At 70.4% G+C, this 227,300-nt stretch carries 217 protein-coding genes, 4 tRNA genes and 1 other RNA gene (2 of these 222 cut by a window edge); 155 read left to right on the top strand and 67 right to left on the bottom strand.

Annotated features, from left to right (window positions below):
• A protein-coding gene (locus FHX33_RS07850) for a sigma-70 family RNA polymerase sigma factor (protein ID WP_021765581.1) crosses the window boundary here: on the top strand, positions 1–233 show its 3' end. The gene continues 679 nt to the left of window position 1, outside the view; the window shows 233 of its 912 coding nt (coding positions 680–912); the start codon falls outside the window, past its left edge; its stop codon occupies positions 231–233.
• Between the two features lie 65 nt (positions 234–298).
• On the opposite strand, the gene FHX33_RS07845 is transcribed toward FHX33_RS07850, so the two are convergent.
• Entirely contained in the window at positions 299–640 is a 342-nt protein-coding gene (locus tag FHX33_RS07845; RefSeq protein ID WP_039924301.1) for a DUF7882 family protein, read from the bottom strand.
• A gap of 80 nt (positions 641–720) precedes the next feature.
• Between FHX33_RS07845 and FHX33_RS07840 the strand changes: the two genes are divergently transcribed.
• Entirely contained in the window at positions 721–2,226 is a 1,506-nt protein-coding gene (locus FHX33_RS07840) for an SDR family oxidoreductase (RefSeq protein WP_021765583.1), read from the top strand.
• On the opposite strand, the gene FHX33_RS07835 is transcribed toward FHX33_RS07840, so the two are convergent.
• The gene (locus tag FHX33_RS07835) at positions 2,201–2,764 is read right to left on the bottom strand and encodes a MarR family winged helix-turn-helix transcriptional regulator (RefSeq protein ID WP_021765584.1); all 564 of its coding nucleotides are present in this window, start codon (positions 2,762–2,764) and stop codon (positions 2,201–2,203) included. The two genes, FHX33_RS07840 and FHX33_RS07835, sit on opposite strands and share 26 nt — an antisense overlap.
• 90 nt (positions 2,765–2,854) lie before the next feature.
• Between FHX33_RS07835 and FHX33_RS07830 the strand changes: the two genes are divergently transcribed.
• From FHX33_RS07830 to FHX33_RS07805, 6 genes are read left to right on the top strand one after another with little or no spacing between them, the layout of a single operon-like run.
• On the top strand, positions 2,855–3,958 hold the full coding sequence (locus FHX33_RS07830) for a polyprenyl synthetase family protein (protein WP_021765586.1): 1,104 nt from the start codon (positions 2,855–2,857) through the stop codon (positions 3,956–3,958).
• Complete coding sequence (locus FHX33_RS07825) at positions 3,955–4,860, top strand: phytoene/squalene synthase family protein (RefSeq protein WP_021765587.1); 906 nt, start codon at positions 3,955–3,957, stop codon at positions 4,858–4,860. The genes FHX33_RS07830 and FHX33_RS07825 overlap by 4 nt, the downstream gene beginning before the upstream one ends.
• Positions 4,857–6,458: a phytoene desaturase family protein gene (gene crtI / locus FHX33_RS07820; RefSeq protein WP_021765588.1), complete on the top strand. Its 1,602-nt coding sequence runs from the start codon at positions 4,857–4,859 to the stop codon at positions 6,456–6,458. Before FHX33_RS07825 ends, crtI begins: the two co-directional genes overlap by 4 nt.
• Positions 6,455–6,784, top strand: coding sequence for a lycopene cyclase domain-containing protein (locus tag FHX33_RS07815; RefSeq protein WP_021765589.1), 330 nt, complete (start codon positions 6,455–6,457; stop codon positions 6,782–6,784). The genes crtI and FHX33_RS07815 overlap by 4 nt, the downstream gene beginning before the upstream one ends.
• Positions 6,781–7,107, top strand: a complete 327-nt coding sequence (locus tag FHX33_RS21530) for a lycopene cyclase domain-containing protein (RefSeq protein WP_021765590.1) — start codon at positions 6,781–6,783, stop codon at positions 7,105–7,107. Before FHX33_RS07815 ends, FHX33_RS21530 begins: the two co-directional genes overlap by 4 nt.
• Positions 7,104–7,982 (top strand): prenyltransferase, encoded by an 879-nt coding sequence (locus tag FHX33_RS07805; protein WP_021765591.1) that lies wholly within the window; start codon positions 7,104–7,106, stop codon positions 7,980–7,982. Before FHX33_RS21530 ends, FHX33_RS07805 begins: the two co-directional genes overlap by 4 nt.
• Before the next feature lie 22 nt (positions 7,983–8,004).
• Here FHX33_RS07805 and FHX33_RS07800 read toward each other — a convergent pair whose 3' ends face one another.
• On the bottom strand, positions 8,005–8,385 hold the full coding sequence (locus FHX33_RS07800; RefSeq protein WP_021765592.1) for a VOC family protein: 381 nt from the start codon (positions 8,383–8,385) through the stop codon (positions 8,005–8,007).
• A 154-nt stretch (positions 8,386–8,539) separates the two neighbouring features.
• On the opposite strand from FHX33_RS07800, the gene FHX33_RS07795 reads away from it, so the two are divergent.
• A complete protein-coding gene (locus tag FHX33_RS07795; protein WP_021765593.1) occupies positions 8,540–9,490 on the top strand; it encodes a J domain-containing protein in 951 nt (316 codons plus the stop codon).
• Positions 9,491–9,522: 32 nt separating this feature from the next.
• Positions 9,523–9,912 (top strand): VOC family protein, encoded by a 390-nt coding sequence (locus tag FHX33_RS07790; protein ID WP_021765594.1) that lies wholly within the window; start codon positions 9,523–9,525, stop codon positions 9,910–9,912.
• A gap of 13 nt (positions 9,913–9,925) precedes the next feature.
• Here the strand turns inward: FHX33_RS07790 and FHX33_RS07785 are convergent, their stop codons facing one another.
• From FHX33_RS07785 to FHX33_RS07775, 3 genes are read right to left on the bottom strand one after another with little or no spacing between them, the layout of a single operon-like run.
• Positions 9,926–10,753: a DUF72 domain-containing protein gene (locus FHX33_RS07785; protein WP_021765595.1), complete on the bottom strand. Its 828-nt coding sequence runs from the start codon at positions 10,751–10,753 to the stop codon at positions 9,926–9,928.
• Complete coding sequence (locus tag FHX33_RS07780) at positions 10,753–11,124, bottom strand: RNA-binding S4 domain-containing protein (protein ID WP_021765596.1); 372 nt, start codon at positions 11,122–11,124, stop codon at positions 10,753–10,755. Before FHX33_RS07780 ends, FHX33_RS07785 begins: the two co-directional genes overlap by 1 nt.
• Positions 11,125–11,126: 2 nt before the next feature.
• On the bottom strand, positions 11,127–11,603 hold the full coding sequence (locus FHX33_RS07775) for a hypothetical protein (protein WP_021765597.1): 477 nt from the start codon (positions 11,601–11,603) through the stop codon (positions 11,127–11,129).
• Positions 11,604–11,680: 77 nt separating this feature from the next.
• On the opposite strand from FHX33_RS07775, the gene FHX33_RS07770 reads away from it, so the two are divergent.
• Entirely contained in the window at positions 11,681–12,178 is a 498-nt protein-coding gene (locus tag FHX33_RS07770; protein WP_021765598.1) for a hypothetical protein, read from the top strand.
• A 3-nt stretch (positions 12,179–12,181) separates the two neighbouring features.
• Here the strand turns inward: FHX33_RS07770 and FHX33_RS07765 are convergent, their stop codons facing one another.
• Entirely contained in the window at positions 12,182–13,009 is an 828-nt protein-coding gene (locus FHX33_RS07765) for a DUF1295 domain-containing protein (protein ID WP_021765599.1), read from the bottom strand.
• Between the two features lie 44 nt (positions 13,010–13,053).
• Here FHX33_RS07765 and FHX33_RS07760 point away from each other — a divergent pair, with 44 nt between their 5' ends.
• The 4 genes from FHX33_RS07760 to FHX33_RS07745 all read left to right on the top strand — a co-directional run bounded on the left by FHX33_RS07760 (position 13,054) and on the right by FHX33_RS07745 (position 15,560).
• A complete protein-coding gene (locus FHX33_RS07760) occupies positions 13,054–13,689 on the top strand; it encodes a CDP-alcohol phosphatidyltransferase family protein (RefSeq protein WP_039924305.1) in 636 nt (211 codons plus the stop codon).
• Between the two features lie 46 nt (positions 13,690–13,735).
• The gene (locus FHX33_RS07755; RefSeq protein WP_169730366.1) at positions 13,736–14,185 is read left to right on the top strand and encodes an FHA domain-containing protein; all 450 of its coding nucleotides are present in this window, start codon (positions 13,736–13,738) and stop codon (positions 14,183–14,185) included.
• A complete protein-coding gene (gene ftsR / locus FHX33_RS07750; RefSeq protein ID WP_021765602.1) occupies positions 14,185–14,877 on the top strand; it encodes a transcriptional regulator FtsR in 693 nt (230 codons plus the stop codon). Before FHX33_RS07755 ends, ftsR begins: the two co-directional genes overlap by 1 nt.
• Positions 14,878–15,008: 131 nt before the next feature.
• Positions 15,009–15,560 carry a MerR family transcriptional regulator gene (locus FHX33_RS07745; RefSeq protein ID WP_021765603.1) on the top strand — a complete coding sequence of 184 codons (552 nt, stop codon included), beginning with the start codon at positions 15,009–15,011 and terminating at the stop codon, positions 15,558–15,560.
• 86 nt (positions 15,561–15,646) lie between these two features.
• On the opposite strand, the gene FHX33_RS07740 is transcribed toward FHX33_RS07745, so the two are convergent.
• Positions 15,647–16,456: a ParA family protein gene (locus FHX33_RS07740; RefSeq protein WP_039924314.1), complete on the bottom strand. Its 810-nt coding sequence runs from the start codon at positions 16,454–16,456 to the stop codon at positions 15,647–15,649.
• 79 nt (positions 16,457–16,535) lie between these two features.
• Here FHX33_RS07740 and FHX33_RS07735 point away from each other — a divergent pair, with 79 nt between their 5' ends.
• The 5 genes from FHX33_RS07735 to FHX33_RS07715 all read left to right on the top strand — a co-directional run bounded on the left by FHX33_RS07735 (position 16,536) and on the right by FHX33_RS07715 (position 23,783).
• Positions 16,536–19,940: a pyruvate carboxylase gene (locus tag FHX33_RS07735; protein ID WP_183428317.1), complete on the top strand. Its 3,405-nt coding sequence runs from the start codon at positions 16,536–16,538 to the stop codon at positions 19,938–19,940.
• Positions 19,941–19,993: 53 nt separating this feature from the next.
• The gene (locus FHX33_RS07730; RefSeq protein ID WP_183428316.1) at positions 19,994–21,313 is read left to right on the top strand and encodes a nucleotide-binding protein; all 1,320 of its coding nucleotides are present in this window, start codon (positions 19,994–19,996) and stop codon (positions 21,311–21,313) included.
• 39 nt (positions 21,314–21,352) lie between these two features.
• Positions 21,353–21,844 carry a peptide deformylase gene (gene def, locus FHX33_RS07725; protein ID WP_021763324.1) on the top strand — a complete coding sequence of 164 codons (492 nt, stop codon included), beginning with the start codon at positions 21,353–21,355 and terminating at the stop codon, positions 21,842–21,844.
• 24 nt (positions 21,845–21,868) lie between these two features.
• Positions 21,869–22,714 carry an NAD-dependent epimerase/dehydratase family protein gene (locus tag FHX33_RS07720; RefSeq protein WP_021763323.1) on the top strand — a complete coding sequence of 282 codons (846 nt, stop codon included), beginning with the start codon at positions 21,869–21,871 and terminating at the stop codon, positions 22,712–22,714.
• Positions 22,715–22,997: 283 nt separating this feature from the next.
• A complete protein-coding gene (locus tag FHX33_RS07715) occupies positions 22,998–23,783 on the top strand; it encodes a hypothetical protein (protein ID WP_021763322.1) in 786 nt (261 codons plus the stop codon).
• A gap of 30 nt (positions 23,784–23,813) precedes the next feature.
• Here the strand turns inward: FHX33_RS07715 and FHX33_RS07710 are convergent, their stop codons facing one another.
• Positions 23,814–25,643, bottom strand: a complete 1,830-nt coding sequence (locus tag FHX33_RS07710; protein ID WP_021763321.1) for an AMP-dependent synthetase/ligase — start codon at positions 25,641–25,643, stop codon at positions 23,814–23,816.
• Between the two features lie 150 nt (positions 25,644–25,793).
• On the opposite strand from FHX33_RS07710, the gene FHX33_RS07705 reads away from it, so the two are divergent.
• The 3 genes from FHX33_RS07705 to FHX33_RS07695 all read left to right on the top strand — a co-directional run bounded on the left by FHX33_RS07705 (position 25,794) and on the right by FHX33_RS07695 (position 28,955).
• Positions 25,794–26,741, top strand: a complete 948-nt coding sequence (locus tag FHX33_RS07705; RefSeq protein ID WP_183428315.1) for an ROK family glucokinase — start codon at positions 25,794–25,796, stop codon at positions 26,739–26,741.
• A 30-nt stretch (positions 26,742–26,771) separates the two neighbouring features.
• The gene (locus FHX33_RS07700) at positions 26,772–27,461 is read left to right on the top strand and encodes a lysophospholipid acyltransferase family protein (RefSeq protein WP_021764402.1); all 690 of its coding nucleotides are present in this window, start codon (positions 26,772–26,774) and stop codon (positions 27,459–27,461) included.
• Between the two features lie 108 nt (positions 27,462–27,569).
• Positions 27,570–28,955: a class II 3-deoxy-7-phosphoheptulonate synthase gene (locus FHX33_RS07695; protein ID WP_218875064.1), complete on the top strand. Its 1,386-nt coding sequence runs from the start codon at positions 27,570–27,572 to the stop codon at positions 28,953–28,955.
• An 82-nt stretch (positions 28,956–29,037) separates the two neighbouring features.
• Here FHX33_RS07695 and pknB read toward each other — a convergent pair whose 3' ends face one another.
• Together pknB and FHX33_RS07685 are read right to left on the bottom strand one after the other, a co-directional pair.
• The gene (gene pknB / locus FHX33_RS07690) at positions 29,038–30,939 is read right to left on the bottom strand and encodes a Stk1 family PASTA domain-containing Ser/Thr kinase (protein WP_021764404.1); all 1,902 of its coding nucleotides are present in this window, start codon (positions 30,937–30,939) and stop codon (positions 29,038–29,040) included.
• A gap of 97 nt (positions 30,940–31,036) precedes the next feature.
• Complete coding sequence (locus FHX33_RS07685; protein ID WP_246396880.1) at positions 31,037–32,167, bottom strand: lytic transglycosylase; 1,131 nt, start codon at positions 32,165–32,167, stop codon at positions 31,037–31,039.
• A gap of 149 nt (positions 32,168–32,316) precedes the next feature.
• Here FHX33_RS07685 and FHX33_RS21525 point away from each other — a divergent pair, with 149 nt between their 5' ends.
• Positions 32,317–32,658 carry an Rv2175c family DNA-binding protein gene (locus FHX33_RS21525; RefSeq protein WP_021763082.1) on the top strand — a complete coding sequence of 114 codons (342 nt, stop codon included), beginning with the start codon at positions 32,317–32,319 and terminating at the stop codon, positions 32,656–32,658.
• Positions 32,659–32,664: 6 nt separating this feature from the next.
• Here FHX33_RS21525 and FHX33_RS07675 read toward each other — a convergent pair whose 3' ends face one another.
• On the bottom strand, positions 32,665–33,783 hold the full coding sequence (locus FHX33_RS07675; protein WP_021763083.1) for a polyprenyl synthetase family protein: 1,119 nt from the start codon (positions 33,781–33,783) through the stop codon (positions 32,665–32,667).
• Between the two features lie 77 nt (positions 33,784–33,860).
• Here FHX33_RS07675 and FHX33_RS07670 point away from each other — a divergent pair, with 77 nt between their 5' ends.
• The 22 genes from FHX33_RS07670 (at position 33,861) to FHX33_RS07565 (ending at position 58,434) form a co-directional block, all read left to right on the top strand.
• A complete protein-coding gene (locus FHX33_RS07670; RefSeq protein ID WP_021763084.1) occupies positions 33,861–34,247 on the top strand; it encodes a DUF3040 domain-containing protein in 387 nt (128 codons plus the stop codon).
• A 263-nt stretch (positions 34,248–34,510) separates the two neighbouring features.
• Complete coding sequence (mraZ, locus tag FHX33_RS07665; RefSeq protein WP_021763085.1) at positions 34,511–34,942, top strand: division/cell wall cluster transcriptional repressor MraZ; 432 nt, start codon at positions 34,511–34,513, stop codon at positions 34,940–34,942.
• Positions 34,943–35,043: 101 nt separating this feature from the next.
• Entirely contained in the window at positions 35,044–36,009 is a 966-nt protein-coding gene (gene rsmH, locus FHX33_RS07660) for a 16S rRNA (cytosine(1402)-N(4))-methyltransferase RsmH (RefSeq protein WP_039922267.1), read from the top strand.
• Positions 36,006–36,644 (top strand): cell division protein FtsL, encoded by a 639-nt coding sequence (gene ftsL / locus FHX33_RS07655; RefSeq protein WP_021763087.1) that lies wholly within the window; start codon positions 36,006–36,008, stop codon positions 36,642–36,644. Before rsmH ends, ftsL begins: the two co-directional genes overlap by 4 nt.
• 19 nt (positions 36,645–36,663) lie before the next feature.
• Positions 36,664–38,412 carry a peptidoglycan D,D-transpeptidase FtsI family protein gene (locus tag FHX33_RS07650; RefSeq protein ID WP_021763088.1) on the top strand — a complete coding sequence of 583 codons (1,749 nt, stop codon included), beginning with the start codon at positions 36,664–36,666 and terminating at the stop codon, positions 38,410–38,412.
• An 11-nt stretch (positions 38,413–38,423) separates the two neighbouring features.
• Positions 38,424–39,968, top strand: coding sequence for a Mur ligase family protein (locus FHX33_RS07645; RefSeq protein WP_039922278.1), 1,545 nt, complete (start codon positions 38,424–38,426; stop codon positions 39,966–39,968).
• Complete coding sequence (locus FHX33_RS07640) at positions 39,968–41,395, top strand: UDP-N-acetylmuramoyl-tripeptide--D-alanyl-D-alanine ligase (protein ID WP_021763090.1); 1,428 nt, start codon at positions 39,968–39,970, stop codon at positions 41,393–41,395. Before FHX33_RS07645 ends, FHX33_RS07640 begins: the two co-directional genes overlap by 1 nt.
• A complete protein-coding gene (gene mraY / locus FHX33_RS07635) occupies positions 41,392–42,504 on the top strand; it encodes a phospho-N-acetylmuramoyl-pentapeptide-transferase (RefSeq protein WP_039922270.1) in 1,113 nt (370 codons plus the stop codon). Before FHX33_RS07640 ends, mraY begins: the two co-directional genes overlap by 4 nt.
• Entirely contained in the window at positions 42,501–44,045 is a 1,545-nt protein-coding gene (murD, locus tag FHX33_RS07630) for a UDP-N-acetylmuramoyl-L-alanine--D-glutamate ligase (protein ID WP_039922273.1), read from the top strand. Before mraY ends, murD begins: the two co-directional genes overlap by 4 nt.
• The gene (ftsW, locus tag FHX33_RS07625; RefSeq protein ID WP_021763093.1) at positions 44,011–45,285 is read left to right on the top strand and encodes a putative lipid II flippase FtsW; all 1,275 of its coding nucleotides are present in this window, start codon (positions 44,011–44,013) and stop codon (positions 45,283–45,285) included. The genes murD and ftsW overlap by 35 nt, the downstream gene beginning before the upstream one ends.
• Positions 45,282–46,358 carry a UDP-N-acetylglucosamine--N-acetylmuramyl-(pentapeptide) pyrophosphoryl-undecaprenol N-acetylglucosamine transferase gene (locus FHX33_RS07620; RefSeq protein ID WP_183428314.1) on the top strand — a complete coding sequence of 359 codons (1,077 nt, stop codon included), beginning with the start codon at positions 45,282–45,284 and terminating at the stop codon, positions 46,356–46,358. Before ftsW ends, FHX33_RS07620 begins: the two co-directional genes overlap by 4 nt.
• A gap of 62 nt (positions 46,359–46,420) precedes the next feature.
• Entirely contained in the window at positions 46,421–47,830 is a 1,410-nt protein-coding gene (murC, locus tag FHX33_RS07615) for a UDP-N-acetylmuramate--L-alanine ligase (RefSeq protein WP_039922491.1), read from the top strand.
• 6 nt (positions 47,831–47,836) lie between these two features.
• A complete protein-coding gene (locus FHX33_RS07610; RefSeq protein ID WP_183428313.1) occupies positions 47,837–48,904 on the top strand; it encodes an FtsQ-type POTRA domain-containing protein in 1,068 nt (355 codons plus the stop codon).
• Between the two features lie 157 nt (positions 48,905–49,061).
• On the top strand, positions 49,062–50,228 hold the full coding sequence (gene ftsZ / locus FHX33_RS07605) for a cell division protein FtsZ (protein ID WP_039921168.1): 1,167 nt from the start codon (positions 49,062–49,064) through the stop codon (positions 50,226–50,228).
• Positions 50,194–50,895, top strand: coding sequence for a YggS family pyridoxal phosphate-dependent enzyme (locus tag FHX33_RS07600; protein WP_021758268.1), 702 nt, complete (start codon positions 50,194–50,196; stop codon positions 50,893–50,895). Before ftsZ ends, FHX33_RS07600 begins: the two co-directional genes overlap by 35 nt.
• Before the next feature lie 72 nt (positions 50,896–50,967).
• The gene (locus FHX33_RS07595) at positions 50,968–51,480 is read left to right on the top strand and encodes a cell division protein SepF (RefSeq protein ID WP_021758270.1); all 513 of its coding nucleotides are present in this window, start codon (positions 50,968–50,970) and stop codon (positions 51,478–51,480) included.
• An 83-nt stretch (positions 51,481–51,563) separates the two neighbouring features.
• Positions 51,564–51,860, top strand: coding sequence for a YggT family protein (locus tag FHX33_RS07590; RefSeq protein WP_021758272.1), 297 nt, complete (start codon positions 51,564–51,566; stop codon positions 51,858–51,860).
• Positions 51,861–52,008: 148 nt separating this feature from the next.
• Positions 52,009–52,833 carry a DivIVA domain-containing protein gene (locus FHX33_RS07585; RefSeq protein WP_183428312.1) on the top strand — a complete coding sequence of 275 codons (825 nt, stop codon included), beginning with the start codon at positions 52,009–52,011 and terminating at the stop codon, positions 52,831–52,833.
• A 34-nt stretch (positions 52,834–52,867) separates the two neighbouring features.
• Entirely contained in the window at positions 52,868–53,464 is a 597-nt protein-coding gene (gene lspA, locus FHX33_RS07580; protein WP_248616234.1) for a signal peptidase II, read from the top strand.
• Complete coding sequence (locus tag FHX33_RS07575; RefSeq protein ID WP_021761031.1) at positions 53,465–54,385, top strand: RluA family pseudouridine synthase; 921 nt, start codon at positions 53,465–53,467, stop codon at positions 54,383–54,385. It begins immediately after the preceding gene.
• A gap of 158 nt (positions 54,386–54,543) precedes the next feature.
• On the top strand, positions 54,544–58,059 hold the full coding sequence (gene dnaE / locus FHX33_RS07570) for a DNA polymerase III subunit alpha (protein ID WP_021761033.1): 3,516 nt from the start codon (positions 54,544–54,546) through the stop codon (positions 58,057–58,059).
• Between the two features lie 9 nt (positions 58,060–58,068).
• Positions 58,069–58,434 carry a cupin domain-containing protein gene (locus FHX33_RS07565; protein WP_021761035.1) on the top strand — a complete coding sequence of 122 codons (366 nt, stop codon included), beginning with the start codon at positions 58,069–58,071 and terminating at the stop codon, positions 58,432–58,434.
• A gap of 24 nt (positions 58,435–58,458) precedes the next feature.
• Here the strand turns inward: FHX33_RS07565 and FHX33_RS07560 are convergent, their stop codons facing one another.
• Positions 58,459–58,989 (bottom strand): flavin reductase family protein, encoded by a 531-nt coding sequence (locus FHX33_RS07560; protein WP_021761037.1) that lies wholly within the window; start codon positions 58,987–58,989, stop codon positions 58,459–58,461.
• A gap of 81 nt (positions 58,990–59,070) precedes the next feature.
• On the opposite strand from FHX33_RS07560, the gene hisD reads away from it, so the two are divergent.
• Genes hisD through FHX33_RS07545 form a run of 3 tightly spaced genes read left to right on the top strand, consistent with a single transcriptional unit; the run spans position 59,071 to position 61,948 of the window.
• Positions 59,071–60,378: a histidinol dehydrogenase gene (gene hisD, locus FHX33_RS07555; RefSeq protein WP_183428311.1), complete on the top strand. Its 1,308-nt coding sequence runs from the start codon at positions 59,071–59,073 to the stop codon at positions 60,376–60,378.
• Positions 60,379–60,405: 27 nt separating this feature from the next.
• On the top strand, positions 60,406–60,879 hold the full coding sequence (gene nrdR / locus FHX33_RS07550; RefSeq protein ID WP_021762598.1) for a transcriptional regulator NrdR: 474 nt from the start codon (positions 60,406–60,408) through the stop codon (positions 60,877–60,879).
• A 25-nt stretch (positions 60,880–60,904) separates the two neighbouring features.
• The gene (locus FHX33_RS07545; protein ID WP_021762599.1) at positions 60,905–61,948 is read left to right on the top strand and encodes a quinone-dependent dihydroorotate dehydrogenase; all 1,044 of its coding nucleotides are present in this window, start codon (positions 60,905–60,907) and stop codon (positions 61,946–61,948) included.
• Here the strand turns inward: FHX33_RS07545 and FHX33_RS07540 are convergent.
• Both FHX33_RS07540 and FHX33_RS07535 read right to left on the bottom strand, forming a co-directional pair.
• On the bottom strand, positions 61,916–62,878 hold the full coding sequence (locus FHX33_RS07540) for an RNase H family protein (protein ID WP_183428310.1): 963 nt from the start codon (positions 62,876–62,878) through the stop codon (positions 61,916–61,918). The two genes, FHX33_RS07545 and FHX33_RS07540, sit on opposite strands and share 33 nt — an antisense overlap.
• Position 62,879: 1 nt before the next feature.
• Positions 62,880–63,476: a DUF3043 domain-containing protein gene (locus FHX33_RS07535; protein WP_021757615.1), complete on the bottom strand. Its 597-nt coding sequence runs from the start codon at positions 63,474–63,476 to the stop codon at positions 62,880–62,882.
• Between the two features lie 40 nt (positions 63,477–63,516).
• Here FHX33_RS07535 and FHX33_RS07530 point away from each other — a divergent pair, with 40 nt between their 5' ends.
• From FHX33_RS07530 to FHX33_RS07500, 7 genes are all read left to right on the top strand, one after another.
• Positions 63,517–64,953, top strand: coding sequence for a dipeptidase (locus FHX33_RS07530; RefSeq protein WP_021757616.1), 1,437 nt, complete (start codon positions 63,517–63,519; stop codon positions 64,951–64,953).
• A 96-nt stretch (positions 64,954–65,049) separates the two neighbouring features.
• Positions 65,050–65,406, top strand: coding sequence for an iron-sulfur cluster insertion protein ErpA (erpA, locus tag FHX33_RS07525; RefSeq protein WP_021757617.1), 357 nt, complete (start codon positions 65,050–65,052; stop codon positions 65,404–65,406).
• Between the two features lie 145 nt (positions 65,407–65,551).
• Complete coding sequence (gene ctaC / locus FHX33_RS07520) at positions 65,552–66,439, top strand: aa3-type cytochrome oxidase subunit II (protein WP_021757618.1); 888 nt, start codon at positions 65,552–65,554, stop codon at positions 66,437–66,439.
• A gap of 9 nt (positions 66,440–66,448) precedes the next feature.
• A complete protein-coding gene (gene ctaD, locus FHX33_RS07515; RefSeq protein ID WP_039920952.1) occupies positions 66,449–68,197 on the top strand; it encodes an aa3-type cytochrome oxidase subunit I in 1,749 nt (582 codons plus the stop codon).
• A 3-nt stretch (positions 68,198–68,200) separates the two neighbouring features.
• Positions 68,201–68,623, top strand: a complete 423-nt coding sequence (locus FHX33_RS07510; RefSeq protein WP_021757620.1) for a cytochrome c oxidase subunit 4 — start codon at positions 68,201–68,203, stop codon at positions 68,621–68,623.
• Positions 68,624–68,781: 158 nt separating this feature from the next.
• A complete protein-coding gene (locus tag FHX33_RS07505) occupies positions 68,782–70,182 on the top strand; it encodes a DUF1254 domain-containing protein (protein ID WP_021757621.1) in 1,401 nt (466 codons plus the stop codon).
• Between the two features lie 52 nt (positions 70,183–70,234).
• A complete protein-coding gene (locus FHX33_RS07500; RefSeq protein ID WP_021757622.1) occupies positions 70,235–70,876 on the top strand; it encodes an HAD family hydrolase in 642 nt (213 codons plus the stop codon).
• Here the strand turns inward: FHX33_RS07500 and FHX33_RS07495 are convergent.
• The 5 genes from FHX33_RS07495 to ctaE form a co-directional block, all read right to left on the bottom strand.
• Entirely contained in the window at positions 70,845–71,684 is an 840-nt protein-coding gene (locus FHX33_RS07495; RefSeq protein ID WP_021757623.1) for a methyltransferase domain-containing protein, read from the bottom strand. The two genes, FHX33_RS07500 and FHX33_RS07495, sit on opposite strands and share 32 nt — an antisense overlap.
• Before the next feature lie 88 nt (positions 71,685–71,772).
• Positions 71,773–73,389, bottom strand: coding sequence for a cytochrome bc1 complex cytochrome b subunit (qcrB, locus tag FHX33_RS07490; RefSeq protein ID WP_021757624.1), 1,617 nt, complete (start codon positions 73,387–73,389; stop codon positions 71,773–71,775).
• Positions 73,386–74,459, bottom strand: coding sequence for a cytochrome bc1 complex Rieske iron-sulfur subunit (qcrA, locus tag FHX33_RS07485; RefSeq protein ID WP_021757625.1), 1,074 nt, complete (start codon positions 74,457–74,459; stop codon positions 73,386–73,388). Before qcrA ends, qcrB begins: the two co-directional genes overlap by 4 nt.
• 38 nt (positions 74,460–74,497) lie before the next feature.
• The gene (gene qcrC / locus FHX33_RS07480; RefSeq protein WP_039920953.1) at positions 74,498–75,316 is read right to left on the bottom strand and encodes a cytochrome bc1 complex diheme cytochrome c subunit; all 819 of its coding nucleotides are present in this window, start codon (positions 75,314–75,316) and stop codon (positions 74,498–74,500) included.
• A gap of 26 nt (positions 75,317–75,342) precedes the next feature.
• A complete protein-coding gene (gene ctaE, locus FHX33_RS07475; RefSeq protein ID WP_039920954.1) occupies positions 75,343–75,978 on the bottom strand; it encodes an aa3-type cytochrome oxidase subunit III in 636 nt (211 codons plus the stop codon).
• A 141-nt stretch (positions 75,979–76,119) separates the two neighbouring features.
• Between ctaE and trpD the strand changes: the two genes are divergently transcribed.
• The 4 genes from trpD to dhaM are packed head-to-tail and all read left to right on the top strand — an operon-like array spanning position 76,120 to position 79,595.
• Positions 76,120–77,169 carry an anthranilate phosphoribosyltransferase gene (trpD, locus tag FHX33_RS07470; RefSeq protein ID WP_021757628.1) on the top strand — a complete coding sequence of 350 codons (1,050 nt, stop codon included), beginning with the start codon at positions 76,120–76,122 and terminating at the stop codon, positions 77,167–77,169.
• Between the two features lie 23 nt (positions 77,170–77,192).
• The gene (gene dhaK, locus FHX33_RS07465) at positions 77,193–78,194 is read left to right on the top strand and encodes a dihydroxyacetone kinase subunit DhaK (protein ID WP_021757629.1); all 1,002 of its coding nucleotides are present in this window, start codon (positions 77,193–77,195) and stop codon (positions 78,192–78,194) included.
• A 34-nt stretch (positions 78,195–78,228) separates the two neighbouring features.
• Positions 78,229–78,861 carry a dihydroxyacetone kinase subunit DhaL gene (gene dhaL, locus FHX33_RS07460; protein ID WP_183428309.1) on the top strand — a complete coding sequence of 211 codons (633 nt, stop codon included), beginning with the start codon at positions 78,229–78,231 and terminating at the stop codon, positions 78,859–78,861.
• On the top strand, positions 78,858–79,595 hold the full coding sequence (dhaM, locus tag FHX33_RS07455; protein ID WP_183428308.1) for a dihydroxyacetone kinase phosphoryl donor subunit DhaM: 738 nt from the start codon (positions 78,858–78,860) through the stop codon (positions 79,593–79,595). Before dhaL ends, dhaM begins: the two co-directional genes overlap by 4 nt.
• Positions 79,596–79,611: 16 nt before the next feature.
• Here the strand turns inward: dhaM and FHX33_RS07450 are convergent, their stop codons facing one another.
• Positions 79,612–80,142 carry a GNAT family N-acetyltransferase gene (locus FHX33_RS07450; RefSeq protein ID WP_021763179.1) on the bottom strand — a complete coding sequence of 177 codons (531 nt, stop codon included), beginning with the start codon at positions 80,140–80,142 and terminating at the stop codon, positions 79,612–79,614.
• Between the two features lie 7 nt (positions 80,143–80,149).
• Positions 80,150–81,436 carry an aspartate aminotransferase type Ic gene (locus tag FHX33_RS07445; protein ID WP_051336977.1) on the bottom strand — a complete coding sequence of 429 codons (1,287 nt, stop codon included), beginning with the start codon at positions 81,434–81,436 and terminating at the stop codon, positions 80,150–80,152.
• Positions 81,437–81,497: 61 nt separating this feature from the next.
• Here FHX33_RS07445 and FHX33_RS07440 point away from each other — a divergent pair, with 61 nt between their 5' ends.
• A complete protein-coding gene (locus FHX33_RS07440) occupies positions 81,498–82,142 on the top strand; it encodes a DUF1345 domain-containing protein (protein ID WP_039922333.1) in 645 nt (214 codons plus the stop codon).
• Here the strand turns inward: FHX33_RS07440 and FHX33_RS07435 are convergent.
• Both FHX33_RS07435 and FHX33_RS07430 read right to left on the bottom strand, forming a co-directional pair.
• Positions 82,135–82,617, bottom strand: a complete 483-nt coding sequence (locus FHX33_RS07435) for a dihydrofolate reductase (RefSeq protein ID WP_021763176.1) — start codon at positions 82,615–82,617, stop codon at positions 82,135–82,137. The genes FHX33_RS07440 and FHX33_RS07435 overlap by 8 nt on opposite strands.
• 7 nt (positions 82,618–82,624) lie before the next feature.
• Positions 82,625–83,434 (bottom strand): thymidylate synthase, encoded by an 810-nt coding sequence (locus FHX33_RS07430; protein WP_021763175.1) that lies wholly within the window; start codon positions 83,432–83,434, stop codon positions 82,625–82,627.
• A gap of 66 nt (positions 83,435–83,500) precedes the next feature.
• Here FHX33_RS07430 and FHX33_RS07425 point away from each other — a divergent pair, with 66 nt between their 5' ends.
• The 5 genes from FHX33_RS07425 (at position 83,501) to FHX33_RS07405 (ending at position 88,002) form a co-directional block, all read left to right on the top strand.
• The gene (locus FHX33_RS07425; protein WP_183428307.1) at positions 83,501–85,603 is read left to right on the top strand and encodes a purine-cytosine permease family protein; all 2,103 of its coding nucleotides are present in this window, start codon (positions 83,501–83,503) and stop codon (positions 85,601–85,603) included.
• An 18-nt stretch (positions 85,604–85,621) separates the two neighbouring features.
• Positions 85,622–86,440, top strand: coding sequence for a Nif3-like dinuclear metal center hexameric protein (locus tag FHX33_RS07420; protein ID WP_021764962.1), 819 nt, complete (start codon positions 85,622–85,624; stop codon positions 86,438–86,440).
• Between the two features lie 40 nt (positions 86,441–86,480).
• Positions 86,481–87,215: a CT398-like coiled coil hairpin domain-containing protein gene (locus FHX33_RS07415; RefSeq protein WP_183428306.1), complete on the top strand. Its 735-nt coding sequence runs from the start codon at positions 86,481–86,483 to the stop codon at positions 87,213–87,215.
• A 51-nt stretch (positions 87,216–87,266) separates the two neighbouring features.
• Positions 87,267–87,636, top strand: an RNA gene (gene rnpB, locus FHX33_RS07410) — RNase P RNA component class A.
• A 36-nt stretch (positions 87,637–87,672) separates the two neighbouring features.
• Positions 87,673–88,002 carry a hypothetical protein gene (locus tag FHX33_RS07405; RefSeq protein WP_021764785.1) on the top strand — a complete coding sequence of 110 codons (330 nt, stop codon included), beginning with the start codon at positions 87,673–87,675 and terminating at the stop codon, positions 88,000–88,002.
• Here FHX33_RS07405 and FHX33_RS07400 read toward each other — a convergent pair.
• From FHX33_RS07400 to FHX33_RS07360, 9 genes are all read right to left on the bottom strand, one after another.
• The gene (locus FHX33_RS07400; RefSeq protein ID WP_021764784.1) at positions 87,975–88,667 is read right to left on the bottom strand and encodes a response regulator; all 693 of its coding nucleotides are present in this window, start codon (positions 88,665–88,667) and stop codon (positions 87,975–87,977) included. The genes FHX33_RS07405 and FHX33_RS07400 overlap by 28 nt on opposite strands.
• Positions 88,664–91,153, bottom strand: coding sequence for a DUF4118 domain-containing protein (locus tag FHX33_RS07395; protein ID WP_179701952.1), 2,490 nt, complete (start codon positions 91,151–91,153; stop codon positions 88,664–88,666). Before FHX33_RS07395 ends, FHX33_RS07400 begins: the two co-directional genes overlap by 4 nt.
• Positions 91,154–91,155: 2 nt before the next feature.
• Complete coding sequence (gene kdpC / locus FHX33_RS07390) at positions 91,156–91,764, bottom strand: potassium-transporting ATPase subunit KdpC (RefSeq protein ID WP_021762942.1); 609 nt, start codon at positions 91,762–91,764, stop codon at positions 91,156–91,158.
• Between the two features lie 23 nt (positions 91,765–91,787).
• Complete coding sequence (kdpB, locus tag FHX33_RS07385; protein WP_021762943.1) at positions 91,788–93,947, bottom strand: potassium-transporting ATPase subunit KdpB; 2,160 nt, start codon at positions 93,945–93,947, stop codon at positions 91,788–91,790.
• 4 nt (positions 93,948–93,951) lie between these two features.
• Positions 93,952–95,601 carry a potassium-transporting ATPase subunit KdpA gene (gene kdpA / locus FHX33_RS07380; RefSeq protein ID WP_081703955.1) on the bottom strand — a complete coding sequence of 550 codons (1,650 nt, stop codon included), beginning with the start codon at positions 95,599–95,601 and terminating at the stop codon, positions 93,952–93,954.
• 16 nt (positions 95,602–95,617) lie between these two features.
• Positions 95,618–95,707 carry a potassium-transporting ATPase subunit F gene (locus FHX33_RS07375; RefSeq protein ID WP_021762945.1) on the bottom strand — a complete coding sequence of 30 codons (90 nt, stop codon included), beginning with the start codon at positions 95,705–95,707 and terminating at the stop codon, positions 95,618–95,620.
• Between the two features lie 208 nt (positions 95,708–95,915).
• Positions 95,916–97,121 carry a Fic family protein gene (locus tag FHX33_RS07370; RefSeq protein WP_039922189.1) on the bottom strand — a complete coding sequence of 402 codons (1,206 nt, stop codon included), beginning with the start codon at positions 97,119–97,121 and terminating at the stop codon, positions 95,916–95,918.
• Between the two features lie 70 nt (positions 97,122–97,191).
• Positions 97,192–97,947, bottom strand: coding sequence for a polyphosphate--glucose phosphotransferase (gene ppgK / locus FHX33_RS07365; protein WP_021762947.1), 756 nt, complete (start codon positions 97,945–97,947; stop codon positions 97,192–97,194).
• A gap of 10 nt (positions 97,948–97,957) precedes the next feature.
• A complete protein-coding gene (locus FHX33_RS07360; RefSeq protein WP_021762948.1) occupies positions 97,958–98,578 on the bottom strand; it encodes a TetR/AcrR family transcriptional regulator in 621 nt (206 codons plus the stop codon).
• A 69-nt stretch (positions 98,579–98,647) separates the two neighbouring features.
• On the opposite strand from FHX33_RS07360, the gene FHX33_RS07355 reads away from it, so the two are divergent.
• Positions 98,648–100,105: an MDR family MFS transporter gene (locus FHX33_RS07355; RefSeq protein ID WP_021762949.1), complete on the top strand. Its 1,458-nt coding sequence runs from the start codon at positions 98,648–98,650 to the stop codon at positions 100,103–100,105.
• On the opposite strand, the gene map is transcribed toward FHX33_RS07355, so the two are convergent.
• Positions 100,092–100,958: a type I methionyl aminopeptidase gene (gene map, locus FHX33_RS07350; RefSeq protein ID WP_039922190.1), complete on the bottom strand. Its 867-nt coding sequence runs from the start codon at positions 100,956–100,958 to the stop codon at positions 100,092–100,094. The two genes, FHX33_RS07355 and map, sit on opposite strands and share 14 nt — an antisense overlap.
• 12 nt (positions 100,959–100,970) lie before the next feature.
• Here map and FHX33_RS07345 point away from each other — a divergent pair, with 12 nt between their 5' ends.
• Positions 100,971–101,183, top strand: a complete 213-nt coding sequence (locus FHX33_RS07345) for an SPOR domain-containing protein (protein WP_039922191.1) — start codon at positions 100,971–100,973, stop codon at positions 101,181–101,183.
• Positions 101,184–101,228: 45 nt separating this feature from the next.
• Here FHX33_RS07345 and panB read toward each other — a convergent pair whose 3' ends face one another.
• Complete coding sequence (gene panB / locus FHX33_RS07340; RefSeq protein ID WP_021762952.1) at positions 101,229–102,080, bottom strand: 3-methyl-2-oxobutanoate hydroxymethyltransferase; 852 nt, start codon at positions 102,078–102,080, stop codon at positions 101,229–101,231.
• Positions 102,081–102,171: 91 nt separating this feature from the next.
• On the opposite strand from panB, the gene glnA (FHX33_RS07335) reads away from it, so the two are divergent.
• On the top strand, positions 102,172–103,509 hold the full coding sequence (glnA, locus tag FHX33_RS07335; RefSeq protein WP_021762953.1) for a type I glutamate--ammonia ligase: 1,338 nt from the start codon (positions 102,172–102,174) through the stop codon (positions 103,507–103,509).
• 7 nt (positions 103,510–103,516) lie between these two features.
• Complete coding sequence (locus FHX33_RS07330) at positions 103,517–106,522, top strand: bifunctional [glutamine synthetase] adenylyltransferase/[glutamine synthetase]-adenylyl-L-tyrosine phosphorylase (RefSeq protein ID WP_183428305.1); 3,006 nt, start codon at positions 103,517–103,519, stop codon at positions 106,520–106,522.
• An 83-nt stretch (positions 106,523–106,605) separates the two neighbouring features.
• Here FHX33_RS07330 and glnA (FHX33_RS07325) read toward each other — a convergent pair whose 3' ends face one another.
• Positions 106,606–108,030, bottom strand: coding sequence for a type I glutamate--ammonia ligase (gene glnA / locus FHX33_RS07325; protein ID WP_021765052.1), 1,425 nt, complete (start codon positions 108,028–108,030; stop codon positions 106,606–106,608).
• Between the two features lie 138 nt (positions 108,031–108,168).
• Between glnA (FHX33_RS07325) and FHX33_RS07320 the strand changes: the two genes are divergently transcribed.
• A complete protein-coding gene (locus FHX33_RS07320) occupies positions 108,169–108,594 on the top strand; it encodes an RDD family protein (protein ID WP_021765051.1) in 426 nt (141 codons plus the stop codon).
• 80 nt (positions 108,595–108,674) lie between these two features.
• Here the strand turns inward: FHX33_RS07320 and FHX33_RS07315 are convergent, their stop codons facing one another.
• Genes FHX33_RS07315 through lipB form a run of 3 tightly spaced genes read right to left on the bottom strand, consistent with a single transcriptional unit; the run spans position 108,675 to position 111,089 of the window.
• Complete coding sequence (locus FHX33_RS07315) at positions 108,675–109,373, bottom strand: DUF4191 domain-containing protein (RefSeq protein ID WP_039923733.1); 699 nt, start codon at positions 109,371–109,373, stop codon at positions 108,675–108,677.
• 49 nt (positions 109,374–109,422) lie between these two features.
• On the bottom strand, positions 109,423–110,412 hold the full coding sequence (gene lipA / locus FHX33_RS07310; RefSeq protein ID WP_039923732.1) for a lipoyl synthase: 990 nt from the start codon (positions 110,410–110,412) through the stop codon (positions 109,423–109,425).
• On the bottom strand, positions 110,409–111,089 hold the full coding sequence (gene lipB / locus FHX33_RS07305) for a lipoyl(octanoyl) transferase LipB (protein ID WP_039923730.1): 681 nt from the start codon (positions 111,087–111,089) through the stop codon (positions 110,409–110,411). The genes lipA and lipB overlap by 4 nt, the downstream gene beginning before the upstream one ends.
• 140 nt (positions 111,090–111,229) lie before the next feature.
• Between lipB and FHX33_RS07300 the strand changes: the two genes are divergently transcribed.
• A complete protein-coding gene (locus FHX33_RS07300) occupies positions 111,230–112,576 on the top strand; it encodes a hypothetical protein (RefSeq protein WP_155829117.1) in 1,347 nt (448 codons plus the stop codon).
• A gap of 6 nt (positions 112,577–112,582) precedes the next feature.
• Here FHX33_RS07300 and sucB read toward each other — a convergent pair whose 3' ends face one another.
• The 3 genes from sucB to FHX33_RS07285 form a co-directional block, all read right to left on the bottom strand.
• Positions 112,583–114,100 (bottom strand): 2-oxoglutarate dehydrogenase, E2 component, dihydrolipoamide succinyltransferase, encoded by a 1,518-nt coding sequence (gene sucB, locus FHX33_RS07295; protein ID WP_183428304.1) that lies wholly within the window; start codon positions 114,098–114,100, stop codon positions 112,583–112,585.
• Between the two features lie 67 nt (positions 114,101–114,167).
• On the bottom strand, positions 114,168–115,541 hold the full coding sequence (lpdA, locus tag FHX33_RS07290) for a dihydrolipoyl dehydrogenase (RefSeq protein ID WP_039923140.1): 1,374 nt from the start codon (positions 115,539–115,541) through the stop codon (positions 114,168–114,170).
• 103 nt (positions 115,542–115,644) lie between these two features.
• Complete coding sequence (locus FHX33_RS07285; RefSeq protein ID WP_183428303.1) at positions 115,645–117,132, bottom strand: leucyl aminopeptidase; 1,488 nt, start codon at positions 117,130–117,132, stop codon at positions 115,645–115,647.
• Positions 117,133–117,236: 104 nt separating this feature from the next.
• Between FHX33_RS07285 and FHX33_RS07280 the strand changes: the two genes are divergently transcribed.
• The 5 genes from FHX33_RS07280 (at position 117,237) to FHX33_RS07260 (ending at position 123,107) form a co-directional block, all read left to right on the top strand.
• A complete protein-coding gene (locus tag FHX33_RS07280; protein WP_021764699.1) occupies positions 117,237–118,160 on the top strand; it encodes a proteasome assembly chaperone family protein in 924 nt (307 codons plus the stop codon).
• A gap of 67 nt (positions 118,161–118,227) precedes the next feature.
• Positions 118,228–119,568: an MFS transporter gene (locus tag FHX33_RS22100; RefSeq protein WP_021764698.1), complete on the top strand. Its 1,341-nt coding sequence runs from the start codon at positions 118,228–118,230 to the stop codon at positions 119,566–119,568.
• Between the two features lie 242 nt (positions 119,569–119,810).
• Entirely contained in the window at positions 119,811–121,115 is a 1,305-nt protein-coding gene (locus FHX33_RS07270; RefSeq protein ID WP_021764697.1) for an RNA polymerase sigma factor, read from the top strand.
• 4 nt (positions 121,116–121,119) lie between these two features.
• Positions 121,120–122,394 (top strand): MurT ligase domain-containing protein, encoded by a 1,275-nt coding sequence (locus tag FHX33_RS07265; RefSeq protein ID WP_183428302.1) that lies wholly within the window; start codon positions 121,120–121,122, stop codon positions 122,392–122,394.
• On the top strand, positions 122,391–123,107 hold the full coding sequence (locus FHX33_RS07260; protein ID WP_021764613.1) for a type 1 glutamine amidotransferase: 717 nt from the start codon (positions 122,391–122,393) through the stop codon (positions 123,105–123,107). Before FHX33_RS07265 ends, FHX33_RS07260 begins: the two co-directional genes overlap by 4 nt.
• 9 nt (positions 123,108–123,116) lie before the next feature.
• On the opposite strand, the gene alr is transcribed toward FHX33_RS07260, so the two are convergent.
• Genes alr through FHX33_RS07245 form a run of 3 tightly spaced genes read right to left on the bottom strand, consistent with a single transcriptional unit; the run spans position 123,117 to position 125,173 of the window.
• Entirely contained in the window at positions 123,117–124,193 is a 1,077-nt protein-coding gene (gene alr / locus FHX33_RS07255; protein ID WP_021764612.1) for an alanine racemase, read from the bottom strand.
• Complete coding sequence (locus FHX33_RS07250) at positions 124,190–124,903, bottom strand: alanine racemase (protein WP_021764611.1); 714 nt, start codon at positions 124,901–124,903, stop codon at positions 124,190–124,192. Before FHX33_RS07250 ends, alr begins: the two co-directional genes overlap by 4 nt.
• Positions 124,904–124,936: 33 nt before the next feature.
• Positions 124,937–125,173, bottom strand: coding sequence for a DUF7455 domain-containing protein (locus FHX33_RS07245; RefSeq protein WP_021764610.1), 237 nt, complete (start codon positions 125,171–125,173; stop codon positions 124,937–124,939).
• Positions 125,174–125,385: 212 nt separating this feature from the next.
• On the opposite strand from FHX33_RS07245, the gene FHX33_RS07240 reads away from it, so the two are divergent.
• A complete protein-coding gene (locus FHX33_RS07240; RefSeq protein WP_039923440.1) occupies positions 125,386–127,470 on the top strand; it encodes a DNA gyrase/topoisomerase IV subunit B in 2,085 nt (694 codons plus the stop codon).
• A gap of 130 nt (positions 127,471–127,600) precedes the next feature.
• On the opposite strand, the gene FHX33_RS07235 is transcribed toward FHX33_RS07240, so the two are convergent.
• Positions 127,601–130,093, bottom strand: a complete 2,493-nt coding sequence (locus FHX33_RS07235; RefSeq protein WP_183428301.1) for a DNA gyrase/topoisomerase IV subunit A — start codon at positions 130,091–130,093, stop codon at positions 127,601–127,603.
• A 57-nt stretch (positions 130,094–130,150) separates the two neighbouring features.
• Here FHX33_RS07235 and FHX33_RS07230 point away from each other — a divergent pair, with 57 nt between their 5' ends.
• Complete coding sequence (locus tag FHX33_RS07230) at positions 130,151–131,284, top strand: alkaline phosphatase family protein (RefSeq protein ID WP_021755210.1); 1,134 nt, start codon at positions 130,151–130,153, stop codon at positions 131,282–131,284.
• Between the two features lie 4 nt (positions 131,285–131,288).
• On the opposite strand, the gene sepH is transcribed toward FHX33_RS07230, so the two are convergent.
• The gene (sepH, locus tag FHX33_RS07225; protein ID WP_021755211.1) at positions 131,289–132,404 is read right to left on the bottom strand and encodes a septation protein SepH; all 1,116 of its coding nucleotides are present in this window, start codon (positions 132,402–132,404) and stop codon (positions 131,289–131,291) included.
• A gap of 206 nt (positions 132,405–132,610) precedes the next feature.
• Between sepH and FHX33_RS07220 the strand changes: the two genes are divergently transcribed.
• Positions 132,611–132,904, top strand: coding sequence for a DUF4193 domain-containing protein (locus tag FHX33_RS07220; protein ID WP_039920738.1), 294 nt, complete (start codon positions 132,611–132,613; stop codon positions 132,902–132,904).
• A 19-nt stretch (positions 132,905–132,923) separates the two neighbouring features.
• On the opposite strand, the gene FHX33_RS07215 is transcribed toward FHX33_RS07220, so the two are convergent.
• Positions 132,924–133,379, bottom strand: a complete 456-nt coding sequence (locus FHX33_RS07215) for a DUF3093 domain-containing protein (RefSeq protein ID WP_021755214.1) — start codon at positions 133,377–133,379, stop codon at positions 132,924–132,926.
• Between the two features lie 39 nt (positions 133,380–133,418).
• On the opposite strand from FHX33_RS07215, the gene dut reads away from it, so the two are divergent.
• From dut to FHX33_RS07175, 8 genes are all read left to right on the top strand, one after another.
• Entirely contained in the window at positions 133,419–133,877 is a 459-nt protein-coding gene (gene dut, locus FHX33_RS07210) for a dUTP diphosphatase (RefSeq protein ID WP_021755216.1), read from the top strand.
• A 26-nt stretch (positions 133,878–133,903) separates the two neighbouring features.
• Positions 133,904–134,560, top strand: a complete 657-nt coding sequence (locus tag FHX33_RS07205) for a DUF3710 domain-containing protein (protein ID WP_155828936.1) — start codon at positions 133,904–133,906, stop codon at positions 134,558–134,560.
• A gap of 6 nt (positions 134,561–134,566) precedes the next feature.
• The gene (locus FHX33_RS07200; protein WP_021755220.1) at positions 134,567–135,352 is read left to right on the top strand and encodes a DUF3159 domain-containing protein; all 786 of its coding nucleotides are present in this window, start codon (positions 134,567–134,569) and stop codon (positions 135,350–135,352) included.
• A 21-nt stretch (positions 135,353–135,373) separates the two neighbouring features.
• Positions 135,374–137,749 (top strand): HAD-IC family P-type ATPase, encoded by a 2,376-nt coding sequence (locus tag FHX33_RS07195; RefSeq protein WP_021755222.1) that lies wholly within the window; start codon positions 135,374–135,376, stop codon positions 137,747–137,749.
• A gap of 92 nt (positions 137,750–137,841) precedes the next feature.
• Complete coding sequence (acnA, locus tag FHX33_RS07190) at positions 137,842–140,718, top strand: aconitate hydratase AcnA (RefSeq protein WP_179701979.1); 2,877 nt, start codon at positions 137,842–137,844, stop codon at positions 140,716–140,718.
• A gap of 78 nt (positions 140,719–140,796) precedes the next feature.
• Positions 140,797–142,734, top strand: a complete 1,938-nt coding sequence (dxs, locus tag FHX33_RS07185; RefSeq protein WP_021755225.1) for a 1-deoxy-D-xylulose-5-phosphate synthase — start codon at positions 140,797–140,799, stop codon at positions 142,732–142,734.
• 57 nt (positions 142,735–142,791) lie between these two features.
• Positions 142,792–143,178, top strand: coding sequence for a MerR family transcriptional regulator (locus FHX33_RS07180; RefSeq protein WP_021755227.1), 387 nt, complete (start codon positions 142,792–142,794; stop codon positions 143,176–143,178).
• Positions 143,175–144,155 carry an aldo/keto reductase gene (locus tag FHX33_RS07175; protein WP_021755229.1) on the top strand — a complete coding sequence of 327 codons (981 nt, stop codon included), beginning with the start codon at positions 143,175–143,177 and terminating at the stop codon, positions 144,153–144,155. The genes FHX33_RS07180 and FHX33_RS07175 overlap by 4 nt, the downstream gene beginning before the upstream one ends.
• Positions 144,156–144,230: 75 nt before the next feature.
• Here FHX33_RS07175 and FHX33_RS07170 read toward each other — a convergent pair whose 3' ends face one another.
• From FHX33_RS07170 to FHX33_RS07155, 4 genes are read right to left on the bottom strand one after another with little or no spacing between them, the layout of a single operon-like run.
• On the bottom strand, positions 144,231–147,200 hold the full coding sequence (locus tag FHX33_RS07170) for a glycoside hydrolase family 2 TIM barrel-domain containing protein (RefSeq protein WP_420870873.1): 2,970 nt from the start codon (positions 147,198–147,200) through the stop codon (positions 144,231–144,233).
• Positions 147,197–148,120: a carbohydrate ABC transporter permease gene (locus tag FHX33_RS07165; protein ID WP_021764474.1), complete on the bottom strand. Its 924-nt coding sequence runs from the start codon at positions 148,118–148,120 to the stop codon at positions 147,197–147,199. The genes FHX33_RS07170 and FHX33_RS07165 overlap by 4 nt, the downstream gene beginning before the upstream one ends.
• The gene (locus FHX33_RS07160; protein WP_021764475.1) at positions 148,117–149,004 is read right to left on the bottom strand and encodes a carbohydrate ABC transporter permease; all 888 of its coding nucleotides are present in this window, start codon (positions 149,002–149,004) and stop codon (positions 148,117–148,119) included. Before FHX33_RS07160 ends, FHX33_RS07165 begins: the two co-directional genes overlap by 4 nt.
• Complete coding sequence (locus tag FHX33_RS07155; protein ID WP_021764476.1) at positions 149,001–150,338, bottom strand: ABC transporter substrate-binding protein; 1,338 nt, start codon at positions 150,336–150,338, stop codon at positions 149,001–149,003. Before FHX33_RS07155 ends, FHX33_RS07160 begins: the two co-directional genes overlap by 4 nt.
• A 98-nt stretch (positions 150,339–150,436) precedes the next feature.
• Between FHX33_RS07155 and FHX33_RS22095 the strand changes: the two genes are divergently transcribed.
• Positions 150,437–151,027, top strand: coding sequence for a TetR/AcrR family transcriptional regulator (locus FHX33_RS22095; protein WP_021764477.1), 591 nt, complete (start codon positions 150,437–150,439; stop codon positions 151,025–151,027).
• Positions 151,028–151,084: 57 nt separating this feature from the next.
• On the opposite strand, the gene FHX33_RS07145 is transcribed toward FHX33_RS22095, so the two are convergent.
• The 4 genes from FHX33_RS07145 to FHX33_RS07130 form a co-directional block, all read right to left on the bottom strand.
• Positions 151,085–153,223 carry a 3-hydroxyacyl-CoA dehydrogenase NAD-binding domain-containing protein gene (locus tag FHX33_RS07145; protein ID WP_021764478.1) on the bottom strand — a complete coding sequence of 713 codons (2,139 nt, stop codon included), beginning with the start codon at positions 153,221–153,223 and terminating at the stop codon, positions 151,085–151,087.
• A gap of 6 nt (positions 153,224–153,229) precedes the next feature.
• On the bottom strand, positions 153,230–154,438 hold the full coding sequence (locus FHX33_RS07140) for a thiolase family protein (protein WP_039923336.1): 1,209 nt from the start codon (positions 154,436–154,438) through the stop codon (positions 153,230–153,232).
• Positions 154,439–154,510: 72 nt separating this feature from the next.
• On the bottom strand, positions 154,511–155,707 hold the full coding sequence (locus FHX33_RS07135; protein ID WP_183428299.1) for an HRDC domain-containing protein: 1,197 nt from the start codon (positions 155,705–155,707) through the stop codon (positions 154,511–154,513).
• On the bottom strand, positions 155,700–156,296 hold the full coding sequence (locus FHX33_RS07130; RefSeq protein WP_039922435.1) for a DUF3000 domain-containing protein: 597 nt from the start codon (positions 156,294–156,296) through the stop codon (positions 155,700–155,702). Before FHX33_RS07130 ends, FHX33_RS07135 begins: the two co-directional genes overlap by 8 nt.
• A gap of 132 nt (positions 156,297–156,428) precedes the next feature.
• Here FHX33_RS07130 and FHX33_RS07125 point away from each other — a divergent pair, with 132 nt between their 5' ends.
• A complete protein-coding gene (locus FHX33_RS07125) occupies positions 156,429–157,586 on the top strand; it encodes an alpha/beta hydrolase family protein (RefSeq protein WP_248616262.1) in 1,158 nt (385 codons plus the stop codon).
• Between the two features lie 19 nt (positions 157,587–157,605).
• Here FHX33_RS07125 and FHX33_RS07120 read toward each other — a convergent pair whose 3' ends face one another.
• Together FHX33_RS07120 and FHX33_RS07115 are read right to left on the bottom strand one after the other, a co-directional pair.
• Complete coding sequence (locus FHX33_RS07120) at positions 157,606–158,040, bottom strand: SufE family protein (RefSeq protein ID WP_021763278.1); 435 nt, start codon at positions 158,038–158,040, stop codon at positions 157,606–157,608.
• Between the two features lie 9 nt (positions 158,041–158,049).
• Complete coding sequence (locus FHX33_RS07115) at positions 158,050–158,949, bottom strand: sulfurtransferase (RefSeq protein ID WP_021763279.1); 900 nt, start codon at positions 158,947–158,949, stop codon at positions 158,050–158,052.
• 159 nt (positions 158,950–159,108) lie between these two features.
• On the opposite strand from FHX33_RS07115, the gene zapE reads away from it, so the two are divergent.
• From zapE to FHX33_RS07090, 5 genes are all read left to right on the top strand, one after another.
• Positions 159,109–160,164: a cell division protein ZapE gene (gene zapE / locus FHX33_RS07110; protein WP_021763280.1), complete on the top strand. Its 1,056-nt coding sequence runs from the start codon at positions 159,109–159,111 to the stop codon at positions 160,162–160,164.
• 203 nt (positions 160,165–160,367) lie between these two features.
• The gene (locus tag FHX33_RS07105) at positions 160,368–161,651 is read left to right on the top strand and encodes an ammonium transporter (RefSeq protein ID WP_021763281.1); all 1,284 of its coding nucleotides are present in this window, start codon (positions 160,368–160,370) and stop codon (positions 161,649–161,651) included.
• Between the two features lie 125 nt (positions 161,652–161,776).
• Entirely contained in the window at positions 161,777–163,009 is a 1,233-nt protein-coding gene (locus tag FHX33_RS07100) for an ammonium transporter (protein WP_183428298.1), read from the top strand.
• Entirely contained in the window at positions 162,915–163,430 is a 516-nt protein-coding gene (locus FHX33_RS07095; RefSeq protein ID WP_338092005.1) for a type II toxin-antitoxin system PemK/MazF family toxin, read from the top strand. Before FHX33_RS07100 ends, FHX33_RS07095 begins: the two co-directional genes overlap by 95 nt.
• Before the next feature lie 87 nt (positions 163,431–163,517).
• A complete protein-coding gene (locus FHX33_RS07090; RefSeq protein ID WP_021765061.1) occupies positions 163,518–164,813 on the top strand; it encodes an O-acetylhomoserine aminocarboxypropyltransferase/cysteine synthase family protein in 1,296 nt (431 codons plus the stop codon).
• Positions 164,814–164,883: 70 nt separating this feature from the next.
• Here the strand turns inward: FHX33_RS07090 and FHX33_RS07085 are convergent, their stop codons facing one another.
• Positions 164,884–166,077 carry a MalY/PatB family protein gene (locus FHX33_RS07085; protein ID WP_183428297.1) on the bottom strand — a complete coding sequence of 398 codons (1,194 nt, stop codon included), beginning with the start codon at positions 166,075–166,077 and terminating at the stop codon, positions 164,884–164,886.
• A 179-nt stretch (positions 166,078–166,256) separates the two neighbouring features.
• A tRNA-Val gene (locus FHX33_RS07080) sits at positions 166,257–166,332 on the bottom strand.
• A 179-nt stretch (positions 166,333–166,511) separates the two neighbouring features.
• Here FHX33_RS07080 and FHX33_RS07075 point away from each other — a divergent pair.
• From FHX33_RS07075 to FHX33_RS07060, 4 genes are all read left to right on the top strand, one after another.
• A tRNA-Gly gene (locus tag FHX33_RS07075) sits at positions 166,512–166,584 on the top strand.
• Positions 166,585–166,655: 71 nt separating this feature from the next.
• A tRNA-Cys gene (locus tag FHX33_RS07070) sits at positions 166,656–166,726 on the top strand.
• A gap of 25 nt (positions 166,727–166,751) precedes the next feature.
• Positions 166,752–166,823, top strand: a tRNA-Val gene (locus FHX33_RS07065).
• Positions 166,824–166,959: 136 nt separating this feature from the next.
• Entirely contained in the window at positions 166,960–167,637 is a 678-nt protein-coding gene (locus FHX33_RS07060) for a ribonuclease FAU-1 family protein (RefSeq protein WP_021764504.1), read from the top strand.
• 29 nt (positions 167,638–167,666) lie between these two features.
• Here FHX33_RS07060 and FHX33_RS07055 read toward each other — a convergent pair whose 3' ends face one another.
• Complete coding sequence (locus FHX33_RS07055) at positions 167,667–168,065, bottom strand: hypothetical protein (protein ID WP_039923357.1); 399 nt, start codon at positions 168,063–168,065, stop codon at positions 167,667–167,669.
• Between the two features lie 217 nt (positions 168,066–168,282).
• Between FHX33_RS07055 and FHX33_RS07050 the strand changes: the two genes are divergently transcribed.
• Positions 168,283–168,663 (top strand): hypothetical protein, encoded by a 381-nt coding sequence (locus FHX33_RS07050; protein WP_039923359.1) that lies wholly within the window; start codon positions 168,283–168,285, stop codon positions 168,661–168,663.
• A gap of 11 nt (positions 168,664–168,674) precedes the next feature.
• Here FHX33_RS07050 and FHX33_RS07045 read toward each other — a convergent pair whose 3' ends face one another.
• Positions 168,675–169,010 (bottom strand): hypothetical protein, encoded by a 336-nt coding sequence (locus tag FHX33_RS07045; protein ID WP_021764507.1) that lies wholly within the window; start codon positions 169,008–169,010, stop codon positions 168,675–168,677.
• A 265-nt stretch (positions 169,011–169,275) separates the two neighbouring features.
• Between FHX33_RS07045 and FHX33_RS07040 the strand changes: the two genes are divergently transcribed.
• The 3 genes from FHX33_RS07040 to FHX33_RS07030 all read left to right on the top strand — a co-directional run bounded on the left by FHX33_RS07040 (position 169,276) and on the right by FHX33_RS07030 (position 172,393).
• The gene (locus tag FHX33_RS07040; RefSeq protein WP_021764508.1) at positions 169,276–169,743 is read left to right on the top strand and encodes a GNAT family N-acetyltransferase; all 468 of its coding nucleotides are present in this window, start codon (positions 169,276–169,278) and stop codon (positions 169,741–169,743) included.
• Between the two features lie 131 nt (positions 169,744–169,874).
• Positions 169,875–171,797, top strand: a complete 1,923-nt coding sequence (thrS, locus tag FHX33_RS07035; protein ID WP_221209498.1) for a threonine--tRNA ligase — start codon at positions 169,875–169,877, stop codon at positions 171,795–171,797.
• Positions 171,785–172,393, top strand: coding sequence for an HIT family protein (locus tag FHX33_RS07030; protein WP_021764510.1), 609 nt, complete (start codon positions 171,785–171,787; stop codon positions 172,391–172,393). Before thrS ends, FHX33_RS07030 begins: the two co-directional genes overlap by 13 nt.
• 72 nt (positions 172,394–172,465) lie before the next feature.
• Here the strand turns inward: FHX33_RS07030 and pdxY are convergent, their stop codons facing one another.
• Together pdxY and FHX33_RS07020 are read right to left on the bottom strand one after the other, a co-directional pair.
• Entirely contained in the window at positions 172,466–173,317 is an 852-nt protein-coding gene (gene pdxY / locus FHX33_RS07025) for a pyridoxal kinase PdxY (RefSeq protein WP_021764511.1), read from the bottom strand.
• Positions 173,318–173,340: 23 nt separating this feature from the next.
• Entirely contained in the window at positions 173,341–174,672 is a 1,332-nt protein-coding gene (locus FHX33_RS07020; RefSeq protein ID WP_183428296.1) for an aminotransferase class I/II-fold pyridoxal phosphate-dependent enzyme, read from the bottom strand.
• An 87-nt stretch (positions 174,673–174,759) separates the two neighbouring features.
• On the opposite strand from FHX33_RS07020, the gene pdxS reads away from it, so the two are divergent.
• The 12 genes from pdxS to FHX33_RS06960 all read left to right on the top strand — a co-directional run bounded on the left by pdxS (position 174,760) and on the right by FHX33_RS06960 (position 185,955).
• Complete coding sequence (gene pdxS / locus FHX33_RS07015) at positions 174,760–175,662, top strand: pyridoxal 5'-phosphate synthase lyase subunit PdxS (RefSeq protein WP_021763627.1); 903 nt, start codon at positions 174,760–174,762, stop codon at positions 175,660–175,662.
• Positions 175,663–175,665: 3 nt separating this feature from the next.
• Complete coding sequence (pdxT, locus tag FHX33_RS07010) at positions 175,666–176,268, top strand: pyridoxal 5'-phosphate synthase glutaminase subunit PdxT (RefSeq protein WP_039922676.1); 603 nt, start codon at positions 175,666–175,668, stop codon at positions 176,266–176,268.
• The gene (locus FHX33_RS07005; protein ID WP_021763629.1) at positions 176,265–176,903 is read left to right on the top strand and encodes a hypothetical protein; all 639 of its coding nucleotides are present in this window, start codon (positions 176,265–176,267) and stop codon (positions 176,901–176,903) included. Before pdxT ends, FHX33_RS07005 begins: the two co-directional genes overlap by 4 nt.
• 32 nt (positions 176,904–176,935) lie before the next feature.
• Positions 176,936–177,700, top strand: a complete 765-nt coding sequence (locus FHX33_RS07000) for a YebC/PmpR family DNA-binding transcriptional regulator (RefSeq protein ID WP_021763630.1) — start codon at positions 176,936–176,938, stop codon at positions 177,698–177,700.
• A gap of 16 nt (positions 177,701–177,716) precedes the next feature.
• Entirely contained in the window at positions 177,717–178,331 is a 615-nt protein-coding gene (gene ruvC / locus FHX33_RS06995) for a crossover junction endodeoxyribonuclease RuvC (protein ID WP_183428435.1), read from the top strand.
• A complete protein-coding gene (gene ruvA / locus FHX33_RS06990) occupies positions 178,328–178,948 on the top strand; it encodes a Holliday junction branch migration protein RuvA (RefSeq protein WP_021758386.1) in 621 nt (206 codons plus the stop codon). Before ruvC ends, ruvA begins: the two co-directional genes overlap by 4 nt.
• Complete coding sequence (ruvB, locus tag FHX33_RS06985) at positions 178,945–179,982, top strand: Holliday junction branch migration DNA helicase RuvB (RefSeq protein WP_021758387.1); 1,038 nt, start codon at positions 178,945–178,947, stop codon at positions 179,980–179,982. Before ruvA ends, ruvB begins: the two co-directional genes overlap by 4 nt.
• Before the next feature lie 56 nt (positions 179,983–180,038).
• The gene (gene yajC, locus FHX33_RS06980) at positions 180,039–180,458 is read left to right on the top strand and encodes a preprotein translocase subunit YajC (RefSeq protein ID WP_021758388.1); all 420 of its coding nucleotides are present in this window, start codon (positions 180,039–180,041) and stop codon (positions 180,456–180,458) included.
• Positions 180,459–180,523: 65 nt separating this feature from the next.
• Positions 180,524–182,257: a protein translocase subunit SecD gene (gene secD, locus FHX33_RS06975; RefSeq protein WP_039921231.1), complete on the top strand. Its 1,734-nt coding sequence runs from the start codon at positions 180,524–180,526 to the stop codon at positions 182,255–182,257.
• Positions 182,257–183,276: a protein translocase subunit SecF gene (gene secF, locus FHX33_RS06970; RefSeq protein WP_021758390.1), complete on the top strand. Its 1,020-nt coding sequence runs from the start codon at positions 182,257–182,259 to the stop codon at positions 183,274–183,276. The genes secD and secF overlap by 1 nt, the downstream gene beginning before the upstream one ends.
• A 9-nt stretch (positions 183,277–183,285) precedes the next feature.
• On the top strand, positions 183,286–183,639 hold the full coding sequence (locus FHX33_RS06965; protein WP_021758391.1) for a rhodanese-like domain-containing protein: 354 nt from the start codon (positions 183,286–183,288) through the stop codon (positions 183,637–183,639).
• A 69-nt stretch (positions 183,640–183,708) separates the two neighbouring features.
• On the top strand, positions 183,709–185,955 hold the full coding sequence (locus tag FHX33_RS06960) for a RelA/SpoT family protein (RefSeq protein ID WP_021758392.1): 2,247 nt from the start codon (positions 183,709–183,711) through the stop codon (positions 185,953–185,955).
• On the opposite strand, the gene FHX33_RS06955 is transcribed toward FHX33_RS06960, so the two are convergent.
• The 3 genes from FHX33_RS06955 to FHX33_RS06945 all read right to left on the bottom strand — a co-directional run bounded on the left by FHX33_RS06955 (position 185,942) and on the right by FHX33_RS06945 (position 188,732).
• Positions 185,942–186,535, bottom strand: coding sequence for a hypothetical protein (locus FHX33_RS06955; RefSeq protein ID WP_021758393.1), 594 nt, complete (start codon positions 186,533–186,535; stop codon positions 185,942–185,944). The genes FHX33_RS06960 and FHX33_RS06955 overlap by 14 nt on opposite strands.
• Before the next feature lie 87 nt (positions 186,536–186,622).
• Positions 186,623–187,852: a DUF349 domain-containing protein gene (locus tag FHX33_RS06950; RefSeq protein WP_039921232.1), complete on the bottom strand. Its 1,230-nt coding sequence runs from the start codon at positions 187,850–187,852 to the stop codon at positions 186,623–186,625.
• 76 nt (positions 187,853–187,928) lie between these two features.
• Positions 187,929–188,732, bottom strand: a complete 804-nt coding sequence (locus FHX33_RS06945) for a peptidylprolyl isomerase (RefSeq protein ID WP_021758395.1) — start codon at positions 188,730–188,732, stop codon at positions 187,929–187,931.
• A gap of 166 nt (positions 188,733–188,898) precedes the next feature.
• Between FHX33_RS06945 and FHX33_RS06940 the strand changes: the two genes are divergently transcribed.
• From FHX33_RS06940 to trpB, 40 genes are all read left to right on the top strand, one after another.
• Positions 188,899–190,239 (top strand): replication-associated recombination protein A, encoded by a 1,341-nt coding sequence (locus tag FHX33_RS06940; protein WP_021758396.1) that lies wholly within the window; start codon positions 188,899–188,901, stop codon positions 190,237–190,239.
• Between the two features lie 194 nt (positions 190,240–190,433).
• Positions 190,434–191,057, top strand: coding sequence for a 30S ribosomal protein S4 (gene rpsD / locus FHX33_RS06935; RefSeq protein ID WP_021758397.1), 624 nt, complete (start codon positions 190,434–190,436; stop codon positions 191,055–191,057).
• A gap of 132 nt (positions 191,058–191,189) precedes the next feature.
• A complete protein-coding gene (locus tag FHX33_RS06930) occupies positions 191,190–191,570 on the top strand; it encodes a DUF948 domain-containing protein (protein WP_039921235.1) in 381 nt (126 codons plus the stop codon).
• A gap of 78 nt (positions 191,571–191,648) precedes the next feature.
• Entirely contained in the window at positions 191,649–191,840 is a 192-nt protein-coding gene (locus FHX33_RS06925) for a hypothetical protein (protein WP_021758399.1), read from the top strand.
• A 45-nt stretch (positions 191,841–191,885) separates the two neighbouring features.
• Positions 191,886–194,543 (top strand): alanine--tRNA ligase, encoded by a 2,658-nt coding sequence (alaS, locus tag FHX33_RS06920; protein WP_183428295.1) that lies wholly within the window; start codon positions 191,886–191,888, stop codon positions 194,541–194,543.
• A 4-nt stretch (positions 194,544–194,547) separates the two neighbouring features.
• Positions 194,548–195,015, top strand: coding sequence for a Holliday junction resolvase RuvX (gene ruvX / locus FHX33_RS06915; protein WP_021763033.1), 468 nt, complete (start codon positions 194,548–194,550; stop codon positions 195,013–195,015).
• 65 nt (positions 195,016–195,080) lie between these two features.
• Positions 195,081–196,511 (top strand): endolytic transglycosylase MltG, encoded by a 1,431-nt coding sequence (gene mltG, locus FHX33_RS06910; protein ID WP_021763032.1) that lies wholly within the window; start codon positions 195,081–195,083, stop codon positions 196,509–196,511.
• Positions 196,504–197,649: a shikimate dehydrogenase gene (locus tag FHX33_RS06905; RefSeq protein ID WP_183428294.1), complete on the top strand. Its 1,146-nt coding sequence runs from the start codon at positions 196,504–196,506 to the stop codon at positions 197,647–197,649. The genes mltG and FHX33_RS06905 overlap by 8 nt, the downstream gene beginning before the upstream one ends.
• A 50-nt stretch (positions 197,650–197,699) precedes the next feature.
• The gene (gene aroC / locus FHX33_RS06900; RefSeq protein WP_021757566.1) at positions 197,700–198,908 is read left to right on the top strand and encodes a chorismate synthase; all 1,209 of its coding nucleotides are present in this window, start codon (positions 197,700–197,702) and stop codon (positions 198,906–198,908) included.
• A gap of 5 nt (positions 198,909–198,913) precedes the next feature.
• The gene (locus tag FHX33_RS06895; protein WP_179702011.1) at positions 198,914–199,411 is read left to right on the top strand and encodes a shikimate kinase; all 498 of its coding nucleotides are present in this window, start codon (positions 198,914–198,916) and stop codon (positions 199,409–199,411) included.
• The gene (gene aroB / locus FHX33_RS06890) at positions 199,408–200,493 is read left to right on the top strand and encodes a 3-dehydroquinate synthase (protein ID WP_021762403.1); all 1,086 of its coding nucleotides are present in this window, start codon (positions 199,408–199,410) and stop codon (positions 200,491–200,493) included. Before FHX33_RS06895 ends, aroB begins: the two co-directional genes overlap by 4 nt.
• A complete protein-coding gene (locus FHX33_RS06885; RefSeq protein ID WP_021762402.1) occupies positions 200,493–200,885 on the top strand; it encodes a hypothetical protein in 393 nt (130 codons plus the stop codon). Before aroB ends, FHX33_RS06885 begins: the two co-directional genes overlap by 1 nt.
• A gap of 5 nt (positions 200,886–200,890) precedes the next feature.
• Positions 200,891–201,328, top strand: coding sequence for a type II 3-dehydroquinate dehydratase (locus tag FHX33_RS06880; RefSeq protein ID WP_021762401.1), 438 nt, complete (start codon positions 200,891–200,893; stop codon positions 201,326–201,328).
• A gap of 104 nt (positions 201,329–201,432) precedes the next feature.
• Positions 201,433–201,996: an elongation factor P gene (gene efp, locus FHX33_RS06875; protein ID WP_021762400.1), complete on the top strand. Its 564-nt coding sequence runs from the start codon at positions 201,433–201,435 to the stop codon at positions 201,994–201,996.
• The gene (gene nusB, locus FHX33_RS06870; RefSeq protein ID WP_021762399.1) at positions 201,996–202,415 is read left to right on the top strand and encodes a transcription antitermination factor NusB; all 420 of its coding nucleotides are present in this window, start codon (positions 201,996–201,998) and stop codon (positions 202,413–202,415) included. Before efp ends, nusB begins: the two co-directional genes overlap by 1 nt.
• Positions 202,416–202,442: 27 nt before the next feature.
• The gene (locus FHX33_RS06865) at positions 202,443–203,150 is read left to right on the top strand and encodes a DsbA family protein (RefSeq protein ID WP_021762398.1); all 708 of its coding nucleotides are present in this window, start codon (positions 202,443–202,445) and stop codon (positions 203,148–203,150) included.
• Between the two features lie 79 nt (positions 203,151–203,229).
• Complete coding sequence (pyrR, locus tag FHX33_RS06860) at positions 203,230–203,814, top strand: bifunctional pyr operon transcriptional regulator/uracil phosphoribosyltransferase PyrR (protein ID WP_021762397.1); 585 nt, start codon at positions 203,230–203,232, stop codon at positions 203,812–203,814.
• On the top strand, positions 203,811–204,761 hold the full coding sequence (locus FHX33_RS06855; RefSeq protein ID WP_021762396.1) for an aspartate carbamoyltransferase catalytic subunit: 951 nt from the start codon (positions 203,811–203,813) through the stop codon (positions 204,759–204,761). The genes pyrR and FHX33_RS06855 overlap by 4 nt, the downstream gene beginning before the upstream one ends.
• Positions 204,762–204,768: 7 nt before the next feature.
• Positions 204,769–206,091: a dihydroorotase gene (locus tag FHX33_RS06850; RefSeq protein ID WP_021762395.1), complete on the top strand. Its 1,323-nt coding sequence runs from the start codon at positions 204,769–204,771 to the stop codon at positions 206,089–206,091.
• Positions 206,084–206,629: a PH-like domain-containing protein gene (locus tag FHX33_RS06845; protein WP_021762394.1), complete on the top strand. Its 546-nt coding sequence runs from the start codon at positions 206,084–206,086 to the stop codon at positions 206,627–206,629. Before FHX33_RS06850 ends, FHX33_RS06845 begins: the two co-directional genes overlap by 8 nt.
• Before the next feature lies 1 nt (position 206,630).
• Complete coding sequence (carA, locus tag FHX33_RS06840) at positions 206,631–207,794, top strand: glutamine-hydrolyzing carbamoyl-phosphate synthase small subunit (protein ID WP_021762393.1); 1,164 nt, start codon at positions 206,631–206,633, stop codon at positions 207,792–207,794.
• Positions 207,794–211,072, top strand: coding sequence for a carbamoyl-phosphate synthase large subunit (gene carB, locus FHX33_RS06835; protein ID WP_021762392.1), 3,279 nt, complete (start codon positions 207,794–207,796; stop codon positions 211,070–211,072). The genes carA and carB overlap by 1 nt, the downstream gene beginning before the upstream one ends.
• The gene (gene pyrF / locus FHX33_RS06830) at positions 211,069–211,941 is read left to right on the top strand and encodes an orotidine-5'-phosphate decarboxylase (RefSeq protein ID WP_183428293.1); all 873 of its coding nucleotides are present in this window, start codon (positions 211,069–211,071) and stop codon (positions 211,939–211,941) included. The genes carB and pyrF overlap by 4 nt, the downstream gene beginning before the upstream one ends.
• The gene (gmk, locus tag FHX33_RS06825; protein WP_179702020.1) at positions 211,934–212,860 is read left to right on the top strand and encodes a guanylate kinase; all 927 of its coding nucleotides are present in this window, start codon (positions 211,934–211,936) and stop codon (positions 212,858–212,860) included. Before pyrF ends, gmk begins: the two co-directional genes overlap by 8 nt.
• Positions 212,861–212,967: 107 nt before the next feature.
• The gene (rpoZ, locus tag FHX33_RS06820; protein ID WP_021757903.1) at positions 212,968–213,225 is read left to right on the top strand and encodes a DNA-directed RNA polymerase subunit omega; all 258 of its coding nucleotides are present in this window, start codon (positions 212,968–212,970) and stop codon (positions 213,223–213,225) included.
• Positions 213,226–213,303: 78 nt separating this feature from the next.
• Positions 213,304–214,587 carry a bifunctional phosphopantothenoylcysteine decarboxylase/phosphopantothenate synthase gene (locus tag FHX33_RS06815; protein ID WP_183428434.1) on the top strand — a complete coding sequence of 428 codons (1,284 nt, stop codon included), beginning with the start codon at positions 213,304–213,306 and terminating at the stop codon, positions 214,585–214,587.
• Positions 214,588–214,624: 37 nt separating this feature from the next.
• Positions 214,625–215,818 (top strand): methionine adenosyltransferase, encoded by a 1,194-nt coding sequence (gene metK, locus FHX33_RS06810; protein WP_021762957.1) that lies wholly within the window; start codon positions 214,625–214,627, stop codon positions 215,816–215,818.
• 2 nt (positions 215,819–215,820) lie between these two features.
• Positions 215,821–217,812 (top strand): primosomal protein N' family DNA-binding protein, encoded by a 1,992-nt coding sequence (locus FHX33_RS06805; RefSeq protein ID WP_183428292.1) that lies wholly within the window; start codon positions 215,821–215,823, stop codon positions 217,810–217,812.
• Between the two features lie 63 nt (positions 217,813–217,875).
• On the top strand, positions 217,876–218,787 hold the full coding sequence (fmt, locus tag FHX33_RS06800) for a methionyl-tRNA formyltransferase (protein ID WP_021764844.1): 912 nt from the start codon (positions 217,876–217,878) through the stop codon (positions 218,785–218,787).
• Entirely contained in the window at positions 218,784–220,271 is a 1,488-nt protein-coding gene (locus FHX33_RS06795) for a transcription antitermination factor NusB (protein ID WP_183428291.1), read from the top strand. Before fmt ends, FHX33_RS06795 begins: the two co-directional genes overlap by 4 nt.
• Before the next feature lie 9 nt (positions 220,272–220,280).
• Positions 220,281–220,937, top strand: coding sequence for a ribulose-phosphate 3-epimerase (gene rpe, locus FHX33_RS06790; RefSeq protein ID WP_021762524.1), 657 nt, complete (start codon positions 220,281–220,283; stop codon positions 220,935–220,937).
• A gap of 41 nt (positions 220,938–220,978) precedes the next feature.
• Positions 220,979–221,242 carry a phosphoribosyl-ATP diphosphatase gene (locus tag FHX33_RS06785; RefSeq protein ID WP_039921834.1) on the top strand — a complete coding sequence of 88 codons (264 nt, stop codon included), beginning with the start codon at positions 220,979–220,981 and terminating at the stop codon, positions 221,240–221,242.
• A 63-nt stretch (positions 221,243–221,305) separates the two neighbouring features.
• On the top strand, positions 221,306–222,145 hold the full coding sequence (hisG, locus tag FHX33_RS06780; RefSeq protein ID WP_021762522.1) for an ATP phosphoribosyltransferase: 840 nt from the start codon (positions 221,306–221,308) through the stop codon (positions 222,143–222,145).
• A complete protein-coding gene (hisF, locus tag FHX33_RS06775; RefSeq protein WP_021762521.1) occupies positions 222,145–222,909 on the top strand; it encodes an imidazole glycerol phosphate synthase subunit HisF in 765 nt (254 codons plus the stop codon). The genes hisG and hisF overlap by 1 nt, the downstream gene beginning before the upstream one ends.
• Positions 222,906–223,295: a phosphoribosyl-AMP cyclohydrolase gene (gene hisI / locus FHX33_RS06770; RefSeq protein ID WP_021762520.1), complete on the top strand. Its 390-nt coding sequence runs from the start codon at positions 222,906–222,908 to the stop codon at positions 223,293–223,295. Before hisF ends, hisI begins: the two co-directional genes overlap by 4 nt.
• Positions 223,292–224,848 carry an anthranilate synthase component I gene (locus FHX33_RS06765; protein ID WP_420870868.1) on the top strand — a complete coding sequence of 519 codons (1,557 nt, stop codon included), beginning with the start codon at positions 223,292–223,294 and terminating at the stop codon, positions 224,846–224,848. Before hisI ends, FHX33_RS06765 begins: the two co-directional genes overlap by 4 nt.
• Positions 224,849–224,853: 5 nt before the next feature.
• Positions 224,854–225,597, top strand: coding sequence for a Trp biosynthesis-associated membrane protein (locus FHX33_RS06760; RefSeq protein ID WP_021765319.1), 744 nt, complete (start codon positions 224,854–224,856; stop codon positions 225,595–225,597).
• A gap of 69 nt (positions 225,598–225,666) precedes the next feature.
• On the top strand, positions 225,667–225,897 hold the full coding sequence (locus tag FHX33_RS06755) for a DUF6704 family protein (RefSeq protein ID WP_021765320.1): 231 nt from the start codon (positions 225,667–225,669) through the stop codon (positions 225,895–225,897).
• A 3-nt stretch (positions 225,898–225,900) separates the two neighbouring features.
• Complete coding sequence (gene trpC / locus FHX33_RS06750; RefSeq protein ID WP_183428290.1) at positions 225,901–226,671, top strand: indole-3-glycerol phosphate synthase TrpC; 771 nt, start codon at positions 225,901–225,903, stop codon at positions 226,669–226,671.
• Positions 226,671–227,300, top strand: partial view of a tryptophan synthase subunit beta gene (gene trpB / locus FHX33_RS06745; RefSeq protein WP_021757715.1) — the 5' portion only. Its footprint extends 582 nt past the window's final position; only the first 630 of its 1,212 coding nucleotides appear in the window; the start codon lies at positions 226,671–226,673; the stop codon falls past the right edge of the window. The genes trpC and trpB overlap by 1 nt, the downstream gene beginning before the upstream one ends.

Here is a 227,300-nt window from a genome sequence, read left to right as displayed (position 1 = left end):
CGGAGGCGGTCGAGGTCGTCTTCCGCCACCGCGACCTCGAGGAGCGGCTGCGCGACCTCCCGCCGCGCGACGCGAAGGTCGTCCGCATGCGCTTCGGCCTCGACGGCCAGAAGCCGATGACGCTCGACGAGGTCGGCGAGGTCTACGGCATCACCCGCGAGCGCGTCCGCCAGCTCGAGACCCGCAGCCTCAAGCGCCTGCGCTGCCCCGAGTTGCTCGAGTACCTGCGCTGATCTCCCGCACACGAGACGAGGACCCCGTGCTCAGCCGAGCGCGGGGTCCTGTCGTCTGCGGGGGATTACTTGCCGGGAGGCGAGTCCGAGTCGACCTCGTCGGCGCCGAGCGCCCCGATCTCCTCGGTCAGCTGCAGCCCGGTGGAGCTGTTCGACGAGATCGTCAGCGCCTCCAGCCACGTCTTGTTGATCTTCGGCTGACGGCCGCCGCTGTAGCGGAACAACAGGGGGACGGCGGGGTCGATCCAGATCGCGCTGCGGCCGTCGCCGACGCTCTGCTCATCCCGCCAGGAGAAGAAGAACCCCTCCTTGCGCCGGAGCTTCAGACCGATCACGATCTGCAGGTGTGCGAGGACGCGGTCCTCGAAGCCGATCTCGGTCGTGCCGGCGTATACGAGCTTGCCCATGCCAGAACCGTACATGACGCCGGCGTCATGGCCGCGCCGACCCCGGTTGCGGCTCGCGTCCCTCGGCGTATGGTCGGCGCATGACCCCGCAGCGTGTACTCGTGACCGGAGCGACCGGGTACGTCGGCGGGAGGCTCGTCCCGCGGCTGCTCGAGCGCGGCCACACCGTTCGCGTGCTGGCGCGCTCGCCGCAGAAGCTGGCCGACGTGCCGTGGGCCGACGACGTCGAGGTCGTCCAGGGCGATCTCGGCGATCCCGACTCGGTCGCCCGGGCGATGGAGGGGATGGACGTCGTCTACTACCTGGTGCACTCGATGCGCGCCCGGGGCGACTTCGAGGACGAGGAGTCGGCGGCGGCCCGCACGGTGGCGACCGCGGCGAAAGAGGCGGGCGTGCGCCGCATCGTCTACCTCGGCGCGCTGCATCCGGAGGGACCGCTCTCCCGGCACCTCCGGTCGAGGGTCGCCGTCGGGCGCATCCTGCTGGACTCCGGCGTGCCGACCATCGTGCTGCAGGCGGGCGTCGTGATCGGCTCGGGCTCGGCGTCGTTCGAGATGATCCGCCACCTCACGGAGGTGCTGCCGTACATGCCCGCGCCCAAGTGGGTGCGCAACCGCATCCAGCCCATCGCGATCCGGGATGTGCTGCACTACCTCGTCGAGGCCGCCGACCTGCCGCCCGAGGTCTCGCGCGCGTTCGACGTGGGCGGCCCCGACATCCTGCGCTACGGCCAGATGATGAACGGCTTCGCGGTGGAGTCCGGGCTGCCGCAGCGGCCGATCGCGTCCCTGCCGGTGTTCACGCCGTGGCTCGCGTCCCAGTGGGTGAACCTCGTGACGCCCATCCCGCGCAGCCTCGCGGTGCCGATCATCGAGTCGCTGCAGTACGACTGCGTGATGCACGAGCACGACATCGACGGTGTCATCCCGCCGCCCGAGGGAGGCCTCACCGGCTACCGCACGGCCGTGCGGCTCGCGCTGGCGCGCATGCGCGACGGCGACATCGAGACGACCTGGCGCAACTCGTCCGTCGCCGGAGCGCCGAGCGACCCGCTGCCGAGCGACCCGGAGTGGGCCGGTCACACGGTCTACACGGATGTGCGGGAGCGCACCTCGGACGCGGACCCGACCGATCTCTGGCGCGTGGTCGAGGGGATCGGCGGGGAGCGCGGGTGGTATTCGTTCCCGCTGGCGTGGGCGCTGCGCGGGTGGATGGACAAGCTGGTCGGCGGCGTCGGGCTGCGACGCGGACGGCGCGACGCGGACCGCCTCTCCACCGGAGACGCGCTCGACTGGTGGCGCGTGGAACGCGTCACACGCGGACCCGAGGGCGGCGACCTCCGGCTGCGCGCCGAGATGCGGGTGCCCGGTCGGGCCTGGCTCGAGCTGGCCGTCACGCCCGCCCCGGACGGCGGGTCACGCTACTGGCAGCGCGCGGTCTTCTTCCCGCGCGGTCTCGCCGGGCGGCTCTACTGGTACTCGATCCTGCCGTTCCACGGCGTCATCTTCAACGGCATGGCGAACCGCATCGTGACGGAGCCGGACCGGTTGCGGTCGGTCGTCAGTCCTCCGCCGGCGGAGGGGTGACGAGCGTGGTCGCACTGAGATCCGTCAGGAATCGTGTGACCACCGCGCGCTCGTCGGACGTCAGCGACCGCGCCACCTCGAAGCGCCGCGCATGCTGCAGGCCCATGGTCCGGCGCACCTGGCGATGCGTCTCCGGGGTGATCTCGACCGTCACCGCCCGTCGGTCGGTCGGGTGCGGCCGGCGCACGACATGGCCGGACGCCTCCAGGCGGTCCAGCAGCTTGGTCGTGGAGGCCGTTGAGATGTGGAGGTGCTCGGCCAGTGCGCCGGCGGTCACCGCGATGCCCGCGTTCATGGAGGCGATGACATACCGCAGAGCCTTCATGTCCGTCTCGTTGAGCCGCATCTTGCTGCGCGACTCGAAGCTCAGCCGCTGCTCCGCCTCGCGCCAGCCGCGCATGGCGCTCAGGACCGCCACGATCTCGGCGAGCTCGGATTCCGGCAGGTCGTCGTGGCGGACGAGCTCTTGCCGGGGGTCGATGACGCGCGGGTCGATCATCGACCCGGAGATGCGGCGCGCATCGTCCCTGGAGCTCATGCGGCCATCTTATGCGACGAGTAAGAAGCGTGCTAAGTTATTTTCTATCTTGGCTAGACATTATGGTCGTTCGCACACGAGGAGGTCCGGATGACCCGCTTCGATTCCCGCATCGACCGGCCGGAGTCCGTCCGGATCCCGTCCGCCGACATCGAGGGCGGCCTCGCCGCCGTCGACGGCCGGCTCGCCGCGTTCTTCGCGGAGCGCATCGCAGCCTCGGCGGCGTACGGGGACGACTACCAGCACCTGTGGTCCAGCGCCCGCGCCGCCGCGGACGGCGGCAAGCGGATGCGCCCGCGTTTCGTCCTCGCGGCCCTCGCGGCGCTGGGCGGGGAGATCGACGCCGCGGCGATCGACACCGCCACCGCTTTCGAGCTGCTCCACACCGCCTTCCTGCTCCACGACGACGTCATCGACGGCGACACCGTCCGCCGCGGCCGGCCCAACCTCTCCGGCGAATTCGCGGCCGACGCCGCGACACACGGCACGCCGCGTCCGCAGGCGCGCCTCTGGGGGGAGTCCGCGTCGATCCTGGCCGGCGACCTCCTTCTGCACGCAGCGACGGCGCTCGTCGGCCGCCTCGACATCCCGGCGGCCGCACGCGGTCGTCTGCTCGACGTCCTGGACCATTCGGTGGTCGTCACCGCCGCCGGTGAGCTGGCCGATGTGGGGCTCGCGATCGGGCTGACCACGCCGTCCCTGCCGGCCGTCCTGGGGATGACCGAGCGCAAGACCGCCGCCTACTCCGTCGCCGGCCCTGTCATGGCCGGGACGATCCTCGCCGGTGGCGACGACGGCCTGCTCGCGGTGCTGGCCGATTACGGCCGGCTCGTCGGGACGGCGTTCCAGCTCGGCGACGACCTCCTGGGCATCTACGGGGACCAGCAGCACACCGGCAAGAGCGTGCTGAGCGATCTCCGTGAGGGCAAGAAGACCACCCTCATCGCCTTCGCCCGCAGTACCGACAGCTGGCCGGAGATCGCGGCCGGCCTCGGCCGCGACGACCTCTCCGCTCCGGAGGCCGCCGCACTCGCGGACATCCTGGAGCGCTGCGGCGCCCGCCGCTTCGTCGAACGCCTCATCGCCGACCACGTCGACCAGGCGGTCGCCGCGATCGACGTGCCCGAGGTGCCGTCGGGCCTCGCCGCCGAGCTCACCACGATCGCCCGCAGCTGCGTCGGGAGGATCCGATGACCCGCACACCCGTCGCCTCCACGCCCTCGGCCTCGGCGCAGCCGACCGACCTGGCGCTGTACACACGCGCCGCGCACGCCGGCGCCGCGACCATCATCCGCGAGTACTCCACCTCGTTCGGGATGGCGACGCGGCTGCTCGGCGCGGAGGTGCGCCCGCGGGTGGAGGACGTCTACTCGCTCGTCCGGGTCGCCGACGAGATCGTCGACGGCGCGGCCGCCGAGGCCGGGCTCTCCGTCGCAGACCAGCGCGACCTCCTCGACGCCCTCGAAGCCGACACCGAGCGGGCCATGCGCACCGGTTACAGCGCCAACGTCGTCGTCCACTCCTTCGCGTCGACCGCCCGCGCCTCCGGCTTCGGCGCCGAGCTCACCCGCCCGTTCTTCGCGTCCATGCGGCGGGACCTCAGCCCGGTCGACTTCACGGCCGAGGAGCTCAGCGCCTACATCTACGGCTCGGCCGAGGTGATCGGACTGATGTGCCTCTCCGCCTTCCTGGCGGGCCGCCCGGTCGCCGACGAGACGCGCCGGCGGCTCGAGATCGGCGCGCAGCGGCTCGGCTCGGCGTTCCAGAAGATCAACTTCCTCCGCGACCTCGCGGTCGACTACGCGGAGCTCGGCCGCAGCTACTTCCCGGGCATCGACCCCTCCCGGCTGACCGAACGGCAGAAGCTCGCCCTCGTAGTCGACATCGACTGCGACCTGGGCGCTGCCGCCGACGTCATCCCGGAGCTGCCGGACAACTGCCGCCGCGCGGTCCTCGCCGCCCACGGTCTCTTCGCCGAGCTGAGCGATCGCATCCGCTCCACCCCGGCCGAGGAACTCCTCACGCGGCGTGTCAGCGTACCGACGCGCACCAAGCTCGCCATCCTCGTCCGCGCCGGCGCGGGGTCTCGTCGGTGACCGGCCGGCGGCGGGTCGTCGTGATCGGCGGCGGGATCGCCGGTCTCGCGTCAGCGGCCCTCCTGGCCCGCGACGGCCACGACGTGACCCTCCTCGAGCAGTCCGCCGTCGTCGGCGGACGCGCAGGCTCATGGGAGCACGATGGGTTCCGCTTCGACACCGGTCCGTCCTGGTACCTGATGCCGGAGGTCTTCGACCACTTCTTCGCCCTGATGGGGACCAGCACGGCCGAGCAGCTCGACCTCGTCACCCTGGACCCCGGCTACCGCGTCTTCTCGGAGGACGGGAGGCCGCCGCTCGACGTGCGCGCGGACGGCGCCGCCAACCGTGCGTTGTTCGAGAGCGTCGAGCCGGGAGCGGGCGCAGCGCTCGACCGCTACCTCGCCCGTGCACGCGAGACCTACCGCATGGCCGTCTCGTCGTTCCTCTACGGCACGTTCGCCTCGTTCCGGCCGCTGCTGACGCGGTCGCTCCTACGCCGCTCCGGCCGCCTCGTGCGGTTGCTGCTCGAACCGCTCGACCGGTACGCCGCCGGCTACGTGCGGGATGTGCGGCTCCGGCAGATCCTCGGCTATCCCGCGGTGTTCCTCGGCACCTCTCCCGATCGCGCGCCGAGCATGTACAGCCTGATGAGCCACCTCGACCTCGACGACGGCGTCCGCTATCCGATGGGCGGCTTCACCGCCCTCATCGGCCGGGTCGCCGCGCTCGCGGCGGAGGCCGGTGCACGCATCGTCACCGAAGCGCGCGTGACCGCGATCCGCACCGCGGGCGGGAACGCCGCCGCGCGCGCGACGGGGGTCTCCTACGTCGACGCATCAGGTACTCCGCGCGAGCTCGATGCAGACGTGGTGGTCTCGGCCGCCGACCTGCACCACACCGAGACGCGGCTGCTCCCGCCGGAGCTGCGCACGCATCCCGAGCGCGTCTGGGAGAAGCGCAACCCCGGGCCGGGTGCGGTCCTCGTCATGCTCGGGATCCGCGGGAGGCTCCCGCAGCTCACGCACCACAACCTGTTCTTCACCACCGACTGGGCGGCCAACTTCGAGCGCATCTACGGGTCCGAGCCGGGAATCCCGGACCCGGCCTCGCTCTACGTCTGCATGCCGAGCGCGACCGACCCGGGCGTCGCGCCGGAGGGGTACGAGAACCTGTTCGTGCTCGTACCCGTCCCCGCCGACGAGTCCATCGGCTCGGGAGGTGTGGACGGCGCGGGCGACCGCCTCGTCGAACGCACCGCCGACGCCGCGATCGCGCAGGTCGCGGCGTGGGCCGGCATCCCCGACCTCGCCGACCGCGTCGTCGTCCGTCGGACGGTCGGGCCCGAGGACTTCGCCCGGGAAGTGAACTCCTGGAGCGGGGGAGCGCTCGGGCCGGCGCACACGCTGCGGCAGAGCGCCTTCTTCCGCCCGCGCAACGCCTCCTCGCGCGTCGACGGCCTGTTCTACGCGGGATGCTCGACCATCCCGGGCATCGGTCTGCCGATGTGCCTGATCAGCGCCGAGCTCGTCGTGAAGCGGATGCGCGGCGACGTCTCCGCCACGCCGATGCCCGAGCCGCTCGTCGCGACGGCCTCGCGGTCGGAGCGCGTGCCGTGAGCCTGATCTATCTGGGCGCCCTGCTCGTCTCGCTCGCGGCGATGGTGCTGCTCGACCGGCGCTTCCGGCTCGTCTTCTGGCGGGACGCCCGCCGGGCGGGCATCACCCTCGCCATCGGCCTCCTGTTCTTCCTCGCGTGGGATGCGGCCGGGATCGCCCTGGGCATCTTCGCCCGCGGCGGGTCCCGCTTCATGACCGGCATCGAGGTCGCGCCGGAACTGCCGCTGGAGGAGATCTTCTTCCTCCTGTTCCTCTGCTATCTCACGCTGGTGCTCGTGTTCGGCGGCCGCACCCTTCTGGACCGGCGGAAGGCGGAGCGCTCGTGACCTACCTGTGGCTCAGCCTGGCCTTCCTCGCCGTGGCCGCGGTGGTCCTCGCCGTCGCCCTGACGCGGGCGCGCGATCGCCGCAGCCTCGTCCGGCGCTGGTGGCTGCCGGTGACGGTCGCCGGCGTGCTGATCGCGGTCCTGACCGCCGTCTTCGACAACCTGATGATCGGCGTCGGCCTGATGACCTACGGCGGCGCCCACCTGGCCGGCCTGCGGCTCGGGCTCGTCCCGATCGAGGACTTCGCCTACCCACTCGCCGGGCTGCTCCTGCTCCCCGCCGTCTGGCTGCTCCTGCGTCGGCGATCGCGGGAGGAGGGATGACCACGGCCACCGCGCCCGCACCCTGGCGCCAGCTGCTGATCGCCTCCCGGCCGGTCAGCTGGATCAACACGGCCTTCCCCTTCGCCGCCGCGTACCTGCTCGCCACCGGGCACGTCGACCTGACGCTGGTGATCGGGACGCTCTACTTCCTCATCCCGTACAACCTCACGATGTACGGCGTGAACGACGTCTTCGACTACGAGTCCGACCTGCGCAACCCCCGCAAGGGCGGAGCGGAGGGCGCACTTCTCGACCGGGGGATGCACCGGCGCACGCTGATCGCCTCGGCCGTGAGCAGCCTCCCCTTCCTGATCTACCTCGTCCTCGTCGGGTCTCCGCTGTCGTGGCTGGTGCTCGCGGCGAGCGTCTTCGCCGTGCTCGCCTACTCGGTGCGGGGCCTCCGGTTCAAGGAGATCCCGTTCCTCGATTCCGCGACCTCCAGCTTCCACTTCAGCAGCCCGGCCCTGTACGGACTGGTGCTGGCGGGTGCCGTCTTCACCCCGCAGCTCTGGCTGGCGCTCCTGGCGTTCTTCCTCTGGGGCGTCGGCAGCCACGCGTTCGGCGCCGTGCAGGACGTGGTGCCCGACCGCGAGGGCGGCATCGCCTCCATCGCCACCGTGCTCGGTGCCGCCCGCACCACCCGCTTCGCCATCGGAGCGTGGGCGCTCGCCGGGGTGTGCGTGCTCTTCACCGCGTGGCCCGGGCCGCTCGCAGCGATCCTCGCCGTGCCGTACATCCTGGCGGCCGCGCCGTTCTGGTCCGTCACGGACGCGCAGTCGAGCGCCGCCAACCGGGGCTGGCGGCGCTTCCTCTGGATCAACTACGCGTGCGGTTTCCTCGTGACCATGCTGCTGATCGGCTACGCCCTGCGCTGACGGGGAAGGCTGACGGTGGTCGTCAGGAGCGCGCCGGGAGCTGCTGGAGCGACCACGCGTTGCCGTCCGGGTCCGTGAACGTCACGAACCGGCCCCACGCGAGATCGGCGACGCCCTGCGCCTCCACGCCGTTCTCCTGGAGGTGCGCGAGGGCCTCGTCGGCGTCGGGGATCACGATCTGCAGCCCCTGCATGGTGCCGGGCGCCATCTCGGAGAGCCCCTCGCCGAACGCGATGGAGCACGCGGAGCCGGGAGGCGTCACCTGCACGAACCGCAGGGTGGGGGAGACGCGCTGGTCGTGGTCGGCGTTCCAGCCGAGGGTGTCGACGTAGAACGCCTTCGCCCGGTCGACGTCGCCGACGGGGAGGATGACGAGCTCGATGCGCCAGTCGCTGATGGCCATGATCTGCCTTTCGGTCCGTGTTTCCGGTGTACCACCAGGCTAGGCACGCTTGCGGTCAGATTCCGTCCGCAATCGGATATCGAGCAAACGCCCGGTCCGGCGCGCTATCGTCGGAGACCGAGCCTCCCCAGACGACCGAAGGATCTCCGACCGAATGAGCGACAGCCCCGCCGCAGCCACCCCCTACGAGGTGCTCGGCGTCCGCTCCACCGCGACGCAGGAGGAGTTGCGGCGCGCGTACCGCCGCCTCGCCCGGCAGACGCATCCCGACACCGGTGGCTCCGCCGCCGCGTTCCAGGCGGTGCAGGAGGCGTGGGAGCTGGTCGGCGACCCCGAGGACCGCGCGCGTTACGATCGCGGCGAGACCGTCACCGTCGACGCGGTCGCCGGTGGCTACGACGGCGACGGCGGCGGGTTCAGTGCGACCTTCCACTCCGCGCGCTCGGCGCGCGGTGCTACCGTGCGCGCCCGTAGTTACGGACACCCGGGTGGTCGCGCCCGCGAGCGATACCTGTCCCTCCTGCGCGAATGGGTGGGCCGCGGCGCCGAGCTCGACGACCCCTACGACCCCGCGCTCGTCCGCTCCGCGCCGCGCGAGATCCGCGGTCTGCTCGCCGAGGCCCTGGCCGAGGAGGCCACCGCGCGGGCCGTCTCCGGGCTCGGGATCGGCTTCACGATCTGGAACGACGTGGCCGTGCACCCGTCGTCCGACGCCAAGATCGATCACATCGTCCTGGGGCCGGCCGGTCTCTTCGCCCTCCGGTCCGCCGACTGGGGCACCGAGGTCAAGCTCGCCAAGGGGGAGCTGGTGGGTCCGGGGATCGCGGACGGCGAGGAGCCGTTCCACGACCTCCACCGCGCGGCGAAGAGCTTCGGGCGCCAGGCGGGCGTGCGCTTCACCACCCTCATCGTCGTGGTGCCCGACAACGCCCTCGCGGTCCCGTTCGACGTCGTGCAGCGCGGGCGCCTCTCCGGCTCGCTCGTCGTGCGACGCTCTCTGCTGCCCACGATCCTCCGCGACGGGGCCAACGCGGCCGCGCGCGAGAGCGTCGACCGCGCGTTCGAACTGCGCACCCGCCTGCAGGAGTCCATCCGCTTCGTCTAGACGCCTGCCCCGCCGAGGAGCAGAGTGGAGACATGGTGACCCCTCTCGACATCTTCAGCGGCTTCAGCGTCAGTGACATCGACGCGGCCCGCACGTTCTACCGCGACATCCTCGGCCTCGATGTGACGGACGGCCCGATGGGCAACCTCGACATCGCGCTGCCCGCCGGCTCCCACGTCTTCGTCTACCCGAAGCCGGACCACGAGCCCGCGACGTTCACCATCCTCAACCTCGTGGTGGACGACATCGATGCGGCCGTCGACGACCTCAACGCCCGCGGGGTGTCCACGACGATCTACGACGACGAGCGGCTGCCGACCGACGAGAAGGGCGTCCTGCGCGGGCGCAGTCAGAACCGCGGCCCCGACATCGCCTGGTTCCGCGACCCCGCGGGCAACGTGCTCTCGGTGCTGCAGGACTAGTGGAGCTGCACGGCTAGTCCCGCAACCGCTCGCGGAGTCCCATCGCGTCGTAGGGCGCGCGCACCTTCACGTCGTTGTCGAAGTACGCGTACACGTCGAGGCCGTCGTCGAGCCAGCCCCGGGCATCGGCCGCCCAGCGGTCCAGGGCCGCATCGGTGTAGCCGCTCGTGTAGAGCTCCTCGTCGCCGTGCAGCCGCACGTAGACGAAGTCGGTCGTCACCTCGCGCAGGAGCGGGTAGCGGCCGGCCGTGTCGGCCACCACGACGGCGACACCGTGCTCGCGGGCGATCCGCGCGAACGCCGGATCGGCGAACGACGGGTGCCTCGCCTCCACCGCGTGCCGCAGCGGCCGATCGGCCGGCGTCGCCGCATCGCGTCTGTCCTCGTCCAGGGTGCTCTCGCCAGCCAGCGCGGCGGCCTCCGTCGTCGTCTTCGGCAACGAATCGAGGAAGGCGTGCAGCGCGTCCGGATCGAGCGGGAGGTTCGGCGGCAGCTGCCAGAGCAGCGGGCCGAGCTTGGGTCCGAGCGTCAGCATCCCGGAGGCGAAGAAGTTGGCGAGCGCCTCCCGGGTGTTCTTCAGCCGGAGGATGTGGGTGATGTAGCGGCCGCCCTTGACCGCGAACACGAAGTCGTCCGGCGTCTCCGCCGCCCACTTGCGCCAGCTCGACGGGCGCTGCAGCGAGTAGAAGCTGCCGTTGAGCTCGATCGAGTCGAGCCTCTCGGCGGCGTACGCGAGCTCGGCGCGGTGGGGGAGACCCTTCGGGTAGAAGACGCCGCGCCAGGGAGCGTAGGTCCAGCCGGCGATGCCGACCCGGGCCGTCCCGCGCGCCGAGGCCGCCATCAGTGCCCCCGCAGCTGCTCGATCAGACGGCGGTCGCGTTTCGTCGGGCGCCCGGCTCCGCGCTCGCGGGTCACGTCGGTCGGAGCCTCGGTCGCGGGCGGGGGAGGCGGGGTCCGGTCCTCGAAGCAGTCAGCGGCGACCGCTGCGCCCACGCGCTTGACGATGAGCCGTCGCGCGATGTAGATCTTCTCCGACCCGGCGACGAACGCGCGGACCTCGTCGCCGACCTTCACGGACTGCGAGGGCTTCGCCCGCTCGCCGTTGACCTTCAGATGACCGGCCTTGCAGGCGTCCGAGGCAGCCGAGCGCGTCTTGAAGAGGCGCACGGCCCACGCCCACGAGTCGACGCGGACGCTCGACGGCTCGGGCACGATCAGACCGCGACGGGTGCGGCGGACTCGGCCGCGGCCTCCTCGGCCAGCTCCGCCTTCCACTTCACCAGGCTGCGGACGGTGCGGCTGCGATCGGTCGCGAGCTTCTCCATCACGTCCGCCGGCACGAAGTAGTTCACGGCGACCCAGCCGCGCACCGTCTCGGAGCGGTCGTCCGCGAGCGCGCGGAGGATGTCACAGGGCGTCGCCTCGTTCTTCGCCACGCAGCCGCGCACGCCCTCATCGGGGTCCTTCGCGAGGGTCTCGAAGAGGTCGACAGGGGTGTTGTAGCTGCTCGCGACAGCCTCCCGGATCTTCGGGTTCGTGTCGGTGGCGAGCAGCCGCAGCCGACGGATCTTGCTCTCCGTCACCTCGGGCGAGGGATGCAGCGCCGCCGCCTCCTCGGCCGTGAGCATCGCCGGGCTGTGCTCACGCATCGCCTGGCGCTGGGCAGGGGTGTTGAACCGGATGCACGACATACCTCCACGGTACGCGCTCGACGCCGGGTGCGCCCGGATCACCCGCCGTGATCCGCGGCGCGCGGTACCGTGAATGCATGGAACAACTGCTGAAGCGGGTCGACCGCCTCGCGGGCGGCCGCCACGCGGAGTACGTGGTGCCCGCGGAGGGGCGCGACCACCCGCGCACGCGCCGCGCGTTCGTCGTCATCTTCTGGCTGCTCGTCGCCGAGCTGCTGATCGGCCTGGCCGCCGTCGTCGTCGCCGTGATCCTGACCGTGGGCGGCGAGACGCTGCCGTTCGCCGTGTGGATGCGCGCCCTCATCGTGCTCGCCATGACCGCCACGCTCTTCTACTTCGCCTGGCGCGCGCAGAAGGGCTACTACTGGGCGTACTCGCGCCTCCGGCTGTTCTCGAAGATCTTCCCCGTGGTGACGCTGGTGCTCGCGGCTATCCCCGGCCTCTACCCGCTCTGGATGGTGAGCGAGCAGATCCTGTTCAGCCTCCTGCTGATCGGCGTGGCCGACTACCTGGACTCCGACCACATGCGGTCGGTCTTCCCGAAGCCGGCGCGCCCCGTCACCGCGACGTCCTGACCGCTACGGAGCGGTGACCGGCTGCTCGTCACGGCTCCGCGGGAACCACGGGACGATCGGCGACGTACGGCGCTGGTACTCGGCGTACTCCGGGTAGCGCGAGCGGGAGATGCTCTCCGTGAAGACGGTGGAGCCGATGAAGAGCCCCGTGAGCAGCACCGGGCCGATGACGGTCCACTGGAGCACCGACCCGGCCGCGGCGCAGCCGATGAAGAAGAGCACCCACCACTGCGCCTGCTCGAAGAAGAAGTTGGGGTGGCGCGAGATGCGGAAGAGACCGGTCTGCAGGAACCGCGGCGACGGCGTCCGGCCGGCGGCGATCTCCGCCTTCTTCCAGCCGTGGAAGTCCCACTGCTGCTGGTCGGCGACCGTCTCGCCCACGAGGAAGGCGAGGAAGACGACGGCGAGCACGATGTCCAGGGGGCCCAGCGGCGTGCGGTGGTCGTAGGCCGTCCAGGCGGGCAGCGAGATCAGGAGCAGCAGCACGTTCTGGTAGATCACGATGAAGAAGAGGTTGAACAGCTGGAACGCCGCCGAGCCCATCCGCCCGCGCAGCACCTCCCAGCGGTAGTCCTCGCCGCCCGGCTTGTACCCGCCCTTGCGCGCGAAGTTGAAGGTCAGACGCGCACCCCACAGCGTGACCAGCCCGGCCATGAGGTTCAGGCGCGGGTCCTGCAGACCGGCGGCCCCGGCGAACACCCAGACGTACGCCAGCGGCACCAGCGACCAGATGCGGTCGACCCAGGAGTGCTCGTTGGTGATGAGGGAGAGGACCCACGTCACGAGACAGACGGCGGCCAGGATCCAGAGACAGACGATGAAGGGCTCCACGTCGTCATCCTAGGCCGTGGCCCATCCGTCAGTAGAGTGGAGGGGTGGATGGAGTCGGCGCACGCGAGGTGAGTTCCCGCGTCTGGACGATCCCGAACATCCTGAGCTTCGTCCGGCTCGCCCTGGTGCCGGTCTTCCTGGCGTTCGTGATCGCCGGCCTCGACGCGCTCGCGCTGCTCGTGCTGGTCGTCTCCAGCGTCACCGATTTCCTCGACGGCTACCTCGCCCGCCGGCTGAACCAGGTCTCCCGCCTCGGGCAGCTCCTCGATCCGGCCGCCGACCGGCTCTACATCTTCGCCGCCCTGATCGGCCTCGCCTGGCGCGAGGTCATCCCCTGGTGGCTGGTCGCCGTGATCGTCGCCCGCGACGTCATGCTCGCGGTGCTCGGCGTCATCCTCGCGAACCACGGCTTCGGCCCGCTGCCCGTGCACCACCTCGGCAAAGTCGCCACCTTCTGCCTGTTCTGGGCCCTCCCGCTGCTCATGCTGGGGGAGGCCTTCTCGGCCCTCGCGCCGTTCTCCCTGCCCCTCGGCTGGGCCTTCGCCCTGTGGGGCGCCTTCCTCTACTGGTGGGCCGGGATCGTCTATATCCGCGAAACCGCCCGCGTAATACGCCTTCCGGCCGATGACGGGGGCGCTCGATCGGATACGCTGGATCACGAGGAGGTTGACGGTGCCTGACGAGAACTACCTGACCGGACCGGCGGACGACGCCGGGAACAACCCCCTGCGTGATGCCGCGTCGGGGAATGAGGACACCACGGCTCGCTTCGGCGAGGACTTCGTGTCGAAGATGTACCCGCTCGACGGGGAGATCTCACCGGAGGAAGTGGAGGCGATCGGCGCGCTGCCCTCGGGCTCCGCTCTGCTGGTGGTCCGCCGCGGCCCGAACGCCGGCGCGCGGTTCCTCCTCGACGCCGACGTGACCACGGCCGGGCGTCACCCCAACGCCGAGATCTTCCTCGACGACGTCACCGTCTCGCGCCGCCACGCGGAGTTCACCCGCCGTGGCACGGCGTTCGAGGTGCGCGACCTGGGTTCGCTCAACGGCACGTACTACGACGGCGTCCGCATCGAGAGCGCGCTGCTCTCCGATTCGGCCGAGGTCCAGATCGGCAAGTTCCGCCTCACCTTCTACGCTTCGCGCCAAGACCTCGCCGCTTCGGCGAACGGCTAGTGGCCCGGCAAGCGGCGAGGGCGCCGGCCGCCTCGCGCGCCCTGCTGAGTATCGGCCAGGTCCTCGAGCGGCTGACCCCGGAGTTCCCCGACCTCTCGTCGTCGAAGCTGCGCTTCCTCGAGGAGCGCGGTCTGGTGGCGCCCGCCCGCACGGCGTCCGGCTACCGCAAGTTCTCCCCGGCTGACGTGGAGCGGCTGCGCACCGTCCTCGAGATGCAGCGCGACCACTACCTGCCGCTCAAGGTCATCAAGGCGTACCTCGCCGACCTCGACGCCGGTCTCGAACCGGCGCTGCCGGGTGGAGCCGCCGCGCCCTCGATGCTCGGCGACGATCGCCGGTTCGACCGTGACGAGCTGCTCCGCCGGACCGGGGCGACCCCGGACCTCTTGCAGCAGGCGGTGAGCGCCTCCCTCATCGCTCCCGCGGACGTCTACGGAGAAGACGCCCTCGTCGTCCTCGGCGCCCTCGTCGAGCTGGGCCGCACCGGGATCGAGCCGCGCCACCTGCGCGGATTCCGCGCCGCGGCCGAGCGCGAGATCGGGCTCATCGAGACCGCGCTGGTCCCGATCGCCCGCCGCAACGACGTCTCCAGCAAGGCGCGCACGGCCGAGCTGGCCCGCGAGATCGCCGGCCAGCTCGACGTCGTCCGCGGCAGCATCATCCGCTCCTCCCTCGACCGGATCCGCCCGTAACTGACGGATCCGCTCGACACGCCGACAGTGAATGGGCGGATGTCGTTGCCCGGGGCCTCCGGCATGGGTACCGTTGATGAAGCGCCCCCACCGTCGGCGCACGATCCGAGAACGGGCGAGAGGCGAACATCATGAGCGAAGCGAGTCGTGACGACGGCGCCGCCCGGTACGACCTGGGCCTCCTGTTCACCGACGGCCTCCCCGACATGGACGACGCCAACGGCTATCGCGGAGCGGTCGCCGCTCGCGCGGCCGGCATCTCCTACCGGCAGCTCGACTACTGGGCCCGCACCGGCCTCGTCGAGCCGACCGTGCGCGGAGCGGCGGGCTCCGGCTCGCAGCGCCTCTACGGCTTCCGCGACATCCTCGTTCTGAAGCTCGTCAAGCGCCTCCTCGACACCGGGATCTCCCTGCAGCAGATCCGCACGGCCGTCAACCAGCTCCGGGAGTCCGGCGTGAGCGACCTCGCGCAGACCACCCTGATGAGCGATGGCGCGAGCGTCTACCTCTGCACGTCCAACGACGAGGTCATCGACCTCGTGAGCCGCGGCCAAGGCGTCTTCGGCATCGCCGTCGGCAAGGTCCTCCGCGAGGTGGAGTCCAGCCTGGTCGAGCTCGACACGCAGGGCGACTCCCTCGACGAACTCGCCCAGCGTCGCGCCAGCAAGTCCAAGGCGTCCTGACGACCGACATCGTCTGACCGGACGGTCCGCTGACGCGGGCCGTCCTTTTTCGTGCGGTTCAGAAGGGGCCGGTCAGGAGCCGCTGGTCAGGAGCCCGCGGTCGCGTACTCGCCGATGCGCGCGGTGCGCAGGACCCGCTCCAGGAGCAGGTCGAAGTTGTGCGCCATCTCCTGAGCGCTCTCGCCCGGCCAGACGTGCAGCGGCTTGGCCGCACCCTGCGCCTGCTGCAGCGAAGTGCGCTCCGGCAGCTGGGGGGCGAGCACGAGCGGCCCGAACATGTCGCGCAGCTCCTTGATGCGGAACTGGTGCTCGAGGGACTGCACCCGGGCGCGGTTGACGATGATGCCGAGCGGCTGGAGGCGCGGCGAGAGACCGCGGCGGATCTCCTCGATCGCACGCAGCGCACGGTCGGCCGCGGCGACGGAGAACAGGCCGGGCTCGGTGACGACGGCCACACGGTCGCTGGCCGCCCACGCGGTGCGCGTGAGGGCGTTGAGCGACGGGGCGCAATCGATGAGGACGAGCTCGTAGTCGTGCTCGACGTTGGCCAGCGCCTCCTCGAGCTTCCAGATGTCGCGGATGCTCGGGTGCGGCCCGTCGAAGTTGATCGCGGACGGGCTGCCGATCATGACGTCGATCTTGCCGGCACGGCCCCTGGTCCAGCCGGAGGGGGCGATCGCGGCGCGCACGATCTTCTCCTTCGGGGAGGCGAGCACGTCGGCCACGTTCAGGTGACCGGCGACCTGGATGTCCATGCCGGTCGAGACGTCGGACTGCGGGTCGAGGTCGACGACCAGCGTCCGCAGACCTTTCGCGAACGCCGCCGAGGCCAGCCCGAGCGTCACCGTGGTCTTTCCGACACCGCCCTTGAGGGAACTAACGCTGAGTACGTGCACGAGAGCCACGTTACCTTCACTAGTCTTAGAGAACCTAACCGTTTGCTGTGTGGTGTCGCCCCCTGCTCGAAAGGTTCCCATGTTCAGAAAGATCCTCGTCGCCAATCGCGGAGAAATCGCCATCCGGGCGTTCCGCGCCGCCTATGAGCTGGGCGCAGAGACCGTCGCCGTCTTCCCGTACGAAGACCGCAACTCGATGCACCGCCTGAAGGCCGACGAGGCGTACCAGATCGGCGAGCCGGGCCACCCCGTGCGCGCCTACCTGGACGTGAGCGAGATCATCCGCGTCGCCCAGGAGTCCGGCGCCGACGCCATCTACCCCGGCTACGGCTTCCTCTCCGAGAACCCGGAGCTCGCCGAGGCGGCACGCGCCGCGGGCATCACCTTCATCGGCCCGCGTGCCGAGGTCCTCGAGATGGCCGGCAACAAGGTCACCGCGAAGGAGCACGCGATCGCCGCCGGCGTTCCCGTGCTGAAGTCCACCCCGCCGTCGCGCGACATCGACGAGCTGCTCGCCGGGGCCGACGCGATCGGGTTCCCGATCTTCGCCAAGGCGGTCGCGGGAGGCGGCGGGCGCGGGATGCGCCGCGTCAACACCAAGGCCGAGCTGCGCGGGGCGCTCGAGGAGGCCATGCGCGAGGCGGACAGCGCCTTCGGCGACCCCACCATGTTCCTGGAGCAGGCCGTGCTGCGCCCGCGCCACATCGAGGTGCAGATCCTGGCCGACGGCGCCGGGGACACCATGCACCTGTTCGAGCGCGACTGCTCGGTGCAGCGCCGGCACCAGAAGGTCGTCGAGATCGCTCCGGCCCCGAACCTGTCCGAGGACATCCGCCAGGCGCTCTACCGCGACGCGATCGCCTTCGCCCGCTCCATCGGCTACGAGAACGCGGGAACCGTCGAGTTCCTCCTGGACACCGCGGGCGAGCGCGCCGGCGAGCACGTCTTCATCGAGATGAACCCGCGCATCCAGGTCGAGCACACGGTGACGGAGGAGATCACCGACGTCGACCTCGTGCAGGCGCAGATGCGCATCGCAGCGGGGGAGACCCTCGCCGACCTCGGCCTCAGCCAGGAGACGGTGCACGTCCGCGGCTCCGCCCTGCAGTGCCGCATCACCACGGAGGACCCCACCGCGGGCTTCCGCCCCGACACCGGCAAGATCACCACCTACCGCTCCCCGGGCGGCGGCGGCATCCGTCTCGACGGCGGAACCATCAGCCCCGGCTCGCAGATCAGCCCGCACTTCGACTCGATGCTCGCCAAGCTCATCTGCCGCGGCCGCGACTTCCCGTCCGCCGTGTCGCGCGCCCGTCGCGCGCTGGCCGAGTTCCGCGTCCGCGGCGTCGCCACGAACATCCCGTTCCTCCAGGCCGTCCTCGAGGACCCGGACTTCATCGCCGGCAACGTCTCGACCTCCTTCATCGAGGAGCGCCCCGAGCTCTTCAAGGGCCGCGTCTCCAAGGACCGCGGCACCAAGGTCCTCAACTGGCTCGCCGATGTCACCGTCAACCAGCCGAACGGCGCCCGCCCCGAGACCGCGGAGCCCACCGACAAGCTCCCGCGCATCGACCTGAGCGCGCCCGCCCCGGCCGGCTCGCGTCAGCGCCTGCTGGAGCTCGGCCCGAAGGGCTTCGCGGAGGCGCTGCGCGCGCAGACCGCGCTGGCCGTCACCGAGACGACCTTCCGCGACGCGCACCAGTCGCTGCTCGCGACCCGCGTCCGCACCAAGGACCTCGTCGCCGTGGCGCCGTACGTCGCACGCATGACCCCGGAGCTGCTCTCCGTCGAGGCGTGGGGAGGTGCGACTTACGACGTCGCCCTCCGCTTCCTCGCCGAGGACCCGTGGGAGCGGCTCGCCACCCTGCGCGAGGCGCTGCCGAACATCAACATCCAGATGCTGCTGCGCGGCCGCAACACCGTCGGCTACACGCCGTACCCGACCAAGGTGACCGACGCCTTCGTGCGCGAGGCCGCCGCGACCGGCGTCGACATCTTCCGCATCTTCGACGCGCTCAACGACGTGTCGCAGATGCGCCCTGCGATCGAGTCGGTGCTCGCCACCGGCACCGCGATCGCCGAGGTCGCCGTCTGCTACACCGGCGACCTGCTCGACCCCGCCGAGGACCTCTACACCCTCGACTACTACCTGAAGCTCGCCGAGCAGATCGTCGAGTCGGGCGCGCACATCCTGGCCATCAAGGACATGGCCGGCCTGCTCCGGCCGTCCGCCGCCGAGAAGCTCGTCGCCGCGTTCCGCGAGCGCTTCGACCTCCCGGTGCACGTGCACACGCACGACACCCCGGGCGGCCAGCTCGCGACCCTCCTCGCCGCCGCCCGCGCGGGCGCCGACGCGGTCGACGTCGCCAGCGCCCCGATGGCCGGCACGACCAGCCAGCCGAGCGCCTCCGCCCTCGTCGCCGCGCTCGCGCACACCGAGCGCGACACCGGCATCTCGCTGACCGCCGTCGAGGACCTCGAGCCGTACTGGGAGGCCGTGCGCCACGTGTACGCGCCGTTCGAGTCCGGCCTGCCCGGCCCGACGGGACGCGTCTACAAGCACGAGATCCCGGGAGGCCAGCTCTCGAACCTGCGCCAGCAGGCCAAGGCGCTCGGCCTCGCCGACGACTTCGAGCTCGTCGAGGACATGTACGCCGCGGCCAACCAGATCCTCGGCCGCATCCCCAAGGTCACCCCGTCGTCGAAGGTCGTCGGCGACCTGGCGCTGCACCTCGCGGCCGTCCACGCCGACCCGGCCGACTTCGCCGAGAACCCGCAGAACTACGACATCCCGGACTCGGTCGTCGGGTTCATGGCGGGCGAGCTGGGCGAGCTGCCCGGCGGCTGGCCGGAGCCCTTCCGCACCAAGGTCCTCGCCGGCAAGACCGTCAAGGTCGGCGTGGAGGACGTGCCCGCGGAGGACGCCGCCGCGCTCGACGGTTCGAGCACCGAGCGCCGTGCCGCGCTCAACCGCCTGCTGTTCCCGGCCCCGACCCGGATCTACGAGCAGATGCGCGAGCTGTTCGGCGACCTGTCGGTCGTCGACTCCCTCGACTACCTCTACGGCCTCAAGCAGGGCTCGGAGCACGTCATCGAGTTCAGCAAGGGCGTGCGCCTGTACATCGGGCTCGAGGCCATCGGCGAGGCGGACGAGAAGGGCATGCGCACCGTGATGACCACGCTCAACGGCCAGCTGCGCCCCGTCTTCGTGCGCGACCGCGGCATCGAGGTCGAGGCGAAGGCGGCCGAGAAGGCCGACACCGCCAAGCCGGGCCAGGTCGCCGCGCCGTTCTCGGGCGTCGTCACCCTGCAGGTCGCGGTCGGCGACCGCGTCGAGGCGGGCCAGGCGGTCGCGTCGATCGAGGCCATGAAGATGGAGGCGGCGATCACCGCTCCCATCGCCGGAACGATCGAGCGCCTCGCCGTGCCGAAGACCCAGCAGGTCGACGCCGGGGACCTCCTGGTCGTGATCACCCCCGCCTAGCGCCGTACAATGACGCAGTCGCCTCCGCCGGAGGCAGAAGGAGACCGAAGAACGTGGCACAGAAGCCGGAGGAGCCGGAACGCCGCGACCTCGCGCCCCTGGACGACGAGCTCACGCTCACGACGCCGGAGACGCTGAGCATCGCGGTGGACCTTCCGCCGACCCCTCCGCGCGAGGTGCCGGACGACGAGGCCGCCGTGGCGATCGACGACGTCCCGGTCGACCCGGGATTCGTCGCCTCGCCGACGGAGCCGACCACCATGTCGGTCGCCATCGTCGCCTCGCGGCTCGCCGCCGCCACGGCGGAGGCCGAGGCGGCCGAGGCCGCTGCCGCCGAGCCGGTCGTCCCGCTCCCGGGCGGCGACGCGTCGCGGCACGAGCAGTACGGCCAGTCGCGACGCGACCGGATGCGCGGCGAGCACTCGACGCAGCCCGAGCCGGCGGCGATGCTGACGGCCGACCGGCTGCTCGAGGTCAACCGCAAGACGCGGCCGGGCCCGGAAGGGCCGTGGCAGCGCTTCGTCTACAACGCGACCTTCCGGACTGTGAACCTCGGCGACTCCGCCAAGGTGCGGGCCCGCAAGGAGCTCGACCACCGCATCCAGAAGCAGTTCGAGGGCGGCACCCGGTTCGTGCCGGTGCTCACCCGCAAGGGCGGCGTCGGCAAGACCACGGTCACCACGCTGCTCGGGATGGCGCTGGCCGACGCCCGCGAGGACCGCATCGTCGCCATCGACGCGAACCCGGACCGCGGAACGCTCTCGGAGCGTGTGCCGAAACAGACCAGGGCGACCGTGCGCGACGTGGTCCACAAGGCCGCCAGCATCAACGGCTTCACCGACTTCTCGGCCCTCGTCTCCCGCGACGAGACGCGTCTCGACATCCTGGCCTCCGACACGGATCCGATGCTCTCGGAGGCGTTCGACGAGAACGACTACAACGTCGTCGCCGACCTCTCCGCACGCTTCTACTCGATCGTGCTGACGGACTGCGGCACCGGCATCGTCCACTCGGTGATGCGCGCCACGCTGCAGCGGGCCGACTCGCTCGTGATCGTCTCCGGCGGCAGCGTCGACGAGGCGCGCCTCGCCTCCGAGACCCTGACCTGGCTCGACGCGAACGGCTACGGCGAGCTCGTCCGCAACGCCATCGTCGCGCTCAACACCGCGACGCAGGGGACGAACCTGGTCAAGCTCGAGGAGATCGAGGCGCACTTCCGCTCGCGCGTCCGCGAGATCGTGCGCATCCCGTACGACCCGCAGCTCGCCGCCGGCTCGGTGGTGCAGTGGAAGGGGCTCAAGCCGCTGACCAAGCTCTCCGCCCGCACGCTCGCGGCGCTCGTCGTCGAGGGCCTGCCCGCCGAGCGCGACTGAGCCCGACCGCCCCGTCCGCACCACCGAGGAGTAGTACCCGTGACCGAGCGTCAGATCCGCATTTTCGGCGACCCCGTCCTGAAGACCCCGTCCCTGCCCGTCGGCGAGCTCGACGAGGGCGTGCACGGGCTCGTCGAGGACCTGGTCGACAGCGTCCTCCCGCCCGGGCGCGCCGGCGTGGCCGCGCCGCAGATCGGTGTCAACCTGCGCGCCTTCAGCTACAACGTGGACGGCGAGGTCGGCTACGTGATCAACCCCGAGCTCGTCGAGGTGTCGGGCGAGCCCGAGCTGGTCGACGAGGGCTGCCTCTCGGTCCCGGGCCTGTGGTTCAAGACCCTGCGCTACCCGTTCGCCCGGGTGCGCGGGATCGACGTCGACGGCAACGAGATCGAGGTGTCGGGCACCGGCGTCATGGCGCAGGCGCTCCAGCATGAGACCGACCACCTCGACGGCAAGCTGTACCTCGACCGGCTCGACAAGGAGACGCGGCGCGAGGCGATGAAGCAGGTCCGCGAGAGCGACTGGTTCTGACGCGCGGCCGCCTAGACTGACCGTATGCGCATCGCGGTCACCGGAGGATCAGGCAAGCTCGGACGCACGGTCGTCCGCGAACTGAGGGTGGGCGGCGACGACGTCGTCAACCTCGATGCGGCGGGGGAGCGCGGTCCGGGCTTCGTGAAGGTCGACCTGACCGACTACGGACAGACGCTCGACGCGATCCTCGGCGTCGACGATCAGCACGACGGCTTCGACGCAATCGTGCACCTCGCGGCCATCCCTGCGCCCGGCATCCTGACCGACGCGGCGACCTTCCACAACAACATCCGCGCGACGTACAACGTCTTCCAGGCGGCGCGGCGGGCGGGCATCCGGAACATCGTCTACGCATCGAGCGAGACCGTGCTCGGCCTGCCGTTCGACGTGCCCCCGCCGTACATCCCCGTCGACGAGGACTACCCGGCCCGTCCCGAGTCGACCTACTCGCTCGTGAAGCATCTCGAGGAGCAGATGGCGATCGAGCTCGTGCGCTGGGACCCGGCGCTCAAGATCGTCGCGCTGCGGTTCTCGAACGTCATGGAACCGGCCGACTACGACGCGTTCCCGGGCTTCGACGACGACGCGCTGAAGCGCAAGTGGAACCTGTGGAGCTACATCGACGCGCGTGACGGCGCTCAGGCCGTCAAGCGGGCGCTCGACTGGGAGACGACCGGCTTCGACCGGTTCATCATCGCCGCCGGAGACAGCGTGATGAGCCGGCCGAACGCCGAGCTCGTCGCGGAGGTGTTCCCCGGCGTGCCGCTCAAGGGCGACCTCGGCGAGCACGACTCCCTCCTCTCCATCGCGAAGGCCCGCCGCGTTCTCGGCTATGCCCCGCAGCACTCCTGGCGCGACCCCCGCTGATCCCCGCCCGCGACATTCGTGCCGAATGTCGACTTAGCGCGCCGCTATCTCGCGATTCGTGCCGAATGTATCCTCCCCAGGAGGAGGTGCCTGCGGCGGTTCTCCACAGAACCGACGGGGGGCGTCCGGCGGCGGGATCGCGTTGTCACCATGAGGCATGCGAACTCCTCCACCCCTTCCCGCCGCACTCAGTGGAACCTCGTTCACCTCGTCGCATGCTCGCCGGGCGGGTGTCAGTGCGTCGCGGCTGCGTGCACGCGACCTCCAGCATCCCTTCCACGGCGTGCACCTGTTGCGGCCGCCGAGCGACGTCATCGCGCGTTGTCTCGCCTACCTGCGCGTGATGCCCGGCGACGCGTTCTTCAGTCATCAGACGGCCGCAGCGCTGCTAGGGGTTCCCCTCCCTCCCGGGATCGTCGAAGAGCAACTCCATGTCGCGGTCGCCTTCCCGCGCACGCCGCCGCGGGGTCGGGGCGTCGTCGGCCACAGCCTCGGAAGCGTGGAGGGCTTTCTCGTGGGGGATCTCCCGATCTCGCAGCCGGCGCACGTCTGGTGCCAGATGTCGGGAGTCCTCGAACGCGAAGATCTCGTGGCTGCCGGCGATTTCTTGGTGGGCGGTCGAAATCGGAGTCCTCTGGTCACGGACGACGATCTCGCCGCGCTAGCGGCAGACTTGCACCGCACCAAGGGCGCACGATCGCGAACCTGGGCGCTTCAGCGCATCCGCTTCGGTGCGGACTCTCGGCCGGAGTCGCTCTTGCGGTTGCTGCTCGAGGGCCTGGGACTGGAGGGAGTGCACGTCAATGCGCCGATCGGCGTCGACGGCGGCCGACTCGTCCTGCATCCCGATCTGAGCGTCCCGCAGCTCCGCTTGGCGTTCGAGTACGAAGGGGACGGACATCGAGTGGATCAGCGACAGTGGTACCTCGACATCGAACGACGCGAGCTGCTCGAGGCCGAAGGGTGGCGGGTCGTCCGCGTCACCGCGCGGGACCTCTTCCACGAGCGCGCTGCCTTCGTGGAGCGCCTCCAACGATTCGTGCCGAATGTCGACTTTCAAGGGGCCTAAGTCAACATTCGGCACGAATGCGCGGCGGGGTCAGTAGGCCAGCGAGATGCCCTGGGTCTTGGGGTTGTCGCTGTAGATGCCGTCGATGACGTCGGCGAAGTCGGCCAGGATGACGTTGCGCTTGATGCTCAGCTTCGGCGTCAGGTGCCCGCTCGCCTCGGTCAGATCGGTGGCGAGGATCACGAACTTGCGCACGCTCTCCGCCCGGGAGACGCCGGCGTTGGCCGCGTCGATCGCGCGCTGGATCTCGGCGTTGACGGCCGGGTTGACCGAGGCCTCGGCGAGGGTCATGTCCTTGTCCTCGCCGTTGTTGGCGAGCCAGGTCGACAGCATCTCGGTGTCGAGGGTGACGAGGGCCGAGATGAACGGCTTCTGGTCGCCGACGACGACCACCTGGCCGACGAGCGGGTTGGACCGGATCGGGTCCTCCAGCGCGGCGGGAGAGACGTTCTTACCGCCCGCGGTGACGATGATCTCCTTCTTGCGCCCCGTGATGGAGAGGAAGCCGTCGGCGTCGAAGGAGCCCAGGTCGCCGGTCTTGAACCAGCCGTCGTCGAACGCGGCGGCGGTCGCCTCCGGGTTCTTCCAGTACTCCTTGAAGACGTTGATGCCGCGCACCTGGATCTCGCCGTCGTCGGCGAGGCGGACGCCGATGCCCGGGAGGGCCGGACCGACGGTGCCGATCTTGAACTTGTCCGGGAGGTTGACCGTCGCGGGGGCCGTGGTCTCGGTGAGCCCGTAGCCCTCGAGGATCTTGATGCCCAGGCTGTGGAAGAAGTGGCCGAGGTGCGAGCCGAGCGGAGCGGATCCGGAGACCGCGTAGCGCACCCGCCCGCCCATCGCGGCACGGAGCTTGCTGAACACGAGCCGGTCGTACAGGGCGAACTTGAGCTTCAGCCCGAACGGGACCGAGCCGGTCTCGAGCGCCTTCGAGTGCTCTACCGCGACGGCGGCGGCGGAGCGGAAGATCTTGCCGCGTCCGCCGGCCTCCGCCTTCTGCTCGGCCGAGTTGTAGACCTTCTCGAACACGCGGGGAACAGCGAGGAGGAAGGTCGGCTTGAAGCTCGCGAGGGCCGGGAGGAGCTGCTTGGTGTCGGCCTGGTGCCCCACCTTCACGCCGCCGGTGACGCACAGCACGGCGATGAACCGGGCGAACACGTGGGCGGTCGTGATGAAGAGGAGGGTTGAGGCGCCGCCCGGCTGGTTGACGAGCTCGGTGAGGGCCTCGGCGGAGTTGCGCGAGAGATCGACGAAGTTGGAGTGCGTGAGCACGCAGCCCTTCGGCCGGCCGGTCGACCCCGACGTGTAGATCAGGGTCGCGATGTCCTCGCCGCGGGCGAGGTTGCGGCGGCGCTCGATCTCCTCGTCGGCCACGCCGGTGCCGCCTGCGGCGAGCTTGTCCAGATCGCCCAGGTGGAGCTGCCACACGTTGTCGATCAGCGGGAGGTCGGCGTGGACCTCGTCGAACCGCGAGTACATCTCCGCGTTCTCGAGGATGACCGCGATGGCTCCGGAGTCGGCCATGTTCCACTGGATCTGCGTGGGGGAGGACGTCTCGTAGATCGGGACGAGCACGGCGCCGGCGAACCAGGTCGCGAAGTCGATGAGGCTCCACTCGTAGCGGGTCTTGCACATCAGGCCGATCTTGTCGCCGGGCTGGATGCCGGCGGCGACGAGACCCTTGGCGAGGGCGATGACCTGGCGGTGGAACTCGGCTGCGGTGATGTCGCGCCAGCCGTCCCCGTCCGGGAGGCTGAAGAGCGGTGCGTCGGGCGTCGCGGCGACGCGCTGGACGAGCAGATCGGTCGAGTTTGCCTCGGGGTCGGCGGGGACGACGGCGGGTGTTTCGAAACTGATCACGGCAGCTCCTTCGATACCGGTGGGCGCGGGTCGGGCCGAATGGCTTCGGCCGGACTGGTTAACTACACTCTAGATGGTGCGGCGGGAGTCGCCTTCGGCGCCCCCTCTCCACCACCTCCCCACCCGCCTCCTCCCGGAAGGTTTCTGCCTGTGCACGCGATCGGCATCGACATCGGAGGAACGAAGATCGCGGGGGCGGTCGTCGACGAGCTCGGCGTCATCGTCCGCGAGGACCGCGTCCCGACCGACGCCACGCGTCCGGAGGAGATCGAGAACGCCGTGGTGGCGATGATCGAGCGTCTGTCCGACGGGCCGGAGGAGATCGCGGGAGCGGGTGTCGCCGCGGCCGGATTCATCGATGCCGCGCAGTCGACCGTCTACTACGCGCCGAACATCAACTGGCGGCACGAGCCCTTCCGGGAGAAGCTCGAGAAGCGCATCGACCTGCCCGTCCTCATCGAGAACGACGCGAATGCGGCGGGATGGGCGGAGTTCCGCTTCGGCGCGGGCCGCCTCGTGAGCGACATGGTGATCCTGACCATCGGCACGGGGGTCGGCGGCGCCATCGTCAGCAACGACCGTCTGTTCCGCGGCGGCTTCGGCGCCGGCGCCGAGATCGGCCACATGCGGGTCGTGCCCGGCGGCCTGCCCTGCGGCTGCGGCGCCCACGGCTGCATCGAGCAGTACGGCTCCGGACGCGCGCTGCAGCGCATGGCGAACGAGCTGGCGGATGCCGGCGGGATCGGCCAGGCACTCGCCGACGTGCGCTCGCGCACCGGCTCCCTCACTGGCACGGACATCTCGGCCCTGATCATGGCCGGCGACCCCGGCGCGCTCGCCGCCCTGCGGCAGCTCGGCGACTGGCTGGGCCAGGCCTGCGCCAGCCTCGGCGCCGTGCTCGACCCGCAGCTCTTCGTCTTCGGCGGCGGTGTCGCCCAGGCCGGCGAGCTGCTGCTCGAGCCGATCCGCCTGGCCTATCTCGAGAACCTCCCCGCCCGCGGCTACCACCCCGAGCCGGAGTTCAAGATCGCCGAGCTGGTGAACGACGCGGGTGTCGTCGGTGCAGCCGACCTGGCGCGCCTGCACGCCTCCCTCTGAGGCGCTCAGGGAGGGGTAGGCTCCAGAGCGATGTTCTACTGGCTGATGAAATACGTCGTCGTGGGCCCCATCCTGCGCGGGATCTTCCGCCCCTGGGTGGTCGGCGTCGAGAACGTGCCCGCCGAGGGGGCCGTCATCCTCGCCAGCAACCACCTCTCGTTCATCGACTCCATCTTCCTGCCGCTCATCGTCGACCGGCACGTCTCCTTCCTCGCCAAGAGCGACTACTTCACCCGCAAAGGCCTCAAGGGCTGGGCGACCAAGACCTTCATGAAGGCGACCGGCCAGCTGCCGATCGACCGGTCGGGGGGCAAGGCGTCGGAGGCGTCGCTCAACACCGGCCTGCGCGTCCTGGCCCGGGGCGAGATCCTCGGGATCTACCCCGAGGGCACACGCAGCCCCGACGGCAAGCTGTACCGCGGCCGCACCGGCGTCGCCCGGATGATCCTCGAGGCCGGCGTGCCGGTGGTGCCCGTCGCGATGGTCGACACCGCCGAGATCATGCCGATCGGCAAGCGGCTGCCCAAGATCGGCCGCATCGGCATCGTGATCGGCGAGCCGATCGACTTCTCGCGCTTCGACGGCATGGAGGGCGACCGCTTCATCCTCCGCTCGGTGACCGACGAGATCATGTACGAGCTGCATGCCCTGGGTGCTCAGGAGTACATGGACGTCTACGCCAGCACGGTCAAGGAGAAGCGGGCGGCCCTCGCGCGCTGACGCCTCCCGCTCGGCCCCGTCGTCATCTGTCACGGGGGACGGGCGCAGCACGGTAGGCTCGGTATCCACCAAACCCACCGGCGCTGCCGAGTGCAGGCGCGCCCCCGAATGAGCGGAAGACCAGTGCTACAGACCACAGATCCCGTCGTGCGACCAGACGAGTCCGTGATCGAGGGCCTGGACTATTGGCGCACCCTCGAGATCAAGCAGCAGCCGACCTGGCCGGACACCGAGGCCGCGGCCGCCGCGTCCGCCGAGATCGCGACCCTCCCGCCGCTCGTCTTCGCGGGCGAGGTCGACCAGCTGCGCACGCGTCTCGCGCGCGCGGCCGAGGGCAAGGCGTTCCTGCTGCAGGGCGGCGACTGCGCCGAGACCTTCGCCGGGGCGACCGCCGACCAGATCCGCAACCGCGTGAAGACCGTCCTGCAGATGGCGGTCGTGCTGACCTACGGCGCCTCCGTGCCGGTCATCAAGATGGGGCGGATGGCGGGCCAGTTCGCCAAGCCGCGCTCGAGCGACACCGAGACCCGCGGCGACGTCACCCTGCCCGCGTACCGCGGTGACATCGTGAACGGCTACGACTTCACCCCGGAGTCGCGCCAGGCCGACCCGCGACGCCTCGTCCAGGGCTACCACACGGCCGCCTCGACGCTGAACCTCATCCGCGCCTTCACCCAGGGTGGCTTCGCCGACCTGCGCGAGGTGCACAGCTGGAACCGCGGCTTCGCCGCCAATCCGGCCAATCAGCGCTACGAGGGCCTCGCCCGCGACATCGATAAGGCGATCAAGTTCATGGAGGCGGCGGGAGCCGACTTCGACGCGCTCAAGGGCGTGGAGTTCTACGCCAGCCACGAGGCGCTGCTGATGGACTACGAGCGGCCGATGACGCGGATCGACTCCCGCACGGGGACGCCGTACAACACGTCGGCGCACTTCGTCTGGATCGGGGAGCGCACGCGCGACCTCGACGGCGCACACGTCGACTTCCTCTCGCGGGTCCGCAACCCGATCGGCGTCAAGCTCGGCCCGACGACCACGCCGGACACGATGCTGCGCCTGATCGACAAGCTCGACCCGGAGCGCGAGCCCGGCCGACTGACCTTCATCACGCGGATGGGAGCCGGCAAGATCCGTGACGCCCTCCCGCCGCTGCTGGAGGCCATCAAGGGCGCCGACGCGCTGCCGCTGTGGGTCACCGACCCGATGCACGGCAACGGCCTGACCACGCCGAACGGCTACAAGACGCGTCGTTTCGACGACGTGGTCGACGAGGTCAAGGGCTTCTTCGAGGCCCACCGGGCCGTGGGGACGAACCCGGGCGGCATCCATGTCGAGCTCACGGGCGATGACGTGACCGAGTGCCTGGGCGGCTCCGAGCACATCGACGAGGAGACCCTGGCGACGCGCTACGAGTCGCTCTGCGACCCGCGACTCAACCACATGCAGTCGCTGGAGCTGGCCTTCCTCGTGGCCGAGGAGCTCGCGAACGTCTGATCGCCAGCGCGTACGCGAGAGCCCCCGCCGTCCTCGGATGTCGGGGGCTCTTCGTATACGCGGTGAGTGATCCCGAGCGGGCTCAGAAACCGGCGAAGTTGACGGTGATCGTCGACCCCTTGGGGACCTGCTCGCCTGCGGCCGGGGAGATCTTCGACACGACGAACGCGGGCGGCGCCACGTCGGCGATCGGACTGTACTTGAGCTGGAAGCCGGCGTCCTGCAGGGCCTTCTTGGCGACGTCCCACGTCTTGCCGACGACATCGGGAACCGGGACGGGCTCCGGCCCCTTGGACGTCTCGAGCAGGAGCGTGTCGCCCGGCTTGACGACGTCGCTCTGCGGGTGGGCCGTGATGACGTCGCCCTTCTCGACGGTGTCGCTGTAGCTCTCGGGCCCGGCACCGACCTTGAGGTTCGCCTTCGCGAGGATGGCGGTCGCATCATCGACCGACTTGCCCGCGACGTCCGGGATGGGGCCGACCGACTCGACCAGGTCGACCGTGGCCGCCTCGAAGTACTCGCCGCCCTGCGAGAGGTCGCGGCCGTCCAGCGCGCCGGACGCCGAGATGACGGTTCCGGAGGGGATCTTCGCGTCGAATTGCTGTGTGACGGTACCGACGTGCGCCTTCTTGCCCTGGATCTCGGCCTTCGCTTGATCCAGGGTCGTGCCGGCCAGGGCGCCGAGCGCGATGGGTGCCGGTCCCTGTGAGATGCGGACGGTCACGAGGCTGCCGCGGGCGGCGGACGCTCCCTCGCCCGGGTCGGTGCTGGACACCAGGCCCTTCTGAACCGTCGTGCTGTACTCGGGCGCTTCCTTGGTCTGGAAGCCCAGATCCTTGAGCTGCGCGGCGGCGGCATCCGGCGCGACGTTCACGAGCTTCGGCACCTGCACGAGGGATCCGGGACCCGAGCCGAAGTACCAGCCCGTGCCTCCCGCCACTCCCGCGAGCAGGATGATGAGCGCGAACAGCCACCAGCCCTTGCCCCGGCGCCGCTTGGCCGACTCGGCGAGAGCGTCCGCAGAGCTCGGGGTGTTGGCCGCGACCTGCTGGCGGATGGCGGGGTTGATGATCTGCGTGTCGCCCTCGTCGGCGCTGTACGCCGGCGGGAGGACCATGGTCGGCTGCAGCACGGCCTCGCCGCGGATCGACTTCTCGGCCTCGAACAGCCGGTCGAGCATCTCGCGGGCGTCCTTGGGCCGGCGCTCCGGGTCCTTCTCGGTCGCCCACAGGACCAGCTCGTCGAGCTCGGCGGGAACCGCGGGGTTCTTGCTGCTCGGAGCCGGGACGGAGTCGTTCGCGTGCTGGTAGGCGATCTGCATCGGCTGCTCGCCCTTGAAGGGCTGCTCGCCGGTCAGCATCTCGAACATCATGATGCCGAGCGCGTAGATGTCGCTGCGGGCGTCGGCGACGCCGCGCGTCACGAGCTCGGGGGACAGGTACGCGATGGTGCCGAGCAGCGCCTGGCCGGTGGCGGTGTTCGCGCTTGCGGCCCGCGCGAGTCCGAAGTCGCCGATCTTGATGCGGCCGTCGTCGGCGAGCAGCACGTTCTCGGGCTTGAGGTCGCGGTGCACGATGCCGGCCTTGTGGGCGGCCGCGAGACCGCTGAGCACCGCCTCCATGATGTCGACCGTCTGCTCGGGGGTGAGCTTGCCGTAGTCCTTGAGGAGGTCGCGCAGCGTGATGCCCGGGAGGTACTCCATGACCAGGTACGCCATGTCGGAGTCCTGGCCCTGGTCGAAGACGTTCACCACGTTGGGGTGGGCGAGCCGCGCGGCCGAGCGGGCCTCCTGGACGAACCGGCTCTTGAACGTGCTGTCGTCGGCGAGATGGCCGTGCATGACCTTGATGGCGACGCGCCGTTCGAGGCGGAGGTCGGTTGCGAGGTAGACCGTCGCCATGCCGCCCCGGGCGATCCGCGAGCGCACCTGATACCGGCCGTCGATGAGACGGCCGATCAAGGGGTCGGTCTGGCTCGTGGTCACGACACGAGTCTAGGGAACGCCGGGTGCGTGAACCCTGCAAAACACCGGTGACGGCGCGGGCTGTGATCCGGCTGTGACCTTCTGCGGCCCACGCGGGTCAGCCGAGCTGCGCGAGCCACGCGCGCGCCGAGGTCTCCCACTTGGCGTAGGCGTCGGGGAACGCGGAGATCTGCACGGCCTGTGCCGCCTGGGTGACGCTCATGGAGGTCCACCCCGGGATGTCGAGGAGGCCGCGGGTGCGCCCGGGGTTGGGGTTGCCGGCGCCGCCGTAGAACGCGCGGGTGGCACGCTCCGGGTCGAGCACCTGGGCGGCCGTGCCCCAGCCGGTGCTCGGGCGCTGCTGGAACAGGCCGAGGGAGTCGCGGTCGCCGTACTGGACGTTGCGGAGGCCGGACTCCTGCGCCGCGGCGGCCAGGGCGATGACGATGCCCTGGTCGCTGACGCCTTCCTGGCGTCCGATGCGCACGATGAGCGCGGCGTTGGCGTGCATCTCATCGGTGAGGGCGACGACCTCGCCCGCGTTCGCGTGGGGGAGCGGCGCGGGCGGAGCGACCGGTGCGGGAGCAGGTGCGGGCGCGGGCGCCGGCGCGGCGACCGGGGTGACCGTGGCCGCCGTCGTCATGCCCGGGATGGTGATCTGCTGGCCGGGGAAGATGAGGCTGGAGCTGCTGAGCCCGTTGACGCTCAGCACCGACGCGGTCGACACGCCGAAGCGTCCGGCGATGCGGCTGATCGTGTCGCCGGAGACAACGGAGTACTTGGTCACGGCCGGAGCGGCGGGCGCCGCGGGTGCCGGTGTGGGCGCGGCCGCTCCACCGAGAGCGAGGACCTGGCCCGGGAAGATGAGGCTCTTCCAGCTCAGTCCGTTGAGCGCGAGGATGCTCGCCGTCGAGACGCCGAACCGGGAGGCGATCCCGCTGACCGTGTCGCCCGAGGCGACCGTGTAACTGGTCGGGGCGCCCGCCACGGACGTCAGTGGTGCGGACGTCGTGGTGCGTGCGGTCGTATCGGTGACGACCCGCGTCGATCCGGTGGTCGGGGTCTTCTCGCGCGGCTGCTCCGCCGTCTGCGGCTGGACCGCCTGTGCCGGCGTCACCAGGTTGAGCGCCACGGCGATCGACCCCGCGACCGCGATGGGGACGGTGCCGAACACGGAACGCGTCCAGTGCCGGCCGCGCTCCTGCAGGGCCATCGGCTCCGCGGCGGCTTCGTCGTCTCGTACGGACATGGGACCCCCCTTTCGAGTGACACGCCGGACTTACGCTGACACAGAATGAAGAGGGAGTCAACCAAAGTGACAGGTGTGACAGCAGTTTACCTGATCGTAACAATCGGCACGGCACGCGAGTGCGCTCCGGACGTGGCACCCTTGATGACGTGAATGAGCGCGTCCAGGCCACCGAGTGGCTCACCATCCCCGACCTCGTCGACCAGCTGGGCATCGGCGTCAGCCGGGTCCGCCGGCTGATCGAGGACCGCCATCTCGCCGCGAAGCGGATCGACGGCGTCATCAAGGTGCCGGCGCTGTTCCTGCGCGACGGCGAGCCGCTGCCGGAGCTGCGGGGGACGCTGGTCGTCCTCTCCGACGCTGGCTTCGACGACGACGAGGCGGTCGACTGGATGATCGACGAGGAGGAGTCGCTCGGCACCTCGCCGATCGAGGCGCTTCGCAGCGACCGCAAGGCCGAAGTGCGACGGGTGGCCCAGGCGCTCGCCTGAGACCCGTCAGGAGGCGCGGCGGGTGACCGTCACGGCGAGGTCGCGGAGGTTCGCCTTCGCCTGCTCGCCGATGGGGGCCGCCTCGAGCGCCTCGATCGCGCGCCGCACGTTGTCGGCGATCATCTTCTCGACGGTGTCGACCGCCCCGGACTCGCGGATCGTCGACTGGAGCATCGCGATCTGCTGCGCGGTGAGGTCCGGGTCGCCGAGCAGCTCGTCGAGGGTTGCGCGCGCACCCGACGGGAGGGCCTCCCGGGTGAGTGCGATGAGCACCGTCCGCTTGCCCTCGCGCAGGTCGTCCCCGCTGGGCTTGCCGGTGACGTCGGCGTCGCCGAAGACGCCGAGCAGATCGTCGCGCAGCTGGTACGCGATCCCGAGCGGCAGTCCGAAGCCGCGCAGCGCGTCCAGCTGGCCGACGGTGGCGCCGGCGAGACTCGCTCCGATCAAGAGCGGGGACTCGATGCTGTACTTGGCCGACTTGTAGACGATCACGCGCTCCGCGCGGGCGAGCTGGTCGGCGTCCGGGCGGCCGGCCCAGCCGATCTCCTCGAAGATGTCGAGGTACTGGCCGGCGGTGACGTCGATCCGCATGCGGTTGAACTCGGCGCGCGCCGCCCGGCGTGCGGACGGGCTGACCGCCTGCGTGAGTCCCTCGTCGAAGAGCTCATCGCTGAGGATGAGGAGGAGGTCGCCGAGCAGTGTCGCCGCACCGTGGCCGAAGGTCCCGCCCGATCCCTTCCAGCCCTCCTCGTCGTGGAGGCTCTGGAACCGCCGGTGGGCGGAGGGTGCGCCGCGCCGCGTGTCGGAGTTGTCGATCAGGTCGTCGTGCACCAGGGCGGCCGCGTGGAACAGCTCGAGAGCGCTCGCCACCGAGACCACCGCGTCGAGCGGGCCGCCGGTCGTGACGGGCGTGTCGGCCGCATCATCGCCCGCCGTGCGCACCGCCTGCCAGCCCCAGAAGCAGAAGAGGGCGCGGAACCGTTTGCCGCCGCTGAGAAAATCCCTTGAGAAACCCGCGATCGGGGAGAGCTCGTCCGCGATGGAGACGAGAATAGATGCACGCACATCGAAGAATCCATCGATTCTGGACTGGATAAGGTCGACGAATCGGATGCTTTCAGACACATGCCTAGCCTAGTCAGAGACGCACGGCTACAATCAGCCACACAAGGCTTGAACCCACGAGAAAGAGGGGGAAACGGATGCCGCTTTCGGAGCACGAGCAGCGCCTCCTCGAAGAGATGGAGCGCAGCCTCTATCAGAACGACGCCGATTTCGTGGCGAAGGTGGGTGGCAAGCGGGTCCGCCCCGCGTACCGCTCGATCGTCCTCGGCATTCTGATCGCCGTGGTCGGCGTCGGCGTTCTGATCACCGGCGTCTTCGTCCAGCAGCCGCTCGTCGGCATCCTCGGCTTCGTCGTCATGTTCGGCGGAGTGCTTCTGGCCATCGCGCCGGGCAAGCGCGTCGCGGTCGACCCCGATGCGCCCACCACGCCGAGCAAGGCCAAGGCGGGCCGTGGCGGAAGCCAGGCCGGCTTCATGGACAAGCTCAATGACCGCTGGGACAAGCGGCAGGACGGGCAGGGCTAACCCTCCCTCCACTTCGCACCACCTCGCTCCCTTCGTAGGAAGCGCCAGGCCGATCCTTACGGATCGGCCTTTTTTCATGCCCTTTTTCCTCCCCGGGAGCATAAGATTGCTCCACTTTCCTCCACCGCAGAATTCCCTGATTTTCCGCGGCTGAAACACCCCCGTTCGGGCCGATATTCCTCGAATGCGTGATTTTGTGGATGAAAGTGGAGTAAAGTGGAGCTGCACCACAACCTTGGGCCGGAAGAGTGGGGAGGCGTCCGATGTTCCTCGGTACTCACGCCCCCAAACTCGACGAGAAGGGGCGCATCATCCTCCCCGCCAAGTTCCGCGACGAGCTCGCGTCCGGCCTCGTCCTGACCCGCGGCCAGGAGCACTGCGTGTACGTCTTCAGCCAGCGCGAGTTCGAGGCGCTGCACGAGAAGATCCGCCAGGCGCCGGTGACGAGCAAGCAGGCCCGCGACTACCTCCGCGTGTTCCTCTCCGGAGCGAGTGCGGAGGTTCCGGACAAGCAGAACCGGGTGACCATCCCGCAGACGCTGCGTTCGTACGCGGGACTCGACCGCGACCTCGTCGTGATCGGCGCGGGCAGTCGTGCCGAGATCTGGGACGCCCAGGCATGGGAGACCTACCTGGCGGAGCAGGAGTCCACATTCGCAGAGACCGACGAGGAGGTGATCCCGGGGCTGTTCTAGCGCCTGACACCGGACTCCCAGCCATACGCCCTGACGCACTTCCCCGGTGTCAGGTCGGAATGGATGGGGATCCGGAATCAGGGGCACGGGCCCTCTTCACGATGAGCGAACCGACGAATCACAACGACATCCACACCCCGGTCCTCCTGGAGCGGTGCATCGAGCTGCTCGGCCCCGCGCTCGAGCGTCCCGGCGCGATCTTCGTCGATGCCACTCTCGGCATGGGGGGTCACTCCGCGGGCGTGCTGGAGCGATTCCCCGAGGCGGTCCTGGTCGGCCTCGACCGCGACCCCGAGGCCCTCGCCATCGCGGGGGAGCGCCTCGCCCGGTTCGGTGATCGCGTCCACCTCGTGCACACCGTCTACGACGGCATCCGCGAAGCCCTCGATGGACTCGGCTTCGCCGAGGCGGACGGCATCCTCTTCGACCTCGGCGTCTCCTCCCTGCAGCTCGACCGGGTCGAGCGCGGATTCTCGTACTCCAAGGACGCCCCGCTCGACATGCGCATGGACGGCACGAGCGACCTCACCGCGGAGGTCATCCTCCGCGAGTACTCCGAGGCCGACCTGCGCCGCATCTTCCGCGAGTACGGCGAGGAGAAGCTCGCCGCGCGCTACGCCCAGAAGATCGTGGCGGCGCGCGAGCAGGAGCCGCTGACCCGCTCCGGTCAGCTGGTCGATGTGATCACGAAGGCCACGCCCGTCGCGGTGCAGCGCCAGGGGCACCCCGCCAAGCGCGTCTTCCAGGCGTTGCGGATCGAGGTCAACCAGGAGCTGGCGGTGCTGCAGCACGCCATCCCCGCCGCGATCGACGCGCTGCGCGTCGGCGGCCGCATCGTCGTCGAGGCGTACCAGTCCCTCGAGGACCGCATCGTGAAGCGGGAGCTGCAGGCGCGCTCCGTCTCCAGCGCTCCTCCGGGACTCCCGGTGGAGCTGCCGGAGCACCGACCCGAGCTGAAGCTGCTGATCCGCGGCGCCGAGCTCGCGAACGACGACGAGAAGGCCGCGAACCCGCGTGCCACCCCGGTCCGCCTGCGGGCGGCCGAACGCGTGAGGAGGGCCTCGTGAGCACGAATCTGGCCGAATCGACCGCCCGGCGCCGTCCCGCCGCCGGATGGACCGGCGGGATCCTCCCGGCCCCGGCCGAGCAGGAGCGGCGCGGTCACCTCGAGGTCGTCCCTTCCCGGTCCCAGCGGCGGGCACGCCCCCGCGCGCTCTACGCCGTGGTGGCGGTCGGTTCGCTGCTGGTCATCGTCGTGGCCCAGCTGCTGCTGAGCATCGCGATCTCGCAGGGCGCGTACACGCTGAACACCCTCCAGACGAAGCAGACCAGCCTCCAGCGTTCGCTGCAGGCGGCCTCGGAGGACCTCACCCGCGTGTCGTCGCCGCAGAACCTCGCGGCGAACGCGAACTCCCTCGGCATGGTCAGCAACAGCAACCCCGCCTACCTGCGCCTCTCGGACGGCGCCGTGCTCGGCGCGCCCATCGCGGCGACCGGCGCAGCAGGCACGGTCACCGGCGGACAGGGCAACCTCGTGCCGAACTCGCTCCTGGCGGGCGTCGGCCTCGCGAACGCACAGCAGGCCGCCACCCCGCCCGCGACCCAAGCTGGGAATTCCGCAAGCACGGGTGCCGCTACCCCGCCGACCACGACGCCGACCGTACCGTTGCAAGGAGCGTTGCCCACGCCGGTGACGCACTGACGACGGGACGGACGCACGCATGACCAGCAAGAAGATGTTGCGGCGGCGGACCGCGGTGACCGTGGCGGCCGTCGCCGTCACCGTCGGCATCCTCGGTGCGAAGCTCGTCGACATCCAGGTCGTCCGCGCCGACGCCCTGCAGGCGCAGTCGGTGGATGCCAAGGAGCAGTCGAACACGCTCTACGGCAATCGCGGCGACGTCGTCGACGACAAGGGCACCGTGCTCGCCACGACCATCTACAAGTACACGGCCCAGGCGTCGCCGTCCGACGCGGTCGCCGGGACCGACGGCCACAAGAAGATGCTCGAGGCCGCGGCGAAGATCGGCGCGATCACCGGGCAGGGCGCGGACGCCGTCGCGAAGCTCTTCGACGACGCCCTCGCGCAGAACCCCAAGTCGAAGTACGTGCTCATCAAGTCCGGGATGGACGTCGGCACGTTCGACAAGCTGAATGCGCTGCCGTACCCGTGGCTCACGTTCTCCAAGGTTCAGACCCGCAGCTACCCGAACGGCGCGGTCGCCGGCAACCTGCTCGGCTACATGTCCGACTCGGGCAACGGCGGCCTCGAGGAGAGCGAGAACGGCTGCCTCGCCGGCCAGAACGGAACGGAGACCTACCAGCAGGGCGCCGACGGCGTGGCCATTCCGGGCAGCACGGTCGTCCAGAAGCAGGCCAAGGACGGCGGAACCGTCAAGCTCACGCTCGACAGCGATCTCGAGTGGTTCGCCACGCAGACGCTGGCCCAGCAGGTCCAGGCGACCGGTTCGCAGTTCGGGTTCGTGACGGTCGTGGAGGCCAAGACGGGCAAGGTCAAAGCCGTGGCCCAGTGGCCCTCCGCCGATCCCAACAACCTCGACGCGACCGATCCCAAGTACTGGAACCTGCTGCCGCTCACCGACCCGTACGAGCCCGGCTCGACGTTCAAAGCACTCACGGCCGCCATGCTGATCGACCAGGGCAAGGCGAGCCCGACCTCGCAGGTCCTCGCCCCCTACGAATGGAAGTCGGGCAACGGCGCCGACCTGCACGACTCCGGCTACCACGACCCGCTGCGGCTGACGCTGACCGGCGTGCTGATGATGTCGTCGAACACCGGGATGTCCCAGCTCGGCCGGGCGCTCAGCGACCAGACGCGCTACGACTACCTCAAGAAGTTCGGTATCGGCGACAGCACGGGGCTGCCGTACCCGGGGGAGTCCGACGGCATCCTGAACCCCGTCGACAGCTGGGACGACCAGACCAAGTACGCGACGATGTTCGGCCAGGGCGTCTCGGCGACCCAGCTGCAGATGGTGGACGCCTACCAGGCGCTCGCCAACGGCGGCGCGCGCATCCCGCTCTCCCTGGTCGAGAGCTGCACCGACGCCGACGGCAAGGTCACGCAGGTCCCGTCGGCCAAGGCGACCCAGGTCGTCTCGCCGGAGGCCGCCAGCACAACCCTCGGGATGATGGAGTCGGTCGTCACCAAAGGCGAGCTCGCGAAGCAGCTCCAGATCCCCGGCTACCGCGTCGCCGCCAAGACCGGAACGGCCCAGCAGCCGGACGGCAAGGGCGGGTACCTGCCCTCGTACTACGTCTCGGTGATGGGCGTCGCCCCGGTCGACGACCCCCAGTACGTCGTTTCGGTCAACCTCGGATACCCGACTACCATTACTTCGTCGGCAGCCGCCGCTCCGCTGTTCCACACGATCATGAGCCAGGTGCTGAAGACCTACCGGGTGAAGCCGTCGACGACCAGCCCGGCCGACTACCCTCCGTACTACTGAAAGTGAGCCCCGTGACAGGACCGGCGCCCTCCTCCCTGCGCCCCGAGCATCCCGTCGCCCGTCCGCTCGCCCAGTTGGTAGCGGAGTTCGGGTTGGACTGCCGAGGCGACCTCGACGCCGTCGAGGTGACCGGTGCAGCACTCGCGAGCTCCGCCGTCGAGCCCGGCGACCTCTACGTCGGCGTGCCCGGCAAGAACGCGCACGGTGCGAGCTACGCGGCGGCCGCTGCGGAGGCCGGAGCCGTCGCGGTGCTCACGGACGAGGCCGGCGCCGACCTCGCCGCCGCCTCTGGACTCCCGGTGATCGTCACCCAGGACCCGCGCGCCGCCCTCGGGGCCGTCGCCGCGTGGATCTACCGCACCGACGAGAACCAGGCGACGCTCTTCGGCGTCACCGGCACCAACGGCAAGACCAGCGTGGTCTACCTGCTCTACGCGATCCTCGGGCAGCTCGGCGTCGTCGCCGGGCTCAGCTCGACCGCCGAGCGCCGCATCGGCGAGCAGGCGATCACCAGCAAGCTGACCACTCCGGAGGCCAGCGAGCTTCACGCGCTCCTCGCCCGGATGCGCGAGGAGGGCGTCCGCGCCGTCGCCCTCGAGGTCTCGGCCCAGGCCCTCAGCCGCCACCGCGTCGACGGCATCGAGTTCGACGTGGTCGGGTTCACCAACCTCAGCCACGACCACCTCGACGACTACACGGCGATGGACGACTACTTCGAGGCGAAGCTCGAGCTGTTCCAGCCGGACCGCGCCCGCCGCGGGGTCGTCACAGTGGACTCCGACTGGGGCCGCTCACTCGTCCAGCAGTCGCGCATCCCCGTCACGACGCTGTCCAGCTCGCCCGGCACCGAGGCCGACTGGACCCTGACGATCCTCGACGAGACCCTCTCGGACACGTCGTTCGCGCTCGAAGGACCGGACGGCCGCCGTCTGGAGTCCTCGGTGCCGCTGATCGGCGCCTACAACGCCGCGAACGCGGCCCTCGCCATCGTGATGCTCGTCGAGTCCGGCTACGACCTCGACGCGATCGGCGCCGCGCTCGACCGCGACGGCGGGATCGACGCCTACGTTCCCGGACGCACCGAGCGGCTGTCCGGAGACCGCGGCCCGGTCGTCTTCATCGACTACGGCCACACGCCCGACGCGTTCCTCTCGACCCTGACGGCGCTCCGCCGCGTGACGTCGGGACGCGTCGTCATGGTCTTCGGCGCCGACGGCGACCGCGACACGACCAAGCGCGCCGACATGGGCGCGATCGCCGCCCGCGGCGCCGACGCGGTGGTCATCACGGACTTCCACCCGCGCTGGGAGGACCCGGCTGCGATCCGCGAGGCGCTGCTCGCGGGGGCCCGCGCCGCTGTCCCGGACGGCGAGCTCTACGAGGTGCCCGACCCGCGCGCCGCCTTCCGCAAGGCGCTCTCGCTCGCGGGAGAGGGCGACGTCGTGCTGTACGCCGGACCGGGCCACGAGGACTACCAGGAGGTCGCGGGACAGCGCCTGCCGTACTCGGCGCGCGACGACGCCCGGCTCGCCCTCCGAGAGGCCGGGTGGCTCTGATGATCGCCCTCACCCTCGCCGAGGTCGCCGCGGCGACCCGCGGCACCCTGCTGCTCGACGGCGCCCTGATCGACGGCGCACCGGCGACGCCCGAGACGGTCGTCTCCGGTCTGTCGACGACCGATTCGCGGGAGGTCGTGCCCGGCACCCTCTTCTTCGCCAAGCCCGGCGAGTTCACCGACGGGCACCTCTTCGCGCCGCAGGCGGCCGAGGCGGGAGCCGCACTCCTCGTCGTCGACCACGCGCTCGACCTCCCGGTGCCGCAGCTGCTCGTGGAGGACACCGTCGTCGCCCTCGGCGACCTCGCGACCGAGGTGATCGCCCGTGTGCGCGCCCTCGGCCGGCTGAAGATCGTCGGTGTCACCGGCTCCAACGGCAAGACGACGACCAAGAACCTCCTGCGCGAGATCCTGGAGCAGGTCGGCCCGACCATCGCACCGCGCGCTTCCTTCAACAACGAGGTGGGCGCTCCCGTCACGATGCTGGAGGTCACGGAGGAGACCCGGTACCTCGTCGCCGAGATGGGCGCGAGCGGCGTGGGCGAGATCGCGCGCCTCGTGCGCATGGCCCGCCCGGACATCGGGATCGTCCTGAAGGTCGGCCTCGCCCACGCGGGCGAGTTCGGCGGGATCGAGCAGACGCTGGCGGCGAAGACCGAGATGGTCAGCGACCTCCTCGAGTCCGACGTCGCCATCCTGAACCTGGACGACCCGCGCGTCGCCTCGATGGCGGACAAGACGGCCGCCCGGGTGCTGTGGTTCGGCCTCGACAGCCGCGCCGACGTGCGCGCGACCGACGTCGTCTCCAGCGCCCGCGGCACCTCGTTCACCCTGCACCTGCCGGACGGCGCCTCCCGTGAGGTGCGGTTCCAGGTGCTCGGCGAGCACCACGTGATGAACGCGCTGGCGGCCGCGGCCGCGGCGCACACGCTCGACGTGGGCATCGACGCGATCGTCGCCGCCCTCCAGACCGTGCAGCGCGCCGAGCGCTGGCGGATGGAGGTCATGGGCGGTGCCCGTGGCGTCACGGTCATCAACGACGCGTACAACGCGAGCCCGGACTCCATGTCCGCCGCGCTCAAGACCCTCGCGCAGATCGCGGAGCCGGGTTCCCGGACCGTCGCGGTGCTGGGCGAGATGAGCGAGCTCGGCGAGTTCTCCGGGGAGGAGCACGATCGCATCGGCCTGCTCGCCGTCCGGCTCGGGATCGGCCAGCTCGTCGTCGTGGGCCCCGAGGCCCGCCGCATGCACATCACGGCCATCAACGAGGGCTCGTGGGACGGCGAATCCCTCTACTTCGACACCCAGGACGCCGCGTACGAGCACTTGGCGGGGGACCTCCGCGAGGGGGACACCGTGCTCGTGAAGTCCTCCAACTCCGCGGGACTGCGCTTCCTCGGCGACCGACTGGGAGAATTCTTCTCGTGAGAGCCCTGCTGACCTCCGGTGCACTGTCGATGGCGTTCTCGCTGTTCCTGACGCCGCTGTTCATCCGCCTGTTCCGCCGCCTGCAGTGGGGGCAGTTCATCCGCGACGACGGGCCGCAGAGCCACCACGCGAAGCGCGGGACCGCCACCATGGGCGGCATCATCGTCATCCTGGGAACGCTCTTCGGCTACTTCACGGCCCTCCTGCTCACCGGCGACGAGACGAGCGTCTCCGCGCTGCTCGTGCTGTTCCTGATGGTGGGGCTGGGCGTCGTGGGCTTCATCGACGACTTCCTCAAGACGCGCCGTGAGCGGAGTCTCGGCCTGACGGGTTGGGCGAAGGTCGCCGGCCAGGTCGTCGTCGCCACCGTCTGGGCGTTACTGGCGATCTCGTTCCCCAACGGCAACGGCGACACCCCCGCGTCGATGAGCGTCTCGTTCATCCGCGACCTCCCGATCGACTTCGGCCATCTCACCCAGTTCGGGGCGATCGGCCTCGTGGTGGGCTACGGGCTCTACCTGATCTGGATCAACTTCATCGTCGCGGCCACCTCGAACGGCGTGAACGTCACCGACGGTCTGGACGGACTCGCGTCGGGCGCGTCGATCCTCGCGATCGGCGCCTACATCATCATCGGCTTCTGGCAGTCCATCCAGTCGTGCGCCAACTCCAACCTGAACCCGGAGAACGTGGCCAAGTGCTACGAGGTGCGCGATCCGTTCGACCTCGCGATCGTCGCGACGGCGATCGTCGGCGCCGTGGTCGGCTTCCTCTGGTGGAACACGTCGCCCGCCCAGATCTTCCTCGGCGACACCGGCTCGCTCGCGCTCGGCGGCGCGGTGGCGGCCCTCGCCATCCTCAGCCACACCGAGCTCCTGCTCGTGCTCATCGGCGGCCTCTTCGTGATCGAGGCGGGTTCGGTGATCGTCCAGCGGGCGTACTTCAAGCTCACCCACGGCAGGCGCATCTTCCTGATGAGCCCCATCCATCATCATTTCGAGCTCAAAGGCTGGGCGGAGGTGACGGTCGTCGTGCGGTTCTGGATCATCGGCGGACTGCTCGTCGCCGCCGGCGTCGGCTCGTTCTACCTCGAATGGCTCGCCACATGAGTGCGGGGGAGCGGCTCTCGACCCTCACGAGCTGGCACGCCGACTGGCGCGGGCTGCGGGTCGCGGTCTACGGCCTCGGCGTCACCGGCTTCTCGGTCGCGGACACCCTGGCCGAGCTCGGGGCCGAGGTCCTGGTCGTCACGGCCTCGGCGGATTCCGAGCGCGCGATGCTGCTCGAGGTCATCGGCGCCGAGCTGCTCGAGGAGGCCGACCTGTCGTCGCCGCCCGCGCGCCTGACCGAGTTCGACCCGGAGCTCGTCGTCGTCTCGCCCGGATTCCACTGGGACCACCCGCTGCTGGTGTGGGCCGAGGAGCGGGAGACACCGGTCTGGGGCGACATCGAGCTCGCGTGGCGACTCCGGGACAAGGTGGCCGCTCCCGGCAGCGGGAACACCCCCGCGGACTGGATCTGCGTCACCGGCACCAACGGCAAGACCACGACCGTGCAGCTGACCGCGACGATGCTCCTCGCGGGCGGCAGCCGCGTCGCCCCCTGCGGCAACATCGGCGTGCCCGTGCTCGACGCGATCCGCGACCCCGAGGGCTTCGACGTGCTCGTCGTGGAGCTCTCCAGCTACCAGCTGCACTGGATCAACCGCAACGCGGGCGGCGAGCTGTACCCGTACTCCTCGGCCTGCCTGAACATCGCGGACGACCACCTCGACTGGCACGGCTCGCTGGAGGCGTACATCGCCGCGAAGGCGAAGGTCTACGACAACACCCAGGTGGCGTGCGTGTACAACCGCGCCGACGCCAACACCATCCTCATGGTGGAGGAGGCGGAGGTGGTCGACGGCGCGCGCGCCATCGGCTTCGGCCTCGACGTGCCCGGCCCGAGCGACTTCGGCGTCGTCGACGGCATCCTGTGCGACCGTGCGTTCCTCGAGGACCGCATGACCACCGCGCTCGAGCTGACCACGCTGGACGAGCTGCGGGAGGCCGGGCTCTCGGCCCCGCACGTGGTCGCCAACATCCTCGCCGCCAGTGCGCTCGCCCGTTCCTACGGGGTCGAGCCGCAGACCATCCGCGACGTGCTGACCGCCTTCCGCCTCGACGCCCACCGCATCGAGTTGGTGCGGGTGGAGGCCGGCGTGAGCTGGGTCGACGACTCCAAGGCCACGAACCCGCACGCCGCCGACGCGTCGCTGCGCGCGTACTCGTCGGTCGTCTGGGTGGTCGGCGGCCTGCTGAAGGGCGTCGACATCGACGAGCTCGTCCGCACCCACGCGTCCCGCCTGCGCGGCGCCGTGCTGATCGGCGTCGACCGCGAGCCGCTGCGGGAGGCATTCCGGCGACACGCGCCGACGCTTCCGGTGGTGGAGGTCGAGGCCGACGAAACTGAAGGGGTCATGCCGACGGCTGTCCGCTCGGCCGGCGGTCTCGCCCGCGAGGGCGACACCGTTCTGCTGGCGCCGGCTGCGGCGTCCATGGACCAGTTCGCCGACTATGCGGAACGGGGACGCCTCTTCCAGGCGGCCGTCAACGAGTACTTGGGAGGTGAGGCGGATGACTTCTCCGCCTCGCGTCCCGACGAGGACTGACCGGCCGTCTCCCTCTGCGCGGGAGGCTGCGTCGGCCGCGACCGCCTCGCGCCTGGCCGGTCTGACCGCCCGCATCTCGCTCGGCAAGAACGTGACTGCCGAATCGGCCAACTACTTCATGCTGCTCGGCGTGACGCTGTTCATGGTGTTCTTCGGGCTCGTGATGGTGCTCTCGTCGTCCTCCGTGGAGTCCCACAGTGACAGCGACAACTTCTTCTCGCGGTTCTGGTCGCAGGGCGCCTTCGCGCTGATCGGCCTGCCGCTGATGTTCCTCGTGTCCCGGTTGCCGGCACGGTTCTGGAAGAAGTCGATCTGGTTCCTGCTCGCCGCCGCGTGCTTCCTCCAGGTGCTGGTGCTCCTCACTCCGCTCGGGGTCGAGATCGGCGGCAATCGCAACTGGCTGCGGATCGGGTCGTTCACGGGTCAGCCGTCGGAGGCGATCAAGGTCGCCCTCGTGGTCTGGCTCGGGGTGGTGCTCGCGCGCAAGCGGGACGTCCTCGACCAGTGGAAGCACGTCGCGGTGCCCGTCGTCCCGGTCGCGGGAGGCGCGATCGCACTCGTGCTGCTCGGCGGCGACCTCGGCACGACCGTCATCATGGCGGCCCTCGTCCTCGGCGCCCTGTTCTACGCCGGGGTGCGGATGCGGTATCTCGTGATCGGCACGCTCGGCATGGGGGCGATCGCGGTCGCCGTCGCGCTCTCCAGCGCCAGCCGCGTCGGGCGCATCGCCGCCTTCTTCGGGGGCAGCAGCGCCGCGAACCCCGACGTGGACTGGCAGATCAAGAACGGCTTCTACGCCCTCGCATCCGGGGGCGTGTTCGGTGTGGGGCTCGGCAACTCGCACTCCAAGTGGTCGTGGCTCCCCGCCGCCGACACCGACTTCATCTTCGCGATCATCGGCGAGGAGCTCGGCCTCATCGGCGCGATCGTCGTGCTCCTGCTCTTCGTCCTACTCGCGATCGTCTTCCTGCGCATCATCCACGCGTCGACCGACCCGTTCGCGCGGGTCACGACCGCCGCGATCATGGTGTGGCTGATCGGTCAGGCGTTCGTCAACATCGCCGTCGTGCTCGGGGTGATACCCGTGCTCGGCGTACCGCTCCCACTGATCTCTGCGGGAGGGACTGCCATGATCAGTTCCATGATCGCCATCGGAATCGTCCTCTCGTTCGCGCGCGAATCGAGCAAGGAATCGCACACGACCCCGTCCGCCGCCCGATCGGCCGGTCCGCGCGCATGACGCGGTACCTGCTGGCCGGTGGGGGGACCGCCGGCCACGTGAACCCGTTGCTGGCCGTCGCCGACCGCCTGCGCCGTGACGACCCGACGGCCGAGATCCTCGTGCTCGGCACCAAGGAGGGCCTAGAAGCGCGCCTGGTGCCCGCGCGCGGCTACGAGCTGGCCACGATCCCGAAGCTGCCCTTCCCGCGGCGTCCCAACGCCGCGGCGCTGCGCTTCCCTGGCGCATACCGGCGGACCATCCGCACGGTCGTCGACCTGATCCGGGAGCGGGGCATCGACGCCGTCGTCGGCTTCGGCGGCTATGCCGCCGCGCCGGCCTACTCCGCCGCTCGCAAAGCGGGCGTCCCGCTCGTGATCCACGAGGCCAACGCCCGTCCGGGACTCGGCAACCGCCTCGGCGCGCGCTACACCCCCTGGGTGGGCGTGGCCTTCGAGGGGACCCGGCTGCCCCACGCCACGTTCGTCGGCATGCCGCTCCGCGTCGAGATCGAGGAGCTGGACCGCGCGGCGTCGCGTCCCGCCGCCCTCGCCGAGTTCGGCCTCTCCGACGACCGCCCCACGCTGCTCGTCACCGGCGGCTCGCTCGGGGCGCGCCGGCTGAACGGCACGATCGCCGCCCGCGCCCGCGAGTTGACGGCGGCGGGCTGGCAGGTGCTCCACATCCAGGGCGGCCGCGGCGAACTGACGGACCCGGGAGTCGAGCACTACCGGCTGCTGGACTACTGCGACCGCATGGACCTCGCGTTCGCCCTCACCGACTTCGCCGTGGCCCGCGCCGGGGCGGCGACCGTGAGCGAGTTCGCTGCTCTGGGCATCCCGGCGGTCTACGTGCCGTTCCCGATCGGGAACGGCGAGCAGCGCTACAACGCTGCGGGCGTCGTCGGCGCAGGCGGCGGAATCCTCGTGGACGACGCCGCGTTCCTTCCCGAGTGGGTCGACGCCGAGCTCCTGCCCCTCCTGAACGACCGCGAACGCGTGGCCGTGATGTCCGCCAGGGCAGCCGGTGCCGGGGTCCGCGACGGGTCCGACCGCATGGCGGCACTTGTCCGGCGCTCCCTCGGCCTCGCATAGCCCCGTGAGAAGATGGAGGAAGCCCTGATGGAGTTACTCCTCGTGAACCGAAAGCAGTGCCCGTGATCAAGCCCGACCTCTCCATGACCATCCCCGACGACCTCGGCGCCCTGCACTTCGTGGGCATCGGCGGGTCCGGGATGAGCGGGATCGCCCGCCTGTTCCTCGAGGCCGGCTACACGGTGACGGGCTCGGACGTGCGCCACTCCGCCAACATCGACACGCTGCGCGCGCTCGGCGCGACGATCGCCGTCGGCCACGACGCCGCGAACGTCGGCGACGCGGACACGCTCGTCGTCACCGGCGCGCTCTGGCAGGACAACCCCGAGTACCAGCTCGCACTCGCGAAGGGCCTCCCGGTGCTGCACCGGTCGCAGGCGCTCGCCTGGCTGATCAACCGCAAGCGGCTCGTCGCCGTCGCCGGTGCGCACGGCAAGACCACGTCGACGGGAATGATCATCACCGGCCTGCTCGGGCTCGGCGAGGACCCGAGCTTCGTCAACGGCGGTGTGATCGCCTCCCTCGGCAAGAGCTCGCAGACCGGCAGCGGCGACCTCTTCGTGGTGGAGGCCGACGAGTCGGACGGCACCTTCCTGCTGTACGACACGGCGGTCGCGTTGATCACCAACGTCGACCCCGACCACCTCGACCACTACGGTTCGCTGGAGGCGTTCGAGGAGGCGTTCGTGACGTTCGCCCGCGAGTCGAGCGAGCTCGTCGTGGTGTCGTCGGACGACGCCGGTGCGAAGCACGTCACCGCCCGCCTGCTGGAGTCCACCCCCGACAAGCGCGTGGTGACCTTCGGCGAGGCGGAGGACGCGGACGTGCGCGTCCACTCCATCGTCACCGACGGGCCCGTCTCGTTCCGCGTCAGCTACGCGGGCGACGAGTACGCCGCTCAGTTGCGGGTGCCCGGTCGGCACAACGCCATCAACGCCGCGGGCGCGTTCGCGGTGCTCACCGGCCTGGGCTTCGAGCCGGCGGCATCGCTGGCCGCCGTCGCCGAGTTCGGCGGCACCGAGCGCCGGTTCGAGCTGCACGGGACCGTCGGCGGCGTGAGCGTCTACGACGACTACGCGCACCACCCGACCGAGGTCGCCGCGGCCCTCTCCGCAGCGCGGACGGTCGTCGGCTCCGGCCGCATCATCGCGGTGCACCAGCCCCACCTCTACAGCCGTACGCGCCTCTTCGCGAACGAGTTCGCCGAGACCCTGGAGACGTACGCCGACGAGACCGTCGTGCTCGACGTCTACGGTGCGCGCGAGGACCCGGAGCCGGGCGTCACCGGCGCACTCGTCGCGGACCGCTTCGCGCATCCCGAGCACGTCGCGTTCATCGCCGACTGGCAGGCCGCCGCCGATCACACCGCCGAGATCGCGCGCGAGGGCGACTTCGTCATCACGCTCGGCTGCGGCGACGTGTACCGCATCGTCCCCCAGCTGCTGGACTCGCTCCGCCGCGTCCGCGAGTAGCCGCCCGTGAAGCGCCCCCAAGGTCACGACCGGACGCCCGGGCAGACTCCGCCCGCGGCGCAGCCGCCCGCGCCGGAGACCGAGCGCCGCGCATCCGCGCCGCGGGCGACGACCACTCCGGCGGTGACCGAGCCGATCCCGATCGTCAGCGCACCCGTCTCCCCGCCGGTCGAGGAGCGTCGGCCCGTGCGCGCCGAGCGGCCCGTGCGCGCCGAGCGCCCCGCGAGTTCCGAGCATCCCGAACCGGGGACGGGCACCCGATCCGCCGCGGACACGTCGCCGTACGACCGGCTCCCGAGCAATCGCGACATCAGCAAGGCTCTCCGCGCCGCACGCAAGGAGCGCAAGCGGGTCGAGCGCGGCGAGGTGCGCCGATTCACCAAGCGATCCCGGCGGCGCCGTCAGGCGTGGCTCGGGGCGGCCGGAGTGGCGCTCGCGCTTGTCCTCGGGGTCACCCTGCTCGCGTTCTCGCCCGTGCTCGCTCTCAAGCACATCGAGGTGACCGGAGCCTCGCGGCTCGACCCGAAGGACATCGCGGCGAAGCTCGGCGATCAGCTCGGCAAGCCGCTGCCCCTGCTCGACCAGGCCGGCATCTCGCACGACCTCGCGGCGTTCCCGCTGATCCGCAGCTACACGGTGGAGAGCCACCCGCCGGACACCATCGTGGTCCGGGTGGTCGAGCGCCAGCCCATCGGCGCGATCCAGAAGGGTGCGGCCTTCACTCTGGTGGATGCGGCCAAGGTGCCGATCTCGTCCAGCGCGACCCGTCCGGACGGTTTCCCCCTGATCGCGGCCGGCGGCGCGTCGGCCGAGAACGACGCCGATTCGGCGTTCGCCGCGGCCGCCAGCGTCCTGAGCGCTCTGCCTGCAGCGACGCTCGCACAGGTGGACACGATCTCGGCGACGACCAAGGACGACGTCTCGTTCACGCTCCGCGGCAGCGGCGCGACGGTCGTGTGGGGGAGCGCGGAGGACTCCGACCTGAAGGCCGCCGACCTCGCCGCGCTGCTCGTCGGGGCGGCCGGAGCGAATCATTACGACGTGTCGTCGCCGCACAGTGTGACGACAGGATGATGCCGCGCAGACCGCGGCTTCTGGACGCACTTTCCCGACACGCCTGGCGGGTTCCGCCGCCACGGGCTGTGCGCACCTAACGTCGAAAAAAGGAATTGCATACTCAGCATAACTTTAAGCCTCGACTTGAGGTTGAAGGTTCCCGTGGAGGCCGGACGTGACAGCAAATCAGAACTACCTCGCCGTGATCAAGGTCGTCGGCATCGGCGGAGGCGGCGTCAACGCCGTCAACCGCATGATCGAGCTCGGCCTCCGCGGCGTCGAGTTCATCGCCATCAACACGGACGCGCAGGCGCTGCTCATGAGCGACGCCGACGTCAAGCTCGACGTCGGTCGTGAGATCACGCGCGGCCTGGGTGCCGGAGCGGACCCCGAGGTCGGTCGCCGCGCCGCCGAGGACCACGCGGAGGAGATCGAGGAGGCGCTCGCGGGCGCCGACATGGTCTTCGTCACCGCGGGCGAGGGAGGCGGCACCGGAACCGGCGGCGCTCCCGTCGTCGCGCGCATCGCCAAGTCGATCGGCGCCCTCACCATCGGTGTGGTCACCAAGCCGTTCTCCTTCGAGGGCAAGCGTCGCCAGCAGCAGGCCGAGGCCGGCGTGCAGCGGCTCAAGGAAGAGGTCGACACCCTCATCGTGGTGCCGAACGACCGGCTGCTGGAGATCAGCGACCGCGGCATCAGCATGCTGGAGGCGTTCTCCACCGCCGACCAGGTGCTCCTCGCGGGTGTGCAGGGCATCACCGACCTCATCACGACCCCGGGTCTTATCAACCTCGACTTCGCCGACGTGAAGTCCGTCATGCAGGGCGCGGGCAGCGCACTCATGGGCATCGGCTCCTCGCGGGGCGCCGACCGCGCGATCAAGGCCGCCGAGCTCGCCGTGGCGTCGCCGCTGCTCGAGGCCAGCATCGATGGAGCGCACGGCGTGCTCCTCTCCATCCAGGGCGGCTCGAACCTCGGCATCTTCGAGATCAACGACGCGGCCCGTCTGGTGCAGGAGGCCGTCCACCCCGAGGCCAACATCATCTTCGGTGCGGTCATCGACGACACCCTCGGCGACGAGGTCCGCGTCACGGTCATCGCCGCCGGTTTCGACGGGGGCGAGCCCGGTTCCAAGCCGGTGGTCGACACGCGTCGCTCGACGTTCGTCGAGGCCGGCGCGGAGGATGCGGCGGCCTCCTCCGCCGTGGTCGAGGCCGGCGAGGTCGAGGCGCCCGTCGCCGAGAACTGGACCGGTGAGACCCCGGTCGCCGAGACCGCTCCCAAAGACCCTGCGTTCGACGACGAGAATGACGACCTCGACATCCCCGACTTCCTCAAGTAGTCCGCTCGCCGAGCGCCTCGCGGCGGTCCGGGCCGGTATCGACGATGCCGCCCGGGCCGCGGGGCGGTCGCCGGACGAGCTGACCACCATCGTGGTCACGAAGTTCCATCCGGCGTCGCTCGTGCGCGAGCTCGCCTCCCTCGGCGTCCGCGACGTGGGGGAGAACCGGCACCAGGAGGCGCAGGAGAAGGCGGCCGAGCTGGCCGACCTCGACCTCGCCTGGCACTTCGTCGGACAGCTCCAGAGCAAGAAGGCGCGCCAGGTGCGACGCTACGCCTCGGTCATCCACTCGATCGATCGGTTCTCGCTCGTCGACGCGCTTCGTTCCGACGAGGGTGAGATCGATGCGTTCGTGCAGCTGAACCTCACGGACGACCCCGGACGCGGCGGCGTGGCCGACCGCGACCTCGAGCCGCTGGTCGAGCACGTGCTGACGACGCCCGGCCTGCGACTGCTCGGCGTGATGGCCGTCGCCCCTCTGGACGAGGAGCCCGCGCGGGCCTTCGAACGGGTGCGGGCCTCGAGCGAACGCGTGCGCGCGCTCGCCCCGGCGGCCTCCGCCATCTCCGCCGGGATGTCCCAGGACTACCGCGAAGCCGTCGCCGCCGGCGCGACACACCTTCGGATCGGGACCGCCATTACCGGGAATCGGCCGACCCTTCGTTAATCTCGAAGGAGAAGAAGGTTCGCAATACGTGCGTGCGAGGCGTCGGCGCACAGTTCTACACGGAGGAAGCGCATGGCCAACCCGCTGAAGAAGACGATGGTCTACCTCGGCCTCGCCGACGAGGAGCTGGAGTTCGACGAGCAGCCCGAGCAGGCGCAGCACCAGCCGCGCCGCGAGGCGCCTGCCCCCGCGCCCGTCCAGTCCGTCCCGCACCCCGCACCGGTCGCCCCCGTGGCCGGCCGCGCTCCGGTCACCCCGCTGCGCAAATCGTCCACCGCACGGAATGTTTCGGTACAGGAAATGAACGAGATCCTCACGGTCCACCCCCGCCAGTACCGCGACGCCCAGGCGATCGCCGAGTCGTTCCGCGAGGGCATCCCGGTCATCATCAACCTCTCGCAGATGAGCGAGGGCGACGCGCGTCGCCTCATCGACTTCGCCAGCGGCCTCTCGCAGGGCCTCTACGGCAAGATCGAGCGCGTGACGCCGAAGGTCTTCCTCCTCTCCCCGTCGCACGTGGTCGTCTCCGGCGAGCACGGCGGAGCGGACTCCGAGGTCGACGCCTCCTTCTTCGCCCAGAACTGAATCGGGCGGCTCCGGCCGCCGACACGACGTGAGCGCACGCCCCCTCGTCAGGGAGGGCGTGCGCTCTCCGTCATACTGGGAGGGTGCTTGTCGTCTCGATAGTCGCGACCATCGCGTACTACCTCCTCCTGATCTACTTCTTCGTCATGTGGGCGCGCTTCGTGCTCGACCTGGTGCGGACCTTCGCCCGGCAGTGGCGCCCGAAGGGGTTCTGGCTGCTGCTGGCCGAGGCGACCTACGCGATCACCGACCCGCCGATCAAGTTCTTCCGGCGCATCATCCCGCCGCTGTCGATGGGTCCCGTCGCCCTCGACTTCGGGTGGAGCCTGACGATGCTCGTCGTGATCATCCTTTTGTACGTGACGCTGGGATTCAGCTGAGCGTCGGTCCCCGAACCGGCCTCGACGCCGTTGTAGGGTGGTCGAGCCGACGTGCGAGCGCGGCGGAGTGTGCAGACCTGGCGCACTTTGCTAGCGTTGGCTGAACGCGATTTCTGTTCGTCTCTTTCAAGATCTAAGGTGGCTTGCCATGGCGCTGACTCCGGAAGATGTAGTCAACAAGCGGTTCCAACCGACGAAGTTCCGTGAGGGCTACGACCAGGACGAGGTCGATGACTTCCTCGATGAGGTCGTCGTCGAACTGCGTCGTCTGGGTCAGGAGAACGAGGAGCTCAAGCAGCGCCTCGTCGCCGCCGACTCGCGCATCGCCGAGCTGCAGCGCAGCTCGGGCTCTCCCGCCGCGACGCCCGCCCCTGTCGCGGCCGCGCCTGCCGTCGACAACGGTGAGCTGACCCGCCTCCAGCAGGAGAACGAGGAGCTCAAGCAGCGCCTCGCCGCCGCGCAGCAGGAGTCCGCAGCCGCCGCCGCTGCCGCTCCCGTCGCCGCCGCAGCCGCCGCGCCGGCCTTCGCCGCCGACAGCGCGAACGACCCCAACGCGACCAACAACCTCCTCCAGCTCGCGCGCCGTCTCCACGAGGAGCACGTGCGCGAGGGCGTCGAGAAGCGCGACTCGCTCATCGCCGAGGGTCACGCCACCGCGGCGCGGATCGTCGCCGAGGCCGAGTCGAAGCAGCGCGCCCAGATCAGCGCCCTCGACCAGGAGCGCACCCAGCTGGAGCGCCGCATCGACGAGCTCCGCACGTTCGAGCGCGACTACCGCCAGGGCCTGAAGGGCTACATCGAGGGTCAGCTCCGCGACCTCGACTCCCAGCCCGCCGCCGGCGGTGCCGGCTTCGGTCAGAACCGCGCGGCCGCTCCCGTGAGCGCCGGCGTCCCGGCGCCCGTCGCCGCGGACGGCTCCAGCTCTTCGGACCAGGGGCAGCAGCCCCCGGTCTTCCCCGGCTTTGGAGGCTAATACCTCCCGGCCCTCGGTCAGCGTCCGGGCCTTGGTGATCCTGGCGGTGGTCGCGCTCTGCGTGTACCTCGTCGACCAGATCGCCAAGGTCCTGGTCGTCGCCAACCTCTACGAGGGTCAGCGGGTCGAGGTGCTCGGCCAGCTGCTGCAGTTCAACTTCGTCAAGAACGCCGGCGCCGCCTTCTCGATCGGCAGCGGATCCACCTGGATCTTCTCGATCGTCGGCGTCGGCGTGCTCGGCTTCGTCATCTGGTACGCCCCGCGGATCAAGTCGACGGCGTGGGCCATCCTGTTCGGTCTGCTCCTGGGCGGCCTGCTGGGCAACCTCACGGACCGTCTCTTCCGGGAGCCCGGCTTCGGCGTCGGCCACGTGGTCGACTTCCTCCAGATCCCGATCCTGCCGGCGATCTTCAACCTCGCAGACGTCGCGATCGTGTCGAGCATGGCGCTCTTCCTGATCCTGACGATCCGCGGCATCGGCCTCGACGGTCGTCGCACCACCGAGGACGACGCCGACGAGCTCGATGACGCTTCTGAGGTCGACAGTGCCGACGTGGCGTCCGAGCCGCCCGCCGCGGCCCCTGTCGACGCGCCGGCCGAGGCCGAGCACCCCGAGAAGCCGCAGCCGTAGATGGAGTCGCGCAGTTTCCCCATCCCCGACGGGCTCGACGGGGCGCGGGTGGACGCGGGGCTCGCGAAGCTCCTCGGCTTCTCCCGGAGCTTCGCCGCCGAGATCGCGGAAGCCGGAGGCGTCACGGTCGACGGCCGCGACGTCGACAAGTCGGACCGGCTGACGGCCGGCTCCTGGCTCGAGGTGTCGTGGAAGCCGCGCGAGGAGGTCACGATCGTCCCGATCGCGGTCCCCGAGCTCACGATCGTCCATGACGACGACGACATCGTCGTGATCGACAAGCCGGTCGGTGTCGCGGCGCATCCCTCCGTCGGCTGGGAGGGGCCCACCGTGCTCGGCGCGCTCGCGGCCGCCGGCTTCCGGATCTCGACTTCGGGTGCGGCCGAACGGGCCGGAATCGTGCACCGTCTGGACGCGGGCACGAGCGGCCTCATGGTCGTCGCCAAGTCCGAGCACGCCTACACCGTGCTCAAGCGCGCGTTCCACGACCGGACCGTGGAGAAGATCTACCACGCCGTCGTCCAGGGCCACCCCGATCCGCTCACGGGCACGATCGACGCCCCCATCGGCCGTCACCCGAAGTCCGACTGGAAATTCGCGGTGATCGCCGACGGCAAGCCCTCGGTGACGCACTACGAGACCATCGAGGCTTTCCCTGCAGCGAGCCTGCTCGAGATCCACCTGGAGACCGGGCGCACCCACCAGATCCGCGTGCACATGGCCGCACAGCGCCATCCGTGCGTGGGCGACGCCATGTACGGCGCCGATCCGACACTCTCGGCCCGCCTCGGCCTCACGCGGCAGTGGCTGCACGCCGTCCAGCTCGCGTTCGAGCACCCCGCGACGGGGGAGTGGGTCACGTTCACGACCGGCTACCCGGCCGATCTCCAGCACGCGCTCGACGTCCTCCGCGCATCCTGACGCGCCCCGAGGGACGTCACGAACGGAGGAGTTCCGGCGGCGCCGAGGGATGACTGGCGGCTTACGGAGGAGATCCGATCCGGGGCCGGGAAAATGTCCTCCGGAGCCCGCGCGCGAGGCCCGCGACGTCGGTCCCACGACGTAGGCTTGTCCTCGACATGAGCGATTCCTTCGTCCACCTCCACGTCCACAGCGAGTACTCGATGCTCGACGGGGCGGCACGCGTCAAACCGCTGATCGACGCCGCCGTCGAGCAGCAGATGCCCGCCGTCGCGGTCACCGACCACGGCAACATGTTCGGCGCGTTCGACTTCTGGCGCACCGCCACGGACGCCGGCATCAAGCCGATCATCGGCACGGAGGCGTACCTCACGCCGCGCACGCACCGCACCGACAAGACGCGCGTCCGCTGGGGCGACGGCGGTGGAGATGACGTCTCGGGCTCGGGCGCGTACACGCACATGACCATGCTCGCGGCGACGACCGAGGGCATGCACAACCTGTTCCGGATGTCGTCGAAGGCGTCGATGGAGGGGTACTACTTCAAGCCCCGCATGGACCGCGAGCTGCTCAGCCAGTACGGCAAGGGCATCATCGCGACGACGGGATGCCCGTCCGGCGAGGTGCAGACGCGCCTGCGCCTCGGGCAGTACGACGAGGCCGTCAAGGCGGCGGCGGAGTTCCGCGACATCTTCGGCAAGGAGAACTTCTACGCCGAGATCATGGACCACGGGCTCGGCATCGAGCGCCGGATCATGAGCGACCTCATCCGTCTCGCCAAGGACCTCGGCATCCCGATGGTCGCCACGAACGACCTGCACTACACGCACGCCGAGGACGCGAAGAGCCACGCGGCCCTGCTGTGTGTCCAGTCCGGGTCCACGCTCGACGACCCCAACCGGTTCAAGTTCGACGCCGACGAGTTCTACCTGAAGTCGGCCGAGCAGATGCGCCAGCTGTTCCGCGACTACCCCGAGGCGTGCGACAACACGCTCGCGATCGCCGAGCGCTGCGACGTGCAGTTCGACACGCAGGCGAACTTCATGCCGCGGTTCCCGGTGCCCCCGGAGGAGACCGAGCAGACCTGGTTCGTCAAGGAGGTCGAGAAGGGGCTCACGGAGCGCTACCCCAACGGCATCACGCCGGAGGTGCGCAAGCAGGCCGACTACGAGATCGGCGTCATCTCGCAGATGGGCTTCCCCGGCTACTTCCTCGTCGTCGCCGACTTCATCAACTGGTCGAAGAACAACGGCATCCGCGTCGGCCCGGGCCGTGGCTCGGGTGCCGGCTCGATGGCGGCCTACGCCATGCGGATCACCGACCTCGACCCGCTGCAGCACGGCCTGATCTTCGAGCGCTTCCTCAACCCCGACCGCGTTTCCATGCCCGACTTCGACGTCGACTTCGACGACCGCCGCCGCGGCGAGGTCATCAAGTACGTGACCGAGAAGTACGGCTCGGAGCGCGTCGCCCAGATCGTCACCTACGGCACCATCAAGGCCAAGCAGGCACTGAAGGACTCGGGACGCGTGCTCGGCTTCCCGTTCTCGATGGGCGAGAAGCTGACGAAGGCGATGCCGCCGCCCGTCATGGGCAAGGACATCCCGCTCACCGGGATCTTCGACAAGAACCACCCGCGCTACAAGGAGGCGGTGGACATCCGGGCCGTCGTCGAGAGCGACCCGGAGGCGAAGACCGTCTTCGACACCGCGCTCGGCCTCGAGAACCTCAAGCGCCAGTGGGGCGTGCACGCGGCCGGCGTCATCATGTCCTCCGACCCGCTGATCGACATCATCCCGATCATGAAGCGCGAGCAGGACGGGCAGATCGTCACCCAGTTCGACTATCCGGCGTGCGAGTCGCTCGGCCTGATCAAGATGGACTTCCTGGGTCTCCGCAACCTCACGATCATCAACGACGCCCTCGACAACATCGAGGCGAACCGCGGTGAGAAGCTCGTGCTGGAAGACCTCGAGCTGGACGACCGGCCGGCGTACGAGCTGCTCTCGCGCGGCGACACGCTCGGCGTGTTCCAGCTCGACGGCGGGCCGATGCGCTCCCTGCTGCGCCTGATGCGCCCGGACAACTTCGAGGACATCTCGGCCCTCATCGCCCTGTACCGCCCGGGCCCGATGGGCGCGAACTCGCACACGAACTACGCGCTGCGCAAGAACGGCCAGCAGGACATCACGCCGATCCATCCCGAGCTGGCGGAGCCGCTCGCCGACATCCTGTCCACCAGCTACGGACTCATCATCTACCAGGAGCAGGTGATGGCGATCGCGCAGAAGGTCGCCGGCTTCTCCCTCGGACAGGCCGACATCCTCCGCCGCGCGATGGGCAAGAAGAAGAAGTCCGAGCTGGACAAGCAGTTCGCCGGCTTCGCCCAGGGCATGAACGACAACGGCTACTCGATGGACGCGGTGAACAAGCTGTGGGAGATCCTGCTGCCGTTCTCCGACTACGCGTTCAACAAAGCCCACTCCGCCGCGTACGGCGTGATCTCGTACTGGACCGCCTACCTGAAGGCGCATTACCCGGCCGAGTACATGGCGGCGCTGCTCACCAGCGTCGGCGACTCCAAGGACAAGATGGCGCTCTACCTGAACGAGTGCCGCCGGATGGGCATCAAGGTGCTCCCGCCGGACGTCAACGAGTCCAGCCTGTATTTCGGTGCCGTCGGCGAGGACATCCGCTTCGGGATGGGCGCCGTGCGCAACGTCGGCGCGAACGTCGTCGAGGGCGTGCGCGAGGCGCGCGAGAGCAAGGGCCGGTTCGAGTCGTTCCACGACTTCCTGTCGAAGGTGCCGATCCATGCCGCGAACAAGCGCACCGTGGAGTCGCTCATCAAGGCGGGCGCGTTCGACTCGCTCGGCCACACGCGCCGTGCACTCGTCGAGGTGCACGAGGACGCGGTGGAGTCCGCGGTCAAGATCAAGCGCAACGAGGCCAACGGCGACGTCGGATTCGACTTCGACAGCCTGTGGGAGGCCGACGAGCCGGGCCAGACGCAGCACAGCATCCCGGACCGCCCCGAGTGGGGCAAGCGCGACAAGCTCGCGTTCGAGCGCGACATGCTCGGGCTCTACGTCTCCGATCACCCGCTGGCGGGCCTGGAGCTGCAGCTGGCGAAGATGGCCAGCACGTCCATCGCCGACCTGGTCGGCTCCGACAACATCCAGGACGGCGAGACCGTCACGATCGCGGGGCTCATCACGAGCGTGCAGCATCGCGTCGCGAAGGCGTCGGGCAACCAGTACGGCATGATCACCGTCGAGGACTTCGGCGGCGAGATGACGGTCATGTTCATGGGCAAGGCGTACCAGGAGTTCTCGCCGATGCTCACGGGCGACGCGATCGTCGTGGTGCGCGGCCGGGTCAGCCTGCGCGACGACGGAATGAACCTGCACGCCTTCAGTCTGATGAACCCGGATCTCGGGCCCATCGAGGACAGCAGCCCCCTCCAGATCACCATCCAGGACCGCCGGGCGACCCCCGACGTCGTCACCCGGCTCGGCGAGACGTTCTCGCGGCATCCGGGAGACAACGAGGTGCGGATCCACCTGGTGACGGGAGGTCGCGTCCGGGTCCTCGGCGTGCCGAAGCAGGTCAAGGTCAGCCCCGACCTGTACGGCGAGCTCAAGGGCCTCCTGGGCCCGAACTGCCTGGTCTAGGTTGGTGCCATGAGCGACGGCGTCCGCAACCTGCACGAGGCACTCGCACGGATCGGCGAGCACTGGCAGCCGCACCGCCTGACGAGCGTCAACGACTACGACGTGAAGGTCGTGAAGCTGCTCGGCGAGTTCGTCTGGCACGAGCATCCCGAGACGGATGAACTCTTCCTCGTGCTGAGCGGCGAGCTCACGATCCAGCTGCGCGACGGGGATGTCGTGCTGGGCCCTGGCGACGTCTACGTCGTCCCGAAGGGGGTCGAGCACTGCCCGCGGGCCGACGCCGAAGTGGAGGCGGTCCTCTTCGAGCCGCAGGGCACGGTGAACACCGGGTCGGCCGGCGGCGATCGGACCGCTCAGCTCCGCGAACTGGACTGAGCGGCGGCCGGATCGCCCGCGCCGTCAGTCCAGCGCGGTCGGGCGGTGGTAGCGGCGCTCGTGGTAGAGCAGCGGCTCGTCCTCGGCGCCGAGCTCGCCCCGCTCGATCTGCACGACGACGACCGCGCTGTTGTGCACCGTGAAGCGCTCGATGATGCGGCCGACCATCCACGCGGTGGTGTCCTTGATGACCGGGAGGCCGTAAGGCCCCGGGTACCAGTGCTCGCCCTCGAAGCGCCGGGCGTTGTCGCCGGCGAGCTTCTCGGCGGCGGCCTTGTTGCGCACGCCCAGCGTGTGGATGACGACGCGATCCGTCTCGGCGATGGCGGGCCAGCTGGAGGCAGAGAGCGCCATGTTGAACGTCGCGAGCGGCGGCACGGCCGCCAGCGACGCGAGGGAGGTGGCCGTGAACCCGACGGGGCTGCCATCGGGCCGCAGGGCGGTGACGATGGCGACGCCGGCGGCGTGGCGGCGGAACGTCTGGCGGAAGGCCGACAGGTCCGGTGTCACGTCCGAGACGGTGCCGTCGGTGGGGTCGGGGGATGCGCTGTTCATACGTGTACTGCAAGCACCAATCGACGTCGAGAATTCCGCGCGGGGAAACCGGAGCGGGGGAGCGGATAGGCTTGTCGCGCCATGATGCAGACCATCGATCTCCGCGGAGTCCAGCCTACTCGCGCCGCCTTCGAGCGCCTCGTCCCCCGTCCCGTCGTGGACGTGGGGGTCGCGATGCATGTCGCGACCGAGCTGATCGACGACGTGCGCGCTCGGGGTGCCGCGGCGCTCCGGGAGCAGGCCGAGCGGTTCGACGGCGGGGCCCCGGCGACCGTCCGCGTCTCCGCCGAGGACATCGCCGCCGCCGTGGAGGCGCTTCCGGCCGAGGTCCGCGCGGCTCTCGAGGAGGCCATCGCACGCGTCCGGGAGGCGACCGTCGCGCAGGTGCCGCCGCCCGCCGAGACCCGCATCGGCCCGGGGGCGACCATCGTGCAGCGCTGGCAGCCCGTCGAGCGGGCGGGCCTGTACGTGCCCGGTGGCAAGGCCGTCTACCCGTCCAGCGTCGTGATGAACGCGGTGCCCGCCCAGATCGCGGGTGTCTCGTCCATCGCGCTCGTGAGCCCGCCCCAGCGCGAGTTCGGGGGAGCGGTGCACCCCGTCATCCTGGGCGCAGCCGGACTGCTCGGCATCGACGAGGTCTACGCGATGGGCGGTGCCGGCGCGATCGGCGCGCTCGCGTGGGGCGTCGAGGAGATCGGGCTCGAACCGGTGCAGGTCATCACCGGTCCCGGCAACATCTACGTCGCCGCCGCCAAGCGCGTCGTGCGCGGGACGGCCGGGATCGACTCCGAGGCGGGCACCACCGAGATCCTCGTGATCGCCGACGAGAGCGCGAACCCCCGCTACGTCGCCGCCGATCTGGTGAGCCAGGCTGAGCACGACGAGGCCGCCGCCTCCCTGCTCGTCACCGACAGCCCCGCCTTCGCCGAGCGCGTCACCGCGGAACTGGACGAGCTGGCCGGTGCCACCCGGCACAGCGAGCGCGTACGCACCGCTCTGGGCGGCCCGCAGTCCGCGATCGTGCTGGTCGACGACCTCGCCGCCGCAGCCGCCTTCAGCAACGCGTACGGCCCGGAGCACCTCGAGATCCAGACCGCGGACGATGACGCCGTGCTCGCCGACATCCAGAACGCCGGTGCGATCTTCATCGGGCCGAGTGCGCCCGTCAGCCTCGGCGACTATCTCGCCGGGTCGAACCACGTGCTGCCGACCGGCGGGCAGGCGCGGTTCTCGTCGGGCTTGGGCGCGTACTCGTTCCTGCGGCCGCAGCAGGTCATCCGGTACGACCGGGAGGCGCTGCGCGAGGTCGCCGACCGCATCGTCGCGCTCTCGGGTGCCGAGGACCTCCCCGCGCACGGCGAGGCGGTCACCGTACGCTTCCGCGGCTGAGCGCCGGGAGACCGGTAGAATCGGGGTATGTTCTGCCCCTTCTGCCGCCACCCGGACTCCCGTGTCATCGACTCCCGGACCAGTGACGACGGTCTCTCGATCCGCCGGCGCCGGCAGTGCCCCGAGTGCGGCCGCCGCTTCTCGACCACCGAGACGGCCAGCCTCAGCGTGATCAAGCGCAGCGGCGTGGCCGAGCCGTTCAGCCGCGAGAAGATCATGCTCGGCGTGCGCAAGGCCTGCCAGGGGCGGCCGGTGACCGATTCCGACCTCGCCGTGCTGGCGCAGAAGGTGGAGGAGACCATCCGTTCGACCGGCGCCTCGCAGATCGAGGCGAACGAGGTCGGGCTGGCGATCCTGCCCGAGCTGCGAGAGCTGGACGAGGTCGCGTACCTGCGGTTCGCCAGCGTCTACCAGGCGTTCGACTCCCTCGACGACTTCGAGGAGGCCATCCAGCAGCTGCGGGTCGCCCACCACGTCGTCCCCGCCGACGTGCAGGCCTGACGTCGACCGGTATTCTCGTACCGGCATGTATCCCACACTCTTCAGACTCGTCCTCGCCAAGCTCGACCCCGAGCGGGCCCACCACCTCGCGTTCGTCGTCATCCGTGCGCTGCCCGCGCTCGGGCTCAGCGGCCTCGCGCGCCGGTTCACCGCCGCGGACCCCTCCCTCGCCGTCGATGCCCTCGGGCTCCGGTTCGAGTCGCCGTTCGGCGTCGCCGCCGGCTTCGACAAGGACGGTGAGGGGGTGCTCGGCCTCGGCGCGCTCGGCTTCGGCCACGTGGAGGTCGGGACCATCACCGCCATCCCGCAGCCGGGCAACGACAAGCCGCGGCTGTTCCGCCTCATCCCGGACCGCGCGGTGATCAACCGCATGGGCTTCAACAACCGCGGCGCGGGCGTCGCCGCCGACCGCCTCCTGCGCGTCCTCCGATCGCGTCGCCGGCCGGTGCTCGGCGTGAACATCGGAAAGAGCCGCGTCGTCGCGGTCGAGGACGCCACTGCCGACTACCTGACCAGTGCGCGGGCGCTCGCGCCCGTGGCGGACTATCTGGTCGTCAACGTGAGCTCGCCGAACACCCCCGGCCTGCGCGGTCTGCAGGAGCTCGACCTCCTGGCGCCACTGCTCACTGCCGTCAAGGAGGTCGCGGGGGAGAAGCCGCTGCTCGTGAAGATCGCGCCCGACCTCACGGACGAGCAGGTGCAGCGGATCGCGGAGCTGGTGGTGCGCCTCGGCCTCGCCGGGATCATCGCCACGAACACCACGATCTCCCGCGAGGGACTCCGTACCGACCCCGCGCGCGTGCAGGCTGCCGGTGCGGGTGGCCTGTCCGGGGCGCCGCTCGCGGCGCGCTCGCTCGAGGTGCTGAAGCTGATCCGCGCGACCGTTCCACCGGAGCTCTGTGTGATCTCGGTCGGCGGCGTCGAGACCGCCGAGGACGTGCAGGAGCGCCTCGACGCCGGCGCGACCCTGGTGCAGGGCTACACCGCGTTCCTCTACCGCGGCCCGCTGTGGGCGCGGCAGATCAACCGCGGGCTGCTACGCCTCCGGCGTGCCCTGGTGGAAGCGTAGGCGCCAGCGGTCGCCGCTGCGCTGCCACAGTGAGCTGCGCAGGGTTCCACCGCGCACGTCGGTCGTCCGGGCGGTGAGCAGGATGACGCCGTCCGCGACGACGTCGGTCGCCAGCACCTCCAACTCCACGACCTCGGATTCCTCGCTCGCGAGAGCCTGGAGCGTGTCGTCCCGTCCCCACAGCCGACCGGAGCGGCCGATCTCGGCGAAGTCGGGGTGCAGCAGGCCGGCGACACGGGACGAGTCGGAGCGGACGGCCGGGTCGAGCAGTTCGCGCTCGAGCCGGGCGACGACCTCCTCATCGGTCTCTGCAACGGCGAGATCGCCGAAGATGTCGAGCTCGAGTGCATCCTCGACGGCCGCAGCGGGCGGCGCTGCCGGCGCCGATTCAGCAGCGGGGGTGGGCGCCGCAGCACGGGGTGCCGGGGGCGCGGCCTCCTCGATCGGCTGCTCGGCCCGACGCGGCGCGTTCGGCCAGCCCGGCCCGATCGGGATCGGGTCGCCCTTCTGATACGCGGTGGCCACGGCGCGGGCACGCACGTCGGCCGCCTCGTTGAGGTCGTGGCCGGCGTGGCCCTTCACCCACTCGAAGGCGTACCGCCGGCCTTGCAAGGCACGGTCGAGCCGCTCCAGCAACTCGCGGTTGAGCACGGGCGCACCGTCGGCCTTGCGCCAGCCCTTGCGCTTCCAGCCCGCCATCCACTTCGTGACGGCGTTGATCACGTACTGGCTGTCGCACAGGATGTGAAGGTCGTCGTCGAGATGAGCCGTCGACTCGAGCAGGTCGATGACGGCCATGAGCTCACCCTGGTTGTTGGTGCCGTGCGGCCATCCGCCCGCCGACCAACGGTCGTCGTCGACGTACCAGGCCCAGCCGGCCGGACCGGGATTGCCGAGGGCGGAGCCGTCGGCTGCTGCGACGATCGTCACGTCAGGCGGGGTACTGGCCGCGCTTGACCTGCGGCTTGGGCAGACGCATGACGCGCAGCTGCAGCGCGCGCATGGCCGCGTACCAGCGCAGACCCCGCTCGACCTTGTCGGCGCCGTACTTCGCCGCGATGCGCTTGCGCACGAGGAAGCCGAGGACGATGCAGTCGAGGACCGAGATCAGGAAGAAGGCCCAGAGGGCGAAGAGCGCCCACACCTGCAGGAACTGCCACGGCAGGAAGCTCAGGACGATGATGACGAGCATCACCGGGATGAGGAACTCGCCGATGCTGAAGCGGGCGTCGACGTAGTCGCGCACGTAGCGGCGCTGCGGGCCCCGGTCGCGCTGCGTGAGGTAGCGCTCGTCGCCGTTCGCCATGCCGACGCGGGCCTTCTCACGGGCCTCCGCCTGCTTGGAGCGCGCGTTGCGGGCCGCCTCTTTGCGGTCGCCGGGGACCAGGGGGCGCTTGCGGGCGGCCTCCTGCTCGCGGCGGGAGGGCGTCGGTGCGCCCTTGCCCTGGTTCAGGCGCTCTGCCGTCTGTTCGGGTGTCTCGGCGATCGGCGTCTCCGCCTCGGTCGCCGGGTGGTCTCGTTTCGCCAACGCTCAGCCTTCGGTTGTGGGGTCACTTAAGATTACCCGCATGACTGACTCCCAGCCGTCTTCCGGCCAGTATTCGCAGCCCGCCGACGATCCGGCGGCGGAGGGACGCGTCCGCGCGGCGGTCGAGGGCGGCCTTCCGTCGACCATCGCGGACCTCTCGCGCCTCGTCCGCATCCCCTCCGTCTCGTGGTCCGCCTTCGACCCCGCGCACGTGCGCGCGAGTGCCGACGCGGTGGCCGGACTGCTGCGCGACACCGGCGTCTTCGAGAGCGTCGAGGTCACGCAGGCGCCCATCGACGGAGAGCAGCTCGGCCAGCCCGCGGTGCTTGCGACGCGTGCGGCCCGCAACGGCCGCCCGACCGTCCTGCTCTACGCCCACCACGACGTGCAGCCGCCCGGATCGGACGACGACTGGAACACCCCGCCGTTCGAGCCGACCGTGCGCGGCGACCGGATCTACGGGCGCGGAGCCGCGGACGACAAGGCCGGCGTAATGGCGCACGTGGCCAGCGTCCGCGCGCTCGTGGAGGCCCTCGGGCCCGACTTCGACCTCGGCCTCGCGGTGTTCATCGAGGGGGAGGAGGAGTTCGGCTCCCGCTCCTTCGCGAACTTCCTCCACGAGAACCGCGCCGCCCTCGCCGCCGACGTGATCGTCGTCGCCGACTCGGACAACGTCGACATCGACACGCCCGCGCTCACCGTCTCGCTCCGGGGCAACGTGACCTTCCGCCTGACCGTGTCGACCCTCGAACACGCCTCGCACTCCGGCATGTACGGCGGCGCGGCTCCGGATGCGATGCTCGCGCTGGTCAAGCTGCTCGCGACCCTGCACGACGACCGCGGCGAGGTCGCGGTCGACGGCTTCCTCTCCTACGACGACGCGGCCGAGCCGCCGCACCTGAGCGAGGAGCAGTTCCGCGAGGAGGCCGCCCTGCTGCCGGGTGTCACGCCCATCGGCAGCGGACCCATCCTGTCGCGCATGTGGTCCAAGCCGACCATCACCATCACCGGCATCGACGCGCCGACGGTCGCGAACGCCTCCAACACGCTCCTCCCGAGCGCCGCGGTACGCCTCAGCGCCCGCGTCGCGCCGGGACAGCCGGCGGCGGAAGCCTACGCGGCGATCGAGCGGCACCTGCGCGCCCACGCGCCGTTCGGCGCCCACGTCGACATCAGCGACGTCGACACCGGTGAGGCCTTCCTCGTCGACACGGCGGGCTGGGCCGCGACGGAGGCGAAGCGGGCGATGACCGATGCCTGGGGCAACGAGGCGGCCGAGACCGGCATCGGCGGGTCCATCCCGTTCATCGCCGACCTGGTCCGGGAGTTCCCGGACGCGCAGATCCTCGTCACCGGTGTGGAGGACCCGGACTCGCGCGCCCACAGCCCGAACGAGTCCCTGCACCTCGGTGTCTTCAAGCGCGCGATCCTCTCGGAGGCGCTCCTGCTCGCACGACTGGACCGCCGCGAGGCCTGAGCGCCGTCTGAACGTCTGGACAGCCTCCCGGGTTTCCGACGTACAATCGACGCAGATTTCGTATCCCGAAGTCCTTTTTTCCGTGTGAGGAGTTCCATGACCGACACAACCCTGACCGCGCCGAAGGCCCATGGCGTCGGCCTGACCGAGGCCGCAGCAGGCAAGGTCAAGAGCCTGCTCGAGCAGGAGGGCCGTGACGACCTGCGTCTGCGCGTCGCCGTCCAGCCCGGCGGCTGCTCGGGTCTCATCTACCAGCTGTACTTCGACGAGCGGATGCTCGACGGAGACGCGACGGTCGACTTCGACGGCGTCGAGGTCATCGTCGACAAGATGAGCGTCCCGTACCTGGACGGCGCCGCGATCGACTTCGAGGACACCATCCAGAAGCAGGGTTTCACCATCGACAACCCCAACGCGACGGGTTCCTGCGCCTGCGGAGACTCGTTCCACTGAGCCTCGCATAGCACAGAAAAACACCGTGGGCCGCCCCTTGTGGGCGGCCCATTGTGTTCGAATCAGGGTGTCCGGCGGAGTAGGGTAGGGAGAGCCACATACATTTGGATGTGAACTGTCCCAGAAGTCACTCGAAAGGTCACCGGTGCGTCACAATCGCCGTCTCCGATGGGCTGCCATCCCGATCGCAGCGACGCTCGTCGTCGTTCTCGCGGGTTGCACGCAAGCACAGCTGAACGGATTCCTCCCGGGATTCGTCGAGGGCGAGCAGCCCGTCACCAACCACACGGAGCGCATCAGCGGTCTGTGGGTGACGAGTTGGATCGTGCTCCTGATCGTCGGCGTCATCGTCTGGGGTCTCATCGTCTGGGCGGTCATCGTCTACCGCCGCCGCAAGGGTCAGACCGGTCTGCCGGTCCAGCTCCGGTACAACATGCCGATCGAGATCTTCTACACGATCGTGCCGCTGATCCTGGTGCTCGGTTTCTTCGCCTTCACCGCCCGCGACCAGAACGCGATCGAGAAGCCGTACGCCCACCCGGACCTCACCATCCAGGTCTACGCCAAGCAGTGGGCGTGGGACTTCAACTACGTCGACGACAACGTCTACGACCCGGGCATCCAGGTGCAGCCGGATGACGCCAGCGCCACCCCGGGCTCCGTGCAGGAGGGGTCGATCCCGACCCTGTACCTCCCGGAGAACAAGAAGATCACGATCCAGCTCGACTCGCGCGACGTGATCCACTCCTTCTGGGTGCCGGCGATGCTCTACAAGAAGGACGTCATCCCCGGCAAGACCAACTACATGTACTTCGAGACGACGGGCCGCACCGGCACGTTCGTCGGCAAGTGCGCGGAGCTCTGCGGCGAGTACCACTCCGCGATGCTCTTCAACGTGAAGATCGTCCCCCAGGACGTGTACGACTCGCACATCCAGAGCCTGCGCGACCAGGGCTACGAGGGTCAGCTCGGTTCCGAGTACGACCGCAACCAGAACCTGCCCGGAACGGGCGCTCCCAAGGGCAACGAGTAGGACACACCGATGACGACGACAGCACCGGCGCCTGGGGCGACCACCGCTCCCGCGCCGAAGCCCATGATCCTCAATGCCAACGGCATCGAGCGCAAGGGCAACATCCTCGTGAACTACATCACGTCGACGGACCACAAGACGATCGGGTACATGTACCTCATCTCGTCCTTCGTGTACTTCCTCATCGGCGGCGTGATGGCGCTCATCATCCGAGCCCAGCTCTTCGAGCCGGGCCTGCAGGTGGTGGCCACCAAGGAGCAGTACAACCAGCTCTTCACGATGCACGGCACGATCATGCTGCTCATGTTCGCGACGCCGCTCTTCGCGGGCTTCGCCAACGTGCTCATGCCGCTGCAGATCGGCGCCCCCGACGTGGCGTTCCCGCGTCTGAACGCGCTGGCCTACTGGTTCTACTCGTTCGGATCGCTCATCGCGGTCGCCGGCTTCCTCACCCCGCAGGGTGCGGCCTCCTTCGGCTGGTTCGCGTACGCGCCACTCTCGAGCACGACGTTCTCGCCAGGAATCGGCGGTAATCTCTGGGTCCTCGGACTCGGCCTCTCGGGCTTCGGAACGATCCTCGGTGCGGTGAACTTCATCACCACCATCATCACGATGCGCGCCCCGGGCATGACCATGTTCCGCATGCCGATCTTCACCTGGAACACCCTGGTGACGTCCATCCTCGTCCTGATGGCCTTCCCGGTGCTCGCCGCCGCGATGTTCGCCCTGGCGGCCGACCGTGTGTTCGACGCCCACATCTACGATGCCGCGAACGGCGGAGCCCTGCTCTGGCAGCACCTCTTCTGGTTCTTCGGCCACCCCGAGGTGTACATCATCGCGCTGCCGTTCTTCGGCATCGTGTCGGAGATCTTCCCGGTGTTCAGCCGCAAGCCGATCTTCGGGTACAAGACCCTCATCTACGCGACGATCGCGATCGCGGCCCTCTCCGTCACCGTGTGGGCGCACCACATGTACGTGACCGGCTCGGTCCTGCTGCCGTGGTTCTCGCTGATGACGATGCTCATCGCAGTGCCGACGGGCGTGAAGATCTTCAACTGGGTCGGCACCATGTGGCGCGGCTCGCTGACGTTCGAGTCGCCGATGCTGTGGTCGATCGGCTTCCTGATCACCTTCACCTTCGGTGGTCTGACCGGCGTCATCCTCGCGTCCCCGCCGCTGGACTTCCACGTCTCCGACACGTACTTCGTCGTGGCGCACTTCCACTACGTCGTCTTCGGAACCGTCGTCTTCGCGATGTTCGCCGGCTTCTACTTCTGGTGGCCGAAGTGGACGGGCAAGATGCTCAACGACCGTCTGGGCAAGTGGCACTTCTGGCTGCTGTTCATCGGCTTCCACACGACCTTCCTCGTGCAGCACTGGCTCGGTGTCGTGGGCATGCCGCGACGCTACGCGACGTACCTCCCGAGCGACGGCTTCACCTGGATGAACCAGCTCTCGTCGATCGGTGCCGGCATCCTGGCGATCTCGATGATCCCGTTCTTCGTGAACGTGTACCTGACGGCGCGCAACGCGCCGAAGGTCACGGTCAACGACCCCTGGGGCTACAGCCGCTCGCTCGAGTGGGCGACCAGCTGCCCGCCGCCGCGCCACAACTTCACGTCGATCCCGCGCATCCGTTCGGAGTCGCCCGCGTTTGACCTGAACCACCCCGAGGCCGGCATCCCGATCGGTGTCGGAGGCGCGAAGGACGCCCCGGATGCCCCCGTGCTCGACGTCGCGAACAACGAGGTGAAGTAACCCATGAGAGCCAATGCCATCCTCTTCTGGATCCTCTCGGCCTTCTTCATCCTCTCCGCGGTGGTCTACACCGTGTGGAGCCTGCTCGACCCGATGCACCAGAAGGTGGAGTGGGTCGGAACGGTCGCGCTCGTCCTGAGCGCCATCCTGGCCGCGTTCATCGCGTTCTACATCGGCCGTACGCACGCCTCGCAGGGCGGCGAACTGCCGGAGGACCGCCTCGACGCGAACATCGACGACGGCGACCCGGAACTCGGGCACTTCAGCCCGTGGAGCTGGTGGCCGATCGCCCTCGCGACCGGTGCCGCTCTGGTCATCCTCGGCCTGGCCGTGGGTTTCTGGATCTGCTTCATCGGTGTGGCGTTCAGCCTCATCTGCATCGTCGGCTGGGTGTTCGAGTACTACCGCGGGTACTTCGCCCGCTGAGTCTCACCCGACCAGCGACACGTGTCGACAGGGCCGCCTCCTCCGGGAGGCGGCCCTGTCGCGTTGTGCGGCCGGTGCTAGGCGGGGCGTGTCTCGCGCGATAGCTTGTCGCCAGCGACCACCACGGTGGTGTGGCGGTCCCGGCGAGGGGATCAGGCATGTTCGACGAGTCCGCGTACGTGATCCGGGGCGGGTTTCCGACGGCGGAGGCCGCGGCTCTCGCGTTCGATGAGGCCGACCTGGTGCGGGCGCTGCACGCGTATCGGTTCTTCTATCCGACCGTCTCGTTCGAAGCGACGTGGCGGGGCAACCGGGACGGCGGGGTGGTCCCCAACGAAGTGTTTCCCGCCTTGAAGGGCACGCCGAAGCAGTTCGTCTTCACGCCGAACTCGGACACCCCGTACGGTGCGGTCGCGCTCGATCTCTCGGACGGCCCGATCGTCCTCGAGGTGCCGCCCGGACCGATCATGGGGACGTTCAACGATCTCAACCAGCTGTGGATCATGGACTACGGTCTCCCGGGCCCCGCGAGGGCGGCGGGAGGCAAGCACGTGGTCCTCCCACCCGGGTGGGACGGCGAGGTCCCCGACGGGATGTACTCGGCGCGGTCGACGACCAACCGGGTTCTCGGGCTCATCCGGGCGATGCCGATCGGCGGTGACATGGAGGCCGCGGACCGGCTGATGCAGTCGGTGAAGGTGTATCCGCTGGAGCCGCGTGTCGATTGGCCGGAGACCACCTGGGTCGATCTCTCCCTGCTGGACGGCGCCGATTTCACCCCGGTGCGCTGGGAGACCGGACTCGACTACTGGCGGGTGCTACACGAGACTCTGAACGAGGAACCACCGAACCCCGCCTACCGCTACGAATACGGAGAGTTGGCGCAGCTCGGCATCGCGCGCGGCCTTCCCTTCCAGCCGGACAGCCGGCTGACGGGCATCCTCGAGAAGGCCGCCGTCATCGGCCATGCCCATCTGCTCGCCCAGTCGTTCGCCGACCGCAGCCCCGAAAGGCAGGTCTGGCCGGGCACCCAGTGGGAGTGGGCCGTCCTGCAGTCGGACAACGGGACGTTCGACGCACCGGACTACACCGACCTCTACGCCCGCGAGAAGTGGTTCTACCAGGCCCAGGTGGAGTCGCCTGCGATGTTCGCCCGCGCACCCGGGGCCGGGTCGCTGTACTGGCTCGGACTGCGCGACGCTGATGGCGAGTACCTGTACGGCGAGAACGCGTACGTCCTCGATGTGCCCCTGCCGGTGCCGGCGACGCTGTTCTGGTCGATCACCGTCTACGACGCCGAGACCCGCAGCGAGATCCTCACCGACCAGAACGCCGCGGCCCTCCGCTCCATGTACGAGCTCCAGGACCTCGCCGGAGACTCGGTGCGGCTTCACTTCTCACCCGAACCACCGACCGACCCAGGCGACGCGAGCCGGTGGATCAAGACCAAGCCCGGCGTCGGCTGGTTCGTCTACTTCCGCATCTACGGTCCGGAACCGGCAGCGTTCGACGGATCGTGGCGGCTCCCGGACTTCATCCGCACCGTCTCGGCCGGATAGTCGGGGCGGCCGAGCATTTTGCTGGCGCGGGCAGCTGGGGGAGGATCGGTGGATGATCCGCGTAGTGCTCTTCGACCTGGACGGCGTCATTCGGCACTTCGATCCCGCCCACGCCGTTGACATCGAAGAACGGCATGGGCTCGCAGCGGGGACGCTCGAGAGCATCGCTTTCGCGAAGCCGCTGATCGACGACGTCACCACGGGTCGAATCAGCCGAGCCGAGTGGCTGTGCCAGGTCGGCGACACGGTTGGCAGTGCGGCGGCGGTAGCGGAGTGGGGCCGGCAACCGACCGTCGTCGACGAGACTGTTCTGGAGCTCTCCGACGAACTTCGCGGCCTCGGGCTGAGGACGGCCGTGCTCACCAACGGCACCGACACCATCCGCGCTGAGATCGACGCGATGGGTATCGGAAACCGCTTCGATGCGTTCTTCAACTCGGCTGAGATCGGGTTCGTGAAGCCCGACATCCGCGCCTTCCGTCATGTCCTCGACGCCCTGGTCGTCGAGGCCGAGGACGTGTTCTTCACCGACGACTCCGCGTCGAAGCTCGTCGGCGCTGACAGCCTCTCGATACGAACGCACCTCTTTGCGGGCGTCGACGACCTTCGTGGACACCTCAGGCAGGCCGGCGTGGACGTGGCCCTGCACGGCTCCGAGTCGATCAGAGCGAGCCACCGCCGTCCCGGACGCTGAAGTGCAGGACGTCGACGTCGAGGCGTGTCTCCGTGGGGAGAGGATCGGCACCTGCGCCGGTCCTGTCGGCGACGTGACGCGCTGACGGCCCCATGCCGATCAGAGCGTTCCGGATGGCGTCATCGACCGGGAGGGGCTCCGAGACGTGTTCGCGCGTCAGGAGGGCGTACAGGGGCTCTGCGGCGGCGATAACGTCGTCCGCCTTGTCAGCGGGGACGTCGAGCATCGAGGTCGCGGCACGCAGCGAGCGGAGGTGCTCGCCACGGGGCACCACGACGACGAGTGAACCGCCGGGGCGCAGCACGCGAGCGAACTCGGGCAGGTTGCGTGGCGCGAAGATGTCGAGCACCACGTCGCACACGGCGTCGCGGATCGGGAGGGGGCGCCACGTGTCGGCGACCAGGCCGTCGAGGCGGTCGGAGGAGCGGGACGCCCGGCCCACGGCGGCGGGGGAGAGGTCCATCGCGAGACCGACGGCGTCCGGGTGCGCCGTGAGGACCGCACGGAGGTAGTGTCCGGTGCCGGCACCGGCGTCCAGGACGCGGGAGGCGTCGGCAGGGACCGCGGCGGCCACAGCGGCCGCGATCGGTGCGTAGAGTCCGCCCTCGAGCACGGCGTCACGCGCGTCGAGCATGGCCGCATTGTCACCGACGTGCTTGGATCCGCCGAGCAGGCTGATGTAGCCGCGCTTGTTGACGTCGTGGCGATGTCCCGACGGGCAGCCGAGCACCAGCCGATCGACGGGGGAGAGGTCGGCGCTGCACACCGGGCAACGCAGCCACGAGGAGAGACGTTCGAGATCGGTCATGCCATCCTCCGCGGACTGACGGTCAAGGGGGTGGATACGCGAAAGCGCCGGCGCGTGAGACGCGCCGGCGCTTTACGGGAGGCTCGGATCAGTGGTGGTCGTGGCCCGACTCGAGCTCGCCCTTGGTCGGCGGCACGATGCGGTCCTCGAAGAACCAGCGCGAGAGGCTCGCGCGCATCCGGTTGCCCATGGTGATCTTGCCCTGCTTGTTCGGGCGGATCATCAGGGGCTCGTAGGCCTCGAAGCTCACCAGACGCCAGCGCTCGTAGTCGCTGAGCTGCTCGTGCACCTCGATGAACTCGCCACCCGGGAGCTTCACGATACGGCCGGTCTCATAGCCGTGCAGGGCGATGGAGCGATCCTTCTTCTGCAGGGCGATGCAGACGCGCTTCGTGAGGACGTAGGCGATGAGCGGGCCCAGGAACAGGAGCGCCTGGAGTGAGTGGATCACGCCCTCCATCGTCAGCTTGAAGTGCGTCGCGATGAGGTCCGAGCTCGCAGCGGCCCAGAACACGGCGTAGAACGTGACGCCGGCAGCGCCGACGGCGGTGCGGGTCGCGGCGTTGCGCGGCCGGTCGAGGATGTGGTGCTCGCGCTTGTCGCCGGTGATCCACGCCTCGATGAAGGGGTAGATCAGCACGGTGACGATGAAGAGACCGAGGATCGCGACCGGGATGATGATGTTGAACGACCAGGTGCGGTCCAGCCAGACGAACTCCCAGCCCGGCGGGACGAGACGCAGGGCGCCGTCCGCGAAGCCGATGTACCAGTCCGGCTGGGTACCCGCCGAGACCGGTGAGGGGTCGTACGGTCCGTAGTTCCAGATCGGGTTGATGGTGAAGAACGAGGCCATGGCCGCGATCACACCGAACACGATGAAGAAGAAGCCGCCGGCCTTCGCCGCGTACACCGGGAGGACCGGGTAGCCGACCACGTTGCCCTGCGTGCGACCCGGAGCCGCGTACTGCGTGTGCTTGTGGATGACCACGAACATCAGGTGCAGCGCGATGAACGCGAGGACCATCGCCGGCAACAGCAGGATGTGCAACGTGTAGAGACGGCCGACGATCGCGGTTCCCGGGAACTCTCCGCCGAACAGCAGGAACGAGATCCAGGTGCCGACCACCGGCAGGCCCTTGATCAGGCCGTCGATGATGCGGAGGCCGTTGCCCGAGAGCAGGTCGTCCGGCAGGGAGTAGCCCGTGAAGCCCTCGGCCATCGCGAGGATGAAGAGGACGAATCCGATGACCCAGTTCAGCTCACGCGGCTTGCGGAACGCGCCGGTGAAGAAGATGCGGAGCATGTGGAGGCCGATGGCCGCCACGAACAGCAGCGCCGCCCAGTGGTGGATCTGACGGACCAGCAGACCGCCGCGCACCTCGAACGAGATGTTGAGCGTGGACTCCATCGCCGCGGACATGTGGATGCCCTTCAGGGGCACGTACGAGCCGTGGTAGACGACCTCTGCCATCGACGCCTGGAAGAAGAACGTCAGGAAGGTGCCGGAGAGCAGGATGACGATGAAGCTGTAGAGCGCCACCTCACCGAGCAGGAACGACCAGTGGTCGGGGAAGATCTTGCGGCCGAACTCCTTGACGGCGCCCGAGATGCTGGTGCGGTCCTCGATGTAGTTCGCGGCCGCTGCCGTGAAGCCGCCCTTTTTGACCGGGGCAGGTGCCGCGGGTGCGGCGGTCGTGGTACTCAATGGCGCTCCCAGAAGCTCGGGCCGACGGGCTCGTGGAAGTCGCTACGGGCGACCAGGTAGCCATCGGCGTCAACGGTGATCGGAAGCTGCGGCAGCGGGCGCTTGGCCGGTCCGAAGATGACCTCGGCCTCGTGCGTGATGTCGAACTGCGACTGGTGGCACGGGCAGAGCAGGTGGTGGGTCTGCTGCTCGTAGAGTGCCACCGGGCACCCGACGTGCGTGCAGATCTTGGAGTAGGCGACGATGCCGTCGTAGTTCCAGGTCTCGCGACCCTTCGAGACGTGCAGGTCCTCCGGCTTGAGGCGCATGAGGAGCACGGCGGCCTTGGCCTTCTGCTCGAGCATGTCCTCGGCCTCGTTGAGGCCCTCCGGGATGACGTGGAACGCGCTGCCCAGGGTCACGTCGGCGGCCTTGATCGGCGTGCCGGACGGGTCGCGGGTGAGGCGGACGCCCTTGGCCCACATCGTCTGGGAGAGCTCCTCGACCGGGTCGAGGTCCTGCGGCGCGAGACCGCGGAACAGGACGACCGCGGGGAGCGGGAAGGCGATGAGAGCGCCGATGAGGCTGTTCCGGACGAGCGTGCGGCGGTTGAAGCCGGACTCCTCGTCGGCCTGGCGGAAGATCTCCACGGCCCGCTCGGTGGTGGCCTCGCTGCCGTGCACGGGGTGGCGGAGGTCGACGCCCTCCTTCTCGTGCATGAGCGCCTTGCCCCAGTGGACGGCTCCGATGCCGATGGCGAGGAGGGCGAGCGTGATGCCGACGCCGATGAACAGGTTGTTCAGGCGGACCGAGCCCGGGTCGCTGTCGTGGATCGGGAACGCCATGTACGCGGCGACCGCCCAGACGCTGCCGGCGATCGACAGGTAGAACAGCGTGTAGACGGTGCGCTCGGCGCGCCGTTCCTTCTTGGGGTCGAGGTCGGTGACGCGCGGCCGGTGCGGCGGGAAGCCGGGGTTCTCGGGCGCGTCGCGGACGACGATGGCCGTCCCGGCGTCGCCTGCGCGGTGCACGTCGACATGTGACGAACTGGCTGGCGTCAGCTCGTGACCGCCGTTCTCGTCCTGTGCCATGGTTCTCCTTCTTACGCTTTCTCTACGCTCAGTACCGGCTAGTTGGACTTCGCCGTGATCCAGACGGTCAGTGCGACGACTGCGCCGAGACCGAAGATCCAGAGGAACAGGCCCTCGGCCACCGGGCCGAGCGAGCCGAGCTCGAAGCCGCCCGGGGACGGGTGCTCCTGGATGTACATGAGGTACGTGATGATGTCGGCCTTGCCCTGCGGGTCGATGTTCAGGTCGTTGAACACCGGCATGTTCTGCGGGCCCGTGACCATGGCCTCGTAGATGTGCTTGGCGCTCACACCCGTCAGCGGCGGGGCGTACTTGCCCTCGGTGAGCGCGCCACCGGCGCCGGCCACGTTGTGGCACATCGCGCAGTTGATGCGGAAGAGCTCGGCGCCGTTGGCGGCGTCGCCCTTGCCGTCGAGGTACTTCTGCTCGGGGATCGAGGGGCCGGGGGCCAGCGACGCCACGTAGTCGGCCAGGGCCGACACCTGCTCGTCGGTGAACTGGACCGGCTTCTCCTGCGCCTGCGGGCCCTGCATCTGCATGGGCATGCGGCCGGTGCCGACCTGGAAGTCGACGGCGGCGGAGCCGACGCCGATGAGGCTCGGCGCCTCGTCGGTGCCCTGTGCCGACATGCCGTGGCAGGTGGCGCAGTTGGCCTGGAAGAGCTTCTGGCCCTCGTCGACCGTGGCCTGGGAGGCGACCGCGGGGGTCGTCTCGGCCGAGGCGGTCGTGGTGGTGAAAGCAGCGTAGGCGCCGCCGGTGAGGCCCAGCCCGATCGCGAGGAGCGCGACGGTGGCCAAGGGGTGGCGGCGACCGGTCTTACGGACGGGCTTCGCCTTGCTGCGAGTGTTCGGACGCATGGGGTGAGGTCAGCTCCTGATTTCTACTAACGGATGATGTAGATGACCGCGAACAGTCCGATCCACACGACGTCGACGAAGTGCCAGTAGTACGAGACGACGATGGCGCTCGTCGCCTCCTTGTGGCCGAAGTGCTTGACCGCGAACGCGCGGCCGATGACGAGGAGGAAGGCGATGAGGCCGCCGGTCACGTGGAGTCCGTGGAAGCCGGTGGTGAGGTAGAACGCCGAGCCGTAGGCGTTCGAGTGGATGGAGATCCCCTCGGTGACGAGCGTGGCGTACTCGAGGATCTGACCCGAGACGAAGATCGCGCCCAGCACGTAGGAGAGCAGGAACCACTCGACGAGGCCCCACTTCCAGAACTGGAACAGGCTCCCCGTGCGGTGCGCCTGCAGCCGCTCTGCTGCGAACACCCCGAACTGGCACGTGACGGAGCTGAGCACGAGGATGGTCGTGTTCGTCGCCGCGTACGGGATGTTCAGGTGCGCCGTCTCGGCTGCCCAGAGGTCCGGGGAGGTCGACTTGAGGGTGAAGTAGATCGCGAACAGTCCCGCGAAGAACATCACCTCCGAGCCGAGCCAGACGATGGTGCCGACGGCCACGACGTTGGGCCGGTTGATCGCCGGCGCACTCGGTGCAGGGGAAATTGAGGTGCTCGTCACGTACCCATTATGGCTGAAAAGAAGCCGTGGTTTTCTCACCTGGAGGGTCTGAATTCGCCCCCAGAGTGGTTAGGCCACCCTTAGTCGGGGTCCGAAAGGGGTGGCTCCCCGTGGTCCGCCGCCTCGCAATAGGATCGTTTCATGACGGAATCACAGTCCTGGTCGTCCGTGCTCACCTCCCTGCTCGCCGGGGAGGACCTCAGCGTGGCGGACGCCGCGTGGGCGATGGACCAGGTGATGACGGGGCAGTCGACGGACGCCCAGCTCGCCGGATTCCTCATCGCCCTGCGGGTCAAGGGCGAGACCGTCGACGAGATCGTGGGCTTCCGCGACGCGATCCTCGACCACGCCGTCCCGCTGCCCGTCGACCCCATGGCGCTGGACATCGTGGGCACCGGCGGCGACCGGTTCGGCACCGTGAACGTCTCCACGACGGCCTCCATCGTCGCTGCGGCCGCCGGCGTGCCGGTGATCAAGCACGGCAACAAGGCGGCCAGCTCCTCGTCCGGTTCGTCCGACGTCCTCGCCGCCCTCGGCATCGACCTCGCGCTGCCGGCCGAGCGTGTCGCAGAGGTCTTGAACAAGACGGGCATCACGTTCGCCTTCGCCAGCGCCTTCCACCCCGGCTTCGCCAACGCCGGTCCCGTGCGGTCGCAGCTCGGCGTGCCGACCGTCTTCAACTACCTCGGCCCGCTGTGCAACCCGGCGCGTCCCGAGGCGTCGGCGGTGGGCGTGGCGACGCTCGACCGCATCCCGCTCATCGTCGGCGTGTTCCAGACCCGCGGCGCGACCGCGCTGGTCTTCCGCGGCGACGACGGACTGGACGAGCTGTCGACCACCGGTCACAGCCACGTCTGGGAGGTCTCGCGGGGCCTCGTCACCGAGCACGACATCGATCCGCGCGATCTGGGCATCCCCCGCGCGAAGATCGAGGACCTGCTCGGGAAGGACGCCGCGTACAACGCGGCTGTCGTGCGTGCCGTGCTCGCGGGCGAAGAGGGCCCCGTGCGCGACATCGTGTTGCTCAACGCGGCGGCCGGGCTCGTGTCCTACGAGCTCGCGTCCGACCCGTCGAGGGTCCAGGACTCCATCCTGGATCGGTTCCGTTCGCAAATGGCGGTCGCTGCTCAGGCCATCGACTCCGGGGCTGCGGCCGCGAAGCTCGACGAATGGGTGGCGGCGACGCACTGACAGCAGTGGAAGGAAGGGTTTCGATGAAGAAGCTCATCAACGACGTACCCGACGTCGTGGCGGAGTCCCTCGCGGGGTTCGGCCGAGCTCACGCCGACATCGTGACGGTGTCGGACGATCCTCGTTTCGTCTCGCGGGCCGACGGCCCCGTGCGGGGCAAGGTCGGCCTGATCAGCGGCGGCGGCAGCGGCCACGAGCCCCTCCACGCCGGTTTCGTCGGAAAGGGGATGCTCGACGCGGCCGTGCCCGGCGAGGTCTTCACCTCGCCGACCCCGATGCCCATCGTCGAGGCCACCAAGGCCGCGGACGGCGGAGCCGGGGTGCTGCACATCGTCAAGAACTACACCGGCGACGTCTTGAACTTCGAGACGGCGGCCGATCTGGTGGGCGCCGAGGGCATCCAGGTGCGCGCCGTGGTCACCAACGACGACGTCGCGGTGCTGGACTCCCTCTACACCGCCGGGCGGCGCGGCGTCGCAGGCACCGTGCTGGTCGAGAAGATCGCGGGTGCGGCGGCCGATCGCGGCGACGACCTCGACGGCGTCACCGCGATCGCCGAGCGCGTCAACGCGAACGTGCGGTCGATCGGACTGGCGCTGACCGACGGGACGGTGCCCCACGCCGGCGAGCCCGGCTTCGTGCTCCCGGAGGACGAGATCGAGTTCGGCGTCGGCATCCACGGCGAGCCCGGCCGCGAGCGGATCAAGATCGAGCCGGCCGACCGCCTCGTGGACCGGATGATGGACGCGATCCTCACCGACCTGCCGTTCTCGTCGGGCGACCAGGTGCTCCTGTTCGTCAACGGGATGGGCGGCACGCCGCTGTCGGAGCTGTACATCCTGTTCCGCCGCGCGGCTGAGATCCTCGACGAGAAGGGGATCACCCTGTCCCGGTCGCTGGTCGGCAGCTACGTCACCTCCCTGGAGATGCAGGGCGCGTCGATCTCGGTGCTGAAGCTGGACGACGAGCTCACCTCCCTCTGGGACGCGCCCGTGCACACGGCCGCGCTCCGCTGGGGACTCTAGCCACACGACGACACGACACGAGGAGGAGGCGCAGATGGCGCTGGACACGAACTGGGTCTCGGCCTGGCTGACGGCCGGGGCCGCGGCCATCGGGGAGCACAAGCAGGAGCTGAACACCCTCGACAGGGAGATCGGCGACGGCGACCACGGCGAGAACATGGACCGCGGCCTCCGCGCGTCCGTGGACGCCCTGGGCAAGCTCCCCGCCGACGCGACCCCGAACGCCGCGCTGCGGTCGGTCGCGATGACCCTCATCTCGACCGTGGGAGGTGCGTCGGGTCCGCTGTACGGGACCGCGTTCCTCAAGGCGGCCGAGCCCGTGGGCGATCGGACGGAGATCGACGGGGCCACCCTGGTGGCGCTGCTGACGGCGGCCCGCGACGGGATCGTGTCCCGTGGCAAGGCGGAGCCGGGCGACAAGACCATGGTCGACGCGTGGACCCCTGCGGTCGACGCGGCGGCCGCGGCCGAGGCGTCCGGCGCCTCTCCGGCCGAGATCCTGTCGGCTGCGGCCGACGCGGCCGAGCAGGGCGCGATCGCCACCGAGCCGCTCGTCGCCCGCAAGGGACGCGCGAGCTACCTCGGTGAGCGTTCCGCCGGGCACCGCGATCCCGGTTCGCAGTCGACGGCGCTGCTGTTGCGCGCGGCGGCGGAGGCGGCGGGATGACGGAGCGGGTCGGCATCGTCTTCGTCTCCCACAGCGTCCTCCTCGCGCAGGGCGCCGTCGCCCTCGCCGGGCAGATGGCGCCCTCGGTGCGCCTGATCGCGGCCGGCGGGACGGACGACGACGGGATCGGGACCAGTTTCGCCAAGGTGATGGCGGGGGTGGGCGAAGCGGACTCCGGAGCGGGGGTCGTGGTCATCAGTGACCTCGGCTCCGCTCTGCTCACCGCCGAGACCGTCCTCGACATGCTGTCCGACGACGAGCGCGCCCGCGTGCGCGTGGTCGACGTGCCGTACGTCGAGGGCGGGATCGCGGCCTCCGTCGCCGCGGAGACCGGGGCCGACCTGGCCGCGGTCGCCGAGGCGGCCGAGAGCGCCCGCACGGCGTGGCCGGTGGGGGAGCAGGGGGACGCGGCGCAGGGGGATGCGGCTCCTGCCGCCGTCCCTGCTGCCGCTCCGGCAGAGTCCTCCGGCGAGGGCGGTCCCTACGAACGCGAGGTGCTCGTGCGCAACCCGCAGGGGTTGCACGCACGGCCCGCCGCCGACTTCGTCAAGCTGGCCAACACCTTCCCGGTGAAGGTCACGGTCAACGGGAAGGACGCGAAGAGCCTGCTCGGGGTGATGTCGCTCGGGCTGACGGCCGGATCGACCGCCCGGATCTCCACCGCGGATCCGGCGGGCTCGGAGGCGGTCGACGCCCTGGTGGCGCTGGTCGAAACCGGGTTCGGCGAGGTCTGAGCGCGGCTGCACGACGCTAGAGCGGGAGCGACATCTCCCGCTCCAGCGTCGTGCGGTCGAGCGGATACGGCTGGGTGCGACCGGTGAAGACGAACCCGCGCCGCTCGTAGTACCGGATGGCCGCCGGGTTGTGCTCGTGCACATCGAGGAGCAACCGCTCCCCGCGTCCCTGAGCCCAGTCGATCACTGCGTCGAGGAGCGCGTCGGTCACCCCGGCCTCCCGTCCGCGGTATCGCGGGGTGACGTAGACGCCCACGAGGTACGGGTCGCGGGTCCCCGGCGCCTGGTGGCCGCCCATGCTCCCCAGCCAGCGGCCGTCCGGAGCGACCGCCGCGAACAAGCGGGTGGACGTCGACGTGCCGGCGGTGCGCCGCCGCCAGTGCTCCTCGGGGTGCCTGCGCGCGGTGTCGAGGGTCTCCAGGAACGCCAGCGGGGCGTCCTCCAGCATTTCGAGCCGGAGTGCGCGATACGCCGGCCAGTCGTCCTCGACGCTCGGGCGGACCGTCCAGTCCGCCCGTTCGCCGCCGGACGCGCTCGCAGCGGTCACGGCGCGGTCAGCCGCGCTCGGCCAGGAGTGCTTCGGCCTCGGCGAGGAGGATCGCGGTGCACAGCCCGTCGAGCGCGGTCCGCAGCTCGTCGATCGGCGGGAACGTCGGAGCGATGCGGATGTTGGCGTCTCGCGGGTCCTCGCCGTACGGGAACGTCGCCCCGGCGGGCGTGACGCCGATCCCGGCCTCCTTCGCCAGCTGCACGGCGCGCGCGGCGGTGCCGTCGAGCACGTCGAGGCTGACGAAGTAGCCGCCCTTCGGAGCGCTCCAGGTGCCGCCGCCCCACGGCGCGAGCCGGGTGCGGAACGTCTCCTCGACGACGTCGAACTTCGGGGCGATGATCGCGCGGTGCTTCTCCATGTGCGCGGCGAGGCCGTCGGCGTCGCCCAGGAACGTCGCGTGGCGCAACTGGTTGATCTTGTCCGGGCCGATGCTCTGGGCGCCGAGGTTGCGCTGCAGCCAGGCGATGTTCGCCTCGGACCCGCCGACGAAGGCGACGCCCGCGCCGGGGAACGTGACCTTCGACGTGGAGGCGAAGACCAGCGGGCGATCGGGGTTGCCCGCCTCGGCCGCGAGGGCGAGCACGTCGATCGGCTCCGGCCGCTTGTCGGTGAGGTGATGCACCGCGTAGGCGTTGTCCCAGATCAGGCGGAAGTCGGGAGCGGCCGGCAGCGACACGAGGGCACGCACGACCTCTTCGCTGTACACGGCGCCGGTGGGGTTGGAGTACACCGGGACGCACCACATGCCCTTGATGCTGTCGTCGGTGGCGAGGAGGGACGCGACGGTCTCGATGTCGGGGCCGTCGTCGTTCATCGGCACGGGGATGAGGCGGATGCCGAAGCGCTCGCAGATCGTGAAGTGCCGGTCGTACCCCGGGACCGGGGCGAGGAAGCTGATCGACTGCCCCGCCCAGGGGAGCTCGCCGCCGGGCACGCCGTACAGCAGGGCCTGCACGATGACGTCGTGCATGATCGTCAGGCTGGCGTTGCCGAGCGCGAGCAGCTGGGGCACGGGGACGCGGAGGGCGTCGGAGAAGATCGAGCGGAGCTCGGGGAGGCCGTTCGGGCCGCCGTAGTTGCGCAGGTCGGTGCCCGCGGCATCCCGGTACTCGCCGTCGGGGAGGTGCAGCAGGTCGTTCGAGAGATCCAGCTGCTCGGCCGAGGGCTTGCCGCGCGTGAGATCGAGGGCGAGGCCGGAGGCCTTCAGCTCGTCGTACGCACGCGAGAACTCGGCGTGCGCGGCGCGCAGCGCCTCGGTGTCCAGGTCGGTGAGAGGAGTCGCAGGAGTCACGTTCCGATCGTAGCGGCGCGGGCGGGGCGACGCGGCGACAGCGTGTGCGAACATCCTGAGTGTGACCGACGAAGTGCAGAAGGGACGCGCCCTGTCGCGCCCGAGGATGTTCGTGGCCCTCGGCGTGGGCGTGGTGACCGGCCTCGTCGTCGGCCTGCTCGACGCGTGGCATTACGCCGTGATCGCGGGCTGGGCGGGCGCGTGCATCGTCTACATCGTGTGGGTCTGGGCGAAGGTCTGGCGGCTCGACGGCGAGCAGACGCGCAGCCACGCGACCCTGGAGGATCCGGGGCGACGCGTCAGCGATTGGATCCTGCTCGCGGCCTCGGTCGCCTCCGTCGTGGCGGTGGTCTACATCGTCGTGGACGCCCGGCAGTTGAAGGGGGCACCGCAGCTGCTCGTGGCGCTCCTCGCCGTGCTCAGCGTCGGGCTCTCCTGGGCGCTCGTCCACACCGTCTACACGCTGCGCTACGCCCGCATGTACTACCGCAAGGACGGCGGGATCGACTTCAACCAGAAGGAGCCGCCCCGGTACAGCGACTTCGCCTACCTGGCGTTCACGCTCGGCATGACGTTCCAGGTCTCCGACACGAACATCAGCAGCTCGTACATCCGGATGGCGATCCTCCGGCACACGCTGCTGTCCTATCTGTTCGGTTCGGTCATCCTCGCGACGACGGTGAATCTCGTCGCCGGACTCACCTGAGGTAGCGGACGAACCGGTAGCGCAGGCCGGAGGCCGACTCCAGCCAGTCGCCCGGCTCCGCCGTCCATCCCTCGCCCAGCTCGGGTGCGCGGGTGTCGCCGGGCACAGCGAGGTCGACCTCGGTGACCTCGACCCGGTCGGCGAGCGGGAGCGCCGCGGTGTAGAGCTGCGCGCCGCCCATCACCCAGACCGTCTCGGCACCGGTGGCGAGGGCAAGGGCATCCTCGATGCCGTGGGCGGTCTCCGCGCCGGGCGCCGACCAGGCCGGCTGCCGGGTCACCACGATGTTCGTGCGCCCGGGGAGCGGACGGAATCGCTCCGGCAGCGAGTCCCACGTGCGCCGTCCCATGACGACCGGCGATCCCGCAGTGAGTTCGCGGAAGTGGCGCATGTCCTCGGAGAGGTGCCACGGGATGCCGCCGTCGGCGCCGATCACCCGGTCGTGGGCCTCCGCCCAGATGAGTGCGAGTGCCATGCCGGGGTCAGACGGCCACGGCGGCGCGGATGGCCGGGTGGTGCTGGTAGCCCTCGACGACGAAGTCCTCGAAGCGGTAGTCGAAGATGCTCTCGGGGGTGCGATCGAAGCGCAGGGCGGGCGCGGGATACGGATCGCGCGAGAGCTGCTCCTCCACCTGCTCGACGTGATTGTCGTAGATGTGGCAGTCGCCGCCGGTCCAGACGAACTCGCCCGGCTCGAGGCCGACCTGCTGGGCGACCATCAGGGTCAGCAGCGCGTAGCTCGCGATGTTGAAAGGGACGCCGAGGAACATGTCCGCGCTGCGCTGGTAGAGCTGGCAGGAGAGCCTGCCGTCGGCGACGTAGAACTGGAAGAAGGCGTGGCACGGCGCGAGAGCCATGCTCGGGATGTCGGCGACGTTCCAGGCCGAGACGATGATGCGGCGGGAGTCCGGGTCGGTGCGGAGCGTGTCGACGACCTGCTGGATCTGGTCGATGTGCGTGCCGTCCGGCGCGGGCCAGGAGCGCCACTGCACGCCGTAGACCGGTCCGAGCTCGCCGCGCTCGTCGGCCCACTCGTCCCAGATCGTCACGCCGTTGTCGCGCAGCCAGCCGACGTTGCTCTCGCCACGGAGGAACCAGAGCAGTTCGTACGCGATCGACTTGAAGTGCACGCGCTTGGTCGTGATGAGGGGGAAGCCCTCGGCGAGGTCGAAGCGCAGCTGCCGGCCGAACACGCTGCGCGTGCCCGTCCCGGTGCGGTCCGACTTGCGGCTGCCGTTCGCGAGGACGTCGCGCAGCAGGTCTTCGTACGGGGTCGGGATCGTCTCGCTCATCGAGTCGATGGTACTTCCGTTCGGTCACCCCTGACTCCCGCGGGGCGCGAGTCGTAGTCTTTCGACATGGAGACCGGCCCCGGCGGCGAGCGACACAGCGACGACGAGCTCGCCACCGCCCTCGAGGAGGAGGTGGCGCGCATCACCATGGCCATCCCCGTGGTCTCGGTGACGCCGGAGCCGGAGCCGTCGCCCGAGCCGGAATCGCAGCCGGAGGACGAGGAGTGGGTCGGGCCTCCGACCCAGGCGATCAGCTTCGAGGACCTGCCGGTGCGACGGCAGGTGGAGGGGCCGCAGCCGACGTTCAGCGCCTGGGTGGGAGCGGCCGCACCGCAGCCTCCCGAGCCGCAGCCGCCCGCCCCCGAACCTCTCCCCGTCGCCCCTGCCCCCACCCGCGCGGAGCCGCTGTCGTACGTCGTGCCCGAGCTCGCACCGCGGGACTCGCAGCCCGTGCCGCTCATCACGGAGGAGCCGCCGACCGCGCCCCGTGCGTCCCCGGCCGAGCCCGAGCCTCCCCTCGTCCCCGTGATCGCGATCGCCCCGGTGCTTCCCCCGCTCCCGGGGACCGGTCCCGTCGTCACGCACGACCTCGGGCCGATCAGCGCTCCGCGCGACCACATCGACACGGACCTCCACGATGATGCGGACGATGTGCACGGGACGGCTCCCACCCCGCGGTCGTCGCCGCGCGTCGCCGTCGACGAGACCGTGCTGCTCGGCGCCGAGCCGGTCGCCGCCCCGCTGTTCGAACCGGAGGAGGCGGACCTCGAGCCGACCCCGATCGACCGGCGGGTCGGCCGGGCGGCGCGGATGTTCTGGCTCTGGTTCGCGGGCACGTCGTCTCTCATCTCGCTCGGGGTCGGCGCGACGCTGTTCACGCTCGGCCTCAGCCTGCGGCAGCTGCTCGTGGCGACGCTGGTGGGTGTGGCGCTGTCGTTCCTCCCGCTCGGGCTCGGCACACTCGCGGGCAAGTGGAGCGGCCAGCCGACGATGGTGGTCTCCCGTGCGACGTTCGGGGTGCGCGGCAACGTGATCCCCACGGTGCTCGCCCTCATCACGAAGCTGTTCTGGGGTGCGGTGCTGCTCTGGCTCGCCGGGTCGGCCGCGGGGTCGCTCGCCGTGTCCGGTGGCTGGGCGCAGGGGCGCGCCACCCCCACCGCGGTCGCCCTGATCGTGGCGATCCTGGTCGCCGGTGTCATCGCCTTCTACGGCTACTCGCTCGTCGCCCGGGTGCAGCTCGTGCTGACGGTCGCGTCCGCCCTGCTCATCGCCGTCCTGGTCGCGGCGACCTGGCGGCACGTCGACCTGGCCCGCGCGCTCGCCGTGCCGGACGCGCTCTGGACGCACGTGGTGACCGGAGCCGTGCTCGTGTTCAGCTACCTCGGGCTCGCCTGGGCGATGAGCAGCGCGGAGGTCGCCCGCTACCAGCGGCCGGGCTCATCCGGCGGAGCGGCGATGCTCTGGGCGACCTTCGGCGCGGCCGTCCCGCCGTTCGTCCTGGTGTCGTACGGCGGACTCCTCGCCGCGTCGCACCCGGGACTCGCCGAGCAGCTCGCGAGCGATCCCGTGGCCGGCTTCGTCCGTCTCGGACTGCCGGGCTGGTATCCGGTGCCGCTGCTCCTCGCGGTCGGGCTCAGCCTCATCTCGGCCCTCGTGCTCACCATGTACTCCGCCGGGTTCACGCTCGACGCGCTCGGGGTCCGGCTCGGCCGGCGCTGGAGCACCGTCGCCGCGGGCGGCCCGATCGCGCTCGCCGGGATCGTGCTGGCATTGACCGTGACGGATCTCGACAGCGTGGTGCGAGGGGTGCCGACCGCGCTCTCGGTCCCGGTCGCGGCGTGGACCGGTCTCTTCGGCGCGGAGACGATGCTGCGGGTGCGCCGCTTCCATCAGCCGTCGCTGCTGGTCTCCGGCGGCGTCTACCCGGACTGGCGCTGGCTGAACCTCGGGATGCTGGTCGCCGCGTCGGTCATCGGGCTCGGTCTCGTGAGCTCCGACCTGCCGTGGCTGGCCTGGGAGGGGTACCTGTTCCGGCTCCTCGGGATCGACCCGCAGGCGGGCATCGGCGCCAGCAACATCGGCGTGATCGTCGCTCTGGCGCTCGGGCTGCTCACGCCGCTCGTCGCGGGCTCCCGCGCGGTGCGACGCCAGGAGCAGGGCGCGGCCTGATCCCGTAGGCTCTATCCCGTGCAGCACACCCTCCGTTCCGTCCGCGAGACCGTCGAGAGGCTCTGGCCGCTCTCCGGCGCCGAGGGCTGGGACGCGCCCGGCCTGCTGTCCGGCGATCCGGCCGCTCCGGTCGAGCGCATCCTGCTGGCCGTCGACGTCGTCGCGGCCACGGTCGACGAGGCCGTCGGCACCAACGCCGACCTGCTGCTCGCGCACCATCCCCTCCTTCTGCGCGGGGTCACGAGCGTCGCCGAGGACCGCTACAAGGGCGCACTGCTCGCCCGCCTGATCCGGGGAGGCTGCGCCCTCATCGCGGCCCACACCAACGCCGACGTGGTCGAGGACGGCACCAGCGCCGTCCTCGCGGCCCGCCTCGGCCTCACCGGCACGGCACCGATCTCGCCCGCCGCGGACGGCGTCACCGGCATCGGCCGGGTGGGGACGCTTCCCGAACCGACCACGCTTGGCGCCCTCGCGCGTGCCCTCGCCGACCTCCTCCCGCCGACCGCTGGGGGAGTGCGCGCCGCCGGCGACTACCACCAGCCCGTCTCCCGAGTCGCGCTCTGCGGGGGAGCGGGGGATTCGCTGCTCGGGTCGGACCCCGTCCGCTCGGCCGACGTCTACATCACCGCAGACCTGCGTCACCACCCGGCCTCCGAGGCGCGGGAGCAGGCGATCCTCGGCGGCGGTCCCGCCCTGCTCGACGTCTCGCACTGGGCCAGCGAGTGGCTCTGGCTCGACACCGCCGCCGGCCAGCTGCGCGCCGCCCTTCCCGGAGTGGAGGTCGCGGTGAGCGAGCTGCGCACCGACCCCTGGGACTTCGCCATCCTCCAGTAGCCCTGGAGAAACCGTCACCCACGAAGATGGAGCACCACACGTGAAAGCCAGCCCCGCCGACCAGAACGAACTGCTGCGCCTGCAGTCCGCCGACACCCGCCTCGCGCAGCTCGACCACGCCGTCACCACCCTGCCGCAGGTGAAGGAGCTGGCCGCACTGCAGCCCGAGATCGAGTCCCTCCGCGCGCGCTGGATCGCCGCGACCGGTGAGCTGGAGGACGCCCGCACCGAGCTGAAGCGCGTCGAGTCCGACGTCGCGGTGGTCGAGGCGCGCACCAAGCGCGACACCGACCGGGTGCAGCAGACCGCTTCGGTGAAGGATGTGCAGGCGCTCGAAGCCGAGCTCGCCTCGCTGGCCAAGCGCCAGGGCGACCTCGAGGAGATCGAGCTGACGGTCATGGAGCGCGTCGACGAGCTCGAGAAAGCGCTCGCCGCCGTCGACGCCGAGCGCGCCGAGCTCACCGCCCGCGCCGAGGCGCTCGAGGCGGCCCGGGACGCCGAGGTCGACAAGCTCGCGGTGCAGCGCTCGGCCCTCGCGGCCGACCGCCACACGATCGCGTCGGCCCTCCCCGAAGACCTCGTGGCCCTCTACGAGCGCCAGCGCGCCCGCTACGGCCTCGGCGCCGCGCTCCTGGTGCGGGGCGTCTCGATGGGGTCCAACGTGAAGCTGACCGGCTCCGACCTCGCCGAGATCCGCCGGGCCGCTCCCGACGACGTCGTGCTGTGCCCCGACAGCAGCGCCATCCTGGTCCGCAACGAGGAGTCCGGGCTCTGAGCCGACTCTGATCCGCCGCACAGACGCCCTGCGCTATCGTTGACCGCGGAATGGGTCGGCAAGACGGTCGCGTCGGTCCGCGAGAGCGGACCGCCGAGGAACGTCCGGGCTCCACAGAGCAGGGTGGTGGGTAACACCCACCCGGGGTAACCCGCGAGACAGTGCAACAGAAAGCAGACCGCCACCGGCTTCGGCCGGTGGTCAGGGTGAAACGGTGGTGTAAGAGACCACCAGCGGCCGGGGTGACCCGGTCGGCTCGGTAAACCTCGCCCGGAGCAAGGTCAGACAGGGGACGATGAGGCTGCTCGCCGAGTCCCCGGGTAGACCGCTGGAGGGCGGCGGCAACGTCGCCCCGAGAGAGATGGCCGTCCGCGACACTCCGGTGTCGTGACAGAACCCGGCGTACTAGCCGGCCCATTCCCTGCACACGGATCCATCGGTCGAGGGGGAGCACGGCATGGAGGAGCGTTCCGCCCGGATCGTCCCGCGTGCCGGCGCGCTCGCCGTCTGGGTGCTCGTGCTCGTGGTCGTCGGCTACGTGTCGTGCCTCGCCATCCTCCTGGTGTGCCCGTCGATCATCCCGGAGCCGATGTACTGGTCGCTCGGCCACACGGTGTTCGCGGACACGGTCGACGACGTCTTCCGGGTGTCGACGGTGTCCCTCGGCTACTGGATGGCCGCCACGGCCGTCGCGATCGGGCTCGCGCTGGTCATCACGCTTCTCGCCGGGCGGGCGCTCGGCGCCCTGGGGGAGCTGGCTCAGTCCTCATCGGGGGAGAACCGGTAGCCCATCCCGGGCTCGGTGAGCAGGTAGCGCGGGCGCGAGGGCTCCGGTTCGAGCTTCTTGCGCAGCTGCGCGAGGTACAGCCGCAGGTAGCCGGTGTCGCTCGTGTACTGCGGTCCCCAGACCTGGGTGAGCAGCGCCTGCCGGGTGACGAGCCGGCGTGGATTGCGCAGCAGCACCTCCAGGATCGCCCACTCGGTCGGGGTCAGGCGCACGTGCTCCGACCCCTCCGCGGTGGCGCGGGTGACCTGGTGGGCCGCCAGATCGACGCTCACGCCCCCGAAGGTCACGACGGGTTCGTCGGTCCCGCCGGTCTGCCGACGGGTGAGGGCGCGGATGCGGGCGAGGAGCTCGTCGGCGGCGAACGGCTTGGTCACGTAGTCGTCGGCCCCCGCGTCGAGCGCGTCGACCTTGTCGGCCGAGCCGGTGCGGCCCGAGACGACGAGGATCGGGACCGTCGACCAGCCGCGCAGGCCTTCGATCACCTCGATGCCGTTCAGCTCCGGCATCCCGAGGTCCAGCATGACGAGATCGGGGTGGTGCTCCACGGCCTCCGACAGCGCCTCGGCCCCGGTGCTCGCGGTGAGCACCTCGTAGCCCCGGGCGGTCAGCAGGATGCGGAGGGCGCGCAGGATCTGCCGGTCGTCGTCGGCGATCAGGATCTTCACGTGTCGGTTCCTTCCGTCGCTGCGGGGAGCGACACCACCATCGTCAGGCCGCCGCCCGGCGTGTCCTCGGCGTCGAGCGTGCCGCCCATGCCCTCCACGAACCCCTTCGACAGGGCGAGACCGAGGCCGATCCCGGTGTCGTTATCGGTGTCGCCGAGACGCTGGAACGGCAGGAAGACGGCCTCCCTGCGCTCGCCCGGGATACCCGGGCCGCGGTCGATGACGCGCACTTGCACCGTGCCGCCGAACTCGCTCGCCGCGAGCACCGGCCGCTGGCCGGCGGGGCTGTAGCGCAGCGCGTTGCCCAGGAGGTTCACCACGACGCGCTGCAGGAGCACACCGTCGGCGGCGAGCAGGGGGAGGTCGGGGGCGATGTCGAGCTCGACGTCCGCCGGTCCGGCGCCCAGCTCGTCGAGCGCGGGGGAGATGACGTCGTCGAGCTCCGTCGGCGCGATCGAGACGCCCAGGACGCCGGCCTCGACGCGGCTGACGTCGAGCAGGTTGGTCACCAGCGCGGCGAGTCCGGCGAGGCTGTCCTCCGCGGTCTCGAGCAGATCCTCCCTGTCCTCCTCGCTCAGCGCCAGGTCGGCCTGACGCAGAGTGGTGACGGCGGCCGTCGCTGCGGCGAGGGGGCGCCGCAGATCGTGACCGACCGCCGCGAGCAGGGCGCTGCGCACCCGATCGGCCTCGGCGAGCGGTCCGAGCTCGGAAGCGGTCGCGGACAGATCACGGTGCTCGAGAGCGGCGTCGAGCTGGGCGACGATAGCGCCGAGCAGCCGCCGGTCGCTCGCCTCCAGGTCGCGTCCGGAGAGCTCCAGCGTGCCGCGCGTCCCGACGGGGAGTCGTTGCGTGTGGTCGGAGTCGGCGGGCTCGCCGTCGGTCGAGACCACCTCGCCGCCGTCCAGGAGGCGCACACCGGTGAGTCCGAATGCCTCGCGCGTGCGCGTGACGAGGGCTTGGAGGGCGTCCTGGCCGCGGATGACGCCGCCGGCGATCGTGGCCAGCAGCTCCGCCTCGGCCGCGGCGCGCTGGGCCGTGCGGGTGCGCCGAGCGGCCTGGTCGACGACCACACTCACGAGGGCGGCGATCACGACGTAGAGCACGAGGGCGAGCAGGTGCAGCGGCTCGTTGATGGTGATCGTGTACAGCGGGTCGACGAAGAAGTAGTCGAGGGTGATGCCGGAGAGCAGGGCGGCGAACAGTGCCGGCCAGATCCCGCCGACGAGCGCGACGACGACCACGAGCAGTTGATAGCTCAGCACATCCGCCGTCATCGACTCCCCTGAGCGGACGCTCGTGAGGAGCAGTGTCAGGAGGGGGCCCCCGACGAGTGCGAGCGCGAAGCCGAGCACCCGGCGCCGCACGGTGAGGCCGCCGCGGGGACGCGGCAGGGAGAACCGCCCGCCCGCGCGCGAGTGGGACACGATGTGCACGTCGATGTCGCCGGACTCGCGGATCACCGTGGAGCCGATGCCCGGCCCGGTGAGCAGCGCGGCGAGTCGGCTGCGGCGGGAGACGCCGATCACGAGCTGGGTCGCGTTCTCCCCGCGCGCGAACTCGACGAGGGCGCGAGGGATGTCGCTGCCGACCACCTGGTGGTAGCTGCCGCCGAGCTGCTCCACGAGCGCGCGCTGTGCGGCGAGGGTGCCGGGGGCGCCCGTACGCAGGCCGTCCTCGCTCGTCACGTGCACGGCGAGCAGCTCTCCGCCGGCGGAGCGCGCCGCGATCCGGGCGCCGCGGCGCAGCAGCGTCTCGCCCTCCGGACCGCCGGTGAGGGCGACGACGACGCGCTCCCTGGCCTCCCACTTGCCGGCTATGCCGTGTTCGGCGCGGTACTTCTGCAGTGCGCTGTCGACCTCGTCGGCCAGCCACAGCAGGGCGAGCTCGCGCAGCGCGGTGAGGTTGCCGAGCCGGAAGTAGTTCGAGAGGGCGGCGTCGATCCGGGAGGAGGGGTAGACGTTGCCCTCGGTGAGCCGGTCGCGCAGCGCTTGCGGGGCTAGGTCGACGACCTCGATCACGTCGGCGCGGCGCAGCACGGCGTCCGGGATGGTCTCGCGCTGCTGCACGCCCGTGATCTGCTCGACCACGTCGTTCAGCGACTCGATGTGCTGGATGTTGACCGTCGACATCACGTCGATGCCCGCGTCGAGCATCGCGTCGACGTCCTCCCACCGCTTCGCGTGGGCGGTGCCGGGGGCGTCGGTGTGCGCGAGCTCGTCCACCAGGGCGACCTGCGGAGCGCGGGCGAGCACGGCCTCCAGGTCCAGCTCGGTCAGCTGCACGCCGCGATGCTCGACGGTCAGCCGGGGGACGACCTCCAGACCGTCGAGCATCGCGGCGGTGGCGGCGCGGCCGTGGGTCTCCACGACCGCGACCACCACATCTTTGCCGAGCGCCTGCAGCCGCTTGCCCTCTTCGAGCATCGCGTACGTCTTGCCGACGCCCGGTGCTGCTCCGAGCATCACCCGCAGGCGGCCACGTGGCATGTCTACTTGTCCATCTCCGAAAGGGCCAGGTTGAGCTGGAGCACGTTCACGGTCGGATCCCCGAGATAGCCGAGGTCCCGTCCCTGAATCCTAGACTCGACCAGCTTCCGCACGCTGTCGGCCGGGAGGCCGCGCGCCGCGGCGACGCGATCGACCTGGAGCAGCGCGTAGGCGGGCGAGATGTGCGGGTCGAGACCGGATCCGGAGGCGGTGACCGCGTCGCTCGGGATGCTGCCGGCGCTCACGCCGTCCGCCTCCTCGATCGCCTCGGTGCGCTCCTTCACGGCCTTCTGCTGGTCCGGGTTGGAGGCGGCCAGGTTGCTGCCGGAGGAGGCGGCGCCGTCGTACCCGTCGCCGGCCGCCGACGGCCGGGACTGGAACCACTGCGGCAGAGCCGCGCCGTCCTTGTCGGTGAAGCTCTGCCCGATGAGGGCCGAGCCGACGGGCTTCCCGTCCACCGAGATGAGGGAGCCGTTCGCCTGGGCCGGGAGCGCGAGCTGCCCGACCCCGGTGACGACGAGGGTGTAGCCGATGCCGAGCGCGACCGTCAGGACGATCATCGCGCGCAGGGCGACCCAGTACTGGCGCCAGGCGCCGCGGAGGCGGTTCATTGTCGTGCGACCTTTCGTGTCTGTCAGAATCCGGGGATCAGCGCGACCACGAGGTCGATCAGCTTGATCCCGATGAAGGGGGCGATGATCCCGCCGAGGCCGTAGATCAGCAGGTTGCGGCCGAGCAGAGACGAGGCCGCCGCCGGGCGGTAGCGCACTCCGCGCAGGGCCAGCGGGATGAGAGCCACGATGACGATCGCGTTGAAGATCACCGCCGAGAGGATGGCCGAGGCGGGGGAGTGCAGCCCCATGATGTTGAGGGCCGCGAGACCCGGGAACGCGGCCACGAACATCGCCGGGATGATCGCGAAGTACTTCGCGACGTCGTTGGCGATCGAGAACGTGGTGAGCGCGCCGCGGGTGATCAGCAGCTGCTTGCCGATGCGGACGATGTCGATCAGCTTGGTCGGATCGGAGTCGAGGTCGACCATGTTGCCGGCCTCCTTCGCCGCCGACGTGCCCGTGTTCATCGCCACGCCGACGTCCGCCTGCGCGAGCGCGGGGGCGTCGTTCGTGCCGTCGCCGGTCATCGCGACGAGAGCACCGCCCTCCTGCTCGCGGCGGATCAGAGCGAGCTTGTCCTCGGGCTTGGCCTCGGCGAGGAAGTCGTCCACGCCGGCCTCGGCCGCGATGGCCTTGGCGGTGAGCGGGTTGTCACCGGTCACCATGACGGTGCGGATGCCCATCCGGCGCAGATCGGCGAACCGCTCGGCGAGGCCCTCCTTGACGATGTCCTTGAGGTAGATGACGCCGAGGACCGTCGCCACGCCGTCCGCGTCGCGGGTCGCGACGGCCAGCGGGGTGCCGCCCCTCTGCGAGATGCGCTCGACCTCCGCATCCAGCTCGTGGAGCGCGCTCGCCGACGGCGCGGCCGTGCCGGCCTCCGTCGCCTGCTCGCGGACCCAGGTCACGATGGCGCTCGCCGCGCCCTTGCGCACCTGCGAGCCGTCCGGCAGGTCGAGGCCGCTCATCCGCGTCTGGGCGGTGAAGGGCACGATCTCCCCTCGCGTGTCCGACGGACGTTCGTAGCCGAGCGTCCCCGCCAGCTCCACGACCGAGACGCCTTCGGGGGTGGGGTCGCTGAGGGAGGAGAGCGCGGCGGCCCGGACGAGGGCGTCGCGGTCGGCGCCCCCGACGGCGGTGAACTCGCTCGCACGGCGGTTGCCGTACGTGATCGTGCCGGTCTTGTCGAGCAGCAGCGTGGTCACGTCGCCCGCGGCCTCCACCGCCCGCCCGGACATCGCGAGCACGTTGTGCTGCACGAGGCGGTCCATCCCGGCGATGCCGATGGCGGAGATCAGGGCTCCGATGGTGGTGGGGATGAGGCAGACCAGGAGGGCGATCAGCACGGGAACGGTCGGAGCCGCGTCCGAGTAGCCAGCGACCGGCTGCAAGACGAGCACGACGATCACGAAGATGATCGAGAGGCTCGCGAGCAGGATGTTCAGCGCGACCTCGTTCGGCGTCTTCTGCCGCGAGGCGCCCTCGACGAGCGCGATCATCCGGTCGACGAAGGTCTCGCCCGGCTTCGACGTGATGCGCACGACGATCCGGTCGGAGAGGACGCGCGTGCCGCCGGTGACCGCGCTGCGGTCGCCGCCAGACTCCCGCACGACCGGGGCCGACTCGCCGGTGATGGCGGACTCGTCCACGGTCGCGATGCCGCGGATCACGTCGCCGTCGCCCGGGATGAGCTCGCCCGCCGTGACGACCACCACGTCGCCGAGCGCCAGATCGCTCGAGGCGACCGCGGCGACCGAGGCGCGAACCGCATCCGGGTCCGCGGTCTCGTCGTAGTCCGTGACGCGGTTGGCGAGGGTGGTGGAGCGGGTCGAGCGCAGGGTGGCGGCCTGGGCCTTGCCGCGGCCCTCGGCGACCGACTCCGCCAGATTGGCGAAGACGACGGTGAGCCACAGCCAGACGGCGATGCTCCAGGTGAACGCGAGCGTGGCCGGTCCCGTGCCGCCCGCGCCGATGAACGGCTGCGCGATGGCGACGACCGTGGTCAGCGCCGCGCCGACCTCGACGATGAACATGACGGGGTTGCGCCACATCTGGCGCGGATCGAGCTTGCGCAGAGCGCCGGGGAGGGCGGCGACGAGCTGGGCGCCGCTGAAGGCGCCGGGGCGGGTCGCGCTCTCCTTCGGAGCGCGGGCGCTGCGTTGTGGGGTGAGCGTTGTCATGGTGTTACTGCAGCCCTTCCGCCAGGGGACCCAGCGCGAGAACGGGGAAATAGGTGAGTGCCGAGACGAGCAGGATCGTGCCGATCATCAGGCCGACGAACTGCGGCCGGTGGGTGGGCAGTGTGCCTGCGGTCGCGGGGACGCGGCCCTGCTGGGCGAGCGAGCCGGCGAGGGCGAGGACGAACACGATCGGCAGGAACCGGCCGAGGAACATCGCGACCCCGAGGGCCGTGTTGAGCCAGGGCGTCGCGGCGGTGAGGCCCGCGAAAGCCGATCCGTTGTTGTTCGCGGCCGAGGTGAACGCGTAGAGCACCTCGCTGAAGCCGTGCAGCCCGGGGTTCAGGATCGACGTCTTCTCGATGTCGGCCCGCACCGCCGGGATGGCGAAGCTCAGGCCGGTGCCGAGGAGCACGAGCGTCGGCGTGGTCAGGATGTACAGGCTGGCCAGCTTGATCTCGCGCGGGCCGAGCTTCTTGCCGAGGTACTCCGGCGTGCGACCGACCATCAAGCCGGCGACGAAGACGGCGATGACCGCGATCACCAGGATGCCGTACAGGCCCGACCCGACGCCGCCGGGCACGATCTCGCCCAGCATCATGTTGATCAGCGCCATCATCCCGCCGAGCGGGCTGTAGCTGTCGAGCATGGAGTTCACCGCGCCCGTCGACGTCGTCGTGCTCGTGGTGTTGAACAGCGTCGAGCCCAGCACGCCGAACGCGGTCTCCTTGCCCTCCATCGATCCGCTTGACGCCTCGAACAGCGTCATCGCGACGAGCGAGACGACGAACAGCGTGGCCATCGTCGCGAGGATCGCGTATCCCTGGCGCTTGTCGCCGACCATCCGGCCGAACGTGCGCGGCAGGGAGAACGGGATGATGAGCATCAGCAGCACCTCGACCAGGTTGGTCCAGGCGGTCGGGTTCTCGAACGGGTGCGCCGAGTTGGCGTTGAAGAAGCCGCCGCCGTTGGTGCCGAGCAGCTTGATGGCCTCCTGCGAGGCGACCGGTCCGCCCGGGAGGGACTGCGCCGCGCCCGTGAGCGTGGTCACGTGGTCGAAGCCGTTGAAGTTCTGGGCCGCTCCGCCGACGATCAGCACGATCGCCGCGACGAAGGCGAGCGGGAGGAGGATGCGCACGGTTCCGCGCAGCATGTCCACCCAGAAGTTGCCGATCGTCCCGGTGGAACGGGAGGCGAACCCGCGGACGAGCGCCACGGCGACGGCCATGCCGACGGCGGCGGACACGAAGTTCTGCACCGCCAGGCCGGCGAACTGCACGGTGTAGCCCAGGGTCGCGTCGGGGGAGTAGGACTGCCAGTTGGTGTTCGTCACGAACGAGATCGCCGTGTTGAACGCCGTCCCCTCGGGGACGGCCGGCATGCCCAGCGAGTACGGCAGGAACTGCTGCAGGCGCTGGAGCGCGTAGACGAGCAGGATGCCGATCACCGAGAAGGCCAGCACGCCGCGCAGGTAGGCGGGCCAAGTCTGCCCGGCGCGCGCATCCACGCCGATGAGGCGGTAGACGCCGCGCTCGACGGCGAGGTCGCGGTCGGAGGAGTACACGCGCGCCATGTAGTCCCCGAGGGGGCGGTAGGCGACGGCGAGCAGGAGCACGAGCGTCGCCAGCTGGGCGACGAACAGCCAGATGCCCGTCATGGAGTCGGAGCCCATCTCAGAACCGCTCCGGCTTCACGAGGGCGACGACCAGGTAGGCGATCGCGGCGACTGCAAGCAGCGCCGCGACCACATCGATCACGATCACAGCTTCTCGACCCCCCGGCCGGCCAGGCCCACGACAAGCGCGAGCACGACCACTCCGAGGAGGTAGACGACGTCCAGCAAGACTCTCTCCATCCGTGAGGATGCCGCGACCGGTCGGTCGCGGCAGAAGAGAGTCCACACCCGCGTTCCCCGCGGGGCGCTGGTCCTAACGCATCCCTAACGCCCCGCTGCGCGATCCTCGCGCGACGCTAACGCGACGGCGCGGAGCGCCGCCCGGCGCGCGCGGCGAAGTCGTCCAGGGCGGAGAGGATCGGTTGCGCGTACCAGATGCGGTTGCGATGCTTCGAGGTGGCGCTCGCGAGAAGTCCGCGCTCGACCAGGGCTCCGATCGCGTTGTAGGCGCCCTGGGGGGAGACCCCCAGTCCCGCGGAGACGAACGGCTGGTTCACCACGGGCTGGGCGAACAGCAGATCGGCGAGGCGTCGCGCGCTCGCGTCCGCACGGATCCCCGTGAGCGCGCCCTCCCACGTCGCGCGCACCTCCGCGAGATCTTCGACGAGCGCTCGGCCATCCCGCACCGCATATCCCGCGGCTTCGGCGAAGACGGCGACGATCCCGTCGGCGTCGCCTTTCCGGTAAGCGTCGAGGGCACCGTAGTAGCGGTCGACATCGTGGAGGAGACCGGCCGACACGGGGACGGCGACGTTGGTCGTCACGCGGGACGCGCGCAGCATCGCCTGCACGAGCGCACGGCCGGTGCGGCCGTTGCCGTCCGGGAAGGGATGGATCGTCTCGAACTGCGCGTGCGCGAGGGCGGCGTGAGCGAGGGCGGGGATGTCGGTTCGACGGATGAATGCCACCAGATCGCCCATCGCCGCAGACACCCTGCCGTCGTGAGGCGGCACGAAGTCCGCCCCGTGCGGGCTCAGGCCTCCGCCGCCGATCCAGACCTGCTCGCGGCGGTACTCGCCGACGAGGTGGGGCGCGTGGTGTTCCAGCAGGGCGGTCTGCATGGCGACGATGGTCGTCTCATCGATGTGGTCGGCCAGCCGGATCGCCGCTGTCATGGCCTCGACATTGCGGACCACCAGTCCTGCGTTCCCCTGATCCCGCTCGCCGAGGACCGTCTCGGCGATCGCACGTGCGCCGCTCGTGAGGTTCTCGATCTCGGAGGAGGAGGCCGCCTCCGAACGCAGCAGCACGTCGGCGAACGGGAGCAGCTGTGACCCGACCTCGGCATCGAAGCGGGTCAGGAGGGTGCCCGCCTCGGTCGCGTCGGCGATGCTCGCACCGGACAGGCTCACGGTCGCATCCCCGATGCGAGGGGGGATGGCTGCGCGATACGGACCGCGGCTCTGCTCCCACTGCCGGCGACTGAGCGCGTCCCGGGGGAAGCGGGAGACCCAGGGCAGCTCCTCGTAGGCCACGGGCGGCCATGCCCCGACTGGATTCATCTCCGCGCCCGCCTCCCTCTTATTCAAGGATAGGAGATATCCTTGAATAAGAGAGAGGCTCTTTCAAGGATCAGCCCTTCACAGCGAGGGCGGCTGCCCCGAGGATGCCCGCGTTGTTGCGGTGCACGGCTGGGACGATCGGCGTCTTGAGGTCGAGGAGGGGCAGGAACTCCTGGTAGTTCTTGGAGACGCCGCCGCCGACGATGAAGAGGTCGGGGGTGAAGAGGAACTCGAGGGTGGAGTAGTACTTCTGCAGGCGCTTCGCCCACTTCTCCCAGCTCATGTCCTCGCGCTCCTTCGCCGAATACGCGGCCCGGGACTCGGCGTCGTGGCCGTCGATCTCGAGGTGGCCGAGCTCGGCGTTCGGGATGAGGACGCCGTCGTAGATGAGCGCCGAGCCGATCCCGGTGCCGAGGGTGGTCATGATGACCAGGCCGTCCTTGCCCTTCGCGGCGCCGAAGCTGGTCTCCGCGTAGCCGGCGGCGTCGGCGTCGTTGACGAAGTGGATGTCACGGCCGAGGGACTTCTCGAACAGGTCCTCCGCGTGCAGGTCGATCCACTTCTTGGAGACGTTGGCGGCGGAGAGGGTCACGCCGTGGCTCACGATGGCCGGGAAGCAGATGCCCACCGGGGCGTCGGGCTCCTCGGCCGCGAGCTGATCGACGATCTTCTTGGTGACCTCGACGATGCCGTCGGGCTCGCCGCCCTCGGGGGTGGGGAGCTTGATCCGGTCGCTCAGGAGTTCGCCGGTCTCGAGATCGACCAGCCCTCCCTTGATGCCGGTTCCGCCGATGTCGATGCCGATTGCGTGCTTCTGACCGCTCATGCCCACGAATCTACCGCGGGTCGGCTCCGGGAGTCGTGCGCGTGGCCGTCGCGAGCGGCAAGAACAGGTCGTCGACGATCGCGACGAGGGTGGCCTCGTCGGCCGGGCGGAGGGTCATCACCATCTCGTGACGCAGGGCCATGGTCGGCAGGCCCGCGACCAGGTCCGGCATCCGGCTGCGGTCGATCTCTCCCCGCGCGTCGGCGCGGTCGAGGATGGTGTCGAGCATCGACGGCCCGGGGGAGAGCAAGCGCTCGCGCAGTCCGGCGATGCCCCCCTCGGCCTCGCCGAGGATGCCGGAGTAGCGGAGCATGATCAGGACGACGAGGCCGCTGCGGCGCTCCGTGAACTGGCGGAGGAGGTCGAGGGTGTCCTCCCGGAGGCTGCCATGGTCGGGCACGTCGATCGGGTCGTCGTCGAAGTGGTGCCGGATCGCGGCGACGGCGAGGTCGCTGCGACTCGGCCAGCGGCGGGAGATGACGGGCCGGCTGGTGCCTGCGCGCGCGGCCACGGCCTCCATCGTCAGTCCAACGTAGCCGTTGGCGTCGAGCTCCTCCCACGCGGCGTCGAGGAGGGCGCTCTCGAGTTCCGCGCCACGGCGCCGACGGGCGGGCGTCGAATTAGAGTCCATTTGCGCATCTTATCCGATCGGCGTATCGTCGGCGATTAGATACAAGCACGCATCTTAAGGAGCAGGCTCATGGCAGCGGAGAAACTCGACAGGACGGTGGTCCGCACGGCCACCGCACTGGTGGTCGGAGCACTCGCGGTGGTCTTCGACACGACGATCCTCAGCATCGCGCTCCACTCGCTGGCGACGGATCTGCACACCGACGTCGCGCACATCCAGTGGGTGACGACGGGCTACCTGCTCGCCCTGGCGGCGACCGTGCCCCTCTCGGCCTGGTGCCTCGCTCGGTTCGGCGGAAAGCGGGTGTGGATGGTCGCCCTCGCGATCTTCCTCGTCGGCTCGGTGCTCTCCGGGCTGGCGTGGAACGCCGACAGCCTCATCGCCTTCCGGGTGCTGCAGGGCGTCGGCGGCGGACTCATGCTGCCGGTGATGACCACCATGGTGATGGAGGTCGCCGGCGGCAAGCAGCTCGGACGGGTCTCCGCCGTCATCGGGCTCCCCGCGATGGCCGGGCCCGTCCTGGGGCCGGTGCTCGGCGGGGCCATCCTCGCCCTCGGCGACTGGCGCTGGATCTTCTGGGTGAACATCCCGTTCTGCGTCGCCGGGCTGCTCCTGGCGTGGCGGATGCTGCCGTCGGACCGCGGTCGCGACCCGCGCCGTCGGCTCGACATCGTCGGCGTGCTGCTGCTCGTCCCGGGCCTGGCCGGGCTCCTCCTCGGACTCTCCGACTCCGTCCTCGACGGCGGCTTCGCTCGTCTCGACGCGTGGATCCCGCTGGTCGCCGGCGCTGCGCTCGTCGCCGGATTCGCCTTCTGGGCCCTGCACCGCCGCGGCGATGCGCTCGTGGACGTGCGGCTGCTGAAGGTGCGCTCGGTCTGGTCGGCCTCCACCCTCCTCTTCCTCTCGGGTGTCGCGCTCTACGGCGCGATGCTCCTCCTGCCCCTCTTCTTCCAGCAGGTGCGCGGCACCGACGCCCTCGGCGCGGGCCTCCTGCTCGTGCCGCAGGGGCTCGGGACGCTCGCCTGCCGCCCGCTCGCCGGCCGTCTCATCGACCGGATCGGCGCGCGCTGGATCACCGTCGTCGGGTTCGCCATCGTCGCGGTCTCGACCGTCCCGTTCGCGTTCGGGCTTCCCGCCTCGGCCGACCCGCTGCTCCTGGTCGCCCTGTTCGTCCGCGGCTTCGGTCTCGGCGCCGTGACCATGCCGCTCATGGTCGCGTCGTACCAGGGGCTGAGCGGCGAGCAGATCGCGCACTCCAGCATCCTGACCCGCACGGCGCAGCAGCTCGGCGGATCGTTCGGCACCGCGATCTTCGCCGTGCTGCTCCAGGCCGCGGTGCTGGGTGGTTCGACCCTCGGCGGCGCGTTCCAGTCGGCCTTCTGGGTGGCGGTCGGCGTCACCGTGCTGGGCGTCGCCATCGCCTTCGTCCTCCCCGGCGGCCCGAAGCGCGCCGCAGCCGTCCCGGCGGCACAGCCCGTACCGGATCCCGTGGTCGAGCCCGGCGCGACGGCCGTCAGGGGAGCGTGAGGACCTCGGCGCCGCGCTCGGTGACCACCAGGGTGTGCTCGAACTGGGCGGTGATGCTGCGGTCGCGCGTCACGACCGTCCAGTCGTCCGCCCACATGTCCCACTCGTGGGTGCCGAGCGTGAGCATCGGCTCGATGGTGAACACCATCCCGACCTCCATCACGTCGTCATAGGCCGGGGCCGAGTCGTAGTGGGGGATGATCAGCCCGGAGTGGAAGGTCGCCCCCACGCCGTGGCCGGTGAAGTCGCGCACGACGCCGTAGCCGAACCGCTTCGCGTACGACTCGATCGCCCGGCCGATGACGTTGACCTGGCGGCCCGGCGCCACCGCCTTGATGCCGCGGTTCAGCGCCTCCCGCGTGCGTTCGACGAGCAGGGTCACCTCCTCGGTCGCCGTGCCGGCGATGAAGGTCTGGTTGCTGTCGCCGTGGAAGCCGTTCTTGTACGCGGTGATGTCGATGTTGACGATGTCGCCCTCCTCGATCACCGTGTCGTCCGGGATGCCGTGACAGACGACCTCGTTGACCGAGCTGCAGATCGACTTCGGGTACCCCCGGTAGCCGAGGGTGGAGGGGTAGGCGTCGTGCGCGAGCAGGAACTCGTGTCCGATCGCGTCCAGCTCCTCCGTCGTCACGCCCGGGCGCACGGCCTCCCCGACGAGCGCGATGGCCTGCGCGGCGATCCGGCCGGACTCGCGGATCAGCGCGATCTCGTCGGGCGTGTACACGTCGCCGCGCGTGTTCGGTGCGGGCGACGGCTTGCCGACGTACTCCGGGCGCGGGATGCGGGACGGGACGGGGCGCATCGCGCTGACACGACCGGGGATCAGATGACCGGCGGAATCCTTGGGCATAGGATCAAGCTTATGACCGGTGAGAACGAGTACGGCATCGCGCAGGACGCAGAGCACAAGTACTGGTACAACATGAAGACCGGCGCGGTGGAGCAGGGATTCCTCTCGCCGGCGCCCGACCGCGTCGGCCCGTTCGACACCCGCGACGAGGCAGAGCACGCGCTCGAGAAGCTGCGCGAGAACAGCGCCAAGTGGGCCGAGGAGGACGCGGAGGAGAACCGCTAGGCGGCTCCCGCGCCACGTTCCATCCGGCCGGGAGTGCCGGGCTTTCTAGAAGCTGTGCTCCGGGCCCGGGAAGGTGCCGCCCTGCACGTCGGCCTTGTAGGCGGCGGCGGCCCCCGCCAGCACGTTCTTGAGGTCGGCGTACTGCTTGACGAAGCTCGGGACGCGACCCGTGGTGAAGCCGGCCCAGTCGGTCCAGACGAGCAGCTGGCCGTCCACGTGCGGTCCGGCTCCGACGCCGATCGTCGGGATGCGCAGCTCCTGCGTCACCCGGCGCGCGACCTCCGCGGGGACCATCTCGAGCACGACGGCGAACGCACCCGCGTCCTCCACGGCGTGCGCGTCGGCGAGGATCTGCTCCGCGCTGTCGCCGCGGCCCTGGATCAGGTGGCCGCCGAGGCCGTGCTCGCTCTGCGGCGTGAAGCCGATGTGGCCCATCACCGGGATGCCGGCGTCGACGATGCGGCGGATCTGGTCGGAGCTGCGCACGCCGCCCTCCAGCTTCACCGCGTGCGCGCCCGTCTCCTTCATGAAGCGCACCGCCGTGTGCAGGGCCTCGAGCGCACCGGTCTCGTATGACCCGAACGGCATGTCCGCCACGACGAACGCGCGCTTGACGGCCTTCGCCACCGCGCGGGTGAGAGGGATCAACTCGTCGACGGTCACCGGGAGGGTGGTGTCGTAGCCGAGCACGTTGTTCCCGGCCGAGTCCCCGACGAGCAGGAAGTCGATGCCCGCCTCGTCGAAGATCTGCGCGGTCAGCATGTCGTAGCTGGTGAGGCCGGTGAAGGGGGAGCCCTCCTCCTTCGCCGCCTGGAAGTGTCTCGTCCGCACCCGCTTCAGCGACTGCATCGACGGGGTCGCGGGGTGGACGCTCGGAACGGGGGACTGCTCGCTCATGGGCTCAGTCTAGTGACGCGATTCGGGGGCGCGACGGACCACGATCGAGCCCCCGACCCAGTACGCTGGGAACGCTGACGAAAGGGGCAGGATGGACAAGCAGCGCGACTTCGTTCTTCGCACGATCGAGGAGCGTGGCGTCAAGTTCGTGAGGCTGTGGTTCACCGATGTCGTCGGCACCCTCAAGTCCGTCGCCATCGCCCCCGCCGAGGTGGAGGGGGCCTTCTCCGAGGGCCTCGGCTTCGACGGCTCCGCGATCGAGGGACTGACGCGCGCCTTCGAGTCCGACCTGCTCGCGCACCCGGACCCGACGACGTTCCAGATCCTCCCGTGGCGGGGCGAGATCGACCCCACCGCGCGCATGTTCTGCGACATCACGACGCCCGACGGCCAGCCGTCCGTCTCCGACCCGCGCAACGTGCTCAAGCGCACGCTCGAGAAGGCGGCCGACCGCGGCTTCACCTTCTACACGCACCCGGAGATCGAGTTCTACCTGCTCAAGTCGTCGTCGTTCGGCGAGGACGGTCCCGAGCCCGTCGACTCCGCCGGCTACTTCGACAACGTCCCCGGCGGCACCGCGCACGACTTCCGCCGCCGCTCGGTGCGCATGCTCGAAGACCTCGGCATCTCGGTCGAGTTCAGCCACCACGAGGCCGGCCCCGGCCAGAACGAGATCGACCTGCGCTACGCGGACGCCCTCACCACGGCCGACAACATCATGACGTTCCGCACGGTCATCAAGGAGGTGGCGATCGAGCAGGGCGTCTACGCGACGTTCATGCCGAAGCCGCTTTCGGGCCACCCGGGCAGCGGGATGCACACGCACATGTCGCTCTTCGAGGGTGACACCAACGCCTTCTTCGAGGCCGGTGCCCAGTACCAGCTCTCGAAGGTCGGCCGTCAGTTCATCGCGGGGCTGCTCAAGCACGCTCCCGAGATCACGGCCGTGACGAACCAGTTCGTCAACTCGTACAAGCGCCTGTGGGGCGGCGACGAGGCGCCCAGCTTCGTCTGCTGGGGCCACAACAACCGTTCCGCGCTGGTGCGCGTGCCGCTCTACAAGCCCAACAAGGGCCAGAGCTCGCGCGTCGAGTACCGCGCGATCGACTCCGCGGCCAACCCGTACCTCGCGTTCTCCCTCATGCTGGCCGCCGGTCTGAAGGGCATCGAGAACCAGTACGAGTTGCCTCCGGAGGCCGAGGACAACGTCTGGGCGCTCAGCGACACCGAGCGCCGTGCCCTCGGGTACAGCCAGCTCCCCGCGAGCCTCGACCACGCCATCTCGCTGATGGAGGACTCCGAGCTCGTCGCCGAGACGCTGGGGGAGCAGGTCTTCAACTACGTGCTCCTCAACAAGCGCAAGGAGTGGGCGGAGTACCGGGCGCAGGTCACCCCGTACGAGCTGCGGACCAACCTCGAGATCCTCTGACCGGGTCGTGACGCGCGAGCAGCTCTCCCTGACCGCGCTGGCGCGCGCCGGTTTCGTCGGGCTGAGCTCGGTGCGCGCCCAGCTGGACGAGCTCGCCGGCCTGACCGGGTTCCCGGTCGACGACCTCCTGCCCGCCCTCGGCGCGGCGGCGGATCCCGACAACGCCCTGACGCTCGCCCTGCGGCTGCTGCAGCATGCGCCGGTGCAGGCCGCGCGCTACGTCCCCTCGCGCAACGACGCCCGTCGCGTGCTGCGGGTGATCGGAGCCTCCGAGGGCGCCGCGGAGTTCTTCCTGCGTCAGCCGGCCGAGCTGTCGGCGCTCGACTACCCCGTCACCGCCCTGCCGACGGCGGAGGAGCTGCGCGCCGACCTCCTCGATTCCGTGGGGGCCGTCGACGGCTTCGCGGCCGTCACGGAGGAGGAGGCGTGGACGGCGCTGCGCGTCCGCTACCGGCGCCGTCTCGTCCAGCTCGCGAGCTACGACCTAGAGCAGGAGGACCCGGTCGCCGGGTTCGACGCCGTCGCCGCCGCGCTGTCCGACCTCGCCGCCGCCGCGCTGGAGGCCTCGCTCGCCGTCGCCCGGCGGCAGACCAGCGGGAGCGGGCCCGGCCGCTTCCCCGAGGCCGAGGTCCGCGCGACCCGCCTCGCCATCATCGGCATGGGCAAGGCCGGCGCGCGCGAGCTCAACTACGTCAGCGACGTGGACGTCATCTTCGTGACGGAGGGCGACGAGGAGGCCGGGCTCAGCTCTGGCCGCGCGGTCGACATCGCGACGCGGCTGGCGATGCTGACGATGCGCGGCATCCACGAGCCGGCCATCGAGCCGGGGCTGTGGGAGGTCGACCCCAACCTGCGTCCGGAGGGAAAGGACGGCGCGCTCGTACGCACGCTCGAATCGCACCTCGCCTACTACGACCGGTGGGCCAAGGGGTGGGAGTTCCAGGCCCTCCTGAAGGCGCGTCCGCTCGCCGGCGACCGCGACCTCGGCGACCGCTACGTCGCCGCTCTCGCGCCGAAGGTGTGGAGCAGCGCCTCCCGCGAGAACTTCGTCGAGTCGGTGCAGCGGATGCGCGAGCGCGTCACCGAGCACATCCCGGACGACGAGGTCCACTACCAGTTGAAGCTCGGCCCCGGCGGGCTGCGCGATGTGGAGTTCACCGTCCAGCTGCTCCAGCTCGTGCACGGCCAGACCGACGATCAGGTGCGCCAGCGCGACACCCTCTCGGCGCTGGCCGCCCTCGCGGCCCAGGGGTACATCGGCCGCGAGGAGGCCGCGGCGTTCTCGCAGGACTACCGCACCCTCCGGCTGATGGAGCACCGCATCCAGCTGCGGCACCTCAGTCGCACGCACCTGATGCCGCGCGACGAGGGCGACCAGCGGGTCCTGGCCCGGGCGACCGGGCTCGCCACCAGTGCCGAGCAGCTGTTCGTGCGGTGGAACGAGATCAAGCACCGGGTGCGGGGGCTGCACGAGCGGTTGTTCTACCGGCCGCTGCTGAGCGCCGTGGCCTCCATGCCGAGCGAGGACTTCGCCCTCACCAGCGCACAGGCCGAGGCCCGCCTCGCCGCGATCGGCTTCCGGGATCCGCGTGGTGCGCTCGCCCACATCGGGGCGCTCACCTCGGGGGTGTCGCGCCGGGCGACGATCCAGCGCCATCTGCTCCCGGTGATGCTGCAATGGTTCGCCGACGGCGCCGACCCCGACTACGGCCTCCTGACGTTCCGCCGCCTCAGCGAGGACCTCGGCTCCACGCACTGGTACCTCCGGATGCTGCGCGACTCCACCGGCGCCGCCGAGCGGTTGACCCGCGTGCTCTCGGGCTCGCGCTACGCGGGCGACCTGCTCGGGCGCATCCCGGAGTCGGTGGCGTGGCTCGAATCGGAGGAGGAGCTGCGGCCGCGCTCGGCCGAGCTGCTGCGCGACGAGACCGCCGCGATCCTCGCCCGCCACGATTCCCCCGAGACCGCGGCCGCCGCCCTGCGTGCGGTGCGCCGGCGCGAGATCCTGCGGCTGGCGTTCTCGGGCATCCTCGGCTTCGCGACCATCGAGGAGCTCGCGCACGGGCTCACCACCGTCACCGAGAACGTGATCGCGGGCGTCCTGGCCGCGATCCGGAGCGCCCGCGGCGACGCTGACGCGTTCGAGTTCGCCGTGATCGGGATGGGGCGGTTCGGCGGCCGGGAGCTGGGCTTCGGATCGGACGCCGACGTCATGTACGTCTTCCGTCCGACCACGGCCGAGCAGGAGGAGGCGCACCGCGCCGCCCTGGCGATCGTCTCGGACCTGGGCCGCCTCACCGAGGACAACATCCTCCCGCTCGACCTCGACATCGGCCTGCGCCCGGAGGGGAAGAACGGCACGCCCGTGCGCTCGCTCGACTCGTATCGCGCCTACTACCAGCGCTGGTCGCTGACCTGGGAGGCGCAGGCGCTGCTGCGTGCGCGCGGCGTCGCGGGGGATGCGTCGCTCCTGGCGGACTTCGAGGCTCTCGCCGACGAGGTGCGCTACCCGGCGGAGATCGGCGAGCGCGAGATCCGCGAGGTCAAACGGATCAAGGCCCGCGTCGAGAACGAACGCCTGCCGCAGGGCGCCGACCCGTCACGCCATCTCAAGCTCGGCAGGGGATCGCTCAGCGACGTCGAGTGGTTCGTGCAGCTCATCCAGCTGGAGCACGCGGCCGCGATCCCCGAACTCCGCACGCCCAGCACCCTCGACGCCCTCGCGGTCGCCGCCGCGAATGGGTTCGTCACGGAGGAGGATGCGGCCAAACTCCACGACGCGTGGGTCTTCGCCTCCCGTGCCCGCTCCGCCATGACTCTGTGGACGAACAAGACCGCCGACGTGCTCCCGTCCGACCGCGTCGCCCTCGACGGCGTCGCCCGGCTGATGGAGTACCCGCCCGGCTCGGCCTCGCGGCTGGAGGAGGACTACCTCGCGGTCACCCGCCGTGCCCGCGCCGTCTTCGAGCGCTCCTTCTACGGCGTCCAGGAGCGCCCGGCTCCCACCGGCTGACGGCGCAGAGTCACCGCCCATTCAACGCGGAAGGGCCGCATCCCCAGCGGGATGCGGCCCTTCTCGTGTCGGAACGCCGAGCGTCAGACGCCGAAGTACAGCTCGTACTCGAACGGGTGCGGACGCTGCGCGAGGGGCTTGATCTCCTTCTCGCGCTTGTACTCGATCCAGGTCTCGATGAGCTCCGGGGTGAACACGCCGCCTGCGGTGAGGAAGTCGTGGTCGGCCTCGAGGGCGTCGAGCGCCTCCGCCAGGGTGCCGGGCACCTGGGGGATGTTCTTGGCCTCCTCGGGCGGGAGCTCGTAGAGGTCCTTGTCGACCGGCTCGTGCGGCTCGATGCGGTTCTTGATGCCGTCGAGACCGGCCATGAGCTGGGCGGCGAACGCGAGGTACGGGTTGCCCGAGGCGTCCGGCGCGCGGAACTCGATGCGCTTGGCCTTCGGGTTGGTGCCCGTGATCGGGATGCGGATGGACGCCGAGCGGTTGCCGGCCGAGTAGACCAGGTTGACCGGGGCCTCGAAGCCGGGGACCAGGCGGTGGAACGAGTTCACCGTCGGGTTCGTGAACGCCAGGACGGCGGGGGCGTGCTTGAGCAGGCCGCCGATGTACCAGCGGGCGATGTCCGAGAGGCCGCCGTAGCCCGACTCGTCGTAGAAGAGCGGCTTGCCGTCGCTCCACAGCGACTGGTGGGTGTGCATGCCCGAGCCGTTGTCGCCGAAGAGCGGCTTCGGCATGAACGTGGCGACCTTGCCCCACTGCTCCGCCGTGTTCTTCACGATGTACTTGAACTTGAGGATGTCGTCCGCCGCGGCGACCATCGTGTCGAAGCGGTAGTTGATCTCGGCCTGGCCGCCGGTGCCCACCTCGTGGTGCGCGCGCTCCAGGATGAGGCCGGCGTCGATCAGCTTGAGCGAGATGTCGTCACGCAGGTCGGCCTGCTTGTCGACGGGGCTCACGGGGAAGTAGCCGCCCTTGTAGGGGGTCTTGTTCGCGAGGTTGCCGCCCTCTTCGACACGGCCGGTGTTCCACGCGCCCTCCTCGGAGTCCACCGCGTAGAAGGACGAGTGCTGGTTCACCTCGTAGCGCACGTCGTCGAAGATGTAGAACTCCGCCTCGGGGGCGAAGAACGCGGTGTCCGCGATGCCGGTCGAGGCGAGGTACTTCTCCGCCTTCTTGGCGACCTGGCGCGGGTCCTTCGAGTAGATCTCGCCGTTGCGCGGGTTGTAGATGTCGAACACCATGATCAGCGTGCGCTCGACGCGGAACGGGTCGATGTAGGCGGTCGAGACATCGGGGATGAGCTGCATGTCGGACTCGTGGATCGACGCGAAGCCGCGGATCGAGGAGCCGTCGAAGAGCTGGCCGACGGAGAAGAACTCCTCGTCGACCGTCGAGGCGGGGATGTTGAAGTGCTGCTGCACACCGGGCAGATCGGTGAAGCGGATATCAAGGAACTTGACGTCGGTGTCCTTGATGAACTTGAGCACCTCGGAAGAATCACGGAACATACGGAGGACTCCCAATGGCTTTGCGGTGACCGGACTGCGCGTGCAGTCCCACACCAACGGTAGGGGGAGGCCGTTTCCCCGGGGTGACGCAAATGTTTCCGGCATGTTACGTGTACCGGCCCCGGGTAAACTCATCGGGTGCCACAGAACCCCCCGACGAACCGCTCCGGCGACATCGCCCCCAGCCGCTATCCCGGTGAACGCCTCGGACTTCCGGAGGCGGGGCCGCGTTCCGTCGCCCGCCTCGGCCGGCGTTTCGGAGCCATCGTCATCGACTGGGCGATCGCATCATTCATCTCGTTCGCGTTCTTCCATTACGACGCCTGGGCCAACATCGCGGTGTTCGCCGTGCTGCAGATCGTGTTCGTCCCCACCATCGGCGGCAGCATCGGGCACCGCATCTTCGGCCTGCGGCTCGTCGCCGTCCGCGGCGGATGGGTGGGGGTGTGGCGCCCGATCGTGCGCACCGTCCTGCTCTGCCTCGTGATCCCGGCCCTGGTGTGGGACTCGGACCAGCGAGGTTTCCACGACAAGATCGCGGGCACCATCCTGCTGCGCGGCTGAGCTGCGGATCAGACCAACGAACGCGCCGTCCCTGGAGGGGCGGCGCGTTCGTGTCGAAGCAGTGGCGCGGACGTTCGGTGTCAGCGGGCGCGCTGGGCGCGGACCTTCATCGGGTCGATGCCCTTCGGGATCGGCAGCGCGTTCTCCAGCGACTGGAGGCGGTTGCTGATCGCGAGCACCTCGGCCTTGGTCAGCGTCGGCTTGATCTTTGCCAGGCGGCGGGGCACCCGGTGCAGCGGCACGGCGTCCGCATCCGGTCCGACGCTGATGACGGTGACCGGGACGTTCGGGAGGACGCGGGTGACCTTGCGGCGCTCCTCGTCGACCATGCGCTGCGTGCGCGTCTTGGGGCCTTCGCTGATCAGCACGACGCCGCCACGACCGGTGGCGCGGTAGACCGCGTCCTGCGTCTTGCTGTTGACCGCGACCGGCATCTCGGAGCCGCGCCAGCTGCGCTTCAGCGAGCTGCGCAGCACGGCGCCGACGGCACCCGGCTGGCCCTCGATCTGCGAGTAGGCGGCGCGCTCGGCACGGCGGCCGAGGATGAGCAGCGCCGCGAGCACGCCGGCGAAGACGCCCGCGATGATCCAGAGGACCATCGTGAAGACGTTGCCGCCGGAGAGGAAGATCGCCAGGAGCACGCCCACGATGATCGGGAGGACGAAGCCCAGGATGATGTAGAGCAGCGCGCGGTCGTCGTAGCGGCGGGTCATCTGGAAGACCTGCCACATCTGCTTCAGCCGACCGGGCTCCTTGGTGGACTTGTCCTTGCGTGCCATACGCATAAGGATACCGTCCCGGACGGCCTTCGGCAGACGCCGTTCGCCGTCAGGAGACGGCCTGCGCGAACCCGAGCGACGCGTCGGCGAGTGGCTGCAGTTCCACCGGCACCGGCCGCCCCTTCGCCTGCATCGACTGGGCCCACAACCGGCCCGCACGATACGAGGAGCGCACCAGCGGACCGGCGAGGACGCCGAGGAAGCCGATGGCCTCCGCCTCCTCCTTCAGCTCGACGAACTCGTCCGGGTGCACCCAGCGGGCGACCGGCAGATGCCGGGGGCTGGGACGCAGGTACTGCGTGATCGTGATGATGTCGGTCCCCGCGTCGTGGAGGTCGCGCAGGGCCTGGCTCACCTCGTGGCGCTCCTCGCCCATCCCGAGGATCAGGTTGGACTTGGTGATCAGGCCGGCGGCCCGCCCCTGGGTGAGCACGTCGAGCGATCGCTCGTAGCGGAAGGCGGGACGGATGCGCTTGAAGATGCGCGGCACGGTCTCGACGTTGTGCGCGAACACCTCCGGCCGTGCCGAGAAGACCTCGCCGAGCTGATCGGGCCGGCCGTTGAAGTCCGGCACGAGGATCTCGACGCCGGTGCCGGGGCTCTGCCGGTGGATCTCGCGGATCGTCTCGGCGTAGAGCCACGCGCCCCCGTCCTCCAGGTCGTCGCGCGCGACACCCGTGACGGTGGAGTAGCGCAGCCCCATGCGGGAGACGGACTCGGCGACGCGACGCGGCTCGTCGCGATCGAACTCCGCGGGCTTGCCGGTGTCGATCTGGCAGAAGTCGCAGCGGCGGGTGCACTGCGAGCCGCCGATGAGGAAGGTGGCCTCGCGGTCCTCCCAGCACTCGTAGATGTTGGGGCAGCCCGCCTCCTGGCAGACCGTGTGCAACTCCTCGGTCTTGACGAGTGCATGGAGCTGCCGGAACTCCGGCCCCATCTTCGCGCGCGTCTTGATCCATTCGGGCTTGCGCTCGATCGGGGTCTCGGCGTTGCGGACCTCCAGGCGCAGCATCCGGCGCCCCTCGGGGACGGCGTTCACGCGGCGGCTCCTGTCGTGGCGGGTGCGGACGTGGTGACCGCGACGCCCTGTGCGGTCGTCTCACGGTCGAACGCGGCGACGACGAGCGGAGCGACGTCTGCCGGGGTGACCGTGCGACCGAGGACGCGCGAGATGGTGGTGACGCCCGCATCCCGGATCCCGCACGCGACGATGCGGTCGTAGGCGTCGAGGTCGTTGGAGCAGTTGAGGGCGAAGCCGTGCATGGTGACGCCCTCGGCGACGCGGATGCCGATGGCGGCGATCTTCTCGTCGCGGCCTCCGGTGCGGATCCACACGCCGGAGCGCCCCTCGACCCGCTCGCCGTCGACGCCCAGCTCAGCGAGGACCTCGATGAGGAGGCTCTCCAGGCGTCGCACGTAGCCGACCACGTCGATCGGGTCGGGGAGGCGCAGGATGGGGTAGCCCACCAGCTGACCCGGACCGTGCCAGGTGATCTTGCCGCCGCGGTCGACGTCGATCACCGGAGTGCCGTCGGTCGGCCGTTCGTCGGGCTCGGTGCGTTTGCCCGCCGTGTAGACCGGCGGGTGCTCCAGGAGGAGGACGGTGTCGGGCGCCCGGCCGGCGACGACGGCGGCGTGCAGGGCACGCTGTCGCTGAAGGGCCTCGTCATACGGCACGGAGTTGGCGCTTAGCCCCGTGACGTCGTACGTAGTCACCTGGACAGCATATATGGACTCAGTCCAGTAATTGCTGTCGAGGCGCGCCGTGTTCTCCACACCCGGTGTCCGGACGCCGGTGTTCCACCGATCGCCCGCCTCCAGCCCGATGGATGGTGTGGGGCGCTGGGATGGTCTCCATGGGAGATCATCGTCAGGAACGCCCGCACGACGCGGACCTCGGCAGGCAGTGCGCGGCGATCGTGAACGCGCTGGGCCTCCGGGTGCGGGGGACGCTGCGGTCGCCGCCCGGCGTCCATCGCGTGGTGGTGGAGGGAGCCGACTTGCCTCGTCCGGCTGTGCTCTGCGTGCGTGTCGGGGAGGGCTTCCCCGACACGGAGGCTCGGCTCGCGATCGTGTCGGAGCATCTGGACGCGGTGCGCGACGTGCCGGCCCCGGTCGGCTCTGCACGTGGCCGGCGGCGCCGTCCGGTCTGCGCGCGGATCGGGGAGCATCTACCCGGCGGGAGCCTGCGGGTTCTGCTGGAAGGACGGGCACTCGGCCTCGGGGAGGCCGTCACCGTTCTCCTCGCCGTGCTGGATGTGCTGCACCAGGCGCACCATGCCGGGTTCGGCGGCGTGGAGCCGCGTGCCGATCGCATCCGCTTCCGCGCCGACGGCTGCCCTGTCGTCACCGGCTTCCCCGGGCTCGGGCCGCTGAGCGCCGAACGGGCGCGGCAGGACACCGAGGCGTTCCGCCAGCTCGTGCGCGAGGTGGCGCGCTCACTTCCCGGCGCGGACGCCGCCGTCCTGTGCGCGCGTGTCGACGGTGCGCTCGGGGGAGGGGCGACGGCCCTTCGACGGGCACTTCTCGACGTGGCGCCACCCGTCGCGGTTCGCCTGCGTGCCGTCGACAGGCCGATCAGCGAGCGGATCGACAGGCCTCCCTCCGGTCGGAGTATGTCGGGTGCGCGCCGGCCACGACGGGTGCCGGGGGTGCGTCGCTCGTGGGACGTGCTGCTCGATGGCCGACCGTTGCGGGAGGCTCGCGCGGCCGTGGTGGGTCTGATCCGGCGCCGTCCGAAGCTCGTGCTCGTGGCGGCGGTCCCGCTCGTCGCAGCGACGGTGGCGTTCGTCGCACTGCCGCCGAGCGCGGACGTGGATCCGGCTCCCGCTGCGCAGCCGACCGCTCCGTCGACGGTGTCGTCCGCACCGGCGTCTGTTCCGGCCTCGACCGTGCCGGCGGCCGAGGATGGAGAGTGTGCTGCGGCGGATGTGTTCGACCTGACCGGCGATGCTCCGCAGGAGGAACCGGACGCGGAGTGCGCGCTTCGTGCGGACGAACCGGTGGAGGCGGCCCTGGAGTGGCTGGCCGCTCACGGCGGCTCGTCGGGCCAGCGGGTCCGTGCCGAGGTCGCTCAGCGTTGGGGAGAGGCGGTGCTAGTGCGCGTCGAGCCCGGTCCGGAGGGGACCCCGGACAGCGAACCGGCCTCGCTCCTGCTGGTGAGGGGCGAGGCCGGTTGGCGGATACGAGCGGTGTACTCGTGAGGTGGATCAGATCCCGAGGCTGCCCTCGAAGTCGGCGGCCTCGAGGCGGTTCTTCACGGCCACCAGGAAGCGCGCCGCGTCGGCGCCGTCCACGATGCGGTGGTCGTACGAGAGGGCCAGGTAGACCGTCGAACGGATGGCGATCGACTCGGTGCCGTCCGCCGTGATGACGACCGGCTTCTTGGTCACGATGCCGGTGCCGAGGATGGCGACCTGCGGGAGGAACACGACCGGGGTGTCGAACAGCGCGCCGCGCGAACCGGTGTTGGTCAGCGTGAACGTGCCGCCGGCGAGCTCGTCGGGCTTCAGACGGTTGTCGCGGGTGCGCTCGGCCAGGTCGGCGATCTCCTTCGCGAGACCGGAGAGGTCGAGCGAGGAGGCGTCGCGGATGACGGGGGTGAGCAGACCGCGCTCGGTGTCCACGGCGATCGAGAGGTTCTCGTGGTCCGGGTACACGATGTTGTCGCCGTCGACCGTGGCGTTGATGACCGGGTAGGTCTTCAGCGCCTCGGAGGCCGCGAGGGCGAAGAACGGCAGGAAGGAGAGCTTCACACCGTTCTTGGCGAGGAAGTCGGCCTTCACCTTGTCGCGCAGCGCGGCGACCTTGGTGACGTCGACCTCGACCACGGAGGTGAGCTGAGCGGTCGACTGCATCGACACGACGGCGCGCTCGGCGACGACCTTGCGCAGACGCGACATCGCCTGGGTCGTGCCGCGCAGCGGCGAGACCTCGACGGCCGGAGCCGCGGCCGGAGCGGACGTGGAGCCGCCGGCTGCGGGCTGCGCTGCCGCGAGGATGTCCTCCTTGCGGATGCGACCGCCCACACCGGTTCCGGTGACGCTCGCCAGGTCGACGCCCTGCTCGTTCGCGAGCTTGCGGACGATCGGCGTGACGTAGCCGGCGTTGCCGGCGTGCGCGCCGCCGGTGGACGGGGCCTCGGCGGCGGGTGCCGGAGCAGCGGCGGGTGCCGGAGCAGCAGCGGCGGGAGCCGGAGCGGCGGCCGGTGCCTCAGCGGCCGGCGCGGGTGCAGCGGCCGGAGCCGGAGCGGCAGCGGGTGCCTCGGCGGCCGGTGCGGGTGCAGCGGCCGGAGCCGGAGCGGCAGCGGGCGCCTCAGCGGCCGGAGCCGGAGCAGCGGCAGGCGCCTCGGCAGCCGGAGCCGGAGCGGCGGCAGGTGCCTCAGCGGCCGGAGCCGGAGCGGCAGCAGCCTCAGCCGGAGCGGCGGGCTCCTCAGCGGCGGGAGCCTCGGCCTCGGCCGGTGCGGCCGGAGCCTCGGAGCCCGCGCCGGAGCCGTCCCCGATGGTCACGAGCGCGGTTCCCACCTCGACGGTCTCGTCCTCCTGCACCAGGATCGCCTCGATGACGCCGGCGACCGGCGACGGGATCTCGGTGTCGACCTTGTCGGTCGAGACTTCGAGCAGGGGCTCGTCCACCTCGACACGGTCGCCAACATTCTTCAGCCAGCGGGTGACCGTGCCTTCCGTGACACTCTCGCCGAGTGCCGGGAGGCTGACGGATTCGCTCATGAGCTTCTCTCCTTCAAAACCTGATCGTTCAGTAGCTTATTGCAGCCGCATCGGCGGCAGCACGGACTTAGAGGGTGTGCAGCGGCTTGCCCGCGAGGTACAGGAAGGCCTCGCCGAGCGACTCGTTCTGCGTGGGGTGCGCGTGGATGAACGGAGCGATGTCCTCCGGGTACGCCTCCCAGTTCACGGCGAGCTGGGCCTCGCCGATGAGCTCGCCCACGCGAGCGCCGATCATGTGCACGCCGACGACGGGGCCGTCGTTCACACGGACGACCTTGACGGTTCCGCTGGTGCCGATGATCTCGCTCTTGCCGTTGCCGGCCAGGCTGTAGTCGTAGCTGCTGACCTGGTCCGCGCCGTACTGCTCGACCGCCTTGGCCTCGCTGAGGCCGACCGAGGCGACCTCGGGGTCGCAGTAGGTGACCTTGGGGATGTTGACGTCGGGGACGACGATCGGGTTCAGGCCCGCGATCTCCTCCGCGACGAAGATGCCCTGCTGGAAGCCGCGGTGCGCGAGCTGCAGACCGGGGACGATGTCGCCGACGGCGTAGACGCCCGGGATGTTGGTCTGCAGGCGCTCGTCGGTGATGACGAAGCCGCGGTCCATCGTGACGCCAACCTCGTCGTAGCCGAGGTTCGCGGTCTGCGGGCCGCGTCCGACGGCCACGAGCAGCAGCTCGGCCTCGACGGTGTCGCCGTTCTCGAGGGAGACGACGACGCCGCTCTCGTTCTGGGTCACGCCGGAGAAGCGGACGCCCAGGCGGTAGTCGATGCCGCGGCGGCGGAACGCGCGCTCCAGCGACTTGCTGATGGACTCGTCCTCGTTGGGGACGAGGTGGGGGAGGGCCTCGATGATCGTGACCTCGGCGCCGAACGACTTCCAGACGCTGGCGAACTCGACGCCGATGACGCCGCCGCCGAGCACGGCGACCTTCTTCGGGACGAAGTCGAGCTCGAGCGCCTGCTCGCTCGTGATGACGCGCCCGCCGATCTCCAGACCGGGGAGGCTGCGCGAGTACGAGCCGGTGGCGAGCACGACGTGCTTGCCGACGATGGTGTCCTCGCCGACCTGGACGGTCGTCGGGGAGGTGAGGCGTCCCTCGCCCTCGATGACGGTGATGCCGCGGGCCTTCACCAGGCCCTGGAGGCCCTTGTACTTCTTGGCGATGATGCCCTGGCGGTACTCCGTGACACCGTTGATGTCGATGCCCTGCAGCTCCGTGATGATGCCGTACTTCACCGACTCACGGGAGTAGTCCGCGACCTCGGCCGCGTGCAGCAGCGCCTTGGTCGGGATGCAGCCGCGGTGCAGGCAGGTGCCGCCGACCTTGTCCTTCTCGATCATGCCCACGGTGAAACCGAGCTCGGCCGCACGCAGCGCTGCTGCGTAGCCTCCACTCCCACCGCCGAGCACCACAATGTCAAAGTTCTGCTCAGACACCCAGTTACTCCCTCGCGCATCAGGATTCGTGACACGATCCTGCCCCGAGGGGTGACTCCGGGCAGGCGTTGACGGGCGAGATCTTCTCGCCCATACGACCCTACTACTTCCGCGAAAAGTCCTCGGCCAAACGGACGAGCGCCCGTACGCTGACGGCGGACGCTCCCTTGCCGGTGAAGCCGTACGGCGACGCGGGTCCCTTGGCGGGTCCGGCGATGTCGAGGTGCGCCCACGGGATGCGCGGCGCGTCGTCGCCGTCGCCGGTGCGTCCGACGAACTCCTGCAGGAAGACGCCGGCGAGCAGCATCCCGCCCGCGGTCTGGCCGGGGTTGGCGTTCGCGATGTCGGCGACGTCGGAGTTGATGGTGGCGCGCAGCTCGCCCGACAGCGGCATCGGCCACAGCAGCTCACCACTGGCGCGGGAGGCTGCGAGCACCTCGTCGACGAGGTCGTCGGAGCCCATCACGGCGGCGTAGCGCGTGCCGAGCGCGACCATGGCCGCACCCGTGAGGGTGGCGACGTCGACGATCGCGTCGGGGTGCTCCTCGCTCGCGGCGGCGAGGCCGTCGGCCAGCACCAGGCGACCCTCGGCGTCGGTGTTCAGCACCTCGACCGTGCGGCCGTCGCGGATGCGCAGCACGTCGTTGGGGCGGATCGCCGAGCCGGACGGCATGTTCTCCGCGAGGCAGAGCCACGCCGTGACCCGCACGGGAAGGGCGAGCTGCGCCGCGGCGATCGCGACGGCGAGCACGGTCGCCGCGCCCGTCATGTCGTACTTCATCCCCACCATGCCGGAGGCCGGCTTGAGCGAGAGGCCGCCCGAATCGAAGGTGATGCCCTTGCCCACCAGGGCGAGGTGGGGGCTCGCGCCCGCCGGCGCGTAGTCGACCTTCACCAGACGCGGCGGGCGGGTCGAGCCCTGCCCGACGCCGAGGATGCCGCCGAAGCCGCCTTCGGCGAGTGCCGCCTCGTCCCAGACGGTGATGTCGACGGGCAGGCCGGCCGCGGCCTCCTGCGCACGCTCCGCGAACGTCTCCGGGTAGAGGTCGAGCGGCGGCATGTTGACGAGGTCCTTGACCAGCGAGGCGGCACCGGCGACGGCGGCGGCGCGAGCCAGGAGGTCGTCACCGGCAGCCTCGGACGGCTCGCCGATCACGGTGATCGCGGACACCGGGCTCTTCGCCGTGCTCTTCTCGCGGTACTCGGTGTAGGAGTAGGAGCCCAGCGCGGCCCCCTCGATCACGGCGCCGAGCAGGCTGTCGCTCTCGGCGGGCAGCTCGACGGTCACGCGGGGGGTTCCGGCCAGCTGGCGGATCGCGCTGCCGGCGGCGTAGCGGAGGGCGTCCCCGTCGAGGTCGTCGCCCAGCCCGATGACGGCGAGCGACGGGCCGCCGTCGGTGCCGGGGAGGCGGACCAGCTCATCGCGGCCGCCGCCGAAGCCGACGGCGGCGAGCTGCGCCGCGAGGGCGTCCCGGCCCGGTCCGGACAGCACCGCGATCTCGTCGCGCGAGACGCGGGCACCGACCACGAGGACGTCGGAGGAGGTGAGGGAGGAGGATTCGGAGGCGAGCGTGAGAGCGGGAACCGTCATGATCCGACCCTAACCCGCCTCCGCGTCCGCCTGTTCGCTGTGGGCGTGCTGCGAGGCCGCCGTCCGCACGGCCCGGGCGCGCGGGGTCGGCCTAGAGTTGATGCATGCGACACCCCGCCGATCTGTTCGAGCTCAACCCGGCCGTCGAGGTCCCCGAGGGCCTCCCGCTGGTCGCCGGGCTGACCGGATTCGCCGACGCGGGCGCCGGCGTCAGCCAGCTCGGGACCTATCTGCTCGGCACGCTCGACAGCGAGGTCGTCGCGACCTTCGACGCCGACATCCTGCTCGACTATCGGGCGCGCCGCCCGATCATCTACTTCGACCAGGACCACCTGGCCGACTACCAGCCCGCGACGCTGAAGCTGTACCTCGCGTACGACGAGCTGCGCCAGCCGTTCCTCCTCCTCTCGGGCTTCGAGCCCGACTTCCGCTGGGAGGCCTTCACCGAGGCGGTGCTCGGCCTGATCGAGCAGTACCGCGTGCGGAGCGTCACCTGGGTGCACGCCATCCCGATGCCGGTGCCGCACACGCGGCCGATCGGCGTGACCGTCAGCGGCAACCGGTCCGAGCTGATCGAGACGATGTCGGTGTGGAAGCCGCAGACCCAGGTCCCCGGCAACGCGCTGCACCTGCTGGAGTACCGCCTGCAGCATCTGAACCACCCGACCGCGGGATTCGTCCTCCTGATCCCGCACTACCTCGCCGACACGGAGTATCCGGCCGCCGCGATCGCGGGGCTGGACTCGATCAGCGCGGCGACCGGACTCATCTTCCCGAGCGACCGTCTGCGCCAGGAGGACCGCGACTTCATCGCCAACATCGATGAGCAGGTCGCCGGCAACGCCGAGCTCGCGAAGCTCGTCGGCACGCTCGAGGAGCGGCACGACACGTACATGGAGGACAACCAGCCGCGGTCGCCCCTCACGGACCGCGACGGCGAGCTGCCCTCGGCCGACGAGATCGCCGCCGAGCTGGAGAACTTCCTCGCCTTCCGCCGCCACGGCGACGAGGAGAACGGCGACCGCTGAGCCGGCCGGGCTCCCGGCACCTCGGGCGTATCCGATCCCTCCCGCGCATCCGGCCTAGACTCGTGGGGTGAACTCGCGGCGCTCCTGGTTCGTCTTCGGGATCGGCGCCTTCGCCTATCTCGTGGCGGTGACGCAGCGCACCACGATCGGCGTCGCAGGAGTCGCGGCGACCGACCGCTTCCACGTGTCGGCGTCGGTGCTCTCGACGCTGGCCGTCGTCCAGCTGATCGTGTACGCCGCGATGCAGATCCCCGTCGGCGTGCTGATCGACCGGATCGGCTCCCGCTGGCTCATGATCATCGGCACCGCGCTGATGGTCGCAGGTCAGGTCGCCGTCGCCTTCGCGCCGACCATCTCGATCGCCATCCTGGGCCGCATCCTCGTCGGCGCCGGCGACGCCACCGTCTTCACCTCGGTGATGCGGCTCGTGAACTCGTGGTTCCGCGGCCGCATCGTGCCGCAGCTCTCCCAGTGGATCGGCAACATCGGGCAGCTCGGACAGGTGCTCTCCGCGGTCCCGTTCGCCCTCGTCCTGCACCTGGCGGGATGGACGACCGCCTTCCTCTCCGCGGCCTCCCTCTCCGTCATCGCCTTGATCGCGATCGTCGTCGCCATCACGGACCGTCCGGTGGGCTCCTCCGAGGGCCCGCGCCCGGCGACCTGGGGGGACTCGCTGCGGCAGCTGCGGATCAGCCTCGCGCGGCCGGGCACGCAGCTCGGATTCTGGTCGCACTTCGTCACCCAGTCCTCCGGAACGGTGTTCAGCCTGATGTGGGGGCTGCCGTTCATGGCGTTCGCCCTCGGGATCGATCCGGCCGAGGCGTCCGCGCTGCTGATCGTCGCGGTGGTCGCCGGCCTGATCGCGGGCCCCATCCTCGGACTGCTCACCGCGCGGCACCCGCTGCGGCGCAGCAACCTGGTGCTCGGCATCGTGGCGATGATGGGCGTGGTGTGGGCCGTCGTCCTCCTCTGGCCGGGAGTCCCTCCGGTCTGGCTCCTCGTGGTGCTCCTGATCGCCATCGGCATCGGTGGCCCCGGCTCGCTGATCGGCTTCGACTTCGCGCGGACTTCCAACCCGCTGCACAGCCTCGGCTCGGCGAACGGCATCGTCAATGTCGGGGGATTCCTGGCGAGCTTCGTGATGATGTTCCTCATCGGCGTCGCCCTCGACCTCCAGAACGGCGCCCGCGTCCCGGCGGGCGCCACCGCCGATCTCTATGCGCTCGACTCGTTCCGCTGGGCGTTCGCCATCCAGTACCTGATCATCGGGACCGGTGTGGTCTTCCTGGTGCGGGCGCGCAGGCGCACCCGCCGCCGCCTGCAGGAGGACGAGGGAATAGAAGTGGCCCCGATCTGGGTTGCACTGTCAGACGCATGGCGGAGGCGGAGCGGCCAGCAGCCGTTCTGACGCAGAGGCTCAGGAGCAGAGGATCCCCTCCGTGCGCGGCGGTCGACGTGGTCGGGAGAACGCGTGAATCGTGCAATAATTGATCACTGGACCCGTTCATATCCTGTTGGGTCGGAGCATTCGACGATGCCCGACGTTCCCCCCAGGACTTGACATGGGTCTTAGTAATGTCCGCACGCAACCCTGAGCCACGGCGGAACCGCGAGGAATCCGGCCTCCGCTTGGTATTGAAAGGTGTTCACATGGCAACCCGTGCAGCAACGAAGGCCCCCGAGGCCGACACGGTCGAGGAGACGGTGGCGGGCGCCGAGGGCGCGGCCACCACCACGACCGCGAAGAAGACGACGACGGCGAAGAAGACCGCGGCCAAGAAGCCGGCGGCGAAGAAGACGGCGACCAAGCCCAAGGGTCGCGCGGCGGACGACGACGAAGAGGTCGACGAGGACGCCGAGGTCGAGGAGGACGCGGACGAGCCCGCCGACGCCGAGGAGACGGACGACGCGGACGAGACCGTCCAGAAGCCGGCCGACGTCGCAGCCGCGGCTGTCGCGGCCGCTCCGCTGCCGACCGACGCGCTCGTGCTCCGCGCGGTCGACGAGGACGACGACATCCCCGTCTACTCCACCACCATCACCGGCGCGACGGCCGACCCGGTCAAGGACTACCTGAAGCAGATCGGCAAGGTCCCCCTGCTGAACGCGGCGGAGGAGGTCGAGCTCGCGATGCGCATCGAGGCGGGACTCTTCGCCGAGGACAAGCTCGCGAACACCCCGAACATGCCGAAGGAGCTCGAGCGCGAGCTCCGCTGGGTCGCCCGCGACGGCCAGCGCGCCAAGAGCCACCTGCTCGGCGCCAACCTGCGCCTCGTGGTCAGCCTGGCCAAGCGCTACACCGGCCGCGGCATGCAGTTCCTGGACCTGATCCAGGAGGGCAACCTGGGCCTCATCCGCGCGGTCGAGAAGTTCGACTACACCAAGGGCTTCAAGTTCTCCACGTACGCGACCTGGTGGATCCGTCAGGCCATCACCCGCGCCATGGCGGACCAGGCCCGCACCATCCGCATCCCGGTGCACATGGTCGAGGTCATCAACAAGCTGGCCCGCGTGCAGCGCCAGATGCTGCAGGACCTGGGCCGCGAGCCCACCCCCGAGGAGCTGTCGAAGGAACTCGACATGACCCCGGAGAAGGTCATCGAGGTCCAGAAGTACGGGCGCGAGCCCATCTCGCTGCACACCCCGCTCGGCGAGGACGGCGACAGCGAGTTCGGCGACCTGATCGAGGACACCGAGGCGGTCGTCCCGGCCGACGCGGTGGGCTTCACCATGCTGCAGAAGCAGCTGGAGAGCCTGCTCGACTCCCTCTCCGAGCGCGAGGCGGGCGTGATCCGCATGCGCTTCGGCCTGGGCGACGGCATGCCGAAGACGCTCGACCAGATCGGTGACACCTTCGGCGTGACGCGCGAGCGCATCCGCCAGATCGAGTCGAAGACGATGGCGAAGCTGCGCCACCCGTCCCGCTCGCAGTCGCTGCGCGACTACCTCGAGTAAACCGGTGCGGTATCGATTGGCGGTCGTCGCCGGCCGCCTCGCCCGCTGGCTGCTGCGCCTGCGGGGCGGGGGGTCGGCGGTGCCCGGCCGGGTCGCGCTCGCGATCGCTCCGGCGTTCCTCGAGCGCGCCGTCAGCCGGTTGCCGCTCGGCGTGGTGTTCGTCTCCGGCTCGAACGGCAAGTCGACCACCACGAACATGCTCACCGCGATCCTGCGCGAGCACGGTCTCGAGGTCTTCACCAACCCGTCCGGCGGCAATCTGCCGCAGGGGATCGCCTCGGCGCTGCTCGCCGACGTCCCGCTCGACGGGTACGTGCGCGGCGACGTCGGCGTGATCGAGGTCGACGAGGCCTACGGCGTCGACCTCGCCACCCTGCTGAAGCCGCGGGGTTCCCTGCTGCTCAACGTGCAGATCGACCAGCTCAACCGCTTCTTCGAGCCCACGCGCGTGGTCGGGATGCTGCGGTCCATCGCGGAGACCTCCTCGGAGTTCGTGGTGGTCAACGCGGACGACGACAGCCTGGCCCGGGTCGGCGCCGATCTCGCGGCTGCAGGACGCGACGTGTCGACCTTCGCGGTTGCTCCCTCCCTCATCGAGTCGGCACCGAACGGGCTGGCCAACGTGGAGGACCTGACCGGCGTCGCCGCCGGCGCCCTCCCGGTCCCCTCTGTCTTCGTCTCCGCGCTGGAGCTGCAGAGCGCCCAGCTCACGATCGGCGGCGAGCACGTGCGCATCGGTCTGCCCGCGCGCGGCCTGCACTACGCCGTCGACGCCGCGGGCGCGACGGCGATGGCGCGGCGCCTCCTCGGCGACCGGTTCCGGTCGACTGCGGTGGTCGCGGCCATGGCCTCCCTCCGCACCGTCTACGGCCGCGGCGAGACGCTGCGGGTCGGCGACGAGGACATCGAGATCATCATGATGAAGAACCCGCCGAGCCTGCAGCTCAACCTCGACTATCTGGCCGCGTCGCCCGAGCAGGTCTTCGTCGCCGTCGACGAGGGGACGCCCGACCCGTCGTGGGTCTACGACATCGACCTGTCGAAGCTCGAGCAGGTGCACATCGTGTCCGGCACGAAGGCGTGGCAGTTCGCGACCCGCTTCGCGTACGCGGGCATCCCGGTCGACCAGGTCGTCCCGGAGCTCAAGCCGGCTCTCGCCGCCTTCCTCGCCCTGCCGAAGCCGTCGCACGGCACCAAGACCATGATCGTCAACTACGAGCAGATGATGCTGATCCGCAAACAGCTCGGGTTCCTCGACCTGGAAGGCGGCGAGCGATGAGCGTGCTGCGCATCCTCCACCTGTACCCGCGCGAGCTGGGCATCAACGGCGACGCCGGTAACGTGCTCGCCCTCGTCGAGCGCGCCCGCTGGCGCGGTATCGAGGCCGAGGTCGTCCACCACGCACCCGGCGGCGAGCTGCCGGCGAGTGCCGACATCGTTCACATCGGCTCCGGTCCTCTCTCCGCCCAGCGTGCCGTGCACGCCGACGTGCTGCAGATCGCCGGCCGCCTGCGGGACTGGCGCGACGCCGGCGTCCCGATCCTCGCGATCGCGGGAGGCTGGCAGCTGCTCGGCCGCGAACTGGTGACGCCCGAGGGGGAGACGCTCGGCGGCGCTCAGGTGTTCCCGAGCCGCGCCGTACTGGGGACTGCCCGTCACGTGGGCGAGATCGTCGTGCGCAGCACGGAGCTCGGCAGCCTGGCCGGGTTCGAGAACCACTCCGCCCGCACCGAGCTGGAGGGTGGCGAGCCGCTGGGCCGCGTCCTCAGCGGGACGGGCAACGACGGCGCATCCGAGGGCGTGACCATCGGTGCGTCGATCGGCACCCACCTGCACGGTCCGGTGCTGCCGATGAACCCGGTGCTGGCCGACCGGCTGCTCGCGACCGCGCTGCGCGCCGAGCTGCCGCCGGTGTCGCAGACCGAGCGGGTCGACCGCTACGCGACGAACGCGCGTCGTGCGATCGCGGATCGGCTCGGTGTCTCGCTCTAGCGAGCCCCGCTAGCCGACGTAGACGCGCGGGACCCGTGCGGCCACGCCGGTGATCATCTCGTCGGCGATGGTCTCCGCCCAGTCCGCCCAGGTCTCGGCCGTCGCCTCGCCGTCGGTGCCCGGGCCGAACAGGATCGCCGGATCACCCGCGCGCACTCTCGCGTCACCGGCATCGACGAGCATCGAATCGACCTCGACGGCGACGACCGGGCAGCGACGGCCGGCCAGCTGTACGGACGCCTTCGCGATCCCCAGGGTCGGAACGCCGTCTCCGTAGCCGATGCCGATTCGGACGCGGGTGGTGCCGTCGACGTGCACCTCGGTGACGGGAGCCTCCAGTCGCATCGTCGGGATCAGCCCGAGCTCGGCGCCGGTGGCGTCGTCGAAGGGGGAGAAGCCGTACGCGGCGATGCCGAAGCGGACGAGGTCGAAGCGGGCCTCCGGCATGCGGATGCCCGCCGAGCTCGCGGCCAGGTGCAGGATCTCGAAGCGGGCGCCACGGGCCTGGGCCTCGGCGACCGCCTCGTGGAACTCGGCGAGGGCGCGCCTGTCCTCTTCGAGGGAGGCGTCGGCGAGGTGCGACCAGGCGGCGCGGACGCGGACGATGCCGCGTTCCTGCAGGGCCAGCGCCGAGTCCACGAGACCGGGCCAGTCGGCCCGCGTCGCGCCGTTGCGGCTGAGTCCGGTGTCGACCTTGAGATGCACCACGGCGGGGCGGTCGGCGCCCGCTGCGGCGATCGCGTCGAGCTGCCAGCGGGCGGAGATCCCGAGCTGGACGTCGTTCTCGATGGCAGCGCGCCAATCGGTGTCCTGGCCGTGCAGCCAGGCGAGCAGCGGCGCCGTCACGCCGGCGCGTCGCAGCACGAGCCCGGCAGGGACCTCGAGCACGGCGAGGGAGGTGGCGCCCGCTTCGAGCCCCGCCTCGGCGATGGGGAGGAGGCCGTGGCCGTAGGCGTCGGCCTTGACGGCGAGCATCACCTCGGCCGGTGCGGCGATCGCGGCGAGGTGGGCGACGTTGCGCCGGAGGGCGGCGAGGTCGATGACGGCGCGGGGCAGCGGCTCGGCGATGGCGTCGACGATCGTCATGCGCTGTGCACCCTCTCGATGCGCCGGCCGAGCCGGCTGGTGATGACGGGGGCGGCGACGCCGATGGCGTCCGCCCAGTCGAGCACGGTCGGCTCGTCGCGTGCGGGGTCGCCGAACAGGACGACGGGGTCGCCGGGGGAGGCGTCGCCCTCGCCGATGTCGACGACGAACTGATCCATCGCGATCCGGCCGGTCACCCGGCCTCGCGTCGCGCCGACCTGGACGGGCGCCTTGTTCGAGGCGACCCGGAGGATGCCGTCGGCGTAGCCGAGCGCGACCAGCACGAGCGTGGTCGGGTTCGTCGTGCGGTAGGTGTACCCGTAGGAGACACCGCGGTCGGCCTCCACCCGCTTGACGGCGATGATCTCGCCGGTGAGGCGCATCGCGGGCGGGGTCGCCGCGGCCGGGTCGAGGCCGAAGAGCTCCGGTCCGAGCAGTGCACCCGAGCCGGGTCCCGGGCCGCCGACCGTGACGCGGGAGCCGATGCCGTCGTCCGCCAGGGCGGCGGCGTCTTCGATGCGGGAGACGACGAAACCGCCGACCCCCGCGGCGGACAGCGCACGTGCCACGGGGATGAGCCCGTGGCCGTACGCGTCCGCGCGGAGATCGGCGGTGGAGTCGGGGAGGGACGCGCTGAGCGCCGCTGCGGTGGAGCGGACGACGGCGAGGTCGATCGTGGCGCGCCTGCGCACGCCGTGCCCTGCTGTCATCGTCCGGTCAGCCTCGCGGTCGACGCGGCCGCGTTACGCGCGCTGCTCTTCGAACAGGCGAGCAGTCTCGTCGTGCCAGCTGTGGGCGATCTCCGAGAGCTTCTCCTGGTGCTTCTTGCCGTGGTGCGCACAGAACAGCAGCTCGCCGTTGTTCACGACGACGCGGATGTAGGCCTGCGCTCCGCAGCTGTCGCACCGATCGGCAGCAGTCAGCTGCGGCCCCGAAGCGAGCTCGTCAACCGCATCGTTCTCCGAAGTGATCGTCGACATGTGATGCTCCTTTCAGTCGCAACCGGTGAACTCGGTACCTCTATAGAACCACGCCCGGCGGGTAATCCATCGCGCATTGCCTGCTATTTCGCTCAACGCGTAGCCTCGCGGGCGCTGGGTGTCGGTGGCGGAGGGTGTCCCCGGTGTTGTCTACGCTGGAAGGAGCACGACGCCCGCATCCTCCGGGCGCACTCGGAACGCAAGGAGCACTCGTGGCGAGCTCAGACTATTCGGCCAGGCATCTGTCGGTGCTGGAGGGGCTCGAGGCCGTCCGCAAGCGTCCCGGGATGTACATCGGCTCGACGGACTCGCGCGGCCTCATGCACTGCCTCTGGGAGATCATCGACAACTCCGTCGACGAGGCGCTGGCCGGGCACGGCACGGCGATCGACGTCATCCTGCATCCCGACGGCAGCGTCGAGGTGCGTGACACGGCGCGCGGGGTCCCGGTCGACGTGGAGCCCAAGACCGGTCTCACGGGCGTGGAGGTCGTGTTCACCAAGCTGCACGCCGGCGGCAAGTTCGGGAGCGGCTCGTACGCGGCGTCCGGCGGTCTGCACGGCGTCGGCGCCTCGGTCGTGAACGCCCTCTCGGAGCGGCTCGATGTCGAGGTCGATCGCGACGGCAAGACGTGGGCCATGTCGTTCCACCGCGGAGAGCCCGGCGTGTTCGCCGACGGCGCGGGCGGTCCGAGCCCGGACGCCGCCTTCTCGCCGTTCGTCAGCGGCAGCGAACTGAGGGTGGCCGGCAAGGTCGCCAAGGCCAAGACCGGCACGCGCGTGCGTTACTGGGCCGACCGCCAGATCTTCACCAAGGGTGCAGCATTCTCCGTCGAGGACCTCGTCGGCCGGGCTCGCCAGACCGCCTTCCTGGTCCCGGGTCTCGCGATCACCATCGACGACAAGCGCACGCCCGAGGGCGAGCGCACCACCTTCCAATACGAGGGCGGCATCTCGGAGTTCGTCGAGTTCCTCGCCCCCGACGCGCCGATCACCGACACCTGGCGCCTCCAGGGCGAGGGCACGTTCACCGAGACCGTCCCCGTGCTCTCCGACACCGGGGCGATGATCCCGACCGAGCTGACCCGCACCTGCGAGGTCGACATCGCGCTGCGGTGGGGGACCGGCTACGACACCGTGATGCGCAGCTTCGTCAACATCATCGCCACGCCCAAGGGCGGCAGCCACCAGACCGGGTTCGATCAGGGACTGCTGAAGTTCCTCCGCGCCCAGGTCGAGCAGAACGCCCGGCGTCTCAAGGTCGGCAACGACAAGCTCGACAAGGACGACGTGCTCGCCGGACTGACGGCCGTGCTGACGGTGCGCCTGCCCGAGCCGCAGTTCGAGGGCCAGACGAAGGAGGTGCTCGGCACCCCCGCCGTCCGCAACATCGTCGCCCAGGTCATCCAGAAGACGCTGACCGAGCGGTTCACCTCGTCGAAGCGCGACGACAAGGCCCAGGCCGCGCTCGTGCTCGACAAGGTCGTCGCCGAGATGAAGTCCCGCATCTCCGCCCGCGCCCACAAGGAGACGCAGCGCCGCAAGAACGCACTCGAGACCTCGTCCCTGCCGGCGAAGCTGGTCGACTGCCGTTCGAGCGACGTCGCCAACAGCGAGCTGTTCATCGTCGAGGGCGACTCGGCGCTCGGCACGGCCCGGCGCGCCCGCGACAGCGAGTACCAGGCCCTCCTGCCCATCCGCGGCAAGATCCTGAACGTGCAGAAGGCCTCCGTGTCGGACATGCTCTCCAACGCCGAGTGCGCCGCGATCATCCAGGTGATCGGCGCCGGTTCCGGGCGCAGCTTCGACCTCGTGACGGCGCGCTACGGCAAGGTCATCATCATGAGCGACGCCGACGTGGACGGTGCGCACATCCGCACACTCCTCCTCACCCTGTTCTTCCGCTACATGCGGCCGATGATCGAGGAGGGGCGCGTGTTCGCGGCCGTCCCGCCGCTGCACCGCGTCATCGTGCAGAACCCGGGTTCCAAGCCGAACGAGACGATCTACACGTACTCGGAGGCCGAGCTGAACGCCGTCCTCGCCGATCTGGCGAAGCGCGGCAAGAAGCACCAGGAGCCCATCCAGCGCTACAAGGGTCTCGGCGAGATGGATGCGGACCAGCTGGCGACCACGACGATGGACCGCGCGCACCGCACCCTGCGGCGTGTGCGGGTCCCCGACGCCGAGGCCGCCTCGCGCGTGTTCGAGTTGCTCATGGGCAACGACGTCGCCCCGCGCAAGGAGTTCATCATCGCGGGCGCCGACGACCTCAGCCGGGCGCGCATCGACGCGTAGCCTCCCCAGCTCGCTCGCCTCCGGCCCGCGTCCGGCTCGCGAGACGTGACTCGTTGCGGGTGCTCGGCGCGCCGGACCCGCAACGAGTCACCTCTCGCGAGGGGCGGGCGGCGAGGGGCGCGGGAGCGGGTCAGCCGATCTGGCGGCCGACCGAGCCCACGACCATGTCGAGGGGGGTGCCGGAGGCGTCGCGGCGTGCGCCGCCCTCGGGCAGGGTGCGCGCGGCGCCGTCCGTGCCGACCGCGAGCGCCGGCCCACGGCCGACCCAGGCGAGCGAGAGCTCGCCCTCGCCCTTGAGGAAGCGCTGGGCGCGCACGCCGCCGGTGGCGCGGCCCTTGGCGGGGAACTCCGCCAGGTCGCTGACCTTGCCGCTGCCGGGGTCGGTGCCGGGCAGGGTCTGCCCGCCGGTCGCGATCGTGACGACGACCGCGGACTCCTTCTCGTCGGCCGGGACCGCGCCGAAGGAGAGCACGCGTGCGCCGTCCCCGAGGTTGATGCCCGCCATGCCGCCGGCCGAACGGCCCTGGGGGCGCACGGCGGAGGCGGGGAAGCGGAGCAGCTGGGCATCGCTGGCGATGAACACGAACTCGTCCGTGTCCTCGACCTGCACGGCCCCGACGACCTCGTCGCCGGGCTTGAGCGCGATGATCTCGAACTCCGGCTTGTTGGCCCAGTCGCCGGCGACCACGCGCTTCACGACGCCCTGACGGGTGCCGAGCGCGATGGTGCGGGCGTCGTCGAGCGAGAGGATGGCGAGGATGCGCTCCTTCTTGTCGGCGAGGGCGAGATAGTCGCCCACCTTGACGCCGGCGCCCAGCTGGATGGAGTTGAGCGGCGCCGCGGGCAGGTCGACGGGGGAGAAGCGGATGAGCCGGCCGGTGTTCGTGACGGCGCCGATCTCGGCGCGGCTCGTCGTGTCGAGCTGCGAGAGGATCGCGTCGTGCTTGCTGCGCCGGGCCGGCGGCTGGATGCGGTCGAGGGCGCCCGGCTCGACGCCCTCCACCGGGGCGGGCTCGTCCACGCGCAGGATGCGGCCCGTGGTCGAGAGGAAGACGCGGCACGGCACGTCGGCGACCTCGAGCTGCACCTGGGCGGCCTTTCCACGCCCGGAGGTGCCGGCGATGGAGGGCTTGGCCTCCGTCAGCAGGGTGCGGCGCGGGGTGCCGAACTTCGCGGCGACCTGCTCCAGCTCGTCCGACACGAGCTCGTTGATGCGCTGACGGCTCGCGAGGAGCGCCTCCAGCTCGGCGATCTCGGCGCGGAGCTGGTCACGCTCGGTCTCGAGCTCGATGCGGGAGAACCGGGTGAGGCGGCGCAGACGCAACTCGAGGATGTAGTCGGCCTGCAGCGTGCTGAGGTCGAACACCTGCATGAGGCGCGTGCGGGCCTGCTCGGTGTCGTCGGACGAGCGGATGACCTGGATGACCTCGTCGATGTCGAGGATCGCGATGAGGAGGCCCTCGACGAGGTGCAGGCGCTCCTTGCGGCGGGCCAGGCGGAACTCGGACCGGCGGGTGACGACGCGCACGCGGTGGTCGAGGTAGACCGAGAGCAGTTCGCGCAGGCCGAGGGTCTGCGGGCCGCCCTCGACCAGGGCGACGTTGTTGATCGAGAAGCCCTCCTCGAGCGGCGTGTGCCGGTAGAGCTGCTCGAGCACGGCGTCCGGGCTGAACCCGGTCTTGATGCCGATGACGAGGCGCAGGCCGTTCTGCCGGTCGCTCAGGTCGGTGACGTCGGAGATGCCGTTGAGCTTCTTGGCGCCGACGCCGTCCTTGATCTTCTCGATGACCTTCTCGGGTCCGACCATGTACGGCAGCTCGGTGACGACGAGGCCGCTCTTGCGTGCGGTGATCGCCTCGACGGCGACCTTGGCGCGCATCCGGAAGCTGCCGCGTCCGGTCGCATACGCGTCCCGCACGCCGGCCAGACCGGCGATCGTGCCTCCGCACGGGAGGTCGGGGCCGGGCACGTAGGCCATCAGGTCGTCGAGCGTGGCGTCGGGATTCTCGAGCAGGTGCCGTGCGGCGCCGACGACCTCGATGAGGTTGTGCGGGGCCATGTTGGTCGCCATGCCCACCGCGATGCCGCTCGCACCGTTGACGAGCAGGTTCGGGAAGGCAGCGGGCAGCACGTCCGGCTGCATGAGCTGGGCGTCGTAGTTGGGGACGAAGTCGACGACGTCCTCGTCGAGGTCCTCCGCGAGGGCGAGCGCCGCCGCCGTCAGGCGCGCCTCGGTGTACCGCGCGGCCGCTGGGCCGTCGTCGAGCGAGCCGAAGTTGCCGTGTCCGTCGACGAGGGGGACGCGGAGGGTGAAGTCCTGGGCCATGCGCACGAGCGCGTCGTAGATCGCGCTGTCGCCGTGCGGGTGGAGCTTTCCCATCACCTCGCCGGTGACGCGCGCCGACTTCACGTGACCGCGGTCTGGTCGCAGACCCATCTCGGTCATCATGTACAGGATGCGGCGCTGGACCGGCTTAAGGCCGTCGCGGGCGTCCGGGAGGGCGCGGGAGTAGATGACCGAATAGGCGTACTCGAGGAACGAGCCCTGCATCTCCGTCGTGACGTCGACGTCTTCGATGCGTTCGGTGATGCCGGCCGGGGTCTGGTCGTCTGCTGGTGTCATTCGTGCATTCTCGGGAAGGGCGGTGGGGCTCCGCCTGCGTGTGCCAGACTGGGCCGGATGTCCCCCATGCTACCGGCCGCGTTCACGACGAGGACGAGCCTTGCCGCGGTTCTGCCGAGTTCGCTCGCCGCGGTGCAGGGCGAGGCGAACGACCTGGGACTGCCGGCGCTGGAGCACGTGGTGGTGATCGTCGTCGACGGTCTCGGCGCCGCCTCCCTCAAGGCCCGATCCGGGCACGCGCGCACGCTCGCTCCGCTGCTGGGGAAGACCACGACGATCGACGCGGGCTTCCCGACCACGACCGCGTCCGCGCTGACCACTCTGACGACCGGGACGCAGCCGGGGGAGCACGGCATGGTCGGCTACCGGGTGCGCGACGACGCCGGCCGCCTGACCAACCAGCTCAGCGGCTGGGACGACCGGATGGACCCGGCGAGCTGGCAGCGTTCGCAGACGGTCTTCGAACGGGCCACCGGGCTCGGGATCGCCTCCCACGCCGTCGGACTGCCGAAGTACGCCGACTCGGGCTTCACGGCCGCGGCGCTCCGGGGAGCGGAGTTCCTCGGCGGGCGGACGATGGCCGACCGGTTCGAGATCGCCGAGTCCGTCGTCGCGGGTGCCGGTCCCGGCATCACCTACCTTTACGTCGCGGAGCTCGACCAGCTCGCCCACGCCAAGGGCTGGGAGTCACCCGAGTGGACGGCCGCGCTGGAGACGCTCGACGCCCTCGTCGCCGGCTTCGCCCGCCGGCTCGGGCCGGGCCGCGCCGCCCTGCTCACCGCCGACCACGGTGTGATCGACGTCCCCGAGAGCGGCCACGTGCTGTTCGACACCGCCCCGGAGCTCCTGGAGGGGGTGGACGCCATCGGCGGAGAGCCGCGCTTCCTGCACCTCTACACGGAGGCGGGTGCCGATCCCGACGCGGTGGCCGAGCGCTGGCGCGGCGTCGAGGGCGAGCGCTCCTGGATCGCGACGCGGGCCGAGGCCGTCGAGGCGGGCTGGTTCGGCGCGACGATGGACGCGGCGGTGTCGCCGAGGATCGGCGATGTCCTGGTCGCGACGCGCAAGCGCATCGCGTACTACGACTCGCGGGACCTGTCCCGCGGAGGCCGCAACATGGTGGGCCAGCACGGTTCGCTCACCGCGGAGGAGACCAGGGTCCCGCTGCTGCGGTTCGGAGCGGCGGCCTAGCGGCTCAGGCCAGGTCGTCGTCCGTGCGGGCGCCGAACACGATCTCGTCCCAGCTCGGCATGGACGCGCGGCCCTTGCGGCGGCCTCCCGCGCTCGGGCTCTGCTCGGTCGTCGTGGTGACCGTCGCGCTCTCGAGGGCACCGGGATCCGCCGCGGCGATGGCCTCGTCCACGATGCGGAACGGCGTCGGTGCGGAGACCGGGGCGGCGCCTTCCGGCTGTGCGGGCGTGGTGGGTGCCGCGGGGGCCTCGGGCTTCTCGTCGTAGGTCGCGGCCTCGCGCTCGCCCCGGCGGCGGCGGAGCGCCTCCAGCAGGTCGGCGGTCTGGTGCAGGTCGCGCGGGGTCTCGTCGTCGGCGCGGTTGATGGCGGAGACGGTGATGGAGTTGCTCGCCCCGGCGCGTCCGGCCGTCAGCGGCTCGATCGGCGTGGTGATCTCGGGGCCGAGCAGGTCGGCCACGGGCTCGGGGAAGTTGAAGGCCCCGCTGTCGAAGCGGGAGGTGTCCGGCTCGCCCTCGTCGGGCAGCACGGCGCGCAGACGCGGGATCAGCGTGCCCCCGCGGAGCTCGCCGGCCTGCGACAGCGTGGTCGCCTCCGAGTTGAGGGGAGCGAGGCCGTGCTTGCGCGCGTCGTACGACCAGCGCGCGTCGTGGTCGATCTCGTCGGCGGTGAACTCGAGCTTGACGATCCAGCCGGTCTCCGAGTCCTTCCAGCTCGCCCAGCGCTCGCCCGAGACGCCGAGAGAGGCGAGGCGGTCGCGGATGACGGAGCCGAACGTGTCCGGTTCGCCCAGCGGGTCGACCTCGGCCGCCGTGCGGACGGGGACGCTGAGGGCGCTCGCGACGATGTGCTCGCGCTCGGCGACGATCGGTCCCTCGAAGCGCTGGACGTACTCCAGCGGGGCTCCGGTGACGGCGGAGACGTCCTCCGCGGACATGCCGGAGCGGATGTGGGCCTGGACCTCCCGGGGCGAGAGCTTGACCGCCTCGGTGGACGTCTGCTGCCGCACCTGGCGGATCTTCGACTGCAGGGCGTCGTCGACGGCGATGCGGAATCGCTCACCGTCGTCGCCGACGGCGACGATCGCGCCGTTCTCGACCCCGATGACCTTCAAATCCTGCATGTGGATGCCTTCCGAACTCGCGTGCGTACCGGGCCAGGATGCCACGGGAACGGAGGTGGGACGGGGAATACGCCGGGCGTGCCGGAAGTTGATACCTCCGCAATCGCTGAGAGGCTCCCGAGTGGTTTTGCTATTCCTTGGCGATTGATGCAAACTATCGCCGCCGATTGCGAGAATCGGCCGTTACGTACGAGAAGTGGATGGGCATGGCAACGGATTACGACGCACCGCGGAAGACCGAGGACGACTCCGAGTCGATCGAGGCCCTCAAGGAGCGAGTTCCGGACAAGATGTCCGGCGTTGTCGACGTCGAGGACGCCGACAACCCGGGTGGCTACGAGCTCCCTGGCGCCGACCTCTCGGACCTCGACCTCGATGTCGTGGTGCTCCCGCCGCAGGCGGACGAGTTCACCTGTGTGAACTGCTTCCTGGTGAAGCACCGGTCGCAGATCGACCACGAGAGCAAGCTCGGACCGATCTGCGTGGAGTGCGCCGCCTGAGCGACGCACCGCACGAACGTCAGCGTTCCCCCGAACTCTGGCGAGCCTCCTCGAGAACCCGGACCAACTGGTCCGGGTTTCTTGTTGAGAGCAGCCAGTAGGGCGTCGGGTCGTCGAGGTCGGCGACCGGCACCTTCACGACCGGCTTGATCCAGCCGCGGATGAGCAGCCAGGCGCGCGCGTCGAGGCGCTGGCCGCGCTCCAGGGTCGCGGCGTCGCCGGTGTACGCCGACGGCGTCGCGGTCAGGGAGAGCGGGATGTGCGCCCGGCCGGCGATCAGCTCGTCCTTCGTCACCCGCAGCGTGGGGGCCGAGACGATCAGAGCCACGACGATCGCGACGTAGAACACGATCGCCAGGACGACGCCCACCGTGAAGTTGATGGGTGCGAACACGAGCATGACCGCGGGGATGACGAGCAGGGTCGAGATGAAGAGCCAGGGGGTCGCCCAGAGCCGCTCACGGTAGAGGTCCATGGTCCCTATTCGATCAGACTTCTGCACTACCCTCGACACGTGACCGATTCCGTCGACGTCCCGATCATCGCCGAGCTCCTCCCCACCTACGCCCATCCGGGCGACGCCGGGGCCGATCTCTGCGCTGCGGAGGCCGTGACGCTGGCTCCAGGGGAGCGGCACACCGTCGCCACCGGCGTCTCGATCGCCCTGCCCGACGGGTATGCGGCGTTCGTCGTCCCGCGCAGCGGGCTCGCCATGCGGCACGGCATCACGATCGTCAACTCGCCCGGAACGGTCGACGCGGGCTACCGCGGGGAGATCCGCGTGACCGTCCTCAACACGGACAGGTCGATGCCGTACGATATCGCCGTCGGCGACAGGATCGCCCAGCTGATCGTCATGCCGGTCACGCGCGCCCGGTTCATCCCCGTCGACACCTTGCCGGACAGCCACCGCGGCACCGCGGGCTTCGGCTCGTCCGGATACACCGTGACCCAGTCAGGAGACCACGCTTGAGCGACACCAGCGACACCCCGGAGAACATCGACGCGACCGAGGTCGACGCCGACGAGTCCGCTCCGGAGACGCAGGACGCCCCCGACGACGCGAAGTCGGCTCCGGACGACCGCGAGACGGAGGGGCCTCTCGACGAGAGCGAGGCCAACCCCGTCCGCCCCTACGTCGACCTCGGCGGCGTGAAGGTCCTGCCCCGCGAGGGCCTGCACCTGCGCCTGGAGGTCGAGGAGGAGTCGCAGCGCGTCGTCGCCGTCGGCCTCGACTACGCGAACTCCACGCTCCAGGTCCAGCCGTTCGCGGCACCCCGCTCCAGTGGTCTCTGGCACGAGATCCGCGCCCAGATCGCCGACCAGGTCGAGCGTCAGGGCGGTCGCATCAGCGAGCGCGACGGCGTCTTCGGTCCCGAGCTGATCGCCGAGATCCCGGTCGCGGCCCCGCAGGGAAAGCCCGGAGAGACCCGGGTCGCCCGGTTCGTCGGCGTCGACGGTCCGCGCTGGTTCCTCCGCGGTGTGATCGCGGGCGACGCGGCCATCAAGCCGGAGGCTGCGGCGCTGGTGGAGGACCTCTTCCGCAGCATCGTCGTCGTCCGCGGTTCCGTCCCCATGCCCCCGCGCGACCTCATCCCGCTGCGGATGCCGGCCGCACCGTCGGCGGGCGCCGACAACGGCTACACCTCCCTGTAGGCGCGCATGGCAGAGCAGGAACCGCAGGAGCCGGAGCGCGTCGAGCACGACGACCACGCCCAGAAGGACGAGGTCGCGGCGAGCGTCGGCGAGAGCCTCGCCCGCGCGGCCCGCAAGTCCGGACTCGGGCAGCTGACCGAGGGGGACGCCCCGACGGGCGCTGCGCTCCTCGGTGCGCTCGGCGGTGTGCGCGGCCTCGCCGAGACGATCCTCCCGGGCCTGGTCTTCCTCATCCTCTTCACGTTCACCGAGAACGTGCCCCTCTCGATCGGCTGCTCGGTCCTCGTCGCGGTGATCTTCACGGTGGTGCGGATCGTCGGCAAGACCCCCGTGACGCAGGCGGTCGCCGGACTCATCGGCGTCGGCGTCTCCGCGATCCTGGCGCTCATCACCGGTCGCGGCGAGGACAACTTCCTCCTCGGCATCTGGACGAACGCCGCGTATGGAGCCGCCCTCCTCATCTCGATCGTGGTGCGTTGGCCCCTGATCGGCCTCGCGGCGGGCTACCTGATGGGCGACGGGCTCGCCTGGCGCAGCGTCCGCTCGAAGTTCCGCGTGATGCAGGCGCTGACGTTCCTCTGGTTCGTCCTCTTCGCCGCCCGGCTGCTCGTGCAGGTGCCGCTGTACCTGGCGCACACGCCCGAGGCGACCAGCGCGCTCGCTCTCACCAAGCTGCTGATGGGCGTCCCGTTGTACGCGCCGCTCCTCCTGGTGACGTACTTCGTCGTCCGCGGCCAGTTCCCGCAGCAGACGCCTCCCCAGAAGACGCCGCCGAAGCCGGCCGGCACGTAGGCCGCTGATCCGGGGGGACGCATGACCGATTCGCGCACGAGCGCGGGCCTGACGGCGGCCCAGGTGGCGGAGCGTCGGGCGGACGGCCGTCACAACGCGCAGCGGCAGGCCAGCTCGCGGTCGATCGGCGACATCCTCCGCGAGAACATCTTCACTCTGTTCAACGGCATCCTCACGGTGTGCTTCGTCGCCGTTCTGCTGCTCGGCGATCTGCGCGACGGCTTCTTCTACGGCGTCGTCGTCGCCAACGCCCTGATCGGGATCGTGCAGGAGGTCCGCGCGAAGCTCGTGCTCGACCGCGCCGCCCTGCTCGCCGCGCCCGAGAGTCGCGTGCGCCGCGGCGGGGAGGTCGTGGCCGTTCCTCTCGAGGACGTCGTGCTTGACGACCTGCTCGTGCTCCGTCCCGGCGATCAGATCCCGGCGGACGCGGAGGTCGTCGAGAGTACGGGGCTGTCCGTCGACGAGTCGCTCCTGACGGGGGAGTCCGACCCCGTCTTCAAGGACGCCGGCGCGCAGCTGCTCTCGGGATCCCACGTCGCGACCGGCACGGGGTACGCGATCGTCACGGCGGTCGGCGCCGACTCCTACGCGAGCAAGCTCACGAGCGAGATCAAGAAGCACTCCCTCGTGCGGTCCGAGCTGCGGGATGCCACCAACCGCATCCTCGTGTACCTCTCGTGGATCCTGGGCCCGATCATCATCGTCACCCTGATCGGGCGCGTGCTGGCCTACGGCGGCTTCAGCAGGCTCTTCGAGGACGAGCGCTGGCGGCGAGCACTGATCGACGCCGTCGCCGCGGTGGTCGGAATGATCCCCGAGGGGCTGGTGCTGCTCACCAGCCTGGCGTTCGGAGTCGCCGCCATCCAGCTCGCGTCCCGCAAGGTGCTGGTGCAGGAGCTCGCGGCCGTCGAGGTGCTCGCGCGTGTCGACGTCCTCTGCCTCGACAAGACCGGCACGCTGACCGATGGGGAGCTGGCGCTGGAGCGCACCGAGCCCCTCGGCGGGGACGCTCTGGCCGGGCAGGCCGCGGTAGCGCTGGCGGCGTTCGGCGCGGACGACGCGGGCAACGCCACGGCGGGGATCCTCGCCGGCGCGTTCCGGAGCGACGGATACACGGTGCTGCGGCGCGTCCCGTTCAGCTCCGCCACCAAGTACAGCGGAGTCGTCGTCCGGATCGGCGACGCGGAGAGCTCGTGGGTGCTCGGCGCCCCCGAGCGGGTGCTCGCGGACCATCCGGTGGAGCTCGCACGCGCCACGGCCATCGCGGCGACCGGCCGCCGGACCCTGTCCCTCGCACGCGCGGTCGGCCCGCTGCCGGAGGGCGCGCACATCGAGCTGGCCGGCCTCCCGCTCGAACCCGCGATGCTCGTGGTGCTGGGGGAGACCCTGCGGCCGGAGGCGGCGGAGACCCTCGGCTACTTCGCCGAGCAGGACGTGCGCGTCGTCGTGATGTCCGGCGACAACCCTGTCACCGTCGGTGCGATCGCCCGAGCGCTCGACCTCCCCGGCGACGCCGTGGACGCCTCGGCCCTCGCGACGGACGAGGAGCTGGACGCCGCTCTCCGCACGGCGGACGTGCTCGGGCGCGTGAGTCCCGAGCAGAAGCGCACCGCCGTCGGCCTGCTGCGCGCGCAGGGCCGGACGGTCGCGATGACCGGCGACGGCGTGAACGACGCGATGGCCATCAAGGACGCCGATCTCGGCATCGCGATGGGGTCGGCGACCGCGGCGACGAAGGCCGTCTCCCGGCTCGTGCTGCTCGACAACCGCTTCGACCGCCTGCCCGGTGTGCTCGCCTCCGGGCGTCGTGTGATCGCGAACGTCGAGCGGGTGTCGAACATCTTCCTCGCGAAGACGGTCTACGGGATCCTGCTCGCGCTGGTGAGCGCCGCGCTGCTCTGGCCGTTCCCCTTCCTGCCGCGGCAGCTGACCCTGGTCTCCTCCCTCGCGATCGGGATCCCCTCCTTCTTCCTCGCGCTCGCGCCCAACCGCCGCATCTACACGCCCGGCGTGCTGCCGCGCATCCTGAAGTACTCGGTGCCGACCGGGCTGATCGCCGGGATCGCGGCCGTCGTCTCCTATGCGCCGATCTACCGCAGCCTGCCCCTGCACGAGGCCAGGAGCATCACCACCGTGACGCTCTTCTGCGTCTCGCTGTGGATCCTGTGCGTGCTGACGAGACCGCTGACCGGCGTGCGCTGGGCGCTGCTCGGCGCCGTGGCCGCCGCCTTCACCCTGGTCTGCGTCATCCCCTTCACCGCGGAGTTCTTCCAGATGCACCTGAGGCTCTCGGGGGGTCTGCTCTGGGGAGTCGCGGTCGGCGCCGTCGGCGCGGCGGGGATCGAGCTCTTCTACCGGTTCGCGAAGCGGAGAGAGCTGGTCTTCGACCGGCAGTGAACGTGGTAGATTTTATCTTGACGTCAAGATAAATCCCGGCGCCGACGACTTAGGCTTACCTTGCTGGAAACACGCTTCGACGGACAACCAAGATGGATGAGGCTCGCGTTACATCGCCTGCCGATGAAGGAGAGGGCAACGTGTCAGCGACTACAAGTTCCGCGTTCGGCAGCTTCGGTGCGAAGAGCACCCTGACGGTCGGTTCGAAGGATTACACGATCTTCCGGATCGACACCGTGGACGGCTACAAGAGGCTGCCGTTCAGCCTCAAGGTTCTGCTGGAGAACCTGCTCCGCACCGAGGACGGCGCGAACATCACCGCCGATCACATCCGCGCCCTCGGGTCGTGGGACCCGGCGGCCGAGCCGGACACCGAGATCCAGTTCACCCCGGCCCGCGTCATCATGCAGGACTTCACCGGCGTGCCCTGCATCGTCGACCTCGCCACAATGCGCGAGGCCGTCTCCGCCCTCGGCGGCGACCCCAAGAAGATCAACCCGCTCGCGCCGGCCGAGATGGTCATCGACCACTCCGTCATCGCCGACCTCTTCGGTCAGGCGGACGCGCTCGAGCGCAACACCGACATCGAGTACGAGCGCAACGGCGAGCGCTACCAGTTCCTGCGCTGGGGCCAGACCGCGTTCGACGACTTCAAGGTCGTCCCGCCGGGAACCGGCATCGTCCACCAGGTGAACATCGAGTACCTGGCCCGCGTCACCATGACCCGCGAGGTCGGCGGCGAGCTCCTGGCCTACCCGGACACCTGCGTCGGCACCGACTCGCACACGACGATGGTCAACGGCCTCGGCGTGCTCGGCTGGGGCGTCGGCGGCATCGAGGCCGAGGCGGCCATGCTCGGCCAGCCCGTCTCCATGCTCATCCCCAAGGTCGTCGGCTTCAAGCTGACCGGCGCCATCCCGACCGGTGTGACCGCGACCGACGTCGTGCTCACCATCACGGAGATGCTGCGCAAGCACGGCGTTGTCGGCAAGTTCGTCGAGTTCTACGGTGCCGGCGTCGCGGAGGTCCCGCTGGCCAACCGCGCCACCATCGGCAACATGAGCCCCGAGTTCGGCTCCACCGCCGCCATGTTCCCGATCGACGACGTGACCCTCGACTACCTGCGCCTCACCGGCCGCAGCGAGGAGCAGGTCGCGCTCGTCGAGGAGTACTCGAAGGCGCAGAGCCTGTGGCACGACCCGGAGACCGAGCCGGTCTTCAGCGAGTACCTCGAGCTCGACCTCTCGACGGTCGTCCCGTCGATCGCCGGCCCGAAGCGCCCGCAGGACCGCATCGAGCTCAGCGAGGCGAAGGACCAGTTCGAGAAGGACCTGACGAACTACGCGGACGTCTCGCACGACCTGGTCGACCTGACCATCTCGGAGTCGTTCCCCGCCTCCGACCCGGGCGAGCTGAGCCCGGAGGACACGCGGAGCACGCACGAGCACCACCACCACAGCCACGCGCCCAAGACCGCGTCGAGCCCGACCCCGGTGACCATCGCCGAGAGCGGCGCCTCGTTCACCCTCGACCACGGCGCCGTCGCGATCGCGGCGATCACGTCGTGCACGAACACGTCGAACCCGTCCGTGATGCTGGCGGCCGGCCTCCTCGCCCGCAACGCCGCGAAGAAGGGCCTCACCTCCAAGCCGTGGGTCAAGACCACCCTCGCGCCCGGATCGAAGGTCGTCACCGACTACTACGAGAAGGCGGGCCTCACCGGCTACCTCGAGGACCTCGGCTTCTACACGGTCGGCTACGGCTGCACCACCTGCATCGGCAACTCCGGCCCGCTGATCGACGAGATCTCGCAGGCCGTCAACCAGAACGACCTCGCCGTCACCGCGGTGCTCTCGGGCAACCGCAACTTCGAGGGCCGGATCAACCCCGACGTCAAGATGAACTACCTCGCGAGCCCGCCGCTCGTGATCGCGTACGCCCTCGCCGGGTCGATGAACTTCGACTTCGAGATCGACGCCCTGGGCAAGGACCAGGACGGCAACGACGTCTTCCTCAAGGACATCTGGCCGGACGCCGCCGAGGTGCAGGAGACGATCGACTCCTCCATCAACGAGGGCATGTTCACCCACGAATACGCGAGCGTGTTCGAGGGCGACGAGCGCTGGAAGTCGCTGCCGACCCCGACCGGCTCGGTCTTCGAGTGGGACGAGAAGTCGACCTACGTGCGCAAGCCCCCGTACTTCGACGGCATGACGCTCGAGACGACCCCCGTCTCGGACATCTCCGGCGCCCGCGTGCTGGCGAAGCTCGGCGACTCGGTCACCACCGACCACATCAGCCCCGCCGGCAACATCAAGGCCGACAGCCCCGCCGGCCGCTACCTCGACGAGCACGGCATCGACCGTAAGGACTTCAACTCCTACGGCTCGCGCCGCGGCAACCACGAGGTGATGATCCGCGGAACGTTCGCGAACATCCGCCTGAAGAACCAGCTCCTGGACGGCGTCGAGGGCGGCTACACCCGCGACTTCACCCAGGAGGGCGGCCCGCAGTCGTTCATCTACGACGCGTCGCAGAACTACCAGGCGCAGGGCACCCCGCTCGTGATCTTCGGCGGCAAGGAGTACGGCTCCGGCTCGTCGCGCGACTGGGCGGCGAAGGGCACCAGCCTCCTCGGCGTCCGCGCGGTCATCACGGAGAGCTTCGAGCGCATCCACCGCTCGAACCTCATCGGCATGGGCGTCGTCCCGCTGCAGTTCCCAGCCGGCGAGAGCTGGGCGTCGCTCGGCCTCGACGGCACCGAGGTCGTCTCGATCTCGGGCCTGGAGGAACTGAACGAGGGCCGCACCCCGAAGACCGTGCACGTCGTCGCCGAGCCCAGCGCCGACTCGCCCGAGGGCAAGCAGACGATCGAGTTCGACGCGGTCGTCCGGATCGACACCCCCGGTGAGGCGGACTACTACCGCAACGGCGGCATTCTGCAGTACGTGCTGCGGAGCCTGGTGTAACCAGACCGTTGTCAAGGGGAGGCTCGGAATCGCCGGTTCCGAGCCTCCTCTCGATTCAGCGGCTCTACACTCGAATCCATGAGCATCCTCGAAACGATCCACGAGCCGCGCGATCTCGATCGGCTCACGGACCGGGAGCTCGTCCAGTTGGCCTCAGAGGTGCGCGCGTTCCTGATCGCCAACGTCGCGAAGACGGGTGGGCACCTCGGGCCGAACCTGGGCGTCGTCGAGACGACCATCGCCATCCACCGTGTGTTCGACTCCCCGCGTGACGCGATCGTCTTCGACACCGGCCACCAGTCGTACGTGCACAAGCTGCTCACCGGGCGCCAGGACTTCTCGCAGCTGCGGCAGAAGGGCGGCCTCGCCGGCTACCCGCAGCGCTCGGAGTCGGAGCACGACATCGTCGAGAGCTCGCACGCCTCCTCGTCCCTCTCGTGGGCGGACGGAATCTCCCGCGCCTTCCAGATGACCGGTCAGAACGACCGGCACGTCATCGCGATGGTGGGCGACGGCGCCCTGACCGGCGGGATGACGTGGGAGGCGCTCAACAACATCTCCGACGACAACAGCCGCCGGCTGATCATCGTCGTGAACGACAACGGCCGGTCCTACGCCCCGACCATCGGCGGCATGGCGCGCTTCCTCAACACGGTGCGCACGCGCCGCGCCTATCGCAACCTGTACCTGACCAGCCAGCGCGCGTTCGACAAGCTCGGCGCGCCGGGCCGCTCGTTCTACCGCGGCGTCCGCGGCGGGCTGCACGGCTTCCTCAGCCGGTTCTCGAACAACGAGGCGCTGTACTCGAACCTCGACATCAAGTACATCGGGCCGGTGCACGGCCACGACATCCAGGCCATGCAGGAGGCGCTCCTTCAGGCGAAGAACTACGGCGCGCCGGTGATCGTGCACGCCATCACGCAAAAGGGTCGCGGCTACGAGCCCGCGCTCCGGGATGCGGCGGACCAGTTCCACGCCGTCGGCCAGATCGATCCCGAGACCGGCGAGCCGATCGGCAGCTCGACCAAGCCGAGCTGGACCGGCGTGTTCGCGGACGAGATCGTCCGCCTGGCGGAGAAGGACCCGAAGCTGGTCGGCATCACCGCCGCCATGCTGCGGCCGACGGGCTTGCACAAGTTCGCCGAGCGGTTCCCGGACCGCGTGCACGACGTCGGCATCGCCGAGCAGCATGCCGCGACGAGCGCCGCCGGACTCGCCTTCGGCGGCCTGCACCCGGTCGTCGCGATCTACGCGACCTTCATCAACCGCGCCTTCGACCAGGTGTTGATGGATGTGGCGCTGCACAAGGCGGGCGTGACGTTCGTGCTCGACCGCGCGGGCGTGACCGGACCGGACGGGCCGAGCCACCACGGCATCTGGGATCTCGCGATCCTGCAGGTGGTTCCCGGCATCCGGCTCGCGGCTCCCCGCGACGCCACGCGTTTCCGGGAGGAGCTGGCCGAGGCCGTGGCCGTGAACGACGGCCCGACGGTGCTGCGGTTCCCGAAGGGGAGCGTGCAGCCGGACATCCCCGCCGTGCGTCGGCTGGAGGACGGCGTCGACGTGCTGCGCGACGACGAGCGCAAGGACGTGCTGCTCGTCGCCGTCGGCCCGATGGCCGACCTCGCGCTGAAGGTCGCCGACGGACTGGCCGCGCAGGGTATCGGCGCGACGGTCGTCGACCCGCGCTGGGTCGTCCCAGTGCCGAAGAGCGTCCTCGACCTCTCGTCGGAGCACCGCATCGTCGTCACCATCGAGGACGGCATCCGCGTCGGCGGGATCGGCACGCGCGTCCGCCAGGACCTGCGCGAAGCCGGCATCGACACCGCCGTCGACGAGCTGGGCCTACCCGACGAGTTCATCGACCACGCGACCCGCGAACAGATCCTCGAGGAGGCCGGGCTCACCGCGCAGAAGATCGCCCGCGACCTCGTCGCGCAGGTGCTCGGCAGCCGCGTGCCCATCGCGCGCCCGCTGCCCGAGCAAGAGCTCACGCGCCGCAACTCGGAGGCCTGACACGGTCCGGCGGGTCCGGGTTGACTTAGAGCGCACTCGAAGTCTTATCGTGGCGGTATGACCGACAGCATCACGGCGATGTCGATCTCCGACATCGCCGAGCGCACCGGGCTCTCCGCACACACCCTGCGCTACTACGAGCGCGAGGGCCTCATGCTGAGCCCCGTCGAGCGCGCCTCCTCCTCCCATCGCCGCTACTCGGAGGCCGACCTCACCTGGGTCCTCTTCCTCACGAAGCTGCGTTCCACGGCGATGCCCATCGCCACCGTCCGTCGCTACGTCGAGCTTGCCCGTCGCGGCGACGACACCACGGCGGAGCGTCTGGAACTGCTGCTCCTGCATCGGATGACGGTGGTCCGGCAGCTGGAGGAGATGACGGCGAGCCTCGCCGCCATCGACCACAAGATCGGTCTCTACGAGAAGAAGACAGGAACGAACGCATGAAGAAGACCACACTCGGCACCGAGAAGTTCGAGGTCTCGCGGCTGGGACTCGGCTGCATGGGCATGTCCGCGTTCTACACGGGCGCCGGCCAGGACGACGCGGGCTCGATCCGCACGCTGCACCGCGCGATCGACCTCGGTGTCACGTTCTTCGACACGGCCGAGATCTACGGCCCGTACGCCAACGAGGAGCTGCTCGCGCGCGCCTTCGCCGACGGCCGGCGCGACAAGGTCGTGATCGCGACCAAGTTCGGCACGATCCTGCACCGGCAGAACGACGAGCGCGGGCTCGACGGCTCGGCGGAGAACGTGCGGCTCTCGGTCGAGGGGTCGCTGAAGCGCCTCCAGACCGACCGCATCGACCTCTACTACCAGCACCGGATGGACCCGGGCACGCCGATCGAGGAGACGGTGGGCGCCCTCAAGGAGCTCATCGAGGAGGGCAAGATCCTCCACTACGGTCTCTCGGAGGCCGCGCCCGAGACGATCCGCCGGGCGAACGCCGTGCACCCCGTGACCGCCGTCCAGACCGAGTACTCGCTCTGGACGCGCGACCCCGAGGAGGCCGTGCTCCCGACCGTCCGCGAGCTCGGCATCGGCTTCGTGCCGTACTCGCCGCTCGGCCGCGGGTTCCTCACCGGGACCATCCGCTCGCTCGACGAGCTCTCGCCGGACGACTTCCGCCGGTTCAACCCGCGCTTCGAGGGCGACAACCTCGAGGCGAACATCCGGATCGTCGAGCAGGTCGACGCCGTGGCGCGCGAAGCGGGGGCGACGGCCGGGCAGGTCGCGCTCGCGTGGCTGCTCGCGAAGGGCGAGGACATCGTCCCCATCCCCGGCACGCGTCGCGTCGAGAACCTGGAGCAGAACGTCGAGGCCGTCGATGTGCAGCTGAGCCCCGAGCAGCTCGAGCGCCTCGACGCCGTCGCCGCGCCCGTCGGCGACCGCTACGCGGACATGACGCCGCTCAACCGCTGACCCCACCGCGAGGGGACGCGAAACGCCGCTTCGGAGCCTCCGAAGCGGCGTTCCGCGTCTGCGGCGACCCGGTGGTCAGCTCCCGAAGCGGACGCGCAGGGTCCGGGCCTCCGGGCGCAGCGAGAACTCCGGCCATACGTCCGGACCGCACGCGCGCGAACCGAGCCCGTGCTGAGCGGCGTCGAGGAACAGGTAGGTCGTCTGCGAGGCGGGGAGCTCGTGCGGGTGCTCAGCTGCAGCGAGCTGCTGCGGCGTGTGCCGCGTGAGCACGAAGCCGGGGAGGCGACCCCGGCCGTCCGGGAAGGCGCGGAGCGCCAGCCCGCCGACGGTGAGCTCGCGCACCGCCGAGCGGTGGCCGGTCTCCTGCGGCCGCGCGTACGGCACCGAGAGCTCGTCGACGCTCGCCGTGTAGCGCCCGAGGCGCGCGGCCTGGATGCTGTCGGGATACGACTCGCGCGGCCCCAGCCCGAACCATTCGGCGCCCGGGATCGGCTCGCCGCCGTCGGGGAGGTTGAAGCGTACGCCGATGCGCGGCCACACCGTCGGCCAGCCCGCGGACGGCTCGATCTCGACTCGCAGCTCCAGCTCGTCGCCCACAAGCGCCCAGACGGTCTCCACGGTGAGTGAGAGGGCCGAGTCGGCGGCGGAGACGCGGGTGAGCGTCCGGAGGGCGCCCGGTGCCTCCTGGACCGCCACCAGCCGGTGCACCAGGCGGTCGAGGCCGTGAGCGCGCCAGAGGGACGCGCTCGACACTCCCGGCACAGCGCCATCACTGCCGGTCGGGTCGCTGAATGCGCTGCCCTCATCGTTGTCGGTCGGCGCGCGGAAGAGCTCCAGCCGCGGTCCGCTCACGGCACGACCGGCGAGACGCACGAGGCGGCCGCGCTCGAACGCCGCGGAACCGAGAGTGAGGGAGCCCTCCGCATCGCGCCAGCCGGTGATGCGCGGGGCGGCGGGCGCTGCGCCACCGAGTGCCTGCGCGCTGCGATCGGCCTGAGCCGACGCGACGACGTGTCCCTCGGGTGCCCACGAGGTGGCGGCGGCGAGCACGGCCTCCACCGTGAGCCAGGTCTCCGCATCCGGCGCGACCGCGATCGCGGGCAGCTCGACGCGGGCCGACGAGCCGGCCGGGATCGGGGGCACCGCGAGTACCCCGCGCGCGACGATGCGTCCGTCGTGCTCGACCCGCCAGTCGAAGCGCAGGTCGTCGGTGGCGGCGCTGTGCCGGCGGTTCGCGACGGTCACGCCGACCGCGTCGTCGAAGGTGAATCGCACGGGCGAGGCCATCGCGGCGAACTCGTACAGGCCGGGCGTGGGGGTGTCGTCGCTCAGGATCATGCCGTCCATCACGAAGTTGCCGTCGTGGACGACCTCCCCGAAGTCGCCGCCGTACGCGTAGAAGGGCGTGCCGTCGGCTGTCCGCGTCAGGATGCCGTGGTCGCGCCACTCCCACACGAAGCCGCCGTGCAGGCGGGGGTGCGCATCCACGAGCGCCTCGTACTGGTCGAGCGCCCCGGGGCCGTTGCCCATCGCGTGCGCGTACTCGCAGAGAAGGAATGGCTTCGTGCGCTGCCGGGCGCCCTGGGCGGGCGTGCAACCGAGCAGGGGAGCGGTCGACCCGTCCGTGCCGATCTGCTCGGTCTCCGGGACGGTCGAGTACATCCGCGAGTACACGTCCGTGTACTCGCCCGTGTAGTCGCCCTCGTAGTGGACGGGCCGGCCGGAGTCGCGCGCGTGCACCCAGGCCGACATGGCCGCGAGGTTCGCGCCGGTGCCCGACTCGTTGCCGAGGGACCACATGACGATGCTGGGATGGTTCTTGTCGCGCTCCACGGTCCGCTCGATCCGGTCGAGGTAGGCGTCGCGCCACGCCGGATCGTCGCTCGGGTTGCGCGTCCAGCCGTTCTTCTCGAACCCGTGGGTCTCGAGGTCGCACTCCAGGATCACCCAGAAGCCCAGCTCGTCGGCGAGATCGAGTAGGCGCGGGTGCGGCGGGTAATGGCTGGTGCGGATGGCGTTGACGTTGAACCTCTTCATCCGGGCGAGGTCTTCGCGCGCGTGCTGCTCGTCGAAGACGCGGCCGCGCACGGGGTGCGCCTCGTGCCGGTTCATGCCGTGGAAGACGACGCGCTCGCCGTTGACGAGGAACCGGTCGCCGCGGATCTCGACCGTGCGGAAGCCCAGTCGCAGGCTCACGGTCTCGCCGGTGGACTCCACGGTGGCGTCGTAGAGGCGTGGCGTCTCGGCGGTCCACGGCTCGACCGGCCCGACCTCGACGCGCCCGACGTCGGCGGGCCGCGTCCAGACCGTCTCGACGCCGAGCGACGGGATGCGGAGGGTGACCGGGAAGGCCGCATCGTCCGCGGTCAGCTCCGGCTCGACCCACCCGTCGCCTCCGGCCCAGCCGGTGCGCAGCCAGACGTCCTGGAGGCCGTCGACGGGGCGGGCGACGAGCGTCACGTCGCGGAAGATGCCGGGCAGCCACCACTGGTCCTGATCCTCGAGGTAACTGGCGGGCGACCACTGGTGCACCCGCACCGCGACGTGGTTCGTGCCGGGTCGCACGAGGTCGGTCACGTCGAACTCCTGAGCGAGCCGGCTGCCCGTCGCGATGCCGACCTCCGCCCCGTTCAGCCACACCCGGTAGAGCGACTCCACGCCGTCGAAGCGCAGCACGGTGCGCGCACCCTCCGGCCAGTCCGCCGGGAGCTCGAACGTGCGCCGGTAGTCACCGGTCGGGTTCTCGTCCGGAACGTGCGGCGGGTCGAGCGGGAAGGGGAACTGGACGTTCGTGTAGATCGGGCGGCCGTACTCCCCGTCGCCCTGCAGGACCCAGTGGGCCGGGACCGCGAGCTCGTCCCACCCGCTGTCGTCGAGCGCGGGCCCGGCGACGTCCTCGGGCAGGTCGGCGGTGGGGGAGAGCCGGAACCGCCACGTGCCATCGAGCGACAGAGCCGGGGCGTCGCTCCGCAGCCAGGAGCGGGGGGCGACGCGAGCGCCGCTGCCGGGTGCGGTGTCGCTGAGGTACGCGGGAGCGGGCACTATTTCACGGATCCTTCGGTGAGGCCGCCGCGCCAGAACCGCTGGAGCACGATCATGGCGATGGCGAGGGGGATGATCGACAGCAGGACGCCGCCGGTGGTCAGTTCGTAGAACTCCGGCAGGCGGTCCGTCTGCGAGCGCCAGGAATTCAGCCCCAGCGTGATCGGGTACAGGCGCACGTCGGAGAGCATCACGAGCGGGAGGAAGTAGTTGTTCCAGATGCCGACCAGCTGGAACAGAAAGACCGTCACGAGGGCCGGCGTCATGATCCGCAGCCCGACAGTGTGGAAGATGCGCAGCTCACCCGCGCCATCGAGTCGCGCGGCCTCCACCAGCGCGGTGTCCACCGTCGCGTCCGCATAGATGCGGCAGAGGAACAGGCCGAACGGCGACACCAGCGAGGGCAGCAGGACCGCCCAGTACGTGTTCGCCAGCCCGAGCTCGGAGAACAGCAGGAACAGCGGCAGCGCCGTCGCGGTCCCCGGCACGAGCACGCCGCCCAGGATCAGCCCGAAGATGAAGCCGCGGCCGCGGAACGCGTACTTCGAGAGGGCGTAACCGCCGGCCGCGGCGAAGTAGGTCGCGAGCAGGGCGCCGACACCCGCGTAGAGCACCGAGTTGAGCAGCCAGCGCAGGAAGATCCCGTCCTGGAAGTTCAGGACCTCGGCGAGGTTGTGCCAGAGCGCGAAGTTCCCGGAGAACGCGAAGCCGTTGGTCGAGAAGAGGTCCTGCGTGGTCTTGGTCGCCGCGACGACGACCCAGTAGACGGGGACGAGGAAGTACACCGCCACGACGACGAGGATCGCCGTGACGAGGATGCGCGTTCCCGACCGGCGGCCCGCCGAGCGGTCGTGCGCCGAACGCGGCGCCTGCGCGCCGACCGAGAACGTGGGCGTGGGGTCGGTGGTGTCGGTCGTCGTCATCGGGACCTCCGGTTGGTGAGGCGCAGGAAGGCGAAGGAGAGCAGGAAGGCGACCAGGGCGATGAGCACCGACTGGGCCGCCGCGACGTTGTAGTCGTTGTACGCGAACGCCGTGGTGTACGCGCTCAGGTTGGGCGTGTACTCGCTGTCGATCGCGGGCGCCACGGACTGCAGCACCTGCGGCTCGGCGAAGAGCTGCAGCGTCCCGATGATCGAGAACACGATGGTGAGCGTCAGCGCCGGCCGGATGAGCGGCAGCTGGATGCTGCGGGCGACCCGCCAGGGACCGGCGCCGTCGACCTTCGCCGCCTCGTAGACCTCGGTCGGGATCGACTTCAGCTGCGCGATGATGATCATCATGTTGTAGCCGGTGTACGTCCAGGTGACGATGTTCGCGATCGACCAGAGCACGGTGTCCGGGCCGAGGAAGTCGAGCTGCACTCCGACCGCGGCGCCGAGGTCGATCAGGGGGCTGAGGCCGGGCACGTAGAGGAACGACCACAGGATGGTGGCGATGACGCCCGGGATGCCGTACGGCAGGAAGTACACCGCGCGGAACATCCCCGGCCAGCGGGCGGAGGCCGACTCGAGCAGCAGCGCGAGCACGGTGCTGAGGGCGATCATCAGCGTGACCTGCACGACGCCGAAGAGCAGCATCCGGCCGATCGAGGCGATGAAGTTGGGGTTGCCGAGCGCCTGCGCGTAGTTCGCGAACCAGGCGAACTGGGTCGTGACGCCTTTCTCGCCGAACACGCCCGAGCGGGTGACCGTCGTGAAGCTGGAGCCGATCGCGACCGCGATGGGCAGCAGGAAGGTCAGCAGGAACAGCGCCAGGAAAGGGGCGAGGAGCGTCCAGGGCGCCCACGTCGTGCGCGTGCCCTTCACGAGCGCGCCTTCTCGATCGTCAGGCCCTTCTTGCGGAAGGCGTCGATGATGGCCGTCTCGCTCTGGGCGATGGAGTCCACGAGCGTCTGCCCGGCCGGCTTCTTGCGGAAGCCGTCGGCCAGGATGTTGAACGACTGCTGCGTGATCGGCCACCACGACCAGTCGGGGTTCTGCTCCGTGGAGGCGGGGAGGAAGACCTCCTCGTTGTAGCTCTGGCCGCCGAACCACGCGGACGGCTTGGTGCGCTCGGCGCCGATGTAGTCGGCGTCGGGCGACCAGCCGATGCCGGAGTGCTTGATCATCGCGTCGATGCCCTCCGGGCTGGTGGTCATCCACACGGCGAACTCCATCGCCTCCTTGGGGTGCTTGCTGTTCGCCAGGACGGCGGCCGTCGAACCGCCCAGCGCGCTGGATCCGTATCCCGAGGCCCACCGCGGGAGGGGTGCGACCCGCCACTTGCCCTCGCCGCCGGCGACGCCTTCGAGCAAGGCGTCGCCCCAGCTCGCGCTGGCGCACCCGGCGATCGTGCCCTTCGCCGCCGCCGCGAACCAGCCGGTGGAGAAGTCGCCGTAGGCCGTCTGGAGGATCCCGTCGTCGATGGCCCGGTCGAAGAACCGGGCCGTCTGCAGCGTCGCCTCGTCGGTCATGTCGATCACCCAGCGGTCGCCATCCACGCGCAGCCAGGACGCACCGGCCTGCCCGGCGACCGCAGCGAACCACGACGGGTCGGAGTAGTTGAAGGCATCGATGAAGATCCCGGCCTTCTTCAGCTCGCGGCCGGTCGCGGCCCAGTCGTCCCAGGAGGCGGGCGCTCCCGCGCCGACCTTCTCGAACAGGTCGGGCCGGTAGTAGAGGGCCATCGGGCCGGAGTCCTGGGGGATGGCGTAGACGCCTCCCACATAGCTCACCTGGCTCCACAGGGTCGGGTCGTAGCGATCGGCGTAGTCGCCCGCGCCGTAGCGGGCGAGATCGACGAGCCCGTTCACCAGCATGAACTCGGGGACGCTGCGCAGCTCGACCTGCGCGAGGTCCGGTCCGCCGCCGGCGGCGAGGGCGGAGTACAGCTTCTGGTAGCCGCCGGCGTTGCCGCCGGGGATCCAGACCGCCTCCACCTGGACGTCGGGGTGGGACGCGTTCCACACGTCCGCCACCTTCTGGAGGTCTTTGAGCCACGCCCAGTACGTGAGGGTGATCTTCTCTCCGGCTGCGACAGGTCGAATCGGCGGTGCCGTGTTGACCGAGGTGGTGCCCGGCGTGGTGCACGCGGACAGCAGTGCCGTGGTCGCGGCAGCGGCGCCGAGCCCCAGCAGAGATCGTCGTGTGAGTTCCGTCATTTCCTTCACTCCGTCGTGGCGGGAATCGGTAGGATCGACGCTAGTCGAAAGTAATGCACTTGACCTAATTTGAGGTGGGCCGACCCGAAGGAGGGGACGTGGGCGACGCGAGCACCCGGCGCGGACCGTACGCGAAGACGGCCGAACGCCGCGAGCAGATCGTCGACGAGGCGTATCGCCTGTTCGCGACCCGCGGCTACCACGGCAGCTCCCTGCGTGAGATCGCCGCCGCGGCCGGCATCAGCCTCGGCAGCCTCCAGTACCACTTCGAGAGCAAGGACGACCTGCTGGTCGCCGTGCTCGCCCGCCGCGACGAACTGGGCGCCGGCGAGGGCGACCCTGCCGCCGGCGGCTCCTTCGCCGACCAGATCGTCGACCAGGCGAAGCGCAACACCGCCATCCCGGGCCTGATCGCGCTGTACAGCGTGCTCTCGGCCGAGGCGGTCACCGCCGATCACCCGGGGCGCGACTACTTCGTCGGACGCTACGACGAGCTGCGCGCGGCGTACGCGGCCGAACTCGCCGCGCTCCGCGACGCCGGGCGGCTGCGCGACGGCGTGGACCCGGAGATCGCCGCGGCGACCATCGTGGCGCTGTGGGAGGGCATCCAGCTGCAGTGGCTGTACACGCCGGGGAGCATCGACGCGGCGACCACCCTGCGCGCCTACCTCGATCTGGTCCTGACGTGACGAACGCCCCGCTCGCGGCGAGCGGGGCGTTCGATCAGGTCCGTCCGAGCCCGGGGCTCAGGCGACGCCCTTCACGGGCGGGTGCTGGAACGTGTCGCCGAAGACACGCTCAGAGGCGCCCACACGATCCAGGTACGGCGTGATGCCGCCCATCTGGAACGGGAAACCCGCCCCCAGGATCATGCAGAGGTCGATGTCCTCCGGCGCCTCGACCACGTGGTCGTCGATCAGCATGCGGTGGATCTCGTCCGCGAGGCCGTCCTCCAGGCGACGGAGGATCTCGTCCTTCGTCCAGGGGTTCGTGCCGCCGGCGATGATCTTGGCCGCGCCCTTGTCGAGACCCTTGATCCGGCCCTTGCCGTCCTTCTCCAGCAGCGTGCCGTATTCGGCGAGCTTGTGGAGGTTCTCGCTGCGGTAGAACCGCTCCGGGAACGCGGCGTGGTGGGTGTCGAGCACGTGCGCGCCGACCTTGAGCCCGACCAGGTCGAGCAGGGCCGACGGCGGCATCGGGAGGCCGAGCGGCGCGAACGCCTCGTCGACCGTCTCGAACGAGGTGCCGTCGTCGACGGCGTGCATCGCCTCGCCGAGGACCTTCGCCAGGATGCGGTTGACGACGAACCCGGGGGTGTCGGCGGTGATGACCGCGTTCTTCTTCAGCGCGGCGGCGGTCACCATCGCGGTGGAGAGGGTGGCCTCGTCGGTGTGCGGGGTCTTGACGACCTCGATCAGCGGCATGACCGCGACCGGCGTGAAGAAGTGGAACCCGACCAGGCGCTCCGGATGCTTCAGCTTCGCGCCGATCTGCTCGACCGAGAGCGAGGACGTGTTGGTCGCGATGACCGCCTCGTCGGAGAGGTACTGCTCGACCTCCTCGAACACGTTCTGCTTGACCGTGAGCTCCTCGAAGACGGCTTCGATGACCCAGTCGCAGTCCGCGAAGTCCGCCTTGTCCGTCGTGCCGGTGACGAGCGCGCGCAGCCGGTTGGCCTCGTCGGGGGAGATGCGGCCCTTCTCCTGGAGCTTGCCGATCTCGTCGTGGATGTACGCCACGCCCTTGTCGACGTGCGCCTGGTCGAGGTCGGTGATGACGACCGGGACTCGCAGCCGGCGGACGAACAGGAGGGCGAACTGGCTGGCCATGTAGCCGGCGCCGATGACGCCGATCTTGGTGACCTTCTTCGCGAGCTTCTTGTCCGGGGCGCCGGCGGGACGCTTGGCCCGCTTCTGCACGAGGTTGAACGCGTAGATGCTGGCCTGGAACTGGTCGCCCGAGATGAGTTCGGCCAGTGCGTCGTCCTCGAGCTGGAAGCCGGCGGCGCGGTCGTTCGACTTGGCGGCCTTCAGCAGCTCGAGCGCCTTGTACGGCGACTTCGGGACGGTGCCGATCCGGCTCTCGAGCATCTTGCGCGCGATGCCGAGGGCGGCATCCCACTTGACCATGCGCTCGACCTTGCCCGGCACGTTGGGCCGCTTGACCTCGACCTGGCCGGTGAGCACCTTGTCGGCCCAGACCAGCGAGTCCTCGAGGAAGTTCGCCGAGTCGAAGATGGCGTCGGCGATGCCGAGGTCGAAGACCTCCTGCGGCTTCAGCATCCGGTTCTGCTTCAGCGGATTCTCGATGATCACCTTGAGGGCGTTCTCGATGCCGATGAGGTTCGGGAGGATGGTCGCGCCGCCCCAGCCCGGGATGAGGCCCAGGAAGACCTCGGGCAGGGCGAACGCGGCGGCGTTGCGGTCGATGGTGCGGTAGTCGGCGTTGAGGCCGATCTCCACGCCGCCGCCGAGCGCCAGGCCGTTCGTGAAGACGAAGGACGGCACGCCGAACGTCGCCTGCTTGCCGAGCACGTAGTGGCCGAGCTGGGGGAGCAGCTTCGCCACCTCGACGCTCGGGATGTCGCCGACCCGGCTGAGGTCGGCCCCGGCGGCGAGGATGAACGGCTTGCCGGTGACGGCGACGGCGTCGATCTCGCCGCGCTTGGCCCGCTCGGTCAGTGCGTCGAAGGTCTTCCCGAGCTCGAGGAGCGTGGCGGGCCCCATCGTGTTCGGCCGCGTGTGGTCACGCCCGTTGTCGAGCGTGACCAGCGCGAGGGTCTTGCCGCTGGGCAGCGGCACGTCCTTCACGAGGGAGTGGGTCACGACCTCGTCGGAGGAGAGGTCGACGAGCGGGGAGAAGTCGATCGTGGTGTAGTCGGTCACTCGTTCTCAGGCCTTCCGTGCAGCGCGCTTGTCGAAGTTGGGGTTCTCCCAGATGACCGTGCCGCCCTGGCCGAGGCCGACGCACATGGCGGTCACGCCGTAGCGGACCTCCGGGTGCTCCTCGAACTGGCGGGCGAGCTGGATCATCAGGCGGACGCCGCTGGCGGCGAGCGGGTGGCCGATCGCGATCGCGCCGCCCCACTTGTTGACGCGCGGGTCGTCGTCGTCGATGCCGAAGTGGTCGAGGAACGAGAGCACCTGGATGGCGAACGCCTCGTTGAGCTCGAACAGGCCGATGTCGTCGATCGACAGGCCGGCCTTGCGGAGCGCCTTCTCGGTCGAGGGGACCGGGCCGAGGCCCATGATCTCCGGCTCGACGCCGGCGAAGGCGAAGCTCACCATGCGCATCTTCGGGGTGAGGCCGAACTCCTTCACCGCGTCGGCGGAGGCGAGCAGGCTCGCGGTCGCGCCGTCGGTCAGCGGGGACGAGTTGCCCGCCGAGACGCGGCCGTGCGGCCGGAACGGCGTGCGGAGGGTCGCGAGCGACTCCATGTTCGTCTCGGGGCGCATGCCCTCGTCGCGGGTGGCGAGTCCCCAGCCCGACTCGGAGCGGATGGCGACCGGGACGAGGTCCGGCTGCAGCTTGCCGTTCTCGTAGGCAGCGGCGGTCTTCTGCTGGCTGCGCATCGCGAAGCGGTCGGAGCGCTCCTTGGTGAGAGCGGGGAAGCGGTCGTGGATGCGCTCGGCGGTGCTGCCCATGTTGAGGGCGTCCTCGCCGACCAGGCGCTCGGTGAGGAAGCGCGGGTTCGGGTCGGCACCGAAGCCCATCGGGTGACGGCCCATGTGCTCCACGCCGCCCGCGATCGCGAGGTCGTACGCACCGAACGCGATGCCCGAGCCGAGCGTCGTGACACTGGTCATCGCGCCCGCGCACATCCGGTCGATGGCGAAGCCGGGGACGGACTTCGGCAGCCCGGCGAGCAGCGCCGCCGTGCGGCCGAGGGTCAGGCCCTGGTCGCCCTGCTGGGTCGTCGCGGCGATCGCCACGTCGTCGATGCGGTCCTTGGGCACGTTCGGATTGCGCTCGAGCAGGCCGATGATCGCCTTCACGACCAGGTCGTCCGCCCGGGTGTTCCAGTACTGCCCTTTTTCGCCGGCCCGTCCGAACGGAGTCCGGACTCCGTCGACGAAAACGACTTCGGTTCTTTCGGCCACAGTGCCTCCCATTTCAGGTCCGCATCGATCCTACGGAGGCTGTCTGGGCGGACGGGAATCGTTTGATTCTTTCTACGAATCCGTCTCGGGCGTCTCGGCGGGCGTTTGGCTACTTTCGACAAAGGCATCGGCGATCATCTGTGAGGTTGCCTCAATCTGCCAGGGGCGGGCGCCGTGCGCCTCCAGTGCCTCCGCGATCGATGCGGCCGTGATCTCTGCGGGCGGCGTCCAGGCCACGCGCCGGAGCGTCTCGGGCGTCAGCAGGTTCTCGAGGGGGATGCTCCGCTCCTCCGACAGCGCCGTGAGTGCCGCGCGTGCGGCCTTCAGGCGGCCGTCGGCCTCCGGGTTGCGGTCCGCCCACGCGCGGGGAGGAGGAAGCGTGTCGCCGTTGCCGCGCAGCACGGGGAGGTCCTCCGTGGTGCGCCCGGCCTCGATCGCACCCCACCAGCGGTCCAGCTCGGTGCGGCTGGCACGGCCCGTGAACTCCCGCAGGGCGGCGAGGGCGCGCTTGTTGTCCGGCAGCGCCTTCGCCGCGGCCGTGAGCGCCGAGTCCGGCACGAGCCGGCCGGGCGCCGTGTCGAGTTCGCGGGCCAGCGCGTCGCGGCTCAGCCACAGCTCCCGCGCCACGGCGAGGTTGCGCAGGCCGCGGATCGAGTGGATGCCCGAGAGGCGGCGCCACGGCTCGCTGCGCACCACGGTCAGTTCGCGGGTCAGCTCGGAGGCGAACTCCTGCTGGGCGATCTCCGTCTTGCCGGCCTCGTCCAGGAGCGCGGCGATCGCGTCCCGGAGGTCGGGCAGCAGCTCGACGTCGAGTGCGGCGTAGACCAGCCAGGGCTGGGGGAGCGGCCGGGTCGACCAGTCGGCGGCGCTGTGCTCCTTGGCGAGGTGCACGCCGAGCAGCTCCTCCACGACCGTCCCGAGGCCGACGCGCGGCATCCCGAGCAGTCGGGCGGCCAGCTCAGTGTCGAAGATCCGGGACGGGTCTAGGCCGACCTCGCGCAGGCAGGTCAGGTCCTGGGTCGCCGCGTGCAGCACCCACTCCTCGTCGGCGATCGCGGTGTTCAGCTCGTCGAAGCGGCCGACGGCCGGCGGGTCGAACAGGAACGTGCCGGAGCCGCGCCGGAACACCTGGATCAGATAGGCACGCTGAGAGTATCGGAAGCCGCTGGCGCGCTCGGCGTCGACGGCGATCGGGCCGGTGCCCGCGGCGATGAGCTCGACAGCCTCCAGGTAACCGGAGCGGGTGTCGATCACGGAACGGTCAGCCACGCGGACTCCGTCTCGTCGTGAGGAGGCTCACGCCCTCGCCGGTGGGAGGCAGCCCGGCCAGCATGCAGAGCAGCTCGCCCCAGCCCTCCACGTGCGCGGTGATGTCGGTCTCCTGCGGGCTCCAGGAGGCGCGCAGCTCGATCTGCGACCCGTCGCCCTGGGCGGCCAGCTCGCCGAAGCCCGTGCTGATGATCTTGGTGGCGGTGCCGCTGGCGGCCGTGTAGCGGGCCTGCCGCGCGTCGAGCGCATCGACCAGCCACGACCAGGTCACGTCGGCCAGGAACGGGTCGAGCCCGATGTCGGTCTCCAGCGGGGCCTGCGCGAAGCACACGATGCGGAACGGGCCGCCCCAGGCCTCCGGCTCGTCGGGGTCGTAGAGCAGGATGAACCGGCCGGTGCCGAGCTCGGAGTCGTCCCCGTGCCGTGCGGGGCGCACGTCGGCGGCCAGTGCGACCGCGTAGGGCGCGAGCTGAGCGGGCGCGGGGATCTCGGTGACCGTGAGCTCCGGACGGGCCGGAGCGGCACGGACGGACGCGAGGGCAGCGGCGAACGCGGCCGGCACGTGCGGGGTGGCGGGTGGAGTCGACACGCTACGAACACTAGAAGCCTTTGCGGGTCGGCGACGGTAAGGCACGCCGCCTGAAGAACTCCTGAGGGTGTCCTCCGGGCGACGCCGGGTACGCTGACGGGCATGGCGCGGGACAAGAGGGCAAGAGGATTCGTGAAGGCGCTCGCTGTGACGGCGGTCGCCGGCGGCGGGCTGGTGCTCCTCACCGCGGCCGGAGCGGGCTACGTCATCACCCGGGTGGCGCGGACCGTCCTCGCGCCGGTGCGCCGGCGCCCGCAGAACCAGACCATCCGGGCGATCGATCCCGCGCTCGGCACCATCACGATGGCCTCCACGCCGGACGCCCGGATGCCGGGCCGGTTCGGCGTCTGGTTCGGCAGCGAGACCGGGTACGCCAAGGTGGGCGGACTGCTCGCCGTCGACGACGAGACCGTCACCCGCGAGCTCGAGCGCGTCGAGTTCGGCGAGCTGAAGCCGGGCCGCGCACGCATCAGCGGCTCCTGGTATCTGCAGCCCGAGGAGCTCGGCCTGCCCGTCACGAGCGTCGAGATCCCGACCGAGCTCGGACAGGCTCCGGCGTGGGTGTTCCCGGCCGACGACGCCGCGGCGGGCGACGGTCGCTGGGTGATCCAGGTGCACGGCTGGGGCGCGAGCCGCCTGGAGGGCCTCCGCGCCGTGCAGACCTTCCACGACGCCGGCTACACCTGCCTCCTCGCCTCCTACCGCAACGACGGGGACGCCCCCGACAGTGCGGACCGCCGCTACGGTCTCGGCGGAACCGAATGGCACGACATCGACGCCGCGCTCGGCTACGCGATCGCGAACGGCGCCCGCTCGGTCGTGCTCATGGGCTGGTCGATGGGCGGCGCCGTCGTGCTGCAGACGATCACCCGCTCGGACAAGGCGGACGTCGTCGCCGGTCTCGTCCTCGAGTCCCCGGTGATCGACTGGGTCGACACCCTCGAGTACCAGGCGCACCTCCTGCGCCTGCCCGACCCGATCGCGCAGGGCGCCATCCGGCTCATCGAGTCCACCTGGAGCGGGCCGATCACCGGTCAGGGCGCCCCGATCGACCTCGCCAGCATGGACTTCGTCGCGCGCGCGACCGACCTCACGCTGCCGACGCTGATCCTGCACAGCGACGACGACGGCTTCGTGCCGTCCACCTCGTCGCGAGCGCTCGCGGAGGCCAGGAGCGACATCGTCACGCTGGTGCCGTTCACCGTCGCGCTCCACACCAAGCTGTGGAACTACGACGAGCAGAAGTGGAGCAGCGCGATCTCCGACTGGCTCGCGGCCACCATCCGCTGAGCGCGACCCGCGCGGGGGACTAGGCGGCCAGCTTCGCCCGCACCTGGCGCTTGGTGCGGCCGAGCAGCGCGGACATCCCGCGGATGCGCAGCGGCGAGACCGCCTGCGTCAGTCCCAGCGTCCCCGGGAAGTCGTCCGGCACGGCGAGCACCTCGTCGGCCGTGAGACCGGCCAGACCCTGCACCAGGATGGACGCGAAGCCCCGCGTCGTGGGCGCCTCGGGCGGGGCGGTGGCGAACAGGTGCACGACGTTCGCCTCGTCGACCTCCACGAAGATGAAGACCGGCGCCTGGCACTCCTCGACCCGCTCGAGCAGGTCGGGGTGATCCGCGTAGCGCTCCGGCAGGGCGGGGAGCTCGTCCGAGAACTCCAGCAGCAGCTGCAGCCGGTCGGGCTGCTCCAGCGCCAGGAAGTCGTCGCGGATCTCGGCCAGGACGCCGGTCAGTTCGGTCATGCGTCCAGGCTACTTCGCCGGGACCTCGCCCGGCTCGGCGCCGGTCGCGATCGGCACCCGCACGGCGGAGCCCCACTCGGTCCACGAGCCGTCGTAGTTGCGCACGTTCTCGAAACCGAGCAGGTGGGTGAGCACGAACCAGGTGTGGCTCGACCGCTCGCCGATGCGGCAGTACGCGATCACGTCGTCCCCGGCCTTCAGCCCGGCGTCGCCCAGATAGATCGACTCCAGGTCCGCACGGCGCTTGAACGTCGCGTCCGGTGCGGCGGCACGGGCCCACGGCACGGACGCCGCCGACGGGATGTGACCCGACCGCAGCGCGCCCTCGGTCGGGTAGCCCGGGATCTCGGTGCGCTCGCCGCTGTACTCCTCGGGGGAGCGGACGTCGATGAGCGGCTGCCCGAAGTGCGCGAGAACGTCCTCCTTGAAGGCGCGGACGCGGCTGTCGTCGCGCTCCACGACCGGATATTCCACCGGCTCCGGAGTCGGGACCTCACGGGTCAGCTCGCGCCCCTCGGCGATCCACTTGTCGCGGCCGCCGTCGAGCAGGCGGACGTCCTCGTGGCCGAACAGGGTGAACACCCACAGCGCGTACGCCGCCCACCAGTTGTTCTTGTCGCCGTAGATCACGACCGTGGTGTCGCGGGCGATGCCCTTGGAGCCGAGCAGCTCGGCGAAGCGCTCGCCGCTGACGTAGTCGCGGACCACGGGGTCGTTGAGGTCGGTGTGCCAGTCGATCTTGACGGCACCGGGGATGTGGCCGGTCTCGTAGAGGAGCACATCCTCATCCGACTCCACCGCGACCAGCCCCGGTTCGCCCAAGTGTTCCGCCAGCCACCCGGTGGAGACGAGGCGCTCCGGGTGGGCGTAGTCGGCGAAGTCGGTCGACGGGTCGGTCTCGATGGCCATGCTGTTCTTCCTCCGGGATAGGCTGGGACCCTGCGACTAGCAGGGAACGCAGTCTCAGGCTACGCGGCGCGGAACGACCCGAACAGGCGATCGCGCGCAGAGCGAAACACTGCGACATCCACTCGCTCCGCTCCCGACCACGAAGGTGCCTCTCCCGTCATGACCCTCGATCAGACCGGCGCGCTGCCGCGCCTCGCGGACCGCTCGCCCCAGATCACCGGGACGGAGATCGCCGCGAGCCTGGTGCCGCCGTCGCAGTTCGAGCGCGCCTCCTTCGACAACTACCGCCCCGACCACGACTACCCGTCGCAGGCGGACGCGGTCTCGACGCTCAAGCTGTTCGTGAAGTCGTGGGAGCCGCAGCGCCCGGCCGGCCTGTTCAGCCGCAACCGCAAGAAGGTCGCGGCCATGAAGCCGGGCGTCTACCTCGACGGCGGGTTCGGCGTCGGCAAGACCCACCTCCTCGCCGCCCTCTGGCACGAAGCGCCCGGACCGAAGTACTTCGGCACCTTCATCGAGTACACCGCCCTCGTCGGCGCCCTCGGCTACGCGGGCGCGGTCGACCTCCTGCGCGGCTCCACCCTCATCTGCATCGACGAGTTCGAGCTCGACGACCCGGGTGACACGATGATGATGACCAGGATGCTCGGCGAGCTCGTCGCCTCCGGCACCCGCATCGCCGCCACCAGCAACACCCCGCCGAACGCGCTCGGCGAGGGCCGTTTCGCCGCGAGCGACTTCCTCCGCGAGATCCAGTCGCTCTCCGCCAACTTCGAGACCCTGCGGATCGACGGGCTCGACTACCGCCGCCGCGACACCACGGGCAGCGCGATCACCGTCGAGCCCGCGGAGTACACCCGCGTGCTGGAGGCGCTCGCCGCACGGGGCGAGACGGCGACCTCCGACTCCTTCGACGACCTCATCGCCCACCTGGCGACCGTCCACCCGTCCCGCTACATCAAGATCATCGACGGCGTGGACGTCATCGGACTCGACGGCGTGCACGTGCTGCACGACCAGATGGCGGCCCTGCGCCTCGTCGCGTTCATCGACCGCGTGTACGACGCCGAGATCCCGATCGTGCAGACCGGCATCCCGCTGAACGACATCTTCGACGACGACATGCTCGGCGGCGGCTACCGCAAGAAGTACCTCCGCTCGGTGTCCCGCATGATCGCGCTGACGGCCGGCGAACTGCCTCCGCACGACGCCTAGGCGCACTCGCACCTGCCGCCCAGCACATCGGTACCCGGCGGAAACACAGTGTTTACACACGCGTGGGATGCGTAACAATCGCGAAACACGCGCTGCCTCCCACCGAAACCTCTCGCGTTCAGACTGGCTCCACCCCGAAGCGCTCCCGACCCGATCGGAGCGGCCCAGGCCCGGGGTTACGCACAGAGAGGTAGACAATTCGCATGGTGCTCCACACAGCAGCGGACTACGCAGAAGCAGGGACGGTCAACGCCCTCTGGCTTCTGGTCGCCGCAGCCCTCGTCCTGCTGATGACCCCCGGCGTCGCCTTCTTCTACGGCGGCATGGTCCGGGCCAAGAGCGTCATCAGCATGATGATGATGAGCTTCGGGGCGATGGCCCTCGTCGGCGTCCTCTGGGTCGTCTACGGGTACGGCCTCGCCTTCGGCCCCGCCTCCATCCCTCACTTCCTCGGAACCCCCGACTGGTTCCTGAGCAGCCTGATGGGCAAGGACGGCCTCACCCCCGACCTCGGCACCCTGGCGTTCGCCGGGTTCCAGGCGACGTTCGCCATCATCACCGTCGCGCTGATCTCCGGCGCGATCGCCGACCGGGCCAAGTTCGGCTCGTGGATGATCTTCGCCGGCATCTGGGTGACCATCGTCTACTTCCCGGTCGCGTACTGGGTGTTCAACCTGGCGGACGGCTGGGCTCCGGCCGTGCTGCACGTCAACGACTTCGCCGGTGGCACCGCGGTGCACATCAACGCCGGTGCGGCGGGCCTGGCCCTGGCGCTCGTGCTCGGCAAGCGCGTCGGGTTCCAGAAGGGCATGAGCAAGCCGCACAACGTGCCGCTGACGCTCCTCGGCGCCGCGCTCCTGTGGTTCGGCTGGTTCGGCTTCAACGCCGGTTCCGAGGCTGCTGTCGACGGTGTCGCCGCCCTCGCCTGGGTCAACACCCTCGCCGCTCCCGCCGCCGCCACCATCGGCTGGCTGATCGTCGAGAAGATCAAGGACGGCAAGCCCACCTCGATCGGCGCCGCATCCGGTGCCGTCGCGGGTCTCGTCGCGATCACCCCCGCCTGCAACATCCTGACCCCGGGCTTCGCGATCCTCCTCGGCCTGGTCGCCGGTGCGGTCTGCGCCCTCGCGATCGACCTCAAGTTCAAGCTCGGCTTCGACGACTCGCTCGACGTGGTGGGCATCCACCTCATCGGCGGTCTCGTCGGAACCCTCTGGATCGGCATCTTCGGCTTCACCCACGTCTACAACGACAAGGGCGAGGCGACGGACAAGTTCTCCAGCCTCCTGTACGGCGGCAGCTTCCAGCAGCTGGGAGTGCAGGCCGTCGGCGCCTTCGCCGTCCTGATCTACTCCTTCGTCCTGGCCTACGCCATCGGCTGGGCGATCCAGAAGACGATCGGGTTCCGGATCAAGAACGAGGACGAGCTGGCCGGCGTCGACACCGTGGTCCACGGTGAAGAGGGCTACTCGCTCGAGACGGTCTGACCTGCCGGACCGGCACCACAGCACACCGAACGGGGTGCCGCCTGCGGGCGGCGCCCCGTTCGGCGTCTCCGGAGGTGTGCGCGGCTGGATAAGGTGATGCTGGCATTTCGAAGCGAAGGGGCGGGATGGCGGCGACGAGTGAGCAGGTGGACGCACTGCTGCTGTTCTTCTGCGGCGCCCTCACCCTGCTGATCGTTCCCGGGCTGGCCTTCTTCGTCGGCGGTCTCGCGGGCCGGGCCCGGGCGCGCCGCGCGCTGTTGTTCGTGTTCAGCGGCGCGGCCGTCGTCGTGATCCTCTGCGTGCTCGGCGGGTACGGGATGCTGGCGGGGGAGCCGCTCGTCCCGCACCTGGTCGGCGTCCCCGACCCCGGCCTGGCCGCGCAGCACGGCGTCTACGCACTCGCGCGCGCCGGGGCGCTCATCGCGACCTGCACGGTGGCCGTGGCCATCGTGGGCGCCGCCGTCGCCTCCCGGATCACGCTGCGGGCGTGGCTGATCTTCTGCGTGCTGTGGAGCGTGCTGGTGCTGTTCCCGGCGGGGTATGCGGTGTTCGCGCTCGGCGACGGCTGGGCGGTGTCGCTCCTCGGCGTCGTCGACTACGGAGGCGCGCTCCCCATCGGGCTCGCGGCCGGGGCGTCGGCCGCCGGGGTCATCGTCGCGTGCGGTCGTGGCGAGCACTCCGCGGAGACCGGGAGGAGCCTCCCGGTCGTCGCCATCGGGGGGACCCTCGTCTGGGTCGGCTGGCTCGGGCTCGTCACGGGCTCCGAGGGCGCTGTGGACCAGTACATCGCCCCGATCGCGATCAACGCGTTCGTGGCGTCCGCCGCCGGCTGCCTGATGTGGATGCTCGTCGACCGCATCCTGCTGCGCCGGCCGACCCTCGTCAGCGTCTTCTGCGGCGCGTTCTCCGGCCTCGTGGCGATCACCCCGGCCTCGGGTGTGCTGACGATCGGCTGGGCGCTGCTGCTCGGCGCGCTCGCGGCCTTGGCCTGCGCCACCATGGTGGACGTCGCGGCGCGCGCACGGTTCGGCCCGGCGCTCGCGCTCTGCGTCATCGTGATCGTCGGCAGCGGCGTCGGGCTGCTCTTCGTCGGCCTCTTCGGGGCCGGCGGCGGGATGGTCGAGAGCGGCAACTTCGACCTCTTCATCGCGCAGGGCGTCGCCACGATCGCCGTGCTCGTCTACTCTTTCGTGATCTCCCTGCTCCTCGCGCTGCTGCTCCGGTTCACGATCGGGCTGACCCGCGTCCGCTATCGTGCCGAACGTGGCTTCCCCTCGACGATTCCTGACCGCGCTCGGCCGGCTGTTCCGCCCGAGCGCGCGGACCACCCCACCGGCCCCGAGCACTCCGGGCACTGAGCCGGGCCGCGCGGGTGCGTCGGCGACCGTGCAGGTCGACCCGCGACGCCTCGGCGCCATCCGCACGTCGTACGTGCCGAGCACCGACGGGGACGCCGACCCCGGGGAGATCGTCTGGACCTGGGTGCCGTACGAGGAGGCGGACGGCCGCGGCAAGGATCGACCGGTGCTCGTCGTGGCGGCGGAGACCGGCGGGAGCGTCCTCGCGGTCGCCCTGACGAGCCAGGAGCACCCGGGGCGCCCGGAGTACGTGCCGGTGGGGTCGGGGGCGTGGGACGGGCAGCACCGGCCGAGCTACGCCCGCGTCGACCGGGTGTACCGCCTGCGGCAGGGAGGGATGCGCCGGGAGGCCGCCGCGCTCGGCCGCGCACCCTTCGACGCGGTCCGCGCGGAGCTCCGCCGTCGCTACGGCTGGCGCTGAGCGGCTCCTCCGACCGCGTCGGTCGCCGTGTTTCGCACTGTGAACCGCGGACGTGCCGTGCCGCGATGCGGACACTAGTGTGGCCGCATGCCAGAGGACTGTACCTGGGACTTCGAGACGCGCCAGATCCACGCGGGAGCGGTGATCGACGCCGAGACCCGCTCCCGCGTCACGCCGATCTACCAGACCGCCGGATACGTCTTCGACGACTTCGACGACGGCGAGGCGCGCTTCGCCGGACGGAGCGCCTACCGGGCGTACTCCCGCAACGAGAACCCGACCAACGCCGTCGCCGGGCGCCGCATCGCCGATCTGGAGGGCGGTGTCGACGGGATCGTCGTCGCCAGCGGGCAGGCGGCGATCGCCGCGGCGCTCACCGCGCTGGCTGCCGCGGGCGACCACATCCTGGTGACGCGCTCGCTCTACGAGGGCACACGTGAGATGTTCCGGGGCGTGCTCGCCCGCCAGGGCATCGAGTTCGAGTACGTCGACGACGACGCGTCGGACGAGGACTGGGCGGCGCACGTGCGGCCCTCGACCCGCGCGGTCTACACGGAGACGCTGCCGAACCCGCTCAACCAGGTCGTCGACATCGAGCGGCTGGCGCGGATCGCGCACGCCGCCGGCGTCCCGCTCGTCGTGGACAACACCGTCCCGACCCCGTACCTGTGGCGGCCCATCGAGGACGGCGCCGACATCGTCATCCATTCGACCTCCAAGTGGCTGGCCGGGCACGGCGCAGTGCTCGGGGGAGCGGTGGTCGACGCCGGCCGGTTCGACTGGGCGGCGCACGCCGACCGGTTCCCGCAGCTGACGGAGCCGCCGCGTCCGGGCGTTCCCTCGTTCGTCGAGCGGTTCGGCGCGGGCGCCTACCTCGCCTACGTGCGCACCGTCATCGTGCTCGAGTACGGCCCCACCGTGCCGCCGTCGAGCACCTTCCTGCTGCTGCACGGCATCGAGACGCTCTCGATGCGGATGGATCGCCATGTCGCCAACGCGCAGGCCGTCGCCGAGCTGCTCGCGACCCGGCCGGAGGTCGCGCACGTCTTCTATCCCGGGCTGGAGGACGACCCGGGCCACGCGCTCGCGCAGAAGTACCTGCCCAAGGGGCCGGGGTCGATCGTGTCGTTCGAGCTCGCCGGAGGTCGGGATGCGGCACGCCGGTTCATCGACGCCCTGCAGCTGGTCACCCCGATGACGCACATCGGCGACGTGCGCAGCCTCGCCATCCACCTCGCCAGCACCATCCACGCGAAGCTGACGCCCGAGGAGCGGGCCGCCGCCGGCATCACGCCCGGGCTCGTCCGCCTCTCGATCGGCCTGGAGAGCCCGCGGGACCTCATTGCCGACCTCGAGCACGCGTTGGACGCCGCCGGGGCCTGAGCAGGCTTCTGCCGCCTGCGTCCGCGCGGGTCGTCGCGGGGCTCAGAGCGAGCGGTTCAGACCACGTGGCTCAGACCGCGCGTGCGAGCACGGGCGCCGACGCTCGGGCGGCTCGGGCGTCCACCGTGGCGGCGATGCGCCGCACCGCCTCGACGACCGTCGACGGGTCGCAGGCGAGGTTGAGGCGGGCGAACCCGCGCCCCGGCTCGCCGAACGCGAGCCCCGAGTTGAGGGCGACGCGGCCCTCGTCGATGAGCACGCGCGCCGGGTCATCTCCCAGCCCGGTGGCGCGGAAGTCGAGCCAGACGAGGTATCCCGCGTCCGGTCGGATCGCGGTGACCGACGGCGCGTGGACGGCCAGCTCCGCCTCCAGCAGCCGCACGTTGGCGACGAGGAGGTCCAGGAGGCCGTCCCGCCAGTCGAGGCACGAAAGGGCGGCGACGTTGGCGTGCAGGCCCAGGATGCTCGTGCGCGCGGCGAGTTCCTCCGGGAGCAGCGACAGGAGGGCGGCGGAGCGCTCCTCGGCGGCGACGACGACGGCGCACTTGAGGCCGGCGAGGTTCCACGCCTTGCTGGCGGACGTCACGGTCACGGCGCGGGCGCCCGCGGCGCGGGCCACGGGGGCGAAGGGGGTGAAGACGGTGCCCGGGTGGGCGAGGGGAGCGTGGACCTCGTCGCTGACGACGAAGACGTCGTACGCGGCGGCGAGGCGGGCGAGCGCTTCCAGGGCGGCGAGGCTGTGACATCGGCCCGTCGGATTCTGCGGGTTGCACAGCAGCAGTGCGTCCACGCCGGCGGCGAAGGCCGCCTCGATGCCGGCCAGATCGAGCGCCCAGCCCTCGTGCTCGAGCAGAGGCACGGTCACGGCGATCGCGTCCGCCTCCTCGATCATCTCGAAGAACGGCGGATAGACCGGGGGAGTGAGCACCACGCGGCCGCCGGCCTCCGGCAGGGCGAGACGCAAGGCCTCCACCACGCCGACGGTGACATCGGTCGCCAGGTGCACCCAGTCGGTGTCGACCTGCCAGCCCCAGGAGTCGTGCGCGAACCGGGCGAAGGCCGGGGCCAGCGGGCCCGCGGAGTCGAGGTAGCCGGTGTCCGAGTTACGGAGCGTCTCCGCCACCCGATCGAGCACGGCCGGCTCCACATCGAAGTCCATCTCCGCGACGAAGACAGGGAGGACGTCCGCCGGGTAGCGGCGCCATTTGATACTCGACCTGGTCGCATAGAGCTGCTCCAGGGGACGTGCCGGTCCGAAGCTCATGCAGTTCAGGGTGCCGCAGGATGCGGCGGCGCGCGACCGCCGGTGTCACGGGGCGTAGCAAACCGCGAGTGCCGCCTCCCGGGACGACTGCGTCGCGTCGCCGGGTCGCAATCGTCCCGGCGCGCAGCAGGCGTCGGAGCAATAGAAAAGCCCCCGGCACACCGAGGGCTTTCGTGATCTGGTGGGCGATACCGGACTCGAACCGATGACCTCTTCCGTGTGAAGGAAGCGCGCTACCAACTGCGCCAATCGCCCGTAGGGATTTTGCGGCCGGTCACCCGGCTGCGAGATTCGATACTAGCCGACGCGGGGCGCCGAATGCACATCGGCGGGGCCGGGCGCGGCGACACACCCGGGCGGCGTGTCCGGTTTTGGTTTCGGCGAAAGGATCGGCTAAAGTCATTCAAGTGCCGCGGGAAACCGCGGAACGGAATGCGGATGTAGCGCAGTTGGTAGCGCATCACCTTGCCAAGGTGAGGGTCGCGAGTTCGAATCTCGTCATCCGCTCGAGTCGGCCCGGTAGTCTTCGGATTCCGGGCCTCTCGATACGGTACGGTAATTTCCGTGTTGTTGGCTCCGGTGGATTGGCCGAGAGGCGAGGCAGCGGCCTGCAAAGCCGTATACACGGGTTCGAATCCCGTATCCACCTCGATCCTGAACCTGGTTCAGGCTCTGGGCGATTGGCGCAGCGGTAGCGCGCTTCCCTGACACGGAAGAGGTCACTGGTTCGATCCCAGTATCGCCCACAGAGAGAAACCCCCGGGAAACCGGGGGTTTTGTCGTTTTGCCAGGTGCGGCTTGCTCCGTGCATCACGTCAGTCGTACTCCAGCCGTCGGGCGCGCCACGGCTCCGCGGGCGATGAGAAGTGGAAGCATCGACGGATGGACCTGGATGCCTCGACAGACTGTCAGATTGACCCGTTTCGCGCCGGCGACAGTGTCGTGCTCCGCAGCGTGAACACGTTCGGCGCGCGCGGTGAAGCGGTCGGTTTCGCCGTTGCAGGACGCGTTCTCGTCGACGACGACCAACTGGCAGTGGTCGCCACTCCTCTCGGATCCGAGGTGCGGCGACGAGCAGGGGTCGGAAGCGGCCCGAACGGAAGGCTCGTCCTGCCCGAGGACTGGGACGGTTCGCATGTCGAGGACCAGTGGTTCGGAGCGCCGGTCGTGCGCGTGCACCCGAAGGGCTCACGATGGTCTGTCTGGCGGTGGCACGACGGTTCGGACTGGCTTCCCGACTGGTACGTCAATCTCGAACGCCCATGGTCGCGAACTGCAGTCGGCTTCGACACCCAGGACTGGACACTCGACGTGGTCGCCTCGACCGCCCCGGATGGAACCTGGTCGGTCCGATACAAGGACGAGGACGAACTCGACTTCTACGCCCAGACCGGTCACTGGCCGCAGGCGATGCGTTCGATCATCGAGGTCGCAGGCGAGGAGGCTGCCAGGATCGCGCTCGCGCGCACATTCCCCTTCGACGCGGACTGGTCGCAGTGGATACCTGACGCAAGCTGGCCCGCTGCAGCGCTGCCAACGGAGTGGAACGTGCTGCGCTGACGCTGCTGAGCGCGGCGCCGCGCGCGCTGCTATCGCCCGTCCGGGGCCAGCACCGACACCTCGATCTCGACGCCCGCCGCGTCGTCCTTCGTCGGGGTGGCTGTTGTGTTCACCGCGTCGTTGGCAGGCAACGCGCTTCCTGCAGGGAGCCTCACCAGGGCCCGCATCGCCCAACTATGGTCGAACCAGCTGGTCTCCTCATATGCCCAGATGACGCTGCTTCCGTTCGGGAAGGTGTACCCGGATTCGGCCGAGACCTCGTCGATCGTCTTCGTGGTACAGGCGTTGCGCATCGGACAGCTGCTCGCGGGGTGTCGCCCACTGGGCGAACCGAGCCCCGCGCTGTCGAGGAGGAGGGTCCCGCCAACGATCATCACCGCCGCACCCGCGACGAGGAGACCAGCCACGAACACGATCTGGCCAATCACGCCGGAAACCTTCCGAGAACCCACCGCGCACCCCCGGCTGCGAGCCTAGAGAGCCCCGGGGCGGGCCGCATCCCTCTGACGGCGGACGTCATTCGAGGCCGCCCTCCGGCAACGCCCCCGTACATCTCGGCGCACCGCATCCACACCGGACGGGCAGACGGGACTTCACCTTCGGCTACATCGTCGAAGACCTGCTGCATGCGCTTGACTCGTGAGCATGGCTGTCCGGAACGCGAGCCCGACTCGTCGCTCGTACTCATCCACCGCCGTCGTTCTCTGTTCGGCGGGCATCGTGGTGATGTGGGGATGGTTCGCGATGGTGCTCGGCGAGGTCTACAGCGAAGAGTGCAAGGCACGCATGGCCGGGACGAGTGAGGCGGGAGCCGTCGTCCCGTTCGGCGTCGCGCCGCTGGCTCTCGTGAGCCTCGGCGCCGTCATCGCTCTGATCGCCACGACCCGCGGAAGCGTCGTGCGTCGCCTCCTCGTCGCGGGCGGAATCGTCCTCGCGGCGACCGCGGTCGGCGTGCTGCTGGCCTGGGCGTTCAGCTACGGGACGTTCTTCGAGCAATTCGCGATCGGGTCGAACTGCATCGGATGAATCAGTGTGTTCTACTGCGGTCTCGCGGCGATGATCGCGCGGGGCCCCTGTGGCCATCCATCCCACCCGCGGAGGAAGAACCGGTAGCGGGAGCCGACCTCGAGCGAACGGGCGAGGCTCTGGGCGGAGGTGTCCGGGAAGCGGTTGCCGTTGCGGGTCACCTGGAGTTCACCGCAGCTTGTGGCGATGTCCCAATCGGTGCCGAGGAAGCCGGACTTCGAGTAGACGGGATGGTGTGACGTCGAGGTGATCGTGCACACTGCTTGGGATTGGACGTTCCACCACACTCCGTCGACCGTGAGATACGTGAGTGCGAACAGCATCCCCGCGAAGGCGACGCCTGCCATCACGAGACCGAATCTCGATGTGCGCTTCCGAAGCCCGGAGTTCGGCCGGACGGGAGGCATCGGTCGATGTTGCGTCAGCGGCTTTGACTCGATGCCGCTCTGCAGCCTGTCTGCCATCGTCCTGCGATCCATCGCCCCTCCCCGGTGCGATGCTAATGGGACGCCGGCCTTCGCGTCGCTGAACGAGCGCTCAGACGACGTGCCGCCGTACGCCCGCCGGGATCCCCGAAACACCCCCGACATCCGCGTTCTCTAGAGTCGATGCATGAGCTTCACCATCACCACCGCCGATTTCGACTCGCCCGCCCTCCGCGATTTCCTCCAGGCCCACCTCGACGACATGGAGCCGACTGCGCCGCCGGAGAGCCGGCACGCGCTCGATCTCGCGGGGCTGCAGCGGCCGGGCGTGCGCGTCTGGACCGCGGTCGATGGGGACGCGGTGATCGGGACGGCGGCCCTCGCGCCGATCGAGGACGGCTGGGAGGAACTCAAGAGCATGCGGACGGCACCGGAGCGACGGGGCGAGGGGATCGCCGCGCGCCTCCTCGTGCACGTCCTGGTCGACGCCCAGGACCGCGACGTGCAGCGCGTGTCCCTCGAGACCGGGTCGCAGGAGTTCTTCGCCCCGGCACGGCGGCTGTACGCTCAGGCGGGATTCGCCGAGTGCGAACCCTTCGCGTCGTACGTGCCCGACCCCAACAGCGTGTTCATGACACGGGCGCTGGGGGACTAGCGCCCGAGGCGTCCCGCGTCCCGAGCGGCCCGCCGCCCCCAGTAGAGTTGATCCGTCCCTTTACCGACGAAATAAGGAGTGGACAGGTGGCCGACGGCTTCGAGCTCTTCACCGACCGTTCCGTTGTCGCGATGCGCGTCAACGGCGAGCTGAAGGACCTCGCGACGACCGTCACGACGACCGACGTGGTGGAGCCGGTGACCATCGACTCGCCCGACGGCCTCAACATCCTGCGCCACTCCACCGCCCACGTGCTCGCCCAGGCGGTGCAGGCGGTCAACCCCGAGGCCAAGCTCGGGATCGGCCCGCCCATCACCGACGGCTTCTACTACGACTTCGACGTCGCCGAGCCGTTCACGCCGGAGGACCTCAAGGCCCTCGACAAGGAGATGTCACGCATCGTCCGCGCGGGGCAGCGCTTCGTGCGTCGTGTCGTCACCGACGATGAGGCACGCGCCGAGCTCGCCGGCGAGCCGTACAAGCTCGAGCTGATCGGGCTCAAGGGCTCCGCCTCCGACGGCGGCGACAATGAGAACGTCGAGGTGGGCGGCGGCGAGCTGACCATCTACGACAACGTCGACCCGAAGTCGGGGGAGACGGTCTGGAAGGACCTCTGCCGCGGCCCGCACCTCCCGAACACCCGCATGATCGGCAACGGCTGGGCGCTCACCCGCGTGGCCGCCGCCTACTGGCGTGGCTCGGAGAAGAACCCGCAGCTGCAGCGCGTCTACGGCACCGCGTGGCCGACCAAGGACGAGCTGCGCGCCTACCAGACCCGCATGGAGGAGGCCGCCAAGCGCGACCACCGCAAGCTGGGCGCCGAGCTCGACCTGTTCTCGTTCCCCGAGGAGATCGGCTCCGGTCTCGCGGTCTTCCACCCGCGCGGGGGGATCATCCGCAAGGAGATCGAGGACTACATGCGCGAGCGCCTCATCGCCAACGGCTACGAGGTCGTGAACACGCCGCACATCACCAAGGCGCACCTCTTCGAGACCAGCCAGCACCTCAACTGGTACAAGGACGGCATGTTCCCGCCCATGCACCTCGACGAGGAGCACGACGCGGACGGCAACATCACCCGGCAGGGGCAGGACTACTACCTCAAGCCGATGAACTGCCCGATGCACAACCTGATCTTCCGGGCGCGCGGCCGCAGCTACCGCGAGCTCCCGCTCCGCCTGGCCGAGTTCGGGACGGTGTACCGCTACGAGAAGTCGGGCACGCTGTCCGGCCTCACCCGCGTGCGCGGCCTCACCCAGGACGACGCCCACATCTACGTGACGGACGACCAGATCAAGGACGAGGTCGCGAGCCAGCTGCAGTTCGTCCTGGAGACGCTGCGCGGCTACGGGCTCACCGACTTCTACCTCGAGCTCTCCACGAAGGACCCGGAGAAGTACGTCGGCAGCGACGAGAGCTGGGAGACCGCGACCGAGACGCTGCGCGAAGTGGCGATCGAGTCGGGCCTCGAGCTCGTCGACGACCCGGCCGGCGCCGCGTTCTACGGCCCGAAGATCTCGGTGCAGGCGCGCGACGCGATCGGCCGCACCTGGCAGCTCTCGACCGTCCAGCTGGACTTCAACCAGCCGGAGCTGTTCGAGCTGGAGTACAACGCGGCCGACGGCACGCGCAAGCAGCCGGCGATGATCCACCGGGCCCTGCTCGGCTCGATCGAGCGGTTCTTCGCGATCCTGCTCGAGCACTACGCGGGCGCGTTTCCGGTCTGGCTGTCGCCGGTCCAGGTCGTGGGCATCCCCGTCGCCGACGCGTACGGTCCGTTCCTCGACGACGTGATCGCCCAGCTCCGCGCCCAGGGCGTGCGGGCCGAGGTCGACCACTCCGACGACCGCATGCAGAAGAAGATCCGCACGCACACCAAGGCCAAGGTGCCCTTCCAGCTCATCGTGGGCGAGGAGGATGCCGGAGCCGGAACGGTCAGCTTCCGCTTCCGCGACGGCACCCAGTTGAACGGGGTGCCGGTCGCCGACGCGATCGAGCGCATCGTCGCGAGCATCCGCAGCCACGAGCTGGTCGACACGGCATGGCTCGCCTGAGTCTCGACGACTACGCCGCCCACGAGCCGGGCGACGGTCACGAGGGCGTCGGCGCGGACGAGGTCCGCGTCGACGACCCGTCGTACCTCGTCGGTGTGCCGGACGAGTTCCAGCGGCTGTGGACGCCGCACCGGATGGTCTACATCCAGCACGGGCAGCAGCCCGGCAAGGACGACTGCCCGTTCTGCGTCGCACCGAGCATGAGCGACGAGGACGCCCTCATCGTCGCGCGCGGTGAGCACGCCTACGCGCTCCTCAACCTCTTCCCGTACAACAGCGGTCACCTGCTGGTCTGCCCGTACCGCCACATCGCCACGTACGACGAGGCGACGCCGGAGGAGGTCGCCGAGATCGGCTCCCTCACCCAGACGGCGATGCGCGTGATCCGCGAGGTCTCGAAGAACGACGGCTTCAACATCGGGATGAACCAGGGCGCCATCGCGGGTGCCGGCATCGCGGCGCACCTGCACCAGCACATCGTGCCGCGCTGGGCTCAGGATGCGAACTTCCTGCCCATCATCGCGAAGACGAAGGCGCTCCCGCAGCTGCTCGGCGACGTGCGCGCCTCCCTCGCCGCCGCCTGGCCGACAGCCTGACGCTGCCGCATTCGTGCCGAATGTCGACTCTCGCGCACGCGGAGTCGACATTCGGCACGAAAGTGCGCGCGGTCAGCGCACCTGGCGCACCGCGAACTGCTCGCGCGGGTGCGCGTACGACTCCTGCGACTCCACGAGCTGCAGCTCGCGGTCGCCGGACTCCAGCGTGCGGGTGAGAAGGTCGAAGACGCTCGACACCGTCTTGCGGAGGGCGATCTCGGCGCTTTCGGTGCGGACGTAGTGGGCCGTGAACAGGGCGGCGGTGACGTCGCCCGAGCCGTTCGCCTTCATCGGCAGCCGCGGAGTCTGGACGATCCACGCGCCGGTGTCGTCGGCGGCGAGCATCTCGATCGTGTCGGCGGGCTGGTCCGGCCGCTCGACGCTCGTCACGAGGACGGTGCGCGGGCCCATCGCGCGCGCCGCGTCCACCGACGCCAGCGTCGACTCCAGGGTGTCGGGCGTCGTGCCGGTGAGGAAGCCGAGCTCGAACTGGTTCGGTGTGATGATGTCGGCGACCGGGACGACGCGGTCGCGGAGGAGGTCGGGGATGGCCGGAGCGACGAAGCAGCCGGACTTCGCGTTGCCCATCACCGGGTCGCACGCGTACACGGCGTTCGGGTTGGCGGCCTTGACCCGGGCGACCGCGTCGATGATGACGTCCCCGATGCCCTCGCCGCCCTGGTAGCCGGAGAGCACGGCGTCGACCTCGCCGAGCACGCCGCGCTCCTCGATGCCGGTGATCACCGCGCGCACGTCGTCCGGCGAGATCAGCGGGCCGCGCCAGGCGCCGTAGCCGGTGTGGTTGGAGAAGTTCACCGTGTAGACGGGGAGCACCTCGACGCCGATGCGCTGGAGCGGGAAGACAGCGGCGGAGTTGCCGACGTGACCGTAGGCGACCGCGGACTGGATCGAGAGGATCTTCATCCCTCGATCCTCTCATCTCCGGACTACTGCGCTGCGCGCTCCGTGGCCGCTGCGGCGTCGGCGAGATCGTCGAGCAGGCGGGAAGCCTCCTCCTCGGTCAGATCGTGCACGGTGAGGCGGAGATGGCGGGAGGGCGCGGGCAGCTCGGCGAGCAGGAACTCGTCGCCGGTGCGCGCGAGCCACCCTCGCCGCATCAGCCGGTCGGCGACGAGCCGCGCCTCGACCGGCAGCTCGACCCAGAGGTTGAGGCCGTCGGCGGCCTCCGTCGTGAGACCGCGGTCCGCGAGCCGGGCGGCGAACGCGGCGTTGCGCTCCGCGTAGTGGCGGCCCGCCGCGGCGATCGTCGCGAGCGCCGTCTCGTCGGTCAGCTGCGCGAGCACCAGGCGCTGGAGGATGTGGCTGACCCAGGTCGTGCCCGGGCTGAGCCGGAAGGAGAGCCGCTCGGCGGTCTCCGGGTCGGTCGCGGCGACGGCGAGGCACATGTCGGGTCCGAGGAACTTCGAGACGGAGCGGACCAAGGCGTACCGCCGGTGCTCCGGCCCGATGAGGGTCTCGTAGGGGCGCTGGGAGAGCATCGAGTAGTGGTCGTCCTCGATGACGAGCACGTACGGGTGGTCGGCGAGGACGGCGCGGAGCTCGGCGGCCCGCTGCGCGGTGAGGGTCGCCCCCGTCGGGTTCTGGGCGCGCGGCGTGCAGATGATCGCCCGGACGCCGGCGTCGAGCGCGGCACGCAGGCCGGCCACGGTCATCCCCTCGGCATCGACGGGCACCGGGACGGCGCGGTAGCCGCCGAGTCGGACCGTGTGAATGCTGGCGAGGAAGCAGGGATCCTCCAGGGCGACCGCGTCGTCGCGCAGCAGTGCCTGGGCGAGGAGACGCTCGACGGCGTCCACGGCGCCGTTCGTCACGGTGATCCGGACGTCGCGGTCGGGGAGGCCATCGCGGACCCACTCGAGTGCGCGCGCCTCGAGGGCAGGATCGATCACCGGTTCGCCGTAGAGCACCGGACGTCCGATCGCACCCGCGAGAGCGGCCGACGGGTCCGGGATGCGCCGGGGGTCCGGGTTGCCGGTTCCGACGTCGTGCAGCACGCTGTCGGCCGCGTAGCCCTCCTGGGCGACGGCCTCCAGCCCGGCGATGACCGTCCCGGCGCGTCCGCGGGCCACGACGACGCCCGCCTGGGCGAGCAGGCGGTACGCCGCGACGGCCGTGTTGCGGTTGATGCCGAGCTGGCCGGCGAGCTCCCGCACGGGCGGGAGCGCATCCCCCCGCCGCAGCTCTCCGCGCTCGTGCAGGGCGCGCACGCTCGCCGCGATCTCGGCGGCCGTGGTGCCCGTGATGCTCAGTTCGTCCATGTCGGATCCGAGTCTAGTGAGGCGTGCGCGGGATGCTATCGTTCGGCATAGGCCAAAGAGAATTATGTTCCGCACGAAAGGGCGACCATGACAGACCAGGACCACGGCACCGCCACCGGATCGAGCCGCGTCAAGCGCGGACTCGCCGAGATGCTGAAGGGCGGCGTCATCATGGACGTCGTCACCCCCGAGCAGGCCCGGATCGCCGAGGACGCCGGCGCCGTCGCCGTGATGGCGCTCGAGCGCGTGCCCGCCGACATCCGCGCGCAGGGCGGCGTCGCCCGCATGAGCGACCCCGATCTGATCGACGCGATCATCGCCGAGGTCTCCATCCCGGTCATGGCGAAGGCCCGCATCGGCCACTTCGTCGAGGCTCAGGTGCTGGAGGCGCTCGACGTCGACTACATCGACGAGTCCGAGGTGCTGTCGCCCGCCGACTACGTCAACCACATCGACAAGTGGAAGTTCACCGTGCCGTTCGTGTGCGGCGCCACCAACCTCGGCGAGGCCCTGCGCCGCATCAACGAGGGCGCGGCGATGATCCGGTCCAAGGGCGAGGCCGGCACCGGCGACGTCTCGGAGGCCACCAAGCACATCCGCAAGATCAGCTCGGAGATCAAGGCCCTCTCGTCGATGTCGAAGGACGAGCTCTACGTCGCCGCGAAGGAGCTGCAGGCCCCCTACGAGCTCGTCGCCGAGATCGCCGAGACCGGCAAGCTTCCCGTCGTGCTCTTCACCGCGGGCGGCGTCGCCACCCCCGCGGACGCGGCCATGATGATGCAGCTCGGCGCGGACGGCGTGTTCGTCGGCTCGGGCATCTTCAAGTCCGGCAACCCGGAGCAGCGGGCCGCTGCGATCGTCAAGGCGACCACGTTCTACGACGACGCGAAGGTCATCGCCGAGGTCTCGCGCGGGCTCGGCGAGGCGATGGTCGGCATCAACGTCGCCGACCTCGCCGCCCCGCACCGCCTGTCCGAACGTGGCTGGTAAGTGCTGACGGACCAGCGGACGCCGCGCGTCGGCGTCCTGGCCCTGCAGGGGGACTTCCGCGAGCACATCGCGGTCCTCCGCGGGCTGGGCGCCGACGCGGTCCCGGTGCGGCGGCCTGAGGAGGTCGCGGCGATCGACGGGCTGGTGATCCCCGGCGGCGAGTCGAGCGTCATGGACAAGCTGTCGCGGGCCTTCGGGCTCGCGGAGCCGCTGCGGGAGGCGATCGCCGACGGCCTCCCGGTGTATGGCACCTGCGCGGGCCTCATCATGCTCGCGGACACCATCGTCGACGGGATCGCCGGACAGCAGAGCCTCGGCGGCCTGGATGTCGCGGTGCGGCGCAACGCGTTCGGCTCGCAGGTGGACTCGTTCGAGACCGATCTCGACATCCCGGCGATCGGCGGCGAGCCGATGCACGCGGTCTTCATCCGCGCGCCCATCGTGGAGGCGGTCGGCGAGCGGGCCACCGCGCTCGCGCGCGTCGACGACGGCCGCGTGGTCGCCGTTCAGCAGGGCAACCTGCTCGGGACATCGTTCCATCCGGAGATCACCGGCGACACGCGGTTCCACGAGTACTTCCTCCGCACGGTACGCTCGCGCGGGTGACAGTCCCGACCCCGTACCGCTTCCCCTACGAGTCGCAGTGGGGCGACCTCCGGTGCAACGAGCCGCTGATCGTCCGCGGCGAGTCGCCGGCGCGGCACCACGACTGGGCGGCGGACGGCTACGCGTCGGAGGCCGAGTACGAGTTCTGGGCGGCGCACGTCTGCGGGCTCGCGTGCCTGCGCTCCGTGCTTCGCGCGTGGCGGCCCGAGCTGGGCGTCGTGCCGATGGCGCGACTGATCGACGGGGCGGTGGAGGCGGGAGCACTGGTGCGCCGGGAGGACACAGTCGACGGTCTGTACTACCGCCCCTTCCTCTCCTGGATCTCCGACGCGTTCGGGATCGAGGGGGAGGTCGTCGAGCGCACGGCGACCGCGGAGTTCCTCCCGCTCGTCCGGCCCGGGCAGGTGGTGCTGGCGTCCGTCTCGCCCGAGATCCGCTGGCCCGACCGGCCGAACGAGCGCCGGGGAGGTCACCTGGTCCTCGTGCACGGGCGCGACGGCGACCGGTTCGTCTTCCACAACCCGTCCGGGATCGGCCCGACCGCGGCGGACGCGACGGCCGACGTGGCGACCTTCGGCCGGTTCCACGCCGAGCGGGGAATGGTCCTGCGCGACGGACGGGCCGCATTACTATAGACAGGTTCAGAACGTAACTCGAGGGAGCAGCAGTGTCCGGGCATTCCAAGTGGGCCACGACCAAGCACAAGAAGGCGGTCATCGACGCACGCCGTGCCAAGTCGTTCGCCAAGCTCATCAAGAACATCGAGGTCGCGGCCAAGACGGGCGGGGCCGATATGTCGGGCAACCCGACCCTGGTGGACGCCGTCCAGAAGGCCAAGAAGACCTCGGTCCCCAACGACAACATCGACCGCGCGATCAAGCGCGGCGCGGGTCTCACCGGTGAGACGATCGACTACACGACGATCATGTACGAGGGCTACGGCCCGGGCGGCGTCGCCCTCCTGATCGAGTGCCTCACCGAGAACAAGAACCGCGCGGCCGCCGAGGTCCGCACCGCGATGACCCGCAACGGCGGCACCATGGCCGACCCGGGCAGCGTGGCGTACAACTTCCACCGCAAGGGCGTCATCGTGGTCCCGCACGCCGACGGCGTCGATGAGGACACCGTGCTCACAGCCGTCCTCGACGCCGGCGCCGAAGAGGTCACCGACCGGGGCGAGAGCTTCGAGGTCCTGACCGAGGCGACCGACCTCGTCGCGGCGCGCACCGCCCTCCAGGAGGCCGGCATCGACTACGACTCCGCCGACGCGGAGTTCGTCGCCACCGTCAACGTCGAGGCCGACGCCGACGTCGCCCGCAAGGTGTTCAGACTCATCGACGCTCTCGAGGACTCGGACGACGTGCAGAACGTCTACACGAACCTCGACCTGACCCCCGAGGTCCAGGCGCAGCTCGACGAGGACGACGAGTAAGACACCGGCCATGTCGATCCGGGTGCTCGGCATCGACCCCGGACTCACACGGTGCGGCGTCGGGATCGTCGACGTGCGTCCCGACCGCCGCGCCGTCCTGGTCGAGGTGACGGTCATCCGCACCCCGCCCGGGATGCCGATCGAGGAGCGTCTGCTCGCGGTCGGCGATGGGATCGAGCGCCTGCTCGACGAGCACCGGCCGGCCGCGGTGGCGATCGAGCGCGTCTTCGCGCAGCACAACCTGAGCACCGTGATGGGTGTCGCGCAGGTCAGCGGGGTGGCCCTCCACGCGGCGGCGAAGCGGGGACTCCCGGTCGCGCTGCACACTCCGAGCGAGGTGAAGGCCGCCGTCACGGGATACGGGTCGGCGGACAAGAAGCAGGTGCAGGCGATGGTCGCCCGCATCCTCGGCCTCGCCGAGGTGCCCAAGCCCGCGGATGCGGCCGACGCCCTGGCGATCGCGATCTGCCACGCCTGGCGCGGCGGGCCGGCCCCGGCACCTCGAGTGGGAGGCGGGGGAGCGACGCAGGCCTCGGCCGGCGCAGCGGCACAGACTCCCGCGCAGGCCGCGTGGCTCGCCGCGGAGCGGTCCGCCCGGGCGTCGGCGGCGCCCCGTAGGCTGGCCAGGTGATCTCCTCTCTCCGCGGCACCGTCCTCTCCGCGAGCGGCGGCAACGCCGTGATCGAGGTCGGTGGCGTCGGCTTCGCCGTGCAGCTGACCCCCGACCATGTCCTCTCCCTCCGCGTCGGCGACGAGGCGTTCGTCCACACGTCGATGATCGTGCGGGAGGACTCCCTGCAGCTCTTCGGCTTCGTCGACCGCGAGCAGCTCGACGTGTTCGAGCTCCTCACCGGGGTGACCGGTGTGGGGCCGAAATCGGCGATCGGCGTCCTGTCCGTGCTCGCGCCCGACCAGATCGCCGACGCCGTCGCGGCCGACGACGACGCGCCGTTCCGGAAGGTCTCGGGGATCGGTCCCAAGACGGCCAAGCTCATCGTGGTGTCGCTGACGGGCAAGCTCGTCGCCACCCGTCGCGTCGCGCCCGCCGTGAAGGCCGCGGGCGCGCCGTCCTCCGTCGCCGACAGCGTCTTGATCGCTCTCGTCGGCCTCGGCTGGCCCGAGAAGGTGGCGGGGGAGGCGATCGCCGACGTCGTCGCCGACACCGACGAGTCCGCGCGCGACTCGGTGCAGACGCTGCTCCGACTGACTCTGGCCCACCTCGGCCCGGCCGCGCAGGGCGCCCGATGAGCGACGACCTGACCGCCCCCGAGCTCGAGTCCGAGTCCGAGCTCGCTTTCGAGGGTGCGCTGCGCCCCCGTTCGCTCGCCGAGTTCGTCGGGCAGGCGAAGGTGCGCGGCCAGCTCCAGCTGCTGCTCACGGCGGCGAAGATGCAGGACCGCACTGCGGACCACATCCTCCTCGCCGGCCCGCCCGGGCTCGGCAAGACGACGCTCGCCATGATCGTCGCGCACGAGAGCGGACGCCCGCTGCGTCTGTCGAGCGGCCCGGCCATCCAGCACGCCGGTGACCTGGCGGCCCTGCTGTCGTCGCTCACGCCGGGCGAGGTCCTCTTCATCGACGAGATCCACCGTATGGCGCGCTCCGCGGAGGAGATGCTGTACCTCGCCATGGAGGACTTCCGCATCGACATCATGGTCGGCAAGGGGGCGGGCGCGACCTCCATCCCGCTCGACCTGGCTCCGTTCACCCTCGTCGGTGCGACCACCCGTTCCGGGCTGCTGCCGAACCCGCTGCGCGACCGGTTCGGCTTCACCGCGCACCTGGAGTTCTACGACGAGTCCGAGCTGACGCAGGTCCTGGCCCGCGCCGCCACGATGCTCGAGCTCGACATCGACAAAGAGGCGCTGGCCGAGATCGCCGGGCGCTGCCGCGGGACCCCGCGTATCGCCAACCGGCTGCTGCGCCGGGTCCGCGACTACGCCCTCGTGCACGGCGGCGACGCCGACCTGGCCGCGGTGGGTGCCGCGCTCGAGCTGTACGACGTCGACCCCCTCGGCCTGGACCGCCTCGACCGCGCCGTCCTGCACGCCATTCTCGAGCGCTTCGACGGAGGGCCGGTCGGCCTGAACACCCTGGCGGTCTCGGTGGGGGAGGAGGCGGAGACGATCGAGTCGGTCGTCGAGCCGTTCCTCGTGCGCATCGGGCTGCTCTCCCGCACCCCCCGAGGGCGGGTCGCGACGCCCGCGGCCTGGCGGCATTTCGGTATTCCCGGCCCGCACCAAGGTCGTTCGGAGCAACCTTCCCTGATCGATGACTTATGATGTGAGGTGGCCGTTCGGCCCCATAGACTCCCCACCGGAAGGTTCGGCAGAAATTCATGGCCATTGATCCGCTGACTATTGTGATGGTCGTCATCCTGGCGGCCCTCATCTTCTTCATGTTCCGCAACAGCCGCAAGCGCCAGAAGGAGCAGGCTGAGACGCGTTCGAAGATGGTGCCGGGCGCCGAGGTCATGACCAACTTCGGGCTCTACGGGACGCTGCTGTCCGTCAACGAGGACGACAACACCGCGCTCGTCGAGACCAGCCCCGGGCACGTCATCAAGGTGCACCGCCAGGTGCTCGCCCGCGTCGTCGAGCCCACCGTCGCCGAGCCGGCCGAGGCCGACGCGGACGCCGAGCTCACCACCGGCGCCACCGAGCTCAACGAGGACCACGCGATCCGTCTGGATGCGCCGGAGTACGGCGAGCGGATCGACGAGACCTCGAAGAAGCCCGGCGCGAAGAGCGACGACTAACTCCCGACCCGTGGGCCGCGGCGCTTCTGCGCGCGCGGAACACTCGTAGAAAGCTGAGTTCCTAGGTGGCAAAGTCGACCCCGGCCAAGAAAGCCTGGCGTTCCCTGACATGGCTCGGCGTGCTGGTGGTGGTCCTCCTGGGGACTCTCACCGCCGGCGTGCTGTTCAGCAACGCGACGTGGCTGCCGAAGCTCGCTCTCGACCTCGAGGGCGGCACCCAGGTGATCCTGACGCCGCAGGTCGAGAACGGCCAGCAGATCCAGCAGCAGCAGCTGGACCAGGCCGTCTCGATCATCCGTCAGCGCATCGACGCCTCCGGCATCTCCGAGGCGCAGATCTCCACCGAGGGCTCGCGCAACATCGTGGTCTCCCTCCCGGGCAAGCCCGACGAGGAGACCCTGAACCGGGTGAAGTCGAGCGCACGCCTCGACTTCCGTCCGGTCCTGATCTCGGGCGGCCCGACCAATGAGGTCGTCGGCGCGGACGGCAAGTCGACGCCGGCGCCGACCCCGGCGCCCGGCCTGCAGTCGACCCCGTCGACCTCGCCGACGAACGGCAGCGACCTCGCCTGGGTCACGCCCAAGCTCCAGGCGGACTTCGACGCGTACTCGTGCGCGGCGAACAAGTCGCAGGACGACAGCGCCGCGCCGACCGATCAGCCGCTCATCACCTGCGACGACCAGGACCAGGTCAAGTACCTGCTCGGCCCGGTCGAGGTGAAGGGCCAGAACATCAGCGACGCGAGCGCCGGCCTGGTGCAGAGCTCGCAGGGCGTGACCACCGGTCAGTGGGCCGTCAACATCGTCTTCGACTCGACCGGAACCAAGCAGTTCGCGGATGTCACGACCCGTCTGGTGAGCCTCACCGGCGCTCAGAACCAGTTCGCGATCGTCCTCGACGGCAAGGTCATCTCGGCCCCGACCACGCAGGCCGCGATCACCGACGGCAAGCCGCAGATCACGGGTAACTTCACCGAGACGAGCGCCAAGGCCCTCGCCGACCAGCTCAAGTTCGGCGCACTGCCGTTCAGCTTCAAGGTGCAGAGCCAGGACACGATCTCGGCGACGCTCGGTTCGGCACAGCTCATCGCCGGTCTCATCGCCGGTCTGATCGGCCTCATCCTGGTCGCGATCTACACGTTCTTCCAGTACCGCCTGCTCGGCCTCGTCACGATCTTCTCGCTCGTCGTGGCCGGTGTGCTCACCTGGCTCACGATCTCGCTGCTCTCGTGGCACTACGGGTACCGCCTGTCGCTCGCCGGCGTGGCGGGACTCATCGTCGCGATCGGCTTCACAGCGGACTCGTTCATCGTCTACTTCGAACGAATACGAGACGAGCTGCGCGACGGCCGAAGTCTGGAATCGGCGGTCGAGGCCGGATGGGCACGCGCCCGCCGGACGATCTACGCATCGAAGGCCACCAACCTCCTGGCCGCAGTCGTGCTGTACATCCTCGCGGCGGCGAACGTCCGTGGCTTCGCGTTCACGCTGGGTCTGACGACGATCATCGACGTCATCGTGGTGCTACTGTTCACGCACCCGACGCTGCAGTTGCTGGGACGCACGCGCTTCTTCAGCACCGGGCACGCGTGGTCGGGTCTCGACCCGGAGGCGCTCGGCGCCGTGTACCGCGGTGCCGCCCAGTTCCGTTCGCCCACCGCGGCGAAGGTCGGTGCGGGCACCGCTGCACGCAGCAGCAAGGAGGCGGCTCGCCGCCAGACGATCGCCGAGCGCAAGGCAGCGGAGCTGACCGGCGCCTCGACCTCCTCCGATCGTTCGACCGATGGGAAGGACTCCTGATGGCCGCCAGTCGTCTCACCAAATTCGGTAACGACCTCTACACCGGTGCGCGCTCGTTCGACTTCGTCGGCAAGCGCAAGATCTGGTACATCATCGCGGCTGCGATGGTGATCGTGTCGATCCTGATCCCGATCATCAAGGGCGGGTTCAACTTCTCGATCGAGTTCCGCGGTGGATCGCAGTTCCAGATCACCAACGTCGAGGACACGAACACCGACAAGGCGCAGAACGCCGTGACGAGCGTCGTGCCGGATGCCGTCTCGCACGTCAGCGTCGTCGGCGCCAACGCCGTCCAGGTGCAGACCGACCAGCTGTCGGACACCCAGACGAAGGCCGTGGCGGACGCGCTGGCGAAGGCGTACGGCGTGCCGGACACCGAGGTCGCGTCGACGTTCATCGGCCCGTCCTGGGGCGCTGACGTGACGCAGCAGTCCATCCAGGGACTCGTCGTCTTCCTCTTGCTGGCGTTCATCGCGATGGCCCTGTACTTCCGCACGTGGAAGATGTCGGCCTCGGCGATCATCTCCCTGTTCCACGACCTCATCATCACGGCGGGCATCTACGCCCTGGTGGGCTTCGAGGTGTCGCCCGCGACGATGATCGGCTTCCTGACGATCCTCGGGTACTCGCTGTACGACACCGTCGTGGTCTTCGACAAGGTCCGGGAGAACACCCGGGAGGAGATGGAGCTGACCAGGCGGACGTTCGCCGAATCGGTCAACCTCGCGGTCAATCAGACCCTCGTGCGCTCGATCAACACCGCCGTCGTCGCGGTGCTGCCGGTCGCGTCGATCCTCTTCATCGGCGCTTACGCGCTCGGTGCGGCGACCCTGCGCGACATCTCGCTCGCGCTGCTGATCGGCATCATCGTCGGCACGTACTCCACGATCTTCCTGGCCGCGCCGATGTACTCGCAGTTCCGCGAGGGCGAGGCGGCCGTGAAGAAGCACGACGCGAAGGTGCGCGCCATCCGTCCGAAGGCCGCCTCGGCGGCTGCCGAAGCGGTCGCGGCGAAGTAGCGCGAGCGCATGGGCGGCCCGTATCTCTCCGAAGACGAGGTGAGCGCTGCCCGCGCTCGCGAGATCATCGCGGCCGGCGAGGCCTGGCTCCTCGACGTCCGCGAGCCGCAGGAGTGGGACGAGGTGCGGTCTCCGGACGCCCACCTCATCCCGCTGTCGCAGCTCCAGGACCGCCAGGACGAGCTCCCCGAAGACCAGCAGATCCTCGTGATCTGTCACTCGGGCGGCCGCTCTCGGATGGTGACCGATGCCCTCCTCCGGGCCGATTTCCCGGCCGCGAACGTGGCGGGCGGCATGATCGCCTGGGAGTCCACCGGCGCACCGGTCGAGCGGGGCGCAGGCCCCTCCGGGACCGTCAGCTGATCGCTGCGAGCGGATCGTGGCCGGAACGGCCTCGTGATGCGGCGATAATGGAGCACAGGAGGCGCGCACATGGTTGATACATCGACACCGCAGTCCGCCTCGCTGCGCCGCCTCGTGCCGCGCATCTTCTCGCGGGCGCAGCCCGCCGGCGCGGTCGACACCCTGATCCGCACGGTCCGCATGCATCACCCGAAGGCCGACCTGTCCCTCATCGAGCGCGCCTACGCCGTCGCGGAACGCGCCCACAGCGGCCAGAAGCGGCGCTCCGGCGAGCCGTACATCACCCATCCCGTCGCCGTGGCGCAGATCATCGCGGACCTCGGGATCGGCGCGAAGACGATCGCTGCGGCGCTGCTGCACGACACGGTCGAAGACACGGAGTACACGCTCGACGAGCTGCGCGACCAGTTCGGCGACGAGATCGCGATGCTGGTCGACGGTGTCACCAAGCTCGACAAGGTCAAGTACGGGGACAGTGCGCAGGCGGAGACCGTGCGCAAGATGATCGTCGCGATGTCGAAGGACATCCGCGTGCTGATCATCAAGCTGGCCGACCGGCTCCACAACGCGCGGACATGGGGCTTCGTCCCCGCCGCCAATGCGACCCGCAAGGCCACGGAGACGCTCGAGATCTACGCGCCGCTGGCGCACCGGCTGGGCATCCAGGCGATCAAGTGGGAGCTCGAGGACCTGTCGTTCGCCGTGCTCTACCCGAAGCTCTACGCCGAGATCGAGAGCCTTGTGAAGCAGCGCACGCCCGAGCGCGAACGCCTCGTGCAGCAGGTGATCGACGCGATCAACGACGACCTGAAGTCTGCCCGCATCCGCGGAAAGGTCGCCGGACGACCGAAGCAGTACTACTCGATCTACCAGAAGATGGTGGTGCGCGGCCGCGAGTTCGACGACATCTACGACCTCGTCGGCATCCGCGTGCTCGTGAACACCGTGCGCGACTGCTACGCGGTGCTCGGTCAGATCCACGCGCGGTGGACGCCGATGCCGGGCCGGTTCAAGGACTACATCGCGACGCCGAAGTTCAACCTGTACCAGTCGCTGCACACGACCGTGATCGGGCCGCAGGGGCGCCCGGTCGAGATCCAGATCCGCACGGAGGAGATGCACCAGCGTGCCGAGTTCGGTGTCGCGGCGCACTGGAAGTACAAGGAGCAGACGACCGGGAAGAGTTCGGGCGGCCCCGCGACGGTCGACACCGACCTCGCCTGGCTCGCGCACATCTCCGACTGGCAGGCCGAGACCGCGGACCCGTCCGAGTTCCTCGACTCCCTCCGGTTCGAGATCGGCGCGAAAGAGGTCTACGTCTTCACGCCGAAGGGTCGTGTGATCGGCCTCCCGGCCGGCGCGACCCCCGTGGACTTCGCCTACGCGGTGCACACCGAAGTCGGCCACCGCACCATGGGGGCCAAGGTCAACGGCCGCCTCGTGCCGCTCGAGAGCACCCTGGCCACCGGCGACGTGGTGGAGATCTTCACGTCGAAGAACCCGGACTCCGGTCCGAGTCAGGACTGGCTCAACTTCGTCAAGAGCCCCCGGGCGCGCAACAAGATCCGTCAGTGGTTCACCAAGGAGCGCCGCGACGAGGCGATCGAGCAGGGCAAGGACGCGATCGCGCGTGCGATGCGCAAGCAGAACCTCCCGCTCCAGAAGCTGATGACGCAGGACGCCCTCGTAGAGGTCGCCTCGTCTCTGAAGTACGCGGACGTGTCGACGCTCTACGCCGCCGTGGGCGAGGGGCACGTCTCCACCCAGTCGGTCATCGAGAAGGTCGTCGCGTCGCTGCAGAGCGACGTCGAGTCGGACGGCGAGATCGACATCCCCGTCAAGGGCCGTCGTCAGCTGCGCAACAGCGACTCCGGCGTCCTGGTGCGTGGCGCGCCGGACATCCTGGTGAAGCTGGCGAAGTGCTGCACGCCTGTCCCCGGCGACCCGATCGTCGGCTTCATCACGCGCGGTCAGGGCGTCTCGGTGCATCAGGCGAACTGCCACAACGTGCAGTCCCTCCTGCAGGAGCCGGAGCGCATGATCGACGTCGAATGGGCGCCGAGCTCGAAGAGCGTGTTCCTCGTGCAGATCCAGGTGGAGGCCCTCGATCGAGCCGGTCTGCTCTCGGACGTGACCCGCGTGCTCTCGGAGCACCACGTCAACATCCTGTCGGCGACGGTGACCACGTCGAGCAACCGCCTGGCCCTCAGCCGGTTCGTGTTCGAGATGGGGGACACCACCCACCTGGACCGGGTGCTCAACGCCGTGCGGCGCATCGACGCCGTCTACGACGTGTACCGCGTCAGCGCCGGCTGACATCGCTGCTCCCGGCCTCCACCAGCGGCAGCCGGACCTGCTCGACAGAGCGGATCCTCTGCGCGGCGCGTGTGGACCCGCCGCGGCGGGTGCGCGGCACGTAGGGGCGCAACGCCTCCGGCGTCGCCGACGCCAGGGAGAGCAGATGGCGTACCTCGAGCGCGGCCGAGTCGTCGAATGCGGTCGCGCCCAGCAGGAGGTCCGCCGCCGTGCGGAGTGGAGTGGTCACCGCGATCGGGCCGATCGGACGCGTCTCACCCTGCTTGAAGGTCCGCTGGCGCCCGTCGACGCTCATGGGTAGGCGCGTGCCGCGACGTGATGGGTCGAGGCAGACCTGGGGCCGAGGCGGTGGAGCGCTGCGCGTGCCGTGGATCCACGCCGCTGTGGCGCGTTCGGCGATGGCGCGACGTGGGACCGTCGCCGCCAGGGCGCGCGCTCGGAGCGCTGGGGTGTCGGGGGTGTCCATCGGAGCGAAGGACTCGCCGACGCGGTAGACCTGACCGTCCAGGCAGAGCGAGAGCAGCTCGGCGAGGGGCAGGACGTGTCGGTCGAGGAGGGTGGGGCAGAGTGTCTCGGTCATCTCCCCAGCGTGGCGGGTGCGACGCCGGGGAGACGACGGAGAGGGAGATCTGTGGAGAAGTCGGGTTCGTGGCCCGGCTGTGGGGGATCAGCCGAGCGCGTCGAGCCAGATCTTGCGCGCGTCGAGGGCCTCCTGAGCCGCCTTGACCTTGGCGGCGTCGCCACCGGCCTTCGCCTCGGCGAGCTCCTCCTCCAGCTTCGCGATGGCCGCGTTGAGCTGGCTTGCGAGGCCCTCGGTGCGGGCCTTCTTCTCGGGGTTGTTGCGCTCCCAGTGCTCCTCGTCGAGGCGTCGGACAGCGGTCTCGACCTTGCGCAGACGGTCCTCGATCGGGCGGACCTGCTCGCGCGGGACCCGGCCGATCGCGTCCCAGCGCTCCTGGATGGACAGCAGGGCGTTGCGGGCCCTGTCGCGGTCCGTCTCCTTCAGGAGCGGCTCGGCCTCGTCGAGGAGCGCGAGCTTCGCCTGGAGGTTGGCTTCGTACTCCACGTTGTCGCGCGCGTCGACCTCGGCCTTCGCCGAGTAGATCGCGTCACCCGCCGCCTTGAAGCGCGCCCAGAGGGCGTCGTCGTTCTTCTTGCCGGCACGGCCGGCCAGCTTCCACTGGTCGAGCAGGCGACGGTACTCGGGCACGCCGTCGGCACCCTGGGGGATGAGCCGCTCGGCCTGCTCGATGAGCGCGTTCTTGCGGCTGCGCACGTCGCGGTGCTGGTTGTCCAGGTCGGCGAAGAACGCCTTGCGGTTGTGCTCGATCGTGGAGCGAGCGGCACGGAACCGCTTCCAGAGCTCGTTCGCCTCGTTCTTCGGCAGGCGGGGGCCGTCGTGCTGGTGGGCCTGCCAGCGTGCGAAGAGCTCGTCGAGGGCGGACGTCGTCTGCTTCCACTGCGTGCGCTCGGGGTCCTGCGCGGCGAGGGCCTCGGCCTCGTCGACGATGGCCGTGCGCTCGGCGATCGCGGTCTCGACGGCCGCCTTGGCCTCGGCGCTCTGCTGCTCCGTCAGCTCCTCGACGGTGCCGCCCAGCGCGTCCAGGCGCGTGAGGAGCGACGCGAGGTCGCCGACGGCGTTCGCGCCCTCGACGGCCGAGCGGAGGTTCGCGACCGACTTCGCGACGTCACCGGCCGGGGCGCCGCGCCGGGCGCGCTGCTCCAGCAGCGAGACCTGCCCGGCGAGATCGGTGTACTTGCGCTCGAAGTAGGCGATCGCCTCCTCGGGCGTGCCGTCCGGGTACTGGCCGACGGTGCGTTCCCCGTCGCCCTCGCGGACGTACACGGTACCGGTCTCGTCGACGCGACCCCAGGGGTGCTGTTCAGAAGTAGCCAAGAGTCTCACCTTGCTGCTGTGCGGTCAGGGCGGAGAGCCCGCCCCACGGTGGAATCAGCCTATTGCACGCGCCGCATCACTGCAGCGTAAAGCTGTCGATCTTGGTCGCGACGACGGGCTTGCCGTCCGTCCCGCCCCCGTCGACGCCCTTGGCGACGATGTCGGAGGTCAGGGTGTCGAGACCGCTCGTGATGGTGCCGAGCACGGTGTAGCCGCCCGCGGCGTCGGACGGGATGGGGCTGTCCTTGTAGACGATGAAGAACTGGCTGCCCTGGCTGTACCCGTTGCCGCTCTGGCGGGCCATCGCGATCGTGCCGGCGGGGTAGACGCCGTCGGTCGGGGCGTTCTCAACCGGGCCGTACGAGTAGCCCGGGCCCCCGCTTCCGTCGCCGTTGGGGTCGCCGCACTGGAGCACGTAGATGCCGTCGGTGGTCAGCCGGTGGCAGGTGAGGCCGTCGTAGAACCCCTTCTGGGCGAGCGAGATGGTCGACGACACGGCCTGCGGGGCCTGCTTGCCGTCGAGCGTGACACCCAGGTCGATCCCGTTGATCACGAGCGAACCCGTCCAGTCGCGGCCCTCGGCGATGCTCGAGGACGGGACGTCGCCGGTGTTCGCGCCGGTCGCGGCGGGGGTGGGCGTCGGCGTCGCGGACGGAGACGCCGAGGACGACGCGGTGGCCGCACCGGGACCGCCCGTGAAGTAGAGGAGCTGGGTGGCGACCGCGAGACCGACGACGACCACGACGGCGATGCCGGCGATCCAGTTGTCGCGCTTGCGGCGCTTGACCTTCGTCTCGTGCACGGTCTGCCTCGCCTGGTAGGCGCGCAGGCGCTCTCGCGCCTGCCGGGCGTCGCGGTCGTTCGGCTTGCTGGGTGCCACGTGTGTCCTCCGAGGGGCGCCGTCGAGCGGGGAGTCGGTGTCCCGAGGAAGACCGGTCCGCGGGTCAGGAGAACCTTATCCGGCACGCCTATGGACGCCAAACCAGCGCGTGGCGCGTCGGCGGCGGGCGGGAGCCGGTGTCGGTGGTGGCCGGTAGCCTGGTGGGATGGTCGATGTGCAACCCGGGCTCCGTACGGGAGCGACGCCGCTCGCTGTGCGCATGCGGCCGACCTCGCTCGACGAGGTGGCGGGTCAGCGGCATCTGCTTCGTCCGGGCTCACCGCTGGTCGCCCTCGCGTCCGACCAGTCGGGCGAAACCGGCTCGGTCTCGGTCATCCTGTGGGGGCCGCCCGGCACCGGCAAGACGACGCTCGCGCAGGCCATCGCGCATTCGTCCGGCCGCAAGTTCGTCGAGCTCTCGGCGGTCACCGCCGGTGTGAAGGACGTCCGTCTCGTCATGGACGAGGCGCTCTCCACCCGCGATCTCTACGGCGTGTCGACGGTGCTCTTCCTGGACGAGATCCACCGGTTCACCAAGGCCCAGCAGGATGCCCTGCTGCCGGGCGTGGAGAACGGCTGGGTGATCCTCGTGGCGGCGACCACCGAGAACCCGTCCTTCTCGGTGATCTCGCCCCTGTTGTCGCGATCGCTGCTCCTAACCCTCGAGACGTTGAGCGACGACGATCTGGGCGTGGTCGTCGACCGCGCGGTGACCGACGACCGCGGCCTCGGCGACCACTACACGCTCGCCGACGACGCCCGCGCCGCGATCATCCGGCTCGCATCCGGCGACGCCCGTCGCGCCCTGACCGCACTGGAGGCGGCATCCGTCTCCGCCGCGTCCGCCACGCCCGCCACGTCGAAGAAGAAGCCGGTCATCACGGCGGAGATCGTCGCCCAGGCGGTCGACCGCGCTCTCCTGCGCTACGACCGCAACGGCGACGAGCACTACGACGTCATCAGCGCCTTCATCAAGTCGGTGCGCGGCTCCGACGTGGATGCGGCGCTCCACTACCTCGCCCGGATGATCGAGGCGGGGGAGGACCCGCGCTTCATCGCCCGCCGCATCATCATCTCCGCCTCGGAGGACATCGGGATGGCGGACCCGCAGGCGCTGGTCGTCGCGATCGCCGCCGCCGACGCGGTGCAGTTCGTCGGGATGCCGGAAGGGCGCATCCCGCTAGCGCAGGCCGTCGTGCATCTGGCCACCGCTCCGAAGTCGAACGCCGCCTACATGGCGCTCGACGCGGCCATCGCGGATGTGCGTGCCGGCAAGATCGGCCGCGTGCCGAAGCACCTGCGCGACGCGCACTACCCCGGGGCGAAACGGCTCGGTCACGGCAAGGGGTACAAGTACCCGCACGACGACGCGCTGGGCGTCCTCGAGCAGCAGTACCTGCCCGACGAGCTGAAGGACACGACCTACTACACGCCGACCGATCACGGCAACGAGCGCGACCTCTCCGCCCGCCTGGCGAAGCTGCGCCGCATCGTGCGCGGACGCTGACCGCATTCTGATACACTCGATGGGCCTAGAAGCGTGTGCGGCGTGCGGCTGCGCTCATCACGTTCTCGAAGGGGATGGTCCTGTAGCCGGGCGCCCCTGGCAGTTAATCCCTCTCTCAGCGCACTCGTCGTGCGCGCGGGCGCCTCAGTCGCGTCCCGCAGTCCATGTACTAGAGAGACCATTGAAAGGAAACCGTGTCTTCACGTTCCCGCAGCAAGACCCGCGAGTCGCGTGCCCTCGGCATCGCGCTCACCCCGAAGGCCGCGCGCTACCTCGAGAAGCGCCCGTACGCCCCCGGTGAGCACGGCCGCACCAAGCGCAAGGCCGACTCCGACTACGCCGTGCGTCTGCGCGAGAAGCAGCGTCTGCGCGCCCAGTACGGCATCCGCGAGAAGCAGCTCCGCATCGCCTTCGAAGAGGCCCGCCGCACCCAGGGCCTGACCGGTGAGAACCTGGTCGAGCTCCTCGAGATGCGTCTCGACGCGCTCGTGCTCCGCGCCGGCTTCGCCCGCACGATCTCGCAGGCCCGCCAGTTCGTCGTGCACCGCCACATCCTCGTCGACGGCAAGATCGTGGACCGCCCCTCCTTCCGCGTGAAGCCGGGTCAGCTCATCCACGTCAAGGCCCGTTCCGAGGGCACCGAGCCCTTCCAGGTCGCGGCCGCCGGCGGACACGTCGACGTCCTGCCCAAGGTCCCGGCCTACCTCGACGTCGAGATCGACAAGCTCCAGGCCCGCCTCGAGCGTCGCCCGAAGCGCGCCGAGGTCCCCGTGACCTGTGAGGTCCAGCTGGTCGTCGAGTACTACGCGGCCCGCTAAGGCTCCGCGAGACTCCCGGAACGGGGTCGTGGCTTCGGCCGCGGCCCCGTTTCGTCGTCCCCGGCGCTGGACAGGCGCTGGAGCGGGGCTACGCTTGTCGAGTATGCCGGTGGCGGAATGGAAGGACGACTCGTGTCTGGTGGCGACATCGCAGGACTCATCGCGGCGGGCGTGTTCGCCGTCCTCGTCGGCTTCATCGCCGTGCCGCTGCTCAAGTTCGGCCGGGTGCTCGACCAGACCCGCGACTCGATCAAAGACGCCAGCGACGGGATCACGCCCATCCTGGACGAGACGGCCACGACGATCCGGGAGACCAACAAACAGCTCGCCCGGGTCGATGTGATCACCAAGAACGTCGCCGACGTGACCGGGAACGTGTCCGCCCTCGTCTCGCTCTTCGCGGCGACCGTTGGCGGGCCGCTCATCAAGCTGGCCGGGTTCAGCGCCGCGGTGAAGGCGGCCTTCGGGGCCGCCGGCGGCGCTCGGGGGAGCCGGCGCGCGCGCTCGAAGTAGAGCCGCCCCCGTCTGCGCCCCCTGCCATTAGACTCGTTCAGGTGTGCTCGCGCACCGGACACGGAGGGAAGAACAGCAATGAAGAGTTTCCTGTGGCTCCTCGTCGGCGTGGGCATCGGCTTCGCCGTCGCCCACCAGGTCAACGAGACTGCGAAGGGTCGGGAGTTCTTCAGCTCGCTCGACCGCAAGGCGCGCGACTTCGGCGAGGCCGTCTCGGACGGCTACCGGCAGCGCGAGGCGGAGATCCGCTCCGCGATCGACGGCGACTGACCAGCGCCCACCACCCACCCCCGCAGCTTCGACCGACCGGAACCCATGCAGACCGCTGAAATCCACCGCCGCTGGCTCGACTTCTTCGCGCAGCGCGGCCACACCGTCGTCCCGTCCGCCTCCCTCGTCAGTGACGACCCGTCGCTGCTCTTCACCGTGGCCGGGATGGTGCCGTTCGTTCCGTACCTGACCGGTGTGGTGCCGGCGCCGTTCCCGCGGGCGACCAGCGTGCAGAAGTGCATCCGCACCCTGGACATCGACGAGGTCGGCAAGACGCCGCGCCATGGCACGTTCTTCCAGATGTGCGGCAACTTCTCCTTCGGCGACTACTTCAAGGAACAGGCGATCACCTTCGCCTGGGACCTGCTGACCACCTCGGAGGACGAGGGCGGCCTCGGCTTCGACCCGAAGGACCTCTGGGTCACCGTCTACGAGGACGACGACGAAGCCCGCGAGATCTGGGGCCGCGTCTCCACCCTCCCGCCGGAGCGCATCCAGGGCCTCGGCAAGGACACCAACTACTGGTCGACCGGCCAGCCCGGACCGGCAGGCCCCTGCTCCGAGATCTTCTTCGACCGCGGCCCGGCGTACGGCATCGACGGCGGCCCGGCGACCGACGACGACCGCTACGTCGAGATCTGGAACCTCGTCTTCATGCAGTACCTCCGCGGCGAGGGCGACGGCAAGAAGGACTTCGAGATCCTCGGCGACCTGCCGAAGAAGAACATCGACACCGGCATGGGCCTGGAGCGCGTTGCGTTCATCAAGCAGGGCGTCGACAACATGTACGAGATCGACCAGGTGCGACCGGTCTTGGACCGTGCCGCCCAGCTGGCCGAGAAGCCCTACGGCAACGAGGCGCACGAGGACGACGTCCGGCTGCGCGTCGTGGCCGATCACGTCCGCAGCGCGCTGATGCTCATGGTCGACGGCGTGACGCCGTCGAACGAGGGCCGCGGCTACGTCCTCCGCCGCCTCCTGCGCCGCACGGTGCGCGCGATGCGCCTCCTCGGCGTCGAGGCAGCGACCTTCCCGGAGCTGTTCCCGGCCTCCCGCGACGCGATGAAGGCGGCGTATCCCGAGGTCGCGACCGAGTTCGACCGCGTCTCCCAGCTGGCCTACGCCGAGGAGGAGACCTTCCTCCGCACCCTGGCCGCGGGCACGAGCATCCTCGACACCGCGGTCTCGAACACGCGCAACGCCGGCAAGAAGCAGCTCGCGGGCGACACCGCGTTCCTGCTCCACGACACCTACGGCTTCCCGATCGACCTCACGCTCGAGATGGCGGAGGAGGCCGGCCTGAGCGTCGACCGCGCCGCCTTCGACACCCTGATGGCGGACCAGCGCTCGCGGGCGAAGGCCGATGCCAAGGCGAAGAAGACCGCACTGGCCGACCTCTCGGTCTACAGCGCCTTCCGCGCTCAGGGCGAGACGGTCTTCACCGGCTACACCGAGCTCGAGACGGAGTCGAGCGTGCTCGGCCTCATCGTCGACGGCAACTCGGTGAACAAGGCCGTCGAGGGCCAGGTGGGCGAGATCATCCTCGGGGCGACCGCGCTCTACGCCGAGTCCGGCGGTCAGGACGCCGACGCGGGCACGATCGTGGGACCGGGCTACGAGCTCGAGGTCCTCGACGTGCAGAAGCCGGTCAAGGGTCTGATCAGCCACAAGGTGCTCGTCCGCAGCGGCGAGGTCGGGGTCGGTGCGCCGGCGACGAGCCTCGTCGACCACGAGTACCGCCGTGGGGCGCGCCAGGCGCACTCCGGCACGCACATCATCCACGCGGCGCTGCGCCAGGTGCTCGGCTCGAACGCTCACCAGTCCGGTTCGTACAACAAGGCCGGCTACCTGCGCCTCGACTTCTCCTGGAACCAGGCGCTCTCGCCCGAGACGCGCAGCGAGATCGAGGAGATCTCGAACAACGCGATCCGCCAGAACCTCGAGGTGTCGACACGCGAGCTGCCGCTCGACGAGGCGAAGTCGCTGGGGGCGATGGCCCTCTTCGGCGAGAAGTACGGCGACGTCGTCCGCGTCGTGGACATCGGCGGGCCCTGGTCGCGCGAGCTCTGCGCGGGAACGCACGTGGCCACGAGCGCGGAGATCGGGATGATCAACCTCGTCAGCGAGTCGTCCGTCGGCTCGACGAACCGCCGGGTCGAGTCGCTCGTCGGTCTCGAGGCCTTCCGCGACCTCGCCGTCGAGCGCACGATCGTCTCGCAGCTCTCCGGCACCTTGAAGACGCCGCGTGAGCAGCTCCCCGAGAAGATCGCCGACCTGCTGGCGAACCTGAAGGCGGCGGAGAAGCGGATCCAGGCGTTCGAGGCGCGCGCGGTGCTCGACAAGGTGCCCGCGCTCATCGAGTCGTCGTCGCGTCGCGGCACCCTCACGGTCGTGGCCGAGGACGCGGGCACGCTGGGATCGGCCGACGACCTCCGTCTCCTCGTGACCACGGTCCGCGAGCGACTGGGTTCGGACCCGGCCGTCGTGGCGCTGGCCGCGCAGGCGGGTGGCAAGCCGGTCGTGATCGTGGCGACCAACCAGGCGGCTCGTGACGCGGGCGCGAACGCCGGTGCGCTGGCGAAGACGGCGGCCGGAGTGCTCGGCGGTGGAGGCGGCGGCAAGGCCGACCTCGCGCAGGGCGGCGGCACGGACGCGACCGCCATCCCGGCGGCGCTGAGCGCGGTCGTCTCGGCGATCGGATAGCCGGATGCGCACCGGTGTCCGGCTCGGCATCGACGTCGGCAAGGTGCGGATCGGCGTCAGCCGGTCCGACCCGCACGGCATGATCGCGACGCCGGTGGAGACGGTCGCCCGCTCCGAAGACACTGCGGATCGGCGGAGAATCGCCGACATTGTGACTGAACTCGGAGTTTTCGAGATTATCGTCGGGTTGCCGTTGGCGCTCTCGGGCGCGCGTACCGCGTCCACCGAGGACGCGGTGGCATTCGCCGAGGCACTGGACGCCGAGCTCGACGTCCCGGTCCGCCTCGTCGACGAACGGCTGTCGACCGTGTCGGCCCATTCGGCCCTCCGCGCGTCCGGCAAGAACTCGAAAAGCGCGCGTCCGGTGGTGGATCAGGTGGCCGCCACGATAATTTTGCAGCATGCCCTCGACGCGGAGCGCGCCTCCGGCCGCCCGCCGGGCCAACCCGTCGAATCGAGCATTGGACCCTGAGCTTGTCGAAGAACCCCGAGGATCGACCGGAACCCCCCGTCTTCCCGGCCGTCAACCGGCAGCCGATGACCCGTCGCGAAGCGCGGGCGGCCCGGGAGGCGCGCGGCGCCGATGAGAGCGGCGAGACCGAGCAGCCGCTGCCGCACGAGGACGTGCCCGCTCCGGAGGCCGACCACCGCGACGCGCTCGACCGTCTCGACTTCGACTCGGTGATCACCGGACCCATCGCACGCGTCGAGCAGCCCGAGCGCGAGACAGTGGGCGCTGCCGTCCGTCACGGCTCGGATGACGTCGAGGCCGATCATCCCGCCCGCGTCCTCTTCGGCGCGCTCGGAAGCGAGCCGGAATCCGACGATCCCGCACCGTCGACGGGGGAGTCGCCTCTCGCCTGGCGGCAGCAGAACTATCTCTCGCACGCCGAGCCGAAGCGCAAGCGCCGCTGGATCAAGCCCCTCGTGGTCGTGGTCGTCATCGTGGGGATCCTCGGCGGCATGGTGGCCGTGGCGTACTCGATCTTCCAGCCTCAGGTGGCGCAGCTGGTCAACGCCCTCACGCCGAAGGACGACGACTACGCCGGGGACGGCACCGGCGAGGTGATGTTCAGCATCGTCTCGGGCGACACCGGGTCGGACATCGCCACGAACCTCCATAAGGCGGGCGTCACCAAGTCCTACGATGCGTTCTACTCCCTGCTGCTGCGTCAGAAGCCCGAGCCGGAGTTCCAGCCGGGCGTGTTCAAGATGAAGAAGCAGATGAGTGCGAACGCTGCGCTCATCGCTCTGCAGGACACGGCGAACCGCGTCGAGAACACGGCCGTCATCCCCGAGGGGACGGCCGAGGTCGACATCCTCCAGACGGTGTCCGACGCGACGAAGATCCCGCTGGCCGATCTGCAGGCGGCCGCTGCGAATCCCGCCGACTACGGACTGCCCGCGGAGGCGAAGACCCTCGAGGGCTTCCTCTTCCCAGCGACCTATACGTTCGCCCCCGGGACCACGGCGCACGATGCGATCAAGACCATGGTCGACCGGATGTTCCAGTCGCTCGACGCCGCGGGGGTGGCACCCGCTGACCGATGGAACACGGTCGTGCTCGCGTCCATCGTCCAGCGTGAAGCCGGCCTGAAGGACGACTATCCCAAGGTGGCGCGGGTGTTCCTCAACCGCATCGCGCAGGGCTGGGATCTGCAGTCCGACGCGACGGTGGCGTACGGCACGGGCAACACGCACCGCGTGGAGACGACGGACGCGGAGCGCGCGGACGCGAGCAACCCCTACAACACCTATGTGCACCCCGGCTTGCCGGTCGGGCCCATCTCGAACCCGGGCGACCTCGCGATCAACGCGGTCGTGCACCCGGCGGACGGCCCGTGGATGTTCTTCGTGACGTGGAACCTCGAGACCGGCGAGACCATCTTCTCGACCACCGAGGCCGAGCACGAGGCCGCGGTGGCGAAATGGCAGCAATGGATGAAGGACAACCCCGGCTATGAGTGACACCCCGCAGACCCCCCGCGAGCCCGAAGAGACGCCGGACGCCGAGGTGTCGCTCGAAGACGGTGTCTCGGAGGCCGGCGCCGAGGCGTCGATCGCCGCCCTCGTCGAGGCCGAGCGTGAGGCTCAGGCCGAAGAGGCCGCGGTCGCCGAGGCGGAGGCGGCCGAAGAGCGGGAAGAGCCCGCAGACGCCGAGCCGGAGGCGGTCGCGGTGCCCGAACCCGAGCCCGCGCCCGCTCCCGCGAAGAAGGCGCCCGCCGCGGCGAAGAAGGCGGCGCGGCCGAAGCCCCTCGCGCTGGCCGTGCTCGGTTCGCCCATCGCGCACTCGAAGTCACCGGCGCTACAGAAGGCCGCGTACGGCGTCCTGGGTCTCGACTGGTCCTACGAGCCCATCGAAGTGACCGAAGATGCCCTGGCCGACTTCGTCGACGGACTGGGGGAGGAGTGGCGCGGCCTGTCCCTCACCATGCCGCTCAAGAAGGCGGTGCTCCCGCTGCTCACCGAGATCGACCGGGTGGCGGAGCAGACCGGGGCCGCCAACACCGTCCTCTTCGACGGGGAGTCCGTTCGCGGCTTCAACACGGATGTGGCGGGCATCGTCCGCGCCCTCGCCGGCGCCGGAGTGGCGTCCGCCCACCACGTCCACATCCTGGGCGGCGGAGCGACCGCGGCGTCCGCCCTCGTGGCCGCGGCGGAGCTGGGCGCGGAGCGGGTGGACGTGCACGTGCGCGACCTCACGCGCAGCGTCTGGCTCGAGCCGCTGGCCCACGAGCTCGGCCTCATGGTGCGCCTGCGCTCGCTCGCCCAGGCGGACCGCTCGCTCGACATCCCGGAGCTCGTCATCAGCACCCTCCCGGGCGGTACGCGTCCCGAGGTGCTCTACACCGACTCCACCCGGCGCCGGGCCGTCCTGCTCGACGTGGCGTACGAGCCGTGGCCGACCCCGCTGGCATCGGCGTGGGGCGCGGTCGGCGGCACGGTCGTCTCCGGGCTCTCGATGCTGGTGCACCAGGCGCTCCTGCAGGTGCGGATCTTCGTGTCCGGCGATCCGCTGGAGCCTCTGGCCGACGAGGATGCCGTGCTCGCGGCGATGCTCGACGCGGCCGGGATCGACGCGGCGGGCGTTCCGCTGGAGGCCTGACCGCCGTCACAGGGCGCGGACGCCCCCGGTCGCTGTGCCACAATCGAAGCATGCTTCGTTGGCTCACGGCCGGGGAATCCCACGGCCCCGAACTCATCGCCGTCCTGGAGGGTCTCCCTGCCGGGGTCCCGGTCTCGCTCGACGCCATCCGCGCCGACCTGGCCCGCCGCAAGCTCGGCTATGGTCGCGGCGCGCGGATGAAGTTCGAGCAGGACGCGCTCGACATCTCCGGCGGCGTCCGCCACGGCTCCACCCTCGGCAGCCCCATCGCCCTGCGCATCGGCAACACGGAGTGGCCCAAGTGGGTCGACGTGATGAGCGCCGAGCCGGTCGAGCCCGAGAAGCTCGCCGGCGGTCGCGGCGCGGCGCTGACGCGTCCCCGTCCCGGACACGCCGACCTGGTCGGGATGCAGAAGTACGGGTTCGACGAGGCTCGCCCGGTCCTGGAGCGCGCGAGCGCCCGGGAGACCGCTGCGCGCGTCGCCCTCGGCGCCATCGCGCGCTCGTTCCTCGCCGAGCTGGGGATCACCCTGGTCAGCCACACGCTGTCGATCGGTCCCGTGCGCGTCCCGGAGGGATCGCCGCTGCCGACGCCCTCCGATGTCGACACGCTCGACGCCGATCCGCTGCGGTGCTTCGACCCCGCCACGTCCGAGCGGATGGTGGCCGAGGTCGACGCCGCCCACAAGGACGGCGACACCCTCGGCGGCGTCGTCGAGGTGCTCGCGTACGGCGTCCCGCCCGGACTCGGCTCGCACGTCCACTGGGACCGCCGGCTCGACGGCCAGCTCGCGGCCGCGCTCATGGGCATCCAGGCCATCAAGGGCGTGGAGGTCGGCGACGGCTTCCTGACGACCACCCGCCGCGGCTCCGAGGCCCACGACGAGCTCCTCGCGGAGGACGGCACGATCGTGCGCACCAGCGACAAGGCCGGCGGCACCGAGGGCGGGATGAGCACGGGAACGGTCCTGCGGGTCCGCGCCGGCATGAAGCCCATCGCGACCGTGCCGCACGCGCTGCGCACCATCGACATCGCGACGAGCGAAGCGGCGGCGGCGCACCACCAGCGCTCCGACGTCTGCGCGGTGCCGGCGGCCGGCGTGGTCGCCGAGGCGATGGTCGCCCTCGTGCTCGCCAACTCGGTCCTCGAGAAGTTCGGGGGAGACTCCCTGCCCGAGACCGCCCGCAACCTGCGCGGCTACCTGGACGCCATCCCGCAGAACCTGGCGACCGAGCGCGTCAGCGCGCCCTACGCCTGAACGCCGTGACGATCGTCCTGATCGGCCCGCCGGCGGCGGGCAAGACCCGGCTGGGCAAGCGGCTCGCGAAGCGGCTCGGTCTGGGGTTCGTCGACACCGACGCGCGCGTCGTCGCCGCTCACGGCCCGATCTCCGAGATCTTCGCCGATCACGGGGAGCCGCACTTCCGCGCCCTGGAGCGCGCGGCGGTCGCCGCGGCACTGGGCGAGGGCGGCGTGGTGTCGCTGGGCGGCGGGGCCGTGCTCGACCTCGATACCCGCGCCGACCTCTCCGGTCGCCGCGTCGTGCTGCTCACGGTGCAGCCGGAGGCCATCGCACAGCGGATCACCGGCGGCAAACGGCCGCTGGTGTCCGACATCGAATCGTGGAAGCGGCTCGTCGCAGACCGCGCCGAGCTGTACGCATCGCTCGCGGACTACACCGCGGACACCTCGTCCCGTCCGATCGACGCCATCGTGGAGGAGATCGCCCAGTGGGTCGAGCAGGAGGAAGGACACCGATGACCGACGCCGACACCCCCACCGAGATCCTCGTCGCGGGGGACGACCAGTACCCCGTGGTCGTCGGACGCGGCGTGCGCTTCGACCTCGCGGACCACCTGGGCTCCGGCGTGAACAAGGTGCTCCTCGTGCACCCGCCGACCCTGGGCGCCGCGGCCGCCGAGCTGCGCGAGTCGCTGCTCGGCCGCTACGAGGTGCTCCTCGCCGAGGTCCCCGATGCCGAGGCCGCGAAGCGCGTGGAGGTCGCCGCCTTCCTCTGGGGCATCATGGGCCAGGCCGACTTCACCCGCTCGGATGCCGTCGTCGGCTTCGGCGGGGGCGCCGTGACCGACCTCGCCGGCTTCGCCGCCGCGACCTGGCTGCGCGGCGTGAAGCTCGTCCAGGTGCCGACCACGCTGCTCGGGATGGTGGACGCCGCCGTCGGCGGCAAGACCGGCATCAACACGGCGGAGGGCAAGAACCTCGTGGGTGCGTTCTACGCGCCCGCCGCGGTCGTCTGCGACCTCGACACCCTCACGTCCCTGGGTCGCAACGAGATCCTCGCCGGGTTCGGGGAGGTCGTGAAGTACGGCTTCATCGCCGAGCCGGAGATCCTGGACATCATCGAACGCGACGTGGATGTCGCGACGGACCCCGCCTCGCCGGAGTTCCGCCGGCTCGTCGAGCTCTCGATCGGCATCAAGGCGCGCGTGGTGGGGGAGGACTTCACCGAGCAGGGCCTGCGCGAGATCCTCAACTACGGCCACACGCTCGGTCACGCGATCGAGCACGCGGAGCGCTACCAGTGGCGGCACGGCGCGGCCGTCGCCGTCGGCATGGTGTTCGCGGCCGAGCTCGGCCGCCTGAGCGGACGCCTCTCCGACGAGGTCGTGGACCGCCACCGCCGCATCCTGGAGTCCTTGACGTTGCCGACCACGTTCCCGCTGGGACGGTGGCAGACCCTCCTCGCGACCATGCAGCGCGACAAGAAGGCACGCGGCAACCTCCTGCGCTTCATCGTGCTCGACGACATCGGTCGTCCGACCGTGCTCGCCGGCCCCGATCAGAGCCTGCTCTTCGCGGCGTACCAGGAGATCGCGTCCTGATGGCCGAGCGGCCGGTGGCGCAGAAGCTGCTGGTGAAGGAGGGCGACGTCCTGCACCTCGACGGGGCGACTCCCGAGCTCGCCGCCCTGCTCCAGCCGCTGCCGTCGGGTGTGACCGAGGGTCCGGCGGCCGGGGCATCGGTCGCCGTCGTCTTCGTGCGCACGCGGGCCGAGCTGCTCGAACGGTTCGGCGCGGAGCTGCCCGCCCTGGGCGCTGCCCGCGCCGTTTGGTTCGTCTATCCCAAGGGCAACCGCGCCGACCTCAACCGGGACACCATCATCCAGGAGGCCGGCGCGTTCGGCTGGCGGCCGATCAGCAACGTCTCCGTCGACGACGTGTGGTCGGCGGTGCGCGTCCGTCCGCTGACGGACGCCGACGCACCGATAGGGTGAACGGCATGAGCACCGTCCTCGTCCTGAACGGCCCGAACCTCGGCCGCCTCGGCACCCGCGAGCCCGACGTCTACGGGTCGCAGACCCTCGATGACCTCGGTCGGCAGCTCCAGGAGGACGCTCCCGAGCTGCGGATCGACCTGCGGCAGACGGACGCCGAGGCGGAGCTGATCGGCTGGCTGCACGACGCCGCCGACAGCGGCGCGCCCGTCATCCTCAACGCGGGCGCGTGGACCCACTACTCGTACGCGCTGCGCGACGCGGTGTCGCTCGTCACCTCGGCCGGCGGAACGGTGATCGAGGTGCACATCTCGAACCCCCACGCCCGCGAGGAGTTCCGCCACACGAGCGTGATCACCGCCGTCTCGACCGGCGTGATCGCGGGATTCGGCTTCGAGTCCTACCGGCTCGCTCTGGCGTACATTCGCCGAAACGGGCGCTGACGTCTACAATTTTTCCTGGCCGTCGCTTCGCGCGCGGCGATGTGGACCGCTGACGCCCGCGGCATCCACCCGGAACTCTTTCGCAAACTGAATGGATCTCGCGCATGGCATCGACCGCTGACATCAAGAACGGCATCGTCCTCAACATCGACGGACAGCTCTGGAGCGTCATCGAGTTCCAGCACGTGAAGCCGGGCAAGGGTGGCGCGTTCGTCCGCACGAAGCTCAAGAACGTCACGACCGGCAAGACCGTCGACCGCACGTACAACGCCGGCGCCAAGATCGACATCACCAACGTCGACCGCCGCGACTACCAGTACCTGTACCAGGACGGCGCCGACTTCGTCTTCATGGACACCAGCGACTACGACCAGATCACCATCCCGGGCCCGATCGTCGGCGACTCCGCCAACTTCATGCTCGAGAACCAGAACGTGACCGTCGCGCTGCACGAGGGCTCGCCGCTGTACGTCGAGCTCCCCGCCTCGGTCGTGCTGGAGATCACCTACACCGAGCCCGGCCTGCAGGGCGACCGCTCGACCGGCGGCACCAAGCCCGCCACCGTCGAGACCGGCTACCAGATCCAGGTCCCGCTGTTCCTCGAGACCGGCACCCGCGTCAAGGTCGACACCCGCACCGGCGACTACCTCGGCCGCGTCAACGACTAGTGAGCGCCCGGACCAAAGCCCGCAAGCGCGCGCTCGACCTGCTCTACAGCGCCGACCTGCGTCAGACCCCGCTCCGTCAGGCCCTCGCGACCGAGGCCGAGCGTGCGGCGATCGAGCCCGCGCGCGAGGCGTCGTGGCTGTACGCCCGTGAGATCGTCGACGGCGTGATCGACCACCAGGACGAGATCGACGAGCAGATCGAGACCTACGCGCAGGGATGGACCCTCGTGCGGATGCCCGCCGTCGACCGCGCCATCCTGCGCATCGGCGTGTGGGAGCTGCTCTTCAACGACGCGGTCCCCGAGGGGGTCGCGATCTCGGAGGCCGTCGAGGCCGCCACGGTGCTCTCGACCGACGACTCCGCCGGTTTCGTGAACGGGCTGCTCGCCAAGATCGCCCAAAGTAATACGACCAAGTAGATCCACCGCTCCAACCGAAGGGACGACGTGAAGCGCACTCGCCGCATCCTCGCCGCCACCGTCATCGCCGCCGCACTGTCGATCGGCGTCTCGGCCTGCTCCATGTTCGCCGACACCTCCGTGCCGGTCGCGACCGCCAAGGCGCCCACCGGCGTCGACGGCGCCGTGAACTTCGACGACCGCTACATCTCGGCCGGAACAGGCCAGAAGAAGGTCGACATCTGGTTCGACGCGATGTGCCCGGTCTGCGGCGCCTTCGAGAAGGCGAACGGCGACACCCTCGAGAAGGCGGTGAAGGACGGGTCGGTCACGTTGCGCCTCCACCCGCTCACCTTCCTCGACTCCCTCTCGGGCGGCACCGGCTATTCGACCCGTGCGGCGGCGGCGCTCACCTGCGTCGGCGTCCACGACAAGGCCCGCGTGCTCGACTACTACCAGGCGCTGTTCACGGACCAGCCCGAGGAGAACTCGAAGGGCCTGACCGACGACGAGCTCGCGAAGCGGGCCACCGACCTCGGCATCACCGACATCTCCGGGTGCCTCGAGCGCGGCGGTTCGTACCAGGCGTGGGCCCAGGCCAACACGGCGCACTCGCAGAGCGGCCCGATCGAGGTGGACGGCACGAAGGTCCTCGACAAGATCGAGGGCACGCCCACGGTCCTCGTCGACGGCAAGCAGTTCACGGGGAGCATCAGCGACGCGGCCGCGTTCGAGAAGTTCCTGAACGACAAGTGATCGGGGCCGGGCTGATATGCTCGGATCTCGGTAGACATCCTTTAATGAGCCGTCCTGTGAGGCGGGGAAGGAGGTCGGCATGACAGTGCGTACTGTGCTGCAAAAGGCTGACATCACCCGGGCATTGACCCGGATCTCCCACGAGATCCTGGAGTCGAACCGGGGCACGAACGATCTGGTGATCCTGGGCATCCCGACGCGCGGCGTCGAACTCGCCCGCCGGATCGCCGAGACCATCCAGCGCATCGAACCGCAGACCGTCGCGTCGCCCGCCGAGATCGTCGGCGCGCTCGACGTGACGATGTACCGTGACGACCTCGCCCGCAACCCGATCCGGACTCCGCAGCCCACGTCGCTGCCGGGCTCGATCGACGGCAAGACGGTCGTGCTCGTGGATGACGTGCTCTTCTCGGGGCGCACCATCCGCGCGGCGCTGGACGCGCTGAACGACCTGGGTCGCCCGCGGGCCGTGCGCCTGGCGGTGCTCGTCGACCGTGGTCACCGCGAGCTCCCTATCCGCGCGGACTACGTGGGCAAGAACCTGCCCTCCGCGGCGTCGGAGCGCATCTACGTGCGCCTGGAGGGCGTCGACGGGGAGGAGTCGGTGACCATCGAGTCGCCGACGGATGCGGCCGTTCCCGACGGGGCGGAGGCCGGCGCATGAGGCACCTGCTGTCGACCAAGTCCCTGTCCCGCGAGGACGCGATCCGGCTGCTCGACGTCGCCGAGGACATGGCGGACGTGCAGGAGCGCGAGGTCAAGAAGCTCCCGACGCTGCGGGGCAAGACCGTCGTGAACCTCTTCTTCGAGGACTCGACCCGCACCCGCATCTCGTTCGAGGCGGCTGCCAAGCGGCTCTCCGCGGACGTCATCAACTTCTCCGCGAAGGGGTCGAGCGTCTCGAAGGGCGAGAGCCTGAAGGACACCGCGCAGACCCTGGCCGCCATGGGCGCCGACGCCGTGGTCATCCGCCACGGTTCCTCCGGCGCACCCCAGACCCTCGCGACGAGCGGCTGGATCGACGCCGGGATCGTGAACGCCGGCGACGGGATGCACGAGCACCCCACGCAGGCGCTGCTCGACGCGTTCACCATGCGGCGGCGCCTCCACGGCGCGGGATCGCGCGGGCGCGACCTCGACGGCGTCACGGTGACCATCGTCGGCGACATCCTTCACTCCCGCGTGGCGCGGTCCAACGTGTGGCTGCTGCGCACCCTGGGTGCGCAGGTCACGCTGGTCGCGCCGCCGACCCTGCTGCCGGTGGATGTGACCGGCTGGCCGGCGGCGATCGGCTACGACCTCGACGCCGCGATCGACGCCGATCCCGACGTCGTGATGATGCTGCGCATCCAGGGCGAGCGGATGAACGCCGCCTTCTTCCCCAACCCGCGCGAGTACTCGCGGCGCTGGGGCCTGGACGACGAACGGCTCGGGCGCCTGCGCACCGATAGCATTGTGATGCACCCGGGCCCGATGAACCGAGGGCTGGAGATCTCCGCCGCAGCGGCGGACTCGCCCCGCTCGACGGTCAGGGAGCAGGTGGCGAACGGCGTGTCCGTGAGGATGGCGGCGCTCTACCTCCTGCTGTCTGGTGGCGAGCGGGAGGCGTAAGACGACGATGGACGAGAAACTGGCCGAGAAGTATGTGATCGCGGGCGCGACGCTCGCCGACGGCACGCGTGCCGACCTCCTGATCGACGACGGCCGCATCGCGGAGGTGGGCTCCGGCCTCTCCGCCGCGGGCGCGTCGCGGATCGACGCCGACGGGCTCCTGGCGCTGCCGGGACTCGTCGACCTGCACACCCACCTGCGCGAGCCCGGCTACGAGCAGAGCGAGACGGTGCTGACCGGGACGCGGGCTGCCGCTGCGGGAGGCTTCACCGCCGTTTTCGCGATGGCGAACACCTCCCCGGTGGCCGACACCGCCGGTGTGGTCGAGCAGGTCCTGAGCCTGGGGGAGGCCGCGGGGTACGCGACCGTGCGCCCGATCGGGGCCGTGACCGTGGGGCTGGAAGGCGAGCGCCTGGCCGAGCTGGGCGCGATGGCCGACTCCCGCGCCCGGGTCCGCGTCTTCTCCGACGACGGCAAGTGCGTCTCCGACCCGCTGCTCATGCGTCGCGCCCTCGAATACGTGAAGGCGTTCGACGGCGTCATCGCCCAGCACGCCCAGGAGCCGCGGCTCACCGTCGGTGCGCAGATGAACGAGGGCGCCCTGTCGGGCGAGCTCGGTCTCGCCGGCTGGCCCGCGGTCGCCGAGGAGTCGATCATCGCGCGGGACGTGCTCCTGGCCGAGCACGTCGGCTCCCGCCTGCACGTGTGCCACGTCTCGACCGCCGGGTCCGTCGACGTCCTCCGCTGGGCCAAGGCCCGCGGCATCGACGTGACGGCCGAGGTCACGCCGCACCACCTCCTCCTGACCGAGGAGCTCGCGGCCGGGTACGACGCGCGCTACAAGGTGAACCCGCCGCTGCGCCGCGCCGAGGACGTCGAGGCGCTCCGCGCCGGGCTCGCGGACGGCACGATCGACATCGTCGCGACGGACCACGCCCCGCACCCCGTCGAGTCGAAGGACTGCGAGTGGGATGCGGCCGCGTTCGGGATGGTCGGGCTGGAGTCCGCCCTCTCGGTCGTGCACGCCTCGGTGGTCGGTAACGGCCTCCTCGACTGGGCCGATGTCGCCCGCGTGCTGTCGTCGACCCCCGCACGGATCGGCCGGCTCGCCGGGCACGGGACGCCGATCGAGGCCGGAGCGCCCGCCGAGCTGTTCCTCTACGACCCCACCGCGTCGCGCACGTTCGCGACCGGTGACCTCGCCGGGAAGGGCGTCAACTCGCCCTACCTGTCGATGACCCTCCCGGGGCGCGTCGTCGCGACGTTCCACCGGGGCTACGCGACCGTGCTCGACGGCACGGTCGTCGATCTGGAGGCCGCCCGTGGATAAGTTCCTGCCGACCCTGGGCGTCGCGATCGTCCTCGTCCTCATCCTGCTGCTGGCCTTCTGGGGCTGGCGACGACGCGGGCGGCGCGACGTGTCCGCGGGCGGCGGCCACCCGGCCCCCGCCCAGCTCGGCGCACCGACCGCCGCGGCCGACGTGCTCTACGTCGCGACCACCAAGGCAGGGGAGCAGCTCGAGCGGCTCGTCCTGCCGGGTCTGACCTACCGCGGGAAGGGATCGCTCAGCGTCTCGCCCGAGGGGGTCTCGATCAGGGTCGCCGGCGAGCAGCCCGTCTTCGTCCCCGCCTCGACGCTCACCGGCGTCGGCGCGGCCACCTTCACCATCGACCGGGTGGTGGAGCGGGACGGACTGCTCCGGTTCGGATGGACCACCAGCGGCGGGGTCCCCGCCGACAGCTACTTCCGGGTCGTCGACCCGGCCGGCCGCGACGCGGTGACCGCGGCCATCCAGGACATCCTCCCCGGCGCGACGCCGACGGGGAGCACGACGGGCCCCGAGGGCCCGGAAGATCAGGAGGTGTGACGTGGCGGCGAATCAAGCAGTCCTCGTCCTCGAAGACGGGAAGCGCTATGTGGGCCGGGCCTACGGCGCCACCGGGCGGACGCTCGGCGAAGCGGTCTTCTCGACCGGCATGACCGGCTACCAGGAGACGCTCACCGACCCGTCGTACGCGGGTCAGATCGTCCTCATGACGGCGCCGCACATCGGCAACACCGGCACCAACGACGAGGACATGGAGTCCCGCCAGATCTGGGTCGCCGGTTACGTGGTGCGCGAGCCCAGCCGGGTCGTGTCCAACTTCCGCGCACAGCGCAGCCTCGACGACGACCTGGTCGCCCAGGGCGTCGTCGGCATCAGCGGCATCGACACGCGCGCCGTGACGCGGCACATCCGCTCGGCGGGCGCCATGCGCGCCGGGATCTTCTCCGGTGCGGACTTCGAGCTCTCGGACAGCGAGCAGCTGGAGCTGGTGCGCAGCGCCGCCGCGATGAGTGGCCGCAACCTCTCGGCGGAGGTGTCGACGGTCGAGCCGTACACGATCCCTGCCGTCGGCGAGAAGGTCGGCTCGGTCGCGGTGCTCGACCTCGGCGTGAAGAAGTCCACCCTCGAGAACCTCGCCGGGCGCGGTCTCGACGTGCACGTCCTCCCGCAGCAGGTCTCGGCGCAGGATGTGCTCGACCTCGGCGTCTCCGCGCTGTTCTTCTCGAACGGCCCGGGCGACCCGAAGGCCTCGGACCGCCACGTCGCCCTGCTGCAGGAGACCCTGCGTGCCGGGCTGCCGTACTTCGGCATCTGCTTCGGCAACCAGCTCCTGGGCCGGGCGCTCGGGCTCCCGACCTACAAGCTGCCGTTCGGTCACCGCGGCATCAACCAGCCGGTGCTCGACAAGCGCACCGGCCGGGTCGAGATCACGGCGCAGAACCACGGCTTCGCCGTGCAGGCGCCGATCGACGCCGCGTTCGACTCCCCGGCCGGCTTCGGTCGCGTCGAGGTCAGCCACTTCAGCCTGAACGACAACGTCGTGGAGGGGCTGAACTGCCTCGATCTGAACGCCTTCAGCGTCCAGTACCACCCGGAGGCCGCGGCCGGCCCGCACGACGCCAACTACCTCTTCGACCGCTTCCTCAGCGTGATCACCGGTCGCGAGACCGCCGAAGCTGAGCCCACCAAGGAGGCCGGCGCCTGATGCCGAAGCGCACCGACATCTCATCCGTCCTGGTCATCGGCTCCGGCCCGATCGTCATCGGCCAGGCCTGCGAGTTCGACTACTCCGGCACCCAGGCGTGCCGGGTCCTCAAGCAGGAGGGCGTCCGCGTCATCCTGGTCAACTCGAACCCGGCCACGATCATGACCGACCCCGACTTCGCGGACGCCACCTATGTGGAGCCGATCACCTGGCAGGTCATCGAGACCATCATCGCCAAGGAGAAGCCGGACGCCATCCTGCCGACCCTCGGCGGCCAGACCGCGCTGAACGCGGCCATGCAGCTGCACGAGCACGGGATCCTCGAGAAGTACGGCGTCGAGCTCATCGGCGCGAAGTTCGAGGCGATCCAGAAGGGCGAGGACCGCCAGATCTTCAAGGAGCTGGTCATCGAGGCCGGCGCCGAGGTGGCGCGCTCGCACATCGCCCACACCGTGGAGGAGGCGCTCGAGTACGCCGAGGACCTCGGCTACCCGCTCGTCGTCCGCCCGTCGTTCACCATGGGCGGCCTGGGCTCGGGCTTCGCGTACACGCCGGACGAGCTGCGCCGCATCGTCGGCGACGGCATCCACCAGAGCCCGACCAGCGAGGTGCTCCTCGAGGAGTCCATCCTCGGCTGGAAGGAGTACGAGCTCGAGCTCATGCGCGACACCTCCGACAACACGGTGGTCGTCTGCTCGATCGAGAACGTCGACCCGGTCGGCGTGCACACCGGCGACTCGATCACGGTCGCGCCGGCGCTCACGCTGACGGACCGCGAGTACCAGAAGCTGCGCGACATCGGCATCGACATCATCCGCGCGGTCGGCGTCGACACCGGCGGCTGCAACATCCAGTTCGCGGTGAACCCGGAGAACGGGCGCATCATCGTCATCGAGATGAACCCGCGCGTCTCGCGCTCGTCCGCGCTGGCATCGAAGGCGACCGGCTTCCCGATCGCGAAGATCGCGGCGAAGCTGGCCATCGGCTACCGCCTCGACGAGATCCCGAACGACATCACCGGCGTCACCCCGGCGAGCTTCGAGCCGACCCTCGACTACGTCGTGGTCAAGGTCCCGCGGTTCGCGTTCGAGAAGTTCCCGGCCGCCGACCCGACGCTCACGACGACCATGAAGTCGGTCGGCGAGGCGATGGCGATCGGCCGCAGCTTCTCGTCGGCGCTGCAGAAGGCGCTCCGCTCGCTCGAGAAGCGCGGTTCGTCGTTCCACTGGGGTGCGGAGGCGCGCACCGTCGAGGAGCTGCTGGAGTCCATCCAGACGCCCACCGACGGCCGCATCGTCGACGTGCAGCAGGCGCTCCGCCTCGGCGCGACGCCGGAGCAGGTCTTCGAGTCGACCAAGATCGATCCCTGGTTCATCGACCAGATCGTCCTCATCAACGAGGTCGCCGAGCAGATCCGCGACGCGGACACCCTCGACACCGACACCCTCCGCTACGCGAAGGACCACGGCTTCTCCGACGCCCAGATCGGCGAGCTCCGTGGCTTCGGCGAGGCCGACGTGCGGGAGGTGCGCCACATCCTCGGCGTCCGCCCGGTCTACAAGACGGTCGACACCTGCGCGGGCGAGTTCCCGGCGCTCACGCCGTACCACTACTCCAGCTACGACCTGGAGACGGAGGTCGTGCCGAGCGACCGGCGCAAGGTCGTCATCCTGGGCTCCGGCCCGAACCGCATCGGCCAGGGAGTCGAGTTCGACTACTCCTGCGTGCACGCGTCGTTCGCGCTGCACGACGCCGGGTTCGAGACGATCATGATCAACTGCAACCCCGAGACGGTCTCGACCGACTACGACACCAGCGACCGCCTGTACTTCGAGCCGCTGACGCTCGAGGACGTGCTGGAGGTCATCCATGCGGAGTCGCAGTCCGGCGAGCTCGTCGGCGTCGTCGTGCAGCTCGGCGGCCAGACGGCCCTCGGCCTCGCGAAGGGCCTGGAGGCGGCCGGCGTCCCCATCCTCGGCACCACGCCCGAGGCGATCGACCTGGCGGAGGAGCGCGGCCTGTTCGCGGAGATCCTCGACAACGCCGGCCTGCTGGCCCCGCGCAACGGCACCGCGATCGACTTCCCGAGCGCGGCCCAGGCGGCGGAGCAGATCGGCTACCCCGTGCTGGTCCGCCCGAGCTTCGTGCTCGGCGGCCGCGGTATGGAGATCGTCTACGACACCCCGTCGCTCGCCGACTACTTCGAGCGCGTCGCGGGCCAGGGCATCGTCGGACCGGCGCACCCGCTGCTGGTCGACCGCTTCCTCGACGACGCGATCGAGATCGACGTCGACGCGCTCTTCGACGGCGATCGGCTCTACATCGGCGGCGTGATGGAGCACATCGAGGAGGCCGGCATCCACTCCGGCGACTCGAGCTGCACCCTCCCGCCGATCACGCTCGGCCGGCGCGAGATCGACCGCGTCCGCGAGGCGACGCTCAAGATCGCCCAGGGCATCGGCGTGCGCGGGCTGCTGAACGTGCAGTTCGCGATCGGCGCCGGCGTGCTCTACGTGCTGGAGGCGAACCCGCGCGCGTCGCGCACCGTGCCGTTCGTCTCGAAGGCGCTCGGCATCCCGCTGGCGAAGGCCGCCTCCCGGATCATGGTCGGCGACACCGTCGACGGCCTGATCGCGGAGGGCATGCTCCCGGAGCAGGACGGCTCGGTCATCCCGATGGACTCCCCGGTGGCGGTGAAGGAGGCGGTGCTGCCGTTCAAACGGTTCCGCACCCGCGACGGCAAGATCGTCGACTCCGTGCTCGGCCCGGAGATGCGATCGACCGGTGAGGTCATGGGCATCGACAAGGACTTCCCGACCGCGTTCGCGAAGAGCCAGGCAGGCGCGTACGGCGGCATGCCGCTCACGGGTACCGTGTTCGTCTCCGTCTCGGACCGCGACAAGCGCGCCATCGTGCTCCCCGTGCTGCGGCTGAAGCAGCTCGGCTACGAGATCCTCGCCACGGAGGGCACCGCGGAGGTGCTCAACCGCAATGGCATCGAGGCGCGGGTCGTGCGCAAGTACAGCGAGTCGCCGGACGACTCGATCGTCGACCTGATCACCCGCAGCGCGGTGGACGTCGTGATCAACACGCCGAGCGGCGGCACCTCGCGCGCAGACGGCTACGAGATCCGCGCGGCCGCGGTGGCGGGGGACAAGCCGCTCTTCACGACCATCGCCGAGCTGAGCGCCGCCGTCGCCTCCCTCGACGCCGTGCGCGAGGGCTTCGAGGTGACGTCGCTGCAGGAGTACGCGCTGCAGCGGGCGTCGCGCGCATGACCGCTGTCGGTGCAGCGTTCGGCGACCGCCTCGCGGAGGCGTTCGCCGAACGCGGCCGGCTGTGCGTCGGTATCGACCCGCACGCGCACCTGCTCGCCGACTGGGGCCTCCCGGCCTCGGCGGCGGGCGTGCGCGAGTTCGGGCTGATCGCGGTGGAGGCCGCGGCCGGGCGGGCCGGGCTGGTCAAGCCCCAGGTGGCGTTCTTCGAGCGCTTCGGCTCCGCGGGCTACGCCGCGCTGGAGGAGGTCATCGCTGCCGCGCGTGCCGCCGGCCTCCTGGTGATCGCCGACGCGAAGCGCGGCGACATCGGCACCAGCGTGACCGCTTACGCGGAGTCCTGGCTCACGCCGGGCTCGCCGCTGGAGGCGGATGCTCTGACGGTGTCGGCCTTCCAGGGCGTCGGGTCGATCTCCGAACCGATGCGCCTGGCCGAGGAGCACGGCAAGGGCCTCTTCGTGCTCGCGGCGACCTCCAACCCCGAGGCCGCGGTCGTCCAGCAGGCCGTCGTCGCCTCCGGACCGCGTGCCGGGATGACCGTCGCGCGTGCGATCATCGAAGACGTGCACGAGTTCAACCAGCAGCAGCCGCCGCACGCCTACGGCACCGTCGGGTTGGTGCTCGGCGCGACCGTGGATCTCGCCGCGTACGGCATCGATACGGCCGGCGCGCCGGTCACGCCGGCCTTCCCCGTCCTCGCCCCGGGCTTCGGCCACCAGGGCGCGCGCGTCGAGGACGCTCCGCGTCTGTTCGGCACGCTGTCGCCGGGCGTGATCGTGAGCGAGTCCCGCGGCGTGCTCGGCGCCGGTCCGCGCGACCTCGCCGACGCCGTCGCGCACCGCGCCGAGGAGGTACGCGCCAGCCATGGCTGAGACCGCCTCCCGCCGTCCGGCCCCGCCCGACGTCGACCGCCGTGCCGCCTCCGAGGCGGCCGTCGCGGCCCGTCGCGCCCGCGCCGCGGTGAAGAAGTCGATCGCCTCGCGCGAGGTGTCGCCCCTCACTGTGCTCGATCACGCCACCGCCCAGCCGGACGGCGTCGAGGGCCGCCTGCGGGTGACGGAGTTCCTGCTCAGCGTCCCCGCCATCGGCACCACCAAGATGAACGAGGCGCTCGCGAAGCTGGGCATCTCGCCCGCCAAACGGCTCGGCGGCCTCGGCCGTCACCAGCGGCTGCGCCTGCGCGACTTCCTCATCGAGCGCGAGAACAAGGCCGGACGTCAGCGCAACCAGCTCGTCGTCCTGGCCGGCCCGACCGCGGTCGGCAAGGGCACCGTCTCGACGTACATCCGCGAGAACTACCCGGACGTACTGCTCTCGGTCTCGGCGACGACCCGTGCCCCGCGGCCCGGGGAGGTCGACGGCGTGAACTACTACTTCGTCGACGACGAGGAGTTCGACCGGATGATCGAGGAGGGCGAGCTGCTCGAGTACGCGACGGTCCACAACGCGTACCGCTACGGCACGCCGCGCGGACCGATCGAGAAGGCGCTGGACGACGGCAAGAGCGTGCTGCTCGAGATCGACCTGCAGGGCGCGCGGAGCGTTCGGGAGAGCATGCCCGAGGCGCGACTCATCTTCCTGCTGCCTCCGACGTGGGAGGAACTGGTGCGCCGGCTCATCGGCCGGGGCACCGAGGACTCCGCCGAACAGGCGCGCCGGCTGGAGACCGCGAAGGTCGAGCTGGCCGCCCAGGACGAGTTCGACCACCGCGTCGTGAACCACGACGTCGCCGAGGCGGCCCGCGAGGTCGTAGACTTGATGAAGGTCCGCGCGGCGCCGTCGCGTCCGTAGACCGCCATCGTCGCGCCGCACCCGGCGCCGGCCGACGCACGTCGGCCGCCCAGAACGACCAGGCCGGCCACGGTCTTTCCACAGAACAGCTGAAGGAGTCCCTCCGCATGGCAACCAGCAACAACGGCATCATCGACCCGCCCATCGACGACCTGCTCGCCAAGGTCGAGTCGAAGTACGCCCTCGTGATCTTCGCCTCCAAGCGCGCCCGTCAGATCAACGACTACTACGCCGACCTCCACGAGGGCAGCCTGTTCGACAACGTCGGCCCGCTGGTCGACTCGTCCGTCGATGACAAGCCGCTGTCCGTCGCGATGCACGAGATCAACGAGGACAAGCTCGTCCTGAAGCCGATCGTCGAGTAACGAGCGACGACACCGCCGGGCACGGCCCGGCCCGAGCTGGACTCTGCCGTTGAGGGGGGTGGCGCCGTGAGCGCACGTTTGACCATCGTCGTCGGAGTGACCGGAGGCATCGCCGCGTACAAAGCGGTGGGTGTCATCCGGGCGCTCGTGCTCGACGGGCACTCGGTGCACGTGGTGGCGACGGAGGCCGCTCTGCGGTTCGTCGGCCGCCCGACGCTCGAGGCGATCAGCCGCAACCCGGTCGCGACCGACCTCTACGAAGGCGTCGCCGAGGTGCGGCACGTCGCCCTCGGCCAGTCCGCCGACCTCATCGTGATCGCGCCGGCGACGGCCAACACCATCGCCAAGCTCGCGGCAGGCATCGCCGACGACCTCCTGGGCAACACGGTCCTCGCCTCCACCGCCCCGCTCGTCATCGCCCCGGCGATGCACACCGAGATGTGGCGCAACGCCGCGACTGTTGCGAACATCGCGACGCTGCGCGGACGCGGCATCCACATCGTCGGCCCCGCGAGCGGCCAGCTGACCGGTGCCGACTCCGGCCCCGGGAGGATGGAGGAGCCGGAGGTCATCGCCCGCGTCGCTCTGCGTGCCGCGGGCGTCTCGCCGCGTCCCGCCGCGACCGCTGTTCCCGAGCCCGTCGCCGACGTGGTGGTGCTCTCCGAGCGGCGCCGCGCGAACGAGGCCGCACGTCTGCCGCGCGGGGGCGTCGATCTCGCCGGACGCCGCGTCGTGATCAGTGCCGGCGGAACTCGCGAGCCGCTCGACCCGGTGCGCTTCCTCGGCAACCGCTCCAGCGGGCGGCAGGGCGTCGCCCTCGCAAGCGCGGCCTTGGCCCGCGGCGCGGACGTCGTGCTTGTCGCGGCCCACCTCGAGGTCGATCCGCCCGAGGGCGTCGAGCTCGTCGAGGTGCAGACCGCGCTCGAACTGCAGTCGGCGGTCACTGAAGCGGCTCGCTCGGCCGACATCGTCGTGATGACGGCGGCCGTCGCCGATTACCGCCCCGCCGAGACTCGCGACGCCAAGATCAAGAAGTCCGAGGCGGGGGAGACCCTCACCCTCGAGCTGGTCGCCAACCCCGACGTGCTCGCCGGGCTCGCACACGACAAGCGCGACGGGCAGGTGCTGGTCGGCTTCGCGGCCGAGACCGAGCCCGACCCGTCCGCCTTGATCGAACTCGGCCGCGGCAAGCTCGCTGCGAAGGGCTGCGACTTCCTCGTCCTGAACCAGGTCGGCTGGAGCCAGGGCTTCGCAACGGAGAGCAACGAGGTCGTCGTCCTGCGAAAGGGCGGAGATATAGTGATGGAGGCCTCGGGCACCAAGCTGTCGGTGGCCGATCGTATCCTCGACGTCATCGCCTGACGCCCGCCGTCACCCCTCGCAGGACCCAAGGAGAACAATGGCAGATCTGCGCCTTTTCACGTCCGAGTCGGTCACCGAGGGGCACCCGGACAAGATCTGCGACCAGATCTCGGACAGCATCCTCGACGCGCTCCTGACCGTCGACCCGCACAGCCGGGTCGCCGTCGAGACACTCGTCACGACCGGCCTCGTGCACGTCGCCGGCGAGGTCTCCACCCGGGGTTACGTCGAGATCCCGGCACTCGTCCGCGACAAGCTCGTCGAGATCGGGTACGACTCCTCCGACGTCAGCTTCGACGGTACGCAGTGCGGTGTGTCCGTCTCGATCGGCGCCCAGTCGCCGGACATCGCGCAGGGTGTCGACAACGCGCTCGAGACGCGCGCCGAGCAGAGCGAGGACGACCTCGACCGGCAGGGCGCGGGCGACCAGGGCATCATGTTCGGCTACGCGACCACCGAGACTCCGCAGTACATGCCGCTCCCGATCTGGCTGGCGCACCGGCTGTCGGAGCGTCTGGCCGCCGTCCGCAAGGACGGCACGCTGGACTACCTCCGCCCGGATGGCAAGACCCAGGTGACGGTCGGCTACGAGGGCATCGTGCCGAAGTCGGTCCAGACCGTCGTGCTCTCGACGCAGCACGCTCCGTCGGTGACGAACGAGCGGCTGCAGGCCGAAGTGATCGAGGAGGTCATCGCGCCGGTGCTGCACGACGCCGGTCTCGAGACGTCGCACATCCGCACGCTCATCAACCCGACCGGCCGGTTCGAGATCGGCGGCCCGAAGGGCGACGCGGGGCTGACGGGCCGCAAGATCATCGTCGACACCTACGGCGGCGCGAGCCGGCACGGGGGCGGCGCGTTCTCGGGCAAGGACCCGTCGAAGGTCGACCGGTCCGCTGCGTACGCGATGCGCTGGGTCGCCAAGAATGCCGTCGCCGCGGGCCTCGCCGACCGTCTCGAACTCCAGGTCGCCTATGCGATCGGCAAGGCCGCACCGGTCGGGCTCTACGTCGAGACCTTCGGCACCGGAACCGTCCCCGACGAGCGGATCATCGCCGCCATCCGGGAGGTCTTCGACCTGCGCCCGGCCGCCATCATCCGCGATCTCGATCTGCTGCGGCCGATCTACGCCCGCACCGCCACGTACGGCCACTTCGGCCGGGAGCTCCCCGAGTTCACGTGGGAGCGGCTCGATCGCGTCGACGACCTGCGGTCGGCCGCGGGGCTGTAACGGTGGCGGCGGCCGGCCGGGTCGCCCGCGTCGTCCTCGACTCGCCGCTCCCGCAGCTGGATCACTTCTTCGACTACACCGTCCCCGATGAGCTCGCCGCTGAGGCGGTTCCCGGGGTGCGCGTGCGGGTCCCGCTGCGCACGGCGGGCCGCATCGCGGACGGCTATCTCGTCGAGCTCGCCGATGCCGGAGAGGGTTTCGAGGGGTCGCTGAGTCCGATCGAGGCGGTCGTGTCTCCCGTGCCCGTGCTGACGCCCGGTGTGTGGACCCTCGCCCGGCGGCTCGCAGACCGGAGCGCGGGGACGGCCAGCGACATCCTGCGTCTCGCCGTGCCGTCGCGCATGGTGCGCGCCGAGAAGACGTGGCTCGCCCTGCCCGAGGACCAGCGGGTGCCCGCGCCTCGTCCGCCTGCCTTCGCGGTCCGAGGGTACGGCGACGGGGTGCTGGAGGCCGCCGTGTCGCGCGACGAGCGCCTGGCTCTGCAAGTCATCCCTCGCCTCAGTCCGCTGCCGGACGGCACCTGGGTCGGCGAATGGGCGATCACCCTGGCCGCTCTCGCGGCCGCCTGCTGGGCGGGCGGCCGGACGGCGATCGTGGCCGTGCCCGACCACCGCGATCTCGATCAGCTCGCCACCGCTCTCGCGGCCGTCGCCCCGCCGGAGGCCGTCGTCCGCGCGGACGCCGCGCAGGCCAACGCCGACCGTTACCGCGGCTTCTTGGCGGCCCTGAGCGGTCCGCGGATCGTGATCGGCAACCGCTCCGTCGTCTACGCGCCCGCGGAGCGATTGGGAATGATCGCCGTCTGGGAGGACAGCGACCCACTGCACGCCGAACCGCTCAGCCCGTACGTGCACACGCGCGACGCCGCCCTGGTCCGCCAGGAGCTGGAGGGCTGCGCGCTCGTCGTCTCCGGCCTGGTGCGCAGCGCGGAGGCGCAGCGCCTGGTGGAGCTCGGCTGGCTGCGAGACGTCGCTCCCGAGCGCGTCGTGACCCCGAAGGTGGTGCTCACCGCCAACCAGCAGGCCACGGAGGACGTGGCGCGGGCGGCGCGTATCCCGTCCATCGCCTGGCGTGCGGCGCGGGATGCGCTGAGTGGCGACAGCGGACGGCCGAAGGGCCCGGTGCTCGTGCAGGTCGCGCGACCCGGCTACGTGCCGCAGCTGGCGTGCGTGAGCTGCGGCCAGGCCGCACGCTGCAACCGGTGCGAAGGACCGCTGGGCCAGACGCGCGCGGGGGCGACGCCCTCGTGCGGCTGGTGCGGAGCACTCGCGACCGATTGGAAGTGCGACCGGTGCGAGGGTCGCCGGTTCCGGATGGTCAGCCTCGGCTCCGGGCGCACCGCCGAAGAGCTGGGCCGCGCCTTCCCGGGCACGCGGATCATCGTCGCCGACGGCGATCACCCGGTGCAGCGGATCGGGTCGGCACCCGCCCTCGTGGTGGCCACGCGGGGAGCCGAGCCGATCGCAGAAGGCGGCTTCCAGGCGGTGCTGCTCCTGGACGGGGAGCGGATGCTCGCGCGGGAGACCCTCCACGTGGCAGAGGACTGCCTGCGCTGGTGGTCGAGCGCCGCGACGCTCGCGGCTCCCGGTGCCCCCACGGTGCTGGTCGGCGTCTCGGGCGCGCTCGCGCGCGCCTTCGCGACCGGACGTCTGGTCGACTTCGCCCGGGCCGAGCTCACGGACCGGCGCGAACTGCGGTTCCCGCCGGCGGTCCGGCTCGCCTCCGTCACCGGAACGGAGGAGGCCGTCCAGGGTGTGATCGGGGCGGTCGACCCCGGCCTCCTGATCGACGTGCTCGGCCCGGCACCCGTCGACGAGCGGCTGGTCCGCGGCATCCTGCGCTTCGAGTATGCGCGTGGGGCGGAGGTCGCCGCGGCCGTGCGCGCGGCGGTGGTGCGCAATGCCACCAAGCGGCGCAAGGCCCCGGCCGGCCGTGGTGGGTTCCGGCCCGCGCCGGCCCTCCGGGTGCGCTTCGACGACCCCGAGATCCTTTAGCGGTCGCGGGTAGACTCGAGCGCGGTCCCACCCGCTCCACCCACCCTCCGGAAGAACCTTCGCATGCGCCTCGTCTTCGCCGGCACGCCGGCCGTCGCCCTCCCGTCCCTCCATGCCCTCGCCGAACGGCACGACGTCCTCTCCGTGATCACACGGGAGGATGCCCCGCTCGGCCGCAAGCGGGTCCTGACGCCGTCTCCGGTCGCCGCCGCCGCCGACCAGCTCGGCATCCCCGCGATCAAGGCGAACCGCCTGGGCGAGCAGGTAACGGAGCGCGTCGCCTCCCTCGCCCCGGACCTCGGCGTGATCGTCGCGTACGGCGGGCTGGTGCGCGAGCCGCTGCTCTCCCTTCCCCGTCTGGGCTGGGTCAACCTCCACTTCTCGCTCCTCCCGCGCTGGCGCGGTGCCGCCCCCGTTCAGCACGCGGTGATCGCGGGCGATCAGGAGACCGGCGCCGCCGTGTTTCAGCTCGTCCCGGCGTTGGATGCGGGTGACGTCTTCGCCGAGATCCGTCGCCCGGTCGGCGCCGACGAGACCGCCGGCGAGCTGCTCGACGCGCTGGCCGTGTCCGGTGCGACCCTGCTCGCCGACACCGTCGACGCCCTCGCTGCCGGCACCGCCGTCGCCCGGCCGCAGGAGGGGGAGCCGACGCTCGCCCCCAAGCTCGCCCTCGACGACGCGCACCTCGACTTCGGTCGACCGGCGGACGACGTGTACGCCCGACTCCGGGGGGTGACGCCGGAACCGGGCGCGTTCGCTCTGCTCGACGGCGAGCGATTCAAGATCGCCGAAGCCCGTCGCGCGCCCGATGCCGAGCCCGTTGCTCCCGGCCAGGTGGAGTTGCGCGACAAGCGCGTCCTCGTCGGTACCGGCACGTCGCCTCTCGAACTCGTCACCGTGCAGCCTGCGGGCAAGCGGGCCATGGGGGCCGCCGACTGGTGGCGCGGCGCCGGCGGAACGGCGGTGCTCTCGTGAGCGAACGGCGCCCGCACGACAACAGCCCGCGCAACGGCGGTCCTCGCGGCGACCGCTCGCGCGGCGACCGTCCCCGCACCGACCGCCCGCGCGAGGGCCGCCGTGACGACCGCCCCGCGGAGCCCCTCGTCCAGCCCGCCCGCCGGGTCGCCCTCGACGTGATCGCGGCGGTGAGCGATTCCGATGCGTACGCCAACCTCCTGCTGCCCACGCGCATCGCCCGCGCGCGCCTGTCGCCGGCCGACGCCGCCCTGGCGACCGAGCTGACGTACGGGACCCTGCGCATGCAGGGGTACTACGACCGCGTCATCGCCGACGCCGCGGGCCGTCCCGTCGACCGCATCGACCCGCCGATCCTCGACGTGCTGCGGCTCGGAGCGCACCAGCTGCTCTCGACCCGCATCCCGTCGCACGCGGCGGTGAACGAGTCCGTCGCACAGGCGAGGCTGGTCGGCAGTCGATCCGCGACCGGCTTCGCGAACGGCGTGCTGCGTGAGATCGGGCGGCACACGCCCGAGGAATGGCGCGAGCGCGTCGCCGCCGGGGCCAGGAACGAGGACGACCGGCTCGCGGCGCTCACGTCGCACCCCACGTGGGTGATCCGCGCATTCCGTCGGTCGCTCGCCGCAGAAGGACGGGGTGACGAGCTGGAGGCACTGCTCGACGCCGACAACGCCGCGCCGCGCGTCAACCTGGTCGCCCTCCCCGGACTGGCCGAGCCGCCCGCCGGGGCGCGGCCCGATCGGTTCTCGCCGGTGGGCTTCACCGGCGACGGCGGCGACCCGCTCGGCCTGGTCGAGTCGTCGAAGGGACGCCTCCGCGTGCAGGACGAGGGCTCCCAGCTCGCGGCCCTGGCCCTCACGCGTGCGCGGCCGGTGCGGTCGGGCGAGCGGTGGCTCGATCTCTGCGCCGGCCCCGGCGGCAAGGCGGCGCTGCTCGCCGCGGAGGCCCTCGCGGGGGGCGCCGAGCTGGTCGCCAACGAACTCGTCCCCGCCCGGGCCGAACTCGTGCGCAAGGCCCTTGCGGCCGTGCCGCTCGACGTTCCCGTGTGGGAAGAGGACGGCACCGCGATCGGCGACGAGCATCCCGAGGCGTTCGACCGCATCCTGCTCGACGCACCGTGCACCGGACTGGGTGCCCTGCGCCGCCGGCCCGAGGCCCGCTGGCGCAAGGAGCCGAAGGACGTCGCCGAGCTGAGCGCTCTGCAGAACCGCCTGATCGACTCGGCGATCGATGCACTCGCGCCCGGTGGTCTGCTGGCCTACGTGACCTGCTCGCCGCACATCGCCGAGACGCGCAGTGTCGTCGCCGGCGCGCTCGACCGGCATCCCGAGCTCGAAGCAGTCGGCACCGCCGCCGTGGTGCAGGGGCTCGCCCAGGAGCCCCTCGACCTGGCCGGCGATCCGGAGGTCGTGCAGCTCTGGCCGCACCGGCAGCTCACGGACGCCATGTTCATCGCGCTGCTCGCCAAGCGTGCCCAATAGGCTGGACGCATGGCCCGTATCAACCCGAGCATCCTCGCCGCCGATTTCGTCAACCTGGAGCGCGACCTCGCCCGGATCGCCACGGCGGATCTGGTCCACGTCGACGTCATGGACAACCACTTCGTGCCGAACCTCACGTTCGGCCCGCAGATGGTGGAGCGCATCCAGGCGGTGAGCGCCATCCCGCTCGACGTGCACCTGATGATCGACGACCCCGACCGCTGGGCGCCGGGATACGCGGAGCTGGGCGCCTACTCGGTCACGTTCCACGCCGAGGCCGCCGCCGACCCGGTGACCCTGGCCCGTCGGCTGCGGGAGATCGGCGCCCGCGCGGGCATCGCCCTCAAGCCGGGCACCGACGTCGCGCCGTACCTGGACCTCCTGCCCGAGTTCGACCAGGTGCTCGTCATGACCGTCGAGCCGGGATTCGGCGGCCAGTCGTTCATGCCGCAGACCATGCCCAAGCTGCGCGCGCTGCGCGAGGCGGTCGAGGCACGCGGCCTCGATGTCTGGCTGCAGGTCGACGGGGGAGTCACGACGGAGACCATCGTCACGGCCGCCGAGAACGGTGCGGACACCTTCGTCGCCGGATCCAGCGTGTTCCGGGGCGAGCCGGCCGATCAGATCGCCGGCCTGCGGGCGGCCGTCGCCGCGCACTCCCACTGACGGCGGCGCACAGGGGTCCCCGCGACCGCTACGCTGTAATGGTGAAAACCTTCGACGACCTCTTCGCCGAGCTCAGCGAGAAGGCCGCCACCCGCCCGGAGGGATCCGGGACGGTGCGCGAGCTGGATGCGGGCGTGCACGCCATCGGAAAGAAGATCGTGGAGGAGGCCGCCGAGGTCTGGATGGCCGCGGAGTACCAGTCCGACGAGGAGACGGCCGAGGAGATCTCGCAGCTGCTCTACCACCTCCAGGTGCTCCTGCTGGCCAAAGGCCTGACGCCGGCCGACGTCTACCGACATCTGTGACGCTGCCCTCGAACGCGCCGTGAGGCGCATCCCGCAACCGTCGCACCAGGAAAGACATCGCACATGCTGAAGATCGCCGTCCCCAACAAGGGTTCCCTCTCCGAGACCGCGGCGCAGATGCTCCACGAGGCGGGCTACGTCGGCCGCCGCGACCCCAAGGAGCTCATCGTCACGGACGCGCGCAACGGGGTGGAGTTCTTCTACCTTCGTCCGCGTGACATCGCCACCTACGTCGGCTCCGGCGCGCTCGACGTCGGCATCACCGGGCGTGACCTCCTGCTCGACTCGGGTTCAACCGCGAGCGAGATCGCGTCTCTCGACTTCGCCGCCTCCACCTTCCGTTTCGCCGCCCCGGCCAACGGGTTCACCGACCTCGCGGACCTTCAGGGCAAGCGGGTCGCGACGAGCTACCCCGGCCTGGTCGGCGACTTCCTCGCCGAGCGCGGGGTGGATGCCGCCCTCATCAAGCTCGACGGCGCCGTGGAGTCCGCGGTGCGGCTGGGCGTCGCGGACGCGGTCGCCGACGTGGTCGAGACCGGGTCCACCCTGCGCAAGCAGGGGCTGGAGATCTTCGGTCCGGTCATCCTCGAGTCCGAGGCCGTGCTCATCTCGTCGCCCACGCGCGCGGCGGGCGTCGACACCCTGCTGCGCCGGCTCCAGGGAGTCATGGTCGCCCGCCAGTACGTGCTCGTCGACTACAACCTGCCCGCGGTGCTGCTCGACCGCGCCGTCGCGCTGACCCCGGGCGTCGAGTCCCCGACGGTTTCGCCCCTCGGCGAGCCCGACTGGGTCGCCGTGCGCGTGATGATCAAGCAGGACCAGACCAACCGCGTCATGGACGATCTCTACGAGCTGGGCGCGCGGGCCATCCTGGTCACCTCCATCCACGCGGCGCGGATCTGATGTCCGTCGCGGTCCGCGTCATCCCGTGCCTCGACGTGGCCGCCGGCCGCGTCGTCAAGGGGGTGAACTTCCAGAACCTCCGCGACCAGGGCGACCCGGTCGAGCTGGCGCGCAAGTACTTCGAGCAGGGGGCGGACGAGCTCACCTTCCTCGACGTGACGGCGACGGTGGACGATCGCTCCACCACCTACGACGTGGTGCAGGCGACGGCCGAGCAGGTCTTCATCCCGCTCACGGTCGGCGGCGGCGTGCGCAGCGCGGAGGACGTCGCGCGGCTGCTCGGCAGCGGCGCGGACAAGATCGGGGTCAACTCGGCCGCCATCGCGCGACCGGAGCTGATCGCGGACATCGCCGACCGGTTCGGTGCCCAGGTGCTGGTGCTCTCGCTCGACGTCAAGCGATCGGCGGCCACGCCATCGGGCTTCGTCGTGACGACGCACGGCGGCCGCACCGAGACGGAGCTCGACGCCCTCGACTGGGCGCGCCGGGCGATCGAGCTGGGCGCGGGCGAACTGCTCGTGAACTCGATCGACGCCGACGGCACCAAGGAGGGCTTCGACCTGGAGCTCATCCGCGAGATGCGGGCGATCAGCAGCGTGCCCGTCATCGCATCCGGCGGCGCGGGCGCCGTCGCCGATTTCGCGCCCGCGATCGAGGCCGGCGCCGACGCCGTCCTCGCCGCGAGCGTTTTCCACTCCGGCGAGCTGACGATCGGCGACGTCAAGGAGGCCCTGGCACAGGCAGGACGGGAGGTCCGCTCATGAGCGACGACCAGCGCGCGGTGCTCGACCGCATCACCTTCACCGAGAACGGGCTCGTCCCCGCGATCATCCAGCAGTGGGACACCCGCGAGGTGCTCATGATGGGCTGGATGGACGCCGAGGCGTTCCGCCGGACGATGACCGAGGGGCGGGTGACCTTCTGGTCGCGCTCCCGGCAGGAGTACTGGCGCAAGGGCGACACGTCCGGCCACGTGCAGTTCGTGAAGTCCGCCGCGCTCGACTGCGACGGTGACACCCTCCTGGTGACGGTCGACCAGATCGGCGCCGCCTGCCACACCGGCACCCGCACCTGCTTCGACGCGGATCAGCTCGACCCCGTCGTCGGGGACGGCGCCGCCGACTCCGACGAGATGAGGTCCGACCTGTGATCGCGACGACCGCCGCCTCCACCACCACGCGCGACGACTTCGACGCGCTGGTCGGCAGCCACCGCGTCGTACCCGTCGTGCGCGAGCTGTTCGCCGACGGGGAGACCCCGGTCGGCATCTACCGCAAGCTCGCCGCCGGACGTCCGGGCACCTTCCTGCTCGAGTCCGCGGAGCAGGGCGGGATCTGGTCGCGCTTCTCGTTCGTCGGCGCCGCGTCGTTCGGCGTGCTCACCCAGCAGGGCGACGACGTGCGCTGGCTCGACTACGGCGTGTCGGCCGAACGCGCGCTCGGCGGGGAGACCGCCCTGCGTCCGCTCGCCGCCCTCGCCGCGCTGCACGAGCGCTGGCAGACGCCCCGCATCCCGGGCCTGCCCCCGCTGACCGGCGGCCTGGTCGGCTTCATCGGCTGGGAGGCGATCCGCCAGATCGAGCGGTTGCCCGACCAGCCGCCGGCGGACTACGACATCCCGGGACAGGCGCTCGCCTTCGCGGCGGACCTCGCCGTGGTCGACCACCGGTCGGGCACGGTCAAGCTCATCGCCAACGCCCTCGCCGACGGCGCGGAGCCGGCCGAGGTGCTGTGGGCCGACGCCCAGGCGCGCCTCGACCGGATGCAGCGCGAACTGGCGCAGCCGTCCGAGGCGTGGCTCGCGGAGGTCGACCTCGACACACCGGCCGAGCCCGTCTCCCGCACGCGCGAGGAGGACTTCCTCGCGTCGGTGGAGGTCGCCAAGGAGCGCATCGTCGCGGGCGACATCTTCCAGGTCGTCATCTCGCAGCGTTTCGAGCTGGAGTGCAGCGCGTCCTCGCTCGACGTCTACCGCGTCCTGCGCGCCCTGAACCCGAGCCCGTACATGTACCTGCTCTCCCTGGAGCGGCCGGACGGCGGCGCGTACCAGATCGTCGGCTCTTCGCCCGAGGCCCTCGTGAAGGTGCAGGAGGGGCGCGCGTTCACGCACCCCATCGCGGGTTCACGACCCCGCGGCGCGACGCCGGAGGAGGATCTCGAGCTCGAGACGTCCCTCCTCGCCGACGACAAGGAGCGTGCCGAGCACCTCATGCTCGTGGACCTCGCCCGCAACGACCTGCTCAAGGTCTGCGCCGCCGGCTCGGTCGAGGTGACCGAGTTCATGCGCATCGAGCGGTTCAGCCACATCATGCACATCGTCTCGTCGGTGGAGGGCGACCTCCTGCCCGACGCCTCGGCGATCGACGTGTTCCGCGCGACGTTCCCCGCCGGAACGCTCTCGGGCGCGCCGAAGCCGATGGCGCTGCGGATCATCGACGAGCTCGAACCGGCGCAGCGCGGCGTGTACGGGGGAGTGATCGGCTACTTCGACTTCGCCGGTGACGCCGACCTCGCCATCGCCATCCGCACGGCCACGATCATGGACGGCGTCGCGCGGGTGCAGGCCGGCGGCGGACTGGTCGCCGACTCGGTCCCGCGCAGCGAGTTCCAGGAGTCCCAGAACAAGGCCGCCGCGCCGCTGCGCGCGGTCGCGGTGGCGAACGCGATGCGCCGGGTGACCGGCGCCGCGGACGGCGGGCGCTGATCGCGATGGCGACCCAGGAGCAGGACGGCACGACGGCGGAGCACGAGGCCGCGCGCCCCGTGAACCGCCGCGCCAAGTACATCGCGCTGCTCGCGCTGGTGGTCGGCAGCGGGCTCACGCTCCTGTCGGCGACGCAGACCTGGTTCACCGTGCACCTCACCGACGTGGGGAGTCACGTCGGCGCGCTGGGCGTGCCCGGTTCGACCGCGGCCCCGGCGCTCACGGCCCTCGCGCTCGCGGGCCTCGCACTGACCGCTGCCCTGGCCATCGCCGGCCCGATCTTCCGCATCGTGCTCGCGCTCCTCGGCCTCCTGCTCGGCGTCTCCGTGCTGATCTCGGCCGGCAGCGCCCTGGGGGATGCGCTGCGCGCCTCCTCGTCGGTCATCACGACGGCGACCGGCGTCGCGGGCGAGTCCTCCATCCGACGACTCGTGGATGCGGTCGACGTGCAGTTCTGGCCGTGGCTCGCCGTCGTCGGAGGGGCGCTGATCGTGCTGGCGAACGTCGCGGTCGTGCTCTTCTCGCGGCTCTGGCCCGGGTCGTCGCGTAAGTACCAGACCCGGTTCGCCGGCGAGGACGGCCGGGACGCCGCTGCCGTGCTCGGCGTCGCCGACACGCCCGAATCGGACGACGACGAGGCGCGCGCGGTGGCCGAGGGGGAGACCGGCTCCGAGCCCGCGTCCCTCGATCGCGACACCGCGATCGACAGCTGGGACGAGCTGAGCCGCGGCGACGATCCCACGCGCTGAGCCACTAGACTTGATCCGTTCCCATTCCCGTGCGTGCCCGTCGGCGCGCACCCGACGTGCAGGAGTCCCATGAGCACCGAGTCAGTCGAGCCAGGCCACGGTCATTCGCCGGCGGCGTGGACGGCCGTGATCATCATGCTGGTCGCCTTCGCCATCGGCGCTGTGGCGTTCTTCTTCGATGCGCCGGTCATCGTCTGGGCGGCGGCCGGTCTGGCCGTCGTGGGTCTCATCGTCGGCTGGATCATGAAGCGCGCGGGCTACGGAGTCGGCGGCTCCAAGTACACCCCGAAGGGTCACTGACGCGTGCTCGCCGACCTCGTCGCCGGCGCGCTCGAGGATGCTGAACGGCGGCGCGCCGAGCGTCCGCTCGCCGTCGTCGAGGCAGCAGCCCTCGACCGTGCCCCCGCACTCGACGCCCTCGCCGCCCTCGCCCCCGCGGACCGCATCAAGGTCATCGCGGAGGTCAAGCGGGCGAGCCCGTCGCGCGGCGCCCTCGCCGACATCCCCGACCCGGCCGCCCTCGCGGCCGCGTACGAGACCGGCGGCGCGAGCGCGATCAGCGTCCTGACCGAGGAGCGCCGCTTCCGCGGCTCGCTCGCCGACCTGGAGTCGGTCCGCGCCGCGGTGTCGATCCCGGTGCTCCGCAAGGAGTTCGTCGCCGATCCGTACCAGATCTTCGAGGCGCGCGCCGCGGGCGCCGACCTCGTGCTCCTCATCGTCGCCGCTCTCGACCAGCAGACCCTGGTCTCGCTGCACGACCTGATCGTCGAGCTGGGCATGACCCCGCTGGTGGAGGCGCACACCGAGGACGAGCTGAGCCGGGCGTTCGACACCGGCGCGAAGCTCGTGGGCGTCAACGCCCGTAACCTCTCCACATTCGAGCTGGATCGCGATCTGTTCGGCCGCCTGGCCGACCGGTACCCGTCCGGCACCATCCGCGTCGCGGAGTCCGCCGTCCTCTCGGCGGCCGACGTGGCGCACTACCGAGCGGCGGGCGCGGACGTCGTGCTCGTCGGCGAGGCGCTCGTCACGAGCGACCCCGTCGCCACGCTCGGCGAGTTCCTGGGAGTCTGATGTCCCTCCGTTCCGAGACCGGTCCCTACTTCGGCGACTTCGGCGGCCGCTTCGTGCCCGAATCGCTCGTCGCCGCGCTGGACGAGCTGTCCGCGGCGTGGGAGGAGGCCAAGGCCGACCCCGCGTTCCACGCCGAGCTGGACGAGCTGCACCGCTCCTACACCGGCCGTCCGTCGATCATCACCGAGGTGCCCCGCTTCGCGGAGCACGCGGGTGGAGCGCGCATCATCCTCAAGCGCGAGGACCTGAACCACACCGGGTCGCACAAGATCAACAACGTGCTCGGCCAGGCCATCCTGACGAAGCGCATCGGCAAGAAGCGCGTCATCGCCGAGACCGGCGCCGGCCAGCACGGCGTCGCGACGGCGACGGCCGCCGCGCTGTTCGGCCTCGAGTGCACCGTCTACATGGGCGAGGTCGACACGGAGCGCCAGGCGCTCAACGTCGCCCGCATGCGCCTGCTCGGCGCCGAGGTCATCGCGGTCAAGACCGGGTCGCGCACCCTCAAGGACGCGATCAACGACGCGATGCGCGACTGGGTCACCAACGTTGAGACCACCAACTACATCTTCGGCACAGTCGCCGGTCCGCACCCGTTCCCGGCGATGGTCCGCGACCTCCAGAAGATC

The organism is Leifsonia aquatica, from assembly GCF_014190775.1.
Taxonomy (GTDB): domain Bacteria; phylum Actinomycetota; class Actinomycetes; order Actinomycetales; family Microbacteriaceae; genus Leifsonia; species Leifsonia aquatica.
The sequence above is the reverse complement of the archived record's forward strand: the minus strand, read 5'-3'. Positions and strand labels throughout refer to the sequence as shown.

What these genes read in the sequence shown, in the direction of transcription:
- thrS (WP_221209498.1), top strand. Translation starts at nt 169,875, where the DNA reads ATGCGCGTCAACGGCGAGCTGAAGGACCTCGCGACGACCGTCACGACG.
- FHX33_RS07200 (WP_021755220.1), top strand. Translation starts at nt 134,567, where the DNA reads ATGGCAGAGCAGGAACCGCAGGAGCCGGAGCGCGTCGAGCACGACGAC.
- FHX33_RS06755 (WP_021765320.1), top strand. Translation starts at nt 225,667, where the DNA reads ATGAGCACCGAGTCAGTCGAGCCAGGCCACGGTCATTCGCCGGCGGCG.
- FHX33_RS07360 (WP_021762948.1), bottom strand. Translation starts at nt 98,578, where the DNA reads ATGGACTCTAATTCGACGCCCGCCCGTCGGCGCCGTGGCGCGGAACTC.
- pyrF (WP_183428293.1), top strand. Translation starts at nt 211,069, where the DNA reads ATGACCGCTGTCGGTGCAGCGTTCGGCGACCGCCTCGCGGAGGCGTTC.
- FHX33_RS07685 (WP_246396880.1), bottom strand. Translation starts at nt 32,167, where the DNA reads ATGTCCGTACGAGACGACGAAGCCGCCGCGGAGCCGATGGCCCTGCAG.
- FHX33_RS07050 (WP_039923359.1), top strand. Translation starts at nt 168,283, where the DNA reads ATGGCTGTCCGGAACGCGAGCCCGACTCGTCGCTCGTACTCATCCACC.
- FHX33_RS07620 (WP_183428314.1), top strand. Translation starts at nt 45,282, where the DNA reads ATGACGCGGTACCTGCTGGCCGGTGGGGGGACCGCCGGCCACGTGAAC.
- FHX33_RS06940 (WP_021758396.1), top strand. Translation starts at nt 188,899, where the DNA reads ATGGTCGATGTGCAACCCGGGCTCCGTACGGGAGCGACGCCGCTCGCT.
- hisG (WP_021762522.1), top strand. Translation starts at nt 221,306, where the DNA reads ATGCTGAAGATCGCCGTCCCCAACAAGGGTTCCCTCTCCGAGACCGCG.
- FHX33_RS07530 (WP_021757616.1), top strand. Translation starts at nt 63,517, where the DNA reads ATGACTGACTCCCAGCCGTCTTCCGGCCAGTATTCGCAGCCCGCCGAC.
- FHX33_RS06760 (WP_021765319.1), top strand. Translation starts at nt 224,854, where the DNA reads ATGGCGACCCAGGAGCAGGACGGCACGACGGCGGAGCACGAGGCCGCG.
- FHX33_RS07345 (WP_039922191.1), top strand. Translation starts at nt 100,971, where the DNA reads ATGACCGGTGAGAACGAGTACGGCATCGCGCAGGACGCAGAGCACAAG.
- FHX33_RS07195 (WP_021755222.1), top strand. Translation starts at nt 135,374, where the DNA reads ATGACCGATTCGCGCACGAGCGCGGGCCTGACGGCGGCCCAGGTGGCG.
- FHX33_RS07790 (WP_021765594.1), top strand. Translation starts at nt 9,523, where the DNA reads ATGGTGACCCCTCTCGACATCTTCAGCGGCTTCAGCGTCAGTGACATC.
- FHX33_RS06855 (WP_021762396.1), top strand. Translation starts at nt 203,811, where the DNA reads ATGAGGCACCTGCTGTCGACCAAGTCCCTGTCCCGCGAGGACGCGATC.
- FHX33_RS07695 (WP_218875064.1), top strand. Translation starts at nt 27,570, where the DNA reads ATGAGCGGAAGACCAGTGCTACAGACCACAGATCCCGTCGTGCGACCA.
- FHX33_RS07285 (WP_183428303.1), bottom strand. Translation starts at nt 117,132, where the DNA reads ATGACGGTTCCCGCTCTCACGCTCGCCTCCGAATCCTCCTCCCTCACC.
- FHX33_RS07245 (WP_021764610.1), bottom strand. Translation starts at nt 125,173, where the DNA reads ATGTCGACGATCACTTCGGAGAACGATGCGGTTGACGAGCTCGCTTCG.
- FHX33_RS07280 (WP_021764699.1), top strand. Translation starts at nt 117,237, where the DNA reads ATGCGACACCCCGCCGATCTGTTCGAGCTCAACCCGGCCGTCGAGGTC.
- FHX33_RS07115 (WP_021763279.1), bottom strand. Translation starts at nt 158,949, where the DNA reads ATGGCCATCGAGACCGACCCGTCGACCGACTTCGCCGACTACGCCCAC.
- map (WP_039922190.1), bottom strand. Translation starts at nt 100,958, where the DNA reads ATGCCCAAGGATTCCGCCGGTCATCTGATCCCCGGTCGTGTCAGCGCG.
- FHX33_RS06955 (WP_021758393.1), bottom strand. Translation starts at nt 186,535, where the DNA reads ATGACCGAGACACTCTGCCCCACCCTCCTCGACCGACACGTCCTGCCC.
- FHX33_RS07835 (WP_021765584.1), bottom strand. Translation starts at nt 2,764, where the DNA reads ATGAGCTCCAGGGACGATGCGCGCCGCATCTCCGGGTCGATGATCGAC.
- FHX33_RS07100 (WP_183428298.1), top strand. Translation starts at nt 161,777, where the DNA reads ATGGCGGCGACGAGTGAGCAGGTGGACGCACTGCTGCTGTTCTTCTGC.
- FHX33_RS06905 (WP_183428294.1), top strand. Translation starts at nt 196,504, where the DNA reads ATGAGTGACACCCCGCAGACCCCCCGCGAGCCCGAAGAGACGCCGGAC.
- FHX33_RS07745 (WP_021765603.1), top strand. Translation starts at nt 15,009, where the DNA reads ATGAGCGAAGCGAGTCGTGACGACGGCGCCGCCCGGTACGACCTGGGC.
- FHX33_RS07165 (WP_021764474.1), bottom strand. Translation starts at nt 148,120, where the DNA reads ATGACGACGACCGACACCACCGACCCCACGCCCACGTTCTCGGTCGGC.
- gmk (WP_179702020.1), top strand. Translation starts at nt 211,934, where the DNA reads ATGGCTGAGACCGCCTCCCGCCGTCCGGCCCCGCCCGACGTCGACCGC.
- FHX33_RS07315 (WP_039923733.1), bottom strand. Translation starts at nt 109,373, where the DNA reads ATGGCACGCAAGGACAAGTCCACCAAGGAGCCCGGTCGGCTGAAGCAG.
- FHX33_RS07105 (WP_021763281.1), top strand. Translation starts at nt 160,368, where the DNA reads ATGGTGCTCCACACAGCAGCGGACTACGCAGAAGCAGGGACGGTCAAC.
- pdxS (WP_021763627.1), top strand. Translation starts at nt 174,760, where the DNA reads ATGACAGACCAGGACCACGGCACCGCCACCGGATCGAGCCGCGTCAAG.
- rsmH (WP_039922267.1), top strand. Translation starts at nt 35,044, where the DNA reads ATGAGCGAACCGACGAATCACAACGACATCCACACCCCGGTCCTCCTG.
- FHX33_RS07090 (WP_021765061.1), top strand. Translation starts at nt 163,518, where the DNA reads ATGCCAGAGGACTGTACCTGGGACTTCGAGACGCGCCAGATCCACGCG.
- FHX33_RS07825 (WP_021765587.1), top strand. Translation starts at nt 3,955, where the DNA reads ATGACCCGCACACCCGTCGCCTCCACGCCCTCGGCCTCGGCGCAGCCG.
- FHX33_RS07845 (WP_039924301.1), bottom strand. Translation starts at nt 640, where the DNA reads ATGGGCAAGCTCGTATACGCCGGCACGACCGAGATCGGCTTCGAGGAC.
- FHX33_RS07505 (WP_021757621.1), top strand. Translation starts at nt 68,782, where the DNA reads ATGTTCGACGAGTCCGCGTACGTGATCCGGGGCGGGTTTCCGACGGCG.
- FHX33_RS06925 (WP_021758399.1), top strand. Translation starts at nt 191,649, where the DNA reads ATGAAGAGTTTCCTGTGGCTCCTCGTCGGCGTGGGCATCGGCTTCGCC.
- FHX33_RS07495 (WP_021757623.1), bottom strand. Translation starts at nt 71,684, where the DNA reads ATGACCGATCTCGAACGTCTCTCCTCGTGGCTGCGTTGCCCGGTGTGC.
- FHX33_RS07260 (WP_021764613.1), top strand. Translation starts at nt 122,391, where the DNA reads ATGAGCGTGCTGCGCATCCTCCACCTGTACCCGCGCGAGCTGGGCATC.
- FHX33_RS07560 (WP_021761037.1), bottom strand. Translation starts at nt 58,989, where the DNA reads ATGAACAGCGCATCCCCCGACCCCACCGACGGCACCGTCTCGGACGTG.
- glnA (WP_021762953.1), top strand. Translation starts at nt 102,172, where the DNA reads ATGGACAAGCAGCGCGACTTCGTTCTTCGCACGATCGAGGAGCGTGGC.
- FHX33_RS07045 (WP_021764507.1), bottom strand. Translation starts at nt 169,010, where the DNA reads ATGGCAGGCGTCGCCTTCGCGGGGATGCTGTTCGCACTCACGTATCTC.
- dhaK (WP_021757629.1), top strand. Translation starts at nt 77,193, where the DNA reads ATGAAGAAGCTCATCAACGACGTACCCGACGTCGTGGCGGAGTCCCTC.
- alr (WP_021764612.1), bottom strand. Translation starts at nt 124,193, where the DNA reads ATGACGATCGTCGACGCCATCGCCGAGCCGCTGCCCCGCGCCGTCATC.
- FHX33_RS07800 (WP_021765592.1), bottom strand. Translation starts at nt 8,385, where the DNA reads ATGGCCATCAGCGACTGGCGCATCGAGCTCGTCATCCTCCCCGTCGGC.
- erpA (WP_021757617.1), top strand. Translation starts at nt 65,050, where the DNA reads ATGACCGACACAACCCTGACCGCGCCGAAGGCCCATGGCGTCGGCCTG.
- FHX33_RS07180 (WP_021755227.1), top strand. Translation starts at nt 142,792, where the DNA reads ATGACCGACAGCATCACGGCGATGTCGATCTCCGACATCGCCGAGCGC.
- zapE (WP_021763280.1), top strand. Translation starts at nt 159,109, where the DNA reads ATGACCCTCGATCAGACCGGCGCGCTGCCGCGCCTCGCGGACCGCTCG.
- FHX33_RS07510 (WP_021757620.1), top strand. Translation starts at nt 68,201, where the DNA reads ATGAGAGCCAATGCCATCCTCTTCTGGATCCTCTCGGCCTTCTTCATC.
- FHX33_RS07585 (WP_183428312.1), top strand. Translation starts at nt 52,009, where the DNA reads ATGGCGCTGACTCCGGAAGATGTAGTCAACAAGCGGTTCCAACCGACG.
- FHX33_RS07640 (WP_021763090.1), top strand. Translation starts at nt 39,968, where the DNA reads ATGATCGCCCTCACCCTCGCCGAGGTCGCCGCGGCGACCCGCGGCACC.
- sepH (WP_021755211.1), bottom strand. Translation starts at nt 132,404, where the DNA reads ATGCAGGATTTGAAGGTCATCGGGGTCGAGAACGGCGCGATCGTCGCC.
- panB (WP_021762952.1), bottom strand. Translation starts at nt 102,080, where the DNA reads ATGAGCGAGCAGTCCCCCGTTCCGAGCGTCCACCCCGCGACCCCGTCG.
- FHX33_RS07575 (WP_021761031.1), top strand. Translation starts at nt 53,465, where the DNA reads ATGGAGTCGCGCAGTTTCCCCATCCCCGACGGGCTCGACGGGGCGCGG.
- dnaE (WP_021761033.1), top strand. Translation starts at nt 54,544, where the DNA reads ATGAGCGATTCCTTCGTCCACCTCCACGTCCACAGCGAGTACTCGATG.
- FHX33_RS06965 (WP_021758391.1), top strand. Translation starts at nt 183,286, where the DNA reads ATGGGCGGCCCGTATCTCTCCGAAGACGAGGTGAGCGCTGCCCGCGCT.
- FHX33_RS07785 (WP_021765595.1), bottom strand. Translation starts at nt 10,753, where the DNA reads ATGGCGGCCTCGGCGCGCGGGACGGCCCGGGTCGGCATCGCCGGCTGG.
- FHX33_RS07250 (WP_021764611.1), bottom strand. Translation starts at nt 124,903, where the DNA reads ATGACAGCAGGGCACGGCGTGCGCAGGCGCGCCACGATCGACCTCGCC.
- hisF (WP_021762521.1), top strand. Translation starts at nt 222,145, where the DNA reads ATGTCCGTCGCGGTCCGCGTCATCCCGTGCCTCGACGTGGCCGCCGGC.
- ruvB (WP_021758387.1), top strand. Translation starts at nt 178,945, where the DNA reads ATGAGCGACGACCTGACCGCCCCCGAGCTCGAGTCCGAGTCCGAGCTC.
- FHX33_RS07175 (WP_021755229.1), top strand. Translation starts at nt 143,175, where the DNA reads ATGAAGAAGACCACACTCGGCACCGAGAAGTTCGAGGTCTCGCGGCTG.
- ctaD (WP_039920952.1), top strand. Translation starts at nt 66,449, where the DNA reads ATGACGACGACAGCACCGGCGCCTGGGGCGACCACCGCTCCCGCGCCG.
- dhaM (WP_183428308.1), top strand. Translation starts at nt 78,858, where the DNA reads ATGACGGAGCGGGTCGGCATCGTCTTCGTCTCCCACAGCGTCCTCCTC.
- FHX33_RS07435 (WP_021763176.1), bottom strand. Translation starts at nt 82,617, where the DNA reads ATGGCACTCGCACTCATCTGGGCGGAGGCCCACGACCGGGTGATCGGC.
- FHX33_RS07300 (WP_155829117.1), top strand. Translation starts at nt 111,230, where the DNA reads ATGGGAGATCATCGTCAGGAACGCCCGCACGACGCGGACCTCGGCAGG.
- ruvX (WP_021763033.1), top strand. Translation starts at nt 194,548, where the DNA reads ATGCGCACCGGTGTCCGGCTCGGCATCGACGTCGGCAAGGTGCGGATC.
- FHX33_RS07355 (WP_021762949.1), top strand. Translation starts at nt 98,648, where the DNA reads ATGGCAGCGGAGAAACTCGACAGGACGGTGGTCCGCACGGCCACCGCA.
- pdxY (WP_021764511.1), bottom strand. Translation starts at nt 173,317, where the DNA reads ATGAAGATCCTCTCGATCCAGTCCGCGGTCGCCTACGGTCACGTCGGC.
- FHX33_RS07060 (WP_021764504.1), top strand. Translation starts at nt 166,960, where the DNA reads ATGGACCTGGATGCCTCGACAGACTGTCAGATTGACCCGTTTCGCGCC.
- FHX33_RS06960 (WP_021758392.1), top strand. Translation starts at nt 183,709, where the DNA reads ATGGTTGATACATCGACACCGCAGTCCGCCTCGCTGCGCCGCCTCGTG.
- FHX33_RS07735 (WP_183428317.1), top strand. Translation starts at nt 16,536, where the DNA reads ATGTTCAGAAAGATCCTCGTCGCCAATCGCGGAGAAATCGCCATCCGG.
- efp (WP_021762400.1), top strand. Translation starts at nt 201,433, where the DNA reads ATGGCATCGACCGCTGACATCAAGAACGGCATCGTCCTCAACATCGAC.
- FHX33_RS07030 (WP_021764510.1), top strand. Translation starts at nt 171,785, where the DNA reads ATGGCTCGCCTGAGTCTCGACGACTACGCCGCCCACGAGCCGGGCGAC.
- FHX33_RS06880 (WP_021762401.1), top strand. Translation starts at nt 200,891, where the DNA reads ATGAGCACCGTCCTCGTCCTGAACGGCCCGAACCTCGGCCGCCTCGGC.
- FHX33_RS07775 (WP_021765597.1), bottom strand. Translation starts at nt 11,603, where the DNA reads ATGTCGTGCATCCGGTTCAACACCCCTGCCCAGCGCCAGGCGATGCGT.
- FHX33_RS07370 (WP_039922189.1), bottom strand. Translation starts at nt 97,121, where the DNA reads ATGAATCCAGTCGGGGCATGGCCGCCCGTGGCCTACGAGGAGCTGCCC.
- nrdR (WP_021762598.1), top strand. Translation starts at nt 60,406, where the DNA reads ATGTTCTGCCCCTTCTGCCGCCACCCGGACTCCCGTGTCATCGACTCC.
- yajC (WP_021758388.1), top strand. Translation starts at nt 180,039, where the DNA reads ATGGCCATTGATCCGCTGACTATTGTGATGGTCGTCATCCTGGCGGCC.
- mraZ (WP_021763085.1), top strand. Translation starts at nt 34,511, where the DNA reads ATGTTCCTCGGTACTCACGCCCCCAAACTCGACGAGAAGGGGCGCATC.
- kdpA (WP_081703955.1), bottom strand. Translation starts at nt 95,601, where the DNA reads ATGACGGGCATCTGGCTGTTCGTCGCCCAGCTGGCGACGCTCGTGCTC.
- FHX33_RS07395 (WP_179701952.1), bottom strand. Translation starts at nt 91,153, where the DNA reads ATGCCACGTGGCCGCCTGCGGGTGATGCTCGGAGCAGCACCGGGCGTC.
- metK (WP_021762957.1), top strand. Translation starts at nt 214,625, where the DNA reads ATGGCAGATCTGCGCCTTTTCACGTCCGAGTCGGTCACCGAGGGGCAC.
- FHX33_RS07500 (WP_021757622.1), top strand. Translation starts at nt 70,235, where the DNA reads ATGATCCGCGTAGTGCTCTTCGACCTGGACGGCGTCATTCGGCACTTC.
- ppgK (WP_021762947.1), bottom strand. Translation starts at nt 97,947, where the DNA reads ATGAGCGGTCAGAAGCACGCAATCGGCATCGACATCGGCGGAACCGGC.
- murD (WP_039922273.1), top strand. Translation starts at nt 42,501, where the DNA reads ATGAGTGCGGGGGAGCGGCTCTCGACCCTCACGAGCTGGCACGCCGAC.
- FHX33_RS07720 (WP_021763323.1), top strand. Translation starts at nt 21,869, where the DNA reads ATGCGCATCGCGGTCACCGGAGGATCAGGCAAGCTCGGACGCACGGTC.
- FHX33_RS07795 (WP_021765593.1), top strand. Translation starts at nt 8,540, where the DNA reads ATGAGCGACAGCCCCGCCGCAGCCACCCCCTACGAGGTGCTCGGCGTC.
- FHX33_RS07040 (WP_021764508.1), top strand. Translation starts at nt 169,276, where the DNA reads ATGAGCTTCACCATCACCACCGCCGATTTCGACTCGCCCGCCCTCCGC.
- acnA (WP_179701979.1), top strand. Translation starts at nt 137,842, where the DNA reads ATGGATGAGGCTCGCGTTACATCGCCTGCCGATGAAGGAGAGGGCAAC.
- aroB (WP_021762403.1), top strand. Translation starts at nt 199,408, where the DNA reads ATGACCGACGCCGACACCCCCACCGAGATCCTCGTCGCGGGGGACGAC.
- kdpB (WP_021762943.1), bottom strand. Translation starts at nt 93,947, where the DNA reads ATGACAACGCTCACCCCACAACGCAGCGCCCGCGCTCCGAAGGAGAGC.
- mltG (WP_021763032.1), top strand. Translation starts at nt 195,081, where the DNA reads ATGACCCGTCGCGAAGCGCGGGCGGCCCGGGAGGCGCGCGGCGCCGAT.
- FHX33_RS07235 (WP_183428301.1), bottom strand. Translation starts at nt 130,093, where the DNA reads ATGACACCAGCAGACGACCAGACCCCGGCCGGCATCACCGAACGCATC.
- FHX33_RS07020 (WP_183428296.1), bottom strand. Translation starts at nt 174,672, where the DNA reads ATGGACGAACTGAGCATCACGGGCACCACGGCCGCCGAGATCGCGGCG.
- fmt (WP_021764844.1), top strand. Translation starts at nt 217,876, where the DNA reads ATGCGCCTCGTCTTCGCCGGCACGCCGGCCGTCGCCCTCCCGTCCCTC.
- FHX33_RS07215 (WP_021755214.1), bottom strand. Translation starts at nt 133,379, where the DNA reads ATGGACCTCTACCGTGAGCGGCTCTGGGCGACCCCCTGGCTCTTCATC.
- qcrC (WP_039920953.1), bottom strand. Translation starts at nt 75,316, where the DNA reads ATGCGTCCGAACACTCGCAGCAAGGCGAAGCCCGTCCGTAAGACCGGT.
- FHX33_RS07430 (WP_021763175.1), bottom strand. Translation starts at nt 83,434, where the DNA reads ATGAGCGAGACGATCCCGACCCCGTACGAAGACCTGCTGCGCGACGTC.
- dxs (WP_021755225.1), top strand. Translation starts at nt 140,797, where the DNA reads ATGAGCATCCTCGAAACGATCCACGAGCCGCGCGATCTCGATCGGCTC.
- FHX33_RS07600 (WP_021758268.1), top strand. Translation starts at nt 50,194, where the DNA reads ATGACGACCTCGACATCCCCGACTTCCTCAAGTAGTCCGCTCGCCGAG.
- FHX33_RS07425 (WP_183428307.1), top strand. Translation starts at nt 83,501, where the DNA reads ATGGAGACCGGCCCCGGCGGCGAGCGACACAGCGACGACGAGCTCGCC.
- pyrR (WP_021762397.1), top strand. Translation starts at nt 203,230, where the DNA reads ATGACAGTGCGTACTGTGCTGCAAAAGGCTGACATCACCCGGGCATTG.
- ftsW (WP_021763093.1), top strand. Translation starts at nt 44,011, where the DNA reads ATGACTTCTCCGCCTCGCGTCCCGACGAGGACTGACCGGCCGTCTCCC.
- FHX33_RS07595 (WP_021758270.1), top strand. Translation starts at nt 50,968, where the DNA reads ATGGCCAACCCGCTGAAGAAGACGATGGTCTACCTCGGCCTCGCCGAC.
- secF (WP_021758390.1), top strand. Translation starts at nt 182,257, where the DNA reads ATGGCCGCCAGTCGTCTCACCAAATTCGGTAACGACCTCTACACCGGT.
- FHX33_RS07405 (WP_021764785.1), top strand. Translation starts at nt 87,673, where the DNA reads ATGGAGGAGCGTTCCGCCCGGATCGTCCCGCGTGCCGGCGCGCTCGCC.
- carB (WP_021762392.1), top strand. Translation starts at nt 207,794, where the DNA reads ATGCCGAAGCGCACCGACATCTCATCCGTCCTGGTCATCGGCTCCGGC.
- FHX33_RS06885 (WP_021762402.1), top strand. Translation starts at nt 200,493, where the DNA reads ATGGCCGAGCGGCCGGTGGCGCAGAAGCTGCTGGTGAAGGAGGGCGAC.
- dhaL (WP_183428309.1), top strand. Translation starts at nt 78,229, where the DNA reads ATGGCGCTGGACACGAACTGGGTCTCGGCCTGGCTGACGGCCGGGGCC.
- FHX33_RS07230 (WP_021755210.1), top strand. Translation starts at nt 130,151, where the DNA reads ATGTCCCCCATGCTACCGGCCGCGTTCACGACGAGGACGAGCCTTGCC.
- qcrA (WP_021757625.1), bottom strand. Translation starts at nt 74,459, where the DNA reads ATGGCACAGGACGAGAACGGCGGTCACGAGCTGACGCCAGCCAGTTCG.
- FHX33_RS07565 (WP_021761035.1), top strand. Translation starts at nt 58,069, where the DNA reads ATGAGCGACGGCGTCCGCAACCTGCACGAGGCACTCGCACGGATCGGC.
- FHX33_RS06850 (WP_021762395.1), top strand. Translation starts at nt 204,769, where the DNA reads ATGGACGAGAAACTGGCCGAGAAGTATGTGATCGCGGGCGCGACGCTC.
- FHX33_RS07805 (WP_021765591.1), top strand. Translation starts at nt 7,104, where the DNA reads ATGACCACGGCCACCGCGCCCGCACCCTGGCGCCAGCTGCTGATCGCC.
- sucB (WP_183428304.1), bottom strand. Translation starts at nt 114,100, where the DNA reads ATGAGCGAATCCGTCAGCCTCCCGGCACTCGGCGAGAGTGTCACGGAA.
- FHX33_RS07155 (WP_021764476.1), bottom strand. Translation starts at nt 150,338, where the DNA reads ATGACGGAACTCACACGACGATCTCTGCTGGGGCTCGGCGCCGCTGCC.
- alaS (WP_183428295.1), top strand. Translation starts at nt 191,886, where the DNA reads ATGCAGACCGCTGAAATCCACCGCCGCTGGCTCGACTTCTTCGCGCAG.
- FHX33_RS07670 (WP_021763084.1), top strand. Translation starts at nt 33,861, where the DNA reads ATGCCGCTTTCGGAGCACGAGCAGCGCCTCCTCGAAGAGATGGAGCGC.
- FHX33_RS07220 (WP_039920738.1), top strand. Translation starts at nt 132,611, where the DNA reads ATGGCAACGGATTACGACGCACCGCGGAAGACCGAGGACGACTCCGAG.
- FHX33_RS07840 (WP_021765583.1), top strand. Translation starts at nt 721, where the DNA reads ATGACCCCGCAGCGTGTACTCGTGACCGGAGCGACCGGGTACGTCGGC.
- FHX33_RS07545 (WP_021762599.1), top strand. Translation starts at nt 60,905, where the DNA reads ATGTATCCCACACTCTTCAGACTCGTCCTCGCCAAGCTCGACCCCGAG.
- aroC (WP_021757566.1), top strand. Translation starts at nt 197,700, where the DNA reads ATGCTTCGTTGGCTCACGGCCGGGGAATCCCACGGCCCCGAACTCATC.
- hisI (WP_021762520.1), top strand. Translation starts at nt 222,906, where the DNA reads ATGAGCGACGACCAGCGCGCGGTGCTCGACCGCATCACCTTCACCGAG.
- glnA (WP_021765052.1), bottom strand. Translation starts at nt 108,030, where the DNA reads ATGTTCCGTGATTCTTCCGAGGTGCTCAAGTTCATCAAGGACACCGAC.
- FHX33_RS07700 (WP_021764402.1), top strand. Translation starts at nt 26,772, where the DNA reads ATGTTCTACTGGCTGATGAAATACGTCGTCGTGGGCCCCATCCTGCGC.
- rpe (WP_021762524.1), top strand. Translation starts at nt 220,281, where the DNA reads ATGGCCCGTATCAACCCGAGCATCCTCGCCGCCGATTTCGTCAACCTG.
- FHX33_RS07120 (WP_021763278.1), bottom strand. Translation starts at nt 158,040, where the DNA reads ATGACCGAACTGACCGGCGTCCTGGCCGAGATCCGCGACGACTTCCTG.
- hisD (WP_183428311.1), top strand. Translation starts at nt 59,071, where the DNA reads ATGATGCAGACCATCGATCTCCGCGGAGTCCAGCCTACTCGCGCCGCC.
- trpD (WP_021757628.1), top strand. Translation starts at nt 76,120, where the DNA reads ATGACGGAATCACAGTCCTGGTCGTCCGTGCTCACCTCCCTGCTCGCC.
- FHX33_RS07085 (WP_183428297.1), bottom strand. Translation starts at nt 166,077, where the DNA reads ATGAGCTTCGGACCGGCACGTCCCCTGGAGCAGCTCTATGCGACCAGG.
- FHX33_RS07650 (WP_021763088.1), top strand. Translation starts at nt 36,664, where the DNA reads ATGACCAGCAAGAAGATGTTGCGGCGGCGGACCGCGGTGACCGTGGCG.
- rpoZ (WP_021757903.1), top strand. Translation starts at nt 212,968, where the DNA reads ATGGCAACCAGCAACAACGGCATCATCGACCCGCCCATCGACGACCTG.
- kdpC (WP_021762942.1), bottom strand. Translation starts at nt 91,764, where the DNA reads ATGAACCGCCTCCGCGGCGCCTGGCGCCAGTACTGGGTCGCCCTGCGC.
- FHX33_RS07770 (WP_021765598.1), top strand. Translation starts at nt 11,681, where the DNA reads ATGGAACAACTGCTGAAGCGGGTCGACCGCCTCGCGGGCGGCCGCCAC.
- FHX33_RS07830 (WP_021765586.1), top strand. Translation starts at nt 2,855, where the DNA reads ATGACCCGCTTCGATTCCCGCATCGACCGGCCGGAGTCCGTCCGGATC.
- FHX33_RS07270 (WP_021764697.1), top strand. Translation starts at nt 119,811, where the DNA reads ATGGCAACCCGTGCAGCAACGAAGGCCCCCGAGGCCGACACGGTCGAG.